The 230686-nt window shown below is 35.2% G+C and carries 207 protein-coding genes, 12 tRNA genes, 2 rRNA genes, 5 pseudogenes and 2 riboswitches (1 of these 228 cut by a window edge); of the genes and pseudogenes, 44 read left to right on the top strand and 182 right to left on the bottom strand.

All coding sequences use genetic code 11. The features are described 5' to 3' along the window. The 24 genes from ltrA to I589_RS07790 form a co-directional block, all read right to left on the bottom strand. Positions 1-114: the 5' portion of a group II intron reverse transcriptase/maturase gene (ltrA, locus tag I589_RS07905; RefSeq protein ID WP_010768632.1), read on the bottom strand. Its footprint begins 1749 nt before the window's first position; only the first 114 of its 1863 coding nucleotides appear in the window; its start codon is at positions 112-114; its stop codon lies beyond the left edge, outside the window. An 897-nt stretch (positions 115-1011) separates the two neighbouring features. Next, complete coding sequence (locus I589_RS07900; RefSeq protein ID WP_010768633.1) at positions 1012-1503, bottom strand: hypothetical protein; 492 nt, start codon at positions 1501-1503, stop codon at positions 1012-1014. Between the two features lie 55 nt (positions 1504-1558). Continuing rightward, the gene (locus I589_RS07895; RefSeq protein WP_010768634.1) at positions 1559-2707 is read right to left on the bottom strand and encodes a DNA cytosine methyltransferase; all 1149 of its coding nucleotides are present in this window, start codon (positions 2705-2707) and stop codon (positions 1559-1561) included. Positions 2708-2802: 95 nt separating this feature from the next. After that, positions 2803-3222 (bottom strand): hypothetical protein, encoded by a 420-nt coding sequence (locus I589_RS07890; protein ID WP_010768635.1) that lies wholly within the window; start codon positions 3220-3222, stop codon positions 2803-2805. Positions 3223-3257: 35 nt separating this feature from the next. After that, positions 3258-10379, bottom strand: coding sequence for a helicase-related protein (locus tag I589_RS07885; RefSeq protein ID WP_010768636.1), 7122 nt, complete (start codon positions 10377-10379; stop codon positions 3258-3260). A 45-nt stretch (positions 10380-10424) separates the two neighbouring features. Next, positions 10425-10646 (bottom strand): hypothetical protein, encoded by a 222-nt coding sequence (locus I589_RS07880; RefSeq protein ID WP_010768637.1) that lies wholly within the window; start codon positions 10644-10646, stop codon positions 10425-10427. A gap of 5 nt (positions 10647-10651) precedes the next feature. Then, positions 10652-11287, bottom strand: coding sequence for a hypothetical protein (locus I589_RS07875; RefSeq protein WP_010768638.1), 636 nt, complete (start codon positions 11285-11287; stop codon positions 10652-10654). A gap of 60 nt (positions 11288-11347) precedes the next feature. Continuing rightward, complete coding sequence (gene mobP2, locus I589_RS07870) at positions 11348-13279, bottom strand: MobP2 family relaxase (protein WP_010768639.1); 1932 nt, start codon at positions 13277-13279, stop codon at positions 11348-11350. Between the two features lie 72 nt (positions 13280-13351). Continuing rightward, the gene (locus I589_RS07865; protein WP_010768640.1) at positions 13352-13708 is read right to left on the bottom strand and encodes a hypothetical protein; all 357 of its coding nucleotides are present in this window, start codon (positions 13706-13708) and stop codon (positions 13352-13354) included. 5 nt (positions 13709-13713) lie between these two features. Further along, on the bottom strand, positions 13714-13956 hold the full coding sequence (locus tag I589_RS07860; RefSeq protein WP_010768641.1) for a hypothetical protein: 243 nt from the start codon (positions 13954-13956) through the stop codon (positions 13714-13716). A 230-nt stretch (positions 13957-14186) separates the two neighbouring features. Next, positions 14187-15035 carry a hypothetical protein gene (locus I589_RS07855; RefSeq protein WP_010768643.1) on the bottom strand — a complete coding sequence of 283 codons (849 nt, stop codon included), beginning with the start codon at positions 15033-15035 and terminating at the stop codon, positions 14187-14189. A gap of 22 nt (positions 15036-15057) precedes the next feature. Then, entirely contained in the window at positions 15058-15564 is a 507-nt protein-coding gene (locus tag I589_RS17810; protein WP_010768644.1) for an EF0163 family protein, read from the bottom strand. A gap of 1 nt (position 15565) precedes the next feature. After that, positions 15566-16672, bottom strand: coding sequence for a glucosaminidase domain-containing protein (locus I589_RS07845; RefSeq protein WP_010768645.1), 1107 nt, complete (start codon positions 16670-16672; stop codon positions 15566-15568). Further along, the gene (locus I589_RS07840) at positions 16669-17826 is read right to left on the bottom strand and encodes a toprim domain-containing protein (RefSeq protein WP_010768646.1); all 1158 of its coding nucleotides are present in this window, start codon (positions 17824-17826) and stop codon (positions 16669-16671) included. The genes I589_RS07845 and I589_RS07840 overlap by 4 nt, the downstream gene beginning before the upstream one ends. Before the next feature lie 170 nt (positions 17827-17996). After that, a complete protein-coding gene (locus I589_RS07835; protein WP_010768648.1) occupies positions 17997-20492 on the bottom strand; it encodes a hypothetical protein in 2496 nt (831 codons plus the stop codon). Next, positions 20473-20880, bottom strand: coding sequence for a DUF5592 family protein (locus I589_RS07830; protein WP_010768649.1), 408 nt, complete (start codon positions 20878-20880; stop codon positions 20473-20475). Before I589_RS07830 ends, I589_RS07835 begins: the two co-directional genes overlap by 20 nt. Then, on the bottom strand, positions 20880-22715 hold the full coding sequence (locus tag I589_RS07825; protein ID WP_010768650.1) for a pLS20_p028 family conjugation system transmembrane protein: 1836 nt from the start codon (positions 22713-22715) through the stop codon (positions 20880-20882). Before I589_RS07825 ends, I589_RS07830 begins: the two co-directional genes overlap by 1 nt. Beyond that, positions 22715-24976 (bottom strand): type IV secretory system conjugative DNA transfer family protein, encoded by a 2262-nt coding sequence (locus I589_RS07820; RefSeq protein ID WP_162140350.1) that lies wholly within the window; start codon positions 24974-24976, stop codon positions 22715-22717. Before I589_RS07820 ends, I589_RS07825 begins: the two co-directional genes overlap by 1 nt. Before the next feature lie 367 nt (positions 24977-25343). Continuing rightward, positions 25344-25523, bottom strand: a complete 180-nt coding sequence (locus I589_RS07815) for a hypothetical protein (RefSeq protein ID WP_034684888.1) — start codon at positions 25521-25523, stop codon at positions 25344-25346. Between the two features lie 93 nt (positions 25524-25616). Further along, a complete protein-coding gene (locus I589_RS07810) occupies positions 25617-26354 on the bottom strand; it encodes a hypothetical protein (protein ID WP_010768652.1) in 738 nt (245 codons plus the stop codon). Further along, positions 26355-26642 (bottom strand): hypothetical protein, encoded by a 288-nt coding sequence (locus I589_RS07805; RefSeq protein ID WP_010768653.1) that lies wholly within the window; start codon positions 26640-26642, stop codon positions 26355-26357. It lies immediately after the preceding gene. After that, positions 26639-26821 carry a hypothetical protein gene (locus tag I589_RS07800; protein ID WP_010768654.1) on the bottom strand — a complete coding sequence of 61 codons (183 nt, stop codon included), beginning with the start codon at positions 26819-26821 and terminating at the stop codon, positions 26639-26641. The genes I589_RS07805 and I589_RS07800 overlap by 4 nt, the downstream gene beginning before the upstream one ends. Positions 26822-26836: 15 nt before the next feature. Then, positions 26837-30052, bottom strand: coding sequence for an MSCRAMM family collagen-binding adhesin EcbA (gene ecbA / locus I589_RS07795; RefSeq protein ID WP_010768655.1), 3216 nt, complete (start codon positions 30050-30052; stop codon positions 26837-26839). A gap of 214 nt (positions 30053-30266) precedes the next feature. Next, positions 30267-31073, bottom strand: a complete 807-nt coding sequence (locus tag I589_RS07790) for a Mom family adenine methylcarbamoylation protein (RefSeq protein ID WP_010768656.1) — start codon at positions 31071-31073, stop codon at positions 30267-30269. Positions 31074-31299: 226 nt separating this feature from the next. On the opposite strand from I589_RS07790, the gene I589_RS18340 reads away from it, so the two are divergent. From I589_RS18340 to I589_RS07780, 3 genes are all read left to right on the top strand, one after another. After that, complete coding sequence (locus tag I589_RS18340) at positions 31300-31467, top strand: hypothetical protein (protein WP_010768657.1); 168 nt, start codon at positions 31300-31302, stop codon at positions 31465-31467. A gap of 526 nt (positions 31468-31993) precedes the next feature. Next, on the top strand, positions 31994-32689 hold the full coding sequence (locus tag I589_RS07785; RefSeq protein WP_010768658.1) for a response regulator transcription factor: 696 nt from the start codon (positions 31994-31996) through the stop codon (positions 32687-32689). Continuing rightward, positions 32686-33600, top strand: coding sequence for a sensor histidine kinase (locus I589_RS07780; RefSeq protein WP_010768659.1), 915 nt, complete (start codon positions 32686-32688; stop codon positions 33598-33600). The genes I589_RS07785 and I589_RS07780 overlap by 4 nt, the downstream gene beginning before the upstream one ends. Positions 33601-33633: 33 nt before the next feature. On the opposite strand, the gene I589_RS07775 is transcribed toward I589_RS07780, so the two are convergent. From I589_RS07775 to I589_RS07645, 27 genes and pseudogenes are all read right to left on the bottom strand, one after another. Continuing rightward, complete coding sequence (locus I589_RS07775) at positions 33634-35361, bottom strand: ABC transporter ATP-binding protein (RefSeq protein WP_010768660.1); 1728 nt, start codon at positions 35359-35361, stop codon at positions 33634-33636. 39 nt (positions 35362-35400) lie between these two features. Further along, on the bottom strand, positions 35401-36762 hold the full coding sequence (papB, locus tag I589_RS07770) for a PapB family radical SAM/SPASM ranthipeptide maturase (protein WP_010768661.1): 1362 nt from the start codon (positions 36760-36762) through the stop codon (positions 35401-35403). A gap of 238 nt (positions 36763-37000) precedes the next feature. Further along, complete coding sequence (locus tag I589_RS17805; protein WP_010768662.1) at positions 37001-37675, bottom strand: ABC transporter permease; 675 nt, start codon at positions 37673-37675, stop codon at positions 37001-37003. A gap of 13 nt (positions 37676-37688) precedes the next feature. Beyond that, positions 37689-38600, bottom strand: coding sequence for an ATP-binding cassette domain-containing protein (locus I589_RS07760; protein ID WP_010768663.1), 912 nt, complete (start codon positions 38598-38600; stop codon positions 37689-37691). 855 nt (positions 38601-39455) lie between these two features. Beyond that, positions 39456-40019 (bottom strand): annotated as a pseudogene (locus I589_RS18595) (ATP-binding cassette domain-containing protein). 62 nt (positions 40020-40081) lie between these two features. After that, the gene (locus tag I589_RS07750; protein WP_034684883.1) at positions 40082-40405 is read right to left on the bottom strand and encodes a hypothetical protein; all 324 of its coding nucleotides are present in this window, start codon (positions 40403-40405) and stop codon (positions 40082-40084) included. Positions 40406-40425: 20 nt separating this feature from the next. Next, the gene (locus I589_RS07745) at positions 40426-40767 is read right to left on the bottom strand and encodes an ABC transporter ATP-binding protein (protein WP_034684881.1); all 342 of its coding nucleotides are present in this window, start codon (positions 40765-40767) and stop codon (positions 40426-40428) included. A gap of 281 nt (positions 40768-41048) precedes the next feature. Next, positions 41049-42428 carry an ABC transporter permease family protein gene (locus I589_RS07740; RefSeq protein WP_010768667.1) on the bottom strand — a complete coding sequence of 460 codons (1380 nt, stop codon included), beginning with the start codon at positions 42426-42428 and terminating at the stop codon, positions 41049-41051. Positions 42429-42431: 3 nt separating this feature from the next. Next, positions 42432-43169 (bottom strand): ABC transporter ATP-binding protein, encoded by a 738-nt coding sequence (locus I589_RS07735; RefSeq protein ID WP_010768668.1) that lies wholly within the window; start codon positions 43167-43169, stop codon positions 42432-42434. Then, positions 43156-45156 (bottom strand): prolyl oligopeptidase family serine peptidase, encoded by a 2001-nt coding sequence (locus I589_RS07730; protein ID WP_034684878.1) that lies wholly within the window; start codon positions 45154-45156, stop codon positions 43156-43158. The genes I589_RS07735 and I589_RS07730 overlap by 14 nt, the downstream gene beginning before the upstream one ends. A 72-nt stretch (positions 45157-45228) precedes the next feature. Then, a complete protein-coding gene (locus I589_RS18335; protein ID WP_010768670.1) occupies positions 45229-45363 on the bottom strand; it encodes a hypothetical protein in 135 nt (44 codons plus the stop codon). A 6-nt stretch (positions 45364-45369) separates the two neighbouring features. Then, entirely contained in the window at positions 45370-48000 is a 2631-nt protein-coding gene (gene lanKC, locus I589_RS18415) for a class III lanthionine synthetase LanKC (protein WP_010768671.1), read from the bottom strand. Between the two features lie 36 nt (positions 48001-48036). Continuing rightward, on the bottom strand, positions 48037-48219 hold the full coding sequence (locus I589_RS07720) for a cyclic lactone autoinducer peptide (protein ID WP_010768672.1): 183 nt from the start codon (positions 48217-48219) through the stop codon (positions 48037-48039). A 14-nt stretch (positions 48220-48233) separates the two neighbouring features. Then, positions 48234-48788, bottom strand: a complete 555-nt coding sequence (locus tag I589_RS07715; RefSeq protein ID WP_010768673.1) for an accessory gene regulator B family protein — start codon at positions 48786-48788, stop codon at positions 48234-48236. Positions 48789-48930: 142 nt separating this feature from the next. Continuing rightward, positions 48931-49671 carry a LytR/AlgR family response regulator transcription factor gene (locus tag I589_RS07710; RefSeq protein WP_010768674.1) on the bottom strand — a complete coding sequence of 247 codons (741 nt, stop codon included), beginning with the start codon at positions 49669-49671 and terminating at the stop codon, positions 48931-48933. Then, positions 49672-50964: a sensor histidine kinase gene (locus tag I589_RS07705; protein WP_010768675.1), complete on the bottom strand. Its 1293-nt coding sequence runs from the start codon at positions 50962-50964 to the stop codon at positions 49672-49674. It abuts the gene before it with no gap. Positions 50965-51105: 141 nt separating this feature from the next. Then, positions 51106-51714, bottom strand: coding sequence for a Fic/DOC family protein (locus I589_RS07700; RefSeq protein ID WP_010768676.1), 609 nt, complete (start codon positions 51712-51714; stop codon positions 51106-51108). Further along, positions 51707-51922: a hypothetical protein gene (locus I589_RS07695; protein ID WP_051100914.1), complete on the bottom strand. Its 216-nt coding sequence runs from the start codon at positions 51920-51922 to the stop codon at positions 51707-51709. Before I589_RS07695 ends, I589_RS07700 begins: the two co-directional genes overlap by 8 nt. Before the next feature lie 405 nt (positions 51923-52327). Next, positions 52328-52726, bottom strand: a complete 399-nt coding sequence (locus I589_RS07690; RefSeq protein WP_010768678.1) for a hypothetical protein — start codon at positions 52724-52726, stop codon at positions 52328-52330. A 1074-nt stretch (positions 52727-53800) separates the two neighbouring features. Then, complete coding sequence (locus I589_RS07680; RefSeq protein ID WP_010768680.1) at positions 53801-56149, bottom strand: glycoside hydrolase domain-containing protein; 2349 nt, start codon at positions 56147-56149, stop codon at positions 53801-53803. Positions 56150-56247: 98 nt separating this feature from the next. Further along, positions 56248-56772, bottom strand: coding sequence for a hypothetical protein (locus tag I589_RS07675; protein ID WP_010768681.1), 525 nt, complete (start codon positions 56770-56772; stop codon positions 56248-56250). Continuing rightward, positions 56773-57741, bottom strand: coding sequence for a hypothetical protein (locus I589_RS07670; protein WP_010768682.1), 969 nt, complete (start codon positions 57739-57741; stop codon positions 56773-56775). 633 nt (positions 57742-58374) lie between these two features. Further along, positions 58375-58653 carry a hypothetical protein gene (locus I589_RS07665; RefSeq protein ID WP_010768683.1) on the bottom strand — a complete coding sequence of 93 codons (279 nt, stop codon included), beginning with the start codon at positions 58651-58653 and terminating at the stop codon, positions 58375-58377. 304 nt (positions 58654-58957) lie between these two features. Continuing rightward, positions 58958-59311: a hypothetical protein gene (locus I589_RS07660; RefSeq protein ID WP_010768684.1), complete on the bottom strand. Its 354-nt coding sequence runs from the start codon at positions 59309-59311 to the stop codon at positions 58958-58960. Positions 59312-59325: 14 nt separating this feature from the next. Beyond that, positions 59326-60780: a T7SS effector LXG polymorphic toxin gene (locus tag I589_RS17795; RefSeq protein WP_010768685.1), complete on the bottom strand. Its 1455-nt coding sequence runs from the start codon at positions 60778-60780 to the stop codon at positions 59326-59328. Continuing rightward, positions 60777-61127 (bottom strand): DUF3958 family protein, encoded by a 351-nt coding sequence (locus tag I589_RS07650; protein WP_010768686.1) that lies wholly within the window; start codon positions 61125-61127, stop codon positions 60777-60779. Before I589_RS07650 ends, I589_RS17795 begins: the two co-directional genes overlap by 4 nt. After that, positions 61124-61417 carry a TIGR04197 family type VII secretion effector gene (locus I589_RS07645; RefSeq protein WP_010768687.1) on the bottom strand — a complete coding sequence of 98 codons (294 nt, stop codon included), beginning with the start codon at positions 61415-61417 and terminating at the stop codon, positions 61124-61126. The genes I589_RS07650 and I589_RS07645 overlap by 4 nt, the downstream gene beginning before the upstream one ends. A 1095-nt stretch (positions 61418-62512) precedes the next feature. Here I589_RS07645 and I589_RS18765 point away from each other — a divergent pair. Together I589_RS18765 and I589_RS18760 are read left to right on the top strand one after the other, a co-directional pair. Continuing rightward, positions 62513-62656, top strand: a pseudogene (locus I589_RS18765) (IS6 family transposase); the annotation flags it as partial. Continuing rightward, positions 62648-62764, top strand: a pseudogene (locus I589_RS18760) (IS6 family transposase); the annotation flags it as partial. The pseudogenes I589_RS18765 and I589_RS18760, both read left to right, overlap by 9 nt. Positions 62765-62905: 141 nt before the next feature. Here I589_RS18760 and I589_RS07640 read toward each other — a convergent pair. From I589_RS07640 to I589_RS07605, 8 genes are all read right to left on the bottom strand, one after another. Next, on the bottom strand, positions 62906-63481 hold the full coding sequence (locus I589_RS07640; protein ID WP_010768688.1) for a GNAT family N-acetyltransferase: 576 nt from the start codon (positions 63479-63481) through the stop codon (positions 62906-62908). A gap of 333 nt (positions 63482-63814) precedes the next feature. After that, positions 63815-64636 (bottom strand): hypothetical protein, encoded by an 822-nt coding sequence (locus I589_RS07635; RefSeq protein WP_010768689.1) that lies wholly within the window; start codon positions 64634-64636, stop codon positions 63815-63817. Between the two features lie 315 nt (positions 64637-64951). After that, positions 64952-65503, bottom strand: a complete 552-nt coding sequence (lepB, locus tag I589_RS07630; protein ID WP_010768690.1) for a signal peptidase I — start codon at positions 65501-65503, stop codon at positions 64952-64954. Positions 65504-65573: 70 nt separating this feature from the next. Next, on the bottom strand, positions 65574-67010 hold the full coding sequence (locus I589_RS07625) for a S41 family peptidase (protein WP_010768691.1): 1437 nt from the start codon (positions 67008-67010) through the stop codon (positions 65574-65576). Between the two features lie 254 nt (positions 67011-67264). Then, a complete protein-coding gene (locus I589_RS07620; protein WP_010768692.1) occupies positions 67265-67489 on the bottom strand; it encodes a YozE family protein in 225 nt (74 codons plus the stop codon). Between the two features lie 57 nt (positions 67490-67546). Beyond that, positions 67547-68236 carry a YpmS family protein gene (locus tag I589_RS07615; protein WP_010768693.1) on the bottom strand — a complete coding sequence of 230 codons (690 nt, stop codon included), beginning with the start codon at positions 68234-68236 and terminating at the stop codon, positions 67547-67549. Position 68237: 1 nt separating this feature from the next. Further along, the gene (locus I589_RS07610; RefSeq protein ID WP_010768694.1) at positions 68238-69137 is read right to left on the bottom strand and encodes an SGNH/GDSL hydrolase family protein; all 900 of its coding nucleotides are present in this window, start codon (positions 69135-69137) and stop codon (positions 68238-68240) included. Between the two features lie 183 nt (positions 69138-69320). Continuing rightward, positions 69321-70163: a DegV family protein gene (locus tag I589_RS07605; protein ID WP_010768695.1), complete on the bottom strand. Its 843-nt coding sequence runs from the start codon at positions 70161-70163 to the stop codon at positions 69321-69323. A 133-nt stretch (positions 70164-70296) separates the two neighbouring features. Here I589_RS07605 and trhA point away from each other — a divergent pair, with 133 nt between their 5' ends. After that, positions 70297-70950, top strand: coding sequence for a PAQR family membrane homeostasis protein TrhA (trhA, locus tag I589_RS07600; protein WP_010768696.1), 654 nt, complete (start codon positions 70297-70299; stop codon positions 70948-70950). A gap of 98 nt (positions 70951-71048) precedes the next feature. On the opposite strand, the gene I589_RS07595 is transcribed toward trhA, so the two are convergent. The 11 genes from I589_RS07595 to I589_RS07545 all read right to left on the bottom strand — a co-directional run bounded on the left by I589_RS07595 (position 71049) and on the right by I589_RS07545 (position 81285). After that, positions 71049-71552: a dihydrofolate reductase gene (locus I589_RS07595; RefSeq protein WP_010768697.1), complete on the bottom strand. Its 504-nt coding sequence runs from the start codon at positions 71550-71552 to the stop codon at positions 71049-71051. A gap of 21 nt (positions 71553-71573) precedes the next feature. Next, entirely contained in the window at positions 71574-72521 is a 948-nt protein-coding gene (locus tag I589_RS07590) for a thymidylate synthase (protein ID WP_010768698.1), read from the bottom strand. A 14-nt stretch (positions 72522-72535) separates the two neighbouring features. Then, positions 72536-74416, bottom strand: coding sequence for an ABC-F family ATP-binding cassette domain-containing protein (locus I589_RS07585; RefSeq protein WP_010768699.1), 1881 nt, complete (start codon positions 74414-74416; stop codon positions 72536-72538). A gap of 207 nt (positions 74417-74623) precedes the next feature. Further along, on the bottom strand, positions 74624-76726 hold the full coding sequence (locus I589_RS07580; protein ID WP_010768700.1) for a Na+/H+ antiporter: 2103 nt from the start codon (positions 76724-76726) through the stop codon (positions 74624-74626). Between the two features lie 5 nt (positions 76727-76731). Further along, positions 76732-77013 (bottom strand): hypothetical protein, encoded by a 282-nt coding sequence (locus I589_RS07575; RefSeq protein ID WP_010768701.1) that lies wholly within the window; start codon positions 77011-77013, stop codon positions 76732-76734. A 276-nt stretch (positions 77014-77289) separates the two neighbouring features. Beyond that, positions 77290-77865, bottom strand: a complete 576-nt coding sequence (locus I589_RS07570) for a MarR family winged helix-turn-helix transcriptional regulator (RefSeq protein WP_034684867.1) — start codon at positions 77863-77865, stop codon at positions 77290-77292. A gap of 176 nt (positions 77866-78041) precedes the next feature. Next, positions 78042-78497 carry a hypothetical protein gene (locus tag I589_RS07565; RefSeq protein WP_010768703.1) on the bottom strand — a complete coding sequence of 152 codons (456 nt, stop codon included), beginning with the start codon at positions 78495-78497 and terminating at the stop codon, positions 78042-78044. Between the two features lie 86 nt (positions 78498-78583). Then, a complete protein-coding gene (locus I589_RS07560) occupies positions 78584-78943 on the bottom strand; it encodes a thioesterase family protein (protein WP_010768704.1) in 360 nt (119 codons plus the stop codon). After that, entirely contained in the window at positions 78943-80163 is a 1221-nt protein-coding gene (locus I589_RS07555; protein WP_010768705.1) for a CCA tRNA nucleotidyltransferase, read from the bottom strand. Before I589_RS07555 ends, I589_RS07560 begins: the two co-directional genes overlap by 1 nt. Beyond that, positions 80160-80948 carry a 4-hydroxy-tetrahydrodipicolinate reductase gene (gene dapB / locus I589_RS07550; protein ID WP_010768706.1) on the bottom strand — a complete coding sequence of 263 codons (789 nt, stop codon included), beginning with the start codon at positions 80946-80948 and terminating at the stop codon, positions 80160-80162. Before dapB ends, I589_RS07555 begins: the two co-directional genes overlap by 4 nt. After that, a complete protein-coding gene (locus I589_RS07545; protein WP_010768707.1) occupies positions 80941-81285 on the bottom strand; it encodes a nucleotide pyrophosphohydrolase in 345 nt (114 codons plus the stop codon). The genes dapB and I589_RS07545 overlap by 8 nt, the downstream gene beginning before the upstream one ends. 279 nt (positions 81286-81564) lie before the next feature. Between I589_RS07545 and I589_RS07540 the strand changes: the two genes are divergently transcribed. Continuing rightward, on the top strand, positions 81565-82440 hold the full coding sequence (locus tag I589_RS07540; RefSeq protein WP_034685029.1) for a YitT family protein: 876 nt from the start codon (positions 81565-81567) through the stop codon (positions 82438-82440). A 57-nt stretch (positions 82441-82497) separates the two neighbouring features. Here the strand turns inward: I589_RS07540 and I589_RS07535 are convergent, their stop codons facing one another. Genes I589_RS07535 through I589_RS07525 form a run of 3 tightly spaced genes read right to left on the bottom strand, consistent with a single transcriptional unit; the run spans position 82498 to position 85393 of the window. Beyond that, a complete protein-coding gene (locus I589_RS07535; protein ID WP_010768709.1) occupies positions 82498-83064 on the bottom strand; it encodes a YpiB family protein in 567 nt (188 codons plus the stop codon). Between the two features lie 9 nt (positions 83065-83073). Next, positions 83074-84333 (bottom strand): tetratricopeptide repeat protein, encoded by a 1260-nt coding sequence (locus I589_RS07530; RefSeq protein WP_010768710.1) that lies wholly within the window; start codon positions 84331-84333, stop codon positions 83074-83076. After that, on the bottom strand, positions 84320-85393 hold the full coding sequence (locus I589_RS07525) for a hypothetical protein (RefSeq protein ID WP_139242866.1): 1074 nt from the start codon (positions 85391-85393) through the stop codon (positions 84320-84322). Before I589_RS07525 ends, I589_RS07530 begins: the two co-directional genes overlap by 14 nt. 221 nt (positions 85394-85614) lie before the next feature. Here I589_RS07525 and I589_RS07520 point away from each other — a divergent pair, with 221 nt between their 5' ends. Together I589_RS07520 and I589_RS18325 are read left to right on the top strand one after the other, a co-directional pair. Next, on the top strand, positions 85615-86067 hold the full coding sequence (locus I589_RS07520) for a nucleoside deaminase (protein ID WP_010768712.1): 453 nt from the start codon (positions 85615-85617) through the stop codon (positions 86065-86067). Positions 86068-86178: 111 nt separating this feature from the next. Continuing rightward, positions 86179-86316: a hypothetical protein gene (locus I589_RS18325; RefSeq protein ID WP_155854203.1), complete on the top strand. Its 138-nt coding sequence runs from the start codon at positions 86179-86181 to the stop codon at positions 86314-86316. Between the two features lie 186 nt (positions 86317-86502). Here I589_RS18325 and I589_RS07515 read toward each other — a convergent pair whose 3' ends face one another. The 7 genes from I589_RS07515 to I589_RS07485 form a co-directional block, all read right to left on the bottom strand. Next, positions 86503-86778 carry an HU family DNA-binding protein gene (locus I589_RS07515; RefSeq protein WP_010768713.1) on the bottom strand — a complete coding sequence of 92 codons (276 nt, stop codon included), beginning with the start codon at positions 86776-86778 and terminating at the stop codon, positions 86503-86505. Between the two features lie 243 nt (positions 86779-87021). Beyond that, on the bottom strand, positions 87022-88332 hold the full coding sequence (der, locus tag I589_RS07510; protein ID WP_010768714.1) for a ribosome biogenesis GTPase Der: 1311 nt from the start codon (positions 88330-88332) through the stop codon (positions 87022-87024). Positions 88333-88553: 221 nt separating this feature from the next. Next, the gene (gene rpsA, locus I589_RS07505; protein ID WP_010768715.1) at positions 88554-89774 is read right to left on the bottom strand and encodes a 30S ribosomal protein S1; all 1221 of its coding nucleotides are present in this window, start codon (positions 89772-89774) and stop codon (positions 88554-88556) included. Between the two features lie 180 nt (positions 89775-89954). Further along, complete coding sequence (gene cmk / locus I589_RS07500; RefSeq protein WP_010768716.1) at positions 89955-90629, bottom strand: (d)CMP kinase; 675 nt, start codon at positions 90627-90629, stop codon at positions 89955-89957. 86 nt (positions 90630-90715) lie between these two features. After that, positions 90716-91348, bottom strand: a complete 633-nt coding sequence (locus tag I589_RS07495; protein WP_010768717.1) for a LysM peptidoglycan-binding domain-containing protein — start codon at positions 91346-91348, stop codon at positions 90716-90718. A gap of 69 nt (positions 91349-91417) precedes the next feature. After that, positions 91418-92839, bottom strand: coding sequence for a RecQ family ATP-dependent DNA helicase (locus tag I589_RS07490; RefSeq protein WP_010768718.1), 1422 nt, complete (start codon positions 92837-92839; stop codon positions 91418-91420). Then, positions 92836-93855, bottom strand: coding sequence for a helix-turn-helix domain-containing protein (locus tag I589_RS07485; protein WP_010768719.1), 1020 nt, complete (start codon positions 93853-93855; stop codon positions 92836-92838). Before I589_RS07485 ends, I589_RS07490 begins: the two co-directional genes overlap by 4 nt. A 39-nt stretch (positions 93856-93894) precedes the next feature. Between I589_RS07485 and I589_RS07480 the strand changes: the two genes are divergently transcribed. Next, positions 93895-94107 carry a ferredoxin gene (locus I589_RS07480; protein WP_010768720.1) on the top strand — a complete coding sequence of 71 codons (213 nt, stop codon included), beginning with the start codon at positions 93895-93897 and terminating at the stop codon, positions 94105-94107. A gap of 133 nt (positions 94108-94240) precedes the next feature. On the opposite strand, the gene I589_RS07475 is transcribed toward I589_RS07480, so the two are convergent. The 14 genes from I589_RS07475 to I589_RS07410 form a co-directional block, all read right to left on the bottom strand. Then, on the bottom strand, positions 94241-95581 hold the full coding sequence (locus I589_RS07475; protein WP_010768721.1) for a M20 family metallopeptidase: 1341 nt from the start codon (positions 95579-95581) through the stop codon (positions 94241-94243). A gap of 469 nt (positions 95582-96050) precedes the next feature. Further along, entirely contained in the window at positions 96051-96659 is a 609-nt protein-coding gene (locus tag I589_RS07470) for an ECF transporter S component (RefSeq protein ID WP_010768722.1), read from the bottom strand. Between the two features lie 150 nt (positions 96660-96809). Next, positions 96810-96933: riboswitch (FMN riboswitch) on the bottom strand. A gap of 163 nt (positions 96934-97096) precedes the next feature. Next, complete coding sequence (locus I589_RS07465; RefSeq protein ID WP_010768723.1) at positions 97097-97825, bottom strand: pseudouridine synthase; 729 nt, start codon at positions 97823-97825, stop codon at positions 97097-97099. Continuing rightward, positions 97825-98421 (bottom strand): SMC-Scp complex subunit ScpB, encoded by a 597-nt coding sequence (gene scpB, locus I589_RS07460; RefSeq protein ID WP_010768724.1) that lies wholly within the window; start codon positions 98419-98421, stop codon positions 97825-97827. Before scpB ends, I589_RS07465 begins: the two co-directional genes overlap by 1 nt. Beyond that, positions 98405-99172, bottom strand: a complete 768-nt coding sequence (locus I589_RS07455; protein ID WP_010768725.1) for a segregation/condensation protein A — start codon at positions 99170-99172, stop codon at positions 98405-98407. The genes scpB and I589_RS07455 overlap by 17 nt, the downstream gene beginning before the upstream one ends. Before the next feature lie 38 nt (positions 99173-99210). Next, complete coding sequence (gene xerD / locus I589_RS07450; protein ID WP_010768726.1) at positions 99211-100101, bottom strand: site-specific tyrosine recombinase XerD; 891 nt, start codon at positions 100099-100101, stop codon at positions 99211-99213. Positions 100102-100573: 472 nt separating this feature from the next. Beyond that, entirely contained in the window at positions 100574-101068 is a 495-nt protein-coding gene (gene fur, locus I589_RS07445; protein ID WP_010768727.1) for a ferric iron uptake transcriptional regulator, read from the bottom strand. Positions 101069-101172: 104 nt separating this feature from the next. Beyond that, positions 101173-102036 carry a CvfB family protein gene (locus I589_RS07440; protein WP_010768728.1) on the bottom strand — a complete coding sequence of 288 codons (864 nt, stop codon included), beginning with the start codon at positions 102034-102036 and terminating at the stop codon, positions 101173-101175. A gap of 15 nt (positions 102037-102051) precedes the next feature. Next, positions 102052-102375 (bottom strand): AzlD domain-containing protein, encoded by a 324-nt coding sequence (locus I589_RS07435; RefSeq protein ID WP_010768729.1) that lies wholly within the window; start codon positions 102373-102375, stop codon positions 102052-102054. Further along, positions 102365-103078: an AzlC family ABC transporter permease gene (locus tag I589_RS07430; protein WP_010768730.1), complete on the bottom strand. Its 714-nt coding sequence runs from the start codon at positions 103076-103078 to the stop codon at positions 102365-102367. The genes I589_RS07435 and I589_RS07430 overlap by 11 nt, the downstream gene beginning before the upstream one ends. 1235 nt (positions 103079-104313) lie before the next feature. Beyond that, positions 104314-106260 carry a cell division site-positioning protein MapZ family protein gene (locus tag I589_RS07425; protein ID WP_010768731.1) on the bottom strand — a complete coding sequence of 649 codons (1947 nt, stop codon included), beginning with the start codon at positions 106258-106260 and terminating at the stop codon, positions 104314-104316. Positions 106261-106510: 250 nt separating this feature from the next. Then, positions 106511-107620, bottom strand: coding sequence for an RNA polymerase sigma factor RpoD (gene rpoD, locus I589_RS07420; protein ID WP_010768732.1), 1110 nt, complete (start codon positions 107618-107620; stop codon positions 106511-106513). A gap of 19 nt (positions 107621-107639) precedes the next feature. Further along, complete coding sequence (gene dnaG / locus I589_RS07415) at positions 107640-109487, bottom strand: DNA primase (RefSeq protein ID WP_010768733.1); 1848 nt, start codon at positions 109485-109487, stop codon at positions 107640-107642. Positions 109488-109692: 205 nt separating this feature from the next. Then, positions 109693-110331: a lysozyme family protein gene (locus I589_RS07410; protein ID WP_010768734.1), complete on the bottom strand. Its 639-nt coding sequence runs from the start codon at positions 110329-110331 to the stop codon at positions 109693-109695. 169 nt (positions 110332-110500) lie between these two features. On the opposite strand from I589_RS07410, the gene I589_RS07405 reads away from it, so the two are divergent. After that, positions 110501-111220 (top strand): alpha/beta fold hydrolase, encoded by a 720-nt coding sequence (locus I589_RS07405; protein WP_010768735.1) that lies wholly within the window; start codon positions 110501-110503, stop codon positions 111218-111220. 9 nt (positions 111221-111229) lie between these two features. Beyond that, the gene (mprF, locus tag I589_RS07400; protein ID WP_010768736.1) at positions 111230-113815 is read left to right on the top strand and encodes a bifunctional lysylphosphatidylglycerol flippase/synthetase MprF; all 2586 of its coding nucleotides are present in this window, start codon (positions 111230-111232) and stop codon (positions 113813-113815) included. 85 nt (positions 113816-113900) lie between these two features. On the opposite strand, the gene tuf is transcribed toward mprF, so the two are convergent. The 4 genes from tuf to I589_RS07380 all read right to left on the bottom strand — a co-directional run bounded on the left by tuf (position 113901) and on the right by I589_RS07380 (position 119063). Then, positions 113901-115088, bottom strand: a complete 1188-nt coding sequence (gene tuf / locus I589_RS07395) for an elongation factor Tu (protein WP_010768737.1) — start codon at positions 115086-115088, stop codon at positions 113901-113903. A gap of 391 nt (positions 115089-115479) precedes the next feature. Continuing rightward, entirely contained in the window at positions 115480-117465 is a 1986-nt protein-coding gene (gene nagE / locus I589_RS07390; RefSeq protein WP_010768738.1) for an N-acetylglucosamine-specific PTS transporter subunit IIBC, read from the bottom strand. Positions 117466-117467: 2 nt separating this feature from the next. After that, a complete protein-coding gene (locus I589_RS07385; protein ID WP_010768739.1) occupies positions 117468-118337 on the bottom strand; it encodes a PRD domain-containing protein in 870 nt (289 codons plus the stop codon). A gap of 213 nt (positions 118338-118550) precedes the next feature. Next, entirely contained in the window at positions 118551-119063 is a 513-nt protein-coding gene (locus I589_RS07380) for a hypothetical protein (RefSeq protein ID WP_010768740.1), read from the bottom strand. Positions 119064-119226: 163 nt separating this feature from the next. Here I589_RS07380 and I589_RS07375 point away from each other — a divergent pair, with 163 nt between their 5' ends. Continuing rightward, the gene (locus tag I589_RS07375; protein ID WP_034685023.1) at positions 119227-119577 is read left to right on the top strand and encodes a YxeA family protein; all 351 of its coding nucleotides are present in this window, start codon (positions 119227-119229) and stop codon (positions 119575-119577) included. A gap of 442 nt (positions 119578-120019) precedes the next feature. Further along, positions 120020-121819, top strand: a complete 1800-nt coding sequence (locus I589_RS07370; protein WP_010768742.1) for an MSCRAMM family protein — start codon at positions 120020-120022, stop codon at positions 121817-121819. Positions 121820-121912: 93 nt separating this feature from the next. On the opposite strand, the gene I589_RS07365 is transcribed toward I589_RS07370, so the two are convergent. Both I589_RS07365 and I589_RS07360 read right to left on the bottom strand, forming a co-directional pair. After that, positions 121913-122917, bottom strand: a complete 1005-nt coding sequence (locus I589_RS07365) for a nucleoid-associated protein (protein WP_010768743.1) — start codon at positions 122915-122917, stop codon at positions 121913-121915. Between the two features lie 178 nt (positions 122918-123095). Further along, on the bottom strand, positions 123096-123299 hold the full coding sequence (locus I589_RS07360; RefSeq protein ID WP_010768744.1) for a hypothetical protein: 204 nt from the start codon (positions 123297-123299) through the stop codon (positions 123096-123098). 103 nt (positions 123300-123402) lie between these two features. Here I589_RS07360 and I589_RS07355 point away from each other — a divergent pair, with 103 nt between their 5' ends. The 3 genes from I589_RS07355 to I589_RS07345 all read left to right on the top strand — a co-directional run bounded on the left by I589_RS07355 (position 123403) and on the right by I589_RS07345 (position 125506). Further along, a complete protein-coding gene (locus I589_RS07355; RefSeq protein ID WP_010768745.1) occupies positions 123403-124254 on the top strand; it encodes an aldo/keto reductase in 852 nt (283 codons plus the stop codon). Between the two features lie 33 nt (positions 124255-124287). Further along, the gene (locus tag I589_RS07350) at positions 124288-124527 is read left to right on the top strand and encodes a hypothetical protein (protein WP_010768746.1); all 240 of its coding nucleotides are present in this window, start codon (positions 124288-124290) and stop codon (positions 124525-124527) included. 268 nt (positions 124528-124795) lie between these two features. After that, positions 124796-125506 (top strand): hypothetical protein, encoded by a 711-nt coding sequence (locus tag I589_RS07345; RefSeq protein WP_010768747.1) that lies wholly within the window; start codon positions 124796-124798, stop codon positions 125504-125506. Positions 125507-125573: 67 nt separating this feature from the next. Here I589_RS07345 and I589_RS18055 read toward each other — a convergent pair whose 3' ends face one another. Next, the gene (locus I589_RS18055) at positions 125574-128030 is read right to left on the bottom strand and encodes a hydroxymethylglutaryl-CoA reductase, degradative (RefSeq protein ID WP_010768748.1); all 2457 of its coding nucleotides are present in this window, start codon (positions 128028-128030) and stop codon (positions 125574-125576) included. A gap of 187 nt (positions 128031-128217) precedes the next feature. On the opposite strand from I589_RS18055, the gene I589_RS07335 reads away from it, so the two are divergent. After that, positions 128218-129375, top strand: a complete 1158-nt coding sequence (locus tag I589_RS07335) for a hydroxymethylglutaryl-CoA synthase (RefSeq protein ID WP_010768749.1) — start codon at positions 128218-128220, stop codon at positions 129373-129375. Between the two features lie 164 nt (positions 129376-129539). Here I589_RS07335 and I589_RS18050 read toward each other — a convergent pair. From I589_RS18050 to rpiB, 12 genes and pseudogenes are all read right to left on the bottom strand, one after another. Beyond that, a pseudogene (locus I589_RS18050) lies at positions 129540-129719 on the bottom strand (transposase); the annotation flags it as partial. 191 nt (positions 129720-129910) lie between these two features. Beyond that, positions 129911-131905 carry a transketolase gene (gene tkt / locus I589_RS07330; RefSeq protein ID WP_010768750.1) on the bottom strand — a complete coding sequence of 665 codons (1995 nt, stop codon included), beginning with the start codon at positions 131903-131905 and terminating at the stop codon, positions 129911-129913. Between the two features lie 27 nt (positions 131906-131932). Next, complete coding sequence (locus tag I589_RS07325) at positions 131933-132715, bottom strand: triose-phosphate isomerase family protein (RefSeq protein WP_010768751.1); 783 nt, start codon at positions 132713-132715, stop codon at positions 131933-131935. Then, positions 132715-133374 carry a dihydroxyacetone kinase subunit DhaL gene (gene dhaL, locus I589_RS07320; protein WP_010768752.1) on the bottom strand — a complete coding sequence of 220 codons (660 nt, stop codon included), beginning with the start codon at positions 133372-133374 and terminating at the stop codon, positions 132715-132717. The genes I589_RS07325 and dhaL overlap by 1 nt, the downstream gene beginning before the upstream one ends. 85 nt (positions 133375-133459) lie before the next feature. Next, positions 133460-134224, bottom strand: a complete 765-nt coding sequence (locus I589_RS07315) for an SDR family oxidoreductase (protein ID WP_010768753.1) — start codon at positions 134222-134224, stop codon at positions 133460-133462. A gap of 47 nt (positions 134225-134271) precedes the next feature. After that, positions 134272-135264, bottom strand: a complete 993-nt coding sequence (locus tag I589_RS07310; protein ID WP_010768754.1) for a dihydroxyacetone kinase subunit DhaK — start codon at positions 135262-135264, stop codon at positions 134272-134274. 27 nt (positions 135265-135291) lie between these two features. Next, the gene (locus tag I589_RS07305) at positions 135292-135633 is read right to left on the bottom strand and encodes a Lin0368 family putative glycerol transporter subunit (protein ID WP_010768755.1); all 342 of its coding nucleotides are present in this window, start codon (positions 135631-135633) and stop codon (positions 135292-135294) included. Continuing rightward, a complete protein-coding gene (locus I589_RS07300; protein WP_010768756.1) occupies positions 135630-136061 on the bottom strand; it encodes a Lin0368 family putative glycerol transporter subunit in 432 nt (143 codons plus the stop codon). The genes I589_RS07305 and I589_RS07300 overlap by 4 nt, the downstream gene beginning before the upstream one ends. Before the next feature lie 14 nt (positions 136062-136075). Then, positions 136076-136456: a dihydroxyacetone kinase phosphoryl donor subunit DhaM gene (gene dhaM, locus I589_RS07295; protein ID WP_010768757.1), complete on the bottom strand. Its 381-nt coding sequence runs from the start codon at positions 136454-136456 to the stop codon at positions 136076-136078. 3 nt (positions 136457-136459) lie between these two features. Continuing rightward, positions 136460-137266, bottom strand: coding sequence for a triose-phosphate isomerase family protein (locus I589_RS07290; RefSeq protein WP_010768758.1), 807 nt, complete (start codon positions 137264-137266; stop codon positions 136460-136462). Next, positions 137250-137900 (bottom strand): fructose-6-phosphate aldolase, encoded by a 651-nt coding sequence (gene fsa / locus I589_RS07285; RefSeq protein WP_010768759.1) that lies wholly within the window; start codon positions 137898-137900, stop codon positions 137250-137252. Before fsa ends, I589_RS07290 begins: the two co-directional genes overlap by 17 nt. A 15-nt stretch (positions 137901-137915) precedes the next feature. Then, positions 137916-138368, bottom strand: a complete 453-nt coding sequence (rpiB, locus tag I589_RS07280; RefSeq protein ID WP_010768760.1) for a ribose 5-phosphate isomerase B — start codon at positions 138366-138368, stop codon at positions 137916-137918. Positions 138369-138552: 184 nt separating this feature from the next. On the opposite strand from rpiB, the gene I589_RS07275 reads away from it, so the two are divergent. Next, a complete protein-coding gene (locus I589_RS07275; protein ID WP_010768761.1) occupies positions 138553-139314 on the top strand; it encodes a DeoR/GlpR family DNA-binding transcription regulator in 762 nt (253 codons plus the stop codon). A gap of 48 nt (positions 139315-139362) precedes the next feature. Here I589_RS07275 and I589_RS07270 read toward each other — a convergent pair whose 3' ends face one another. Together I589_RS07270 and I589_RS07265 are read right to left on the bottom strand one after the other, a co-directional pair. Next, complete coding sequence (locus I589_RS07270; protein WP_010768762.1) at positions 139363-140340, bottom strand: ABC transporter substrate-binding protein; 978 nt, start codon at positions 140338-140340, stop codon at positions 139363-139365. Between the two features lie 5 nt (positions 140341-140345). Beyond that, the gene (locus I589_RS07265; RefSeq protein WP_245561656.1) at positions 140346-141101 is read right to left on the bottom strand and encodes a polysaccharide deacetylase family protein; all 756 of its coding nucleotides are present in this window, start codon (positions 141099-141101) and stop codon (positions 140346-140348) included. An 86-nt stretch (positions 141102-141187) separates the two neighbouring features. Between I589_RS07265 and I589_RS07260 the strand changes: the two genes are divergently transcribed. Both I589_RS07260 and I589_RS07255 read left to right on the top strand, forming a co-directional pair. Continuing rightward, positions 141188-141913 carry an ABC transporter ATP-binding protein gene (locus I589_RS07260; protein ID WP_010768764.1) on the top strand — a complete coding sequence of 242 codons (726 nt, stop codon included), beginning with the start codon at positions 141188-141190 and terminating at the stop codon, positions 141911-141913. Beyond that, complete coding sequence (locus tag I589_RS07255; protein ID WP_010768765.1) at positions 141903-142625, top strand: ABC transporter permease; 723 nt, start codon at positions 141903-141905, stop codon at positions 142623-142625. The genes I589_RS07260 and I589_RS07255 overlap by 11 nt, the downstream gene beginning before the upstream one ends. Before the next feature lie 228 nt (positions 142626-142853). Here the strand turns inward: I589_RS07255 and I589_RS07250 are convergent, their stop codons facing one another. Genes I589_RS07250 through I589_RS07235 form a run of 4 tightly spaced genes read right to left on the bottom strand, consistent with a single transcriptional unit; the run spans position 142854 to position 145890 of the window. Continuing rightward, positions 142854-143951 carry a tyrosine-protein phosphatase gene (locus I589_RS07250; RefSeq protein WP_010768766.1) on the bottom strand — a complete coding sequence of 366 codons (1098 nt, stop codon included), beginning with the start codon at positions 143949-143951 and terminating at the stop codon, positions 142854-142856. Between the two features lie 14 nt (positions 143952-143965). Then, the gene (locus tag I589_RS07245; protein WP_010768767.1) at positions 143966-145216 is read right to left on the bottom strand and encodes a PTS sugar transporter subunit IIC; all 1251 of its coding nucleotides are present in this window, start codon (positions 145214-145216) and stop codon (positions 143966-143968) included. A 23-nt stretch (positions 145217-145239) separates the two neighbouring features. Next, a complete protein-coding gene (locus I589_RS07240) occupies positions 145240-145536 on the bottom strand; it encodes a PTS sugar transporter subunit IIB (RefSeq protein ID WP_010768768.1) in 297 nt (98 codons plus the stop codon). A 6-nt stretch (positions 145537-145542) separates the two neighbouring features. Further along, positions 145543-145890 carry a PTS lactose/cellobiose transporter subunit IIA gene (locus tag I589_RS07235; RefSeq protein ID WP_010768769.1) on the bottom strand — a complete coding sequence of 116 codons (348 nt, stop codon included), beginning with the start codon at positions 145888-145890 and terminating at the stop codon, positions 145543-145545. Positions 145891-146119: 229 nt separating this feature from the next. Between I589_RS07235 and I589_RS18700 the strand changes: the two genes are divergently transcribed. Beyond that, positions 146120-148792, top strand: coding sequence for a sigma-54-dependent transcriptional regulator (locus tag I589_RS18700; protein ID WP_010768770.1), 2673 nt, complete (start codon positions 146120-146122; stop codon positions 148790-148792). A gap of 335 nt (positions 148793-149127) precedes the next feature. Here I589_RS18700 and I589_RS07225 read toward each other — a convergent pair whose 3' ends face one another. Further along, on the bottom strand, positions 149128-149856 hold the full coding sequence (locus I589_RS07225) for a CPBP family intramembrane glutamic endopeptidase (protein ID WP_010768771.1): 729 nt from the start codon (positions 149854-149856) through the stop codon (positions 149128-149130). Positions 149857-149956: 100 nt separating this feature from the next. Between I589_RS07225 and I589_RS18520 the strand changes: the two genes are divergently transcribed. Together I589_RS18520 and I589_RS07210 are read left to right on the top strand one after the other, a co-directional pair. Beyond that, on the top strand, positions 149957-150838 hold the full coding sequence (locus tag I589_RS18520; RefSeq protein ID WP_010768772.1) for a helix-turn-helix domain-containing protein: 882 nt from the start codon (positions 149957-149959) through the stop codon (positions 150836-150838). Between the two features lie 621 nt (positions 150839-151459). After that, positions 151460-151834 carry a hypothetical protein gene (locus tag I589_RS07210; protein ID WP_139242887.1) on the top strand — a complete coding sequence of 125 codons (375 nt, stop codon included), beginning with the start codon at positions 151460-151462 and terminating at the stop codon, positions 151832-151834. A gap of 413 nt (positions 151835-152247) precedes the next feature. On the opposite strand, the gene I589_RS07205 is transcribed toward I589_RS07210, so the two are convergent. The 3 genes from I589_RS07205 to spx form a co-directional block, all read right to left on the bottom strand. Continuing rightward, positions 152248-152679, bottom strand: a complete 432-nt coding sequence (locus I589_RS07205) for a GNAT family N-acetyltransferase (RefSeq protein ID WP_010768775.1) — start codon at positions 152677-152679, stop codon at positions 152248-152250. 109 nt (positions 152680-152788) lie between these two features. After that, on the bottom strand, positions 152789-153949 hold the full coding sequence (locus I589_RS07200; RefSeq protein ID WP_010768776.1) for a cation:proton antiporter: 1161 nt from the start codon (positions 153947-153949) through the stop codon (positions 152789-152791). Positions 153950-154174: 225 nt separating this feature from the next. Beyond that, the gene (gene spx, locus I589_RS07195) at positions 154175-154585 is read right to left on the bottom strand and encodes a transcriptional regulator Spx (RefSeq protein ID WP_010768777.1); all 411 of its coding nucleotides are present in this window, start codon (positions 154583-154585) and stop codon (positions 154175-154177) included. A gap of 442 nt (positions 154586-155027) precedes the next feature. Here spx and psiE point away from each other — a divergent pair, with 442 nt between their 5' ends. Both psiE and cls read left to right on the top strand, forming a co-directional pair. After that, positions 155028-155471 carry a phosphate-starvation-inducible protein PsiE gene (psiE, locus tag I589_RS07190; protein ID WP_010768778.1) on the top strand — a complete coding sequence of 148 codons (444 nt, stop codon included), beginning with the start codon at positions 155028-155030 and terminating at the stop codon, positions 155469-155471. Between the two features lie 360 nt (positions 155472-155831). Next, the gene (gene cls / locus I589_RS07185; RefSeq protein ID WP_010768779.1) at positions 155832-157274 is read left to right on the top strand and encodes a cardiolipin synthase; all 1443 of its coding nucleotides are present in this window, start codon (positions 155832-155834) and stop codon (positions 157272-157274) included. A 198-nt stretch (positions 157275-157472) separates the two neighbouring features. Here cls and I589_RS07180 read toward each other — a convergent pair whose 3' ends face one another. Further along, positions 157473-157937, bottom strand: a complete 465-nt coding sequence (locus I589_RS07180) for a MerR family transcriptional regulator (protein WP_010768780.1) — start codon at positions 157935-157937, stop codon at positions 157473-157475. 172 nt (positions 157938-158109) lie between these two features. On the opposite strand from I589_RS07180, the gene I589_RS07175 reads away from it, so the two are divergent. The 3 genes from I589_RS07175 to proC all read left to right on the top strand — a co-directional run bounded on the left by I589_RS07175 (position 158110) and on the right by proC (position 161200). Further along, positions 158110-159564 carry an MDR family MFS transporter gene (locus I589_RS07175; protein ID WP_071875917.1) on the top strand — a complete coding sequence of 485 codons (1455 nt, stop codon included), beginning with the start codon at positions 158110-158112 and terminating at the stop codon, positions 159562-159564. Next, positions 159561-160265, top strand: a complete 705-nt coding sequence (locus I589_RS07170; protein WP_010768782.1) for a DUF4811 domain-containing protein — start codon at positions 159561-159563, stop codon at positions 160263-160265. Before I589_RS07175 ends, I589_RS07170 begins: the two co-directional genes overlap by 4 nt. 152 nt (positions 160266-160417) lie before the next feature. Next, positions 160418-161200, top strand: coding sequence for a pyrroline-5-carboxylate reductase (proC, locus tag I589_RS07165; RefSeq protein ID WP_010768783.1), 783 nt, complete (start codon positions 160418-160420; stop codon positions 161198-161200). Between the two features lie 112 nt (positions 161201-161312). Here the strand turns inward: proC and I589_RS07160 are convergent, their stop codons facing one another. The 3 genes from I589_RS07160 to I589_RS07150 are packed head-to-tail and all read right to left on the bottom strand — an operon-like array spanning position 161313 to position 164312. Continuing rightward, the gene (locus I589_RS07160; RefSeq protein WP_010768784.1) at positions 161313-161993 is read right to left on the bottom strand and encodes an amino acid ABC transporter permease; all 681 of its coding nucleotides are present in this window, start codon (positions 161991-161993) and stop codon (positions 161313-161315) included. Continuing rightward, on the bottom strand, positions 161994-162842 hold the full coding sequence (locus tag I589_RS07155; RefSeq protein WP_010768785.1) for a transporter substrate-binding domain-containing protein: 849 nt from the start codon (positions 162840-162842) through the stop codon (positions 161994-161996). It lies immediately after the preceding gene. A gap of 9 nt (positions 162843-162851) precedes the next feature. Beyond that, entirely contained in the window at positions 162852-164312 is a 1461-nt protein-coding gene (locus I589_RS07150) for an amidase (RefSeq protein ID WP_034685006.1), read from the bottom strand. A 175-nt stretch (positions 164313-164487) separates the two neighbouring features. Here I589_RS07150 and I589_RS07145 point away from each other — a divergent pair, with 175 nt between their 5' ends. Continuing rightward, the gene (locus tag I589_RS07145) at positions 164488-166014 is read left to right on the top strand and encodes an AMP-binding protein (protein WP_010768787.1); all 1527 of its coding nucleotides are present in this window, start codon (positions 164488-164490) and stop codon (positions 166012-166014) included. Positions 166015-166303: 289 nt separating this feature from the next. Here the strand turns inward: I589_RS07145 and I589_RS07140 are convergent, their stop codons facing one another. From I589_RS07140 to I589_RS07130, 3 genes are all read right to left on the bottom strand, one after another. Beyond that, the gene (locus I589_RS07140) at positions 166304-168499 is read right to left on the bottom strand and encodes an alpha-galactosidase (RefSeq protein WP_034685004.1); all 2196 of its coding nucleotides are present in this window, start codon (positions 168497-168499) and stop codon (positions 166304-166306) included. A gap of 9 nt (positions 168500-168508) precedes the next feature. Then, positions 168509-169510: an aldo/keto reductase gene (locus I589_RS07135; RefSeq protein ID WP_010768789.1), complete on the bottom strand. Its 1002-nt coding sequence runs from the start codon at positions 169508-169510 to the stop codon at positions 168509-168511. A gap of 113 nt (positions 169511-169623) precedes the next feature. After that, positions 169624-170658, bottom strand: coding sequence for a LacI family DNA-binding transcriptional regulator (locus I589_RS07130; RefSeq protein WP_010768790.1), 1035 nt, complete (start codon positions 170656-170658; stop codon positions 169624-169626). 136 nt (positions 170659-170794) lie between these two features. Further along, positions 170795-170892: riboswitch (guanidine-I (ykkC/yxkD leader) on the top strand. 61 nt (positions 170893-170953) lie between these two features. Here I589_RS07130 and I589_RS07125 point away from each other — a divergent pair. Together I589_RS07125 and I589_RS07120 are read left to right on the top strand one after the other, a co-directional pair. Further along, a complete protein-coding gene (locus I589_RS07125; protein ID WP_010768791.1) occupies positions 170954-171286 on the top strand; it encodes a DMT family transporter in 333 nt (110 codons plus the stop codon). Next, positions 171287-171601, top strand: a complete 315-nt coding sequence (locus I589_RS07120) for a DMT family transporter (protein ID WP_010768792.1) — start codon at positions 171287-171289, stop codon at positions 171599-171601. It abuts the gene before it with no gap. 24 nt (positions 171602-171625) lie between these two features. Here the strand turns inward: I589_RS07120 and I589_RS07115 are convergent, their stop codons facing one another. The 24 genes from I589_RS07115 to I589_RS07000 form a co-directional block, all read right to left on the bottom strand. After that, positions 171626-172381, bottom strand: coding sequence for a methyltransferase domain-containing protein (locus tag I589_RS07115; RefSeq protein WP_010768793.1), 756 nt, complete (start codon positions 172379-172381; stop codon positions 171626-171628). 152 nt (positions 172382-172533) lie between these two features. After that, entirely contained in the window at positions 172534-173769 is a 1236-nt protein-coding gene (locus I589_RS07110; protein ID WP_010768794.1) for a serine hydrolase domain-containing protein, read from the bottom strand. Between the two features lie 49 nt (positions 173770-173818). Beyond that, the gene (gene dltD / locus I589_RS07105) at positions 173819-175093 is read right to left on the bottom strand and encodes a D-alanyl-lipoteichoic acid biosynthesis protein DltD (protein ID WP_034685000.1); all 1275 of its coding nucleotides are present in this window, start codon (positions 175091-175093) and stop codon (positions 173819-173821) included. A gap of 2 nt (positions 175094-175095) precedes the next feature. Next, the gene (gene dltC, locus I589_RS07100; protein ID WP_010768796.1) at positions 175096-175335 is read right to left on the bottom strand and encodes a D-alanine--poly(phosphoribitol) ligase subunit DltC; all 240 of its coding nucleotides are present in this window, start codon (positions 175333-175335) and stop codon (positions 175096-175098) included. A gap of 22 nt (positions 175336-175357) precedes the next feature. Beyond that, on the bottom strand, positions 175358-176557 hold the full coding sequence (gene dltB, locus I589_RS07095) for a D-alanyl-lipoteichoic acid biosynthesis protein DltB (RefSeq protein ID WP_010768797.1): 1200 nt from the start codon (positions 176555-176557) through the stop codon (positions 175358-175360). After that, the gene (gene dltA, locus I589_RS07090; RefSeq protein WP_010768798.1) at positions 176554-178071 is read right to left on the bottom strand and encodes a D-alanine--poly(phosphoribitol) ligase subunit DltA; all 1518 of its coding nucleotides are present in this window, start codon (positions 178069-178071) and stop codon (positions 176554-176556) included. The genes dltB and dltA overlap by 4 nt, the downstream gene beginning before the upstream one ends. An 11-nt stretch (positions 178072-178082) precedes the next feature. Continuing rightward, positions 178083-178232, bottom strand: coding sequence for a teichoic acid D-Ala incorporation-associated protein DltX (locus tag I589_RS07085; protein WP_010768799.1), 150 nt, complete (start codon positions 178230-178232; stop codon positions 178083-178085). 300 nt (positions 178233-178532) lie between these two features. Further along, positions 178533-179237, bottom strand: coding sequence for a response regulator transcription factor (locus I589_RS07080; protein WP_010768800.1), 705 nt, complete (start codon positions 179235-179237; stop codon positions 178533-178535). Beyond that, positions 179212-180699 carry a sensor histidine kinase gene (locus I589_RS07075; RefSeq protein WP_010768801.1) on the bottom strand — a complete coding sequence of 496 codons (1488 nt, stop codon included), beginning with the start codon at positions 180697-180699 and terminating at the stop codon, positions 179212-179214. The genes I589_RS07080 and I589_RS07075 overlap by 26 nt, the downstream gene beginning before the upstream one ends. 21 nt (positions 180700-180720) lie before the next feature. Further along, the gene (locus tag I589_RS07070; RefSeq protein ID WP_169407815.1) at positions 180721-181800 is read right to left on the bottom strand and encodes a serine hydrolase domain-containing protein; all 1080 of its coding nucleotides are present in this window, start codon (positions 181798-181800) and stop codon (positions 180721-180723) included. Positions 181801-182123: 323 nt separating this feature from the next. Next, entirely contained in the window at positions 182124-182645 is a 522-nt protein-coding gene (locus I589_RS07065) for a GNAT family N-acetyltransferase (protein ID WP_010768803.1), read from the bottom strand. A 9-nt stretch (positions 182646-182654) separates the two neighbouring features. Next, positions 182655-183107: a MarR family winged helix-turn-helix transcriptional regulator gene (locus I589_RS07060; protein ID WP_010768804.1), complete on the bottom strand. Its 453-nt coding sequence runs from the start codon at positions 183105-183107 to the stop codon at positions 182655-182657. Positions 183108-183509: 402 nt separating this feature from the next. Continuing rightward, positions 183510-184313: a gluconate 5-dehydrogenase gene (locus I589_RS07055; RefSeq protein WP_010768805.1), complete on the bottom strand. Its 804-nt coding sequence runs from the start codon at positions 184311-184313 to the stop codon at positions 183510-183512. Positions 184314-184326: 13 nt separating this feature from the next. Next, a complete protein-coding gene (gene kduI / locus I589_RS07050; protein ID WP_010768806.1) occupies positions 184327-185169 on the bottom strand; it encodes a 5-dehydro-4-deoxy-D-glucuronate isomerase in 843 nt (280 codons plus the stop codon). Between the two features lie 15 nt (positions 185170-185184). Continuing rightward, positions 185185-186183, bottom strand: coding sequence for a sugar kinase (locus I589_RS07045; protein WP_010768807.1), 999 nt, complete (start codon positions 186181-186183; stop codon positions 185185-185187). A 4-nt stretch (positions 186184-186187) separates the two neighbouring features. Then, positions 186188-186832, bottom strand: a complete 645-nt coding sequence (locus I589_RS07040) for a bifunctional 4-hydroxy-2-oxoglutarate aldolase/2-dehydro-3-deoxy-phosphogluconate aldolase (RefSeq protein WP_010768808.1) — start codon at positions 186830-186832, stop codon at positions 186188-186190. Between the two features lie 171 nt (positions 186833-187003). Beyond that, the gene (locus I589_RS07035; protein WP_010768809.1) at positions 187004-187762 is read right to left on the bottom strand and encodes an IclR family transcriptional regulator; all 759 of its coding nucleotides are present in this window, start codon (positions 187760-187762) and stop codon (positions 187004-187006) included. A 221-nt stretch (positions 187763-187983) separates the two neighbouring features. After that, a complete protein-coding gene (locus I589_RS07030; protein ID WP_010768810.1) occupies positions 187984-188652 on the bottom strand; it encodes a DUF624 domain-containing protein in 669 nt (222 codons plus the stop codon). Between the two features lie 16 nt (positions 188653-188668). Further along, complete coding sequence (locus I589_RS07025) at positions 188669-189526, bottom strand: carbohydrate ABC transporter permease (protein WP_010768811.1); 858 nt, start codon at positions 189524-189526, stop codon at positions 188669-188671. 13 nt (positions 189527-189539) lie between these two features. Beyond that, positions 189540-190436 (bottom strand): carbohydrate ABC transporter permease, encoded by an 897-nt coding sequence (locus I589_RS07020; protein WP_010768812.1) that lies wholly within the window; start codon positions 190434-190436, stop codon positions 189540-189542. Positions 190437-190656: 220 nt separating this feature from the next. Beyond that, on the bottom strand, positions 190657-191928 hold the full coding sequence (locus tag I589_RS07015) for an ABC transporter substrate-binding protein (RefSeq protein WP_010768813.1): 1272 nt from the start codon (positions 191926-191928) through the stop codon (positions 190657-190659). A gap of 33 nt (positions 191929-191961) precedes the next feature. Next, positions 191962-193095: a glycoside hydrolase family 88 protein gene (locus I589_RS07010; protein ID WP_010768814.1), complete on the bottom strand. Its 1134-nt coding sequence runs from the start codon at positions 193093-193095 to the stop codon at positions 191962-191964. A 14-nt stretch (positions 193096-193109) separates the two neighbouring features. Then, entirely contained in the window at positions 193110-194894 is a 1785-nt protein-coding gene (locus I589_RS07005; protein ID WP_010768815.1) for a DUF2264 domain-containing protein, read from the bottom strand. Positions 194895-194898: 4 nt separating this feature from the next. Then, positions 194899-195261 carry a hypothetical protein gene (locus I589_RS07000; protein ID WP_010768816.1) on the bottom strand — a complete coding sequence of 121 codons (363 nt, stop codon included), beginning with the start codon at positions 195259-195261 and terminating at the stop codon, positions 194899-194901. A 190-nt stretch (positions 195262-195451) separates the two neighbouring features. On the opposite strand from I589_RS07000, the gene I589_RS06995 reads away from it, so the two are divergent. Then, on the top strand, positions 195452-196507 hold the full coding sequence (locus tag I589_RS06995) for a LacI family DNA-binding transcriptional regulator (RefSeq protein WP_010768817.1): 1056 nt from the start codon (positions 195452-195454) through the stop codon (positions 196505-196507). Between the two features lie 75 nt (positions 196508-196582). Here I589_RS06995 and I589_RS06990 read toward each other — a convergent pair whose 3' ends face one another. Beyond that, positions 196583-198271 carry a heparinase II/III family protein gene (locus I589_RS06990; protein ID WP_010768818.1) on the bottom strand — a complete coding sequence of 563 codons (1689 nt, stop codon included), beginning with the start codon at positions 198269-198271 and terminating at the stop codon, positions 196583-196585. Between the two features lie 3 nt (positions 198272-198274). After that, positions 198275-199123 (bottom strand): discoidin/SUN/FTP domain-containing protein, encoded by an 849-nt coding sequence (locus I589_RS06985; RefSeq protein ID WP_010768819.1) that lies wholly within the window; start codon positions 199121-199123, stop codon positions 198275-198277. Between the two features lie 285 nt (positions 199124-199408). Between I589_RS06985 and I589_RS06980 the strand changes: the two genes are divergently transcribed. Next, positions 199409-199948: a DUF1697 domain-containing protein gene (locus I589_RS06980; RefSeq protein ID WP_010768820.1), complete on the top strand. Its 540-nt coding sequence runs from the start codon at positions 199409-199411 to the stop codon at positions 199946-199948. 348 nt (positions 199949-200296) lie between these two features. On the opposite strand, the gene I589_RS06975 is transcribed toward I589_RS06980, so the two are convergent. Then, entirely contained in the window at positions 200297-201523 is a 1227-nt protein-coding gene (locus I589_RS06975; protein ID WP_010768821.1) for a serine hydrolase, read from the bottom strand. Between the two features lie 1354 nt (positions 201524-202877). On the opposite strand from I589_RS06975, the gene I589_RS06965 reads away from it, so the two are divergent. Together I589_RS06965 and I589_RS06960 are read left to right on the top strand one after the other, a co-directional pair. Beyond that, positions 202878-203240, top strand: coding sequence for a hypothetical protein (locus I589_RS06965; RefSeq protein WP_010768823.1), 363 nt, complete (start codon positions 202878-202880; stop codon positions 203238-203240). A 537-nt stretch (positions 203241-203777) separates the two neighbouring features. Next, entirely contained in the window at positions 203778-204092 is a 315-nt protein-coding gene (locus tag I589_RS06960; RefSeq protein ID WP_010768824.1) for a hypothetical protein, read from the top strand. A 351-nt stretch (positions 204093-204443) separates the two neighbouring features. Here the strand turns inward: I589_RS06960 and I589_RS06955 are convergent, their stop codons facing one another. Beyond that, the gene (locus I589_RS06955; protein ID WP_010768825.1) at positions 204444-204707 is read right to left on the bottom strand and encodes a hypothetical protein; all 264 of its coding nucleotides are present in this window, start codon (positions 204705-204707) and stop codon (positions 204444-204446) included. A 333-nt stretch (positions 204708-205040) separates the two neighbouring features. Here I589_RS06955 and I589_RS06950 point away from each other — a divergent pair, with 333 nt between their 5' ends. Both I589_RS06950 and I589_RS06945 read left to right on the top strand, forming a co-directional pair. Next, positions 205041-205430: a helix-turn-helix transcriptional regulator gene (locus tag I589_RS06950; protein WP_010768826.1), complete on the top strand. Its 390-nt coding sequence runs from the start codon at positions 205041-205043 to the stop codon at positions 205428-205430. A gap of 28 nt (positions 205431-205458) precedes the next feature. Further along, a complete protein-coding gene (locus I589_RS06945; protein WP_010768827.1) occupies positions 205459-205950 on the top strand; it encodes an AraC family transcriptional regulator in 492 nt (163 codons plus the stop codon). A gap of 462 nt (positions 205951-206412) precedes the next feature. Here the strand turns inward: I589_RS06945 and I589_RS17790 are convergent, their stop codons facing one another. From I589_RS17790 to I589_RS06900, 8 genes are all read right to left on the bottom strand, one after another. Next, positions 206413-206877: a hypothetical protein gene (locus tag I589_RS17790; protein WP_010768828.1), complete on the bottom strand. Its 465-nt coding sequence runs from the start codon at positions 206875-206877 to the stop codon at positions 206413-206415. Continuing rightward, positions 206874-207482, bottom strand: coding sequence for an ABC transporter ATP-binding protein (locus I589_RS06930; RefSeq protein ID WP_010768829.1), 609 nt, complete (start codon positions 207480-207482; stop codon positions 206874-206876). Before I589_RS06930 ends, I589_RS17790 begins: the two co-directional genes overlap by 4 nt. Continuing rightward, positions 207479-209464, bottom strand: coding sequence for a hypothetical protein (locus I589_RS06925; RefSeq protein WP_010768830.1), 1986 nt, complete (start codon positions 209462-209464; stop codon positions 207479-207481). The genes I589_RS06930 and I589_RS06925 overlap by 4 nt, the downstream gene beginning before the upstream one ends. A 50-nt stretch (positions 209465-209514) precedes the next feature. Next, positions 209515-209862: a mediterrocin family bacteriocin gene (locus tag I589_RS17785; RefSeq protein ID WP_010768831.1), complete on the bottom strand. Its 348-nt coding sequence runs from the start codon at positions 209860-209862 to the stop codon at positions 209515-209517. A 643-nt stretch (positions 209863-210505) separates the two neighbouring features. Beyond that, a complete protein-coding gene (locus I589_RS06915) occupies positions 210506-211963 on the bottom strand; it encodes a glycoside hydrolase family 1 protein (protein WP_010768832.1) in 1458 nt (485 codons plus the stop codon). An 11-nt stretch (positions 211964-211974) separates the two neighbouring features. Next, complete coding sequence (locus I589_RS06910; protein WP_010768833.1) at positions 211975-213810, bottom strand: beta-glucoside-specific PTS transporter subunit IIABC; 1836 nt, start codon at positions 213808-213810, stop codon at positions 211975-211977. Between the two features lie 111 nt (positions 213811-213921). Further along, the gene (locus tag I589_RS06905; RefSeq protein WP_010768834.1) at positions 213922-215673 is read right to left on the bottom strand and encodes a helix-turn-helix domain-containing protein; all 1752 of its coding nucleotides are present in this window, start codon (positions 215671-215673) and stop codon (positions 213922-213924) included. Positions 215674-216208: 535 nt separating this feature from the next. Next, the gene (locus I589_RS06900; protein ID WP_010768835.1) at positions 216209-217699 is read right to left on the bottom strand and encodes a glycoside hydrolase family 1 protein; all 1491 of its coding nucleotides are present in this window, start codon (positions 217697-217699) and stop codon (positions 216209-216211) included. Between the two features lie 741 nt (positions 217700-218440). On the opposite strand from I589_RS06900, the pseudogene I589_RS06890 reads away from it, so the two are divergent. After that, positions 218441-218767: pseudogene (locus I589_RS06890) on the top strand (transposase); the annotation flags it as partial. A gap of 676 nt (positions 218768-219443) precedes the next feature. On the opposite strand, the gene I589_RS06885 reads toward I589_RS06890, so the two are convergent. After that, positions 219444-219923 carry a hypothetical protein gene (locus I589_RS06885; protein ID WP_010768838.1) on the bottom strand — a complete coding sequence of 160 codons (480 nt, stop codon included), beginning with the start codon at positions 219921-219923 and terminating at the stop codon, positions 219444-219446. Between the two features lie 1873 nt (positions 219924-221796). On the opposite strand from I589_RS06885, the gene I589_RS06880 reads away from it, so the two are divergent. Next, positions 221797-222681, top strand: a complete 885-nt coding sequence (locus I589_RS06880; RefSeq protein ID WP_010768839.1) for a replication protein — start codon at positions 221797-221799, stop codon at positions 222679-222681. Between the two features lie 534 nt (positions 222682-223215). Here the strand turns inward: I589_RS06880 and I589_RS06875 are convergent. Further along, positions 223216-223626: a hypothetical protein gene (locus tag I589_RS06875; protein WP_010768840.1), complete on the bottom strand. Its 411-nt coding sequence runs from the start codon at positions 223624-223626 to the stop codon at positions 223216-223218. A 543-nt stretch (positions 223627-224169) separates the two neighbouring features. Between I589_RS06875 and I589_RS06870 the strand changes: the two genes are divergently transcribed. The 4 genes from I589_RS06870 to I589_RS06855 all read left to right on the top strand — a co-directional run bounded on the left by I589_RS06870 (position 224170) and on the right by I589_RS06855 (position 228626). Continuing rightward, the gene (locus I589_RS06870; protein ID WP_245561657.1) at positions 224170-225780 is read left to right on the top strand and encodes a hypothetical protein; all 1611 of its coding nucleotides are present in this window, start codon (positions 224170-224172) and stop codon (positions 225778-225780) included. A gap of 570 nt (positions 225781-226350) precedes the next feature. Beyond that, positions 226351-226950, top strand: a complete 600-nt coding sequence (locus I589_RS06865; RefSeq protein WP_010768842.1) for a tyrosine-type recombinase/integrase — start codon at positions 226351-226353, stop codon at positions 226948-226950. A gap of 349 nt (positions 226951-227299) precedes the next feature. Beyond that, positions 227300-227512, top strand: a complete 213-nt coding sequence (locus I589_RS06860) for a DUF3173 domain-containing protein (RefSeq protein WP_010768843.1) — start codon at positions 227300-227302, stop codon at positions 227510-227512. Between the two features lies 1 nt (position 227513). Then, on the top strand, positions 227514-228626 hold the full coding sequence (locus I589_RS06855) for a tyrosine-type recombinase/integrase (protein WP_010768844.1): 1113 nt from the start codon (positions 227514-227516) through the stop codon (positions 228624-228626). A 399-nt stretch (positions 228627-229025) separates the two neighbouring features. Here the strand turns inward: I589_RS06855 and I589_RS06850 are convergent. From I589_RS06850 to I589_RS06785, 14 genes are all read right to left on the bottom strand, one after another. Next, positions 229026-229109 (bottom strand) — tRNA-Leu (locus I589_RS06850). 18 nt (positions 229110-229127) lie between these two features. Continuing rightward, positions 229128-229198: transfer RNA gene (locus I589_RS06845), tRNA-Cys, on the bottom strand. A 22-nt stretch (positions 229199-229220) separates the two neighbouring features. After that, positions 229221-229292 (bottom strand) — tRNA-Gln (locus tag I589_RS06840). Positions 229293-229306: 14 nt separating this feature from the next. Further along, positions 229307-229379 (bottom strand) — tRNA-His (locus tag I589_RS06835). A 16-nt stretch (positions 229380-229395) separates the two neighbouring features. Next, a tRNA-Trp gene (locus tag I589_RS06830) sits at positions 229396-229469 on the bottom strand. Between the two features lie 3 nt (positions 229470-229472). Further along, positions 229473-229553: transfer RNA gene (locus I589_RS06825), tRNA-Tyr, on the bottom strand. 4 nt (positions 229554-229557) lie between these two features. Then, positions 229558-229630 (bottom strand) — tRNA-Phe (locus tag I589_RS06820). Positions 229631-229661: 31 nt separating this feature from the next. Continuing rightward, a tRNA-Asp gene (locus tag I589_RS06815) sits at positions 229662-229737 on the bottom strand. A gap of 13 nt (positions 229738-229750) precedes the next feature. Continuing rightward, positions 229751-229823, bottom strand: a tRNA-Val gene (locus I589_RS06810). 10 nt (positions 229824-229833) lie between these two features. Beyond that, positions 229834-229905 (bottom strand) — tRNA-Glu (locus I589_RS06805). Positions 229906-229918: 13 nt separating this feature from the next. Further along, positions 229919-230007, bottom strand: a tRNA-Ser gene (locus tag I589_RS06800). 41 nt (positions 230008-230048) lie between these two features. After that, positions 230049-230122: transfer RNA gene (locus tag I589_RS06795), tRNA-Asn, on the bottom strand. A gap of 10 nt (positions 230123-230132) precedes the next feature. After that, a 5S ribosomal RNA gene (gene rrf, locus I589_RS06790) occupies positions 230133-230248 on the bottom strand. A gap of 99 nt (positions 230249-230347) precedes the next feature. Beyond that, positions 230348-230686, bottom strand: a 23S ribosomal RNA gene (locus I589_RS06785); the annotation flags it as partial.

The following is a 230686-nucleotide window of genomic DNA, read 5'->3' as shown; positions in this document are numbered from 1 at the left end:
AAGATTGCTGAAAGTCTGGTTATCGCTACTTGCTTTGTATAGATCGTCAAAGCTATCAATCATGCCATAATATTCCATATGACGGATTGAATGTGATGCTGATACATTCTCCATAGCACCGCCCCCTTTCGGATGTCGGTGTTTATTTTGTCGTACTCGATTCTATGGATTGCATCGTAACTGTTAGTAGAACTAATTGACTTGTGGCTATCCCTCCACAGCTTGTTATCACTGCTTCATAGGTACTGTGCCACTACTCTCACTAGTGTAAATGAGCTTATTATTCTTCGTCTCAACCGTTTCACAGGAGGTTAGTCCTCAACGTCACTAGCTTTCAACGTTCCGATAATTTTATCCGTACATTTACTTTTAGGTGCTCACTCTGAACCTGTGACTTTCCAATACCTTTAACATTGCGTGGCTATTCATATCTACGATTCTTACTAAACCACAAGTCACACCCTTTGTCACAATTATATTTGTGCGGGAAAGATACATTTCTGTACCCCAAGCCTATAGATTCGTACATTCGCAAGTTTGTCAGTGCAGTTGCACATTCTCACCATGAGTAATTTGTGGACTCCCGGCCTATGGGTTACACCGTCCACCGCTGGACGACTTTCGATTGCTGTTAAGCAATGACGGTAACTCTCAGCCGACTTCACCGAGCTTTTGACAATCCATTTTCTAACCAAGAGAATTGCCAATCGGAGTATTAGAGGGAGCGCTTCAGGACGTTACGCCTTCATTTCACTCCTCAAATTATCAGTTCTCCACAAGAAGAACTTGTGTGCCTAACCTTTTCAGTTAGGAACGTTTCGCACCATAAAAACTCTTGACATCAATTAAAAAAATATCTCTCACTGGTTCTTTGGTATAATCAAAATTCATTTTTATCCCTCCTTTTTATTAAATTACCACCTAATTATAAGAACGTATGTTCGATTTGTAAAGAGAAAAACCATAAATTAAACATAAAAGTTATCTTTTTTGAAAAAATTCTACACACTTTCAAAATTCATCAGAAATTTCATTTGATTTCTCGTAACTTTGCATATCAAAATTCAAATCGTAAAGTGTATAATTGTGATCTAATTCAAAAATGGGCGTATTGTATCCATTCTTGAATACTTTTTCTGCCTTTATAATTTCTTTGTTAGGCTCCAAATTTTTGCTATACTTCAATACTTCCTCTTCATTTTTTTTGTATATAACGCTACCGTTTCCAGACACCCAATTTTTTGTATTTTTATCTACAACTAAATAAAAATAATCTAAGTTTCGTTCGTAGCCACGATTTAAGAGTGATACTTGATACATTTCTAAATTTGTTAAATTGAATATATTCAATTTAAAATTTCCAGATAAATAAGATTCAACCGGTGCGGTCTCAATTAATATATGGGTGGTCATAAAATCGAAAGCTGATCTATCAAAATCATCAATCGCTATCTCGTTCCCCTTTGATTCGATTGGTCGCTCAATATCAATTCTATGCGTCAAATCATCCGTAATTTGCCTCCAAAAAAGACAGCAGATTTCTGCTGTCTAATTAAATCTATTTGCTAATATTTTTTAAACTACGTGCAATCTCATAAATGACATTTACAGTTACACTGTTTCCAGCCTGTTTGTAGAGTTGATGATTTGACATTTTTTGATCAAAATCACAATTGTAATGGTCTAGTCGCTCTTCAATTATCTTGTTTGCAATTTCCTTACTCCCAAATTTAGCAGCTAGAAAAGCGCTATCAGGAAAACCTTGCAACCTCCAACATTCTAAAGGAGTCAGATTTCTAACTTCAAAATCGTGCGTGGTGCAAACATTATTTCCGATATCTTTTATCAAAATTTTGGGCGTATGACCGCCCCCAGAAGATGCTGTCAGTGTCGGCGCAAGTCCTTCAATGCTGTAAATTCTGTTTGCTTGTTCAAATACCATATTCATTTTTGCAGCAATAATTATTCCATGACGATCTACTGTTTTCAGGGTATACATTGGTTCATCGTTACGTTTAACACGCTTAGCATTACAACGAGACTTAAATCGTGTTGGTGTATTCATTGGAAATATAGTATTTAATGGGGCTTTATCTGAGTTGAATTGACCAGCTTCTACTATTTTTTCAAATTGAATTGAATCCCCTCTTTTTGTTTGTTCGATAGGAAAAACATTTGAGGAACTACTGGTTCTACGATGTCCGATAATGTAGACACGTTCCCTGTTTTGTGCAACATAATTTTTGCTGTTAATACAGCACCACTCACAGTCATACCCCAATTCTGCCAACGTTGAGAGGATTTTCTCGAAGGTATTTCCTTCATCGTGGCTGAGCAATCCCCTAACATTTTCAAGGAATATAAATTCAGGTTTGAGTAAACTGACGAATCTTGTAATTTCAAAGAACAGAGTTCCTCTTGTGTCAGAAAATCCTTTCCTTTTGCCCGCAATCGAGAAAGGCTGGCACGGAAATCCTGCAACGATAACATCAACATATCCGATTGACTGAATAAATTCATCTGAAATTTTTGTAATATCATGCATTTCCACCTCATTTTTTGTATTAAAAATTGATTGATAGCTACGACGAGCAAATTTGTCAATTTCGCAATAGGCTACACATTTAAATCCTGCCCAGGTCATTCCAAACCTAAATCCTCCGATGCCAGAAAACAAATCAATAAACGTTTTTTGATGCTTACTCATGGAAAACTCTTTTCCCACGGCCGTGATTAAATTATATTCAAGCTTGTAAGCAAAGTATATTTTTTATATAGTCCCTAAAGGTTCTTAAAAATATCCTAAAAAAGTTTACACACTAAATTTAAAGCTTCACAAAATTGATAGATGGCAACTTTAGAATCTAAAATAATTACGTTTCTTTGATAATTCACTCTTTCTGAAATTAATGGAATTGATAAACCATAAAAAAAACGAAATAAAAAAATTTTTCTTCTCCTTTTTGTGATTTCAGGATTGAAAGGGTGCATTATAGCTGTAAATCCTTCAATAAACAACTCTTGTATTTTTAAATTAGATTGTGAACGAGTCGCAGCATTGAATTTATTTTTTTCATTAACTAAAACTAAAGTTCCTTCCAGCCCTATTTTAGGATAACTTTTTCCTTCCCTTTCAAGAAAGATTTTATATACACGAAGAAATGAGCCCATATTACGTTTAGTTTCATACCAGTCAATATTGTCTGAAATGTTATTTCTCATTATTGTCTCCTACTCCATAAAATAAATTTTTCCTACTATAAATTCACTTCTTCTACTATTTCATTTTCAGCTTCCTTTTTCAGTGTATCTAATTTTATTTGATTGTTAACTTGCTGCTGTTCTTTTAATAACAATTCAAGGTCTTTTTGTTGTTTGAACGGCTTTGTTATTTCTTTTTTAGCAGAATTTATTTGTACTTCGAGATTTTCAATCTCTTTTTTTGTGTCATCAATTAATTGCTGGACATATTTTGGTATGTTTGAAAGCCGAATCAAATTACCAATTTCCGTACTAGAAATGAAATCAGTCCTATAACTCGATTCTCCTTTTAACACTAGCGTGTCCTTGTCAGCTTTTGACTTTTCAAGATATAGTTCTAACCCTTTAAAATCCCCAATTTTTTTTGACTGTTCTTCAGGTATTAGTATAGATTGCACTAAAATTTCATCAAATGCATCTTTACGCTCAGTATATTTTTTTCCTCCTAAAAAAACTGTAAAATCATTAGAAGGGTCAAGACCCATTATTCCCACATCTTTCACATACTTATTCAACTTTTCCGTTTCTATTGCGATTTTTTTTGGATAATTAATTTTTAAATCTTGGTTCATTTTAGTTCGACTATTGCTCCACTGACTTCGGATAATCTGTAGCCGAGCTACATCATTATCTATTCCCATTTTTTTTGCCAATAATGGATTATCCGTTGCTATAGCTTTGACTTCTGCTGCACTTAAGACGGTTTCATCCAAATCATCCATCGTCCGATTAATATTATTGCCACTCATTATTTGAGAAATGTATGTCAATTTTTGTTCTTGGATTTGCCAAAGATAAGAATCAAAGGTTCCTTTCGTAACATACCTGTTAATTTCAACTACTTCGTTTTCATTTCCCTGACGCAGAATCCTACCTTCTCGCTGTATCAAATCAGATGGCTTCCATGGACAATCAATATGGTGTGCTTTAATTAGTTTATTTTGAATATTTGTGCCTGTTCCTAATTTTGAAGTGCTACCAATAATTATTCTTACCTCACCAGTTCTCACCTTTTCAAATAAGGCATCTCTTTGGGCTTCTGTTTTAGCATCGTGCACAAACGCTATCTCCTGTTCTCGTACACTTTTTTCCACTAATTGATCTTTAATTTCTTGATAAACATTGAAGCTGTGTTTTGGAGTACCAGAATCAGAAAAAACAATTTGGGTCGATTTCTGTTCCTTCGTTCGCACGTAAGTAGCATATATGTCGTCGCAACAAATGCTAAGCTTTGAGTTTGGGTCACGTATTTGGGTCGGGTCAATCAAGCGAGCATCAATAGCCATCAACTTTGCTTCATGAGTCAGTTTTAGCATGTTATCAACGTCAGGTGGTACTTGTCCGTTGCGTATTGCTTCAGAACGTTTGACAAATTCTTCCATTTTCTTTTGCTGAAATGTAGTAATGTTTGTCACAACGTTCTTCACTTTCTCCCCTTTCAATTTTGGTACTGGTAAATTTAACATTGACCCAGTTTGTATATCTGCCACTTCCCTGAACATTGACATTAGTTCAGGGAGATTATTAAATTTTGAAAAACGGTTTTTCAAGCGATAGCCCGCACCTTCGGGATTAATTTCCAATGAAGAAGTGACTTGACCAAACGTAGCAGCCCAATTGTCAAAATTAATTATCCCTCTTTCTTCAAGTGCTTCTGGTTGTAAGAAGTATTGCATAACAAACAATTCGCTCATTGAGTTCGAAACTGGCGTTCCTGTTGCAAAAACGATATTGCGTCCGTCATGCTCTCCTTGAATATAACGCACTTTGCTTAACATATCGCTTGCACGTTGACTGTTTGACTGACCCACTCCAGCAACATTTTGCATTTTGGTATAAGTAAAAAGATTTTTATAAACATGCGCTTCATCAACAAACAAAAAATCAACCCCAAGGTCTTCAAAGTTGATCACATTATCTTTTTTCTCAGCATTTTCTAGCTTCTCTAATTTTATTTCTAAGTTTGCTTTAAATTTTTCAACTTGTTTAACTGACCATTTTTCCGCCTCAGCTTCCTTTAATTCTCTAACAAACTGTTCTGCGTCTTCTATTTGGTTTGTTATGACTTGTCTCTGTCTTTCATAGCTCAGCGGAATCCTTTCAAATTGGCTATGCCCAATAATAACAGCATCATAATCGCCTGTCGCAATTCTTGAAACAAACTCTTGCCTATTTTGCTTTTCAAAGTCTTTTTTTGTTGTAATCAAAATATTGGCGTTTGGATAAAACATCAATATTTCCTTCGCCCATTGTTCAGTTAGATGATTTGGTACGACGTACATTGGTTTGTTAATTAATCCGTGCTGCTTAAGATACATCCCCCCAGTTAACATAGCAGCAGTTTTTCCTGCGCCAACTTCGTGAGCCATCAATGCTCTCATATCATAAATTATACGTGCATCTACATCTTTTTGATGAGGTCGTAGCTCCATTTTTAAGTTCATATCGTCAAAAACTAAGTTTGCTCCAGAATAAACTCTGGGTATTGTTGTATTAAATTTATCATTATAGATGTTTAGTAACCGTATTTCTCGTTCTTCATCTGAAAATAACCAGTTTTGAAATTCTTGTTCTATATCCGCTTGTTTATTTTGAGCAAGTAGGGTTTCTTGAGGATTTAAAACATATTTCGTTTTATCACCATCTTTTACTGCATCTCTAATTTGCACTTGTTTGAGATTGAGACTAGCTTCAAGTAAATCATAAGCGTTTATTCTTTTAGTTCCATACTTTTCTCTAGCTATAACAGATTGACCGTTAATATTTTTATTCGATATATACCAAGCAGTACTCAACTTAGAATATTGTAATTGTATCTCTTTCACTGACCAGTCTGGAGTTTCCAACAAATAATGGAGAAAATCACTATAATCTGTTATGGGTATCCAAGGGCTCCCAATCTGGAATTTGATATCTCCGGATAACAGTCGAGCGGGCTGAACAGTTTTAAGAGCTTTTATATTTCGATCTATTAATGCTTTTGTCGCAACATTTTCGACTCTTTTTTTAATTAGTAGAGCTTTTTCCAGTTTGTCTTTGACATTACCAGTCAAGTACTCATCTGCAATTTCCCACGCTGTTAAAGCCTCTTCTGGCGATTGTGCAAAGGTGCTCATTTTTTCTGGATTTAAAAATATCAGATTTCCCGCTTCACCTATAATTTCAGAGACACTATGCTCTGGATAAATCTCTTGAATAAAAGAAAAATCTATTCTACGAGTGGTAGCCATAGAATAGTTAATTGCTTGTTCAACTGTTAGAGCTTCTGCTAGTTTATTTTGGGGTCGTATAGTAGCTTCATAAAATATTTTAGCTTTTGAGAACCCATTTTTGGTTTCATTTTCAAGTGACATCATTAAAGGAAACTTATTATCTACACGAAGTATTCTTTTATTGATAGAATCATTAAAATGCCCATGAATTTTAACAAATTGGTCATATTTTTCATTTAATTGTTTTAGACTCAACTGTAATTCATCAATCTCATAAAAACTATGTTGCAGTGTTAATAGTTTTTGAGTGGCTTGTTTTACAGCTAACATATCACGAATCTGTGTATACTGTTTTCTACCTCTATATTCCTCATATTCTCCATCAACCGTATGAAAAAAAGCTCTAGAATTTTGAATAAAAAAGCTATATTTAGCAGTTTCAGCAGGTACCTCAATCGGAGTATTAACTATTACTGTTTGACTAAATTTACTTCGTTCTTTTATTTGAACTTGTTCAAATGCATTGTGCTCATTTACAATATTGTCAAACGCCTTATTAAGTTGTATAGAAAAATCAATATCATTATTGGGCACAACGTCAATTGTTTTACCTTGAAAGTTTTTTACTCGTATTTCTCCCAGAATTTGTTCAGGATGATCAATAAAGTATCGGTTGATAAACAGACCTTCATGTAATGGGTGTTCGTTACTTGTTAACCATGCTAATTCTTTCTCTGTTTGGACTTCTGTCATTTCTGCTAGTGATTTTTTTTGGAAAATTAGGATATCAGAAATAACTTCAGTCCCAGCAGATTGCTTAAATGCAGTTTTAGGCAAACGTATTCCACCAATAAAATTAGCACGTTTTGCCACATATTCTCTTAGTTTTTTATCTTTTTTATCCATACTACCTGCAGAGGTAATAAAAAAAATCAGCCCTCTAGGATTAAGATGATCTACGGATTTTGCCAAAAAATAATCGTGTATAACAAAATTATACTTATCGTATTTTTTATCTAACACTTTTATATTATTAAACGGAATATTTCCTATGATGAGGTCTTGTTTTGGTAACGTGACATTTTCATATCCAGTGACAAAAATATTTACTTGTGGATATAAATATTTAGCAATTTCAGCTGATGTCTCATCAATTTCAATTCCAGTAAGATTTGCTCCACGCATCGCAGAAGGTATACGCTGAAAAAAATTTCCTGTTCCCATTGCTGGATCTAAAATGTTGGCATGACTAAGATTACCAAAATGTTCAGCAAACCAATACATTTCTTCAATTATATTTGCTGGTGTATAATACGCTGTTAAAACAGTTGCTCTCATATCATTATAACTAGTACCTGCAAGCTCTTTTAATCTACTTCGCTCCTCCTGCCAAGAATTGTTTTGCTCATCAAAGATGTCTGCTAACCCTCCCCAACCCGAATATTTTGCCAATTTTTTTTGTTTTTCTCTTGTCAAATTTTCTTTAAGATCTTTAGATTCAACTAGTTCCAATTCTTCTATGATAGATAATGCTTCTAGATTATCATTAATTTTTTCTCTTTTTGTATCTGCATAAGTGATTTGTTCCGATGGAAAATAATTCTTCGGTGTACTGATTTCTATTTTAGTTGGTTTATTTTTAGGAATAAAAGCAAATTCTGAATCGTAGTCCGTTCCACTACTCGACTCTTTATCAAAGTCAAATAGTTCTAACTGCTCTTGTTCTGTAGCATTATACACTGCGATTTCCTGTTTATTTTTTTTTACAGGCCTTTCCTTTACTTCTAACTCATCACCTAAAATAAATTCAGTTTCTTCATTTATTTTTTCTTCTGTAGTATTTTCTTTTAGAATACTATTTTGTTCATTTTTTTCTCCATCTAGTTCTAGAAATTCTCGATTTTCTAGTTCGGTTAGATGCTCTTTAAATTCTTGAAGTTCTATATTGTTTAACGATTGACCATTGCTATGTGAAACATGGTTCTTAGTAACATTTAATATCTCTTTTTCAAATTGTAAGTGGTCGGATTCTTTTGATGAATCAGAAATAAATTTCTTAAATAAATCAATATTATGAACACTAATAACACTGAACTGTTGAAAAGAAAAAAGTTCTTCTTGTTCACTTTGTTCCGTTAGTACAAATAATCTTTCAAGTTTAGTTCCTTTATTAGTAATAGTATCTGTTTTATCACCGTGTTCCTGTCTTTGATGGAAATTGTTAGAGAAATAGAATAAAGTGACATTGTCTTCTACAAAATCTAATACTGCATAGTGTAGATACTCATTTTTTTTGGGCTGAAAAATAGTCAAATAAGTCCCAGCTAATTTATCTGGATTGTTTAAGTAGTCCAAATAGTATCTATACCACAATAATGATTTAAAAGATATAGAGCCACTCGCTGCTAATTTATTCTGTTTGAGTCTTTTTTTTGTTCCTAAAAATAATTCCTTTTCTAGAGAAAAACTGTTAATTTCAGGGTCGTGCACTCTTTTTAACGTTTCATATAACACAGAAATATTACTCGTTTCAATTATTGAACCTTTAAGCTTAACAAGAGTATTCAAGCTAGCATTTTCTTCAATTGTATAAAAATCTGAAAAACCAACATAGCCAGCAGAGTCATTTTGTAATTTAGCAAATCCATTATCAAGCCATATTTTGTTAGAGCCCTCGAACCAGCGAAACCGAAAAAGTGAGTTTTTAGGTAATGTACCATCTAATTGCTGATAATAGCCATTTGTTAGAATTTCTTTATTTACATCCAAAACTACAGAACCATTTTCCGCAAAAAAAGAAGAAGTGGGATTTTCATCCTCTACTTCTTCTTTCTTCAATTTATCTGTTAGTTGAATAAATTGTTTTTGTTGAGCAAGTTGTTGATTGGTAGTGACAGGATTAGTTGTTGCGTCACTATCTCTTTGACTTGAGACAAGATCACTTGTAGATGTTGTTCTCTTTTTAATGGGTTGTTCGATTTGTATGGATTGTCTTTCAACGCTTTCCTTTGCAGCGTTTCTTCGGTCTCTATTGCCCAATTCTCTTTTTCGTGTAGATACTTCATCAACTCTCCTTCCATCAAGAGTTGTTGGACTAGTAGTTGGTTGTGTTCTTCCAGATACTTCATCGCCATTTTCCCGTAATCTTGTAATGGCAGATTGTCCTTCGGATTGTTTGAGACTCTTAATTCTCTCATCTGCATTCTCTTTTTCCTCCTTTTTCTCCTCTTCTAAGTCTTTTTTTATTGAATATATCTTTTTTATAGCGGAAGTTGACACTTTATTGCTAACCTGACCAATAATTTCAAGTTGTTTTCTACTTAACACTGGAAAATCACCTATCAAATAATCAGGAATATCAAGCCAATCAAATTTTTTACTTATTGTATACAAAATGGAGTCTTGAATAAACTGCTGATAAGATCTTATTGTATCTGTTTCATCCAAGTCAACCAGATTATTTACAGCTGCAGTAATAATATCTTCTAACAAATCATACCTATCAAGTTCTTCTTTTTCAGCTACAAATAAATCTGAAAAAAAAGTCTGAACAATCTTTTTTCCATCTTCTTGTGTCGTCATTTGATTGGGTAGTGAAAAAATTTTTCCTTCCGTTTCTTTTATATCAAAATAAGGTTGTATTTCGACTATTCCATTTACCGAGTTTATTTTAGCAATAGCAATACTATTACTATTCTTTTTAATATATCGTTGTAATTTATTCCATGTATCTTCCGTTGCAACATAAGTTGCTTGATTATTTTGTTCATAAATCTGTACTAATTCAGTAAAACTATATTTATACAATTGACTTGAAAAAGATAAGTAATCTTGCCAAGTTGCCATATCATAACCAATTTTTTTTATTCCTGCTTGGTAAATCTCTGTGACTGTATTTCTATTCAAACGCTTCACTCCTTTAACCGTTAACCGTAAAAGCATTTCTTTCAATTATTTAATTTTCTTATGAATACTATTTTGATACTGTTTGAATTTTTTTAGACTTAAATAAGTGAAATATATACTTGCAATTATTGTAATTTGCAACCAAAATTTTCCAAGAAGGACACTGATCAACCATAGAATTAAAAGTCCCGCAACAACATATTGTCCATATTTTAGCACTAAAGCAAACAACAGTAGCAACAAAATAATTACAAATAATCCAGCCACTTACTTTACCTCCCTAAATTAAAAATTTCCGATAAACGATAATTAATTACAGCAACTTCTGTTGCTGATAATTTTCCTACGACGGACAATTGACTATTAAGAGAAACTGTTAATAAATCCCCTGGGTTGACCATACCAAAATTTGTCTTAAGCAAATCTTCTTCATTTAGTTCAAGAGTTTGAATTAAACAGATAACACATTTATTCTTTAAATAATTGTATTTGGGACCACTTATAACAACTCCACGAAATTTCTTATCTCCCTGTTGAAAATTTACAATTGATCCTTTTTCAATCGAGTATGCATTTTCAAAAGAATTGTATTTATCTTCGATTGGAACATATACATAATTGCTTAAAGTATCCAATTCAACAAAAAGATACTTATTCTGTGTGTCAGAATAATTTTCATACAAAATTTCACTTGGTATACGTAAATAATAACTACGTCCTATTTTTTTTATTGAAATAGTTGATTTGCCATACAAGTTCATATCTTCTAGTGAGCTAAACAAATATCTACCATCATTTTGTCGTTGGACGGTAAAGTGTAACTTATCTTTTTCAATAAGTTGTGCTCCAATTTTATGTGGTACTAAAAACATTTGACTATTGCCAATTTTTTTTATTCTATAGCTCATTCTAATCTCCTCACACATGTGTATAATCGGATTATACACCCGTTTGTTTGATAAAACAAGTTAGTCTATCAACTCATTCATTTCAAACTGTACATGATAGTGAATTTCTCTGTTTAAGTAATCTTGCGTGGTTGTTCTCAACATTTTTTTTAAGTGATAATAATCACTCCTCACTAGATTTTCTAACTGATTTTGTTGAGCATCATATTTATTTTTTTTATAAGAAATTCCTCTTCCTGTAGATACGTAGTTTTGTAGAATATTTGAATCAATTTTTGGTAGATATGGTTCTGTTTGGCTGATGTCAAAACCTTCAAATTCGAAAAAGTATAGTTGGTCGTTTTCTTGAACTGCTCCTATCAAATTGATTGGTTTATCAAACTGATCTTTCTTGACAGTTCTACCACAAAAACGCCATTGTCTACTACCAAAAACTAATGTTGCATCAGGGTTTGCTTCTAAAATTTTCCGCTGATTTTCTTTAGAAAAACGTGCTAAATTATTATTTATTTCAGATGAATTAGAATTTAACTTGTTTTTATTAATGGTCTGACTGTTGGGATTAGTCTCATTTTCCAAGTTGTTGGGATCTCTTTTATCATTTTTTTCATTAAATAAATCGGTTTGTCTTTTCTGATTCATTTCTTCAATTATGCGCTCTGTTCTTTGCTTGTACCGAGTTGCATTTTGTTCATAACTTGCATAAATTTTTCTTAGAGCTTCATCAATTTTAGGATTACTTTGAAACAAATCATTTATGTTTTCATCTAACTCATCTACAATCTGTTCTTTGGGTTCATTGACGTATAAAGAAGACAAAAATAAATCTTGCTCTTCCTCTATTGACCTATCTTTTATTAGCTTATATGTTCTTTCTAGTTTGCTATTTTCTAATTTAGACTTAATTTGAGGTTTAGCTATTTCTTTGTCATATATTCTCAAACGTTCCAAAATTGTATTTCCTAGTTTATGATATAAGCCATTTTTCGCATAAAGCTTGTTTTCTAAATAGGTAGGTTGATTTTTAGGATTACCATAAGCACTTTCGTACTCATTTGAAAGTGGTAATAATTTTGCTATTAAACTTTTTAGTTCATCAGATTGCTCTGAATTTAGGTAGAGTGTCGTAATTTTATCTACTTGTTTCTTAAAATTTTGTTTTTCTGCATATCCATAGTTCCAATGCGAACGATTTTCTGGCATTGACTCGTACAATTCTTTAAACAAGTCACCATAATTCTTAGCTCCAAAAAACTCTTTATTTTCTTTGCTTTGCTGAACAATTTTATTGAATTGTTCCGAAGTTACTTGTAAAAGCTCATTCATATTCAGAAGTTCATTGACAAATACTGAGCGTGTAGATTTTATGTTTTTTTTAAGAAACTTTCCCTTTCGCTCAAACACGTTTTTTCCTTGACCAGCGGTAATTAATTTACGTGTCGACACAGATTCAACATAACCAATGTGGACATGAATGTTATCTGTATTATAGTGAATCGCACCAATCCATTTCCCATTTAAGTTTTCTTTCTTTTCTAGTTCTTTCATAGCTAGTCGAGCAGCTGCGTACAAAGCACTTTCGTTTACTTTTTCAGAGATTTCATTCATAAATCCATGATTAACTAGCCACTCATTTTTAAATGAAAAAACGTGTTGCCATAGAGGCGAACCATTTTCTTGAGCAACTTCGAAATACTTTTTCATTTTGTCTATCTCACTATCAGGTAAACGGTCATAAGTATTCGTAAAAAGAGCAGACGTTTTTTGAGGATTTGCCATGTAGTCACTGTAATTTTTAAACATAGATTCATTTGCCTCTTCTATTGTATTTTTAGCAACATTAATGTTTCGTTCAGAAAATAAATTGTATTTATTAAAGCTTTCATTTCGAACTGCTTCTGAACGATTCATATAATTGATATAATTAACGTACGCTAATTTTTTTGGTAAGACAAAAGCTGTTGAAAGTATGATACCCGCTGTAATTCTCACAAAAAACATATTCTCCTTGAAACGGCAAAAAAAGAATCTATGAGTGACTTAGATTCTTTTTTTGCCATTAATTTATTTTTTATTCAGAGCTTGAATAATTTTTTCATTTTTTTCTTTTTTTAGTTCCATTCGCGCATCCTTTAATAACTGTCCTTCTTCTACAACAGTAAAAATATTTTGTAAAGTTGCAATAGAATTGAGCATTTTTATCGCTACCAACACATCTGACTCAACATCAGAAATGACTTTCTTTGTAATCTGTAATTTTGTCTCTAGTCTACTTGCTAATTTTTGAATATCTTCTTTTTCTTCATAGTTATCCAATACTTTTTCAAGCAGTTTTCCTTCAGTTAAACTTTCCTCTGCACATAGTCGTTTGATTCGACTAATTACATCAATAGAAACCCAATAGCTCTTTTTTTTATTCATAATATTTATACCTCTTTTTTGTCTGTATTAAGTGTCACTTCACTTAGTAGCCATTCAATCAATTCATTATATTGAGAAATTAAAAACTGGTATCTAACATCTGTCTCAAACTGATACTCTTCTCTTGCTATCTTTTCAAGCAGATCTTGTAGGTATTCTTGTCTACTAGCATATCCTTTTTCTTTTGCTTGTGTATCTAATATAGCGATTGTTCCGTCGTTTATTTTTCTGATTTTTACTTCTCCCATCTTACTACCTGCCTTAATTTTTTTTGACTCTACTCTTCATTAACTTTTCTTGTTCTTAGCATCTACTCTACCGTTTCTGGTTAAGGAAGAGCATAAGGGAAACTGGGGACAGACAAGCTGTCCCGCCTTGCAGTGCAAGGCGTTTCCTTAGGACCAAAAATTCTACTTTTCCACCCCAAATTCGCCCCAAAACCATGAATTTCCCACCCCAATTCATCCCTAATTTCCTCCTAATCTTTTTCTAACTTCTTTCTATGTTCACTGACTTTCAAAACTTGAATTTTCATTTCTGCAATCAATGTTTTTTTCTCCTCATTTTTTTTCTGATAAGAATCAATTTGAGTGTTTAAGCGTTGATTAATTTCAGTAGTTTCTTCCTTTTGTTTATCCGTTTGGTAAAGACTGTCTGTCAGGTTGAGATTGATTTTTCTATCAATTTTCTCTATCTCTTTTTCATTTTTTTTAATTTGGTTTTTTACTACTCCAATCTTTTTTACTACTGCTTCTTTCTCTAAATTAGTTGCGATTAATCTATAGTCTTTTATTGATAAATGGCCCACATTTCTTAGCTTTGAACTACTAAAAAAATAGTCAACTTCCATATTATTCGAGTTTTCTTTTGGTTTGTTCACCGTTCCAATTGCTAATGCTGCTTGCTTCCAATTTGATTTTAACTTCGTTTGAATTAAGAAATAGTTACCATATAGTAGAACCAAGGGTGCTTCTCTCTTTTTTCCGTCGTCCATATTCACAATTACACTTTGATATTCTTTATCCATAGCATTACTATCCTGTATCTTAACAATTATTTTGAGGTCGTTGGCAGCTTTAGTTTTAGTTGCATATAGTACTGTAATATCCTGATTTTTAAGCTTTAAAGTCGTTCCAATATCATTTTTTATTGTAGATTGATTTGGAAATATGAATGGAGATTCCCATAAGAAAATAAGAGAAAACAATGTTACTATGGCCATAAATATTACTAATTTACTCGAAGAAAATAATAATCTTATCTTTCGATTCAGATCGATTTTTTTTATTGTTGGTACGACTCTTTTTTTCATTTTTTCAATAGACATTGTCGATTAATAGCCCCTCCCATCAAAATCCTGAAATAATATAATAAATCTTTAATTTAGTAATCTTCACTTCCTCATCAGCTACAGTTACTTTCATTAAAATAGTTTGGTCTTTATCTCCGCTTTTCTCCAATCCTGCTAATACATATTCCCTTGAATCATCTATGTTTTTGTTAATAGATAGTAACTGTCCAATGCTTGTTACTTCGACATTTGGATTACTATCTATTCCATTTTCTTTTATACATTCTTCCGTTAACAATTGTTTTACTGACTGATTACGTTGGTAGATTGATTGATAATTTATCCAGTTCTGTCCAAATTTTTTCAACAGTTCAGTAACGTTTTTATCATTTTGCACTGCCTCAACTGTTTCCCTTGCTTCCGAATAATCATTCTTACTGTTTTGACTACTATTGTTCACTATCTCTTCAGTAGTTGAGTCATGAGCTCTCCTATATGCGGCATAACCAAACAAAAGTAAGACACCCATAAAACTCAACAAGAGAAGTTTTCCTCGCTTATTCATTTTACTTCACCTTCCTAACCAAACTTCTAATTTTCGTCATCGTAAATGTGCGAGAATATTCTGCACAAATTCTTCCCTTTTCTGCATTTTGTTCATAGGTAGTAAATTGATTTCCCCCGTTTGAAACCGATGAGACAACCCCTGTATGTCCGTATATACCAGGCGAGAGCTGTCCTCCATGTTCCCAATTAATGACATCTCCCTTTTTAATTTCGTTGGCTTTCGGATACATAATTACTTTCCAACCGTACTTCTCCCAATCGTAGTCCTCGCCTATTCTTTCAGCAAATGAGTTTCCTGATCCCATTAATTTAGGTCCACCCAACTGACTAACGTAATACGCAGTCAATCCATAACACTCTCCACCATTTAATGATTGTCCAACAACTTTTTGTAATGAATTTATATTGCCAGTATTAGCTGAACCATTATTGTCAGTAGACCAATGTTTGATTGCAAAATCATCGTAATCTGTCAATTTATTTTTTGTAATTATAGACATACAATCAAGATAATATGGACTATTTACGCTAATTCCTGCAGCAGCATAACCACCTTTACCCAAAATTAGTAAACTTTGTTTTGGGTCCTTATTTCCTACAACTGCATTAAAGTTTGTTTGAGTTGCTAGCATAAAGCCATAATAGCTAAAACTTTGTTTTTGATTGTCAAATTTCATGTAGTAACCACCCTCAGAACCATTTACTCCACGAGGAGACCCTTTAGGAAAAGGGCAACCCAAAAACCAAGTGACTCCAAAAAAATTGCTATCATTTTTTGCTGTATAAGATTTCCCCCACTCGCTCTCATAGGCCCATTGCGAGATAACAACACTTGGTAAAAGTTTGTATTTTACACCAACTCCAACGGCTAATTGAGCTACCTCATCTGTAATTTGGCTACGGCCTTTAATTTCTTTAAAAATAGGTAAATCATCAGTATATTCGCCAGTAAACCCTTCTCCTGTTTCAATTTCCTGTGTATTTTCATGTGAAAGCAAACTAGTTAAAACAGCAGACTGCACAAAGGAAATCGCACCAGTAACTAAAATGAGTATGATATATCCAATGCTAAGCAACAGAAATATTTTCATTTTCACTGCTTTCATTCCATGCTCCTCATTTCTTGTAGTTCTACGTTATTATTCTTTTGGTTTGAAAAGATTTTTTCTGCTTTTTCCTTTTCATTTTTCTTCTCATTTCTTGTCGCTAATTGACCAGTTTTAGCCAGCTCTAATACTTCATTCCAGTCGCCGTTTTCTACTTCTGGTACTAACAGTTTGAGTGATAGCCCCATTTTTAGATTTTCAGACCCAATGTAGGTGCTGTGTATTCTTCTAATAGCATCTCTTCCCTTTTCGTCATTGTTGTAGGCTAAAACAACGTCAAAACCTGTAACATTAGGAAAACATTCTTTAAGCTGCTTTACAGTGCTCCACAAGATTTGCTCCTTAAGACCTTCTGTTGATAAATACCATCTCGTCCTATCAGCATATAAATTTTTATTTAGTTCAAGTAAAGATAATGATTCTATTGGAGATTCTGTCACAAAAAGGGTGATTGGATTATCTTGAGATGTTGTATATCCAAAAAGAAATCCTCTTTCTGGATTGCTGTCTAAAGCTAACCCCTTAAAATATTTTCTTGTTAATTTCATATTTCCTCTGGAATCTTCTTTTATGCGCTTTACTAGCTCTTTAGCATGTATACCTTGCACAGAAATTCCCACTAGCTCAAGAGACTGATAATTTCTTATATCACCAATCTTAAATAGTACGTTTTCTAGATTATCACTGCTAATAAGATGTTTAGCTGCAAATTTGTCTATATTTTTTTCAGACAAAAAACGTGATCGTAAATAGTTACGACCACGTTCAGACAATTTATTAGTATCATAGTTATTGAGTTTACTAAGATGTTTAGCATCAAAAAGATTTTGTATATGTTGATCTTTAGTTTCATATTTCACTCTCTGAATATTCTCTGAAGACCGAAATTCTAAGAGACTCTGAACCACCTGTTCATATGGTTCATTATAAAATTCTGAAATGAAATTTATCGCATTGTTATAACTGTGACAATCAGACCGAGAACGCCAAGTTGCTACACCCGTTTTTTTGGAGATAGTCAAAGAATCATGAACCGTATGACGCCAATGTCTACCGACACTTTCAAATTTTTCGCCTCGTAATGTCAGATAATCGAATACTGGAGTTGCTCTGGCATAATTTAATTGCCTTTCAGTAAATACTTTTGGTTTCATCCCTTTTCCTCTCTATCTTTTTTGATTGAGGAATTGTAATAGCATCGCTAAAATAATTACACATAAAATCAAACGAAAAGAAACATGAATTGTAGCTTTTTTTGATTTTTTACCATAATAAAGAACCTTAATTTTTTTACTAACTCTACTAAAAAATTTATTTTTTTCTTTCATAATCCACCATCAAATCTAGCAAGCTGTTCTTGTCGTAAATCATGTTTCATCTTTATGTTTTTTACGCCTCTGATATTTAATAGACATTCTCCTTCCATTAAAGAAGTAAAAACATCATCTAAATCAGAGGGACTAAGTTGCTCTCCAAAAACTAATTTGAATAAATTTCGAGAGGAAATATCTTGTCGGAAAATAAAACGATAGGGGGATAACTTAAACAAATTAACCACAGCTTTTGATATCTCATCATCAATTCTTCCACTTTGACTAAAGTTTGGAAACATATCACCCAATTCTTGCGATATCAAAGTCTCTCCAATCATTATTTTTCGACCTTCGCGATTATCACGATCAATGCGTTTTATTAATTGTAAATTTTTTGTACGAATTGGATTATGAAATTCATCATGTGTAATATCAGTAAAAACAAGTTCATTTGCTTTCTTTTTTCGATGGTCAAATAAATATTTTTCATGTTGTCCAACTTTTACCGATTCAGCGAAAACCATATTGTAGAGATTGTAATATTGTGCGTTATAGATGTTTTCCTCTGCTCTCAACAAGTCTTCCAAATTAAAGTTAACGAACTTTTTATCCTGTAAATTAAAAGCTGAATAGGCATTAAATAGACCTCCTTCAGCATGAATAAATTCTTCTAAATTTTGCTGTAATTCATACAAGTCTCTCTTTCTATATTCCTCTACTTCATTTCTTTTTTCTGCTACAACAATATCTAGAAAATCTTCATATCTTAGATATTGTGTTGCATCGTATTGAGTAATTTTTGATTTAGATAGACCATTTTTCAAAATATGATTTTCATATCCTAATCTAAATATTTTTTTTGCTTCTCTTAAAGTCCCACTATCTTTATCAGATTTTTCATTTAATCCCCTACCTAGAAGAAAAATCCGATACATATTGTTTAGACTTTGTTCATAACTATCTAATTCCTTTGTTTTAAGCGTTTGGGCATCTACACTTAACGGATAGATTTGGCATGGATTCGTTTTAGGTTCCCGTGCGTTAATATGACTTCCATTAAGGTATTTAGTAATCCTTTTTGCTTCATTTGATACATAAAAGCCAAAAGTGTTATTGTTCAACAGAACATTTTTTTCCTGCCTATCTTTTCCAAGTGTTGATTTACCGAAGCCCTGAGCACCAATTATAATTGTGCCATACGCTTTTCTTTGAGTATCTTTGTAATTTGTATTTAAACAAACCAAACCACTACCATACAACGGATACCCTGTATATAGTGCATTAGGGTCAATATGATTCGATGAATCAAACGGAAAGCTTCCTGCAAGTGTACTTGATTTTATATCCTTTCCTTTTCTTTGAATTAAGTCACTTCCTTCTGAGAAAGATAGAAAGAAACACCGATATTGAAGTTCTTGTTCATCTAAAAATACCGCAGCTTGAAACTTGTTTCTATTTAATTTTGTTCGAATTTCAGCTTCTTTTTCATCTAATTCTTTTAAAGTAGGTTCACATAAAACATATCTCACATGAATTTGTTTAAGAGATTCTGTAGCATCTAAAACATCTTCAACTGTTTCTTCTAATGCATAATATTCCTTTGTGGCTTTCTTCCGCCCTATTCTATTTCTAGCCGTTGCTGTTCGATCCTCATATTCCGATAGTGAACGATTTAGCGCTCCCTCGACTAACGGATTGTTGACATCAATAGTTTTTATATCCACGCTAGTCATTACGTTTGGAAGTCGAAAAATATTGGTTCCCCAAAATGGCCGGTTATTTTTTGGTCTATAAGTGACTAAGTTCATAATACGCAAATATCCATCACCAATTTGTAATGTTTTGCTATCATAGGGTTTTATACCTGCCAGAGGTTGTATTTCAGCAAGAAACTGTGGATCAACCCCTTTACTATCTACCATCTTTTGTATTTCTAACGGTCTATGTGTTGTATCTGACAAATTATAGGCTTTACCAATAGGAAGAGTACTTAAAGGATTGTAAAAGCGGAAGATTGTTTTAACCTTCTGACTCCAATCCATTTTTTCAAGATAGAAACCATTACTTGTCGCCGATAAAAGGATTCGTTGAACAGTTTTTAGTTCCTCTTCTGACTCACCAAAATACTGCAGGTAGGCAAAATCAACCATGCGACGTCGATCAAGAAATTCTAATGCTTTTAAATTTTCATTCTGTTCATATAGAATATTCTCACTACGATTTTCAACTAAACTAAAACGATTTTTTGCGTAATCTATATTATCTCCTAGATCAATAGGAAAACTAGAAAAAATTAGTTTTATATCTGACACAACTGTTTGTAAAAAGAGATGAAAATCAGCAATTGCCTGCAACTTTTCATCTCTATCTCCATCGGCAGCTTGAGAATCACCAATCTTTAAATAATCAGTAAAATTATTCTCACATGCAATACATTCTTCGTTGACGATTCTACGATAAGGTAGAATTTTGACTGTGGTCTTCCTTTTATTTGCTAAAATTTTCAATAGATTGCGCTCCTTCACTTCTTACAATCATTTCTTGTCGCCATTCATTTTCATTTAGTAGCACATCACTAAGTTCAGTTTCTCTATCAAAAAACAAACTAAAATCATAGGAAGCAATAGGATGGTATGTTTGACGATTTTTAGTTATGCTCAAAACCAGACGATGATAGTTTCTTTTTTGACTATTGCTTGCATTAGGAAGTATCCAATATAGACCAAATAAAAATATTACTATGACTGTAAAATTGCCAAGCGTAGGTACAACATGTTCTCTAAATTTTGCTGCAAATTGAAATAGCAATAACATATAGACTAAATCAGAAGAAAGAACGACTCCCCAATACTTTGCTTTAGTAATGATTTCTTCTTGAATGTTATAGACTGGCATTAATCATCATCTCCTTTTTCTATTGGGTTTGACTTTTGCGCTTTCTTATATTTTTTTAATTCTTCTCGATATTCACGGTATTCTTTACCTAATGTATGACTGCCTTTTGTTTGTACATAAAGACCTTTTTTTCGTTGATTTGGAGGTGTACTCCACTTTTTATCTAAGTGCTGATAAACAGGATTTTTTGGTTTTTCATTCAATTCAACCTCATCATTTTTACTATCCTCTTCCTCATCTTGATATATAGACTGATTTTTTTCTCTATTATTTGAAGTCGGAGCATCATCTTTTATATTTTCATCTAAAAGATGAGTAGTTTTCTCTAACTCACTATTTTTCTTCTGAATCTCACTTTCTTTTACTTCTTCTTCAGAAAGCTGACTATGTTCAGACCCTATATTTCTTTCTTCCTCTACTGAATCTGGATATGTTTCACTACCTTTTGTGTCTTCAATACTCTTTTCTCCGACTTCTTGATTATCTTTGTCGTTATGTTCTTGAGTACTGTAATTTGATTTTTGATTCTTTTCTTCCAATCTCTTGTTAGGTGACGCACTTTCTGAGTTATCTTCTTTTCTGCCAAAATATCCGGATAAGAAACCACCAGTAATAGCACTAGAAGCGGCCATTTTCTTCGTAATTCCTGTTGTTCCTCTTAAGGCAAAACTAAGACCTGTCCCTAGCACTACGGCTCCAGCAGTCCCTAAACCCGCATCTACACCAAATAATTGTTGGATTATTGCTGGACCGTCATAAAGTAGAACACAACCGCCAACAATACCAAAAAGCCTTAACCAAGTATTTTCTGTAACACTATTTACAAAACTCATGTAATAGATAAATACAAAGAACAAAACAAAAATTGAGATAATCGTCACAAAACCTACCAATATTTGCATAACTACCGTTTTAAATCTTGTGGTATCTCTAAAAGAGAAGAAAGCAATAATATTTCCCCAAATATAGTTGACTGCAGATTCCATACCCAAACGTCCAATTCTGACAAGCGATAAAACAATAGCCACTAGTAAAGCAATCACAGTTACATAAGCTGGTATCCAGTTTATCGACCATCTGTAATATCTAGGTATCAGCATATTTATTAAGTTTCCTACAACCCAAGCACCACTCTTTTCTGGCAGTTTTTCAAGAGTTTTCTCTTTGTCTTTCTTTCCCGCAACAATTTTGTTAGAAAGAACACCACTTGTATCTGCTTCATCGGGTTCATCAATAGTTTCGTTAATGTCAACTCCAATAAAATCGTCAAGATGATTTTTATCTTTCAATTCTGCTGTTTGCCACTTATCAGCCACGAAAGTATAAACATCTGCTGTATTATTCTTAACTGCTGAAATTCCTAAGTTTGCTTGATCCAGTGTTAATTCGGTAGCAGTCCCTTTTACTAAAGAGGCTCCATTGGTCATAATGCTTGGTAATAATCCTACAAGTACGATGACAAAAAAGATATTCTTCGCTATTTCCTTGTTTTCATCTGACTTACCCAACATATAAGTGGCGCCAATAATTAAAATTGAAGCCCCTACTCCAAAATTTTGAAAAGGGCGTAGTATTTCTAAAATGGAACCCGAATTTGCATTATTGAGTATCCCAGAAGCCACAGTATCGGTTCCACCAATTTCTTCAATCCCCCAAAATCCTAAAAACGCTACAGATTCATAGATAAGTTGCCCCAAACTATTTACAAGCTCAGCCATAATTTTTAGTGGACCAAACAAGATTGCTCGAAATATATCGGACCCTGTATCGCTTAGTTTTAAGTATCGGTCAAATGTTATATATATATTTATTAACTGTTCATCAGTAAAAGGCATTATGCAACTCCTTTCCAATTTTTCATAATACTAATTAGCTGTTTCTGTTTTTCTTGATCCAGATTAGAAACTAGAAATGTTATCAACTCAGCTATTGGTTGGTCTTGCACTCTTACGATTTGTACAAATTCATTTATAGTTATTGCTTGCTGCTTCAAACTATTTTTTCTGATAAATTGTTCTAATTGTTGTAATTCACTTGCTTTAAAAATTGTAGAAATAGGTTTGTCTAAAACTGACTCAAATAATTCATAATATTCAAAGACTAATTTTTCCTTCCAATTTGTTTCTATTTTTTCTTGTATCTCATTTTCAGAAGTATTCATAGAAATTAATTCAGACTCTACCAGTTGTTGTTCTCCCTCATTTAAAGTAAATAGATTTATTTGTTCTATTTCTTTAAATGAAACCTTTTTCGAATGTATTTGTTTATTGTCTTGCTTCACTTTAGCCAATTTAACTGGAAATAAATTATTTTTTTCAGGTTGAGGTTTGTTTTTCTTTATTTTCAATGTGGTTAAAATCTCCTCAATTTTTAAGCCCATGAATTGATTATTTACTGGGATTTCATCCCAAGATAATTTATCTTTTCTTCTGAAATCATCGAATTTAATCATGTTAGTATCATTTTCAAAGGTATTAAAAATAGGATATTGATAGATTGGATTTCCATCATTATCTTCTTCATGGTTAAGTCTTACTATCACACTTTCTCCTGCTCGCAACCGGCGCAACTCTGCAGTATCAAGTAAATTAAGAAATTCCAAACTTTCAATTTCACTTGCTTTTATAGATGTAGTTTCTTTTGATCTGGTTTTTGAATATACTTTTCTCTTACCTAATTGTTTAGATACAAATTCATTTGTCTCTTCTGACCCAGTACGGATATACACAAAATTTGCTAAATTTCCTAGGATTGTCTTTTCAACTGCTTCTGTATACATTTCTGTTAGTTGTGCAATATCTTGTAAAACTAGACATTGATAAAGCCAGCGTGATAAGCCCGCTGTCCACTTCTGTGTGAGTCTTGGCACAGGCAGACCTAAATTTCCACCTTCTTCGTAAATAGTGAGTACTGGTCTCACACAATGAGCTTGTGATGGATCTTCTTGTAAATCCGCTTTGTTTTTTAATATCTGATAAATTTGGTCTAAAATTAGCATTCCTAACCGATTATTTAATTCATCTGTATCAGAAAAAATGATGAATACTGCAGTTGGTTTTTCTTTATCAAATCCTATATCCTCAAGATTGTATCCATCATCATAACTAGTCATTTTTGCATTTGCACTTTGTAAGAAACTCTCTAAATCTCCATCAAAATGAGTAAGCACATTCCCTAACGTAGTTTTAGCAGGGGCACTAGCTAAAATTGCTTGATAATACTTTCTTGCTGGATTTGTCTTAGGTAATTCTTGAAAATAGACATCTAATATACTGCTACCCTCATATTTTTTTAGTAGTCTATCTAACTCTTTTTTGTTCTTTGCTCCTTCTTTTAAATACTCATAACTTTCTTTTGTAATTTTTATAGCAATCATTTCATTCGCTATATCATAAATAGTGTACGGATTTACTTTAATCTCTTCTTCGCCCTCTTTAAGAACTTGGTCAGCTACCGCCAAAGCAAGTGATGTAAATAGGTTCCGGCAAGCCTTCGTCCAAAAACCACCATCCTTTCCTTGATTCACTTCAAGGAAATAGGATTGGGCAGCTCGTCGTAGCATGTTTTCAGCATTAGCTAACTGCATTTCAGCCTTAATTAAGTATTTTTGCTGTTCTTTTTCAGTTAATTGTTGTTCTCCTTTTTTTTTAAACTGGTAATAGTGTTTGTAGTAAGTAAAAAAGACTTTGAGAATAGGAAAAGGATCAGAATAAAATTGATTAACCGTATTATATATACGAATGTTGTATCCTCTAGACTTAAGAATTTGATACCATTCACGTGGCTCAGTTCCTTTGGTAGCGGTCATAACAAATGACCATCTATCCAACTGATTTTTGGCACGTGAAATTGTATCTATAAAAGGATCAAGAAAATAGCGTGACTTGCCTATCCTAGTGGCCGCTAGGATCAACATATTCCCAATGACAGTTTCGACTAAATATCGAAACTCACCAGATTTCTTTTCTTTAGCATTTCTAGGTATCCGAGATATTGGTAAACCAGGTTTTCCATCATAATAATCCTCTTCGGAAAATGGGCGTACCGGTACGGTTGCATATTCACCAATTAGATTTTTTACATTTGCCCATTCCATACTCCCTTGAGAAAATTCATCTTCCAAAGGACGAAAATTAGTTCTCAACTGAAAGATTCTTCGGAAGATGAAATATCCACCTATTAAAAAACCAAAAAAATAGAATGTAAAATAACTGTGATTGAACTTGAAAAGACTTGATAAGAACTTTTCTTTTGAAAATATAAAGTCTCCTGTTATCGAGGTTGTCAGATTAGGAATGACAGAATCGATGAAATAGCAAATTGCGTTTAGCACTAGGAATAAAAAACAGTACATACAAACTCCGATGAAAAAGAGCAAGTATCCATTTGATAAGAACCTTAACTGAGATTGTTTCATTTTTTCATAGTTCTTTTTTGTTTTGGTTTTTCTAGTTTTGCTTTTATCAAAAAAGGTTATTTTTGCCTCCCTCTTTCTCTAGACGGCTGTATTCTTGATTAATACTATTTCTAACTAATGCAGTGTATCGGAATGTTGGATTCATTTTTTTCATTTTCTCAAGTTTTTTTTGATGGATTGGTTCTAACGTAGCTGAAACCCGCTTATTTCCTTTTCTGATAACCATATCTTGTACAATCACTCCCTTTCTTAGTGTTGCACTTCCATATACAAAAAAAGAGAAGCCATTTTGTGGCTTCTCAAACTAAGGGAACAATTTTTAAATATTTAAAAGCTTATTTTTCCAAATTTTTTCTTTTTTTAAGTCACCAAGTTGATGATAATAGGCTACAAAACATTGGATTAATTCTATATCTTTTAAACAATGAACAAACTTTTCATTATAATTTGAAAGTGTAATGTTTTTACTCATTTTTTTTGCTTCTTCGATTAGTCCCCTCTGCAACAAGAGTTTACACTTATTTAAGTAGGCAGCTTCAAGATTTTCAATAACAGAAGAATCTTTTAAATAATTACTAATGAATGCTGCTTCGTCTAATTGTCCAGCATTAATATATTTATTTACTAAAGATAGTAATTCTGACTCTGAAAAAGGAGTACGTAAAGAAAGCACTATTTCCATTTCATCTTCATAAATTCGAGAATGCCCCTTCTCCTCAATACTTGAGAACGACACCTTAGACTCTACAATCCCATCTCCTTTTTTTTCGAGATCAAAAAGTGTAGTGTATAATTGTTTGGAATCTTTTTTTGATAATTGTTTCAGCTTCACTAATTTTTTCAATTGCTCCAAAATAGATTGCTCAATCGTAGCTTTATCATAGTTTAAATAAGAATCAGTATACAAAGGAATATCGTTTTCAAGTAGTTGGTAACGAATATATTGCTTTTCCTGCATATTATTCACTATTTCATAAAAATCAGAAAAAGAAAGTTCAATGTCATCATCGCTATCGTAATCAAAAATATCCGTTGCAATAACTTTTATTTTATACATCTATCCACCTCCAATAGCAGACCAAAAGAGGTCTTTGAGAAATTGGAAATTTACAATCAAAATGGCTCCAACAAATCCACCGATAATCCATTTTTTTGCTACACCTTTAATTTCCAGCCCTAAAAAACTAGCTCCTCCATATATTAATATTAGTATACCTATTCCAACATTTGCCCACTTGGTAAAATTTGTGGACATCTTATTTTCTACGCCTGTTAAACTACTACCAATATCTGCTAAAAAAAAATGTTGGACTGCCAAAATTTTTCCAAATAATATACTTTTCACTTACTTGCCATTCCTTTCTGCTTGACATATTGAGCTAAAGCTTCCAGAATGACTGTATCTTTTTCTTCAATAAATTGACAATGTTTTTCATACAGCCAACTCTCATAACTGTCCTCTTGAGCACTCAATAATAATTTTACACGCCTCTTAGCTGAATTTAATTCCGTTCTTGTTGGCATAAATTCCTATCTCCTTTAATGCTTCTTTTTACTATAAAATTTGTAAAATATATAACTAAGAACTACGACTAAAATAATTATTCCTAAAACAAAAATGACCGGAGTATTTTTTTCTCCAGTCTGAGGTAATTTATTCTTTTCTTCATTTGCAGTCGGATTCACAACATCAGAAGGTTTCAAAGTTTGAGTTTTTTCATTTAGTTCTTCATTGTGTTTTCCGTTTATTTCTCCAGATTTATCATAGTTAATTTCAGCAAAAGTGAAGCTTGTACCTTTTGGATATTTACTCGTATCTACTTTTTCTGAAAGTACTGTCTTTGTAAATTCTTTGTCATTCACTACATAGTCGATCTTTCCAGATTTCCAAATTTCTTTTTTTGTACCATCAGAAAACAAAGCATAGAGAATTGTTTCAAATGATTCTTTTGAACCGTCAAGAACATCGTGATTAATGGATACATCGTCAAACATATCAACAACATCACCGTAAGAAAAAGTTTGCGAACCGTTTTCTAAATGGGCCTTCGTCTGAATCGACACCTGAGGTTTTACAGTGCATTTGACGGTTTGTGCTTGATTGGTCAAGCTATCATCTTTTGCAATAGGTGCCTCGCCAGCTTTAAAAGACTTTTTGCTGCTATATACATAATTAAATAAAACAATTGTTTTATTCATTACTTGTTCTGATGTGAGTTTATGAAGAATTTGCCACGTCCCTGTTTTTTCTTTATTGGCTAACGTGGTTTTCGTTTCAGCAATCACTACCGGTTTCGCCTTGTCATCTTTTTCTTTAGCAGCTTTCGTGGCTACAACATCAATTGCTTGTGCTACTACATACCAATTTTCTTTGACTTCATGTAAATTGTAACTTAATTTATCAAGTAAATTCGTATTATCCAGACCTTTTATTTCTTTGCTAGCTTCTTCATCCCAAACCGCTAGAGAAGTCAAACTATCCTCATTTTCAGGTAAATCGTAAAGGAGCAATCGATTTAAATTAACAGAAAAGTTTGTATTGGTTAATTTTTCATACGGAACGATGACCGTTTTTATTGGTTCCTTTTGTCCTTTCTCAGTAATCGTGAAGATATATTCGCTTTTGATGTAGTCATCTTTATTTTCCTTGAAAGTCGTTCTAATTTCCAGAGGTTGAATTTTTTGAAATCCATCTGGTGCTTTAACTTCTTGCAATAAGTAATCTCCGTAAGGTAAATTTTCAAACTTTCCATATCCATCAAAACCTAACTGTTCATTATAACCTGTGATAGCTTCGTCATTAGCTCCTGTGATTTCGGCGGTTCCTTTTAAAGGAGTTATCTTGAAAGTAAGATCATTAAATCCCGTACTTGCAGTACCTGCTAAGGAACTTGCAAATTTAAAAAAATCAAAGCCGAAACGGATTACTTGTTGCTTTGCTGTAACGTCACGAGTGATAACCGCATTTTGCTCAGTGTCATCAATTTTTTTGATGGAAACAGGATATTTCGTTTGATCTAAAGTATAGCCTTCAGGAGCTTGAGTTTCCTGCCAATAATACTCATTAATAGCCAAGTGTTTAACTGCTATTTGATTTTTTTCATCTATTCTAAGAGTAACTGTTTCATTAGATGCTTTCGTACCTTGAATTAGCTCAGGTTTAAATTCATCTGTCCATTTTACGGCATCATTTACTTTATGCATAGCGTCCCCTTTTGCATAAAACAACGTATATTGTGCACCAGAAAATTCTGCTTTCCCTTGTGTTTTATTACCGGTTTCCTTGTCTTCTTTAGTTATTAATGTCTTTCCAGTAACCTCTTGATTCTGACCTTTTACATCGCTTACAACAAGTGCTACGGTTTGATTTGCATACTTTAATTCAACTTTGATTGGTTTGAAGCTATTTACGAATCCATTACTAGCCTTGGTTTCCGTCACATAGTAGGTACCCAATTCCAAAGCATTCGCAATATCTTTGGGCGTTTCCGCATGACCTTTTTCATCAGTAGTTATTTCTTGGACAATTGCTCCTGTCAGACTATCCTTTCGAATTGCAAAGGTATTCCCAGCTAAAGAATAATTCTCGTTCCAAAGGTCAGTACCTGTTTCAATTCCCGTTTTATCTAAAAGTATTTGACCCTTTTCACGCGTATTTTTTTTAGTTACGGTAATGGTTTCTCCAGCTTTGATTGTCGTTGTTACCGGCGTGGTATCAATCGTATAAGGTTTGGGTACCGATTTTTCTGTGATGATTACTTTTGTACCATGAGGAATCCCATCCAATACAGCGATTCCTTCTTTATCAGTAGTCACTTCTTTTTCAGGAAGGATTTTCCCAAAATCTAAATGAAATACGGTTCCCGCTACATTACTACCAGATTCTTTATCAACCTTCCTAATTTTCAACGACCCGTTTTTTTCTACTTGAATTTTGACTGTGTAGGTTGTTGGTTTATCAATAGCACCCGCCATCACAGTTTGCAGACCTAATTTTTTATACGCAACTGGTGTGCCAGTACCTTCCGAGCGTTGTAAAACCAATTCACCGCTTACTTTTGAGTTAGCATTTGGTGTAATAATTAATTGATTCCCACTCACACGGTAATCAACATTTGCTGTATTTTTAACAACTTCATTAAATTCAGACAGGTTAACACCGTTTTTGTCACTAAGAGTTGTAGATTTTCCTAAAATTGTTTTTACAGTTGTATGATCAAAACTTGGTTTCTTTTGGTAGTCATTTATTACTTGATTGATTTTACTTTCAATCCCTTTACTATCAATCAATGTACCATTAGGACTAATTACTTTATCAAGTGACAAACCATTGACTTCTTCCCATACCATTTTTTGTGCAACCATTTGTGTATCCATATCAGTACCCACTTTGTTCCACAAAACGGTAATTAATTTTGCTTTGTCGGGCATGGTAGGCAGCGGATTTTTTTCATATCCAGGGGTAGACTCGTCAGGAATCGGTATGCCAGGATCAATACAAAAAACAGCTTGTTTTTGTTGGTTATAGACTGCAAATAATCCTGTTGTTTTAGTCGCAAAACTGGTGCCATTTGCATAAGCACCTGAAACATTATAGAGTTTACTAGCATCGTATTCGATTGAAACATTTTGTGGATAGTCAATACTTCTTTCTTTCGCATATCCTGCACTGGAGATAGAGCCAATTGCAATTGATTGTAAAATAATACTGAGCAACAGAACAGATCTCTTCTTACAAAGTTTGATTAACTTCATTTTACTTGCTCCTTTAATCTTAATTAGATTCAAAAAAATCTATCAGCATGCTAGTCAACATCATAGGATTTTCACCTCTTCCCGACTTTCACGGCAAGCTATTTTAATATTAGAAGTACCATTATCCCTTTATAGTTCATTGCACTGAAGTGACTAACTCCAGGTTCCAAAGAAATTCTATCGCTCCTCTATATCTGCTCTCTCTAACTCATTATTAGAATTTTTGACTATTGTAAAAATTTACATTTCTATTAAATTTAGGACGATTGATTTTTTTATACTTTCTGTAAGCTACACGTTTTTCAAAAAGTAACTCATTATTTTTCGGATACTTATTCTGACTAAAATTTACTGACTCATCTAAAATCTTTTTGGCTACTTTTTTCAGAGGAAAAATGTATCTAAACATTCTTCCATTAATTTTCTCAATCCCTTTATATGTGCAGAAATCATGCGTTAACCAATTTCTTTTTTTCACGTCATCAAAATTTGCGTTTTCTTCTAATAACTTTTTCGCACTCCTGGGATGAATCTTTTCGCCACTCTTCTTATCCCTATAAACACTCGTTTTGAAACTTCCCCCATAATAAAAATTAGAAGCTTGATAAACGTATCCACACTTGCCCTCAATGCCATCTGCAAGAGTATATAAAAAAAGATAGTTTGTATTTTTCTTGAGCCATTTTATTAGAGAAGACAGAGCGTAGCTTCCAAAATAGCGGTTATTATTCATTTCCGGAAGAAAACACATCTTACCAACTTCTAAATAATCCTTAGTTGAAAAACTACGATTTGGAAATATCTTTCTTATCGTTTGGAGAGGTTGTGTCCCCCACCCTAACATGAAAACGCCTAATAATTTTGGTTTTTCATCTTTTAAATCAAACATTCCCAAGTAGTATTTAACTAGCTTTGGAATTACCTTTGAATAATGATATTTTCGTACAAAGCTTATTGCACAATCTTTTGCAAGGTGACTAATCTTTAATTCATGACCAATCTTAATTCCTTTAGTAATCATCTCCTTTACTCATTGAGTTGAGATTCGCTGAAATATTATCTTTGCGTTTCTTTTTTTAAGGCTCGCTACAAAGTTTTTTGTACTGATAGATTGTGTATTAAATTTTCAATGGTCAATTGGTGTTCATCTAATACCAATCAATCAAATTAAAAAGAGACACACTTGATTAAAATGAAAAAAATAAAATAGGTTTCTTGCGTATTTATTTTTAGAGGGGGAATCATCAATGGAAAAAATATTAATGAAAAATACATCTGTCTATTTATTTACAGATGTAGGATTTGCTGCGTGGACTTTTGAGACTGTAGAATTAGCAGAATACTTGTTTATATTATTAAAAATCAGTATAGAAGTTGAGATGAAAATTGATGACTTATGTGAATTATCATTATAAAATACTGTATATCCAGCGTTTTATCATCGATTATGTCAATTAATTTTGTGAATCTATTTCAACAGACTTTTTAATCTGATTTAATTTACACAAGTTGTAGATATGGTTTTTGTTTAACTTACCTTAATAATTGAAACTAATTAAAGGTATTAAAAATATTCCAGAATCAAAAGAATATTCTTTTGATTCTGGAATCACATCAATGGCTATCCCCATTTCGAGTAATCACATGAGGGTGAAAGTATCTATTTAAAAAAATTTAAAAGTTTAGCTACTTTTAAAAATGATTTTGGTTTCTATATATTAGCCGAGTTGGACAAATTTTTTTAGAAAACTAAAAATCCAGTCTTAATCATATTTCTTTAATCTCTCAATATTTAAAATTACAACTGTTAATTTCTAAGCATGGTTGCATCTATTTTGATATAATTAAATATAAGAAAAATTACTTTTGTTGATTTCAATAAAATATACTTAGTCAGGCAACTAATTATATAGCCTAAGGCTGAAAGAGAGGCGATACGAAATGGATCGAATTTTATTAATAGAAGATGACCTTGACTTGAGCGAAATGCTTGTAGAATATCTTGTCAGTGAAAATTTTGATGTTATACCAGTATATGATGGAGAACAAGCTAAGGTAGAATTAAGTAATACCTTTGATTTAATTTTGTTAGATCTTATGCTTCCAAGGACTAGTGGTATTGATGTATTAAAGTTCATTCGACAACATACTTTTTTACCCGTAATAATTTTAACAGCAAAGTCTTCTGAGCAAGATAAAACGATAGGTTTCAACCTTGGGGCAGACGATTACATGGTCAAACCATTTTCACTAATTGAGCTTTCGGCCAGAATTCGTGCACAGCTCCGTCGCTCCCAAAAATACTCTACAATTAAACAGAGTGATATAGTTAAGGTTCTCACTTACAAAGATTTATCTATTGATTTCACTTCTTTTTCTGTGAAAAAAGATAAGGAAAAAATAGCACTGACAAAAAAAGAATTTGAAATTTTAACTCTTTTAGTATCGAACCAAGGAACTGTTTTTTCAAAAGCACGCATGTATGAATTAGTATGGAAAGAAACCTATTATGGAGAAGAAAATATTATCAATGTATCAATTAACAGACTTAGAAAAAAACTATCTAAAAATTCTCAAGATGAGTATATTAAAACACTTTGGGGTATTGGATACACAATGGAGGAAATAACGAAATGAATACACTAATTCCAATCATTGTTCTAGTGTTATCCTTATTCTCTCTCATAGAATATGTTAAAGTGAAACAGACGAAAAAACAGTTATTGAGCCTTATTAAAGAAGCCAAACGAGTTGCTACTTCTAATTCAGAAAGTACATTGCTGTTCAAAACAGATGATAAAATAGTAAAAAAAATGTGTGCTGAATTAAACGAGATTGTTTCGCAAAACAACAAAAATAAAATCGAATATGATGCTGCGAGAAATTCCGTTTCAAGTACTCTTTCTAACATTTCCCACGACATAAAAACACCTCTTGCAACTGCTTTAGGTTATATTGAGATACTAGAGCAAACATCAAGTGTTTCTAGCTATTCAACAAAAATAAAAAATAAAATTATTGAGGTTAATCAAATTGTTTCGCAATTTTCAATTCTAGCTAAATTAGATTCTAACGACATGCTTTTTTCTATAGAGCCAATAAATATTAATGAGCTTTGTAGACAAATACTTTTTTCATTCAGTCCAACCTTTATAAGTAATAATTTTGAGGTGCAGGTCAGTATTCCTGAGAATGGAACTATAATTTATACTGACCGTTATGCACTCAAGAGTATTTTAGAGAATTTAATTAATAATGTGTTGGTTCATGGAAAAGATGGTAATTTTTTTAGCTTAACCCTTCAGAGAGAACATTCAAATGTAATTATAAGTATTGGAGATAAAGGGAAGGGAATCGCTAAAAAAAATATTTGTAATATATTTGATAGAACATTTATGGAAGACAGTTCGAGAAATACAAAAAATCAAGGAAGTGGTTTAGGATTAGCGATAGTAACTGAATATCTAACAAGATTAAATGGTCAAATCGAAGTTACTAGCAAACCCTATGTAGAAACATTATTTAAAGTAACCATCCCAATATCATAAATATTTAGTCGTTAAATATCAAAAGTCCCAATCTTAGCTGTAGGATTGGGACTCTTTAACATTCATAAATTGACTTTCTACATATTCTTTATATAGGGAATGCGACTTTATTAGTTCTAAATGCTTACCCTCTCCTGTTATCTGACCATTCTCAATAAAAATAATTTTATCTGCATCAATTACTGTGGATAAGCGATGTGCAATAATTAAAGTCATTCTTTCTCTCATTAAATTTTTTAATGCTTGTTGAACAACTTCCTCAGAAGAGCTATCCAAATTTGCTGTAGCTTCATCAAGTAAAAGGATTTTCGGACTTCTTAAAAATGCTCTTGCAATAGCAATCCTCTGCTTCTCCCCACCTGATAACTTTGTCCCTTTCTCTCCTATATTTGTATGAATTCCCTTGGGAAGAAGGTTAACAAACTCCAAAGCGCACGATTGGCTCAACGCTTGAATACATTGGTTTTCAGAAACAGAGAATCTAAGACCATATATTAGATTATCATAAATTGTCCCGCTTAAAAGTGAGTTTTCCTGAGATACATAACCAACTTGAGATCTGAGATTTTTTATAGGCACATCCAAAATTGAATGGTTTCCAAACAGTATATCCCCTTCTTTCAAATCATAAAATCGTTCTATCAAGCCAAATATGGTTGTTTTACCAGCTCCGCTAGGACCGACAAATGCGACTGTATGTTTAGGCTGAACTTCAAAACTTACGTCTTTGAGTACATTAATTCCGTAGTCATACTCAAAATTTACATTTTTAAACTTTAATGGTTGATTTTCTATATTAATTTCTTGTCCTTTAGACAAATCTTCTACATCTAATTCTAAAAGATCAATTACCCGCTTTGATGCTCCCTGAACACTTTTTAACTGATTGACAAAACTGAGTATAATTATTGTAGGTGATATCACTTGTAGTAAATACATGAGAAAAGCTAGTAAAGTTCCTGTAGAAATTTCTTGTTTTGAGATACGAACAGCACCAAAAACTAACAAACATATAAGCATTGATGTCATAACAAGTAAAATCAGTGAATTTCCCAAAGATTCTATTTTTGTTAAATTAAATCCTATCCTAAAAAGAGAGTTGAGTTGAGTAGTGCCTCTTTTTTTTTCGTAATTTTCACTATTAGAGTACTTGACTAATTTTATTTCACTTATAATTTGATTAGCATATCCAGTGAATTCAGATAGTTCTTGTTGATATTGTTGAGATCTGTGTTTAATTTTTCTTCCCATAGGTAAAACTATCAGTAGAAGGATAGGAAACACAGCGAATATTAAAAGTGTCATCTTATAATCTATACACATCAATATGATTACTGCCCCTATCAAAGAGATTACACTAGTTATCAAAGATGGGATTTTATTAGAAATGAAATTTTTTATGACTCCAGTATCATTTACTAGCAAACTTGTGATTTCTCCAGATTTGTTATTTTCAAAGTATCTAATTCTTAAACTAATAATTTTTTCCCATACTATTATTCTAAATCCCCCTACTATTCCTTCACCTATATAAGATAGACTCACTACACTAACAGTAGAAGCTGCTGCTTGAAAAATAAACAGTAAAATTACATTACTAAAAGAAGATAAAGAAAGGTTTTTTCCTGAAACAGCATCAATAATATTTTTAGACAAAATAGGTATCAACAAACTTATTACAGTACTCAGTAAACTTGAAAAGATACCTAATAAAAATATTGTTTTTTTTATTTTCAATTGTTTTAGTAGAATATTATACATAAACTAGTAATCCTTTATTGTATTTTTTACGCTGATTAATCAATGAAACAATTTTTTTCTATCTTCATTGTTTAATTCTAAGTATAGCTTGACTATTTCTTCTGAAGTCATTTTCATGAATTTACAGTATCTTGATGAAGCTTTCTCCATAAATCCTGTTTGTTCATAATTCTCAAATGGACATCCACCTAAGCAAAGGTTCCTAGCCCAGCAACTGTCACACTTAACATGATTTAATACATGTTGCTTATCTTTAAATTCCTGTACATTTTCTACTCCAATTTCAAGATCACCAATCTTAAAATTTTCTTTGGACACAAATCTATGGCACGGGAACAAACTTCCATCTATATCCACAGCATACACACCTTGCCCAACATTACAACCCACTTGTCTTTCTTCAGGAAATTCTAATTTTTGTAATATTCCGTATATCATTGGAATCTTTACAACATCATCATACTTCTTTAAGTCAATCAATTCTTTACAGTAATGAATTAATCGAATAAATTCTTTTATCCTAATTTCGTATGCTTCATCATCAATCATGTTTTCTGCAACAGCCATTGGGATTGCAGAAAATCCTAAATCATTCAAATGATTATATATTTCCGTATAATTTAAATTTTCAGAGGTTAACGTTGCACGACCACTTACTCGAGTCCTTTCTCTCAGACTTTTTGTTCTGTCTAAAATTAGGTCATAAGAGCCTCTTCTATTTTCAAAAAATCTATTTTTATCGTGTTGTTTTTTATTTCCATCTAAACTTATTTGAATCATCACATTATTTTCTACAAGAAAATCTTCGATTCTCTTATTAATCAGAGTTCCATTAGTTGTTATCGTAAATCTGAAAATCTTATTAGTTGAGATTTCTTTCCCCTTACAATATTTGACAACCTCTTTAATTAAACGAAAGTTCATCAAGGGTTCTCCTCCAAAAAAAGCTACTAATAATTCTTTTTCTTTTGACTCCTTAATCAAATAATCTACTGCCTTTATTGCTGTATCGATAGACATTTTACCTTTATTGAAATATTCTCCACCTTCACCATAGCAATATGAACATTTCATATTACATTCTTGTATAAGCATGAGAGTAAGCGAAGAGAGACCTACCCCGTTCTTTGGTATATCCGTAAAAACGGATTCCTCAATTTGATTTTTAAAAAAATTTGCTGCCATCATCCCTTGTATTAAGTTTAAATATTCTTCTTGGGTAAATAGTTCTCTTAATGAATGGAAACCTTGTTCAATTGTCTTACCCTCTTCCCGAAGAAATTGTTCCGTTCTGCTATCTATTTGAAAGAGCTTATTATCATTAATCTTAAACACATAGTTTTTTCCGTTATTTCTAAATATTTTGTATGGTTCAAATTCGATAAGTGATTGATTATTCATCCTTAGACCTCCAAATGATTGATTGTTATAAAAAGAATCCACTCTAGATAATTTGTTATCTAAAGTGGATTCTTCTCAAATTTAACTTAGTACATCCCATGACCACTCATCACAGAATAAACAAGGCCAACGGCGTGTTTTTCCTACTGACTGATTTACTGTTTCAAACATAGTTTTCACCTCACTATCTTCTTTTTTTTCTATAGTCACTCTAACTAAATAAAGTATACTAACATCATTAAACTTTTTTTATCAAGGTATACGTTGCCAGCAAGATAACAATTCCAGCAATTAATACTAAATTCCAGATTGTAGTCAGGATCTCAGGATTTCTACCTATTAGTGCCTGCATAACCGCAACCAAAATAACAGAAGTTACAATAGGTACTGATGTTGACTTACTATACATCCCTGTAACAAATGGGATAGTAGAAAGTATCCCTCCTAAGATGCTTCCAAAAATATATAAAGAAAGAATTTCACTATCCCATCCAATCATACTTGTCATCACTTGAACATTTGCATTTATCAGATTCACATACAACGTGCAAAGAACATCTCCCAATATAGTTGAACAAACGGTAAAAAGGAAGATTAATATGATTTTGCTCAACATTAGTTTTATTCTATTGATTGGATATGAAAACAGTACATAAATAGTTCCTCTTGAATATTCATTAACAACTATCTTTGAAACCATAGTTGATGAATAGACTAGAAAGGCACCCGTGTTTAGTAGATTTATCATCCACCGAATATTCTGGCTAGAATCAAGTTGTTGGCTAGCATCTGTATAAGTATCTACAAAAGAAACCGTTAAGAAGACCATAATTCCAAGAATAGTAATTAGTACTCCAATCATTTGTTTTTGTAATTTAAATTTCTCTATTTCTAATTTCATTAATTGTCCCAATTTGAAACTCTCCTTATGTCAGATTCAAAAAATAGTCTTCCAGCGTTCCAGACTGAATAGCTATATTATTAACATTTACACCGTTTAAAACCATCGTCTTAGTTAAACGACCTCTATCTACCGTAATATCGTATATTTCAATTGTATAATCTGAAACAATTTTAAATCCATGTATTCCTAATTCCTCTTCTAATAAGTATGCTGCTTTTGAAGAATCATCTATTTCTAATTCAATCTTTTGTTGTTCCTCATTTCTTACAACATCCATAGGAACTTCCTTAATAATAATCCCATTTTTAATCACACCAATCGTAGTTGCTAAAATAGCAATCTCTGATAAAATATGGCTTGATATAAGGATCGTTGTTCCATGAACTTTATTTAAATTTAATAATAAATTTCTTATTTCTACTACACCTTTTGGATCTAATCCATTAAATGGTTCATCTAGTATCAGAAATTGAGGCTTTGTTAACAAGGCACGTGCAAGTGCAAGTCGTTGTTTCATCCCTAGTGAATAAGTTTTTACAGCTCGTTCATCAATATATTCCAATCCAACTTGAGCCAAAACTTCTTCAATTCTGCTTGTATTTTCATTTTTACTATAGAAACCCATATATTTAGCATGAATGTTTAAATTATGTCGTCCGGATAAAGTATCATAAAAGTATGGGTGTTCGATAATTGACCCTGTCTGTTTAAAAAAATAATCCATATTCTTCTTATCTTCATTACCAAACCTTTCAAGAACTCCTGAATCTTCTGGTATTAAATCTAGCAAAATTTTAAAAAGAGTACTTTTTCCAGCACCATTCTCTCCCAAAAATCCATAAATGTCTCCCTTTTTTATATTCATATTTATGTTGGATAATACCTCTGTACTTCGATAATTCTTTTTAACGTTCTGTACTCTGAGAATATACAAGCTTGACGACCTCCTCTGTGATAAATAAATTTTAACATCTGAATATAATATATTCCTTATATATTTCTTACTTTTTTCTTACTTCATTCCTTTTATAAAACTATAGGTGAAGTGAAACTCATTGATCTATACAAACTATTAGTATGATAAAAAGCTAAGTATCTTTTAGATTTTCAATAAAAAGTGGTAAGACTGCAAGCTAAATCTTCCAGTGCTGTAAAAACTGTTTCACAATTAATTTACTCATTTATTAAACCTTCTTTTTTTCATATTAGCATAATGAAGAACTCAGAATAATAGGGCTATAGTTACTTGATTTAATTTTTCAATAATTTCAGAAGGTTGTCCTTGAATAGTAGAAATAGCTTCATATTCCAACGAAACACCACCTAAAACAGGTTCTTCTTTATAGATAGATACTGTCCTAGTTTCCCCTCTTTAAACAGTAAAAATCTGCAAACCATGATAATCATGGTTTGCAGGTTTTTTGGTTGAATAATTATTACTATTAATTCGTTATTTAATTCAAAAATTTTGAAAAAAATCGCTCATTTTTTCAATTTATCAATTGTTATGTAGTACAAAAAATTTTTTTACTAAATGACGATTTCAAATCTTATTTATTGAATATGGTAGAATATGCTTAGTATTCATTCGAGGTTTCAATATCCTATTTAATTTCAAATTTTAAAATAATAAGAGGAATCGCTTATTGATAAAGTTATTGGTCTTTTAATTTACATATTTACACAATACATGTACTGCTTATTTTATCTTAACGAAAAAAAGCCCATGAAAGGCTTATTTTTTTATATTTCATGTAATTAATTTACATTGATAATTAATAGCCTCCCATCATTCACCAGTTCTTAAAACTAAATTTCCGTCTAATAATTCAAATTGATGAGTATATTTAGCATTTTCTGAATTAAAATGATGTGCAACTTCAATAAAAGGAACATCTAAAATAAAAAATATCTCTCTAATTTGCTCTGCATTCTTAGTATCTAAATTTGCTGGTGCTTCATCTACTAAATACAACGACTTCCTACGTAATAATGCTCTTGCTATCTCGATTCTTTGATGCTGACCACCAGACAAATTACTCCCCATTAAATTCTAATGCCTTTTCCTTACCTAATTCATCATACAAAGAAACAGATTTTAAAACACTTGTAAGTTCTCTTTCAGAATAATTCTTATTTTGAAGTTGTCTCTAGCGTTGGTATCAAATATATAGGGTGTTTGTTCAATATATGCAACTGCTTTAAATAGTTTCATTAATTTATCCTGTTTATCAATTGCAATAATTTCACCTGAACCTGGCAGTATGGCTCCTCGGATTAAATTTAAGATTGTTGTTTTTCCGCTTCCAGAATCTCCATAAATAACTACCTTAAAGTTTTCTTGTAATTTTATATCTAAAAATAATTCTGTCTCTTGGCTTAATTTATGGTTTAAATTGACTAACTTTATCTCATCTAATATCTGAAAACATCTTTCCTCCTCTTTTCCATCATCCCAAATCTTACTAGTATTGAGCCCAACTTATTGAAAGTATTTTTTTGTAAATCAGAAGTAGTATTTATTTTGTTAAAACTTGTAGAAATTTCTCTTAATGGTCCTACAACCCTATCATTTACAAGAAATATAGCTATTAAAACACCAATTGATAAGGAATCTGTAAAAATTATTAGATAATATCCTATTAAAAAAGGAAAAAGAAAACTTATACCAGATAATAAAACCGAAAGTAATTCAGCGAAAGATTGAATTTTAAAAAGTTCATAACTTTTTTGCTCCATGCATTCTAACTTGTTTTTCCCTATTTTGTATACTTCTTCAAATACTGAATTTGTTTAGTATATTGTTCATTTGCAATAGACCAATCTTTGGCATACTTTACGAGTTTACCTTTCATTAACTTGGGAATAATCATAGGTAAAAAAGAAAAAGCAATAAAAAAAATTGAAATAAAAGAATTTACATACATCATATAAATCAATGATACTAAAAATAGCATAGTATTTGAGATAATTGAAAAGATTAATTGAAAATAATTTGTTTCCAGAAGTTTCCAATCATTTGATAAAGCTGATATGACCTTAGCACTATCTTTTTTAAACCCAACATTTATAAATTCATGCCAGTAATAGGCCTGTTTCAATGAGATACTCAATTGTCTGATTGAGGAGGCAATTACTATACTTAGTAAAAATCTTGCTATATATACAATACTCCAAGCTAGCAAGCTTGCTAGACCAAAGATAGTGACCTCTATTAAACTAGTCTTTTTAGTAAACGAGCTTGTATAAACAACAATATGAGATAATACTACCCCATTAAATGGCGATACGACCATTAAAAAGCAATTGCCATTTGCTGACTATCTTAAATAACAGACACATCATTGCCCTCCCCTTCTATTGAAGATACATAGCTTATTCACTATCTAACCAGATCAGATACGTTACTAGATTTTTTGATTTGAATAATTTTAACTACTCCCATAAAAACAAACATTACCCAAAATAAATAAAACGTCAATAAAAAAACAGGACTCCACGAGACTGAACCATCGGGAATTACTGAATGAGCAATTCTAATAACTAAAATTGACGTAACTAGATTACAACCTATCGAAACAATTAGAAAAGTAATCGAATAAATAAGTACCTCAAATAATTTTTCAACAATAGCTGTCCAAGTCGAAAAGCCCAGCACACGCAATTGTTTAATACTATTTTCTTGTTGCTTTCCAAAGATGATCGAAATTCCGACAATATTAGATACAATTAGTAACAGTGGCGCACCTAAAAATAGCAGCAAAGAGAGTAAGTTTTCTGTATTTTGCTGATTAGCGTTTAATGACCCTAACTGATTTAGAAAATTTATCATAATAGTAGAGAAGCCTGAAAGTAGAACAGAAGCAGTTACCATAGGAGCCACTATAGAACTAAGATAATTGTTATCAGATAGAACAGACCAAAAAGCTGTATTTAAGGTTGCTGCTTTTTTCTTTGGAAATACAATCATCAAAATTTTTACGATTTGAGTGAACAAACGACTAGAAAGTAAATTCAATAAAATAATTAAAAAGAACATTACTGCAAAACATAATTGTATCTCCATAACCCCTTTGGGTATATTCCCTGTACTAGGAACTCCTTTAAAAATAAAATAGAAACATACTAATAAAATAAAAGAGCACAAAATGATCATTGTCTTTTTGAACCTAGATTGCTTTTTTATTTCTTGCTTGTCGAGCATAAATACATTGCTCTGGGTAAGAATAAAAATTTTTCTCGAATGGACAATTCCTCCTAAGCCACCAAGCATGGTAATTAATAAAATAGTTATTAAAAAAGCCGAAAAAGAAAAACCGAGTTGAATATCTGGTAACATCTTTTTTCCTACAATATCTTGAATCCAAAAATAAGCATATTGAGCAAATGGAAATGCACAGAAATATCCTAAAACTCCACCAATAAAACCTGTTAAAGCTAGTTGTCCTCCTACAAGAAAAGAAATTTGAGTAGGCTTACTTCCTAAAATTGACCAAAGAATATACTCTTCTTTAAAATAATCAACAATCAGCCGAATAATTCCTCCTATTATTAATAAAAGAGTAAGCCCGCCAAAAGTCACAGGCATTAAAAATAAGGGTAAAATTTCATCACTATTTTTTAAAGAACTATTGTTTAGATATAGAGACATGATTCCTGTCAAACAAACACCTGTTACAAAACTTGCAATAAAGAAAACAAACAAAGTACTCATCCATATTTTCCAAGAAAATTTAAATTGTAACCAAATTAGACGAACCATATTTTACCTCCTTTTGTTACCATTCAATGCTTCAAATAACTGTGCATCTTTTGGTTGAATTATTGTATCTACAAGCTGTCCATCCCTCATAATTAATGCCCTATCTGTTGCAGAAGCCATTTCAATATCATGAGTAACCATAACCACACTAACTCCTCGTTCTGTCAGATATTTAAGTAAGTCGTATACCATTTTCCCAGAGGCTGAGTCTAATGCTCCTGTTGGTTCATCTGCAAAAACAATTTGGCAGTCACTTACCAATACCCTTGCTATTGCAATCTTTTGTTGCTCCCCACCAGAAAGTGAATCGACATAACTATTAGCACTTGCTTTAAAATTTAATTGCTCTAATAGAGAATAAACCTTTTTCTTGTCGACTTTCTTTTTTGCTAATCTCAAAGGTAAAACAATATTTTCGAAAGCTGGTAATGCAGCAACTAGATTATAGGATTGAAAAATAAAACCTATTTTAGTTCTTCTTAATTCTGATATCTTTGAAGAGCTTAGTTGATAAGGATTGCTTCCTAAAATCTCAACACTTCCCTGAGTTGGTTTAGCCAAACCAGACATGCAATGTAATAAGCTCGTTTTTCCCGAGCCTGAAGGACCAACAATACTTAAAAATTCTCCTTTATAGGCTTCCAAAGAAACATCTTTAAGAATCTTTAGCGTTTTCTGCTCCTTTCCAAGTACTATATCTTTTGTTACATCATATAAAACAATAGTTTTATTCGTTGTCATATTTTTTCTCCCCTATAGAACATAAAAAATTAGATAGAATTTTCGAAATAAACTCAAAGTCACCTGCACCTATGCCACCATGCCCCACTTGAGAATTGACATATACCTTTGAATCAACTTTATAGTAATTCAATTTATTACTCCATTTTAGTATATCCTTTGTTGATACATAGATATCTTGAAGACCTGTAATGGAGACTATTGATGTCTTTGAACCCAAAGCATTCTGAACGTTTTGCAATGGAGAATAAGACTCAATATATTTTCTATCCTCTGGATTATTTATAGGATCTCCCCATTCTATAGTTTCTGTTTTAGAAAGTGGGTCTTCTAAATCCATTAAAGCACCTAAAGGATTGATAAATGGTGAAAACAATAACATTGCTTTAAATAAGTTTGGTCTTACATTCAATGATGCTCCCGCAACAATTCCTCCTGCACTAGAAGAAATTAATCCTATCTGTTCCTCATTTAATATTTTTTCGTTAATCAAGAAATCACAGCAATCAATTAAATCATAAATTGAATTCCATTTTTTTCCTTGTTTTCCAGCTCTATACCACTTTCCACCTAAAAAACCTCCTCCTCGAACATGTGCAATGCAATACAGAAATCCTGCCTCAATCACAGCTACAGCCATTGGATCAAGATTAATTCCTTTTTCCTTTTTACCATACGCACCATAAACATTAACAACCCCTTTTCTTTTATATAAGTCATTGTCATCACTGAGACATTTCCAATAAAGGGATATAGGTATCTGCGTATTCTTATCTCGAGAAGAAGCCCACACCATTGAAGAACAAATTTTCTCATCCTTAGTAAGTATATTAGACTGAAAAACTATGGATTTTTTAAAGTCTAACATTGAATAAGCAAATATCGTTTCATCACAGATATTGTTATATTCGATGAAGAATAATAGATTTGGCGAAAAATTATTTTGATATAATTTACTATGTGAATTTATTTGTAACTCTTTAATCAAAAATATTTCTTCTATATTTTTGATGTTTTTTGTGAGTAAAACCCCTATCTGTATATGTTCTTTCTTCAAGTATTTTACAAGAATAACATCATTTATTTCCCATATTTTGTGTATAGAGATTGTCTCATCAATATTTATACATAGAGGAATTACTTTTCTTACTCCATCTATCTCTCTTAATAGGCATCGACCTTTTCTGTTTTTATCCTTTATTACTATTCCTGCATATTTTTTACCTTGAACTGTTAAAATATTTATTGATACGGGCTTACTTTTACTTTTGCTCCAAATTTCTATTAAATCTAATTTTTGCTTAGTAGAATATACATATACTTCTGAACGACTATAACTTTCTGATTTAATCAAAGTATAGTAGGGTTCATTTACTTTCTGTATTCTAATTCTAAAGATATCTTCTACTTCTTCATAAATAAGAATAGATTCAGGATCAATAAAAGATTCATAATAAACTTTGCTGGGACGCCCTAAATGGTCAGTTCTAACAAATACTATACCTTCATCAACAAAATCAAATGATGCTTCAAGACTTATATTTCTAATCCATTTTGTTTGTTGACTTATACTTTCAAGTTCACTTATTGCAATATCGAAGTACCCATCTTTGGAAACTGTTATTGCTAAATACGAATCCATTGAAGAAATAGATACTCTATTTATTTCATAACCTTCAAATTGTTTTGGTAAATTACCAACATCAAAAATTATTGTACTATTATCTTTTCTAAATTCTGTTGTGAAATCTTTTTTGGGTATCCAATCACTCTCGTCTTTTACATCCCATCTCCGAATAATACCTTTATTCGGAAGTATCCATTCTTCAAATATATACCAAAAATTATTCTTTCTAAATATATAAGATGTTTTAGTACTTAAGCTTTCAATAATTTGTTTTAATTCAATTTTTTTAGATAAATACTCCTCGTCTGATCTTTCAAATAAATTATGGAAGTAAGAATTTTCATAACTATTAGATGTCACTCTCATTCTCCTCCTCGTAAAATGAGTTAAAATATGCTAGACAAAGTATTTTGTCTAGCATATAGAAATATATTAGCAATCCCAAATACTTACTGAGCTTAGGTTCCCACATGAACCACCACTCAAACTACTGAAACGAGCTCCATCTACATCATCCAATACATCTTCTTCTGCAACAAAGTTTTGCATTTCTAAGACCGTAATCATAACCATTCACCTCCTCTCTACTTGTATTTGAGGTAGTATATATATAACATCATCAAGAATAGAGCTTATCCCCAATGCTGTACCTCCAAATCCTGACGCAATATCCATAGTTATCCTCTCGCCACTGTCGCCTGCAAGGCAAACACCATTTCCGAATCGGATTAAATACTTTCTTAATCCATTTGCATAAGATTTTAAAATATCATCTTTAGAAAAAATTTTAAGTTCTTTATTTATTATAAATTCTCCAAATTTCAAGCCTGAATATCCTGTAAATAGTCCCGGAAAAATACAAAAGTTGGCATTCAAAGCATTATAAATATTATTTAATCTGTTCAAATATTTCTTTGGTATAATATCTGAATTATTTGCTAATAATACTCCCAATCCTGCACTTCCCATCGAAAAATAGGGAAGTAATCTTCCACCTTGAGAATACTGGATTGAGTTTATTTTATCAGGGACATAGCCCACAAGTTCACTTTCAATCGCTAATTCCAAGCAATCCCTATATAATTTATTTTTTGTCAGCTTAGCTGCCTCTGCAAAAAACCATCCTAAACCAGCATGCCCATACAATAAACCTGACTCTTGGTCGTAAGGATCATTAGATTCTTTTTTTCCAGCACCAATAGGAATATGGGCAGATGGATTCGCTTTATATGATTTAGCAAATTTTTCAAGGTTCAATATTAAATTTTGCTTTAGTTTGTCGGAAACTAGATTCCTACTTAAAAAGTACAATCCTACTAATAGAATACCGGATATGCCATCATACAATTTATTACTCGTAGTGTGGTCCATCATCGTTTCAAACTCTTGGTTAAATACTTCTGCACTTTCTTCTTCCATTCCTAGTTCACTTAATAACCAAAGTGTCCCTGCTTTTCCATCAAACAATCCATTTTTTTTAGATTTTCCAAATTTAATAAACAAGATTGCTTCTTGCATAGCTTTCCTTTTCGAATGATTAAATGCACTAGTCTCCTCTTCCCCGATAGCATTTAATAATTTACTATAAGCCCAAATTATTCCCAAATCTGAATATGCAACACCTTCATTTTCTGAAAGTCCATAATAATGCACTGGAAAGCTACGATTGAGATTTCTCCAATTTTTCACTACTGGTATAACTCCCGCAATAAGTTGTTTTCCTAAAGATATCAAAGAAATATCTTTTGATAATTCTTTATCAACAAGAAAAGGTCTCAATAACTTATTTTTAGAAATCACCTTTACTTGTTTAGTTTTCTGATAAATAAAATCGAGTTCACTTAAATATTTTTTTATATCTTCGTAACTATACTCTAAATGTTTAAATAATATTATCCCAGCTTCTCTAGTCTGCTGACCATAACCATATACTAAATCCGATTGTACAATTAATGGCATAAATAGATAGTGAGCGGTCTGGGAAACTCCATACCAATCAATTTGTTCAGGCTTGTTTTCTCCCCATGCTCTGAATCCTTGTGCAGCAATTTGATGATACACTTCTGTCGAATTAGTAAAAACTGATTGTTCCCAATCAATTAGATGAATATTATCTTGTTCATCTATAATAATATTTCCTAAATGAATATCTTGATGATAAACTCCTAAATTGTGAACATTATTTACAAGTAGAACTAATTGCTTAATCACTCGTAATGCTCGTTTCAAATAATTTTTTTCTTGATTTTCATATATTGGAAAATTATTTGTTACCCAACGATTAAGAGGAATACCTTCAATATGTTCAACTGCAATGTAGGTATGCTCCCAAACTTTTCCTTGCCACAAGCATTCAGGTATCCCCTTCACTGTTTGTAGACGCTCTAAAGCTTTTTTTTCAGTTACTAATCTTTCTGAAGAATAGGTTCCTTCGTTATCAATACCAGTGTAAGGTCTTGCTTCTTTTAAAATAGTTTTAAATCCACTTTTTTTTAAAATAGCTTTGTATATTCCACCACTATTTGAATAGCGAATTGCTGCTTTTATAGTAAAGGGCATATTCTCTTGAACAACATCATCGGAACTGTTTATCCACTCTTTTATAAACCTTGGGATTTCTATTCCTTCTGGTACTATAAATTTGGGTAACCTTTCATCTGTTACCTGCTTGCCAGCAATAGTTAACTCTCCTATTCCAGCTTCTAATTCCCCTAAAACAGTTTCTCTGAATACTCCATACCTCAAATAGATAGGTGCCTTCTTCCACCTTCTATCACTCAAAATATATGGACCATTAAATCCATCTAAATGTTTTTCCATTAAATTAAGAAATTCTTCTAACTTATCTTCATCTGGATAACAAGTAATAAATTTTCCTGAAAAACCTCTATCCATTAGTTTTCCATTTCTGTTTCTAAACACTTTCATTGTAGATAGATGTTTAAAAACTACATTTTGACTAAAGCAAAGCGTTGAAACTATATCTAAAATTTCATTTGCAGTCTTATATTCAGCACTAACATGTACTTTCCAACCTTGACGTTGAATCATCGAAGTCAAAGGATATAAATTTATCCATTCCTCATTTTCAGATTCATACCATCCGTCAGGTAAAGGTAAAGAAAATCTTTTTGAAAAATCGTACATTTCATTCTTGGAAGTAAAGAAAAGAGGGTTGTCTAAGCTATAATCATTTACATTCATCTAATCACTCCCTGCAATAAAGTTTTTAATTTTTTATTACTTCCTTCGTTCATTAGGAAGTTCGATTTCTTCATTCATTTTGCCAAGTATCTCAGGTTTTTTTGGCTCATAAAATCCTAGAAAGCAATCATAATTACCACTACTCAGAACTATTGCAATTGTCGTTAATAATGAATAAATAAATGAATCTCCATGTTGAGATAACTGTCTCTTACTCATGTTCCCCCACCTCCTCAAAACTTATTTGGTATAGTTAATATAATGACTAATACAATTCCAAAAAAAGTAATTGTCGAATTTATTGATGAAAAAGTTAATGATAAAGAAAACAAAGCTGTTGTAGTGAAGATGCTTTTATTTTTTAATATTTTTTTCTTTTTACTACTTATACTTCTATTTTTTTTTAACGATGGAGCAGTTTTTGAAAGTAAATAAACTAAAGGAATGATAACTACCACCTGTACTAATTTACCAACACTATACTCCCCTGTTTTTATGATAAAAGGAACAATTGAAAATGCTAAAATACTTTGTACAGAGCATACTAAACTAGTTTTAGCATGATATCCAAAACTGTTAGAGCGTATAATACAATATGGTATGTAACAATAGAGAGTGCTCGATAGTGAGAAAAATATCTCCGCAGACGCAACTATTATTATAACTTTAAATAAGTTAACAATTAATATTGCTATCCCATATTCAATTTTTGCTTGCAAATAGTTATCCAAATGACTATCCTTTAACAAACACTTTGTAAGTTTCACTGCTAATTTTTCTTCAAACATACTCTCCTCCTAAGAGGAGAGTAACATAGATAAAATTTTATTTGTTTTGATTTTCCCAGAACTTAAAATTTGTTTCCTAACTGCAAAAAAAGAAGTCAATGCTGACTTCTTTTGGGAACTAAATTTAAATACTTCTTCTAACTTACCTTATACTCAATATTTTTTTTATTCCAACCATATATCTAGTTGAAGCAAAACAATATTCTCCATTTTTAAAATACAGCATCCTTTTTGGTACATCCACACGGTCAATATTGTTAATATTTACAAGAATAGAATTGTGACCTCGAACTAGAGATTTTTTCATTGTTTCAATTTCTCTTATTGTACCAAAAAATTCAACTTGGCTGTTGACTAGATGAATTACCAACTTGTGTGCTCGTTTTGAGGATTCAATGAACATTACATTCTCTAAACTAATTTTTGTGAATACTCCATTTATCTTTAGCAGGAGATTATCTTCTTTACTTTTCTTATTATAAACGAAGCGTTTATAAGCAAGATCTATACACGTTCTTACACGCTCATTAATTATTTCTGGTGTTGACTTAATGATGTAATCCATAGCTTCAATCTGATATTTAAAAACTAAACTGGTTAACTCTCCATGTGAAGTTATAAAAACTATTTTCGCATTATAATCAATTTTTTTTATTTCTGTTGCTAAAGTGATTCCATCAATTTCAGTTTTTAAATCAATATCCAGAAAAAAGAGATTATCTCCTCCAAGTGCCTCGTTTTGAAGGGTTTCAATAATTTCTTCTGGAGATTGAGTAGCTAGCCCTATTTTAATATCTATGTCTTTAAAAAGAATATATTGAAAAATTGATGTTGACAAAAGATTTAAAATTACTGGTTCATCTTCACAAATAAAAATTTTCATTCATAACTCCCCTTTGATATTAATTATTTGAATAAATGTATCAGCCTCAATTTTGGTTTCAAGAGTAGCCATATCTGTCTTTGATATTAAATCATTAAGAATCTTCAAACCTATTCCCCTATTGATTCCTTTAGTTGAATAACCTTCTTCTTTCAATTTATAAAGTGGCGGTTTAGTATTCAAACATGAATTTTCCACAATTATTTTTAATATATCTTTTACTTTAATGAATCCAATTTTAATCCAACCATTCTTAGTATCTTCATTTTCCTCAATTGCATTGTCTAAAATTATCCCTAAGCAACGAATCAAGTCTATCTTATTCATTCCAATTTTAACTATTACTTCAGGGATTTCTATGAATACTTCAATATTTTTACCTTGAGCTTGAAGCACTTTGCTAACAATCAAACTCTTTATTTCAGGAATTTCTAAATTAGTTACCTTGGAGAGATTTAGCGTTCCTTGATCCAATATTTTTAGAGTAGCAAGTATGTCCGTTTCGTAGAATCGTCTCAGTCCATCCATATCATTTTGATTAAAATATTCTTGCATTGAAAGTAAAATATTTTGATAGTCATGTTTAAATCTTCGAATTTCAATATTGGCATGCTCTAAGTTAGTAAAATACTCTTCTAAATATTGTTGTTCTTTTTGCTTTCGTTTTTGCTCGTTATCTTTTTTTATTAAGTGGACAGCAAATATAGAAATAAAAGAAAAGGCAATTCCATAAAAACTGATAAAGAAAAGATTACTGTGACCTAAAGAAGAGACCTTTCCAAAAAGCTTCTCATAAATAATGATATAAAAATAACCAATAACTGTAACAACTGATAAAAGAGATATCAATTGTAAGCTATTGGTAATCAAACTTAAATTCATTTTATTCCAAAAATAGACTATTGTACATGTACAAATTAAATAAATTATAAAATTGATAGGTATAATTAGAAAAAGTGACAAATTAGCTTTAGGTATTACTAGAGATAAAAAATAACCAAAAATGTAATTAGTAACTACATATAAAATAACCGCCAAAGAAGCTCCAAACAAAGAGCTGTAGATTTTTTTCGTATTTAGCATAGAATACAGGGCTAAAAATAGCCAAAAAAACACTGAGGACATGACATTTATTTGAGTAAAAAGAAATGTACAGATAATACTGATGACACTAGCTCTAATCAAGTATTTTGGATCTTTTAAAAGTGATAAAAAAAGGCCATTTGCGAATGATATACAAATGTATTCTAATAGTAATAGTATTAAATCCACTCTGCTAAAAAGTAAACGCATTATTTCCTCCTTCATTTTTTACGGAATATTGTTTTTTATATAAACAATATATTTACTTTTAAAAGTTCAAGAAAACAAAACCTGCAACTAGAACACTAATAAGAAATCTAAACTTGTTATCACTTCATATTCAATTGATTATTAGAAATCAATTATTGCCTCTGTCATAATTTTAAGAAAATATTCTTTCTCAGGAGCTTCCTCAACGCAATATAGAACCAATGAGTTTCTTACATAACTAGCATGAGACCGCAAAAGTTTAGAATTAAGTGGAAAGCCCTTTTCATTTGCAAACAAACCAGCAAATCGCATAATGGTGCGAGTATTCCCTTCTCTAAATGGGTGGATTAACCATAGACGAGCAACTAGATCTGAAAACAAAGGAATCATATCCTCTGAACTTATATCAGACCAATTTACTTGATTTAATTCTTCAATAATTTCAGAAGCTTGTTCTTGAATAGTAGAAATATCACCATATTCCAACGAAATACCGCCTAAAACTGGTTCTTCTTTATAGATAGATACTGTTCTAGTTTCCCCAGCCCACTCATACAAATCACTAAATAGATACCTGTGAATCGCTAAAATTGTTTCATAATTGAGTGGCTCATTCTCGAACCAAGCATCAATATCTAACAGTTTTAGATACGTAATATCTGCCTCTGCTTTTTCAAGTAACTCTTCATTAGTTATGCCTAATTTATTTCTTAGAACCCTTGTATTTGGAATTAGGTATGGGTCACACATTCTGTGCTCCTTCTGTCCGATATTTGTTAATAATAATTTCAAGCGCATCTGCAATTTCAATATTACCCGCCACATATTTATCAACTAATTCCATGGTATCTTTTGACGGTTCCGCAGCATCTAAAGTTGAATAACTTAATGCAACATTACGTAATTTTTCACGTTCTATCTTAGTAGTGTTTTTAACTGAATATTTGTAATCAGACATCTTTCTCATCACCTTTCACCTATTTAATATGGAATATTATACCATATTATTTGATTTCAAAAATCTTTTGCTTTACTAGCTATGTGTAGTTTATCTATTCCTTAACATTATCTCGCTATTCAATATAAAATTCAAACTACAGAAAACTTTAATCACATACAGTTCTTCCTGTACTCATTATTTTTAGTATTTAAACCAAACCACACATTTAATTGATTATTAAATGAAATAAAAACCTGACTTCTTTATAAGAAAAGCCAGGTTTTTAATATCGTTGGTAAGTCAATAATTAGTACAATTCTTTCGCTCATCTATTAGGATGACAGTCGAGTCTTTTTGAAATGGCTTCTAAAGTTTATTCTTTTCCCACTTTTAAAACCATTATTTTTTTCTCTTCAAACCTCACTATTCTACTATGATTGTATAGGTTTGTCCCTTTTTTGGATTATCTACAGCAAAGTAGAAATATCCTCCTGTTTCAACATGATATGGAGCATTTTCTAATGGTAAATTTACCGAATATAGAATAGCACCCGGATCTGGCCTATCTGTTACAAAAATCATAAATCCTCCTAATTCAAAATCAAGTTTACATTTATCTGAATTATCTAATCCAAAAATATATCCGCTATATCTTGTACCAGAACCTGTAAAAGGATCTGAAAAGTATGGATGACCAAAATTAACCCAGTGAAGTTTAGTTGGTGGTTCAGTTCCTTTAGGCTGAGCTATTACTTCAAGTAACTGTACGTTTTGATTAGATTTGTCGTAGATTACTGGCATATCTATATTTTTTTTTTTCATAAAAACCCTCTCCATTTAACATAGTGATTGATTAGTAATTTTAAATTTTTTATTATAAAAATATTGTACTTACCGGAAAATTTGCTTTTCTTCAATAACAATAATCTTTTTTAAGCTCTTACAAAAAACATTGGATACCCCTCCTTTCCTCTATAAGAAACCATTATTTAACTCTTCATCTTATCTCTTCATCGAAAGTTTAGCAGAATTAATTAGTAAAATATAGGCTGTCCCATATACAATTTTGAATCAGAATTGTATTAAATTTTATACCTTTGACTGCTGTAATTCTTATTAGTTTACTCTTGTTATCATTATTTACAAAAACTATATCACTCTGGTACGATGATCTTCAATATCATTTAAAATGGTGGTTAGCTGTTATTCTCCTTATAGTAACGAAATGAGTAGTCATAAATAATTTAAAGCTTAAATTCAAAACAGTCTTTCGGCATGCAAAAAAACTTCCAAAAATTAGATTTTCAGGTCTAACTTTTAGAAGTTGGTACAAAATCATGGTTGGGCTCTTTTTATATTGTTTTTTTACAAAATGCTAACTGTTTATTGCAGTCTCCGATATTTATAAAGACCAATTTAAATGCTGGCACAGCTCCATCTTTAAGAAACTTTATCGTCTTCTCTTCCATTCGTAACCTATCGATACCGCTGATAGTAAACAAATACCTATTCGTAACACTAAATCTAAGACTGGATATACAGGTAGAAACGGATAACGTATCGTAATAAAGCAGTACGGAATAAGTAAACTAGCTATACATAGTTCTAATATATCTCTCTTAAGAAAGCCATGAATTAAAGCCTGTAGTCCTGATATTACTAAAAAGGGAGGAACTATCAAAATATCTAGCAAAAAAAGGGGGATTTTCCAAAAAGAATCATTTGTAAGTCTCACCGATAGGGTCATCCAAAAAATAACGACGAAAATCCAAATTACTTCAAGCGTTTTATTTTTTTTTATTATCCCGTAAAGCATTAGTAATGCTACTAGTAATATAATGGAGAACTGGATTGCATTGATACGGCTTTGAGGGAAATTCATCTTTATTCCACCTGTCAATTAAATTTCTTTGAATCTATTTCATCTTGTGCAAGCTTAAATAGTTTATCTTGGAAAGCCACACACAAATCATACTTTACCTTAGATTCTTTGTCTACATCTAAATACTCCACCCCACCAAAGTATATTAATAATCCTTTTCTAAAAGTTGATAATATAGGATGTTCAATTGAATCACTCATGAGTGCAATTTGGGCGCAACTTAATATATTCTCCTTTACTGCTGCATATCGAGTCGTAACAAAAGTTGCATATCGTTGTAACTCTTTATTTTGAAAATATTCGTGAATCCATTCTGATAACGTTCCAGAGTTATGAGTTAACAAATATGAAATATTCCACGCATCTATATCTGCAATCAAATCATTTTGATTAAAATGTCCTACGCCTGCATCTCCAACTCCCCCTATCCAATCAAATCCAAAGTTATAAATAGATGTTATATCATTTTTGTTATCCACATAATCAATTAATAGAGTATCTAAGTCACCTAGCCAACCACAACCATCGCCTAAATTTGCTTCATTTGGGTCAGGTAGGCCGCTAAACAGGTATCCTGAAATTGCCGCAAAAAAATGTTCAGCTCCAATTGATATATGGGTTACAGGATCTATATACGTATATATCCTATCATCTTTTGGAATTTTATCATCAACAAACTCAATAAATTTCCAGTCAATAGGTCCAGCTATAACTTCCCATATTGGATTACCATATACTACATTTCTAAAATAATCTGCAACTTGTTTTCCTCGTCCCAATTCGGAAGCAACAGGAAAATACTCTTTAGCCAAAGCTTGAACTTTTTCAACAAAAGTTAGAAATAAATCAGACCCATTTTCATTATCTTCTAAGTGTGTAAAACCTTGATCTTTATACGAAACTGCTACATTATCTATACCAACGGTTCCTTCTCCAGAACCTATTGCAAATTCAATAAATTGATCAAATGTCCATTGCCTTGGCATTGGGAATCCTAAATTCCCACTAAAACCTGTAGACATGTCGGCTACAAACGCATATTTAGCTAACCCAGCATTTATTATTTTCGAACAAACATTTCTTGTTCCATAGATACCTATTGTGTACCCATATTCCAGTAAACTTTGGCTGATCCCTGTAAAATACTCTATTACTGTTCCCTCGATGTCATCTCCTAAAATATCTAAATCAACAGCAAAATAAATTGTTACATTTCTAGGTATTCCCAATTTTATTGCTGCTTTCCCTGCGTTTTCACCATCCTGATAACCATATATACGGTTAAAGTATTCAATATATGAGCCACCATCTTGATAGATAGGAAAAATATTTATTCCAGCATCAAATAACATCTCACATTCATTTTTTGTCAAAAATTTGTCACGTTCTTCTGAACCAGTTCCCACTGTTCCTGTTAAATATCTACCAATAAATTTGAGTCCATTTGATAAAAGAGTCTGTATTTGCGTATATGTTAACTGTGTCGAGGTATCAGCCCCATCTGCTGGTCTTTCTGTATGACCCGCACTAGATAGTAGCCCTTTAATTACCGTAACATCAGCTATTTCATTGTAGGGTGCTAATATCATGAACTCCCGAAATTCCTTTACCTTATTCCCTACATAATTGGAAAATAGTGGTCCGAAATCATCAATTTCATAAAAACCATTAACCAATAAACCAAATTTCAGTATGGAAACAAATTGACCATTTTCCCCTTCTACTAATGTAGGAGTCAGTTGAGTTGTTAAATTTCCATAGGTACCAGTTGCCTCTTCTGGAGATAATCCTTCCTCTGCCTGTAATGAATAAATAAGAGCCTCATTTGTCCCTCTTTGATAAATACCGTCACATGGCATAATTCCCGTGTAGTCATAATAGTTTGCATTCAACCATCGCTGCATGGCTTGGACTCTAGCATTCCCAGTAGATAACAATGTAAAAGCACTCATATCAAAAAGTGCTTTAGCCCACAGAGCACTTAAAATACCATCTGGATTTGTAAATCCACCATATGTCTTAAGCTTCTTCACTGCCGAATCTAATATTTTTGAGTAGATTCCATCGAACCCACCAGGATCAATTCCTTTGCACCAGAACGCTCCTTGAATTAAATAAACAACATTGTGTGATAAATCGCTCCCCCATTTACCAGTGATCTGTGTTTCATAAGCGGCCTTAGTTCCAGCACCAAAATTAGGGACAACTGGGGAAATACCTAATTCATGTTGCAAGCCTTCAATTAATCCATAAATAGTTGCCCAGCCTGTATGTCCGTCTTCTGGGACTTTTTCATATCCAGAAACTTTCAAATATGTTTTATTCAACCATTTTTGTGTCCTAAGAACTAGCTCGTCTGCCATCTTGTTACCTCCTCATTTTAATAATCGTTTATAATAATTTGAAAAAAATCTTATTGCATACGAAAAAACATTACGTCTTCCTGTAAAAATTTAATAGTTTATTCTTCTTTACCTCCACCTGGATAGCGCCAATTAATCTTTACGGCATCTGCTCCAGTCGCTGTATAAGTATAACTGACCTTCCAAGCATAAACATGATAAATTGAAATTGCACCATAAGGTCCACCACCAATATAATTCCAGCCAATTGGTGCAATATTTTGATCAATATCAAACCAAACACGTTTATTAATTCCATCCCCTTTTTCATATCTAGTTACGGCTGAAAAAGAGGCATTTGTTAACCAAGCATAAACCTCTTGACTTGTTGTTCCTATATTTTGAGGGCTAGTTAGTACCCAATTATATATATCTCCGATTTCTTCTTGTTGTGCATTGAGTCGATAATCTCCTGAGTATCCTCCATCTGTATGATAGCTCCAATAACCAGAATCAATTTTACTATACCCATTTGTTCCACTATAATCGTTATCAATTATATCTTGCATTACAGCTGCATTAGCAGTAGTCATAGGTAAAAGCATTAATAATAAAAAAAACAGTGTAAATATTATTTTTTTCATCTAGGATTCTCCTTCCTTCAACGAAAAAACATTCTCTATATTTTCAAGAGAAAAATTTGATTCTTTAAATGTCATGTCGTATGCGATTTTCTTCATTTCAAAGTCAAAAACTGCTGCATTTTTGTCATCAAATCCTTTTACAGACAATAAAACTCCCGTCCTACTATCAACTAATAATGAAAAAGTTTCTGCCTTCATCTTTTTACTATATTCTGTTGTCAACGTCCCTTCAATCAACATATTGTTGTCATTCGAGTTGGTAATATTCCATAAATTAGTATCTTCCAAAAGTCCTAATGCTAAAAAATCTGAATAAATTAGCTTTTGAGAATAGGTATTCCCAAATTGAACTGGATGTCCTTTATACATTTTTTCGTTTCTATCATTTATTTGAATCATATCCTCCATTCTCAGTGATGGGCCATCAATCATTTGACGCATTCCTTGTGTCATTCCTTGGTCTAATGGATATTCATTCATAATCTTTATTTCCTTTGTTTTTGATTCTTGCTCTCCAAAAATAGTGCTCTTTCCATTATTTAATGCAATAGTAGCAGGAATGTCTCTTCCCGTCGCTTCAAAATCGGTTACTTCAATCACTCGAATAACAGAGTTTGTTTGAATTTCAAACATTGAGTCGTAATTTAGTTCTTTATTATTCATATACCGAACCGTTAACCATCCTTTAACAGTTTCAAAATTTTTCACTGAGTTAAGTATTTTCCCCACCAGTTCTTGTTTATTTGTTGCATTGACAGCATCTATCGCTTTAATTTTAGGTTTAGGTAGTAATTTTTCGGATTTTATTTGTTGATTATTTTTTATTGATTGTTCTTTAGTCTCATCTACAAATGATGATGGTTTTTCAGGAATAGCATCGGCTTTTACTTTTTGATTTACAGAGTACAACATGACTCCGCCTATAAGAAAAATACTTAAATATCTAATAACTAACTGTCTTTGCCTCATTTCAAACAATCCTTTCTTTGAATATACCTCTCTAATTAACTTCTACACTCGAAAAATTAAAAAATTTCCGCTCTAAAGAAAGCGTTTTCATTCAAACATTGGACTAACCTCCTTTGTTCTATAAAATACTATTATTAATACATTAAACTCCTCATCGGTAGTTTAACAAAATTAATTATTAAAATATAGATTGTTCTGTATACAATTTAGAATTAGAATTGAACAAAATTGTATACCTTTCTTTATAAACAAATTTGCTATTTTATCAAAAAACTCCAACAGTCTATTAATGCAATGACTATTGGAATTATTATTATTTTAACCGTTTCTTATTTTGCAATAAACTATTTCTTTGCTTATAGGTTTTGATGTCTCAGCCAATGATTTAGCTGAAAACATTATCTGAACAGCACTCTAATAAAAGTAAATGGTTCACTCCGTCGATTACATCGCCATTGATTTTCATTAGTAGGCATGTCCGTTTGTCAGTGCCCGAGGAACTCACGAAATAGCTAACACCTTGGCTGGTTCCTCGAGCTTTTTAGCGTAACATGCCTATCGTTTGCTTTAACAGTTGAATTTGCTCTTCTAAAAACTTCTTTCTTCACCCTCAGAATCTAGCAAAATAGCATTCTAAACCTTTTTCTTACTTCGTAATTCTAGTAGTTGCTTCTCCATCTTTTTCATACTTTGGCTAAAATCTGTATAAAAGACGGTAAAAACTTGTGAACACGCATAGTATTTTCTAGCAATTTGTTGTTTGTTCACTGGTCTATTTTTGTCTTCGAAGAACTTTTCTAGAACTGGTAACACCTCTTGCCATGATTGCAGTTGTTCCCAACTGTCATATAAATTGTAAATATCTTGGTGACTAATTTCTTTGATTACTTGCTTATTTTCTGCTTGAATCATTTTCTTCACTCCTTCAATTTTTGATATACGAAAAAACGGTATCAGTAGTTGTTTCCTCACTAATACCGTTTCAATACCTTCACATTCTCTATCTGAATTACTGTACAATTAATAAACATTCAAAAAAACTAGAAAAGTCTCTTGAATTTTTGTACAATAAATACAGATAGCTTTTTATTAGCTATTGGCAACTTGATTAGTGAGTGTATACCTTACTATCAAAGCTTTACTATTCGATGCCAATCGCATGGTAAAGTGCCTTTTTTATTTTATGAATTTTTACTCCATTCAAACCAAAATTCTTTTAATATCCCAAAGATTCTAATAATTCTAATCCCATTTCTCTACATTTTTCCCATTCCAAAGATTTTTTCACAGCTTCATCCGTCCATAAACTCTTATCCTTATTCATTTCTTCCAAAAATGCGTTTATTTTTTCCCCTAAATTTAACTGTTCTTCCGTTATCCAGCCGTTTTCAAATAAGATTTTCATTCTTTCAATATCAATATCGGAAAAATCAGAAGCTAATTCGTCCGATAAAACGGCATGTTTATATTTCTCCTTTTGAATTTTAAAACTACTAGAAAAAATCTGCAAATTTTTAATAAGTAAATCATGAATAGCTATTAAATCGTCCACATTATTATAATTGTTCATTAAATATTTCCTCCCTAGTCAATTTCATATCTTCCGTCCATATAAATTCTAACTGTTGGTTTATTCGGTTGTGATATCTTATAATAAGGAACTTCTCCATGGTGACCATTTCCAGGGTGATACTGAATATATCTTGAACCTCCACTAGTTCCTTTGGGAGGATTCATACTAAATCCTCCGCCTTCTTCATAGGGAATACCTCCACTTCCACCTTTTTTCAAAGGCGTTACCATCCATCCTTCTCTTTTTACAAAATCGGCAACATCTGCAGGGTTAACGTTAATTAAAGAGCTAGGATTCTCCATTAGTTCACTTATTGAACTCACGGGATTCTTCCACTGAACATTTCCAGCACCATATTTATCTTCAAAATAATTATTCCAATCATTTCCAGATACTGGATTTTCCGCACTAAAATCTGTTTTAACATTACTATTTCCCTTAACAGATGTTTGTTGATTTTGAGGTATTTTAGAAATTGCCCAGGCACCTACAAAGGGTTGTAATACAAGTGAGTATATCATTAGTTTAGCATTTACTCTCTCCGCTTTACTAATTTGTTCACCTGTAATAGGATGTTTTCCAGTTCGTAACATTTCATTAAAAAACTCTAACTGTGGATTTTTTTGTGGAGCGTGTTCTTCCATTGTTAGTTTATTGTACAGTGCCGTTACTTCTGGTGACGGTACACCAGTTTTAGTATGAACATACATATTGGAATTTGTTGACCAGTGATAATCTCTTAAAATTTCCGCTTTTGTCGTTGGTAAATTTTGATTTTTAATTTTCTGTTTTAATCTCTCTTGTTCTTTCTCTTCTCGTAATTTCCAATTATCAGTAATTGTGTTCTTCCATGATAAATCTGTTGGAACTGTAAAGGTTCCTGTTGCACCATTCCATGCGGTAGTTGCTTGCGCTAATCCCTGATTGACTGCACTTTGTAACGTTGAAATTTCAGAAAAAATGGCGGGTGAACTGGCATGAAATGCTAACAGTTTTCGTAATTGCTCTTCTAATTTTTGCTTTGTCGTACTGTACAGGCCAATCAACATTAAATTCGTAGTTAACTGGAATAACTTTGTGCTATCAGGCGTTTTTGATGAGGTTAATGTTCTTCGTATATCTTCTGCTTGTTGTAACAATTTGTCGGTTTGCCTAATGGCTTCTTCCAATTCTGATTGTTTTAAGTCTCCACTATCCACTTGAGCCATGTATTCTTCCGGGAATTTCTTCACTGCCCTTTCTACTGCTTCTGACAGGAGGATACCACCTTGAGCTAGTGGAGAGAGAACCGATTGGAAATAGGCTTTCGCTGAATCATACGCTTGACCACTTAAAAATGGACTGGCAATTACAAAATTTGTAATTGCCTTTTGTAACTCATTATACCCTTCTATTTGTGATTTGCACATCGTAGTTACACTTGTTGCTTGAGTAGTGGAGGACGAAACATACATATCAACACTCATGTTTTATTTTCCTCCTCTGCTAATAGTTTTCTTTTTTCATAGCCGATATCTTCTAATTGATTAGATAGCTTCCTTTTTTGTCTACGTAGCTCTTCTTCGTCCTTTTCTAATTCGTTCATTACTTGCCTTGATTTTTGTGAAAATTCATCAAAGAGTGCGCGATACACATTTCCTTGTTCATTTTTATGGAATTGATAACAGATAGCATCAAAAAAATGCTTTGCTTCATATAAATGTTGGTCATAGGTTTCCTTAATACGTCTTACTTGATTTGCTTCACTATCTAGTGCTTCTTCCTTTGAATATAATTGCCTCTCTTCTGTTTGGATCTCTTCTAAACGCCTCATTTTCCTAAAACACCACCTATTGGCTGAAACATTGTATTTGCAACATTTACATCCAATGCTTGGAAATCTTCTGCTACGCTTTGTAAATTATTAGAAGCAATCACTACCGCTTGTGCGATTTTAATTGCTGTTTCTTGAGCTGTAGTAACGGCTTCTTGCTCATTACTATTCCCTGCTACTGTCGTTTGCGTATCATTAGTTATAGTCGTTTGTTGGATTAATCGATCGGTTGCATTCTTTAATGCGGTTGCTTTTTGAGTTGCTCCAGTAAGATCACTCAGTATTCCCATACCTTACCCACCTTTTCGCTTATATATTTATTATTTAACTATCTAATTATAACAAAAAAGATAAATTAAAACTATCGTATTTATATATAAAGTACACCTTAATTAATATTTGATTATTCCTTTAAAGAAATAAACCAAAAACATATAGAATAAAACGACCAATTTATACATTACTAAATTTGCCACAATTTCTTTAAATTTTGATCACTCCAAGTATCAAGGAAACTTTCTTAAGAATATTTTTTCAAATGTTGAAGAGTCTGAAAGAAATTCAATTGTTGCTAATACGATTGAAACCCTACAACAATACCAACAGAAGACTATAAGCACATACAATGGTTTCGTTCTTTCACTAGGATGGGAGTAACGTCCCATTATCGAAAATATTGTACAAGATAATACTTATTTATCATTCTATTTCTTCATCTTTAATTATAAATAAAGCCTGAAAACCACTGATTTAACAGAGTTTTCAGGCATATTTTTGTTTATTCTTTGAAAGTTAGTCTACTATAATTTTCAAGGAGAATATAAAAAAGAAGTTTCAGTAACATAACTATTCACGTGGGACAATTCATGGGACAATTAGCGGAAAGCATTAATAAGCATTGACAAAGAACCAGTAAGTTATTAATCTAACGGTTAATAACTTACTGGTTTTTGAATAACGTTGATTTTAAAAAAATGACAGTTAAATAAGAATTATTAAGGAAATTAATAACACTTTTTTTGTATACTAGGTTAAGGATACAAAAGGAATACAGTAAGAAAACCATTGAATAGTCATATAAATAGTATTCCTCCTTACTTATCATTTTTCCCTGGTCTACTCTTTTTCGAGATAAAGAGTAGAAACAGGAAAGATTCATTAGACAACTTTTAGTAATTTGTCACGGACAAATCGTTAACAAACGAACGATATTCTATTTTTCCTTTTGCTTTTATCAGTATCAAATTTTCCATTCAAATAAGCAAATACTCATTTTCTTCCAGTATTGTAACACATTTCGATAGTTGTTACCTGAAGTTTTTGGATTGTGTTGCAAAGTTTTTCTAGTGTCTATTTTACGCTATCATCTAATTCAAGACTAGCTAATAGAGGTACGATTCAAAGGAAAGCAGTATGATTATCGGATGATTATTGAAGTTGTAGGCTTATATTATCATTTCCCATTGAGTTACCGTGATTGTGCCAAGATTATGCGCCAATTCAGGATAAGTGTACACCATACCAAGATCAAGGGAATTGAAGTGATTTCAGTCTTATACAAAGAAAGTCGAAGAGAAATTACCCTCTTCGACTTTTCCCCATGGGAAGAAATTGAGCATCTATTGAAAACAGCATGAACCATCAACTAAAAATTCGATGGGACTGTTTATTTTTAAAACTTTGCAACACAACCAGAATAGTTATCTTATCAAATTATTTTTATGGATGAATTCTTGAAATGTCTTCATTCTCTTTCCATTCTATTAATTTCATTAAGCTTATTCTTTATCTCTGATTTCTTCAAAGAAACGTATTGGTGCAGGATTTTTAACATGTTCTCCGAGTATTTTTTCCATCCAAACCATGTTATACCATGTATTGAATTTATATCCGCACTGATAAAATTCACCAACCAACCGATACCCTAAACGTTCATGATACTGGACACTATTTTTTGAAAGATACGCATCTTCAATTTCAGGATAAGCAATACAAGCATACATATTTAAAATACCTTGTTGTTTTAGTTTGCTTTCTAAAGCGTTATACAACTTGCTCCCAATCCCCATTCGTTTGCAGCTATAATCCACATAAATAGACGTCTCTACTGAATAATCATAAGCAGCTCGTGACTTAAAGGAGTCTGCATAAGCGAATCCTACAATTCTATCATCTTTTTTTGCTACGAGATACGGATATTTCTTTAGAATTTTCTTCATTCTCACTATAAATTCTTCCACTGTAGGTACATTATACTCAAATGTAATTGCTGTATGTTCAACATAATGCGCATAAATTCTTGCTAACGACTCTGCATCTTCTAACGTTGCATAATCAATATAAATCTCTTCCATCCCAAATTCCTCCATTCATTGAAAATAGTATAGCATTTTCATGCAGGACATTTCCCTATTTATGTTATTTTCCAAGCTAATTTCTATAAAATTATGTGCGTATGAATAGCAAAATATTTTTGTTTTTTATTTTATTGATTCATCATCTACGCCTTCAAATTTACCCTCAATTTTTTCGTCTATTTATACACAAACTTATATAATTATCGTACTAAGAGTCACTCTCATTAATGAATTTGAAAAGAAGAATAGAGGGGAAATTCATTCATCAATGAATTTCCCCTCTGTTCTTAATATGCTTTGTTTATCCTTTATCTAAGTTTTTCTCCCACACTAGGACCACTCTGAAAGGTAATTTCCTTCTAAGTCGTATACCATATTTAAGCTTGTTCGTCCACGTACATCTTGAATCCCTACAGTCCATGTCCATCGATCCCCAGCATCGCCTAAAATGACAATTGAGACACCTGGATAATACGTATCTAGCTTGCTCACCCTGTGTTCTGTTTCCTTAATTACTTTTGGAATGACCTTCCAATCGATTTCATCAAATGAGATTGTCTTCTGTGCAGGAATTGGAAATTCATCTGCATCTTTTCGCCACTTCATCAGCGGATTGGTTGACCAATACCAGTACTCATCCTGCAGATCTGTTGTTGGATTAATCACTCGTGTTACTGCATAAACCCCACTTTTCAGAGGAACATTTCTTATATGAAAACTAAAGCTAATAAGCTGTAAATTCTTCCCTTTTAAAAGCTTCAATTCGGAGAGGCTTGTCATTATTTCTTCTGCTTTTTCTTCTTCCCGAAAGTTATTTTTATCGAAAGGAATAGTCGTACTAACACCACCTATAATCAGCATAATCAATGGAAAAATCACCAACATAGCTAACCAATAGAGAGGCTTTCTTCTTTTTTTAACCCCCATAATTAGAGAAATAACTACAAAAAGGCCAATCACACTATACCAAATATATGGAACGACTTGTATTAGCTGATTTTTTATTTCTGCCAGTTCATATTCATTAATTCCAAACCAGTTTTCAGCTATATTAATGTTATTTAATACAATTAGAGCGAAGAGTCCACAAACAAAAAGAAGACACAGAAAAATGAAAATAATTTTTGAAAATCTCTTTTTAGACTTTGACATGTAAACAAGTCCTTTCATTCAAATAGTCTGAGCAATACTGCACAGTGTTTGACTCATGCAGAAGTGACTCATATTTGTTATTTGTTATTTGTTATTTGTTATTTGTTATTTGTTATTTGTTATTTGTTATTTGTTTAATTTTACCATATGAATTCTTATTTGAGTCTCTATTTACAATAAAAATTGAAACATGTGAAGAATAATGAGTGGGAAATTCTATCCAAGACTTTACTCACTACTCATTTCGTTTGCCAAAACTTAGCATCAAAAAAACATTGTACTGATTACGCCAAACCAGTACAATGCCTTTATTATTTAGGATATTATTTTTATTTTATTAAATGGATAGTACACAAAACGAGCTTTCCCAAAAATATCTTGACTCGTCACCACACCAAAGGAACGGCTATCTTTTGACACCCTTCTGTTGTCGCCCATTACAAAATAACTATCTTCGGGAAGTTTCTCTATTCCTAACAATTCTGGTAAAGTAAAGTTAGTTGTATACGGCATTACTTCATTCCTATTTTTTTCCTCTTTGGAAAGAAATGGCTCTTCTACTTTTTTATTATTGATATACAACTGATCCTCTCTATATTCAATTGTATCTCCAGGAAGTCCAATGACTCGCTTGATATACGTATTTCCATCAGAAAGCTGAAATAAAACCACGTCAAATCGCTTAATTGGTGAAATTTTTTCCATCACAATCATATCCCCTTGCTTTAGGGTATCCTCCATAGAGTTGCCTTCAACCTCAACAGGAATTAATAAAAATCCTCGAATTAAAAACACTGCTGCAACAGCAACAATTGTATAGCGTATCATTAGCCATGCTTTCTCAAAAATTCGCCGCCTTTTCTCCACATTCAATCCCTCATTTTCAACATCTTACTTCATTATATGAAATGTTGTTCAACTTTGCGAATAATTCTTCTTATTTTTTTAACTGCTCTAATGCGCTATTATATGCGTTGTCATTTTCATCAATTAATGTAAACAATGCTTTTTCCAATGCTGTAGCAGTACCATCATCTATTTCACCTGTTACAGATAATTTATGGCCCGCTTGGAACTCTCTAACAGCTGTTTCTGTCTGTTCATCAAATGCCTGACCTTTTGTATTATAACCTAATGCTGCAAGAAGTTGGTTTACGTTTTCTACTACCTCAGAGCTATCTCCTCGCTTTAACGTCTTCTCACGAGAAATTGGATTTAAAAATGCGTAGTCAGGATAAGTAGCTTTAATAGTGGGTTCTATCCCTTTTTCATGAATCCATTTGCCAGTTGGTGTCAGCCATTTCATCACAGTTAGTTTTAACTCACTTTTCTCATCAAGTCCGCGCACGGTTTGAACGGTTCCTTTTCCAAATGTTTTCGTTCCAATAAGAGGGACATCAGCCGATTCATTTAAAGCTGCTGCGAATATTTCTGAGGCAGAGGCGCTATATTCATTAACCAAAACAGCTACGGGTTCCTTGACTTTAAATCCATCATCTAACTCTTTTCCAGCCACCGTTTTTGATTGATTCCCCTCTTTATCAGAAAATTGGACAATTGTTTTTCCATCCTTTAAAAACATGCTAGACATTTCTTCGACTTGATCGAGTAAGCCACCGGTATTGTTCCGCAAGTCAATAATAAAAGAAGTAGCTCCTTTTTTTCGCAACGATTGGATATGTTCTTTTAATTCACTAGCTGTCTTTTCTCCAAAAGAAGTAATCTGTATAGAACCAACTGTTTTATTTTCTTTATCAATTGTACTTTTTACAGTACTTTGAGGGATGGTATCTCTTGTTAGCGTTACATCAAACGTTTCTTCCCCACGTAAAATGGTTAGAGTCACTTTGCTTCCTTTCTCACCACGTATTTTACTAACTACTTCATCTAATGTTTTTCCAGTAGTTTCTTTTCCATCCACTTTTAAAAGAATATCTTCGGCTTTTAAGCCTGCCTTCTCAGCAGGACTGTCTTTTATTGGTGTTTCTGCAATCGTCGGTTGTTTATTTTTCATTGTGACAACAGCACCAATTCCTTCAAATGAACCAGAAAGACTATTTGTTAGATTGGTTGCCTCTTCATTATTTAAATAGCTTGAGTAGGGATCATCCAACGCATCCGTCATCCCTTTTACTGCCCCTTCAACAAGCTCTTCTTTTTTTACATCTCCTACATAATAATTATTTATTTCATCATAAAGCGCATGCACCTTTTTTAATTCATCTCTCTCATCCACTGATTGAGCAGCCTGATTTTTTTCGACTAACCGAATCTCTTTTTGAATGATATAGACGCTTCCTCCGCTAATAATTCCTACACAAAGAAGAGAAATAAGATATCTATTAAAACTAATAAACTGCTTGTGTTTCGGCATTTTTGAACCTCCTGTTTATGTAACTGTCAAAATAGTACCATGTAAATGGTCATTGGAAAAGGGGATAATCTTCTAAAAACTATTTATCGTTATTCTTTTTTGGATAAGAGATAATTTCGGCTATTCTTATAAAAAAAGACGAAGGTGGGACATAACTAATTAAGTTATACCTCACCTTCGTAAAAATCTTAATAAACAGCGAAAACAGGAACAATTTACCTCTACAGCATCTGTCCCAATCTCATCTCTATTTCTTACAGCTGATTATTCTCGATGTATTTTTCCCACGTTCGATCAAATAAATCCATCGTCGGAAGATAGTCCACACTCAATTCTAAATAAGAGGATATTTCCTCGTAATCTTCTGATTGTTTAGGAAATTGAATGTCATGACTTGCTTGATTGGCAAAGTTCATTTCTGGATCATTTCTGTTTGGACCACGTAAGGTCATTAAATAATGATAAAAACTCCGTCTCATACTCTCCTCCAGGTCTAAACTGAACATTAAAAGTTTGATTTTGACCAACAACTTCTCTTATTTAGTTTCTTCTTTTTTACTAGTATCAGGTAAATATAAACTAAAGCTTATAGAGTCGTCAACTAAATTAATCCGGTCTGCCTTCAGATACATCCCGTTTTGCATACGAAATTGATCTAAACGGAGCAACACTGTTTGTTCTTTAGAGTCTACCTCGATCCATTTTGGCAGCTTATAACTTTTTTTCACCATGTTCATTACATCTTTGATGGGTAAACCTAGCGTGCCAATTGAAAGACTTTTTGCCTTCAATTGAACATTCCCATTTTCCATAACATATGGTTCAAAATAAAGGTAAAAACTTACGGGTACACCTAATACGGTAAACTCGCCATTTAATAAAGCCTCATTTTCTAAATAAAAAGAATATTTAATATCGGTATCTTTTTGAAAATCCGTCAAATAAAAATCAATTAACTCATTCACTTTTTCTTTTTGGGTATTGATAGTTAAAACTGGCTCTCCTTCACGCTTTGTAATCGTTGGCGTCTGGTAGTTGGGCTCTCGAAGCGAGAAGATTCTCGTTCCAAGAAATACGCCTGAACCCACTACGATACCCACAAGTAATAAAAAGGCAATTTTCCAATAATTTATTGGTCCTTTTTTCTCTGATCCTTTATTTTTTTGTTCTCTTTTTGTCTCTTTCGTCGCTTCATCGTTTGTTTGAATTTCTTTTTGATTATCCATATCACTTGTCCTCTTTTTCTAGCCATTTTGATTCGGTTTTCGCCAATTCATCTGTCACTGCGTTAGCCATTAACTGATAACCTAAATTATTCGGATGAAAGTGATCTTCTTCATATAGCACATTATTTTTCACCGTATTCAAATTATCATCTGAAGTTGTTGTCGTATCACTGTCGCTAGTTGCAACACCAACTTCACTGTTCAGCCCTCTATATAGCAGATCATTGATTGGAATAAAATAACTATTTTCTTCTTCACTTACAACTTCTTCTGTCTTTTCATTCCAGTTATCAACAATCGTTTGCATATCCGTAATTTCTGGAAAATTCAAATAAAACGGATTATAGATGCCTAATACATAGACAGGTGCTGTTGGATTGAGTTCTCGAATCACTTCAAACATTTCTTTTATTCTTTCTTGATATTCGATAGAAGGTTTATTAAATGTTTTTACAGACAACCCGAAAATATTGGATTGAATGACTTTCATCAAATCATTTCCGCCAACTGTTAAACTAATGATATCTGAGGACTTAACATTCTCCCGCAAATCTTCATCATTTTTTAACCGTTTTAAGATTTGATCACTTCGTTCTCCGCCAACTCCAAAGTTGTCGATTTCAACAGAAGTTAGCTTGTACTCCTCTCGTAGCTTATCAGCCACCAAAGGGACAAACCCACCTTGTTTTGTTTGATCTCCCACACCTTCCGTTAAGGAATCTCCAACGGCTGTATAATGGATTTTTTCTTTTGTTGTAGAGGGTGTTGCTGCTCTCCCTTGACTTGCAATTAATAAGGGTTCTGCTTTTGGAATAGCTATTGAGAGCCCCACAAAAAAAAGAAGCGCCACACTACATGAAAATAAGATAGGCAGCCCGATTTTCTTTACTTTTGAATTCATTTTTCCACATCCAATCACTCATTCACATTTTCATTATAGTAGCAAAAATATAAAAAAAAGGGTAGTCATTTACTAACAAAATGAAAAATATATGGATAACTTATCTATTTCTTTCCCTATTTCCACAAATAAGCTGGTTCTTCACTACCGAAGCCCCAGCTCACTCAACTTATTTAGGTTCCGCTAATCCGTGTAGTACATAATCGCAAACGCACCTTTTCCAGTATGTGTAGCAATTACAGGATTGGTGTGCAACACATGAATCGTCATATCTGGGAATAATTCTTGTAATCCCTTTTTAAACTCATTGACAATTTCCAGACCATCTGCATGGGAAATACCAATTTGGCGGACATTTCCTAGTTTAATCAATTCATTTTTTAACTCATTAAACCACTTAGTAAATGTCTTTGATCCGCGACCTTTTGCAACCGGAATTAATTCGGAGTTTTCAAAATCCATAACCACACGCATGTTGAATATATTTGAGAGCAACCCAGTTGCACGGCTAATTCTCCCACCCTTCACAAGATTATTCAACGTAGAAATCCCAATGAAAAGCTTCGTGTGATCGTGTACGTATTGTATTTCAGCTAAAATTTCAGGGACGCTAGCACCATTTTTAGCTAACTCAGCAGCACGAATAACTTGAAAAGATAAGCCTTGATCTGTAAAATCGCTGTCAATGACTGTTACATCTGTTTGCGACATATTGCTGGCTTGTCGAGCTGCTTCAACCGTTCCGCTCAACCCTTTTGTCATGTGAATTGAAATCACTTTACTTCCATCTTTTCCAAGTTCATCATATAATTCAACAAACTCCCCAATTGGCGGTTGGCTTGTTTTAGGTAAAGCAGTGGCTTTTTCCATCATATCCATGAATTTTTCGCCACCCAATGTTTCGTCATCACGATACATGACACCGTCAATCATAATGGACAGCGGCATAACATGAATATTTAAATCCTCACAAATAGATTTCTCCATTGTACAAGAAGAATCGGTTACAATTTTTACATTTGTCATAGCTTTATCACTCTTTCTTTAAAAGCTACCTCATTTCGTGTTAGAATACACTTAAGGTATTTATCTGTTTTAAGTATAACAGAGAAAAATAGTTTTTTCATCAAATTAAATTAAAACAAAGGATGGCGATTTCATGGAAAAAATCCACTTCAGCCGAAAATACTTAATTGTTAACGAAGTTTTAAATGCAGTCACTCACGGAATCGGTGCAGGTCTCAGTATCGCTGGTCTCGTTTTGCTTATTATCAAAGGTGCGCGCTTAGGCTCAGCTCTTCATGTAGTATCCTATTGTCTGTATGGTACCACACTGATTTTATTATTTCTAACGTCGACGCTTTTCCACAGTCTTATTTTTACAAAAGCAAAGAAAGTCTTTCAAGTGTTTGACCATAGTTCCATCTTTTTACTTATTGCTGGAAGCTACACTCCTTTTTGCTTACTCAGCATTCAAGGCTGGTTAGGCTGGACTCTTTTTGGCTTAATATGGTCCCTTGCTATTAGCGGGATTGTTTATAAATCCTTAACGCTGCATAAAAAAGAGACGGTCTCAAAGGTCTCAACCATCATCTATATTATCATGGGCTGGCTTTGTTTAATTGCAGCAAAACCATTGTATGACTCACTTGGAGGGATTGGTACAGCTCTTCTAGTTGCTGGTGGCGTTTCTTACACGCTAGGTGCTGCTTTTTACAGTTTAAAGAACGTCCGCTTTATGCATGTTGTGTGGCATGTATTTGTGATGTTAGGTGCAGGCTTCATGTTCTTTTCCGTTCTATTCTTTACGTAAACAGTCTTCATGTAAATAAATAAGTTGAAATTCGCAAAGATGCTCACTTTGCAAATTTCAGCTTGTTTTTTTATAGTTTATTTCATTATTTCCTTCTGTTATTGCTCTGATTGATTTCTTCGATGATACGTCTCAAACTGAAAAGGATAGAGATTTTTTTCATCTTGCTCCCCTTCACTGAGATTGATCAATGACCACTGCGTCCAATCAACCGTTGGAAAGTAGGTATCACCTTCAAACGTGTGATGAATCAGTGTGCGATAAAGAACTGTACAATAGGGAAGAAATTCTTCATAGATCATTGATCCTCCTGCCACAAAAGTGATTCCCTCAAACTCTTTTTCATAAGCTAAGACATCATCCAACGTATGCATCACATCAACACCCTGTGCTTGATAGGTCAAGTCTCGAGTCAAAACAATGGTTTTTCTGTTTGGTAAAGGACGGCCGCCCATCCCCTCAAATGTTCTTCTTCCCATAATTAATGTGTTGCTTTCCGTCATCTGTTTGAAAAATTTCAAATCACTTGGTAAATGCCAGGGTAGGTGCTCCTGCTTTCCTATTAACCCAGCTTCATCTTGCGCCCAAATTGCTGCTAACATATGAACTCCTTTTCTCGACTGCTATACTGCAATCGGTGCTTTAATTGATGGATGCGGCTGATAGCCTTCCACTTTGATGTCATCCATCTCAAAATCAAAAACAGATTTTTTTTCTTTGTTTAAAACGAGTGTCGGAAATGCTCGAACTTCACGAGAAAGTTGTTCTTTCATTTGGTCAAAGTGATTCACATATAAATGTGCATCCCCCAAAGTATGAATAAATTCGCCAACCTCAAGTCCTGTTTCATGTGCAATTAAGTGTGTAAGTAGCGCATAACTCGCAATGTTAAATGGCACGCCTAAAAATACATCGGCGCTTCTTTGATATAATTGACAGCTTAGTTTTCCGTCATTTACATAAAACTGGAACATCGTATGACAAGGGGGCAGCGCCATAGTGGGTACGTCTTCTGGATTCCATGCAGAAACAATCAATCGTCTCGAATTGGGATTCGTTTTAATCATCTCAATTACTTCTTGAATCTGATCGATAAAACGCCCTTCTTTGGTTTCCCAATGTCGCCACTGATAGCCATAGATATGTCCTAAATCACCATGTTTTTTAGCAAATTCCTCATCTTCAACAATCTTCTGACAAAAATCAGCAAGCTCCTTTTGGTAAGCTTCATTAAAAGCTTCATCTACTAAGCTACGACGCCCAAAATCAGTCATATCCGGTCCCTTATAGTCCTCACTTTGAATATATCGTTCAAATGCCCACTCGTCCCATATATGGTTATTATGCTGTAATAAGAAGCGAATGTTGGTATCGCCATGTAAGAACCACAATAATTCACTTTTAATTAATCCAAAAGGAACACGTTTTGTTGTTAACAGTGGGAACCCTTTTGATAAGTCAAACCGCATTTGATAGCCAAATAAACTATTCGTTCCGGTTCCTGTACGGTCTCCTTTATAGTGTCCTTCTTCAATCAGCTTTTTGCCTAGCTCCAAGTATGCTTGCTCCATCGTTTTTCCTCCCTTTAATTATCAAACTCACTTAAGTATTCCCAACGATTCATCTTTTCTTCTAATTGTTGTTCATTAGCTTCAATCTCTTTTTGCAGCTCCTGAAGACGAGTAAAATTATCTCCCTGATGATTCATTGCTTCGGTCAATTCATCTATTTTTTGTTCAATTTCTGCAATGTCTTCTTCAATAGTCGCCCATTCTTTTTGTTCCATATACGACATTTTTTTCTTTTTTGGTTCAGCGTCTGTCACGGAAACTTCTTTTTTTTCTTTTGGTAGACTAGACTCTTCTTCACTTGATGCTAAATAGTCACTCATATTTCCAAAATAAGAATCAATCACGCCGTTTCCTTTAAAAATCAACAATTTATTGACTACCTTATCAAGAAAATAACGATCATGAGAAACCGTGATTACAGCCCCGGGAAATGTTCTAAAATAATCCTCTAATATAGTCAATGTAGCAATATCCAAATCATTCGTCGGCTCATCTAGTAATAAAACATTTGGTTGCTGAACAAGTAATTTCAACAAATAGAGTCGACGCTTTTCTCCACCCGAAAGCTTGCCAATCGTAGTACCATGCATAAATCGAGGAAATAAGAAACGTTCCAATAGTTCAGCTACACCAATTTGTCCGCCGTCTGCCTGTTTAACCTCTTCAGTTGCTTCTTGAAGATAGGCAATCATTCGTTGGTTGGGATTCATCTCTTCATTTTGCTGTGTGTAATAGGCTAAGCGGACGGTCTCACCTATGCTATAGATTCCGCTTGTCAGTTCAAGACGTCCTGCTAAAATATTTAAAAGAGTAGACTTTCCAGCACCATTTTTACCTGTAATCCCAAGTCTTTCACGGGACTGAATTAGTAAATCAAAGTGGTCTAAAATAGTCAATTTATTAATTTTATAGTTTCCCTCTTTAATCTCTAAAACTTTTTTCCCAAGTCTTTGAGTAGCGATATTTAATTCTAAATCACCCTCTGTTTGTACTTGGTACAAGTTTTCTTTTAGATCTTCAAATCGATTTATTCTAGCTTGCTGTTTGGTCCCTCGTGCTTGAACGCCAGCTCGCATCCAGGCAAGTTCTTGTTTATAGAGACTCTTTCGTTTTTCTTCTTGTTCTACATTTACTCGGTCACGTTCCGCTTTCTCTAATACATAAGCTTCATAGTTTCCTTTATATTCATAAAGCTTACCAAAAGATAGCTCAAAAATTCGTGTAGTCACTCGATCTAAAAAGTAACGATCATGTGTCACCATTAATACAGCGCCTCGATATTGGTTCAAATAATTCTCTAGCCATTGAATAGTCGCATAATCTAAATGGTTGGTTGGTTCATCTAATAAGAGCAGATCAGGCTCATCAATCAGTACCTGAGCTAAACTTACACGCTTTTTTTGTCCGCCAGACAGCTCGCCTATTTTCTTATCTAAGTCTGAAATACCTAATTTTTGTAAAATAATTTTTGCATTGGTATCTGTTAGCCAAGCATCTTCTTCATTCATTCGCTCTTCGGCACGTGCATACTTTTTTTGAACCATTGGGTCTTCCCCAAAATGATTGAGCTGAATCAATGCTTCTTCATATTGTTTAACAGTTTGAATCAACGGACTATTTCCTTGAAATACGGCCTCTAGTACCGTTAGGCTGGGTTCAAACACCTTATCTTGAGAAAGATAGCCGATTCTGTAATCTGTTGGAAAAAAAACAGCATTAACATCGCCATCTCCATTGTCTTCTTCTGCAAGTATTTTTAAAAGACTTGTTTTTCCAGTGCCATTGGTTCCAATTAGTCCAATTCGATCTTTTTCATGAATTAGAAAAGAAATCTGATCAAATAGTGTCTTTTCCCCATAAGTTTTTGTAAGATCGCTGACTTTAAGTTCTTTCACTATTCTTCCTCCTCATTTCTTTCTCGCACATTGTACCACAAAAACACCCTCTCAGACACTTTTCTATTTAGAAACGAGAAAGAAGGTGAGACATAACTATCTAAGTTATATCCCACCTTTCGCGTATGCCTTATTATTGCTGTAAATCACGGAAGTCTCACTTCCGATGATGCACAGTACCTGATGCTGCAAATCCATGAATTTTTTTTACCCACCGTCTACTTCTTCATCTCTAGGTGCTTTAATTGGAATCTTTCTCCCCTTCATGGTCAAGCGCATTGGCTTTGACTCATCAATTTTATTGATGGAATAAGATTCTAATAAATTCACTTTTTGCCGATAGACATTGGCTAAAAATGTGCTGATTTCTCCTGAAACCTCATATTCATCTATGACTTTTCTTTCTAAGTAGTAGCCTCGTAAAAGCTCTTTTTCATAAAGTGCATCTTGTTGAATCATAAACGTTGAAAAGAATGTTCCTTGTTCTAATTTGTTGGTCGAGCTTACACGATCCTCAACAAAATAGTCAATCAGCTGATCATCATAGACGTCCTGTAAGTTCTCTAAACTCTCCAAAATTAATTGCGTATTTTGAATATAGACCTCTTTAATTTCTGCAATATCCACTTCATTTAATGGCGAACGCAACCCTTGCTGGCGTGTACGCTCCCAAAACATTTTTGGATGGAGAATCACTCGAATAACGCGGTTTCCGACAATTAGCCAAAAACCAATAAATGAAAGAATTTGTCTTGTAATTGAATTTTCAAATCTTGTGATAAATCGAGAATAGAAACGATAGCCATTAGGACTGATTTCATGATCTCTAAAACTCATATCCAAGCCGTCTTTTTCAATAGATAAAATCAAGGCTTGTAATTCTTGTACTTCTTGCTTTTCACTATCTGTCAATTGCTCCGTATAGGCGTCTTGAAGGCGCTCCTGATAATTTTCAATGACAGCTTCAACTGCAGTACGCTCTTTTTCATTGAGCTCTTTTGTTGCAATATCTAAACGAAGCTCCGCAATGACCTCTTTAATAATTGCAATAATTTTTTGCTCTCTTGCCACTTCTTCCTCATCACTGGCAAGCCATGGAAGAACAATTACCCCTACAACTAAGGTGACTAAAATCACACATGCAGTGATAAACAAAATCAACGACCGTTCGGGAAAATCTTCACCATTAATACTCAAAGGTAAAATAAATGCAGTTGCTAAACTGACCGTCCCTTTTACCCCGCCAAATGTTAACAATAAAATTTCGTTCATTTGTTTTTTTAGATTCTTCATCCCATCTTTTATTAGGTAGAACACCGTAATGTAAGCAAAACGCAAAACAAATAAGGTTGTTGCGATTACCAATACAATGACTAACAAATAACTATTTGGATAAAGATCACTTTGCCAAATCGGTGAAAACACCTGTGACAATTCGATTCCTAAAAACAAGAAAACTAGTGCGTTAAGCGTAAATACTAATGTTGACCAAAAACTTTCCGAAACGTTTGATAACTCCGCATCAAACAGGGTAATTTTTCTAAATCCAAACGACTGCAGGACTCCTGCCACTACAGCAGAGATAATTCCCGAAACACCGATATGTTCTGCCAAAACATACGCTAAGAATGGCAAAAGTAAATCAATTAATAAGTATCCTGTTACATCTCTAGCAGAAGCTCGTTCAATTAGTCGAATCACTTTTCGCTTAATCCAAACTAAAACAAACCCTGTGGCTGCACCACCAATACTTGAGACAATCAAAATGACCGTTGCATTCAATCCTGAGAAACTTCCCGTTAATAAAGCAGCAACAGCAAACTGAAAGGCTGTAACACCTGAGGCATCATTTAATAGCCCCTCCCCTTTCAAAATGTTCATTGCTTTTTTAGGAATATTAATACGTCCTGATAATGACATCACCGCTACTGCATCAGTAGGACCAAGTGCTGCTCCAAAAGCAAAACAAGCAGCTAGCGGCAAAGCTGGCAGTAAGAAGGACAACGTTAAACCCACTCCAAATAATGTTAAAATCACACCACCAAAAGCCAAAAATAAAATTGTTCCAAAATTTTTTAAAATAGAAGGAATATCTGCTTCCTCCCCTTCACGAAAAAGCAATGGAGCAATAATCATGATCAAAAATATTTCCGGCTCAAAGGTGATTGATGCGCCAAATTCTGTCATCCCAACCAGTATCCCTAAGGCAATTTGAATAAGCGGTAATGGAATAGATGGTAAAATTCGGCTAACTACATTGGAGAATGTAATTGCCAATGCAAAAACAATGAGTAATTCAATAAATTCCAATGGCATCAACTCCTATTCTTTACGTCATATAGAATTTTTAAGAATTGTTCTTTCTTATGAATAATACGATCTTCAATCTCAGATAGATGAGCATCTTCATGCTCACAAGTCATTTGCGCGCGGCGAGCCTCCAAGCGTAATAATTCTCGCTTGATGCGTTCTCCATGACGATAAGCTAATAGATTCTTTTGCTTCAATAAACGTTTCAATTCTTTTCGTTCTATTGGAGACATCGCTTCATATTTTTCTTTTAATTGTTGCTTGCGCATTTCAAATTCGCTGGTCATTTTTTTCTCCTTTTATGCAGTTCCTTAAAAAAGAAATGATAAATAATATTAGGTAACATCTATTGTTATACTACAAAATACAATTTAGCGCAAAGGGAGTTGTTTAATTTTCCCATTTTCAACAATATGTAGGCGAGTGACAAATTAAAAAATGGCTCTACATTCCACTATCCACCGGGTTTCAAGCAAATGTAGAACCATTACTAAGAAATCATTTTTAAATTTTATTACTGAAATACATCCAATACAGTTTCAACGTTCTCAGATCAATACTCCTTAAAAGTTTTCTTTCCCATGATACCCGCAAAAACCATAATGGTGCTCTCTATCTTGTCTAAAAGGTCCGTGCCCGTGAAGTCCATGCCTGTGGGGACCATGTCCGCCACCAAAGCGTTTAGAGAATTCTCTCGGATCTTCTTCACCACCAACTTTCTCCTCCAGTTCTTCAAACAGTCTTTCCATAAAATCTAGCAGTTGCTCTTGTTCTTCCTCGTTAAAAATAGAAAACAATTCTTCACCATAATGTGGCTCTTCAGAAAGTTTTTCTGCCTCTTCTTTTCCTTTTTGAGTTAAAGAAACCAACATAACCCGTCGATCCTCTGTTGAAGGTGTTCGAGTAATCCATTCTTGTTTTTCCATTTTTCCAAGCAGTTCACCAATGGATTGTGGACGAACACCTAAAACAAAAGCCAAATCTTTTTGTGATACTGCCTCCTGCATGCGAAGAATCATCAAAATACGTCCTTGCCCATGATGCGGACCCATTTGTCCTTGCTTACTCATTTCTCTATGCATGTATCGTCTCATTAATGATTGTGTCTCCATGAATTGTTGTGGTAATTCTCGTTTCATCTTCATCATCATCCTTTTATTTTTTGATAAGGTACCTTACATTCTATATAATACAGGTACCTTATTATTTTGTCAACAATTTTATTCAAGTCCCTTACTATTAATTGATAAAAAAACTAGTAAAGATGGAACAGATTCTCATCTGCCGCTCTTTACTAGTTTCTCTAGTTGCTGATTTATTCGAAATGGTCGCCGTATACATCATCAACTGTTTGTGTTGGATCAATAACAATGTATAGACTCTTTGTTTTTTCGCTTTCTTTTGTAGATTGATAAAAATTATCCAATCCATCTGTATCTTTATCTTTGTATGGGAAATAAATTAAATCGGGAGTTCCTGCACGATATAAGATTTCCATGCGTTCAATATCTTCATATTTTAAAGCACGTGCAAACATGCCTGATTCTAATCCACCTAAGTTGATGTCATGTGTAGTTACATGATCGCCTTCTTGGAAAATTTCAATTTTAAACCCTGCACATGGATGAATTTCAACAAATTCACTGCCATTGATACGTCCAAAGCTTGTTGTGATTTGTTTAATCCATAAATCACCAATGTAGCGACGTTCGATTGTCCATGTTTCGCCGTTACGGAAATAAAATTTTAACGCTGTCATTTCTCTAGCCATAATGATTCTCCTCACTAAATAATATTTATTCTAATATAGTGTAGCATAACTTCTGAAACTGGTCACAAAGAAGTTCTCAATTTTGATTAAATTCTTTTTAAAAATTGTTCTATTTGGACAACTGCGCGTTGATGCGTCCCTTCAGATACAAGGACATCTTTCATAAATACTTGAAAAGAAAAATCTATTAATTTCCCTGTCTTCTTACTAATCTCCGTCTCTACTGTAATTTCTTGTCCAACTTTTGACGGTCGTTGATGAGTTAAACTCAGTAATGTTCCCACTGTTGTCTCACTATCAGACAATTCATTTTTTACACTATTCATACAGGTATTTTCAATCATCGCCGCTAAGGCGGGTGTTGCCAGTACCTTTAACTCACCTGAACCAAGTGCATATGCTGTTTGGTTTTCTGCAACTACAAAGTGTTGAATAAATTTTTTCATCACTGCGACTCCTCTTTTAGTAGTTTTTGTTTTACAAAGTTTAACAGCGCTTCTTTTTCGTTTACAATTTCTCCCTCAACAACAGCTTGCTCACATGTTTGAATTACTTGACTGAGCCACTTTCCTGGTTTTTTATTCAAAAATTTCATCAGGTCATTCCCGTTTACCGCAAGTTCACTTAATGAATGAATTGGAAGCTGACAACTCATCTCCTCTGTCTCTTTTTTCTTCATTTCAATAGTATAATAGATAAGTAATTCCTCTACGCGCAAACTCTGTGCTAAGCCAAGCTGGTACACTGTAAGTTTTTTCCACCAAGCTTGTTTTCTCTGTCTAAGTCCCCATAATAATTGGCGTGTTTCTTGAATTGTTTGATTGGAGCATTTCCATTTTTTAAGAAAGCATGAAACCTCCTGCTCAGAAACAGCAAAGCAATCTAACAATAACGTCCAAGCCTGTGCCTCTGTTGAAATTGGATTATCAGGAAGCTCTGCAAATCGAAGTAACGCCTCACCTCTATCTTTTAAACCAGGGCAATATTGATAACACTCCGTTTCAAAAAAAGCATGAATACTATCCTTACGATGATTGCCCAATAACAATTTCATAAATTCAATATGAATACGTTCTACAGATATTTTTTCCAGTAAATGATGATTTTCTTTCATGGCAGCGAGTGTGTGAGGTTCTAATTCAAAGCCTAGTTGGCTCACAAAACGCAGACCTCTCATCATACGCAATGCATCCTCGTGAAAACGCTCATGAGGGTTTCCAACAGCACGTAAAATTTTATTATCCAAGTCAGACAAGCCGTCAAAAAGATCCACGATTTCTCCATTCTCACGTAAAGCAAGTGCATTAATGGTAAAATCTCTTCGTTTTAAATCCTCTTCCAATGAGCGAACAAACTGTACTTTATCTGGTCGTCGAAAATCCTGATACGTAGATTCGGTTCGAAACGTAGTAATCTCATATTGGCTCTCTTGTGCAAGAACTAATACCGTCCCATGTTCAATGCCGACATCAATTGTTCTGGGAAAGATTTCTTTTATTTCTGCTGGAAAAGCACTTGTGGCAATGTCTACATCATGAATAGGTTGACCAAGCAAAACATCTCGTACGCTTCCCCCTACAAAATAGGCCTCAAACCCTGCTTCTTCAATCTTGTTTATAACAGGAATTGCTTGAATAAATTCCTCAGGTAGTGTAGTTAATTTCATAGTAGGTTTTCCAATCCATAGATAAGCTCATTACGTTTCATGACTTCTTTACACCCCAAAGCAACCCCGCCCATAAACGAACTACGGTCAAATGAATCATGTCGAATAGTTAATCCTTCTCCCTCTCCACCAAATTGAACCTGTTGGTGAGCAATTAAACCAGGTAAACGAACACTATGAATACGCATTCCCTCATAGTCAGCCCCTCTTGCTCCTGCAAGTGTTTCTACTTCATCTGGATTTCCTTGTTGTTTAGGATTCCTTACTTCACTAATCATTTCTGCCGTCTTAATTGCCGTTCCACTTGGTGCATCAAGCTTTTTGTCATGATGTAACTCAATGATTTCAACATCTGGGAAAAATTTTGCCGCTTTTTTGGAAAATTCCATCATTAAAACAGCCCCTATTGCAAAATTAGGCGCAATTAATCCCCCCGTTTCTTTTTCTCTTGAAAGTTTGGTTAGAAAAGCCACATCTGCCTCTGAAAAACCAGTTGTTCCCACTACAGGACGAATCCCATGTTCTAAAGCAAATTGTGTATGTGTCAACGCAAACTCCGGCATGGTAAAATCAATCCAAACATCGGGTTGACTTATCAACAACGCTTCTTTTTCTGTGAAAATCGGCACGTCCACTTGTCCGTATTCTGCAAGTTCATTCAAATTTGTTTTTGTTTCTGTCGGATCCAACACACCTACTAATTGAAAAGCTTCATTTGCCAGTACCATTTTTGTAGCGGTACTTCCCATTCTTCCATTAAACCCTGCAACAACAATTTTAATCATGTGTCTGCCCATCCTTTCTTTCAAAACGAAACTTATCTCGTTGATTAAACTTACTCATATTTTTTTGGAACACGTCTGTTAAATCTATATCCAAGGAATTTGCCATAATCATTGTCACAAATAAAACATCCCCAAGCTCTTCAGCAACCGTGTTTTCTTTTTCATCTATTTTCTTTGGCTTTTCACCATAATAATGATTCACTTCTCTGGCTAACTCTCCCACTTCCTCAGTTAACCTTGCCATCTGAGAGAGTGGCGAAAAATAGCCTGCCTTAAACTGTTGAATATATTCGTCTACCTCTTTTTGCATGGATGCTAATGTTTGCTTATTGTCCATTCTTCTTCACCTCTCTGTACTCTCTTACACATTATCTTAACAAATTCTCAGAATAATTCCTAGAATAATTAAGGTTTGTTTCTCATTGTATAAAAAAAGATTTCGTGCTAAATTGTTATTTAGAAGGTAGGTAAGTAAAAAACAGGTCTCTCTAGATTTTTGCTATATGAAAAAACAATTAGAAACGTCCATAATTCTGATTCCTTTTGTATTTTCTTCACAGAATCATTTTTATATCGTTATTTTTTAGAAAGCGGGTGGTTTTTTTTGAATCGCAAAATGTTTTTAAAAGATATCCCATTGATTTTGATTGGTACAAGTATCTATGCTTTTGGTCTTGTTAATTTAAATATTGCCAACAATTTGGCAGAAGGTGGCGTTTCCGGAATTACCCTCATTCTTTATGCCTTATTTAAATTTGATCCCGCATACTCTACGTTACTCATTAATATTCCATTAATCATTATTGGAGGAAAAATACTTGGAAAACGTTCCCTTGTCTATACAGTCATTGGAACCCTCTCTTTGTCTGCTTTTCTTTGGATTTGGCAACGCGTTCCAATAGAAATAAACCTTCAGCACGATCTACTTATCGTCGCATTACTTGCTGGTTTGTTGGCTGGTATTGGCAGTGGATTAGTATACAAGGTAGGCGGAACAACAGGTGGTAGTGATATTGTCGCTCGAATATTAGAAAAAAATTACGGTATTTCTATGGGACGTTCTTTATTTGCCCTAGATGTCCTCGTATTACTTCTTTCTTTAACTTATATTGATTTACAACGAATGATGTACACACTAATTGTATCCTATGTGTTCAGCCGAGTAATTGATTCTATATTAGACGGTGGATATTCTGCCAAAGGGCTGCTCATCGTTTCAAATCATAGTGAAGAAATTGCCCCGATTTTGATGACCACGCTTGAACGAGGTGTTACTTTTTTGCAAGGAGAAGGCGCATTTTCCGGCGCTGAAAAAAAAATCATCTATATTGTTGTTAGTGCCCGAGAAATTTCAGAAATCAAACGAATTGTTCAGGAATTTGATCCAACTGCATTTGTCTCTGTACTAAATGTCCATGAAGTTGAAGGAGAAGGATTCACCTATCTAAGACCTCAAACAAGTATTCTGAGACGAAAAAAAGTAACTGAATAGAAAAACAGCACTTACAGGTGCATTGTCTAAGAAGACAATCCCTGTAAGTGCTGTTTTTTAAATTTGATGAAGTGAATGCTCTGCAGATAAAAGTGTTAATTGATTGACTTCATTCGATAATTCTAAAAATGCTTCCTTATCGCCATTTTCCAACGCGAAATCAATTTGACTATAAAGTAGAGAAAGCTTAGCTTGTCTCTCTTCTTCTTTGAAAAATCCCTCTAACTCCTCAATAATCTCCGGACTAATTCGCTCATTCCATTTAGCAAAAGGATTATCCTCTATAATAGATAAAAATTCACTTGTTTGCCAAGCCCCGTCAAACAAACACTCTAAATAAAGAGGTTTTTTCCAATTTAACCGTATTTCATGAAATGCTTGATCACTATCAGTAAACACTTTGCCATCAATATAAAGCTGAATAGCTTCCCCTTCTTGATTTGCATCACGAATTTGTAAGCCTCTGTTCGTTTGATCTGCAGCTTCAATAAAATGAACATTATTTAATATCGCCTCATGGTTTGCCAAATAATTCAATATCCACAAGACTTCCCGTCGGTTGAATGTTCCATGATTAACAAACCAATTTAAAAATTTCTTTTTTTGCTGGACATCGATAAACATTCTTCTCACCTATCTCTCTGTTAAATCATCTAGGACAGACTGCACTTCTAAATCTCCTGGTTCGTGATGTAGGTAATGTGACAATAATTCTTTTGCCTCTTGAAGTTTTCCTTCTTCTCTTAAGAAGAAGCCGTACTCTTTCAAAAATTCCGGTTCATGTTCTAATTCTTGGAACGCTTGTTCATAATAAACCGCAGCTAATGCAAATTCTTCCAACTCATTATAAGCATGAGCTAAGTTCCATGCAGCATATGGATGATCTTTTTCTTCCATTTTTTGTAATGTATCTACAACTTCTTGATAGCGTTCTTCATTTAAATACAGATTGCTAAGCGTTAATAAGGTCTCATCTATTTTTTCTCCAAGTTCTAGGGCTTTTAACAAATAATCCTCCGCGCCTTGAACATCATGAAGTCGAAATGCATTTTCAGAAGCAAAGTGATACAGTTCTACTTGATAAGGGCTCTCTTTTAGTCCCTCAGCAATCACTTCGCTCGCCTCTTCAAGTAGCTCTTCTTCTTGTAACACTTCAGCTAGATAAAGATAAAGGGACTGGTAGTGAGGATTTAATGCACGTAATTGCTGTAAATAGTAAATAGCCTTTTCGTTTTCTTTTAATTGAATATACGTAAATGCTAGTTGAAACAGACGATCATCCGTTTGCTCTTCTTCTAACGCAGACTCTAGGTAGCCAACCGCCTCTTCAAATTCTCCTACCATACTATATGCCGAACCAATTCTTTCTTCAATGGAAACAGAAGAAATCACTGAAACATCACTTGCTAATAACTGTTTGTAGAGGTCAATCGCTTCAATAAAACGATTGGTTGAAAAATAGAGTTCTGCTAAAGCAAATTGGATAAGTGGTTCATCTGGTAAAATTTCAGCTGCTTCCTTTAGTTTCGCTTCACTGACCTCAGGAATATCCAGTACTTGATAAAGATCCGCTGTCACAAGCAAACTTTGCGGATAGCTGTCACTCTCTTTTTCTATCTTTTCTAAATATTCAAACGCTTCGTCTATTTTATTATCTTCAATCGCAATTTCAGCAAGCGGAATATTTAAGCCGTCTGAATCTGGATAATCTACAATCAGCTTTTCAAAAATTTCTTTTGCCTCTTCCAAAAAACCAAGAGATAATAACTCTTCTCCTAATTCTACTAAAACATCTCCATCGTCATGCTTTAGTGCCTCAATTAACATTAATTGTGCTTCAGCTAAATCTTCGTTGGCTAACGCTACTAACATTTTTTCACTATATGTTTTCATTATGTTCTCCTTTTACTTCTTGTACAATTTTTTTATAGGATTCTAAGGTTGCCAACAACTCTTTTTCAGTTGGATTCCGATGTTCTTTTATTATACCTATTTTTTCTAAAACCACTATCTTTTTGCTTTTTTTTGCAAGCTGGAGCATTTGTTCTACATACGTACTAATCAATAATTCATCTGGGAGCTCTATAGGAAAGCCCAAATAATCCAGCCAGATAAGAAAATTACGATAATTAAAAGTAAGCGGCTCAATTTCATCATTCCACTTTAACTGAAGTAGTATTCCAAGCAGTCGTTTCATATGATCTGAAAGCAGATGACTTGTTTGTGTTTGATAAAATGCTCGCTCAAACAGCTGACCATACGTTTCAATGACCTCGCTATCTGCTTCATAATAGTTGATTAACGGGGCAATCAATCCATTAAATGATTGGCTAAGCAGTTTTTTTTGATTTGGATAATTTTGATATAATAATTTCAAAAAGTCATGATCTCGTACAATACCACATTGAAGAAACCACAGCAAGTCAACCATCTTTCCTTCTGACTGATTATTTGTTAGTGTCTGATCAAAAATAATTTGACTACCTAATGCCTGTATTTCCATTACAGGCTGATTGTTTAATTTCTCAATTGTGTTTGATAATGTTAATGCTTTTGCCAAAGAGCGGATAGAAACGGGTAAACACCACAGTTCCCCTTGAAGAACCGTCGTTTTCTGAAAAAATCCCATTAATTCCATAACTCCTTCATTTCCAAAAGCAACAAACAGATAGTCTGCTTCTTGCGGGAATTTTGCAGCAAAGCTTAAAAGACCATTTAGCTCATCTAAATTATTACAATGTGCACTATTTGTACAGATGTACCAATCCACTTCAGAATGGACAGAAAACAGTTGAAGCAATTTCTGGGAAAAACGATCATAGTAGCGCTGATTCGTCACAATAACCACATGTTTATTGGTAACCGGTTCTTGTTTTAACTGTGTTGCAAATGTTTCACCATACACAACACGACAGCTATACCCATTTTTTGTATAGACACGTTCCACTATCATCCCCCCCTTTGCTTTCATTCTACCATTAAATCTCCTTTATATATAAGAATTCATATGGAAAAGATGGAAAATCAGAGAAAATTTTATATTTTCTCTCATAGCTATTTTCTAATTCGCTTTTTCTCTTTTTATTATCGAAAAAAATGGAAGTTGATTCAAGAACTGACATGGAAACACTTTTCTATTATGCTATACTTTAGAAAAACAAAGAGGTGTTAGATATGCATAGCCATCCCGATTCTGTCATTATGGAAAAACTAATAGACTATCAGTGGAAAAATCACTCTATTGCTGCTGCGATTATTGATTCAAATGGAGAAATTTTAGCAATGGGTACAACTACAGTAAACGAATCAAATGACCCTACTGCTCATGCTGAAATAAATGCGATTCGTAAGGCATGCACACTAGTCAACAGCCCAAAACTGCCAAAAGGATGTTGGCTATACTCAACATTTGAACCTTGTCCACTTTGCAGCTCTGCAATTATCTGGGCTGGAATTGATGGTGTTGTATATGCAAATAATCCTTTATACAGAGGTAATGAGGAAAATTGGTCGTTTATTTCTTGCGAACAAGTTCTATCAAACGGCGCTTACATTCATAAGACCTCACTCATTAAAGACTTTATGTTAGATAGTATTAAAGGCTATTTCACACGTCACGATAAATAGACTGCGTTTGTAGTATTCAGTCCTTACAATAGTACTATACGCACAAAATTGATAAAATTTTTTCTATTGTTTTCTTTTTTTCTCTCATTTTGACAGTAAAAAAGGGTAACTATGGAGCAGAATAAACGACCATTTACCCTACTCTCTTTCTATCCTGTCATATTGATTCATAATTATACTGGCTGTACAATTATTGGTGTGGATGAAAAAAATTCATCTGCATCTATTTTTTTGAAAAAAGAGATATAATTTTATTTAATTTTGAAGCTAAACAAATAAGCAACGAAAACCAATCGGCTTTCATTGCTTAATGAATTAAATTTTACTCCTCCACATCATTTGACTTAGAGACAAAATGGAAGAGCGCCTTTTGCTGGCTTATGAATAGAAAAAAACGTTTATGACTCTAAAGTCATAAACGTTTTAACAGACGTATTATTTAACAGCGTCTTTAAGAGCTTTACCTGGTTTGAATGCAGGTACTTTGCTAGCTGGGATTTCGATTTCTGCACCAGTTTGTGGGTTGCGTCCTTTACGAGCCGCACGTTCACGTACTTCGAAGTTACCAAAACCGATTAATTGAACTTTTTCACCGTTAGCTAAAGCTTCTTGAATTGTTGAGAATACAGCGTCTACAGCTGCAGTTGCGTCTTTTTTAGTTAAATCAGTAGCTGATGCAACTTTTTCGATTAATTCTGCTTTGTTTGCCATGGAATGGATTCACCTCCTCAAAAAGAGATTTTGATGTTAGCACATCTAATTCATTTATTCTTGAGTGGTCCAAGAATAAATGATAAATATTGATTTGGTTCAATATTCTTTAATCAAGATAGCATAAGAACATTGTAATAGCAAGGTTTTTACGAGTTTTTACCTGCTTTTTTTGATTTTATTTATATTTTTTTCTATTTGATGAAATTTCTTTGTAAAAACGACTTGAGTATGGTAAAATGCTTACTTTCTACGTCGCGGAATAATTCGAATAGGTGTCCCTTCAAAGGTGAAGGCTTTCCTAATTTGGTTTTCTAAGAAACGTTCATAAGAAAAATGCATTAGCTCCTCTTCATTAACGAATACAACGAAGGTTGGCGGCTTCACAGCTACCTGTGTTGCATAAAAAATCTTTAATCGTTTCCCTTTATCTGTAGGTGTTGGATTAATCGCTACTGCATCCATAATCACATCATTTAACAAGGCAGAAGAAATTCGTAAATTCTGATTGATACTCACTGATTGAATCATCTCAGGTAGCTTATTCAATCGTTGTTTTGTCACTGCTGAAACAAAAACAATCGGTGCATAATCTAAATACTGAAATTCTTCTCTCACTTCTTGTTCAAAATCGCGAAGTGTATTGGTTTCTTTTTTTACAAGATCCCATTTGTTTACTACAATGATGACACCACGGCCTGCTTCATGAGCATAGCCTGCAACACGCTTGTCCTGCTCTCTAATCCCCTCATCTGCATTCAACACCATTAAAACGACGTCTGAGCGGTCAATAGCACGCATTGCACGCATGACACTGTACTTTTCTGTATTTTCATAAACTTTTCCGCGTTTTCTCATTCCAGCTGTGTCAATCATCAAGAATTTTTGACCATCTTCTGCAACAAAACGTGTATCAATCGCATCTCTTGTTGTTCCCTCAATCTCAGAAACAATAACACGATCTTCTCCTAAAATTGCATTAATTAATGAAGATTTCCCAACATTTGGACGTCCAATCAAACTAAATTTGATCGTCTCTTGGTCTTCATCTTCTGCATCTGTTGAAAAATGTTTAATTGCTTCATCTAAAACATCACCAATTCCAAGTCCGTGACTTCCAGAAATTGGATATGGATCACCTAATCCTAGTGAATAAAACTCATAAATGTCATTTCTCATTTCAGGATTATCAACTTTGTTCACCGCAAGAATCACCGGTTTATTGCTTCGATATAAAATTCGAGCAACCAGTTCATCTGCATCCGTAATCCCTTCTCTACCACTTCCTACAAAGATAATTACATCGGCTTCTTCAATCGCTATCTCTGCTTGGTGCTTAATTTGGTCCATAAAAGGCTCATTGCCAAGGTCAATTCCTCCAGTATCAATAATACTGAATTCACGGCCTAACCACTCTCCCTTTGCATAAATCCGGTCTCTTGTAACACCCGGAGTATCTTCAACAATTGATATACGCTCACCGGCAATACGATTAAATATCGTTGATTTACCTACATTTGGGCGCCCTACAATTGCTATTGTTGGATTTGCCATCTTTTTGTCCTCCTTGACAGTTTCAATCTTTCTTAGTTTAACGAATGAACAGTGAAGTTGCAAGCCTAGTTTACTGATTCTTTACACTTCTGTCAGTAAAAACTTCATGAACTTACCAAATTTTAAACATTCCTGCATAAAATGAAAAAGCTGAACTACATAATCTGCAGCTCAGCCCTCATTCGTATTTAAAGGATAGACTGTTTTAGAAAGCGAATATTCTACTCTTTCGTATCCTCAATTTCACCTTTTAATGCATCCCCTAAAATATCACCCATAGTAAAACCTGTATTTTCCTCAGGTAATTCATAGCTTTCAACTTCTTTAGGCTCAGCTTCTGATTCAGGTTTTTCTTCCAATGCTTTAATGCTTAAAGCTACACGGTGTTCTGTTGGATTCACTTCCAAAACTTTCACTTTTACTTCTTCGCCTTCTTTTAATACTTCATGAGGCGTTGCAATATGTTTGTGAGAGATTTGTGAGATGTGAACTAACCCTTCCACACCAGGGAAGATTTCTACAAATGCACCAAAGCTAGTTAGACGCTTAACAACGCCATCTAATACTTCACCAACAGGTGCTTTTTCTTCAATTTCAGTCCATGGTCCAGGCAATGTTTCTTTGATTGATAGTGACACACGTTCTTGCTCTGGATTAATAGAAAGAACTTTCACCTTCACTTCATCACCAACACTTAAAACATCACTCGGTTTATCTACATGTTTATGAGAAATTTCAGATACGTGGACTAATCCATCAATCCCTCCTAAATCGATAAATGCACCAAAGTCTGTTAAACGTGCGACTTTTCCTTCAACCACGTCACCGTCATGAATGTTTGCCAGTACTTCTTTTTTCTTTTCCTCTTTTTCACCTTCAACAACTGCTTTGTGAGAAAGAATTAAACGGTTTTCTGAAGGTTCGATTTCAATAATCTTAAAGGCTAATGTCTTTCCTTTATATTCATCAAAATCAGCCACAAAATGATCTTCAACCATTGAAGCTGGAACAAATCCACGGACACCAACGTCAACAACTAATCCACCTTTTACAACATTTGTAACAGGTGCTTCAATAATTTTGCCTGCTTTGAAATCTTGTTCAATTTCTTCCCAGACTTTTTTAGCATCAAGACGGCGTTTAGAAAGCAGATAGCTGCCATTTTCTTTGTCTTTTCCGATTGAAGTAATAACGACTAAATCCAAAATGTCGCCAACTTTCACTACTTCATTAATATCTTCAACAGGCAAAGTTGATAATTCCTTAGCTGGAACTACACCTTCCACACCGGCACCTTCAATGCCGACAATCACTTGTTTGTCTTCGACAGCAAGGACTTCTCCTTTAACTACATCTCCAACATTTACTTCTTGGACGCTATTAATAGCTGCTTCCATTGATTCATTGCCATTTTCCACTTGATTTTGATCAAATTCTGTCATGACGTATGTCCTCCTAACCAACATTTGATTCTAAATTGCACTACTATCTTGATTCTAAGCGATACTACAAAAAAAATAAAGCGATTTCCACCTTTTTTTCTAAAAAAAAGCAAGTTCTGATACGAATTGAAAAAAAAGACAGAGAATTCACGTTTTTTCCGTAAATTCTCTGTATATTTCCTATAAATATCCTTTTTCTTTAATTATCTGGTGAATGGCGTCGACTACTTTATCAATTGACATTCCTGTCGTATCAATTCGAACCGCATCGTCAGCTTGCGTAAGTGGAGAAACTTCACGAGTGGAGTCAATATAATCGCGCTGCTGAATTTCTTTTTTTAAGGTCTCAAAATCTGTAGCGATTCCTTTTTCCAGATTTTCTTTGTAGCGGCGTTCTGCTCGTTCTGTCACACTGGCCACTAGAAATATTTTCACTTCCGCATTAGGCAACACCGCTGTTCCAATATCTCGTCCATCCATAACCACACCACCATTTTCAGCAATTGTTTGCTGCAAGGCGACCATTTCTTCACGTACTTTGGCATGTGCTGAGACTTCTGAAACAGCATTCGTTACTTCTGGTTGTCTAATTGCATCTGTAACATCTTTTCCATCGACAAATACAAGCTGTCCCTCTTCAGTCTGTTTAAATGAAATAGGATATTTTTTGATTAAATCAACTAACCCAGCTTCATCATCGAACGTCACATGGTGTGTAATAGCAAGATATGTAAGCGACCGATACATCGCACCTGTATCTGTATAAATAAACTGAAATTCTTTTGCCAGTAGTTTGGCAACGGTGCTTTTCCCCGATGAAGCAGGTCCATCTATGGCTAGACTAATATTTTTCACGATTGAACATCCTTTACTTGCTTATTCTGACAAAGTTTCTTTTCCATAAAAAAGACCGCCAAAGCGGCCTTACGTTTTATCTTTATCTATTTGATTCGAATTGACTGACCAGGAACTAGATTGAAATTATCTGGAGTCATACCATTTAGTTCATAGATAGTTTCCACAGGAACACCCGTACGAGCTGCAATTTGATTTGGCCCTTCACCATTTAAAACCTCTGTATACTCTTCGCCTTGGTTACCAGCATTTTGATCTGTATTCTGATTGGTATTTTGATCTGTGTTTTGATTAGTGTTTTGATCCGTGTTCTGATTGGTATTTTGATCTGTATTCCCATTTTCTGCTTGGTTATTTTCTTGATTTTCATTTTGCGTATTATCAGCTACAGAAGATGAGCTTGTCTGCTCTGTAGAAGATGAACCTGCCGTACTGCTACTTGTTGAAGATTCTTTTGTTTCTTTACTAACAGTCGTCGTTGTCGCTGTTTGTGTATTTGGCGTTGTCTTATTATCATTTAACCACCAAATATAGACCCCTGTTGGAATAGCAGCAATTAAGAAAAGAAGGATTACTAACATGGTCAAAAACATCGTATTCCCTTTTTTTCCTTTTCTTTGTTGACTGCGCGAAGCACTTTGATCATAGTCAGTATCGTAAATGGATTGTTCCCACGGTTCATTTGCTGTTTTCGGCTTTTTCTTATCGTTTCTACTCACTGTAAAATTCCCTCCTAATTACTATCGTGTGCTATTATACCACACGAGTTTCAAATGTGTCCTCAAAAATCAATCAGTTTTTTTTTCTTTAAATAATCTTAGTAAAATTGTTTCCCAATTAGCGAACCCTTTCTGACTTTGCTCCACTCCTAAGTCCGCTGATTTCTCTTCAATTAAATAACTAGCGCCATCATTATCACAACAATTAGCCGTCTTATGTTCAAGTGTTTCGTCAAAATAGTTTACTAAGTACTCACGTCTACAGGTAGTTGTTTGGACATACGCAAGCATTTTTTGTAATTGTTCTACTCGCTGAACTTCTTTATTTTTTATACGAGTAAACACTCGTTCTGAGTTTTCTTCTTGTTGAATTTCTGCTAGCCATTTTTGCTGTATTTCTGATAGATCCTCTTTAGACACCCCTTCACTCAAAAGGTATGATTCTAATCCTAACCGCTCTTCATTGGTCATTTGATTAAAAAAGTAATGAACTCGCTCATCCCCAGTTTGATAGAGTAAAATAGCCTGACTATTTTGCTGATCGCGTCCTGCACGCCCGATTTCTTGCACGTAATTTTCCATGCTGTCAGGTAAATCATAGTGAATTACAAAACGAATATCTGCTTTATCAATTCCCATTCCAAATGCATTGGTTGCAATAAGTATCGCTAGTTTATTTGTTAAAAATTGTTGCTGGAGCTGTTTTCTTTGTGAAGGCTCTAATCCGCCATGATAAAATCCTACAGAAAAATCATTTCTTAATTCCTGATATAATTGTTCCACTTGTCTTCTCGTCGCACAATAAATAATTCCGCTACCGCTCATTTTAGAAAGAATCTCCTGTATTGCTGCCTGCTTATGTTCTGTTTGTTGAACAAATAAAGCAATATTATTGCGGTTAACAGATTCGGAAACCACAGTAGGCTCCTCCTGGAATAAAACAGATTGAATATCCTCTTTTACCTGTGGAGTAGCGGTTGCTGTCAAAGCCAGAGTAAGCGGTTTGCCTAATTGCTTTTGAACCTCTCCTAACTGCCGGTATTCTGGACGAAAATCGACTCCCCACTGAGATACACAATGTGCTTCATCTACCACAAATAAAGAAACGCCTGCAAATTTTAACGCTTGAATAATTTCTTTTTGTACAAGCATCTCTGGACTAAAATATATAAATTTATAGCTAGAGAGTCTAGCTAACACATAGTTCTTTTCTTCTTTACTAAGAAGACTATTAAAAGCTATGACTCGTTTTTCTCCTTTTTTTTGTAGCTGACTTACTTGATCTTCCATCAAAGAAATCAATGGAGAAACAATGACAACAAGTCCTTCTTTAAGATAGCCTGTCAATTGATAACACAAACTTTTCCCTGTTCCTGTTGGAAGAATAGCCAATGTTGACTTATCATTCAAAAGACTAGAAATAATCTCTTTTTGCCCCGAACGAAATGTCTGATAACCAAAATACTGAAAAAGTGCTTTCTCTAAATTCATTTTCGTCCCTTCTTTCTATATTCTCGAATTTGAAAAAGACGAAAACTATCATAGCTTAGTGAAAAACGCTGATTTATTTCTCTATATTGCCAAGTAAGTATCGGAGAATTTAATTGACGCAACTGCTCTTCTGTCTCTTTTGAAATGAACTGCTGAAACGGAAATGATTCATCCAAAATCGACCATTCAATAAGATGGTCATTAATTGTACTCTCTTTTATATGCCGCACTTGCATTACCTGCTCTTTTGTTGCCCCTTGAAGAAAGAGTCGAATGGTTTGACGTACACTTTGATTATAATTTTGTTTCAGTCCTTCTTTTACCAGTTCATAGAGAGCTGACTCTGGTAATTCTTTTAAACACCTGAAAAAAGCATGGATCGCTTCATCTTCAAATAATTGGTTATAAGGAAATTCCTGCATACTATCTGGTAATAACTGATAGGCGACCGCACCATCAATCTGCCTTCCAGAAAACTGATTTGATAAAAAAGCTGCCTGTGTGTCAGAAAGCTGTTGAAAAATCGCTGTCAATTCCGTTTTTATTTGCACCGAAAGTTGTTTTCTTTCCTGTCGTCTCAACCAATTTTTTACTTGGATAGTATAATAAGGACTTGTCTCAATAGGAAGATACTCATTCTCACTATAGCTAAGATAAGAAACGACTTGAATAGCAAATTTTACTAAACGCCAATTCGTATGCGCTGTTTTACCAAAAGAAAAATAGTCAATTTCTGGAAATCGAAAAGGATTCTTTTCTAAAGCCCTTCTTCCTTTATCCGTCAGCAAGTATTCCCCTTTATCTTCCTTCAAAAAACCTTTTGAACAATGATAAGTAAGAATTTTTTTTATTAAAGACTCGTCTAACTTAGGAAATGCCCCTAAATAAGGGAGAACACCATGAAAAAAGCCATAAACCAAAACTGAATTTGTTCTCCTGCCTCGCAGTAAATGATATAAAGTTGTTCCTTTCATCTTGTTTCCTTCTTCAAAGAAGGATAGAATTAATTCATTCATGTTTTACTATACTCCTTTATAAGATAGGATTGACTGTTTATGAAAAATTGCCAAATCATTCCAGAACGTTGCATTGCCTGTGGAATCTGTGAACTTGTCGCGCCAAACATCTTTGAGTATGACGACGAAGGGATTGTACGCTTTGTGCTGGAGCCAAATGCGCAGCATCAATTCATTCCAACATCCGAAGAAACAGCTGTTCTTGAAGCTTATAGAAAATGCCCAGTTCGAGCAATCGTACTCGATAAATAAAGGTACATTTATTTTAACAATACCTCAGGGGAAATACAAAATTATCTAAAAAAGTTGTCTGCAAAAAGCGAAGCGACCTCCGAAAATCTAACGTTTGGAGGTCGCTTCACAGTGCAAACAACTTTTTTATGACTTATACACACAGACGATAGACAGCTTCTGCATAGACATCCATAGCCTTATACATGCTGTCCAGTGCCCAAGCTTCATTTGGCTGGTGAGCCATTCCAACCACATCAGGGAAAATCGCCCCAAACGCCACACATTGATTCATAGTACGGGCAAAGGTTGCTCCTCCTGAAACAATGGGCTCAGAAATCATATCTCCTGTGATGTCACGGTACGTATTCAATAGATTTTGAACAAGCTCGCTATCTAGTGGAACATAAAGCGAATCAATGAAATCAAACTCTTCATAGCGCAAATCATATTCAGCTGCTTTATCCGCTAGTTTTTTCACCAATTCTTCTTTGACAACTGTCACAGGCATCCGCATATCCACGCCAATTCTCGTTTCAGTTGGTGTAATGGTTAGACTCGCGAAATTCATAGTTAATTCACCTGATTGCTCATCTTCTGTCTTTCCTACAACGTTTTCTCCTGTGGCATTCTCTTTTACAAGTTTTCCTAAGAAATTCAATGGGGCAAAATCAACCACATCAGACAACGCCATCGCTAATCGTGTAATGGCATTCGTTCCTTTTGGTGCATCCTTTGCATGAATACTTTTTCCAATAACTGTAATAGATTCTCCATTATCTTGAAAATCAAAATTTAAAGAAGCTAACTTTTCTTTGACTTCTTCTAATTTATCTCCAGAATAACTAGCCGTTTCTGGAACGACATTCATGGTTCCTGGTAGATCAAGATCGATTTCTTTAGAACCTGGCCCTACTAAATAAGCTTGCAATAGTCCTTTTTCAGCATAAATTAATGGAAACTTAGAATCTGGTGCAAACCCTAGGCTAATCCCTTCTTCTTTTTCATTATATTTGTCTAAACAACGCCATAAGTTTTCTTCATCCGTTCCAAAAATAAAACGAATACGTTTATTGAAAGTCACGCCTTCATCCATTAAAGATTTCACTGCATATAGCGCAGCAATTGAAGGTCCCTTATCATCCTGTACCCCACGACCAATTAGACTGCCTTCATTTAAAATAGGCTCAAATGGGTTTGATTGCCAATTTGCCAAATCTCCTGCCGGCACTACATCTAAATGGCATAGTATACCAAAAAGCTCTTCGCCCTCGCCAACCTCAGCATATCCATAATACCCTTCAGGATCTTTAAATGTTTTAAACCCTAATTCATCACAAATTTCTAGTGCTTTATCCAAGGCAGCAACAACATGCGTTCCAAATGGATGACCTTCACCTGCATCTGACTCATCTAAAATTGATGGAATCCGAATTAATTCTTTCAACGATTCAACGGCTGCTTCCTGATGCACCTTTTTTACAAATTGTTTCATTTTAATAGCCTCCCGTTTTTGACTAAATTTATCGATTTTTTGTATCTTGCGTTTTTCAGGCTATTTATTCTTGCTAATAACCCCTTACTCTTTCTTTTATGATAGGCGTATAGGAAAAATTTGTCTAGTCCTACTTGTCAAAAAGCAAAGAAAAGAATCTGGAATCCAGAACATAATGATTATAGTTATATCCAGATTTTCTAATCTATTACTAACGTTTTGGGAAGGAACGTATCTTCATGCATAAGACACACTTGAATTGAAGAGCTGCTCTCATTGCTCTCTAAAAGCGAGGTGCTTTAAGAAGGAACAGTTTTGGAAATAAACAGAATCTGTGTCTCTACACTCTTCCTAAAAAATAGATGTAGACGAATTTCTTCATCCACATCAAGAATTATACCGCCTTTATTGTGAATGGACTAAAAAAACTGACTCAAAACGAGGGTTCGTTTCAAGTCAGTCTGGATGTCTATTTTGTAATAGTTGTTGGTCGTTCAAGTTGATGTTGTTTTTTCGCCAACCAAGGTAATAACTTGGCATGTAAGAAAAGAAATACAATGCTAACTACTGAGCCTTTAATCAAATTAAAAGGGACGATACCAATTAATACATAATTAATTAGCGGCATGCCTAAAAATTGAGTCGTATTCATTCCGAAGAAGAATAAATAAAGGGGGGTAATGACAAAGTAATTTGCTATACTCATGAAAATAGTCAAAGCTAAAATTCCGCTGACTGTTCCAATCACCTTATTACGCATTTTATGACTACCCTTATTGAAAAAGTAAAACATCGGTAAAGTGAACAAGACAGAAGCAAAAATACTCGCTACATCACCTACCATATTTGCTGGTGAGAATCCTGTTAATAATAAATGTAGCACGGAGCGAATGACTGCTGTTGCAATTCCTGCCATCGGTCCGAATAAAAACATACTAATCATAATAGGAATATCACTAAAATCGATTTTTAGAAAATCGAACGCTGGCATTATTGGTACTGCGATAAATTGTAACACCAACCCTATTGCTGCAAACATTGACATGGCGACCATTTTTTGTACACGACTGTTCTTCATTTTGAAATCCTCCTGGTTAAGGACACATCTTCAACGAACCCTTCAAATTCATATTCATTTCTACTCAAAACAACAAAAAAACTCTATTTTTTCGCAGGGAAAAATAGAGTTAGAGTTATTTGAGTCGTCAAAAATATCAATTCAAATAAGCCCTATCTTCTTTATCCAGACTTTACTGTCGGTATCAGAATTTCACTGAATCAGCCACCTCAATGAGATGGGTCGTGGACTATAACCACCGGTCGGGAATTTCACCCTGCCCCTGAAGACGAACCTTTTATTTTATTTTACATACATAGTATACACTCCGAATGAAAAAAAACAAGCATTTTGTTTTAACTCTCTGAAAATGATTTTTGTCAATTTACTGGAATCTCTAGCAAGTCGATCATCTACTCTTATAAAAACACTTATTTTTTGTAAGAAAAAAAACCTTCTTACTTCGTCTTATTCGTTGCTAGATTCAACAGGCTGCTAACTTCTTTTTTGTTTAATTCGCGATAGTCTCCCGGACGTAATCCTTTTAATGTTAATTCACCATATTTTTCTCTTTTTAGTTTCTGAACGGGAAGCCCTACGGCCTGCAGCATGTTCTTCACCTGATGATTTCTTCCTTCATGGATAGTCAGCTCTACTATACTTGTCCCTGTTCGCGGATCAACAGAAATCACTTCAACTTTGGCAGGCGCAGTCTTTCTTCCTTCAATCTTGATTCCTCTAGTTAAGGGATGAAGCATTTGTTTTGTTGCCAATCCTTTGACTTTAGCCACATAGACTTTATCTACTTCATGACTTGGGTGAGTCAATTTTTGAGAAAATTCACCATCATTTGTTAACAACAACAATCCTGATGTATCATAGTCTAAACGACCAACTGGGTAAATTCGTTCAGTAACACTTGGCAGAAAGTCTGTAACAACTTTTCTTTCCTTATCATCTGAAACTGCCGAAATAACCCCTTTTGGTTTATACAACAAATAATACCCATACTCTTCTTGGTAGATAGGCACATCATCCACTTCGATTTTGTCCCCTTTACCTACTTTGACGCCCAATTCCTTAATAATCTTTCCATTGACACGAACACGTCCTGCAAGGATATACTCCTCTGCTTTTCTTCGAGAAGTAACTCCCGCATGTGCGATAACTTTTTGTAATCGTTCCATTATTCTTGCTCCTCTTCAGTTGTTTCTAACTCTTTTCCTTTATAGCGGTCAAAAAATAAATCCATTGATTCTTCTTCATCTTCTATTTCCATGGACTGAATGTCTGGAAGCTCTTCAAGGGACTTCAATGCAAAATAATCCATAAAATAAGCAGTCGTTCCATATAAAATTGCACGCCCCGGTCCTTCCACTCGACCTTTTTCTTCAATTAATTGACGAGCCACTAGTTTTTGAACAGATCCTGAAGACTGGACACCTCGAATTTCTTCAATTTCAATTCGCGTAATTGGCTGCTTATAGGCAATAATCGACAATGTTTCAAGTGCTGCTTGAGAAAGCTTATTTGAAATTGGCGATTGCGCATACCTTTTTAATAATGGAGCAAATTTCTTTTTTGTTGTTAACACAAAATGATTGCCTACCTCCAAAATATTTAACGCAGAATGTTCATCTTCTTTATAGCTTTTACCTAGCTCCTCTACCCATTCATAGACCTGAGAAGTCTCAGCTTCAAGGAGATAACTCAACTCATCTAACCCAATTCCTTCCTCACCTACAACGAATAAAATTGCTTCCAACTCACTCAATTTGATCATCTGCTTGTTCTCCTACTGTTCCGTAGAGCATAATCGGCTCATAATTGGCTTCCTGCTCTACCTTAATTCGTCCTGTTTTCATTAATTCTAATAACGCCATAAATGTGGTCACAATTTCAGAACGCGATTCTCCAGTGAAAAATGAATCAAATGTACAGCCCTTATTTCTCGGCAGGCGTGCAATTTGTGCTTCAATCATTTGAATTTTTTCTTCAATCGTTACATCGTCTGTTGCAACCGTTGTTTCTACAACTTTCTTTTTCTTTCGTTTTTCCAACATGCTGTGAAAAGCTAAAAATAAATCAATAGTGTTCAACTGATTAAGCGGCAACTTAGGATTATAATCTTTGTACTGATCTACATCCATCGGTTCTTTTGTATAATATAAGCTTCGTTCATCCGCTTTTTCTGAAAGAACCTCTGCTGCATACTTAAATTTACGATACTCCAATAACTGAGCAACTAGCGCATCCCGAGGATCTTCCCCTTCTATTTCCTCTTCTTCTATCTCAAGCTCCTGCTTTGGTAACAGCATCTGACTCTTTATCGCCATTAACGTAGCTGCCATAACTAAATACTCGCCTGCCACCTCTAACTCTAGCGTTTTCATCGTATGAATATAGGTCATATATTGCTCTGTTACATCTGAAATGGGGATGTCATAAATATCAATTTCAAGTTTTTTAATCAAATGTAACAACAAATCTAACGGTCCTTCAAACACATCTAGCTTTACATTAATTTCTTGCACGCTAATCCTACTTTCTTCATAAAAATATAGCTAAAGCCTCATGCTCGTGGAAAATGCTGCTTGTACACATCTGTCATTCGCTTTTTAGTAATGTGTGTATAGATCTGGGTCGTTGAAATATCCGCATGACCTAGCAGCTCTTGAACGGTTCGTAAATCTGCCCCATTCTCCAAAAGGTGTGTCGCAAAGCTATGACGCAACGTATGGGGGGTTACATCTTTGTTAATTCCAGCTTCTCGAACAATTGTTTTCAAGTTTTTCCATATCCCTTGCCTAGATAAACCATGGCCATGATTGTTAACAAATAAATGCAGCTCATTTGGTGTCTTTTTCGTCAAAGCTGGACGAGCTTCCTCTAAGTAGCGTTCAATCCAATGAATTGCATAATCTCCAAGCGGAATAATTCGTTCCTTATCTCCTTTTCCGATTGTCTGGAGTAATCCGATAGATAAGTGAAGATTGCCTAGTTTAAGTCCAATCAGTTCACTTACACGAAGCCCTGTTGCATACATCACTTCTAGTATCGCACGATCTCGAATCCCCAAGAGTTTACTAGTATCTGGGGTTTCAATTAATCGTTCAACTTCTTCCAGACTTAATGTACTAGGAAGCTTTTGTGCTTTTTTTGGCGAATCAATATGCTGCATAGGGTCGTGGTCTGTGATTCGTTCTTGTCTCAAATACTGATGAAATCGTCGTAAACTCGAAACCATTCGAGTAATCGTTGCCGATGATTTTCCTTCTGTTTGTAATTTCTGTAGATAGGTAACCACTAAAAAACGGTCTACCTGTTGCCAGGAGGTAATCTGATTCTCTTCCAAAAATGTTGTATATTGTGTTAAATCACGTTCATAGCTCACTCGTGTATTTAAAGCTAGTCCTCGTTCAATATTCAAGTAATGCAGATATTCAATAATCTGGTCTTTCACAGAAATCACCTAACTTTCGCATTCTTTATCATATCAAATAACCTGTAGGAAGGATAGAAAAAATTACTCTTTCCACGCAAATTCAATTGCTGAAAAATTCAACAAATACAAAAAGAAGGTGGGACATAACTAATTAAGTTATTCCACACCTTTGTAAAATCTTAATAAACGGCGGGAACAGAAGCAACTCATCTCCACTGCGTTTCGCTCTCAACAACTTCTACGCATGGAACATGCTAGAGTTGAAGGTCTCCACTGCGTTTCGCTCTCAACAACTTCTACGCATGAAACATGCTAGAGTTGAAGGCTTCGAAAATAAGCTGAAATTCCCAAAGATTTGAGGAACAATCTTCGTGAATTCCTTCTTATTTCTTGGAGCTGAACACTTCTGTCCCGATCTCATCTTCTTGCTAATAAAACAAACTATTTATGAACAATCTATAAAATTCCCCAATCCAGGTATAAGCAAGTACTATTGCTGTGACTGGACGGCGTCCTTTGGTTCATCAGCCGTTTCTGTTTTTTTCAGTTGACATTCCCGACAAATACCATGGAAAGTCAAACGATGGTCTTTAATAGCAAACTGATATCTTTGCTCAACAATTTGTTCAACCGATCCTAATAAATCTTCTTCAATTTCCTCAATATTTCCGCACTCTAGACAAAGTAAATGATGATGGAAATGTTTTGCCCCTTCTTTTCGCAGGTCATAGCGTGCAAGACCATCATTAAAGCTTACTTTATCGACAATTCTTAATTCTGTTAAAATTTCCAATGTTCGATAAACGGTGGCAAGACCAATCTCTGGACTTTTTTGCTTCACTAAAAAATAAATTTCTTCAGCCGATAAGTGGTCCTTTTCATTTTCAAGTAATACAAGTACGGTTGCTTCCCTTTGAGGAGTCAATTTAAATCCTGATTCGTGAAGTTGTTCTTTCGTTTTTTTAAGTGCTGCAATAGGATTCATGTGACTACCTTCTCCTTATTTATAATGATTATAAAATAAAAGCTTGATTCCAGCCTATAAATTATAATAATTATAGGTTAGAATCAAGCTTTTGGCAAGGATTCTCAATTAGAATCTTTATTTAATAAAGTATACCCATCTTTTTGTTGAATTTTTCGTTGTTTCAGCAAGCTGCCCAGTGCACGCTTAAACTGTCCTTTACTAATTCCAAAGGTTTGAAGTATTTCTTCAGGTGTTGATTTATCTGTATAAGGAATTTTATTTTCAGGTGCTCGCTCCAAAAATGTTAAGATCATTGCTGCATCATCACTAATCGCTTCATACGCACGTGGTTTTAATGAGATATTTAACACGCCATCTGGACGAACACCAATCACTCTACCCGTCACCTTTTCTCCTAGACGAGGCTCTTGATACCGTTCGGATGGATGGATAAATCCAATATGGAAATCGTCTGTTAAAAGATAAGAACCTACCAGCTTTAAGCGATACACAGTTCCACTAACATTTTGATTTTTCATCTCTTCATTGCCGAGGTTACTCAACGCTTTAAAAATTTTTTCATCTGCTAATGTTCCCCAGATCCGATCTTTTGGATCGACTCTCAAAGAAATCATTAGCTGATCGCCGCTTTTAGGCCAAAGCTCACGCATTGTTGGCAGTTCATCTAAAGAAATTGCCACATCCTTGTCTGGAAGACCAATATCCACAAACGCACCTAAATCTCTTCGTGTGCCTGTGACTGTCCCAAATGCATAATGTCCCACACGACTTTTTGGAATTATTGTTGTCATACTCAACTCTTGTTTTTGATTAATGTAGCCAAAACCTTCAACTACATCACCTAAATTATGTTCGCCTTCTGTTTTTGCCAAACGAAACGTCAAGCCATTTTTTTGTACAAAATAATGAGTATCATTCTCATCTGTAATCATTCCACTAAATACTGTAGCTAATAATGTATTCATATTTTTCTCCTCTACTTAAAAAAACAATCGAAGTAAGGCCATTGTCGCCATACCGACAATTACCGTTCTCATTAAATCCTTTGTGCGAATGGCTACCAAAAAAGTTGGTAAGCATGCCACTAATGATAATAAATCAATTGCTGGCAGTTTACCAGTCCGAACTTCTAAAATACTCTGAAATAGCAATGCCGTCAAGATACAAATTGGAATGTAAGATAAAAAATCCATCAGCCATTTAGGAAAATCAACTTTTTTAGACAAAATAAACGGCACAATTCTTGGAATCCATGTAACAACTGCTGAACCCGCAATTACAAGAAATAGATAGTTAGTTGTCATGATTTGTCACCACCCCTACCAAACAGCCAATAAGTGTCGCAATCAAGACCGATAGCTCTGGAGAGAGAACACTCATCAATAAATACAATGAAACACATACACTAATCAGAACAATAATCGTTTGTCGCGTACGTTTTCGAATCGGTAAATCTACTTGAAGAACAAACAAACCAATAAACATGGCAATTAGTGCAAAATCAAGTCCAAATCGTTCTGGGCTAGGAATATATTCCCCAATCAGCCCGCCTAAAACAGTAGCAGCAATCCATGTCAAATAAGCCATTATGTTTAACCCGTTCATCCACGGAACAGTCACCGGCTGTTTTTTCGCCAGAACCGTTGTCAAAACGCCATAAGATTCATCAGTAAGTAGTGTACCAATCCCTATACTCTCCAATAAATTCGCACTTCTAAAATGTGGAGCCACAGACATACTCATTAGAAAGTGACGAAGATTCACTAAAAATGCTGTAAAAACAATGCTTGCCACTGGTGCTTGAATCGCAATCATTCCACAGATAATAAATTGGGCGCTTCCTGCATAAATAAACACAGACATCATTAAAATTGAAAAGATTGATAAGCCAACACCTTTTCCAACAACACCCGCAGCTAAACCAATTCCTAAATAGCCAAGAACAGTTGGCAAGCAAGCCTCTACTCCTTCTCGAAATGTTACTGCTGATTTCCCTTGACTTTCCATAGCTTTCTCCTCACTCCCGTTTATCAAAAATAGATTTTTATTTAATAAATCAATAAGCAATTCTTTAACGTCTTAAAGCAACTTATTTCCTCCCAAAAAAGACCTCTATGTTTAGAGATTGCTTCTATCATAACGAAGTTGAAAGTGCAACGCAACTTGAAAAAGAAAATTTTTCTAAATTTTCTGACTATTAACTAATATTTTCCCTTATTCTAACTATATCTTCCCCGTTTTTACTTTTTCCAGCAATAAATAAATTTAAAAGGAACGGTCTAATTTCCTATTCACAAGTCAACTAGAAACCTATTTTTATTAAGTAGACTCTGACCTTCCTGATTTATTAAATCGTAATTGTCCGCCTAGTTGAAAACTAGCAAAGGTTTAAAAGAAATCCTTTGTTACTGGTGCCAAGTTATACGCGACTATATTTTGAATATTATTTGACACACAAGGATTACTTCATTTCGTTCCTTTTGAATGTCCAATGATGGGTCATACTCTAATAAGTATCCATTTCCCCACTTAAATACCACCACTTTTTCATTATATTTTCAAAATTCAAACAAACCAAAAATATCATTATTGTTTTTTAAAATAATTTACTTAATTAAATATATTAAATAAAGCGACTATTACTAAGCTAAATACTAACCAAAATACGGATCACTGAGAACCCTTTTTTCAGAGTATTTCTTTTGGCTTTTTTCATATTTTGATTTAATCTTACACGTGCTGCTATCGGCAATGCTTCCCCTCTATTGATATATCCATACTCGAAGCTAAAAACAAACCCCGCTCACCTAAAATCCATCATCTCTACCACCTTCATGTCCACTTTCCTTTCAATCAATAATCCATATCCATTTTTTCTTTAACCATCGCATCTTTCTTTTTTCTGAATTTCCATAACTAAAAATATAATGAATTTTATTAAAAGATGAAATAAAGATGTGATTATTTTAAAAATAATTGGCAATTGATTTTACTATCTTCGCAATTTTTTTGAGCTGTTATGCAATTCCGTTCCTCTTGTAAGCAGATTGAAACACTCTTTGAATTGAAGGTCTATACGCTAAAAAGAGTCCAAAACATAACTAAAAAAATCATGTTTTGGACTCTAGCTTATTAAAGACAAGAGGATATAACTTAGATAGTTATATCCTCGCCATCTGACTGATTTAATTCACACTCCCTTATTATCGGAAAGTTTGTATTTATCAGCTTTATACATATGTTTATTGTGTCTGGTCGCTTCCATTCCCACCAAACCATCCAGTCTTACAATTGATGGTCATCAAATAGAAAGGAAACGAGTACTCAGAACCAAGCAAGTTTGATGGAGAGGTCGCATAAAGATTATAAAATCCTTCCCCATCTTCAATTCGAACTGGTTCTAAGTAATACCCACCTTCCACAATATAGCCACGGTCGAATGCGATAGATAAAACATTCTCTTTGACCCCAGGTGCCCATGTCCAAGCAGCATTATTGACATCATCAATATCACTTTGTCTAGAAGATAGAATCGGTAATCCTTGATTGTTTTTTTGGAAAGCAGGATGTCTCATTCCTTTGCTGTCATAGGCCCATTCAACTCCAGATACATCAGAAGCATTTGATGAAGTTGAATCTGATTGTGTATCAGACACAGTATTCGATTCAGCAGCATTTGTTTGTTCTACAGCTGCCGCTTCTTCTGCTTGTTTTTCAGCTTCTACTTTTTGCGCTTCTTCTTTTGCCTTGTTTTCTTGTGCATCTAATTGTTTTTTAACTGCCTCTAGGCCTTTTGTTAGTTCTTTTGTTAATTCGGTATTTTTTACTTTTTCTACTGCTTTTTTTGCAGCGTCGTAGTTTTCTTTATTTGCTTTATCAGTAACTTTTCCGTCAAGATAAACAACATCAACGAGTCCTTTAGCTGCTTGTAACTCATCGAATTGTGTGTGTGCAACAGAGATAGCCTCATTAATCAATTTAGCAAATGCTGTATCCTCTTTCATCGGTTCAAGATCAATTTTTTTATCTACTTTTAATAATGGATTTTTTACCAATGTATTATCAGAAATCACAGGCTCAGTAAATAATTCATTTGTTTTTTGAATCATCGAAACCTTATTTGAAACATCTGTAAACGTAGTAGAAACTTTTTCATATCCTTTTTGATCTTTTAGTGCATCTAATTGTGTCGATAATTTGGTTAAATCTCCACCTACTTTTTCAACACGTATAAATTCGTGTGTATCATCCGTGTAAAAAGCATCTAAACTTTTTTGAATAGATTCAAGCTCTGTTGCTTTTTTCTTTGTCTCTTCTACTTGTTGAGCATCATTTTCTTTTTTGTTTTGGCTGTAAACACTCCACGCACTTGCACCCAAAATTAGAACCGCAACCGCCGTAATACCTCGAGCAATCGTCTTCTTTTTATTTGAAGCTTCTGGCTTTATCTCTGATTTTTCAAATGTTGGTTCTGATGTTGACTTGTCAGCATCAGAATCTAAAAGTTCGACTTCGTCTAAAAGAACTTTATTAGAATCTGATTCCTTTGGAGCTTCACCAAAAATCGGTAATGGGTCCGTAACTTTAGGCTTCCCGGCTATTAATTCATCCGTTTCTTTGTTGACCGCCTGTGTATTTTTCTCTTCTTGATCGGCAGATACCGTTTCTTCTTTCACAGATAAATCTTCTTGGAATTCATCACTATCAGAACCCTGTAGGTCAGATTCTGATGGCACATCATGGCTATCTTCATCCTCTTGATTTGATGTATCAGATTCTTCTGTGATTACTTCAGCGTTTTCTACATCTGACTCAGATATTTCACTATCTTCTCGATGCTCACGAATATAGGCTGCTAAAAGAGAATTTTCTGCTGGCTGCTCGTCTTCCTCACTAGAAGCATTTGATTCTTCTTCAGATACTCCCGGCTCAGATAACTCATCTTCAGAATCCGCAGAAATCGCTGATTTTTCGCTTTCTGCCATTTTCTCCTCTGCATCATTTTCATTAAACATCTCCATCACAGACTCCAATGGAACATCTCCGTACTCTGACCATTTGATATCATCATTTTGCTCTTCAATAATTTTCTCTTCATTTGATTGATTTTTCAAATCAAAGCCGCATTTTGGACAGCTATCTAAATCGTCATTATATTTAAATCCGCAATTTGGACACTTTTTTCCCACTATTTTTCGGCTCCTTAGTTTATTTTTACACTTACGCTTTAATCTATCATATAATATGATAACAGAAAAGCCCTTCCGCTTTACGATTTTGTTAAGAATTCTTAAAAACAAGTAATATTTTAAATATATTTTAAATAAAAATGACAAAAAAGCGGCCAAAGCAATCCATTATAATCGCTTTAACCACTTATTTTTAATGACTTTCTTCTTAGTCCAGCTCTTTAATTATATAACAAACAAACTTTGACGCTTATTCTAAAAAGTCTTTTAATTGTTTTGAGCGAGATGGATGGCGTAATTTTCGTAATGCTTTGGCTTCAATCTGACGAATCCGCTCTCTCGTTACACCAAATACTTTCCCAACCTCTTCTAGTGTACGTGTTCGTCCATCATCTAAACCAAAACGTAAACGCAAGACATTTTCTTCACGATCGGTTAACGTGTCCAATACATCTTCAAGCTGCTCTTTTAACAGCTCGTATGCTGCATGCTCTGCAGGACTTGTCGCTTCCTGATCTTCAATAAAATCGCCTAAATGAGAATCATCTTCTTCACCAATTGGCGTTTCCAATGAGACAGGCTCTTGTGCAATTTTTAGGATTTCACGAACTTTTTCAGTTGGCAAGTCCATTTCAGCACCGATTTCTTCTGGAGTCGGTTCTCTACCTAAATCTTGAAGTAATTGACGTTGTATGCGAATCAATTTATTAATTGTTTCAACCATATGAACTGGAATACGAATGGTACGCGCTTGATCGGCAATCGCACGAGTGATTGCTTGACGAATCCACCAAGTTGCATATGTCGAAAACTTAAATCCTTTGCGATAGTCAAATTTTTCAACAGCCTTCATCAAGCCCATATTTCCTTCTTGAATCAAGTCAAGAAACTGCATGCCACGACCTACATAACGTTTTGCAATACTAACAACTAAACGAAGATTGGCCTCAGCAAGACGTTGTTTTGCTTCTTGATCGCCTTCTTCTATTTTTAATGCTAACGCAACTTCTTCTTCCGCAGTTAACAAAGAAACTCGACCGATTTCTTTTAAATACATACGTACTGGATCATTAATCTTCACACCAGTTGGAGCAGAAAGATCTTCTTGTTCGGCTTCTTTGGCTTTTTTCTCATTACTTTTTAGACTATGAATAGACGGCTCTCCATTTTCGTCAACCACACTAATTCCTGCATCTTCGACTTTTTGAATAAGCTTATCCATTGCTTCTGCATCTAAAGTAAATGGTGTTGCTAATTTGTTGGACAATTCGTCATATACTACTTGTCCGTTTGCTTTATTTTCTTTAATGAATGTTGCAACAGCTTCATTATACGCTTTGTTTTCTGTTCCTTTTGCCATGAAAGAAGGCCCCCTCTAGTTAGCTATTAGGCTTTTTTAACTGCTTTGTTAAATTTATTATTTCAATTGCCAGTTCCAATTCCAACTGCTGGTTTCCGTTTCGACTTGCTTCTTGCTGCAATAATTTTTTTTGTTTTATTTCGTCAGCTAAGCTAGCTTTTCCGATGACCACCATAAGGTCTTGAATCTCTCGTTCAGAGCTTGTTTCTCCGATTGGAAGATAAGCAATTTCAATGACTATTTTTCGTAGTTCTTCCTTTTTTAGAAAATCTAGAAACTCTGGTAACGTAAAATAACTCCGTTCTTCTAGAAATGCTTCTAATAAAAAGTAAATTTCTTGATAGTGGTCATGTGCAAACTGAAAATTTTGCATGTTCAGTTTATTTCTAACCCCTTGTTCGTTAAAGATTCGGTACAATAATATCCGCTCTGCTTTTTCAACCAGCGATAGCGGTACATTTGGTGCATCCACTGGTGCTGCAGGGGCTTGGGGAGCAAATGTTTCTCGCTGTCTGGAAGCTCTTCTTTGTTGACGAGATTCCTGTTTTAAAGAACGTAATTGCTCTTGGAGACTTTCCCGACTTACCTGAAATTCTGTAGAAAGCTGTGTAAGATACATATCTTGCTCAATTGGTGAAGCAACGGAAACTAATTCTTGAAGCAGGTCTTGAATATAATCAAGCTGCTCTTTTTCATTTTGCAGATTTCGATTTACACGATGATATCGCATCTTGAAAGTAAAAACCGTTTCTCTTCCGTGAAGCGCCAATTCTTTAAATGCTTCTTCGCCGTATTTCCTCAAATATTCATCTGGATCGCGTCCTTCTGGAACACTGACAACAGATAAATGGAGCCGACTATTCTCATTCAAAAGTTCAATCGCTCGATTTGTAGCTTCAATTCCTGCACTATCTCCATCGTAACAAATAACTAATTCTTTTGTCACCCGTTCAATTGCTGACAACTGCTGATTCGTTAAGCTTGTCCCCATTGAAGCAATCCCATTTTTAATTCCCGCCTGCCAGGCAGCAATTACATCCATGAATCCTTCAAATAGGAAAACTTCACCCTCTTTTCGAATCGTACTTCGCGCTTTGTCAAAATTGAAAAGAACTAAACGTTTATTAAATAGCTCTGTTTCAGGACTATTTAAATATTTGGGCTGGTCTGTTCCAGGAAACTTCTCCGTTTTTAACAACCGACCAGAAAAACCAATTGTTTTTCCCTGAGCATTTCGAATAGGAAACATAATTCGCTGATAAAATCGATCAACAAAGGTTCCACCATCTCTTTGAACAAACAAACCGCTTTCTTTCATCAGCTCGGAATCGTAAGCTTCATTTTCAAATACCTGAACTAAAAATTGTCGCTCATTTGGCGCAAAACCAATTTGAAATTCTTCAATAAGCTCCATAGTTAACCCACGTTCAAGCAGATAATCAAGTGCTTCCACACCTGCTTTTGTACGGACTAACAAATGATGGAAAAGTTCATTTGCCTTTTCGTGTAATTCAATCAGCTGTCTTTGCCTTGAGTTTCCTTCCACAGCTTCTCCTGAAGGCTTCCAAGCCCCCTGTAAAGGAATTTGCTCAAGCTCTGCAACCTTTTCTACCGCCTCTGGAAAAGAGACTCCTTCTAACTCTTGAATAAAGTTAAAAACATTTCCGCCTTTTCCACAGCCAAAGCAATGAAAAATTTGTTTGTCCTCTGCCACTGAAAATGAAGGTGTTCGCTCTTCATGAAATGGACATAAACCTAAATAGTTTTTTCCAGATTTTTTCAGTTGAACATATTGACCGATAATTTCGACTATATCCGTTTTCCCTCGAATCTCGTCGATGACTTCTTGAGGGATTCTCTGAGCCATTTCACTCACCTCCCGTTTACACTTTTTGTGTATAAACAACAGTCGGTAAAAAATCGCACTAATAAGAATCAGCGCGATTTCTAAAGGACACAATTATACATATTTCATTTTACCATATCTTCACTCATTTTCAAGTAATTTGTATTTAATGAAGGATTTTTCTAAATGATGGACAGTTTTCACTCTCTTTTTTTAAAGAATGCCCTTAAAAAAGCCAGTCCATTTTCGTCAAAATCCACTGATTCATTTTTACAACATCTGCATAAAAAATGTTTCCGCCATTATGATACAAATATCCCCCATTATAAATCAATGATTGAATTCGCCAATAACGATACTGCTTTTTTTCTGAATTTCCTAACGTCGGCGATAATACATCTCTTGAGTAGGTCTCTGCTAGCTCGATTGTGTTCTTTCCACCATTTTTAGCTACGTAATTTACATAATCTATTCCAAAATTGTATGCTTGGACGGCTGTCCAGACATCATCGCCCTTTTCCTTTGCTAATGTTAATACTTCAGCAAAATAAGAAACGCCTCTTTCGATACTTTCGTCTTGTGTCGAAATCTGATTTTGGCTGCCAAAAGCACTTTCTGAACTTTGCATCAGATCAATCCCTTTGCCTTTTGACTCGGTGTAGATGATTGCCATCAACAAGCTCTTGTACTCTGAAACTCCATTTTTTTCTGCTGCCTCTTCTACTTTCTCTTCATATTGGTGGACACGTTTTGCCGTATCATACGTCCGATAGCCGAAAAAAACACCACCTGCAACTAGAATCATCAGAAGCATAAAAATGAAGTGTTTGAAAATTTTTCTCTTTTTTATTCTTCTTTTTTTCATTCACCAATCATCCAAACTTTTTAAGTCTTTTAACATAGTACTATGAGTCGAATCAAATAACCAACAATCTTGGCATTTTTTATTTTTCTTTAATAAAAACTCAAGAATTCTGTCTTTTATTTGCTTGAGACAAGAGATAGTTTATACTTAGTCATAGTAGGTGATTTTTGTGGAAAAAGAAAAGAAATACGCTACTATGGCAGATGGAAGTCAAATTTACTATGAAAAAAGTGGTCATGGCTCTCCTCTATTTTTATTACATGGAAATGGAGGCAGTGGAAAGTATTTTTCAAAGCAAGTACCTGAACTAGAACATGACTTTCAAATTTTTCTAATTGATAGTCGTGGTCATGGTCGTTCGACAAACGACGCACCCACCTTAAACTTTCGTCTCATGGCAGATGATTTAAAAACAATTATGCTTTTAGAAAATATCCATAAAGCTGATTTTTTAGGGTTCAGTGATGGAGCAAACTTGGCTATGATGTTTGCAAGTATGTATCCTCAGTCTGTACATCGCCTCATTTTAAATGCAGGAAATACAACGACTAGCGGAGTTCATTTACTCGGTCAGCTAGCAAGCTACACACAGTTTATTTTTGCTTTTATTCTTTCTTTGTTTTATCCAAAAATGAAGAAAAAAGTTCAGTCTCTTTCTTTACTTCTTCATGATATAGGGGTAACTGAGACAGAATTAAAACAGATTCCCTGCCCAACACTCATACTTGTTGGTAAGCATGATATCATCAAGCTGAAACATTCGATGTATCTTGCAAAAGTTATTCCAAAAGCTTCTTTTGTTCTTGTTTCTGGACAAGGACATGCGTTTGCACGAAAAAATCCAGAGCGATTTAACTTTGAAATTCTAAAATTCTTAAAAGAAAAGTAGGTGGATTATTTGAAAAAGTTTATCTCTTGGCTGAAAAGCCATGCAGGACTTTTTAAAACTATTTTCATTCTTTCGGTCATGATTATCGTAGTTGGCGAACTCATGTCTATCGGAAAAACACTCTCCATACAGGAGCTTAGCAACACATTTAGCGATATCCCCATCTGGAAAATCGCTCTAATGTTTCTTATCGGTCTTATTTCTGTTCTGCCAATGATTGGCTATGACGTTATTTTGAACCGTATGCTAGATCAAAAACAAGAACGACGTTATCTATTTGAAACAAGCTGGGTTATTAACACGATAAACAACATTGCAGGATTTGGCGGTTTTGTCAGTATTGGGCTTCGATCTGAATTTTATGGAAAACATCATCAAGGAAAAAAAGTTATCCAGTCTCTTTCTAAAATCTTTTTATTCTTGATGGCTGGACTTTCTATCTATAGCTTATTCTCCTTCTTTGTTGTGCTCTTTGGTCATGTTAACCCTTATCTTCAGCAATATTGGATTTGGTTAATCGGTGGCGGCTTATATTTCCCCATCGTCTTACTACTGACAACGATTCGAAAAGAGGGCTATGTTGGCGGACTTGACAATCGTTCAAAAGGACAATTAATTCTTGTTTCTTTCCTTGAATGGACGGGTGTCTTAGGCAGTTTCTTTGCTATTGGTGCATTAATGGGAATTCCAATTGACTTTTGGCAAATCACACCCTTATTCATCGCGGCCTCTGTCATCGGAATTGTCTCTATGATTCCAGGAGAACTAGGCAGTTTTGATATCATGATGATTTTAGGTCTCTCTTCTTTAGGGATTCCAAAAGAAACGATTGTTGCCTGGATTTTACTTTATCGTTTATTCTACTACATCATTCCCTTCATCATAGGAATTGTACTTTTCTTCAAACACTTAGGAGGAAGCCTTGATCAACGATATTCAGGAATCCCTAAACAGTTACTTATGGAAATCTCTCATAAACTCGTGGTTGTTTTTCTCTATTTTTCAGGAATTATGGTCGTTTTATCAGCAACTATTCCACAAGCTTTTACTGAATTCAAATGGCTGCAGCATATTAATCCTTTGAGATTTCATATCATCGTTCAGTTTCCAAGTATTTTATTAGGTTTTTTACTCTTGATTATGGGTCGTGGGGTAGCTGCACGAGTAAAACGCGCCTATCTTCCAACGATTATTTTAATTTCTTTAACGTTAATCTATGCGTTTATCGGTGACTTCAGTCTTGTTACCTGCCTTTTTTTACTAGCATTTTTAGTGATTATCATTTTTTCAAAAAAGGAATTATTTCGAGAACAGCTTGTCTATTCATGGGAATCACTCACAGTTGACGGACTCATTTTTGGGGTCTTGACGATTCTCTACATCATTATTGGCGTATACAATATGCCGTCATTTCCACATAGACAGCATCGCTTTATCTCTTTCTTTTTATTTCCATCCGAAAGAGTGTGGTTTTCAGGATTACTTGCTATCATCGCCGTCTCCTTGTTCATCATTTTATTTGTTCGCTTCTTGCAAGGTCAAAAACATCAAATTGGCGAAGCACTTGATGAAGCACGAGCTTTGCATATCTTAGAGACCTACGGCGGAAATAGTGATAGTCAACTGATTTTCTTAAACGACAAACAGATGTATATATACAATAACGGAGAAGAAGACACCGTACTTCTTCAATTTGCTACAAATAATAATAAATGTATTGTCATGGGTGATCCTTCTGGAAAAAAAGAAGATTTTTCTAATGCTATTGAAGCCTTTATTCATGAAGCAGATGTTTGGGGTTACCTTCCTGTCTTTTACGAAGTTAGCGAAGAAACTGTGATGACCCTCCATGAATTTGGTTATGACTTCATTAAAATGGGAGAAGAAGCTCACGTTGATTTACCCAACTTTACAACTTCTGGTAAAAAAATGAAGGGCACTCGCGCCATCTTAAATCGTTTGGATAAAGAAGGCTATCAATTTGAAGTTCTTCAGCCACCTTTCTCTAAAGACACGATGGAACAGCTTAAAGAAATTTCTGACGAGTGGTTAGGCAGCAGAAAAGAAAAAGGATTTTCCTTAGGCTTCTTTTCAGAAAGCTATCTTCAAAAAGCGCCAATTGCAGTGGTGAAGGATGCAGAAAATCAGATGGTGGCTTTTGCAAACTTTATGCCAACCTATTCAAATGAGCAAGGAACCATTGACCTGATGCGCCACAGCCCTTCCAAGGCTCCGTCAGGAAGTATGGATTATTTATTCATTCACTTGTTTGAATATATGAAAGAACAAGATATTCGTGTATTCAACCTTGGAATGGCACCTCTTTCAAATGTAGGAACGTCTCGTAAAAGCTTTATACAGGAACGAATTGCGTATCTTGTGTATGAGTTTGGGTCTCGTTTTTATTCTTTCCAAGGCTTACGTGATTATAAAGAAAAATATGCCACACAATGGGTCTCACGCTACACCCTTTATTCTCGAGACAGTTGGGTTGCCTATGTAATGATTTCTTTATTGATTATCGATAATGCCCCTGTAGAACCTCAACCAAAATTGTATGGCTTGAAAAAGATTTTAAAAAGACGATTTGAATAAAAAAAACTAGGTGAGTGAGAATCTTCTTAAATTCAAGAAGTACTCACTCACCTAGTTTCTTTTTAAAAGACTTTATAAAACAGTCTTAACCTTCAATTTCTGTAACAATCCCTGAACCAACTGTACGACCACCTTCACGAATAGAAAAGGTTGTTCCGTTTTCTACAGCGATTGGATGAATTAAATCTACATCAATCGTTACATTGTCTCCTGGCATAACCATTTCTGTTCCTTCTGGTAAGACGATATTCCCCGTTACGTCAGTGGTACGGAAATAAAATTGTGGACGATAATTATTGAAGAATGGTGTATGACGCCCACCTTCTTCTTTGGTCAACACATAAACCTCAGCCTTAAATTTTGTATGAGGTGTAATTGATCCTGGTTTTGCCAAAACTTGTCCACGTTCGATTTCATCACGTGTAATCCCACGTAACAAGACACCAACGTTATCTCCTGCTTCACCATAATCAAGTGTTTTACGGAACATTTCTACTCCAGTAACCACTGCTTTTTGTGTTTCAGGTTTAATCCCTACAAGCTCAACTTCATCGCCAACACGTACAACCCCTCGATCAATTCTTCCTGAGGCAACCGTTCCACGTCCAGTAATTGAAAATACATCTTCAATAGGTAGTAACAATGGTTTATCTGTGTCGCGTTCTGGTGTTGGGATATAGTCATCTACCGTATCCATCAATTCCATAATTGCAGCTTCAGCTTCCGCGTCTCCTTCAAGTGCTTTTAGCGCAGATCCTTTAATAACTGGCGTGTCATCACCTGGAAAACCATATTCAGAAAGTAGTTCACGAACTTCCATCTCTACCAAATCAATCAATTCTTCATCATCGACTAAATCCGTTTTATTTAAAAAGACAATTAAATATTTTACGCCTACTTGACGAGAAAGCAAAATATGTTCTCTTGTTTGCGGCATTGGTCCATCTGTTGCAGATACTACTAGAATCGCTCCATCCATTTGAGCTGCTCCAGTAATCATATTTTTTACGTAATCCGCATGTCCTGGTGCATCTATATGCGCATAATGTCGTTTTTCAGTTTCATATTCTACATGTGACGTGTTAATAGTGATTCCACGTTCGCGTTCTTCAGGGGCTGCATCAATACTGGCATAATCTTGTGGGTTCGCTAGGCCTTTTTTCCCTAATACTGTTGTGATTGCAGCGGTTAATGTCGTTTTCCCATGGTCAACGTGACCAATTGTACCGATATTAACATGTGGTTTGCTTCTGTCATAATGTTGTTTTGCCATAATTTACATACCTCCTATTTTTATGAAAGGTTCCTTGAACCTTAACAAGTCTATTATATTCTTTTTTCTAAGAATATAAACTAATTCGTATCCACTTACTATTTGTAAGACGTTTTCGAATATGAGCTTATTATACGTCAAAATTGGTCAAAGTCAACTAGTTTGTCTTCTCCTTCTTACTCCTATCCATTTTTCTTCTGAAAGCACATGAAAAAGCTTAGTTACCGTCCCTTGTTAGTGTCACGACTTACTTTTTCTATCCGTCAATTTCAGGAATAAATAAGATAGCCACTGATAACTGAGCATCTATCCTTGTCAAACACCTTACTTCTTTATAAAAAAAAGGTAGGACATAACTATTTCAGTTATCCTCCTACCTCTTTGAATTTTTTTATTTTGCAGTGACTTGACCTAATACTTCATTTTTATTCACAGCAGTATCTGAAGTTGGTAATTCCAGAGAAGCAACTTGATCTTGGTTTGTAAACACCACGATGACATCACTTTTCTTCCCAGCTTCTTTTAACGCAGTTAAATCCATTGTTGCAAGTTTATCTCCTTTAGAAACCTGTTGTCCTTCAGAAACAGCCAACGTGAATGGACCACCTTTTAATTCAACAGTATCAATTCCCATATGAACTAGCACTTCTAATCCAGCTTCTGTGCGAATCCCTAAGGCATGCTTTGTAGGGAAAATACTCGTAACTACACCCTCGACAGGTGTAAAGATTTCTCCAGATTCAGGAATAACAGCAAAGCCGTCACCCATCATTTTTGCAGAGAAAACATCATCTTCTACTTCTGTAATTGGAATCATTTTACCAGTAGCCACTGCAAAAACAGATGCGTCTTTCACATCAGAAACAACGACAGACTCAGACTTTTTTGGCTCCACTGCTTTAGAAGCACTTGCAGGCTGCCCTTGATGAAGTCGTGTCATTTCATCTGCAACAAATTGAACCTCTGTACCAACAATGACTTGAATATTTTTACCATCAATCACTTTCACACCAGGAACACCTGTTGATTTTATCTTTCCTTGATCGACTAGACTCGTATCTTTTACTTGTAAACGAAGACGCGTAGTACAATTGTCAATTGCTGTCACATTTTCTGAACCACCAAGGTAGTTATAGATTTTGTTTGCTAATACAGCAAATTTATCACTTCCTGCACCAACAAAAGAGTCAACATCTGCATCTTCTTCTCCTGTTCCTTCTTCACGTCCAGGAGTCATTAAGTTAAATTTCTTAATAACAAATAGGAAAGTAAAGTAGTAAACAACAGCCATTATTAGCCCTAAAACAATCAACATATACGGTTTGTTAGCAATTGGGACACGTAGACTCAAGAAGAAGTCAATAAACCCAGCACTAAAGTTGAATCCAGCAGTCCAATGGAAAAAGGCTGCGACAAACATTGAAATACCTGTTAAAACTGCATGTACTACATATAAAGGCCATGCAACAAACATGAATGAAAATTCTAGTGGTTCTGTTACACCTGTAAAGAATGAAGCAAACCCGGCAGCTAACATTAATGAAGCAGTTTGTGCTTTTTTCTCAGGACGAGCACATTGATAAATTGCTAACGCTCCTGCAGGTAAACCAAACATCATTACTGGGAAGAACCCAGCTTGATACATTCCTGTAACACCTTTTGTTCCTTCACTTGCCCAGAATTTTGCAATATCATCAATTCCAGCAATATTAAACCAAAATACATTATTTAAGGCATGGTGCAGTCCTGTTGGAATCAACAAACGGTTAAAGAAGCCGTATAGACCTGCTCCCAACGGTCCCATGCTTGAAATCATTTCGCCAAAAGATACCAGTGCATTATAAACAGGTGGCCAAACAAAAATCAAAGCAGCTGACACAAGCAACATCACAAATGATGTAACGATTGGAACCAAACGCTTTCCACTAAAGAACGACAGCGCCATCGGAAGCTTTACACCACTAAATTTGTTATACATTGCACCGGCAATCAACCCTGCAAGTATTCCAATAAACACATTTTTGTTATTAATCGCAGTGAATGCTTTATCTACCATTTCCACATCGATACGTTGAAACATTGCAACTGATGCCGAATTAATTAAAGTCATTGGTACTAAAAAGGCTACTAAACCAGCTAGAGCAGCTGAGCCATCTTTGTCTTTTGACATCCCTAGCGCCAATCCAACCGCAAATAAAATTCCTAAGTTATCTAAGATTGTGCCCCCAGCTTTAATTAAGAAAGCCGCAAGTAAATTATTTCCACCCCAACCACTAGGATCAATCCAGTAGCCAATTCCCATGAACAATGCCGCTACTGGCAAAGTTGCTACAGGAAGCATCAACGAACGACCCATTTTTTGCATATATGCTTTCATTTTTATTCCTCACTTGTCTTCATATTTTTTGTATTACTTTTTGACGAAAGACGCAATCTTTCAATATGAATTGCTAAATACCCTAACTCCTCACCTGTAATGGATAACTGATAATTTTTCATTAGGAGTACTCGTATTTTTTTTGCAATTTCATAGCTTTCCGGATACTTTCGTTTGACCATTTCTAGTATCTCCGTATCCAACACGGCATACTGATTGTGTTGGAATCGATGAAGCAACAATCGTAAATGATTGGCTAATCGGGAATAATTTAAGGACATGGTATCCGAATGAATATCCACCTCTAGCTCATTTTCAATTAAATGAATGATGTCTGAAATAATTGTCACTTCACGGATACTTTTACTATTATTTGATTGGCCACTTCTAGCACTATGGATGTGAATAGCAATATAACCCGCTTCATCATAGCTATAAGGAATTCCCAGCTGCTTCGTTAGATAGTCCACCGCCCATTGTGCGATGCTAAACTCATCGCTATAAAGAACCTCAATTTCTCGAAGTAGTTTATTTCGAATAACTATCCCATTTGCAATATTCTCAGCTGAGAACGCAATATGGTCCGTTAGCGCAATCAGTAAATGCTCATTTAATTTTTCCATTAAGACTGTTTCTGCATGATCAATGATATGCTCAACTGCAAAAAAGAACTTTTCGTCAATTTGTGCAAGTAATGCTTGTAATTTTTTTTGACTCTCTGGCTCCATTACAAACAAGCGTTCAATATCTCTGTGAAACAATAGATCATTTTTTTGCTTATTAAAGCCGATTCCTTTACCAACTGCTACTTTTTCTTGGCCTTCGTCAAGGACAATAACCGCATTTTGGTTTAAAACTTTTTTTATTTTCATTCTAGTATTTTCCTCTTCTGCAGAAGTAATTCTTTCTCATGCGCATGAAAAAAGCATGGAACAATCCCAAAGGAACAGAGTAATACGCCCTGTTTGGAATTCTTCCATGCCTAGTATTATCTAGTCACATGAAAAGCTATTTGTTAACGTGTACAGTGTACAAACGATTTCAACATTTGTCAATACTTTTGCAACGAAATTTTTTTGAATATCCTATCCAATAAAATGCTGTCCCTCTTGAACTTTTTTTGGTTCAGGATCTTCAATAGTCAATATATCCCTTTCATGCCAGTGAATTTCTAAATTGGTATAGGTCAACAATGCATCAAAATTCTCCATGTTGTCATAAATTTTATGCAGCGATTCACTACGCTCATTTTCTTCTTGAAATTCATTGATTAACTGCTCTTTAAACGTCATTAGTTGTTGGTTGCCAATCGTTACCAGCTCATCAAACTGTTGACGGCTTGCTGATTTTAGAACAAAGTTAGTGGGAGAGCTGTATGTGGTCAACTCTTCTACCTGCTCTTTTACTTCATCAAAAAGACTGCTCTCTTTGTCATAAGAATATTGCTCACCTTCAAGTGAATATAGTAATAGCAGTGGTTCATTTAATTCGCGCTTGTTCTCATTTAGCCACTGAACTGTTTCTGCTAAAAATTCAATAAGAAAACCTATCCCCCATTTAAATCGGAAACTTGTTTCAAAAAATTCATTTTCAGACATCTTATCCCTCCATATATATGTAATCGTTTTTCTTTTTTAGTCTATCATACTTTCGAATATATGGAACGTTGTTTTATATTCTAACAAAATTGTCACTATTTTGTGAGGTTTTCTAATGGACGTAGGACTTGTTTTCATGAATAATAGATATGAGGTGAAAATCATGAAAAAAATTATTGGCTTCTTCGTTGTCTTACTCATCTTTGCTGGTGGTAGTTGGTTTGCTTACAACTATTTTTATGGAGGCGAAGCCTACTACACACAAATCGTTACTGAAGGCGAAAAAGAAACGGATCAGTCAAGTGGTGAAACCTTCACTACTTATACTTATCAACAAAAAGCCTACAACAAAGACGGTGAGGAAAAACAAGTTTCAATGAATGCTTTTCGGGATCGTCCGCTTAGACTAAAAGCTTATTTGAAACTAAAGGTCAATCCTCGAAAAGGTGTTATGGAATGGGAAGAAATTCAACAAACAGACGTTCCAGAAAAAGCTTTAGAGAAATTGAATTAACAAAAAAATAATCGGACTGAGTCCCTCCTTTTTACTAAGTAAATAGTTAAAAGCTGTACAACTTAAGAATGGAAGTTCTGTGATATACAGCATTACGAAGGAATTCATGAAAGTCGTTTATTAAATTTTTTAGGAGCTCTGAGCATAACTGTAACAGTTATGTGTCTCAGAGCTCTTTTTTAGTTTTATCTTCACTCACTACTGTTTGCTTCGCCCAGTTAGTTCATCCTCAACTTGTGAGAAAACCGATAATAACTTTTGAAATTATCACGTGTCTACTTCTTACTACTTTTTTCTATCTTTCTCATTTTTTTTGACTATCAAGAAAAAAACGATAAAAAAATGAAATTTTGTGACTAATTCAAAAAAAAGAACATGATAAACTTTTATTTGAAATCACGATTATGATTTTTTGTTATTTAACTAAGAGAGGAAGTTTTATATGCAAATGAAAAGAAAAAGCTTAATCAGTTCACTTGTTATTTTTTTAGGTCTTATCAGCCAATTATTTATCAGTGTACCTGCTCTAGCGGCCGTAGACTACGGTGAACAACTGTTGACTCACAGCGAATTACAAGATGAATATGGAAATGCCAAAGATCACTTTACTCTTTATGATACGATGGTTGCACATTACGATTTTGTGATTCCAGACGATGTAGCTATACACAACGGAGATTCGATGACTATTTCACTCCCACCAGAACTAGTTATTTCTGGCAGTCTCGGCTTCGCGGTCACCGATGACTCAGGAAATATAGTTGGTCAAGCAACGGTTGACAAAGAATCTGGAAAAGTGGTCATTGTATTCACCGATTATTATGAAACTCATCCAAATGATAAAAAGGGTTCTTTCAACGTCTACACGCAATGGAATAAAGAGAACGTTACAAGTAATCAAGATGTTGAAGTCAATCTAGGAACAGGCGGATCAACAATTCATATCGATGAAGACCCTGGTGTTGGTTCAGATGAAAAATTGAGTAAATGGGGTTGGGTAGATGATAATGATCCTACACTCATTCATTGGGTTGTTCGTGTAAATTTTGAAGGAAACGAAATCCAAAATGCTGTCTATACAGATTATATTGGTGCAAACCAGCTATTAGTTCCTGGAACAGCTAATGCAACGCTAGGCTACTTTGATGCCAATAATACATTTATTTGGGAAGATGATTTAGACTCTTCAAAAATTTCTGAAGCTGCAGACGGACTCTCTTTTACGGTAAACTACGGTACATTAGAAAAATCATCTGTTATTTACTATGATACAAAAGCAACCGACAATGGTCTTTCTAGCCAGTATGAAAACTCTGGAAAGCTGACAGGAAGCAACATTGAGGAAGTCACAATAAGTGTCTACACGCCAAAAACAGGCGGAAACGGAAATGGCAGCGGCGCAAATCAATCCGTCCTTCTCACAAAAAAAGATGCAGCCACTTCTCAAGTATTAGATGGAGCAATGTTCAAGCTGCTCGATGCAAATGGAAACTTAATTAAAGAGAATTTAATTACTGATGCAAATGGACAATTAAAAGTCGAAGGATTAGCTTCAGGCAACTATTTCTTTGTGGAAACTAAAGCACCTGCAGGCTATCTACTTGATAATACACCTTTATCTTTTGAAATTGTTAAAAATCAAGAAACAGCTGTACAAGTTGAAATGACGAATATCAAAGCTTTTGGTCAAGTAATTTTGACAAAAATAGACGGCAAAACAGGTCTTGAGTTAAGCGGTGCTCTATTTGAACTACAGGATCAGAAAGGAACTAGCCTTCAGGAAAATTTACGGACAGATAAAAATGGACAGATCCATATAACCAACCTAGCACCTGGGGAATATCAGTTCATTGAGACTCAAGCTCCGGATGGTTACCAGTTAGATCAAAAACCTGTCAAGTTTACAATTAAAAAAAATGATGAGACAATTGTTTACGTTTCAAAAGAAAATACACTTTTACCAACTGTTCCCACACCCTCTGAGTCTAGCACAACTGAGTCAACGACTAGCGAATCAGCTTCCTCAGAGTCTGAAACTACTGAATCCTCTACCTCTTATTCAAGCACCGGTGCTTCTAGTGTAAGTGATGACAGCTCATCTAGGTCATCATCTAGTTCCTCTTTTGAGAGAAATAAAACGACTCATCTGCCAAAAACAGGCGAGCATCTGACAAAAGGGTTGACTATTTTAGGTGGTAGTTTGCTTTTACTAACAGGAATTTATCTTTTTAAACGACCATAAAAAAGAAGAGTACAAACCCTAATTTTTTTCATTAAGGTTTGTACTCTTCAACGCTTAACAAGCGTAACTCTTGATTGACCTCTCCGTTATTTACTACAGTCTATTCAACACTTCATCAACATTTTTAATCATCACAGACACAGTTCCGTCCGGATTGTTTACAAATTCTATTAAATCTGGATTCCGATAAACGTCAACCGGAACAATTAATTCTATTCCATTAGACATTTTAAATTTTTGCTTACCAAATTTTTTCTCAGAAATTTCTCGGACTTCACGAATAGGTGGAACATCTGAGACGAATCCCTTCTCTTTCACCTCTTCTTTAAAGGCCATTTGAGCTGTAATATTGTCTTTAAATACTCGACTGGCGATTTCTTCGTGATTAATTTGCCCCACTTCTTCAATACTGTCATAAACAGCTTCTTTAATCTCAGCAACGACATCAAATTCATCTGCGTCAAATTTTTTCCCGATTTGTTTGGCAACTTTTTGAATGACCTTCACATTTTCTTCCAATGAAGGAGCAGGTGCAGTTTCAATAACTGATTCAGAGAAATAAAGACTTTTTTCACCAGAGAATAAATACTTCTTCTCCACTAACTCATAAGTGAGCTCTTCTAAATCAACAGTGATTGCTTCGTCAGCTTTTTGAGTTTTCGACGCTAAAATAGCCCGATTAATGATTAACTTATTGGCAATTCCTTGTTCATCAGCATCTACAAAATGCGTGTATGCATCATGATAATTCACTTTTAAAAAGGCCAAATTCATTTTTGTATCTAATTCGTACAGGACAATAAACACATCCGCGCTTGGTGCATCCTCACTTTGCTGATAAATATCATACCAGCGTTGCACCATTTTTTCAGATGCTTCACCAAAATTTGTCAAACTTTCACGGGCTAAGGAAGAAAATACTCCTTCTTCTACAAGTCGTCCCGTTTTTGTTTGAGCTGAAGAAACTTTTTTTATTTTACTCGTTAAATATTCACGAATATAGGCTGTTGTCAAATCCAATTCTACTTGCGAAAATACAGGCACACCCGATTCCCGATCAATAATATGTAAAATTGCTTTTTTTAGATAAATGTCCATTTGTCCGTCTCCTTTTTTTCAACACCTTATTAGTTTAACGAAATCAAAAAAAAAATCCAGTTATTTTCTCTTCTTTTTCTTAATCCCAATAATAAAAGGAGTATCCCTCTTCTGGCTCACCAATTTTATAGCCCAATAACTCTGTCGCTCTTTTTTTGAAGAGTGTAAACCACTTTTCTCATTCTTCATCTGGCAATTCTGAATAAAATTGTAATCCACTAGGCTCTACAGAGACTTCTATCCTATGCCCCTCATCATCACGCCAAGTTGGTGGAGTCTCTCCAAACCAAAAAGGCATCTCCTTGTATAGGTTCCCCAGTAAGAGCCATACATCATCAGGCGAAGAGTAGTGAATATTCAAATTATAATTCTGTATAGTCATAAGATTGCTCCTTTTTTTCGTAAAAATATAAGCAAATAATTGCCTGTTTCTTTCTTTTTTAGGATACACTGGAAGTGGAAGAAAATATAGGAGGCGCTCATTTATGAATTCATTAACATCTACGTACAAATTATCAAACGGAATCGAAATTCCAGTCGTTGGCTTTGGCACTTGGCAAACACCTGATGGCGAGGTTGCTGTACAATCAGTAAAAGAAGCCTTGTATGCAGGTTATCGCCATATCGATACAGCACAAGGATACGGAAACGAAGAAAGTGTGGGCCGGGCAATCAGTGAAAGTGGCATCCCTCGCGAAGACATTTTTGTTACCAGCAAATTAGGAAATGGACAACACAGTTATGATCTTGTCATGCAATCGTTTGAAGAGTCTTTAAAAAAACTACAAACAGACTATTTAGATTTATTCTTAATTCACTGGCCAAATCCTTTAGGCTTTAGAGAAAACTGGGAACAAGCAAACGCTGATACTTGGCGTGCATTTGAAGAGCTTTATGAATCAGGAAAAATTAAGGCCATTGGTGTAAGTAACTTTTTACCGCATCATTTAGAGACTCTTTCTAAAACAGCAAAAATCATGCCTATGGTGAATCAAATATTCTTAGCTCCTGGAGAGCTGCAAGAGTCCGTAGTGTCCTATGCGCATGAACATCATATGTTACTAGAAGCATACAGTCCTCTTGGTACTGGGAAAATCTTTGATGTTCCTGAAATGAAACAGCTTGCTGAAACCCATAAAAAATCGATCGCTCAAGTCGCGATTCGCTGGTCTTTGCAACATGGATTTTTACCTTTGCCAAAATCTGTTACTCCAAGCCGGATAAAAGAAAATACACAAGTATTTGATTTTGAATTATCGGAAAGTGAAATGGCAACAATTGATGCTTTAGATGGCGTAGTTGGAAAGGCAATTAATCCTGATACCACTCAATGGTAAGCTGTGAATTTGTTTTGAAAGAAGGAAACTGAAATGGATGTTGAACAAACGCTAGACCAACTCTCTGAAGAGATTACACGCACCTTTCATAAAGACTTCATCTTTTTAATTTCACCCACCCTTGTTCAACACTTTCCAGCTCGAGGCTGGAGTAACAAGCAGATTGAGGATGAATTAAAAAAACGTTTAGGAGACTCTTTAATTTTTGATACTTGGCACGATCATACGATTGTCTATCAAAAAAATGACAGCCGATTGGCACTGATTCCTTAACCAAATAAATGAGTTCCTTTTATCCATTTTAAAAGGAACTTTTTTACTAGCTTATGCCCCAAGTAAAAAAAGAAAAATGTTGGTTCTATTTCTTTTTCTGGATTTTTACTTGGAGCTTTTTAAGATTTGTCCTAATTATCCCTAAAATCGTACTTTTTTATAAGTAAATTCTCATAAATCTGCTAATTTCAAGAAAATTTACAACATTTCTCTTTTCATTCTATCTGAATTTTCCTATAATCGTATGGTAAAGATAAAGGAGCGTATTATGAAAAAGAAACAGAAAAAGAAATTATTAACCCAATTTCGTCCTTCATTGGACACCATTCGTGAAAAACTATTTTCTTCTATGGAAGAAAAAATTCAGACTGACTATGGTCGATTGTTTAAATTAGGCGTTGAAAAGAAAGATAAACTATTCTTAGTTATTCATCCTGAAAAAGAATCTGGTGAAGAGCGTATCTTAATTCCAATTGACAACAATTTCACAGCGATTTTAAAACAAATTCAAGCTGGAAAACCAGCTATATTTGATAGCTTCAGAGATAAATTATTACTGGAGGTTGTTTCTATTTGGGGACAGCACCGCACGCCTCTTCAACTCGTGTCTTCCACGAAAAAAGAAGGCGCTGTTGAATCTTCTGAAGAAAAAAAAACACCGGCGTCTAAATCAGCTTCAACGGAAAAAGTTGAAAAGACTGAACCAGTGGAAGCAAAACAAGAAGAGTTGTCTACTCTTACTTTAGATGAATTGAAAGAAGCAATTTCAACTTATCCAAAATTCTTTGTTGAAACGACAAGCGACTCAGTAACTATTCATGAGCAAGCTGCGACTGGACCAAAATTACTGGCAACCATCTCAATGACTGAGCTTGATTCATTCTCAGTTGAAAAAGCACTTGATCGTAAGTACAAAGTAAAACTAACGTTAATTCCACTTATCGAAGCATTCTCAAAAACACCACTAGAAGAACGTTAATAAAAAAACAGGTATTCAGATGAGGAAAATTGGACAGAAATGTCCACCATCTGAATACCTTTTTTCTCTAGTTATTTTCTGAACGAATGGCTTGCAAGGCTTCTTCTGCCTTCGCTTTATTCATTTGACCTTGTTGCTTCAATTTTTCTGAGACAAGTTGAACTTCCTCACCCTTTGCCCCGACAGACATTGCCAGTGAACGTACCTGAAGAGACATATGTCCACGTTGAATTCCTTCAGTAACCAATGCACGAACAGCCGCGAAGTTTTGGGCAAGACCTACTGAAACCACAATTTCTGCTAGGTCAATTGCGGAATTTACCTTTGCTAAAGCTAAGGCAAGCTTTGCTTTTGGTAAAACACTAGAAGCTCCACCTACAGATGCAATCGCCATGGGCACAGTAAGCTCTCCTACCAGCACACCTTCAACAATTGACCACTTTGTTAATCCTTCATAGCGACCATTTTTTGCGGCATATGCATGACAAGCCGCAGCAACTGCACGATTGTCATTTCCAGTAGCTAAGATAACGGCATCAATCCCATTCATAATTCCTTTATTGTGAGTGACTGCCCGATAGGGATCTATGGTAGCGTATTCCGCCGCAGCCACCATCCGTTTTGCTAGTTCTTCTCCACTGAATTTGCTGGTTGTTAACTGACTCAAAGGAATCTCACACTTTGCAGTAACTAAAGACTCCGTGGCATAATTACTTAAAATACTAAACAAAATTTCCTCTTCTGGAAACCACTGACGTAAACCTGAGGTAATCCCTTCTAAGATTGTATTAACAATATTTGCACCCATAGCATCTTTTACATCAACGAGAACATCCAATGAAACAAACGTTTGCTCCTCTTTCCTAAATACTCGGGTATCAATTTTATGAATCCCTCCACCACGTTTCACAATAGATGGATAGCTTTCATTTGCCAGTGAAAAAATAGCGGTTTGTTTCTCCAAGAGTGCGGTTTGTAGCTCTTCTTCTTTTTTAACATTTCTAAAAACAATCTGTCCACGCATGAAGCGCTCGTTTACTTTTGTATAAAACCCACCTGCTTGTTGGATAATCTTTGCAGCATTACTTGCAGCAGCAATAACAGAAGGTTCCTCTGTCGCCATTGGAATAACCCTAGATTGCCCATTAATCACAAAATTCTGAGCCACGCCCAATGGTACAGCAATCTCACCAATCTGATTCTCAATCAAATGGTCAGCCATGCCCTCTGGTAAGCTAACCTCATTCCATAGCTCTGTTTGTTGTTCAACAGTAAGGGAATCTTCTTGAACTAACTGCTCTAAACGTTCTTGACGAGATAACTGATAAAATTTCTTTCGAGTCATGTCTGGCTCATCTTGTTGTTCACATTCAATCAACACCGCGAGTCCTAACCCACCACCGATACAAAGAGAAGCAATCCCTCTTTTTTTCTTATTCGCTTTTAATGCATAGGCTAAGGTCGTCAAAATACGAGCACCCGATGCCCCAATTGGATGACCTAAAGAAATTCCGCCACCATAAATATTTATTTTTTCATCTGGTAAATTCAGCTCTTTGGCTGCGGCTACAGATGTTGCTGCAAATGCTTCGTTGATTTCAAATAAGTCAATATCCTCTACTGTTAATTGATTTTTTTCGAGAAGCTTGGTAATCGCCTCATAGGGGGCAAATCCCATGTAAGCTGGGTCAACACCTACTTCTGTGTAGTCTTTAATGACCGCAAGATAAGACAGATTTTCTCTTTTTGCATAGTCTTTTGAGGAAAGCAATAAAGCGGCTGCTCCGTCACTCAGTGTTGAAGAATTACCGGCAGTGACCGTCCCACCTTCTTTAAATACGGTACGCAAAGTCCCCAGCTTTTCTAAGGTACTATTTCCTCGCACCCCCTCATCTTGAGATACTACTTTTCCTAATGGTAATTCTACAGGAGTAATTTCTTCAAGAAATTTTCCCTCTTCTATTGCATTGGCTGCTCTTTTTTGTGACTGCAGCGCAAATTGATCTTGTTGTTCTCTGGAAATTCCATATTTTTCTGCCACATTTTCTGCTGTAATTCCCATATGTGTTTGGCTGAATGCGTCAATCAATCCATCCGTTAACATACTTGAAACAGCAGGTGCATAATCATTTGTTTCTGGTTGATATGGCTCAATCATCGGTGCCTGCGACATATTCTCAGTACCACCTGCAACCATCACCTCAGCTTCTCCTAATTGAATAAGCTGTCTTGCTAAAATAACTGATTTCAATCCAGATCCGCAGACTTCGTTCACCGTCATTGCAGAGACACTCACCGGCAATCCTGCATCAATTGCAATTTGTCTTGCAGTATTTTGTCCCGCTCCAGCCTGTAATACATGACCAAAAATCACCTGATGAACATCTTTTTTTACTACTTTATTTTTATCTAAAATCGTTTCAACGACCGTCTTTCCTAATACTGCTGCACTTACCGTGCTTAATCCGCCTTTGTATTTCCCTATCGGGGTACGCGTTGCGTCAATAATTACAACCTCTTTCACGAAATACACCTCCTATGAAAATATATCATGGTTTACCAAAAAACAAAACTGTGTCTTTGTTTTGCCATTTTTTCTTCCTCAAACTTTAACAATCCTTAAAATATCATCTCTTTTTAACTACTTTTTCTTCCAAATATGATACCTTTATAGAGGAAACTTTTTTTACATACGAAAAGGAGACGTGAAAATGAATATTGGTATTGATAAATTATCCTTTTATGTGCCAAACTTATACGTTGACATGACTGATTTAGCTCATGCAAGAGATACAGACCCAAATAAATTCCATATTGGTATTGGGCAAGATAAAATGGCGGTTAACCCTGTCACACAGGACATTGTTACGCTCGGAGCAAATGCTGCTGCAAGTATTCTATCTGATTCAGATAAAGAAGAAATAGATATGGTGATTGTTGGAACCGAATCCAGCTATGATTATTCAAAAGCTTCGGCAGTCGCGATCCACCGGTTGCTAGGTATCCAACCCTTTGCACGATCATTTGAAGTAAAAGAAGCGTGTTATGGTGCAACTGCTGCACTTCAAATGGCAAAAAATTACATTTCAGAGCATCCAACTCGAAAAGTACTTGTAATTGCTTCTGATTTATCTCGTTACGGTTTGCATTCTGGTGGAGAACCCACTCAAGGAGCTGGAGCAGTTGCTATCCTTGTCACTAGCAATCCACGAATCCTAACGATTGAAAACGACAGCGTATTTTTAACTGAAGACATCTATGACTTTTGGCGCCCAAGTTATTCAGATTTTCCAATCGTAGATGGCCCGTTATCCAATGAAACATATATTCAATCATTTTCAAAGGTATGGAATCGTCACAAAGACGTCACCGGCCTTACTTTACCTGATTATGATGCTCTTTGTTTCCATATTCCCTATACAAAAATGGGTAAAAAAGCATTGCAAAGTGTCTTGCCTGAAACAGATGAACAAACACAAGAGCGCTTGATGAAACGCTATGAAGAAAGTATTACGTATAGCCGAAATGTTGGAAATTTATACACAGGTTCCCTTTTTCTTGGACTAATTTCTTTGTTGGAAGTCAGCAACGAATTGGCTGCCGGGTCTAAGATTGGCCTATTCAGCTATGGTTCTGGCGCAGTCAGTGAATTCTTTTCTGGGCGTTTAGTAGAAGGGTTTAAAGACCAGCTCGCAATCAAAGCACATCAAGAATTACTAGACACACGAACCAAGCTAACCATTTCAGAGTATGAAACAATCTTTTCTCAAACACTTCCTAAAAATGGTGAGTCTGCTGTTTTTGATGATGATACCTTATTCTCCATTGAAAAAGTGGAAAAAGACATTCGATTTTACAAAAACAAATAAGTAAATGTCCACCCGCATAGCGGGTGGCTTTTTAATAGCCCTAGAAGGGCTCACTACTTGCTGCTCCCTTCAAGGGAGCTTTTTTAAGAGACCGCCAACCGCTATCTCTCTATTTTTTTCTAGTCTTTATTTGCTAAATGGATCATTGTACTCTCTTTTACTTATACTATCTCTACCTCTTTCATTTCACACAGTTTTCTCAATATTTTCCCAATATCTTGTCTTAACTTTCCATAAATGACTTTTCGTCTGTATTTTGGTGTAAACACAATATGATACTCACAATTCCATCGAGTATGTGCTAAACTTTTATCGTCATTTGAAACAAAAAAACTCCTTTCGATTTGATAACGGTTGGTAGCCTTTATCTAGTATATCGAAAGGAGTTTTATCGCTAAAGCTACTTCTTCCACGCGCAGTACGCGTGGTTTTTTTGTTCCAATCACTTTAGCGATTGGAACCGACTAAAGTCATTAATAAAATGGACCTTGAAAGGTTAGACTACTCATCTAACCTTTCAAGGTCCGTTTACTTCTTACCATTCGTTAAATAGCGCTACGATGTTTTCTACCGTAAATCCATACTCCTTCATAATCTTATCTCCCGGTGCAGAAGCGCCAAAGTGATTGATACCAATCATTTTTCCTTCTGTTCCTGTGTAGCGTTCCCAACCAAATGGTGAGGCAACTTCAATTCCTACACGTTTTGTGACTGTTTTTGGTAGCACAGATTCTTTGTACGCTTCGTCTTGTGCTTCAAACAAATCAAAACTTGGTAGTGATACCACGGAAACATCTTTTCCTTGTGCTGCTAATTCTTTTTGTGCGGCCACAGCTAAAGCAACTTCTGATCCTGTCGCAATCAGGATTCCTTCAGGTGTTTCCCCTTTTTGTGGGGACAACACATAACCGCCTTTGGCTACATGGCTGTCTGCCAATTCGTCTGTGCCTTCTAAAACAGGAAGGTTTTGACGGCTTAAGACCAAAATAGTTGGTGTATCAGTTGATTCCATCGCAATCTTCCAAGCGGCGCGTGTTTCATTGCCATCTGCTGGACGAAGGACATGAACCCCTGGCATACAACGAACGCTCGCTAATTGTTCAATCGGTTCATGTGTTGGACCATCTTCTCCTACTGCTACAGAATCATGAGTTAATACGTAGGTTACAGGAACATTTTGAATGGCTGCTAAACGAATCGCTGGACGTAAGTAGTCGGTGAAGACAAAGAATGTTCCACCGTAGACTTTGGTTCCACCGTGTAATTGAATCCCATTCATTGCGGCGGCCATCGCAAACTCACGCACACCAAACCAAATATTTCGTCCTTCATATTGACCAGGCTCGAAATCTTTTTCTGCGGCAACCATTGTATTATTTGACCCAGATAAATCAGCGGAACCTCCCCAGAAGCTTGGGACCGCTTTTGAAATAGCTTGAATCATGTCTTTACTTGACACTCGGCTTGCTTGACTAGAACCCACTTCATAATGAGGCAATTCTTTTGCCCAATCTTCAGGAAGCTTGCCTGAGAATGCTGCTTCAAATTGTGCCGCTAATTCTGGATATGCATGCTTGTAGTTTTCAAATTGTTCATTCCATGCAGTTTCTGCTTGAATTCCTTTGTCTTGCATGGTTTCTTTAAAACGAGCGGCTACCTCTTCAGGTACTGTGAAGTCAGGATATTCCCATCCATAAACGGCTTTAGCGACCGAAATTCCTTCGTCACCTAATGGTGCGCCATGAACCGCAGAGGTTCCTTCTTTTGGTGCGCCGTAACCGATGACCGTTTTGACTTCAATTAAGGTAGGTTTATCCGTTTGTGCTTTGGCTTCTTCAATTGCGTTTGAGATAGCTTCCAAATCATTGCCGTCTTTGACAAGAATATGTTGCCAACCGTAAGCTTCGAATCGTTGACCAACATTTTCAGTAAAGGCTTTAGAAGTAGGACCATCTAATGAGATGTCGTTAGAATCGTACAACACAACCAATTTGCCTAATTTCATATGTCCAGCCATAGAAGCCGCCTCTTGAGAGACCCCTTCCATCAAATCACCGTCTCCACAAAGCGCGTACGTATAGTGATCCATTACATTAAAATGTTCACGGTTGTAAGTTGCTGCTAAGTGGGCTTCTGCCATCGCCATTCCTACAGCCATGGTAATTCCTTGACCTAATGGGCCTGTAGTTGCTTCCACACCATCTGTGTGATGAACTTCTGGATGTCCAGGTGTGCGACTTTCCCATTGACGGAAATTTTTTAAATCATCCATCGTCACATCATAGCCTGCAAGATGCAGCAAGCTGTAAAGCATTGCTGACCCGTGTCCTGCAGAAAGAACAAAGCGGTCGCGGTCCACCCAGTTAGTTGAAGTTGTTGGGTTTACTTTTAAGTGCTTGGTCCAAAGTGCATACGCCATAGGAGCTGCGCCCATTGGCAATCCTGGATGACCTGAATTGGCTTTTTGAATGGCTTCAATACTTAAAGTACGAATTGTATTAACGCCTAGTTGATCTGTGTTGTCGAACATTTACTCACTTCTTTCTCTCAAAACTTTTTAGCGTATTTCTAATTTATTTTCTTCAATAACTGAAACAACTTCCGCATACCGATGAGGTTCACTCCCAAATCGTCCTACCAAAACCCCATCAATTCCTTCATCAGAAGTGATTAAACGAGCATTTTCAGGGCTGACAGAGCCTCCGTAAATAACACGAACCTCTTGAACAACTTTGCTTGGATAAAACTCCTCTAAAATCGAACGAATCAAACGACCCACCTCATGTATGTGAGGCGCACTCGCTGCACGTGTTTGACCAACCGCCCATTGAGGCGTATAAGCAATAATCACTTGAGCCAACTGCTCCTTCGGCAACTCAAATAATGCATTAAATAATTGTCTTTTTAATTGACTGTAGGGTAAGGTTTCTAACTCTTTTTCTTTTTCGCCAACGCATAGAATGGGAGAGATTCCATATTCAATTGCTAATCTTAGTTTTTTGTTGATCTGTTCATCCGTCTCACCATATAATTCACGTCGCTCCCAGTGACCAAGCTCAACATATTTGCCGCCGCAATCAACCAAAGACTCGATAGAATATTCCCCCGAATATTCTCCCTGTGCATCTGCAGCAATCGTTTGTGCCCCTAATCCAATGGTTGTATTTTTGGTGACTTCTGCCACAGCAGACAACGTTCCCATAGAGGGAAAGATAATCTTCTCTACTTCATTTTCTTGATTTAACTGTTGAATTAACGTCGTTGCAAAGCGAACTGCATCTTCTTTTTTATTTTGTCTCATTGCCCAGCTCATGGCGACAATCGGTTTTCGGCTATTCATTATATTTCACTTCTAACTTTCAGATTTTTGTTAAATATATCCATCAACATCCAAGAAGACTCTGAACCTGGATCTTTATGCCCAATTGCTCGTTCCCCTAAACGCATCGCTCGACCTTTATTTGCAACTAAAGGAATTGTACTTTCTGCCCCTTTTTTCATAACCTCAATAAACTTCTCAAAAAATTGATACGGATCTTCTTCTACCTGATAGGTTTCTAGGACTTCTAGCCCTGGAAGAAATGCGTCTATCATCGTTTTGTCCCCTACTTGGGCCTTACCACGATGCTGTACTGCTGCAATCCCATTCTTAATCATTCCCAAAAACTCTGAGTAACTAACCTGATTTTTCCCAGTAACGTCTTCTCCCATTTTCATGAAGAAACTCCCATATAAAGGACCTGAAGCACCGCCAACTTTTGAAAGCAAAATCATACCAGATTTCTTCAAAAGGCTGTGAATATCTTCAGTTTCTTCATACAAGTCATTCATTTGAGCTGAAATTCCTCTGAAGCCAATACTCAGATTGACTCCATGATCTCCATCCCCTATATCAGAATCTAAAGATGTCCAATAATCACGTTGTTCCTCTGTCAATTTTGCCATATCTAGTAATGATTGTTTAAAAAATGCCTTATCCAAGTATAATTGTTCACTCATTTTCCAGTCCTCCATATCATTGAAAATCCAAGGAAAGCCATCACTATTTTAGAAAATGGCTTTTTCTTGGACTTATATAGTTTTTCTATTTAATAGTATAGCCACCATCAATGACCATATTTTCTCCAGTCATTAAGTTAGAGGCATCTGATGCTAAGAATAGTGCACAGGCAGCGACTTCTTCCGGATAGCCAAAACGGCCTGCTGGAATTTGTTTCTTCATATCTTCTCCAACTTGACCAGCCCAAGCTTTTTTCCCTAGTTCAGTCAGAATAACGGTTGGTGAAATACAGTTCACATTTACGTTAAATTGTGCCCATTCGTAAGCAAGAACTTTCGTCATTGAAACAATAGCCCCTTTACTTGCACAATAAGCTACGTGATTATCCAGCGCAACGACAGCAGCTTGTGAAGCCATGTTGATAATTTTTCCACCACCAGACTTGATGAATTCATTCCCAATTGCTTGTGCAACCAAAAAGCTCCCCTTCACATTAATAGCAAATGTCTTATCCCAATACTCTTCAGATAAGTTTTCAGCATCATCCAACAACGCAACACCAGCAGAGTTTACCAGCAAATCAATCTTATTATATACTGCCAATGTTTCTTTAATTGCTGTCTCTACTTGTACTTTGCTAGTAACATCAACCGTAAACCCAATCGCGGCTTCGCCAAATGTAGCTTTTGCTTCTTCAGCTGCTGTTGGTTTTACATCAAAAATTGCTACTTTTGCACCTTTCTTAATATATAATTCTGCAATAGCTTGACCAATGCCGCTTAGTCCACCTGTAATCACTGCCACTTTATTTTCTAAACCGAAATTAATATCAAATCCTGTATAGTCCATCTTTCATTTCTCCTTTAGTTTCTTTTTTATTTTTTGTTCTTTATAGCCTATAATTTATAGTACGGGGTATCACATGGTGCATCTAATAATTCCTTTAATTCGCTGTCTAATTTCACTAACGTTACTGACATACCAATCATATCCATTGATGTCGCATAGTTCCCAACCTCTGAACGATGAATGTTAATTCCCTTTTCTTCAAGAATTTGGAAAACTCTTCGATAACAGATATACTGATCCATTACAGGTAAACCACCTAACCCGTTTAACAGAACATACACCTCATCTCCTTTTGAAAGAGGAGCATCTGCTAAAATATGTGTCATAATTTCATCAACTACTTTATCTGCCGGATCAATTTTTCGTCTTTCTAAACCTGGCTCTCCATGAATACCCATGCCAATCTCCATATCTCCATCTTCCATGAAGAAAATTTCTTTTCCAGTAACTGGAAGTGTGGAAGAAGAAAGGGCAACTCCCATTGAGTATGTGCTGTCATTTGCTTTTTGCGTTACGGCAGTTACTTTATCTAAATCATACCCTTTAGCTGCGGCACTTCCTGCCACTTTAAAAACCGGAACATCTCCTGCAATCCCACGGCGATTTTCTCGAGCTTTTGCAGAGCATACGTCATCTGTTACTAATACCGTTTCTACACGAATTCCTTCTTCTTCTGCCATTTCAACAGCCATATCAAAGTTCATGACATCCCCAGAATAGTTCCCATATAAAAAGATGCAGCCTTTTCCTGAATCTACAGCTTTTACAGAACGATAGCATGCATCTGGAGCTGGAGAAGTATTAATATTGCCCACAACTGCAGCATCCGCAAAATCCTTTCCTACATACCCTAAAAATAAGGGTTCATGACCTGAACCGCCCCCCACAATCACTCGTACACGTGGTTCGTCACTCATCATGTTACTTACTACAACACGCTGACTTTCCTCATCTAACTTGACATATTTTTGATTTGCATGTGCATATCCTTCCAACATTTCTTCTACTACGTCATAACCATCATTTACTAATCGTTTCATTTTCTTCCCTCTTTCTATTTTCCATTTTTATAAAAATAAGAATAAGAGCGCTGCTCCAGCAATTCCACCTGATATTGCTGCGATTACATTTTTAGTTGATTTCTTCGCACTCATTCCTAATCTAGCAGTAGCTACCCAACACCCAATACCTGCCGCTAACCCCATGTCTACCCATGATGCACCTGATTGAAATATCATAGGTGTACCAATTCCATGGTTTAACGTCCAAATTGTACCTGTAATAAACGCCGCTGCCATGAATCCTCCTATAGGACCCCAAGAGTCTACCATCTTTCCCCAAGCCATTCGGATGAAAAATGGAAAAAGAAACCCACCGGCAAATGTTGCAACACCAATTGCCACAGTCATATCTCTACCCCTCCTTGAACATCCAGTTTTTCCATCTCTTCTTCAGCCATTCCTGGTTCAGGAACATGTTCATGTACTTCTTTTGCCATATCTTTTTCTATTGCTGCCGCTACAAGTCCTCCTGCAACAGCTCCTAAAGAGACAAGAAAAATAGTTGGAAGAGAATCAACAAAACTTTGCGTACCAGTTAAAAACATATCCCGAAAAATTCCACAAACTCCAATTGCCAGTCCCATATCTACGAATGCAGCATCATTTTTATTATCCACAAGATTTATATAATGGTTCATAAACCAAAGTGGTCCCACAAGAATGGTTGCAGCCAAGTATCCGCCAAAAATTCCACCCGCTTCAGTCAATTGTCCCCATACGGCCATCACAAGAACACCAGCTATCATATAGCCAATAAAAGACCGAATAAACTTCATGAGAAAACACTCCTTTATAAATGATTTAATTCTTGTAAGACAAGCTCTTTTGACTGACCGATTGATAGTTGGACTGCAGCTGCAAACGCGCCTTCAACTAATGGACAATCCGTTAAAATAATTTTCTTCTGTAATTCTTCTGACGTCATATCAATCGCTGTCTCCGCACTCAAGATAGCGCTACCAATATCGCAGAAAATATATATATTTTCAGATGAAGCGCTTGATTCAATACAGGAAAGTATCTTCATTGCATCCGTTCCCAAGCGACCATCTTCTGTCCCACCAAGCGAATGCAACGGAACTTTACTTTCCTCACCGATCATCTCCTCAATCATTTCTTTTAAACCATCGGTAATCTTCTTACTGTGAGAAACTAGTAATACACTGTCCACCTATTATTCCTCCTTCATTTGACTGACTCTCTGAATAATTTCTAAAAATTGATTGACTTCATGACCAAAACGACCAACGAATACGCCATCTACTTCTTGATGATCCACTATTTCACTTACTTCTGTTAAAGAAACAGATCCCCCATAAATAATCCGGATGTGTTCTGCAATTTCTTTAGTAAAGAGCCGTTCGCAGCAACGTCGGATACATGTATGCGAACGATGAATATGTGCAATACTAGCTGGTTTCGCTTGACCAATTGCCCATCCCGGCTCATAAGCAAGGATAACGTTCACGACTTTCTCTTCATTTATCTCTGACAAAAGCTCTTTCAATTGTTCCATCAATATTTCTTCTAACATTTGCCCCTCACATTTGATGGTCTCACCAATACATAAGACTGGGATCATTGATTCTGATAAAGTTAAATGAATTTTTTCTTTTATTTGTTGATTTGTCTCAAAAAAAAGGGTTTTCCTTTCAAAATGACCTAATTCAACATAACGACCACCAAGTGCTATTAAACTCTCTATAGAAAATTCTCCCGTATATGCACCATTTTTTTGTGGGGCTATATTTTGCGCACCAAACCCTAGATTGCTTCCCTTACAGAAACGAGCTACAGTTTCAATGGTTCCCATACTTGGAAATAAGAAGCATTCCATAAATTCTGTTTTACTCTCTTTTAGCCCCAAAATAATTTCTTCGACAAGTAGACCAACTTCTTCTGGCTTATTCAAATAGTTTTTATAGCTCATTGCAACAATCGGGGTTCTTTTTTTATAAAATTGGCTACTTATTTTTTTCAAAATTTTCCCAATCTTTCATAAATGCGGCAATTCCTGAGTCTGTCAATGGATGGCTCCACAATTTAGGGAATAGATTTCCTGGGATTGTTGCAATATGAGAACCAGCAAGCGCCACCTTCTCAACATGTTGAATATTCCGAACACTTGCAGAAATGATTTCTGTCTCAAAGCCAAATCGGTCAAATACTTGTCTCAAACCTGAAACTAGAGCAAGCCCATCTGATGAAATATCATCCAGTCTACCTAAAAATGGACTGACATAAGTTGCACCAGATTTTGCTGCCATCAATCCTTGCGCCACTGTGAAAACAAGTGTTACATTCGTTTTTATTCCTTTTTGAGACAGGATATGTACGGCACGAAGTCCATTTTCTGTCATTGGAATTTTTACAACAACATTACTCGCCCATTTTGAAACACGTTCTGCTTCTTCGATCATTCCCTCAGTTTCCAAAGAAATCACTTCGGCACTCACAGGTCCTTTAACAGTTTGAGAAATCTCCTTAATTACTTCTTCAAAATCTCTTCCTTCTTTAGAAATGATCGTTGGATTGGTCGTCACCCCATCAACAAGTCCTAATTCATTAATTCGTTTAATTTCTTCAATATTTGCCGTATCCAAGAAAAATTTCATCTCTCTCTTCCTTTCCTATCTATTTTCCATTTCCATAATCTCTTCAACTTTTCTTGCAGAGTTTTTTCCTGATCCCTCAAATGAAAAATCCGCTGACAAGTAAGCACTTACAATTTTCTTAGCTAATTCCACACCTACTACTTTTGAACCAATCGTAATAATTTGCGCCTGATTGCTAAGTTCCGCGCGCTCTGCTGAGTAGGTATCATGTGTTTGAGCGGCACGAATTCCTTTTACTTTATTTGCAGCTAATGCCATTCCAATCCCTGTTCCACAAAACAAGATACCACGTTCTGCTTCCTTATTTAGGATTCCCTCTGCTACTTTAGCTGCTACTCGAGGATAATCCACCGGATCTTTACTGTAAATTCCATAATCAACTACTTCAAATCCTTCACCTTCTAAATAGCGTTTTAATTCTTCTTTTAATTCAAATGCATTTATATCTGCCCCTACTGCTACTTTCATTTGCTTGCACCTCTCTTTTGTTTATATCCAAAATATTATCATATATTTTCGATTAGTCAATACTATTTTTCGTTTATTTTCGTTTTATTGTCGTTTTTTAAATAAACGAAAGTTTAATTATTGATTACTTTCATATTATTCGTTATAATAAAGGTAATAAAATTTAGAACAGGATGAATCGATAATGTTTACAAATGAGCGAAGACAAAAAATACTGGAGATGCTGGAAAAGAAGCACTCTGTAACGGTAGAAGAATTAGTTACTTGCTTTGATGTATCAGCTGCTACAATTAGGAGTGATTTAAATAAACTAGCAGAAACAGACTTACTTATTCGTACACATGGTGGTGCAACAAAAAATGATGAAAAAGCAATTACAGAAGCCGAACGAGCATATGACATCCGTAAAAGTGTCAATTTGGCAGAAAAACAAGTCATTGCAAAAAAAGCGATTCGTTATATCCACGCAAATGATTGTATTTTATTGGATGCAAGCTCTACTTGTTATGAATTGGCGCAGCTTCTTCTTGAATACACTGAGCCACTAACTGTTTTAACGAGCGGATTGCGAACAGCAAGTCTGTTAAAAGAAAATGGCCAGATGACAGTTATTGTTTTAGGGGGAATTGTCACACCAAACTCGAATGCAATTGAGGGAAGCTTAGGAATTGATCTTTTAAAGAAATTTAACATTGATACATTTTTCACATCTAGCTATGCGATTTCTGCAAAAGATGGCTTATCTGATTTTAAAATGTATGAAGCAGAATTAAAAAAATTAATGATTAAAGAATCAGAACAAACTATTGCTCTAATTGATAGTACTAAATTTGAAAAAAAATCAATTATAAATTTTGCTACACTCCAGGAGATTCAGCTGATTATCAGCGATGGAAAGTTACCGAATGAAACAACCTCCATTTATGAAAATATTTCTATAGTTTAAAAAAAGCCGAGTAGCTGTCCTTATGACCACTACTTGGCTTTTGTTTTCTTAGTTAGCAATTCCTGAAAAATCAGTTAAATCTTCGTATTTATAGGCTTCATCAATCTGTTTCTTATCTTTTGCCCATTGGATAATGCTGTCAAATTGCTCTTTTGTCACTGCTTTTGCGTGAGGATACTTCTCCTTCTTACTATCTAGGTACTGACTCATAGCATCAGGAAATTGATAGGTGGTTAAAATGTCTGCATATTCACTTGCTTTGTGTTCATTCATATAATCAATAGCTTGATTGTATGCTTTGTAAAAGGCTTGAACATCCTGTGGCCGTTCTTTGAGTATCCCATCCATAAATTGAATAGTTCCGCCATTGATTCCCAAATCTTGTGAGCTGCCTAGAATGACCGCACCTTGTTTTTCAAGCATGCTTGCTTGTGGCTCTGTATAAACCGCACCATCTACTTGACCATTCAGCAATGCTTCTGAGCGTGCAGAAAATGAAGCAATATCTACTATCTCATAAGTAAACTCATCTTTTTTGGCAAATTCATCCATAATGTATTCTAAGATAAAGTTTGGCACAAGCGTTACTGTGTGTTGATCTAGCTGTTTCATTTCTGTAATTTTTGACTGTGGCGAAGCCAATACCTTAAAGTCTTCAAGAATTCCTGAGGTGATTTTCATGTCAATCCCATTTTTCTTAAAGGTAGCCTCCGTCATAACATCACTAATTGTGCCATCCAATGCTTTTGACTGAATCGCTACATTTCGATCATTTGGTGAAGTAAATGCTTTAATTTCAACTGCTAAACCTGCTTTTTCAAAGAACCCCTCTTCTTTAGCAATAATGATAGGAATAGCCGATTCCGCTGGTAAAATACCGATAGTCAATGGTTCATCCGTTACTTTTGCAGCAGAGCTTTCCTTTGTTGATTCGTTAGCTGAATCTTTTGTCTGTCCATTTCCGCAGCCACCTAAGCCTGCCACACTTAATAAAACAATCCCTAACCCTAAAATAAATTTTTTCATTTTTTCTACGCCTCTTCCTTCATTAACAATTGAAATGCCTGTAAACTCATCGCTTCTGGTATCACTTCTCTATGCAATTCTAGCGGTGGTGTTTCCAGAGAATTCCAGCCCGATTTTGTTGTAAACGCCAATCGGAAGTTCATTTCCTCTAAAATACTCACTGTTTCCTGATTGTAGAGTCCAAATGGATAAGCAAACACATCCTTATGCGTAACGAACTGATTACATTCAAGAATATCCTCTTCCACCCGTCCCTTAGGCTCCCACATAGGTTGTGATAATGTCGTGCCCTTTCTTTTATGAAAATGCGTCGTGTGATTCGCCGTTTCAAAAACGTCTGCCATCGCTTCCACTTCTTTTACACTCAAACACTGTGAACGTTCTGGATGATAGGTTTCTTCCTCAGAAAATAGCCAGCCTTTGACAACAAAAACGGTCGCCTTCATATTTGCCTTTTTTAAAATTGGATAGGCATACTCTTTCAACGATTGATAACAGTCGTCAAATGTCAGGAATACAGACTTTTCTGGGAGTTGTTGATTTTTTTCATAAAATGCTTTAATTTCATTTACTGTTAAGCAATGATATTTTTGTTCCTGTAAAAAGTTTATTTGTTCTTGAAAATGCGCTACACTAACATACAGTGGCATGGGTAATGAATCTTCGTATCCATCAGCAACTTGAATGGGTCTTTGGCCTAATGCAAGCTCACTTTCTGGGCGAACTTCATGAAATACAAGTGTTCGAAACACACGTTTCACCTTTCCTTCTGATTGAATTTTCCTTAGATAGTATAGCATAATAATAGAATTTTGTGTGTTTACTCACAATGAAAAAGGAGCCTGTTATGAAAATCGAAGTAAATAGCCTGACCTTTGGCTATGAAAAAAAAATGCTTTTTAACCAATTAAATTTTTCCTTTTTACAAGGAAAAACCTATGCGTTAGTTGGGAAATCTGGAAATGGAAAGAGTACTTTACTCAATCTTTTAAAAGGATTTGAGCAACCTCAACAAGGAAGCATTCGTTACGAAGAAACAACAACAAACAAAATCGAATTGATTTTTCAGGAGCTGCTTCTTTTTGATTGGCAAACTGTGGAGCAAGCGATTGAACTACCTTTACTCATTTCAAATGTGGAAAAAAAGAAACGAAAAGAAAAAATAGCTACGCTTCTTACCGAATTTCATCTTGAAGAGCTAGCCAATCGGTTTCCCAACCAACTTAGCGGCGGGCAAAAACAGCGGGTAGCAATGGCACGCGGATTGATAACGAATCCTGATTTTTTATTGCTAGACGAACCCACCTCCTCTTTAGATCAGGAAACCAAAGAAGACGTACAGTCATTTATTTTAGAGGAACAAAAAAAGCGAGAAAATACACTAATAGTGGTTACACATGATATTGAGGAAGCAGCTTATTTAGGGGAAACGATTTTACTGCTGGAAAACCAGACCCTCTCTGTCTACGAAAACCCGACATTCGCTCTTGAAAACCGTCGGGAAACCCTTGAGTTCTATGAATTTTGTATTCAGCTGCGAATGGCAATAAGAGGAGGTACTCATGAAAATTAAACCGTTTGTTTCCTTTATCACAGGTCTTTTTTCTTTTATCGCGTTATGGACCCTACTCTATTTCGCAATTCAAAACCATTCGATTCCCAGTCCCTTAGCTGCGCTTCAAAAAGCTTGGATGATTAAACAGACATTACTGCTGCACACTGGCGCTAGTTTTCTGCGTATCATTGTTGCGTTGGGCATCTCACTGCTTATAGGGATTCCTCTGGGGATTTTACTAAGTCGTATAAAGAGGTTAGACAAGTATTTAGGCCCGCTAATTTATTTCTTGTATCCTCTGCCAAAAGTTGCATTTTTACCTGTATTCATGATTTTCTTTGGGTTAGGAAACACCTCCAAAGTTCTATTAATTTTTGCCATCATTTCCATCCAAGTCATTGTCTCCATTCGAGATGGTGTAAACAGTATTCCTAAAAACTATTATCGCTTAATGGAAAATTACGGCAGTACTTCGTGGCAAACCATTCGTTATCTGATTCTTCCAGCGATACAAAAGAATCTTTATGCTAGTCTGCGTGTAAGCGTGGGTATCTCTTTAGCTTCTTTATTTTTTGCTGAAAATTATAATACCACGTACGGTTTGGGCTACCTTATCTTAAGTGCGTGGGCAAAAATGGACTATCCAGAAATGTTCGTCGGCATACTCATGATTGGGATAGTAGGCTTCGCGTTTTTCAGCGGAATAGATTCTCTTGAAAAAAAGAAATAAAAAACATGCGCATCCTAAACTAGAATAACCTCTAGCGTTTGGATACGCATGTTTTTGTATCGAGAGTACGATTATTATAGGGATCTTTTTTCAACTAAGCATTGGACTTCTTGCTTCCTACCAGGTTAAAAACAAAGAAAATTCTTTTATATGCCTTCAATAGTATCACTCTATTAATAGAAAAAGATTCACAATAGACTCTCCAAATAATATCTTTGATTCCACTCGTCACTTCCAACGATTCAAAATGTTTTGCCTATCCTTTTCGTTATAAAGATACGTTGATTTCAACCGCTGAATATCAGAATCCGTAACGTCTAGTTTTTCTTTGGCATATGCCTCAATCGTTCCAAATTCTTTTTCCATTACATGGAAGGCTCCATCTAAATAATCTACTTTTGTTTGTTGTAAAGAAGCTAGATAGTCTAACACAAAAGCATTGTCAGTATACTGTTTATAAATCGCCATTCGCATTTCATTTCGCGGACGATTATACGTATCTGTCAATAAATAATCCTGATAGATGGTTTTCTTATCCACACCAAGCAGCCCAAGTATCAAAGCTGCCCCCCATCCAGTCCGGTCTTTTCCACCCTGACAATGAAAAATTAGTGCCTTAGGTTCTGCTGTTTGGTTCACCATTTTTAAAAATATTGAGTAAGCGGCCTGTGATTTTTCTGTCATCACTAAATCGTGCATTTGCTGAATCATTTGTTTTTGCCATTTGATTAATGTGGCTTGTCCTTCTGCTGTGCTCGCCAGCTGCTCAAGCATGTGTACTTTCACTTCATCTTTATTACTTGTCCCTTGACTTGGTACCTCACTTGCTTTTTTAGCAACCTCCGCATGCGGATCTAGTTCAACGTGGTCAGTTTCTCCCATATCTTTATCTGGATTTTTTTCTATTTCTCCCGGTGAGCGAAGATCAATTACTGTCTTTATGTCCATCTGTTTCAAATATCGTTGATCTTCTACAAGTAAATGATCTGGTGCATCACTCCGAAACAAATAGCCCCATTTCGTCATCTGCTTCTCTTTGGTAACATAGCCCCCTAAATCGCGGCAATTATACAAACCATTGATGGACACTCTTCTTTCAGCCCCAACATAGACTTGTTGATTATCTATACCTGCAACATAAATTCTTTGATTAGAAGACACCTCAGAGAGATCTATCTGCTTTTCTCCATTTAATAAAAACTCTTTTTTGTAGACCTTATTTGAAAAGCTAGGATCCGTCGTATAAAGAAGCGTTTGCGGCTCGTTTAAAAACTCTCCTGTAAGTAACAGCTTCTCTTGTTCTCTGGTGATGTTTAGTTTTTTCATACACGATTCATCCTTTATTTTGTACTTAGCTCCTCCGCTACGTTCATTTTATCTAATTTCTTCATAAATGGTAAATATAATAATAAAACTGCGAAAAATTGAATAATTTGTACCACTAATCCTTGCCATCCAGCTGCCATAAACCCGGAAAGGAAGGTTGGTAAATTTTTAGGAACATTTACACTAATAATCGGTAAGAACCCAATAATTGTTGCAATATAAGCAATTCCTATACACATTGCTGCACTTAGTGTAAGAGGGATAAAAATCGTTACATTCATAATCATTGGAATCCCAAACTTCATCGGCTCAGTAATCCCAAAAATACTAGGGATAATTGAAATTTTCCCAATTGAATTAAACTTTTTACTTCTGCTTAACCACACTAATACCACAGCTAATGCCAATGCACGCGGTCCTTTAAATGCATCTAGGAAGAAGGAATTAATAATGTTTTCAGCAACGCCTCCACTTGCCACAGCTTCCATATTTGCATATGCTTGTGTGGTAAATAAAACAGCAATCACTGAAGCTGTCACCATGCTGCCGTGAATCCCAAAGAACCATAAAAGCTCGGATAAAAACATGATGAATAACGCTGACCAAACGGATCCGCCTAATGATTCTAACGGTGTTTGCAGATTTGTGTAGATGAAGTCATGCACATTTCCAAAGCGCGTTGCTTCAAAAGTTATGCTGATGATAATTGCCACCATGAAGATAATTGCACCAGGTATAATTGCTTCAAATTGTTTGGCTATTGCAGTAGGAACACTTTCGGGCATACGAAATGTAATTCTTTTTTCAACCATCTTAACAAATATCCATGTAACAAGCAGTGCCACAATCATTCCGACAAACATTCCTTTTGATCCTAGATAGGTTAAATCATAGGCTGAAGCCACTTTATCATCGCCTAAATCAAATTTAGAAACAGGAGTCAGTACGAAGAAACAGGCCATTGATAAAATAATTGCAGGAATGGTATCTCCTTTTTTTTCTTTTGCCATAGAATAAGATAAGCCGATAATCACATAAACTGTGATTAAACTACTTGAAATAGATGTCCCCAATGAACAAGCTTTTATCACGATTTCTGGTAAATTAGGAATCATGCTAATCACTGTAGCAATACTTCCAATAATAGTAATTGGAAGGGTCATCATCATCCCATTAGCAATACTCTTAACAAAAACATTATTTGAAAACTTATTAATAAAATTATTCAAATGTCCCGTAAAATTTTTCTTTGTCATTTCGCTCATTTCCTATCCTCCTATAATATATTTTAGTTAATCGCCTGCTGTGCGTCTTTAAATACTTTTTCCCCATTCATCATGCCGTAATCCATCATATCAATAACTCGAACTGGAATAGTGGGATACTCTTTTTGAACATCCTCTTCTTGGTACCCTACTTGAGGCCCTAGCAAAATGATGTCGCTTCCTTCCACTCGCTCCTCTAATTCATTCAATCCACAAGCAGAAATATCTGCCTCAATTCCAACAGATTTTGCATATTCCTGCATTTTTTTCACTAACATCCCTGTTGACATTCCTCCGGCACAAGCTAACGTAATTTTCATGATTAATCATCCTTCCTTGTTTTGTAATTGTTGTAATTGATTTTCCAACTGACCCATTTTTTCATGGACAAAAATTAACTCTTTCGCAAAATCCAACGATGTAATAGCTGCCATCATATGATCTTCGCCATGAACCATAAATAGATTGGCTTTTTGTGCTTCATCCGATGCAAATTCGGTTAGCAATGCTGCATGAAATTTGTGTGCTTCTTTTAAATTCTTATTACTTTCATCCATTTTGTTCTTTGCAGCATCTATTTCCCCCAATCGTGCTTTTTTTATACTTTCCATTGCTAATGATTTCGCATTTCCGGCATAAACGATAATCTGCATAATTTGATTTTCTAATTCCAAATACCTCAATCCTTTCTATGTTGATGATTCATATTTATATAAGCAAGTACTATGCCAAAACAGATTCCCCCTCTCCTTCATAGTGCCTCTATGAACAAAGAACACTTTTTAAAACACATCAAAAATTTCCGAAACACATAAACCCTTAAATTGAAACACATCATCTTGACTTGTTTCATATGCAAAGCTATACTGAAACCGATATCAAGAAAGAAGAGGATGGCTTACTATGAAGCGAATTGAAAAAGTTTGGCAGCATTTACTAAAATACAATAAAGAAACACCGCTAAGCGCTAGCCAATTATCACAAGAACTAGCTATTACTCGGGCAAATGCGAGTAACGATTTAAATCTTCTAGTGAAAGAAGGCAAAGCAAAAAAAACAGGAACAAAACCTGTCTTTTTTTATCCTATTTCAGATGATTCTGAGAAAAAAAGTCTCATACAGGAATTTATCAAAAAAAATCCAAGTCTTGTTTCTGCTGTAGAACAAGCAAAAGCAGCTATCTTCTACCCACCTCAACGAATGCACATCTTATTATCAGGCGACACAGGCGTTGGAAAAAGTATGTTTGCTGAGTTAGTCTATCGCTTCTCAATTGAAGAACAGATTATTTCTAATGATGCCCGGTTCATCCTTTTTAATTGCGCGGACTATGCAAATAATCCCCAATTGATTACTGGAAATATCTTTGGTACAAAAAAAGGCGCCTATACTGGAGCAGATGAAGAAAAGCAAGGCTTGCTAGAAAAAGCAGATGGCGGCATTCTCTTTTTAGATGAAATTCATCGCCTACCTCCCGAAGCACAGGAAATGCTGTTTACGTTTATTGATAAAGGATTCTTTCGCCGATTGGGTGAAACCTCTGAACAGAGAAAAGCAGATGTTCAAATTATCTGCGCGACAACAGAAAATATTGAATCTACTTTATTACAAACATTTGTTAGAAGAATTCCAATGAAAATTCATCTGCCGAATTTAATGGAGCGTGGCATTTTTGAAAAATTAACACTAATTACCACTTTCTTTAATGAAGAGGCGCATAAACTAGCTCAAGATGTGGTTGTATCAATGAATACATTGCGTGCACTTCTTGGGTATCCCTGTGAAAATAATATTGGGCAATTAAAATCTGACATTCAGCTTCTTTGTGCGCGTTCCTATGCTCGGTTTGTCTCCGAAAAGTCTCAAAGCATGAGTATCAGTAGTTATGATTTACCAAATGCTATTAAAGAAGGTTTATACAATGTTGAGTACCGAAGCGAAATTTGGTCGCTGATTCCATCTCGCAAGGACCGGTTCATCTTATTTAAAAAAGATGATTTTACAACCATTCCTGTTGATGAATATAAAGAAACCGATATCTATCAATTAATTGATCAAAAACTAAATGACATGGAAAAAATTGGGCTAAATCAAAAAGCAGCTATGGATATTATCGACCTAACAATAAGAAATTATTTTTCTACGTTACGAAAAAAGAGAAATGTTAACGAGGAAAATATTCTTAATATTGTGGGTACAGAAGTTTATGCGACAACTAAAAAACTGTTAAAAAAAGCAGCGAATATTGTGCAGAGTGAATTTTATCCGGAGGTCTTTTCAGGTCTAGCTCTTCATCTTTTTTCAACGGTCAACCGAATTCGAAACGGAGAAATAATACATAATCCTCGTCTTGAAGAGATTAAAGAACAGTATCCTCTGTACTATCAGGCTGCCCAGCAATGTAAGTATCTTATTGAAACAGCATTCAGTCTTTCAATATCAGATGACGAAGTGGGCTTTATTACCCTGTTTTTAACTCCGCAGGAACATGGGAATACAAATAGCCAGACTCAAAATGTGCAAGTAATCGTTATTGCCCATGGAGACTCCACAGCCACAAGTATTTCATCCGTAGTAAATGAGTTATTAGGAAATGAACATGTCGTCGGATTTAATATGCCTCTTTCTTATGAACCACAGCACATATTAGAAGAAATCAGCGCCTATCTTCAGCAAAAAGAAACCCAAGAAGATATTCTGTTATTGGTTGACATGGGCTCCCTAACAAATTTTCCTAAAGAGCTAGAAAAAGTGACTAGAAAAAAAGTCGCTTGTATCGATTTAGTTAGTACGTTACATGTTTTAGAGGCAAGTAGAAAAGCTTCTCTCGGTTTTTCGCTTTCTGACATCGTCGACTCTGTCCACACAATTACGCACACAGAACACACAATAAATACACCTGTAAAAAACAATACAAACATACAGGACAAGGTGTTCATTATTACTTCTTGTACCACAGGAGAAGGCTCAGCCCAAATCATTAAAGATTTATTAACCGCAAAGCTAGCTTTACACGATGGGCGCTGTGAAATCAAGTCGTTTCAAGTCAATAACCCAGATGAATTTCTGTATGAGCTGGAAAAATTGGAGGCTGGAGGAAAAATTCTTTATTCTATCAGTACTTTTTCAATTCCGGCGCTTCAATATCCACAACTTACCATCAATCAGCTTCTATCTGATGGGATGTTCGCCAAGATTCAAAAAACAATTGATTACGAACTAACATTTTTTGGCATGCTTGAAAATATTGCCCCTATGCTCGTTCAGCTGGATGGTATTGATCTACTTTATTCTTTAAAAAACTGGGTTGAAAACATCTCTCTAGAAATGAAGTTAAATTTATCTGCGGAACGTATGATTGGTTTAATTTGTCATCTTGCCTGCTGTATTGATACCATTATTCAAACAAATCAATCCAATGAGTTTCATCATCAACTGGAGGATTTTCCCCCTTCGGTTGACAAAAAGCTGGCAAATAATATTATTCTACTGGAAAAAATGTACAATATCATGTTCTCTTCAAAAGAATTACACTATATCGAATCCTATCTTTTTGAGAAAATTCGGTTTAAATAATAGGAAATCTGGACGTAATCACCAAAATTTTTTCCTAGCCTTGGATCTCCTTCATTGATAAAAATAACTATTCTTCAAAACCCTTCTTAGAGAGTCATTTATTTTTAGTTCCTTGTACCTCAAAACTAATGCTGACCTCCTATTGAAAAGTTGGTCAGCATAACTAGTTTATGATAAACACTCTCTCTTTACTACTTAAAATATGTAGGTACTCGTAAATGAAAGAAGACAAACTGATTTTAGCGAATCATTTACTTCTCGCATAGTCCTTCTATAAATGAACTATAGACCTGTAATACTGAAGCAAAGTTCACTTATTCTCTAAACAGAATGAGTCATACACTTATCTTTTTTTTTGAATCGATTGTAGTTACACGAGAATAAATCAGAAAAAGAATATATAAGATGCTCAAAAGAAGTACTGCTGTAATATTTTTCTCTACAGTACTGCCGTTAGAGATTGTTGCGAATACATTGAATAGTCCATGAAAGACAATGACTATATAAATCGAGTGATTTTTGTCATATATGACAGAAAAAACGTATCCTAACAGTAACGCATTAATAATTTGTAAAATAACTAAAATAAATGCTGTTTCAGGATTCAAACTACTGGCAATGTGCAATAGACCAAATACAATACTGGAAAAAAAGATTCTATTCTTCCGTAACTTTGTTTTCAATGAATAGAAAAAGACTCCACGAAAGAACGTTTCTTCTACAAAACCTACTAACATCATCTGAACAAGAATCAACATCAGTGTTGAAAATGAATAGTTAAAATTAACTCCTAAAATGATAGGTTGAATCAAGATCACAACTCCCATAAATCCTATTAATTTTCTACTTGGACGAATGCGATTAAAACCAAATTGTTTCAATGTATGATCTTTTTTCTTCATGTAAAGAAAAATAACCACTCCACAAATAAGAAAAGCTGCTATCTGACACATGATTACTCCATTATCGCTAAATTCAAACGCAATTCCTATCGCTGAAAACAAGCTAATTACCATTGTTATCGCTACTGATGCACCAATTAATTTCAAGTATATTTTATTCATTTAAATAACTCCTCTATTTGTTTTTTTACAATATAGCATGTAAAATGAAACGAAAAATAAGTATAATTCCTGTATACAGGAATAACTGACAGGAGCGTTTATGACAGAAAAAATTATTAGATCCATTCGAACACAAAAAGGCTTTACTCAAAAAGAAATCTATACAGGAGTTGCTTCTAAAACCTTTTACAGTGATTTTGAAGCTGGAAAATATTCTGTTGAAGTAACGAAATTTCAAGGCTTTTTGAATAACTTAGGTATAAGCCAAATGGAATTCGATTATTTTAAGGATAGTCGTGACAAAAACGAAGAAAAAATACTAGATAATCAAATTGAACAACTCTATAAAAAAGGAGATTTTGAATCTTTATATGCTATTTTTGAAGACTATAAACAACATCCTCACACCGAAATACGATATCTGGCAATTAAAGCCTATCTGCTCGTGCTGATTACCAATACGAATTTTTATAAATTCTCTCGCTCTCCTTTTTTAGAGGTTCTTGCTTATTTAGATACGATAAAAATGTGGACACTTAAGGAAATTAAATTAGGAAAACTTATCCTGCTTTCCTATTCCGAAAAAGAACAAGAGAAAGAAGCCCTACTTTACAAAAGACTTATCAATGAGCTATTGAAGTATAAAGCTTTTGATAAGAAAGTCTATTATGAAGAAATCAGTGATCTTTATTTTAATCGAATACAATGGTTGCTGATAACTAATAACATCCAAGAAGCAAAAAACTGTTTAATAGTTTATAAAGAGGCTGTTACTAGTTCAGATAATTTATATTTTTCTATGCAGCTACGCTTTATCACCTGCATTGTAAATAGTTACTTAGATTTCCCAATCTATTCAAAAGAGCTAAATGAACTTTTAGTGCAGGTAAACAAAATGCCTACCTCTGAAACACATTTTTACAATATTATTTCTCAATTACATCTGGAGAAGGCCAAAAATTACTATCAGAGATATCAATAATGTACTTGATTGCAGACTTTTTTATCCCAAATTACTAACTTAATCTTCTAATGAGCCTACTTGGCAAATCTCTTAAAGTGCACCGCATCACCTCTGCTCTTTTCTTATGCAGTATGGTATACTTTTAAAAATAAAACGGGAGGTCTTTTATTATGGCTTTTCTCATCCTCATTTTTGGTATTGCAATATATGCGTGCACGATAGGTTCCTTTTGCGCTATTTCCATTCTCTGCATGTTAACACCGATAAAAAACAACACCGGTCAGAGAAAGATCTTACTAATAGCAGGTACTTTACTCGTCGGGATATTTCTTGGTGTATTATTAGGAAGTTACTTTATGCTAAAGTTTTTCGGTGAATATTTATCATTTATCAACTTAATTTAGAATAACAAAGCAGTCCTACTGTCAGAACTATAAAGTGAAACAGTTGTACAGCACATTCTTTAACGTTCAGAATTAGTCTATCTTTGTACAATTTTACAAGAAACCTTGCATCAATAAATTTTTATATTTTTTTATTCACCTACTGAAAAGAAGGATTTATCTTGGTAATCCTTCAAGCTTCGCTTTTTAAATTATAATAATGTAAGGAAATTAAATGTCGGGGGGGAAAAATAAGATGAGTGAAAACTTTCCATTCAATCGATTTGATTTTTCAGTACTCATTCAAAAAATCAAAAAAAATACGCACTTGTTAAATATTATTACTGACGATGAAACAGGAATAGAATTTTCTAACATCCAGACTGTTTTAACTGAAGAACTCGTTGATTTTCTTGAACATTTCACTGTAGTTGATAACCTTGCCCAGCGCTATAGTGAGCAACAGTACAAAAAGCACCCCTCACTCGGTGTCAAAAGCTTTCAGATTGAACCATTATGGGTAGAAATTTCTCCAAAAAGTGTACGCATTGGATATGCAGGCATTCATGTAAATACTGATTTCACCTTAACTTTTTCAAAAATAAATGGGCAATGGGCTTTAGTTGACTGATTCTACTCGATATTCCTTAAATTTTGGGATCAAGTAAGTATGTTTCTATATCCCAAAAGAATGTATCAGATGCACCGAGTAGATACAACTCTAGCATGTCCCATGCATAGAAGTTGTTGAGAGACAAACACAGTGGAGATACGTTCCTTTCCAACTTTTATTAAAATTTAAGAGCGTAAGAGGGTGGGACATAACTATTAAGTTATAGCCCACTCTCTTAAAATCTTAATAAAAGTTGAGAACCAAAGCACCCCTTTCACAAATAAGCTGGAACCCCAAAATAGTTGAGGAATACTCTTCGTGAATTCCTACTTAGTGCTACAACTCCACGGAAATTTCACTTTCAATGATGCACACAGTACCTGTTTTCGGAGCCGAACACTTCTGTCCCAACCTCCGCACTCTATTTTCTTTTATTCAGTCCATTGTAAAATGAGCTCTACTTCATCCGTCTCTTCATCTACTTGTTCCTTAATAACTTGAAAGCCTTGGCTAATATAGAAATGATAGGCTTGTTCATTTTTCTTGTATACAGCCAGTGTCAACTGAGCAGCTTCTTTTTTTGCCTTATTTAAAAGCTGACGTCCTAGCCCCTTCCCTTGGCTTCTCTTCTCTACAAATAATCCTGCAATATAGTCCTCTTGAAGTCCTAAAAATCCTTCAATCTTGTCACCCTCTTTAGTAATAAAAAGAGTAGCATTTGGCAACTGTTCCTTCACTTCTTCTTCATGTTCCAACCAATAGGAAGCCGCTACAAATGGATGGGCCTCTTGATTTGTTTTTAACCAAATAGCCATTAGTTGATGAATCATTTCCTCTGACGGCTGATTAACTTGTTCAATCATAATAAATCTCGTTCCTTCCTCTACAATTCTTCTAGTTTCCCTACTCTTATCCTACCTGATAGTATAAGAAAAAAACAGTCGAGGATTTTCTCCCAGACTGTTTCGTTTTTTATGCTTCTTTTGCTTTAAGTTGCCGAATCGATTGTTTCATAATTAATGGAGAAACAATCGTGGATAAGATAATCACAATGACAATACTAGTGTAATGAGTAGGATCAATCATTCCTGCCTGGTTTCCGATTTGAACAATAATCAGAGCCATTTCTCCTCTAGAAATCATTCCTGCTCCTACAACAGTCGAGCTTATATTTGTAAAGCCAACCATTTTAGAACCGATAAATCCGCCTAAAAGTTTCGTGACTACCGCAACAAGTGTCAATGCTACGATAAACCAAATATCATTTGTGAGTCCTGCAAATGATACATTTAAACCAATGCTTACAAAGAAGACTGGGATAAATACTGCATAGCCAATTGCTTCAATGTTTAAGTCTACTTTTGATCGGAAATCGGTTTGCCCAACTGCAATTCCTGCGAAAAATGCACCAATCACACCACTCAAGCCCACTAAATCAGCTAAAAATGACATTCCTAAACAGATAACCAGTGACATAATAATCACAGATGAACCTGCAAGTAATTTTTCACTCAGCTGCATGAGGTAAGGCGCACCCCACTTCACCAAGAAATAAATACCTGCAAAGTATAAGACTTGTTCCACTAAAAGCAAAATCATTTCACTATCAAATGCTGCACCTTCGCCAGATAAAAAGCCTAGGCTTATACTCAAAATAAGAACAACTAAAATATCATCCACTACAGATGCAGCTAGAATTGTTGAGCCTTCTTTTGATGACACCATGTTCAGCTCTTTTAATACTTCCACGGAAATACTTACAGAAGTGGCCGAAAGAACTAGCCCCAGGAAAATACTATTTGTCAGAGACATTGAGAATAGCCGGCCAAATAACAAAGTGATGACTATGGGAAAAGCAATTCCCAAAATAGCAACCAGTATTCCTGGCTTAAAATATTTTTTTAAAAGAGAAACATCACTTTCCAGTCCTGCCAAAAACATTAATAAAATAACGCCTATCTCTGAAAATTCAGTAATTGAAATACCTTGATGAACCCAGTTTAACATTGCTGGTCCCAATACAATTCCTATTAATAATTGCCCAATCACTGCTGGAATTCCAATACGTTTTGAGACATGCGAGGCAAGAGTTGTACTAATTAAAATTAAACATAAAATTCCTATAAGTTCCATAACAGACCTCTCCTCTCTTTTTTTATAACGTTCACTATATAACTATAACTTTATTTTTCATTCCTGAAAAGAAATATGCCGAGTATTTCCGATAATTGCCGATTTTCTTTTATTTTAGCAAGTAAAAAAGCCTAAGAAATCAAGGATATATTCCCCGTTTCCCTAGACCTTCGCTATTTGACTAGATGCGTCCTTTACTCTCTCTTTACAACAGCTGATGGACACCTATAATTCATTCATACCGTACATTTTCTTTTGTCTTGCTAAAAATAAAATATTTCGAACCTCTCTAGGAACAAAACAATGAATATCTTCTTCATTATAGCCTACCTGTAGTCGTTTATCGTCATGGATAATGGGACGTCTAAGCAGACTGGGATTTTTTTCTAAAATAGCGAGTACTTCACTTAATGGTAAGTCATCTAAATCCACATCAAGTTTTTGATAAACTTTTGAACGCGTGGAGATGATATCTTGTGTGCCATTTTCAGTTAACATCAAAATTTTTTTTAATTCATCTGCTCCGATAGGCTTCGCAAAAATATTTTGTTCCTGATACTCAAGATTATGTTCCTTTAGCCATGCTTTTGCTTTACGACAAGATGTACAGCTTGGAGTTGTATAAATGTAAATCATTTGATCCTCTCCTTCTTACCTCTGCCAATCAGTATAAAAAAAATTACACGAACAATCAATAAAAGATAACAATCGTTAATTTTTTAACAAAACAAATAAAAACTTGATTTAAAGCGTAATCAAGCTTGATATAACAGTATTTCTACTCACAGGAAATCTACCCACGTTTATTTTTTTCTCATATACGAATAAAATTTTGAAAAAAATTGAATATTTTCGAGCATATTTTTATACATTGAATTAAAAAACATTTAAAATATTATTTAGAAAATGAAAATTTCATTGTATTTACATCTCATTTTTCTCTTACATAAAACAGATAGCCTGTTCTTCTGCTGCTTTTCTACTATTGTATCTTGCCTGAAAAAGAAAATCCTTTATACTGAAAAAGTAAACGTTAAAAATCCCCATTTATCCATAAAAATTGACAAGGAGTGTTTTGATGAACTTTGAAACTTATAAAAAAATAATTAATCGTGTCATTGATATTATCTTAGGAATTGGCTCAGTTTTTATTATTGTCTACATGTTTCGCTATTTAATTGATGTGGGGCGTTTAATTTTCGACGATGTTTCTACTGATAATTATGAGCTGTTTATCCAAGAAATTACTGCTTTCTTCATGCTATTTGAATTTGCTGTGATGCTTATGAGATACATTGAAGAAGATCATCATATTCCGGTTCGCTATCTAGTGCTGATTAGTATGACGGCTATTTTGCGACAATTGCTAGTCGTTCACGACAATGGTCTGCAGACTTTACTTCTTGCTGTATCTATCTTATTATTAGCTGCCGTTTTAACCATGTTTACCCCCTCTTCAAAACATTTTAATTTTCAACGATTTATAAAAAAGACTAATGATCTAGATGAAAAAGAAAAATAGTGCTACCCACAGAGCCTGAATGCCACCCAAAAAGATAGCGTTCAGGCTCTTTACTTCATATGGAATATTTCGCTTGAGACACGCCTCTGATATACCTTCATCTCTAGTTTTGATTCCGTCAAATGAAATTCGATTGATTTGTTCTTTCCCTATATAGGCTTAGCAAAACGTTCAATTTTATCTTAATGGATTTCTTACTTCTGAAAATAAAAAAATCACGTTAAAACGATATATTTTATTCACTTTTTCGTCTATATGCCGCCTATCTCCTTGGTTTTTGACCTTTTTGTTCGTATGAGTTGCCAGCAGAATCCCCCTATGTGCTATACTATAGACTGAGAAAAACTGAAGGAGGAACCCATGCTATTATCTATTCTTACATTTATTTATTTCTTCAATGCGGTCATTGCGCTCATCACCATTCTTATGAAACCTAGAGATGTGTCGGCCATTTGGGCGTGGCTTCTGGTTTTAATTGCGCTTCCTGTATTTGGCTTCTTTCTTTATTTATTCTTTGGACGTGGTTTGGGCGACAAAAAAAAATATCGGTTGCAGCAAAGTGATTTGAAAGAGTTAGAGAACCTTGCTCAGCTTCAAGAAGATTCTCTTAGTATCTTTGATTCAGAACTAGAAAATACTGAACTACAGCCTTTCGTTGATTTTTTCTCTCTTTTGAATCGGATGCCTTTAACCAGAAAAAATGAAGTAGATATTTTCTCGGATGGAGAAGAAAAATTAACTGCGCTGATTGAAGACTTGAAACAAGCAAAAAAATCTATTCATATTGAATACTACGCCTTTGTAACAGATAAAACTGGCAAAAGAATTTTAAAGGTTCTTGAGGAAAAAGCAGCAGAAGGTGTGGAGGTTCGCCTTTTATATGATTCATTTGGATCAAGAGGAACAAAACCCAAAGACTTTACACAACTGATACAAAATGGCGGCTTTGCGCAAACGTTTATTACTTCTCAACGAGCACTTTTAAAACTTCGATTAAATTATCATGATCACCGAAAAATTGTTGTAATTGATGGAAATACGAGTTATATCGGTGGCTTTAATATTGCAGATCAATATGTTGAAACAACCAAACGATTTGGCTACTGGCGTGATACGCATTTGAGGATTCATGGAGCTGCTTCTTCTCTTTTACAAATGCGCTTTTTAATGGATTGGAACGTTTCAGCGCCAGAGAAAAATCAAGTGAGTTATCATTTGGATTATTTCTTTACCGATGAACAATCAGCGACAGGCTCTACCGATATTCAGGTAGTAGCGAGTGGACCAAATAGCGAAAAAGAGCAAATTAAACTAGCATTCATTAAATTAATTACCTCGGCAAAAGAACGTGTTTGGATTCAAACACCCTATCTTGTTCCTGATGATAGTGTGATTGCTGCACTAAAAATTGCTGCTGGTAGTGGTGTTGAAGTAAAAATTATGATTCCAGACAGACCGGATCATCCGTTTATCTACCGGGCAACACAATATTATGCGCGACAGCTCATAAAGGAAAACATTGAAATTCAAGTCTATCGTGGTGGCTTCTTACATGCCAAAACATTGATTATGGATGATGAAATCTGTATGGTTGGGTCTGCCAATCAAGATATTCGCAGCTATAAACTAAATTTTGAAGCAACTGCCGTACTTTATGATAAAAAAATCATTCAACAGCTGGAACAAATATTTATAGATGATTTAACTAAATGTGAAGAGATGACACCTGAGATAGTCGCAGAAATGTCTGCGTGGCTCATTTTTAAACAACAAATTTCACGGTTATTCTCTCCTATTTTATAACATTTTTCAGTTCTGAGGTTGGAATAAAAATATTTGGCTCCGAAAGCTAAATAGGTACAGCTCTTTCCAACTTTTATTAAGACTTCTCAAACAAAACCGACTAAAAAATGAGGAATGCCCTCTTCAAAAGAAGAGTGATTCCTCATTTTTTTATTTCTCTGTAAAAAAGATTTCTCAAAACACGGGTTCAGTTGGTTCTTATTTTTTATAATGATCCATTATTGACTGACCTTTATTCAGTAGCACATAGTTAGAGTCTTCTGTCTCCTCGTTAAATATCATGTAAAGTCTCTGCGCACCTGTGTCATCAAAATCACCCATATCAACGGCTAAAAGATTATCTGCTAATTGGATTTTTTGTTTGAAGGTTTTCAGGAGAATACGTTTCGTTCGTTTGACTTCCAGCATTTGATCCTGCGCCTTTTTTGCAGAGGTGCTTAATGTATAGCCCTCATCTAAATAATGTTTAATTAATTGCACTTTAATAACCATAGGTAAACGATAGCGCCTTGCACTGTTTTCAGCCGAATGAGAGGTTATAAAGCCTTTTTCTTCCCAATATCTCAATTGCCTAGGTGATAAATCAACCATTTTACTTAACTCACTGATTCCTACTAAAAGATTGTCTTGTTGCAATAACGACCGAAACAATTGCTCCCACATGTGCACAAATCCTTCCTATGATTGTAATCTTTTCACCATTCATTGTAATATAATTACTATTTATGTCAAGTAAGTTGACAAATTTTACTTATTGGATTAAAGTAATAAATGATTTTTATGAAAATTTACAGAAAGAGGCGAACTTATTTTGTCAAAAGAACCCGTTTTAGATATGCATGGCAAACCCTATAATCGGACGCTCCTCGTCTTAGTATTATTAGTAGGTACCTTTTGTACTGTGCTAAACCAAACATTATTAACCACTGCCTTGCCTACCCTGATGAAAGAATTTGATGTATCTGCATCTAGTGTTCAGTGGTTGACAACCGGATTTTTACTTGTAAATGGAATTATGATTCCAATCAGTGCATGGCTAATTAATAAATTTAGCTCAAAAATGCTTTATATGACAGCCATGACGGTCTTTTTATTAGGAACCATTATCTGTTATACCGCACCTAGTTTTAGCTTCTTACTTGCTGGACGATTAGTTCAGGCTGCAGGAGTAGGTGTTTCTATGCCTTTACTGCAAACAATCATGTTATCTATTTTCCCTCCTGAAAAAAGAGGCTCTGCAATGGGAACTGCAGGTATTGTTATCGGATTAGCTCCTGCCTTAGGTCCTACGTTATCTGGTTGGATTATTGATTCTTATAGCTGGCGTCAGTTATTTGGAATGATTATTCCGATTGTTCTATTTGTTTTACTGCTTGCTGCCTTTTTAATGAAAAGCGTAATTCAGTTATCCAATCCGAGCATTGATATTTTTTCAGCTATTCTTTCAACAATCGGATTTGGTAGTTTACTTTATGGATTTTCAAATGTTGGAGACAAAGGCTGGGGAAGTCCTCTAGTTTTAGGTTTCTTACTTGTAGGTGCACTTGTGATTGCTTTATTTGCACGTCGCCAGCTCCATTTAGAACATCCTTTCTTGGAACTGCGGGTATTTAGCTCTCCTACCTTTACCATTGCTGCTATTTTAAGTGGTGTAACCAATATGGCTATGGTAGGTGCAGAGATGGTTTTACCTTTATATATTCAAAATATACGAGGGGAATCTGCTTTTCATTCTGGTTTAATGCTCTTGCCTGGCGCAGTTATTATGGGAATGATGATGCCAATTACTGGTCGGATTTTTGATAAAATCGGGGCAAGACAGCTTGCCATCACAGGAATGTTTATTTTAACCGTTGCAACACTTCCATTTGCATTTTTAACAAGTACGACGCCTATTATTTATATCGTTGTTTTATATGCAATTCGGATGTTCGGGATTTCAATGGTTATGATGCCTGTTACTACTTCTGGGATGAATGCTTTACCAATGAATCTTATCAGTCACGGAACTGCCGTAAATAATACTTTCCGTCAAATAGCAAGCTCTATTGGAACAGCTGTACTGATTAGTGTGCTAACCAATGTAACCAAATCAAATTTACCAACGGATGCATTGAAAGCAACTTCTCCATTAGCTTATAAAGATCAAGCAATTGACGCGACGCTAAGTGGTTATCATGGTGCGTTCTTTGTTGCAGTGATCTTTGGTGTACTCGGCTTTTTGATTACTTTCTTCTTAAAGAAAAAAGAATCCGATATTCCAACCTTAGGAGGTGCAGCAAGTAAATGATTCTTATCTGTTTAGTAATTGGTGTACTTGGCTTTGCAGGATTAAATGTTTTTGGAAAGACACTGTTTCATAAACTGCTTATGTGCTTGTTTGCAGTGGTGTTTATTGTTTCAGGGATTTTTGTTGTTTTAAATGACCACAATGAGTTTGGGATGGAAAAAACAGTGGAGAAAAAACAAATTGATCTAGTTTCCAGTGGAGATAAAGAAATGCTTCCTATCCTACTCTATCAACCTTTAGGGGATGGAGCAGAGAAGGTTTATCTGTATCGAACCAGTGATTCAGAAGAACTCAAAAAAACTGGAACAGATCAGGTGACTAACCAAGTGGTACAATCGAAAGATGATGCCAGTCTTACTCAAGAAACTACTTATTGGGTCTATGAAAGTAATTTTTATCAGCTGCTTTTTGGAATAGCTGATAACGACCATAAATATGCCAATCAGTCGAATACATTTTCTCTACCTGATACATGGCAAGTCCTTAGTGCAGACGAAGCGAAAGCTCTTGGCGAGTACATGAATGCGAATAAAGAAGAACTCTCTAAAAAAGCTGCCGCGTACGTACAGGAAAAACTAGCTGCTTTATTGACAACCTCCCCTACTCTTTCAGAAAAAGAACAGCAAGAGGCCGTTCAAGCTTTCACTGCGGAATTTCAACAACAAGCCATAAAAGAATTCTTAGATACACTTCATAAATAACCAATTGAGTCATCTCTATCAAGTCGTTTGTTAGAGGTGACTTTTTTTAATAAAATGAATGAAACATCATTCGGACGTTCAAAAACCTTTCTTCTTTTCAAACACCGCCTTTTTCGTTATGATTAATCTATCATAAATAGAGGAGGAAAAAGATGAATATAGGAATTTTTGGTGCAGGTCAAATGGGTGGCGCAATGATTGAAGGTTGGCTTCACTCTGGAAAGCTGCAGCCTCAAGAGATTCTTGTAAAAGGAGGACGGGCATCCACTGCAAAGAATTTGCAAAAACAATTGAACTTTCAATTGACAGATAACCTAACAGAATTTGCCGATTGCGACTTACTCTTCATAGCTGTAGGGACACCTGTCGTAATACCCATCTTAAAATCGCTGAAAGAAGAAAATTTCAAAAAAAGGCAGCCAATTATCTCTGTTGCCGCAGGAATTTCTTTATCAGAAATGCAGGAAGTGATGGGAAAAGACTATCCTTTAGCCCATGCAATTCCAAACACGCCCGTTCAAATTGGAAAAGGATTGACTGCCGTTACGTATTCCAGTGTCCTCTCTGCCACACAAAAAGACACAATAAAAGAAGCCCTTCACTACTTGGGGGATACCATTGAAACAGTTGAAGAACGACTTGACATTATCAGTAGCGTCGCTGGCTGTGGGCCAGCATTTGTAGACATTTTTATGGAAGCTCTCTCTGATGGTGCAGTTTTACACGGCATGCCACGAGACCTTTCCTATGAAGTCATTGCAAAAATGTTGATTGGCTCAGCTAGTTTAGCTCTTGAATCAGGGAAACATCCAGGTGCATTAAAAGATGGTGTCACTTCTCCAGGAGGAACCACCATTCGCGGGGTTGCTGCGCTGGAAAAAAATGGATTTCGTCACGCAGTAATTAGTGGAATTGATGCGATTATTAGTGAATAAGAGAATATATCTAGAAATGCTCAGCCTTAAAAATAGATACTTTTCTTTACAGCCATAAAAAATCCAATAAAAAGAAGTGAGTAAGCTGAAAAAACAGCCTACCCACTTCTTTTTATAGTCTTGCCTCAGGTTTTACCTGATAACGATTAGCATAGTATTTTTCCAGCTGCGTTTGTCCCCAACCGATTGCTACACAAAGCAACCAGTAGATAATTGCAACAAGAATATACATTGTCATGTAATCAAAAGTTCTCCCACCTACTATTTTTGCCTTTTGAAAAATATCTGGAATAGTAATCATTGCGGCTAACGAGGTCCCTTTTAGTAAATCCATCGCCACATTTCCCAGCGCTGGAACAGAAATTCGGAAAGCTTGTGGAAGAATAATTTTCCTCATCACTTTGCTAAATGGAAGCCCCAAAGCATAAGCCGCGTCCCATTGCCCTGCATCAACTCCAGCAATCGAACCGCGATAGATTTCAGCAATAAAGGCACTACTGGTTAAGCTAAAACAGATACACGCAGCCGTTAATGCGCTCAACTGATAAGGTAAACCAAAATACAACAAAAATAATAAAACCAGCCCCGGTACCCCTCGAAGAAATGAGATATAAAAACGAACCACACCTTTGATGATTCTTGAAGGTAGCATTCCCAAGACAGTCAGCAAAATGCCGATGACATTTCCCATCACAAACGTAATTAAGCTAATGCCAATTGTATAAGGTAATCCAGTAAGAAGAAATGGAACAGAGTCAACCATCAACTGAAAGTCAATCTTTGGTATATACATTTACTCTACTGAAACACTTTCTTCAATCTTTTCTTTCGGTTCAACAGAAACGTCCGTTTGAAAATAGGTCTCAGAAATTTTAGCCATTGTGCCATCTTCTTGCATTTTATTTAAGACCTCATTAATCTTTTTACTTAATGCGACACTCTCTTTTTTCATTAAAAATCCTGTGTGGTTTGCATTAAAATAGACATCCTCTAATATCTTTACAGGAATATCCGGCAATGCACCTACAGACATCTTTTGTAGGTAATAGTCATTTAAAATAACATCCGTACGACCGTTGGCAACATCAGTTAGATATTGGTCATTCGTTGCATTATCATATGTGACAAGTTCTGCACCATACTTTTCTGCTATCTTCATGTAATTTGTATTTGGTTCTCCAGCAGCTTTCTTCCCTTTTAAATCTTCTAATGATGAAATTCCTGAATCATCACTTTTTCGAACAATCATACTGTCAAATGAATACTTGATAGGTGAAGAAAGCATGAATTTTTTCCCTCTATCTCCAGATAAGCCAAAATCATTCGCACCTAAATCTGATTCGCCTTTATCCACAGAAGTAATTTGCCCATCCACATTATATTCTTTAAATTCCACTTCAAGATCCAAACGCTTAGCAACTTCTTTAATTACATCTACATCGTATCCAGTCAATTCATTTTTATCATTATAATAAGAAGATGGAAATAGTGTACCAGAAGTTGCGACTGTTAATTTCTTTGCTTCTTCCACTTTTGTCCAGCTCTCATCTTTTGTTTCCTTTGCGTTGTCTGTTGTCCCTCCACAGGCCGCTAAAATAACTGTCAAAGCAACCACACTAAAACCCATTACTAACTTTTTCATGTGTTCCTCCTATAATTTATGATAAGTACTTGGTAATTTAAATTTCTTTTCTTGCTCAAACAACTTTCCTACTTGAAATAACAAGTCTTCTCTTCCTTTTGATGCCATAAATTGAATTCCGATTGGTAGCCCCTCTTTTGAAACATACGTTGGCAAACTAATCGCAGGCTGTCCTGTCAAATTTGCCAGCTGTGTATAAGGCGTAATCGCCAAGCTCTTTTCAAACATCTCATAAACTAATTCACTTAATTTATTGACAGAAAAACCTTCTGCATTTGCTAAATCCAGACGAATTTGATCACTCTGCAAATCCTCATCGATTTTTGGTGCAATTGCTGCTGCAGTAGGCGTTAAAAATAAATCATATTGTTCAAATAATTGCTCCATTTGATAGGCTGCTTCGTCCCAGATCTGTAAGGACTGAACATAGTAACTAGCAGGCAATTGACGACCATATTGATAAATTCCCCAAGTCATTGGTTCCATATCTTCTTTTGTTAGGGTTCGTTTCAAGCCTCTTTGAATTTCTTCAAACATTGCTGCGGTTTCCGCTCCATTCATCAAATAATAGCTGTCAATCAACTGGCGACCATTTACTGGATAGGGAATCTGAGTCACTTCGTGTCCTTTTTCTTCTAGAAGACTTACTGCTTCTTGAACTGCTTTAACCGAGGAGTGGGATACAGGTGTACCAACTGGTGATTCTGTCAAGAATGCAATTTTTAATTTCTTTTTATTTGCTGGTGCTTGGTGTTGCCATTCTTCTTGTGGCGCTTGGTAAGGTGCTGCTTTTGAAATCCCTCGTAAATGATAAAAGAGTGCTTGGGTATCTCTCATAGATACAGTTAGCGCAAAATCAATAGAGGCACCCTGCCATCCTCTCCATCCATTTGGGCCTACTGGCATACTTCCACGTGTTGGTTTTAATCCAATGAGTCCGCTAAAGGAGGCTGGAATACGTATAGAACCACCACCGTCACTAGCTCCTGCAATAGGAAACAGTCCACTTGCAACTGCTGCCGCTGCACCACCACTAGAACCCCCAGGTGAATAGTCTAGATTCCAAGGATTTCTAGCCGGTCCATAAATAACTGGATCAGAAACATTTTTGAAGCCAAACTCAGGTGCATTTGTTTTTCCTAATGGGATAAGTCCTGCACGTTCTATATGCTTTACAAAGTTATCCGTTAAGTTCGCATGATTCTCTTGAAACAGCCGAGAGCCCGATGTTGATTTCATTCCTTTTTTGTCTTGTCCCAACATTTTTAATGGGATAGGCAGACCAAAAAAAGGACCTGTCGCTGCTCCTTTAGATTCGTATTGTTTTTTTGCTTCCTCAGGATGCCACTCTACAAATGCATTAATCTCAGGATTTACTTGCTTAAACCATCTGTCTCTTTCGTCTATCCATTCCGGCACACTCATTTTCATTGTTTGAAACTGCGTCGCGTAGTACAATCCGTCTTTGATAATCATTGCCTCCTTTCATATAGGTGGTTATTATTATACAGGTTATCTTCATTTTTTATTGATTATTTTGCTTGTGCACTTTTTTTCATATAAAATTGAGATTATTCTTTTCTTTATGGTATTATATTGACGGGTTTGAAAATGATTGAACAAACGATGAAAAGGATGTGCGAAAATGCTTTCAGATTTGACTTATCAACCACTGAACTTGTACAGTAACTATCGCGACGCTGCTCTAGCAACACCAGATACTCCTATTATTTTAGATCAGTTACTCCCTGCATTTCCAACACTTGGCTACGAAACAACATATGAACTTAGTCACCAAGAAATTTTACAACGTGCGTATCAACTTGCACAAATGGGCGTAAAAGCTGGTGATAAAATTGTTCTTTACAAAAGTCCGAAATTTGACACCTATTTATTAGCAGTTGCAGCTTCTTATTTAGCAGCAGTTCCTGTTATGGTGTCCTATCACTTGCCCTATGAAACTATTGAAGTATTTGTTGATCGTCTCGAACAGCCTTACATTCTGTTCGATGAAGAAACAGAAGAAAAAATGGCTCTTGTTAGCAACCTATCTCCTGAGAAAAAGTTATCCGTGCGTGACCTTCTTTTACAGCCAGCTGTGCCAGTTGCCCAAGCCACTTTAGATTTGGACGAAATCGCGTATATGACACATACATCAGGGACAACAGGTATTCCAAAACTGATCTGCCACTCTGCCAACTCAATGGGCTGGCGTACAAAATGGCAAAAGACTATTTTCACAAAGATTGCTGAGTTAAAACTGGTTGCTTTTCATATCTCTCCTGTCCACTCACGTTTTAATATTGGTATTTCTTCTTTGATGGCTATGGGATTTCCTATGATGCCTCTTGCAAAAGCAACTCGTGCACATTTAGTTCGTATGCTAAAACAGTATCCACCGATTGCTTTGGAAACTCATCCAAACAATTTTGTTCAATGGACACAAGTAGCAAGAGATTATCCAGAAGCCTTTTCAAGTATTCGATACTACCATTCAACCTTTGATGCAATCAATAATCAGACAATGGCTACTTTCTTAACTGCGACAAAACAGCCTGAACCAATCTTTTTACAGGTATATGGCCAAAGTGAATGTGGTCCTATGATATTGAAGGCACACACGCTGGACTCCTTAAAAGACTCTAACGCACGTGATATGGGTGTGGGTCTTGAAGAGCTAACGAAAGCACGAATTGCTGATGCTGACGGGCAACCTCTCCCTGAAAATACAGATGGTCATATTCATTTTCTTTCAAAAGGACGCGCGTTGACCTACTATAAAGAAGATACACGCTTCACTGAAAATGTTTATGATGAATGGTGGGACAGCGGTGATTGGGGAATGATTGACGAGCACGGTCATCTGTTCCTTAAAGACCGTCAAGTAGACTTGATTGACACCATTAACAGCACACTTGCTATTGAAGATTATCTTCTTGATCAATTACCATTTTTAGAAGAAGTGGTGATTGTACGAGGAAAAGACAACTCTCCGCAGCCAATTATTGCCGTTTCTCCAACTCATGAAATGAACTGGGAAGCTTGGTGGGAGCAAGTGCATAATTTGCCACGCCTAAATGAGCCTATCATTCGTAAATTTGAGGAGATTCCTCATACCGCAACAATGAAGGTTCAGCGATTACAAATAGAAAAAGAATTAAAAGAAAGTTAAAAAACGGTCAGTGTGTCTGACAAACAGAGATTAGGACAGAAGTGTTCGACTTATTTTCGAAGCCTTCAACTCTTAATAAACGGCGGGAACAGAAGCAACTCCTTCGAAAATAATCCAAAATCCCCAAAGATTTGAGGAACAATCTTCGGGAATTCCTTCTTATTTCTCGGAGCTGAACGCGTCTGTCCCCACCTCTCTGTTCAGTCACATATTGATCGTTTTTTATATCTTTTTTCCTAAAATCCCCGCAACTCCCTCTCACTTGGAATCATATGACGTTCATAATTTTTTATTGTTCTTCAATTTCTTTTAGATGGAACATCTGTGTGGCGTAATCCCCACTTAATGATGGATCAATGTAAAAGCCGATATTCATTAGCTCATCGCCTCCAAACATCGCATCAGCATTCATCGAATAGATTTTCATTTCATCAAGCCCTTGTAATTTCAAGCATTCAAGCGGACGGGAAGCCTCCACAAGTACTCGATAATAAAAGACCAGTGCTTCTTTTTTATCTTTAGAAATAAACATCCATGCGGTTTCATTGCCTTCAAATGGACTCAACAGGCGTGTGAATGTTCCATACTGAATTAGACTGCGATGTTTTTTATAGAAGGCAACCTGTTGTTTCATCTGCAGTTTCTCTTTTTCTGACAACGTACTTAAGTCCAGCTCGTAGCCAAATACGCCAGACATCGCTACATTCCCTCGAATTTCCAAGCTGGTATTTCTAGAAGTCTGATGATTAGGTATTGCTGAAACATGTGAGCCCATAGAAGAAACGGGATAGACAAGACTCGTACCGTATTGAATTTTTAGTCTTGCGATTGCATCTGTATTATCACTTGTCCAAGTTTGCGGCATGTAATAAAGCATTCCCGCATCAAAACGACCGCCTCCACCTGAACAACTTTCAAACAAAATAGCTGGATATTCAGCAGTAAGCTTTTCCATAAATTCGTACAACCCTAGCATATAGCGATGTGCCGTACTTCCTTGTTCTTCTGCAGTCAGTTTTTCAGAATAAACCTCTGTCATATTCCGATTCATATCCCATTTCACATAATCAACAGGAACCTCATCAAAAAAGGCCTTCATTTGCTGATAAATATGTGCCCGAACTTCTTCCCTAGAAAAATCTAACACATACTGACTTCGTCCAAGTGATTTTCCTCGACCTGGAATCTGCAACGCCCAATCTGGATGCGCTCGATAAAGCTCACTATCCTCAGAAATCATCTCTGGTTCAAACCAAATACCAAACTGTAACCCTCTTGCATGGACTTCTTTTGACAGATTTTTCAAGCCCATTTTTACTTTTCCAGTATTCTCATACCAATCTCCCAATGAAGTGTTATCTGATTCTCGTTTGCCAAACCAGCCATCATCAAGTACAAACAGCTCGATTCCTATTTCTTTTGCTTCATCAACTATAGCCAACAGTTTTTCTTCATTAAAATCAAAGTATGTGGCTTCCCAGTTATTAATTAATACTGGACGTTCTTTTTTCTGAAAGCTCCCACGAACTAATTGTTGATTGAACAACTCATGATAAGAATGAGAAAGCTCATTTAATCCTTTATCAGAGAAGCTCATCACTACTTCCGGTGTTTGAAACTGTTCCGTTGGATTTAGCACCCATCGAAAATCAAAAGAGTTGATACCCATAGTCAAGCGAAGCTGGTCATAAGGATCTTTTTCAATCATTGTTTCGTGACTGCCGCTGTATACCAGACAAAATCCATAAACCTCTCCTGTCTCTTCTGTTGTATGAGGCTTAGCCAAGGCAACAAATGGATTTTGCTGATGACTGCTAGAGCCTCTCTTACTATCTAGCACCTTTATCCCCGTTTGGAGAGGCTCTCGGGTAATCATTCGCTCTTTCGCCCAAGTTCCATTCAAGTGGATCAGCTCAAAGGCCTCCGCAGGAAAATCGACTGCCATACTGGCAAGTTTTTCAATGATCACCTTTTCTTTCCCGTGATTAATCAAACGAGCATTTCGAGCAATCACTGGATAATTGGCAAAAATAGTGTAGGATAGCTCAATTTCTAAGCCCCTAAACCTATCCTCTACTACTACAATCAACGTTTGTGCTTCCTCAACTGCTTGTGTATAGGTTGCTGGGAGCCCTTCTAATCGAGGCTTTCCAGCAACGATTTTATGAGTTTTCACTTGGAAATTGGTTACGATGGTTCCATCACTTTGACGGAGTTGGTGTGCAGGTAACCGAAAATCCCCTGCACCAAATCCAGAATACTCTTGAAGTACGGTATCCAAGGAAAACGAGCGATCACTTGCATTGGGTAAATTAGGAGAAAACGAGCGATCAAGTCGCGGATAGCGAAAATTTCCATGGTAACGAGTGATTTTTTTTCCAAAATAAAGATGTGCGAGTGTATTTCCTTCTTCAATTCCTAAAATATAGCTGATTGTCTCATTACTTAAATGAAATGTTTGCGTTTTTTTATCAAATTGAATCATCGTCATGGGCTACTCCTTTCTCGTCTGCTTCAATAGGTTGTCTATTGCTGCTAACTCGTCAGAAGAAAATAGCGTATTCTTCAACGCTGCAACATTATCTTGCAGTTGAGTAAGTCGACTAGCCCCCACCAGTACACTGGCAATTTGTTTTTGACGTAAATTCCAAGATAAGGCCATTTCAGCGAGTGTTTGGTTTCTTTCACCAGCAATTGCATTCAGCTTACGAACAATAGCGATTGTTTTCTCAACGTTGTCCTCAGATAGAAATGGACTGTCCGAACGATGCGCTCGTGAATCCTCTGGTACACCATTAAGATAACGATTTGTTAATAGACCTTGAGCAAGCGGACTAAAGACTATCGCACCTAGCTGTTCTTCTTCTAAAACATCTAATAGTCCGTCTTCAATCCAGCGATCAAACATATTATAGTTTGGCTGATGAATAATGAAAGGTGTGCCCAATTGTTTAAATAGCTGGGCAATCTCTTTTGTCCGTGTTGCATCATAATTTGAGATACCAATATATAACGCTTTTCCTTGTCGAACAAGTAAATCTAATGCCTGAGCTGTTTCTTCTAATGGTGTTTCAAAGTCTGGACGATGATGATAAAAGATATCTACGTAGTCTAAGTTCATCCGTCTTAAACTTTGATCACAGCTAGCTACAATATTTTTCTTTGAGCCCCACTCACCATACGGTCCAGGCCACATATAATAGCCTGCCTTTGAAGAAATAATCAGCTCATCTCGGTATCCTTTTAAGTCTTCATGAAGAATTCTTCCAAAATTAATTTCCGCTGACCCTGCTGGAGGACCATAGTTATTTGCTAAATCAAAATGAGTGATTCCCATGTCAAATGCACCGTGAATAATTTCTCTTTGATTTTGTAAGGAGTCTACATCCCCAAAATTGTGCCATAAACCAAGTGAAATTGCAGGCAGCTTCAACCCTGAATTTCCCACGCGGTTGTATAGCATTTCTTCATACCGGTTCTCTTTTGCTAAAAACAAGATTTCCTCTCTCCTTTTGTTTCCTTTCTATTTATTTACTTATGAAAAATAGTAAACGAACAAAAATGAAACCGTTTTTTTAATTTGTTTACTTACTTTAGTGTTTACCTGTTTCACTTGTCAAGAGGTATTTCGCTTTCTCTTAAAATTATTTTGGATGGAATCACTACATGTATCGGTACATCACGCTCATTGTTTATTCGCTCTTTTGCTAGACGTACAGCCATTTTCCCCAGCTGCTCTGTTTCAATATTTGCTGTCGTTAATGGCGGAGTTAAAAATTCAGTCACTTCAATGTTATCGAAACTTGCAAGTGAAAAATCATAGGGAATTGACTTTCCGGCTTTTTGAAGGGCACGATAGACTCCGATAGCAATCGGATCACTTGCTACGATAATTGCTGTTGGTTTCTCTTTTTGTGTCTCACATCTTCTCAATAAGCGCTCCCCCATTTCCAGCCCATCCTTTGCTCCCCAACCGCTTAAAAATACTTCCTCATTAGAAAATACGCCTTTTAACGTCATCCATTTTTTATACGCCTGATAGCGAACATCTTCACTCAATAAAAGATCCTTTCCTTCACTTGTTTTCACGGTACGTTTTCCACCAATAAATGCAATTTTTCTGTGTCCTAACTGCCAGAGTCGTTCAAGATGACTTCTGGTAATCATTTCAAAATCTGTATAAACAGCATCAAAGGTTTCAGCTGCAGAAGCATCATCTACTAACACAACTCGCGGATTTTTCTCATAGATTTCCTGTATGAAGGTATCTTGCAGATTCCCCAGTATAATAACTGCACCTAACCCCTCAATTCCTTTAAGTGAAACACCTTCAGACACCCGATAAATACGATTAGCAGCTAATCGAAGTTTTTTTGCCTCGGCTTCAATTCCTAAACGTATTGCTCGAAAATAAGGATCTTCAATCTCTCCTCTTTCAGAAGCTGCAGTGATTAAACCAATTGACGCATTTACTTTTTTTGTCGCTCCTCTTTCAGGCTTTTGATAATTTAATTTCTTCACTACATCATAAATTCTCGCACGTGTTTCAGCCGTAGCCGATAAGGTGGGATCTTCATTTAACACCCGGGAAACAGTTGCAGGTGACACTCCTGCTTTTCTAGCGACATCTCTAATTCCTACCATCATTTTTCTCCTTTTTTAGTAAACGTTTTCGTATTTGTATACTAAACACATTAACCGAAGTTTTTTTCTTTTGCAAATTTATTTTTCTTAAACACTTGAACTTAAAAAATAAATGTGTATAATTCTAATGAATGACGCAAAAGTTTTCTAGGGTTCCGTAGCTGCTTGCTAGACTGGTCCAAGGGAAAACGCACATGGATCTGTGTAACACGGAGGGACAAAAGCCCGGGAGATATTGTGACTCACAATATTTCTCAGGGCTTTTTTTGCGTACAAATATAAGGAGGATTTACATATGAATAAAACATGGGTTTCAGTAATGATTGCCGCACTATTTGAGGTAAGCTGGGTGATAGGTATCAAGCACGCGACTACTTGGTATGAATGGGCAGGAACAGTGATTGCTATCATTGTCAGCTTTTCTCTTATGATCATGGCAGGACGAACATTACCTGTGGGAACTGTCTATGCCGTTTTTGTTGGACTCGGAACATTGGGCACCGTATTGAGTGGTATTCTCTTTTTTGGTGAACCATTTAGCTGGGGAAAAATTTTTCTTACGGCTACTCTACTTGTCGGGGTCATTGGTTTGAAGATGGTTACCCCTGAAGAAACGGAGGAAAATTAAATGAACTGGATTGCACTAATTTTTGCAGGATTATTTGAGATGTTTGGTGTACTAATGATTAACAAATGGCATAAAGAAAAAACAGGAAAAGCTTTACTTCTTTTGATTGTCGGATTTGCAGTTAGCTTCTTTCTTCTTTCTTACGCAATGGAAACTTTGCCGATGGGAACAGCTTATGCCATATGGACAGGAATTGGGACAGCTGGCGGAACCATTTTAGGTATGCTGTATTATGGCGAATCACGAAGTTGGCAACGCCTTGTATTTATTGCGCTCATCCTTGTTTCTGCTATCGGTTTGAAATTGATTTCTTAAAAAAAACACGGATTTCTCACTTTTTTACAATTGAGAAACCGTGTCTTTCTTCTTCCAGTAAAGTAAAGTGAAGCAAATCGTTGTTTTACTGGTAACTGTTGAATTATCTGAAAACAACTCAGACAGAAGCGTTCGAAACTGAGTTTCTTCAATAAATTCTTCATAGTACGTTTCGAGAAAAGCACGTGAAAATGCTTCCTCATATTGATAGTAAAATGATTTTGTTTCTGTTACAAATTTCAGCTCAGCAAGCCATTCTTGGTAGGTGAACAGCCAGCTTAACTCTTCTTGCTGGTGGTCAATCCCTAGTCGAGCATCAATCACTGAAAATAGCGAATCCGTTTCTTCTGTCATCCGAAAAATAAAGACTCCTTTTTCTGAGATTCGATTCAATTCTAGTAAATTTGCAACCGATTGAATCGCTGGATTCATTGCAGAAAACACATATTCATAGGCATTATCATTCGTTTCGTTAAAAAAATCACTCATTTCTTTATGAAGAAACTGACAATTTTTCCTTTGATGACTTTCTGCCAACTGTTCTGCTTTTTCAAGCATTTTTTCTGATATGTCTACTAGCGTATAGTTTTTTACATTGGAAGAAAAATCTAGAAGATAACGGCCAGAACCGCCAGCCAAATCTAGTAGTGCGTTTGCTGGAAAAACATTCCTCTTTTCAAAATAATTTGTTACATCCGAAGATAAAGTCAGCTCCGATTCCTCTTGAATTTCATTATATTCTTCTGCAAATTCATCCCAAAAATCTTCTATCTCTTTCATAAGCCACCTCTTTTTTACGAATTTTCCTATTATGTAGTATAACTTACTTTTTCTAACGAGTGAATAAGCTCTTTCTCCATTTTATACAAAAAGACAAAGAGAGGTAAGGACAGTTTCGCACTAGTCTCTATACAGTTCTCTTTGTCAGATTATTAAAACTTTATCTCAGTATTTGTAAGTGTTTTGTATAATTGACTCATTAAATCAGCATCAGATTTGCGGGCTCGATTGGAGAGCAGAATAATACTGGTTTTTTTGTCTTTAGATAGGAGTGCAAAGGATTCAAAACCGCCCTTCGCTCCGTGGGCACGATAATACGTTCCTCTATCGTAAAACCCTGCAGCATAACTAGAACCCTCTGCGGTTGTCCACATCTTCTTTAACGAGGCACCATCAATCAGCTTATTATTCAATAATAAATGATAGTATTGGTACAAGTCCCCAACAGACATGTAAATATTTCCTGTTCCTATCTCGGATGCTAAGTTATCTGCTGAAATGATGTTCGGTGTCTCATAGGCATCTTCTTTTCCATCTGTTTTATAATTTCTTGTTGGTGTTGGAAGCTGGAAAAAATCCGTATAAGATAAGGTCTGCTTGAGTCCCGTTTTTTGATTATAAAACGTTGAAAATAACTCATCATATGTTTTTCCTGTAACTTGTATTAAAATCCCAGCTAATAAATTATAATTGACGGGACTATATTGAAATTGCCCCTTAGCTCCAGTTACTTGTGTATGAACAACGTCCCAATCAATAATCTGGCGTACGTCAACAAGACCACTAGGTTGAGCGGATAAATTTAACCCGGAAGCCATTTGCAGCATTTCTTGAATGGTGACATCCTCAGCTCCTTGGATTTGCGGATAAAACTTCGCTAACCTATCCGTTAAAGACAGCTTGCCTTCCTTCACTGCACGCATAATCAGAACTGCAGTCATTCCTTTTTGAATAGACCCAATATTATATACAGTGTCTGGCGTATTCAGTACATTGATTTCTTTGTCTGTGTAGCCGTATCCCTTATGCAAAAGAATCTGCCCATCTTGTACAATCAGTGCACTTCCAATAAACCCGCTTGACGTAATCTTTTCATCTAGCGTTTGTCCTGATAGTGCAACGACCTCCTGATTTTGAATCAAATTTTCATAGTTCGCTGCATCAAGAGTATCACTCTCTTTTGATGTGCTCGTTTCAACCGTTGAAGAAGCCTCTGTCTCCCGCTGACTAGTTGATTCAGCGGATTCAACAGAGCTAGATGAGGCTGTTGATTGTACATCTGGCATAAATAGATAATAAAGAGCAACCAAACCAATGAGAATAATTCCTACATCCACCACGAGAAATATCTTCTGTAGAGGAGTGCTCTTTTTTGCATGTCGTTTCATCTAGTAAATCCTCCGACTCCATCATTCATTTACTCAACAAATTTCATACCTATTCATTTTTTTCTATATTCACAGGAGCTTCTTTTTGCCAGTCCTCTGATAAAAATCGTTCATCCATCTTATACGTCGGTTTCACTTTTGTTTTTGTTTCCATAAACGGTTTAATATATTCGTCGGCTGCTAGCCAGCCTCTCCACCCCATATGAATAGTGTCCTCCATAAAATAATCTACATTTCCTTGTGTGGTTAAATCAGCGATATTGGTAAATCCCTGACTGGTAAGCTGATAGCGAATTTTTTTGTCAAATCCTGTCAATACTTCTTTAGGTAGCCCAGTATAATCCATCCACTTCTGATTGATTGGCGGTATGATAAACAACACTTCTACCTGATTCTTGGCAAATTCATCTAATACTAATTGAAAATCACTATATTCTGGCCCATAACGGTAGTCCCAATCTTTTTGAGAATTTTTCATTTTTTCTATTCGACTTTGTAAATGACTCGCATAAAAAGTATTTTTAATTCCTAAAGAATTGTTTGTCGTATCTGCTCGCCCTTCTTTATTAGCAATTGAAATCAATTGATTAAAGTCATACTTTGCGGGAAGTCCTTGTGCAAAATGATCAATTTTATCCGCTAAATTTTTTCCTAAGCCAATTCCGCTAAACAGTTCGTCCTCGCGATCAAATAGATTCAATTGTAAATCTATCTGTGCTTTTTGTGTCTCTGTTGGTAGCTTGCCTTCTTGAATTTGTTTTAGCATATCTACAGTCAACTGATTATTTTTTACTTTAGGAAATTCAAGTAGTCGACGAGCATAATACTTGTCTGCTTCAGAAATATTATTCACAGTTGTCAGCCATTTATAGACATGTTGTTCAGAATAATAATTATTGAAATACTGCTCATTTACTCCCTTTGGTGTAAACCATTGTGGAGAAATAATAAAGACTGCTTTTTTTCCAGCCAACTCTTTTGCCATTGATTTAATCATGCCATATTGTGTTAAAGACTGTGTTCCAGGAGCTCCCAGTAAAAATGGGGTATAGTCACGATTGTATTTTTGCGCTAACACTGATGGATGTGTGGCACTTACTCGATTTAGTTCAGAAGAACCAAAAAAAGGCACATATTTTCCTGTTTCAATCGCTTCATTTTTTATCATATCTCCACGAAATACACTATCATTCATCGCTGTGGCTGCTTGAGCTAATATTTTTGGATCGCTTGTATCTATCTTCCAAGGACTCAGAAAAAGAACCCCTAAAAGGACCGCAGCACAGATTAACGGTCCAAAAATAGAGAATAATCGTTTTTTCATCATTAGGCTTGTAGTGAATCTACTTTACTAATGATTTTTGCTGGTGTATTCCATTCAGTGCGGTCAAACTCTGATACAGGAACTTGTACACCCAGCTGTCCTTCTAATTCAACTAATAATTGAACTGTTGCAAGTGAATCCATCAATCCTTCATCAAATAGATCAACCTCTAAGTTTTCTTTTACTTCATCGCTACCTGTAATATATTCTAAAATATCCAATACGGTTTCTTTTGTTGTCATAATTCATACACTCCTTTTCATTTTAAAAAAATAATTTGTCTAAAATACCTGAGAAAATTAGGAAGCTGAGACAAACAGCTTGGAAAGTTAAAAATATTGAAAATGCTTTGGTCGCTTTATTGGAAGGTAGATTTTTTCCATGTTTTTTCTTCCAGCGAATCCACGCATCATTTACGCAAATTAGCGTTGCATGATACAGTCCATATAAAATGTAATACCACGTAAGTCCATGCCAAACGCCCATAATTAGGAACAAGGCAAAATAGCCTACATTTGATGCTACAATACGACTTTTAAATACTTTTTTCTTAATTAAAGTAAACATTAAACGCATATAAATGTAATCTCTAAACCAAAATGATAAGCTCATGTGCCATCGATTCCAGAACTCTTTAATATTCGGTGATAAAAATGGTTTATTAAAGTTAACCGGTGTGTCGTATCCCATAAGATTACTTACCCCTACGGCAAACAGACTATACCCTGCAAAATCAAAGAACAAATATAAACTATATACGTACATGTAGCCTAAAAATCCCCATGATATAAGACCGTGATGCAGAAAATCTTTTGTGACAATTGGAAGGAGTACCTGACCAAAATAATAGCCAAGTATAAATTTATAAAGGAAGCCCAAAAAGATGTTCCAAACTCCTTTTCCCAAAAAATCAAGATATTTTTCCTGCGATGGAGCAGTTAATAAGTCCTTTTCAAATCGTCGATATCTATCAATAGGTCCTGATGAAATCGTTGGAAAAAATAGTAAAAACTGAATATATCGAAATGGATGATATTCTTTAATCATTCCATCTCTCATTTCCATAATCATCTGAACTGATTTAAAGGTTAGATACGAAATACCTAGAAAATTAAATAAAGAGGATTGCCCATCAAAAAATGGAGTCACTTTCACTAAAAATAGCGGAAGAATCGCTGCAGCTACCGCGCCATAAAAGACACCCGATCCATTTTTCTTTTTACGGTACGTATGATAGCCGTAGACTAGTATGGTCTGAAAAATGACATAGCCAATTAGAGCCACTCCCTGCTGCCAATAGTGTCCACCAAAGCTGATATACAAAAAGACAATCGTTAGTGCGGTTTGATACCACCCCCATCGCTTTCCTTTTATCAGCAACGTGAGAATCATCGGTAATAAAGCGATGATCAACCAGATAAAATACACCGGATTCGCATACGGAATCACGTGTTCAATACTCATGAAGGATTCACCTCATTTATTAGCCCTTTTCGATCAATCTTTCCATTGGGTGTCTGTGGAAGTTGATCCACATAGACAAAGCGTTGAGGAATCATATAATCCATCACCAGTTTATTTAGGGATTCTTTAATCGCTTTTGTTAGTTGAAACTCTTTTTCAAAAGAATTTTCTTCTGGAACTACATACGCAATCAATTGCTCCACTTTGTTTTCTTGATACCTTGGTACGACTACTGCTTGTTTAACCAGTGGTACCTTACTCAAATGATGATCAATATCTTCTAATTCAATTCGATACCCATGAAATTTCACTTGAAAATCAATTCGTCCTTCATAAAGTAGGAGTCCTTCTTCCGTGATGCTTCCACTATCTCCTGTTCGATAAGCAGAAACCCCATTATGAGTAAAAAAGGCTGCTTTTGTTTTTTCAGGATTATTTAAATACCCTTTAGACACGCTAGGTCCACTAATAACAATTTCTCCCACTTGGCCATCTTCTAAAATCGTCTCAGCATCCATAAAGAACACGGTCGTATCTTCTTTTACATAACCAATTGGTACCCGATCATATTTTTCCAGCAGCTCTTTTGTTACTTGGATACTTGAGATAGCAACAGTAGCTTCTGTCGGACCATACGTATTATATATTTCAGCATTTGGGAATCGTTTTAAAAGTTCAGCGACTGTTTTTTTAGGTAATTCTTCGCCACAAAATAAAAATCGCTCTAAGCTTGGCACATGTTCTCCATCAAATGTTGGCTCCATCAAGCAAATTTTCATAAAAGAAGGAGTGGAAATCCAAACATTTAAATCAAGCTGCGGCAAAGTCGTAAACAGTGCTTTGAAATCATTAATCACCGCTTTTTCCAATGGAACTAAACAGCCACCTGAAGTAAGCGCTGGATAGATGCCCATCACTGATAAATCAAATGAATAAGGAGCTTGTGAGAGAAAATGCATTCCTTCTCTCAAATGGAAATCGTTTAATTCCCAGTTGACAAAACTCACTAAATTCTTATGGCTAATTTGAACACCTTTTGGAACACCAGTTGTTCCTGATGTGAAAATAATGTAGTATGTTTCATCCTGTTTCACAATCTGCTGTTCATATAGTTCTGCCTGTTCATTGTACAGTTTAATTAGAGTGGATCGATCAATCATAGAAACCTCTGTATCAGGTCCCATCCAGTCCGCTACACTTATAATCAACTCTGGATTGGCCACGGAAAGAATCAGCTCAACACGTTCCTCTGGTGTGGTACTTTCGATTGGAATATAAGGTCTGCCCGTCTTTGAAGCGGCTAGAAAAGCAACCAGCATATCAAATTCCAGTTCACCGTAAACCACAACGGGTGCTTTGCTTTTTAGCGTTCTTTCCAAATAGGCTGCTAGTTTGTTTGACCAATCAATTAACTGACCATAGGTGTAGCTAACTTGTTCCCCACGATAGGCAATTCTCTCAGGTTCTGTTTGACCCCAATGCTCAATCCCTTGAACAATATTCGTTACGTTCATGGAAATTCCTCCTAAAATTCATTATAAATAAATGTGCCACCTTGAATATTCTTATAATGATAAAGATAAATTAATAATAGGATGATGCAGAAATAAAAAACGGTTTTTCCTATAAAAATAAGTCCATTTCTAACCGCTTCATTTTTAAATAGCTGCTTCATTAAATCCCTCCTCTTACAATTCTTTACTCATTGATTGTATAAGGAAGGAATAAATTAGAGACCATGAAAAGTTAAACAATTTATAAACTATGGATAAACTTTTTCTTTCAATTCTTGGGATTTCTTTAATTTTATTAACAAAAACGTAACATAACTGTGTTATTTATTACAAGGAGTAATATTTTGTAATTAAAACGAAATAAAAAAGAACCTTGGACTCGCTAAGTGAGTACCAAGATTCTTAACCTCATACTAAATAAAAAACTGCATGGCTTAACAAAAAAACTTCTGTCTGCTATCTTATGCTTTAAATCGATAGCCTGCCCCCCAAACCGTTTGGATATATTGCGGGTTCGTTGGATCTTCTTCGACTTTTTCCCGCAAACGATTGATATGCACGGCAACTGTACGAATATTTCCCAAGGCGTCCATTCCCCAAATTTTCTCATACAATTGCTCTTTACTAAACACAATTTCCGGGTTCTCCATCAAAAATAATAATAGTTCATATTCCCGATGTTTACATTCTACTTCGATATCATTTACATATACTCGATGTGTTTGAGAATTAATACGAATATTTCCCAAATGTATTTCCGCCTCATCTGTAGGTGTCGCTATCGTTTGTCCTTGTTTAATTCGTGTATATTGTGCAATATTTGCTTTCACTCGTGCAACAAGCTCAGTGGGAGAAAAAGGTTTGGAAATATAATCGTCTGCCCCAATTCCTAATCCCCGAAGCTTATCCAGCTCTTCTGTCTTTGCCGTCACCATGATGATAGGGATGTCTACCTTATCTCGAATGCTTCGACAAATCTCATAGCCGTCCATCCCAGGTAACATTACATCTAATAAGATAAGCTGATAGTCTCCTGTCACCGCTTCGTGGTAGCCTATGGTTCCTTCATTTGCAATGCGCACCTCGTAGCCTTCAATTTCTAAAAAGTCCCTCTCAATCATTGAAATATCTTCATCATCTTCAATGATCAACACTCGTTTGTTCATCAGTAATAGCTCCCTTCTTAATCGGAAGAGTAATGAGAATTGTTAATCCACCCAAAGAGTTATTGCGTGCCTGAATTCTTCCTTTAAACCCTTCAATGATTTTTTTAGAAATAGCTAACCCTAGCCCATTTCCTTTACTTGGATTTGTTCGTGCTTTGTCATCTCGATAAAATAGTTCAAATAGATTGTCCAGATTTTTTTCTGAGACACCCGTTCCATTATCTGATATTGATAAAATTAACTGATCTGCCTCAATTCGATAGACAAGCGTCACTTCTTTATCTTGTTTCTCCACATATTTTCGTGCATTTTCAAATAAATTTGTCAGCACCGTTCGAAATTGTACAGGATCAACCGCCAAAACAACCTCTTCTTGCGGCGCTTCTAAATGAATGCTTAATCCTTTTTCTTCGTACTCATGGTGAATTAACCGAATATACTCATCAATCAATTTTTTATTGGTAGTCTCAACCAGATTAAATGGAAACTCTCCCGTATCCAGTTTTGAAAATAAAAAGAGCTGTGCCATAATTTGATCTAAGTCGTCAATCTTCTTTTTAATAATGGTAAAATACTTGTCTCTCATCTGAGGTGTACTTGCAATACCCTTTTCCAGCCCTTCAACATACGCTTTAATGGAGGTAAGCGGAGTCCGTAAGTCATGAGAAATACCTGCTATTAATTCACGGCGATTGGCTTCCAGCTTATTTTGTGTATCTACCATCATTTTCAGCTGATGAGCCATTCCGTTAAAATCCTTGACGACAGGTAAAAATTCGTCCTGTTCTACATAACGAATCTGGTAGTTTAATTTTCCCTCTTGAATTTTATGAAACCCTTCGGTCAATATCTCCAAGGGTTCTGTGATACTTTTAGTTACATATTTTGTTAAATAACGATTCGTTAAAATAATTAAAATAAGGGTTCCTACAACCATTGCAATAATGATTCGAGATAAAACAGCCTGATAATCCCTATCCCAGAGCGGATCTTGATAGTATAAATCGTTGTAATAGTTATTATTGACTAAAATAACCTTATACTTATTTGCTTCAAATGCCGTAGTGAACAATTGATCTTTTAAATAGCTGTGTTCCCCTTCTTCTGTTAAAACAGCTTCTTTCATGTCCGTATCAATAACTTCTCCGACTGAATGAACCAGTTTATCTCCCTGATAGACCATGAGTGCAATATTATCACTATAATGGGTCTTGTAAAATTTATTCATATCTGACGAAATTTTTTTAGTTGTTGTATCATCTGAAGACCACTTAATCACGAGACTCTCCACCGCAGCATATTGTGAGCGAAACTCTCTGTTTTTACTCATTGCGCCTTCATCTACACCCCAAAAATATTGCCAAACCAATAGAAATGTAAAAGATGCAACAAGTAGGCTCAATAAGACTGGAACTACAATCATCAATATATGAGAAATAAATAACCGTCGTTTAATTGTCATGTTCTTCCCTCTTTTACTCGTTTAATGAGTCATTGCTTCATAAATGGATTCAGCTAATGAGCCAGTATCTAAAATTCCTTGCTGATTACTAATTAAGATAACCAAATTTTCGTTAGTTTCTTCTCCGTAAACCATGGTTGTGTAGCCACCTAAAGATCCACTTACGACCTTTTGCCCATCTGACAGCCATAAACCGCTGCTATAGCCTGCTGTTACAATATCTGTCATTTCTGCGTACCTGTCTTCTGTCAGTAACCGGCCATTTTTCATCGCCTTTTGTACACGCCACAAATCACTTGCAGACATAAATAAATTACCAGCGCCTAGCAAGCTGGAAAAAAGAGGTTTCGAGTCAGGAAAGGAGTCCCAGAAAGGGACATAGTCAACTTCCTCTGCTTCATCATATACATAGGAAAGGGGAACCGTTTCTTTTTCTGGAAGCTGATCCCAAAAATAGGTTTCTCCAAGGTGCAGTGGTTGAATGATTCTTTGAGTAAACAACTCTTCATAAGACTTCCCGCTCACCATCGACAAAATCCCCGCTAATAACGTATAGTTGGCATTTGTATATAAAAATGAGTGATCTTCTGTTACCGTCATTTCTGAAAGTACAAAGTCTAACTGTTCTCTTTGACTTGTTAATAATTTAGCAGGTGCAATTTCATCCATATCAATTCCTGAACTTTGATTTAATAAATCACGAATTGTTATTTGATCGGCATAGTCAATATCTGGATAAAATTTATCCAATGTTTCTTTATAGCTTATTTTTCCTTCTGAAACAAGCTGTTCCACTAAAATAGCTGTCATACTTTTTTGAACAGAGGCAACTGGATACGCCATCTCTACAGAATTTTTTATTTTTTGTTCTTTATTCGCATAGCCATACGCCTGCTCGTAATAATTTTCTCGATTTTTTACTAGTAGTACCGTCCCTTTAAAATGACTCTCCTTTAGTAAATCGTCCACAAATAACGTCATCTCTTGTTTCTTTTTCTCTTCTCCTTGCTGCGCACTGACTGCCGCCGCTGTTTCTTTTTGCTGAAACCAGTAAACGATTCCTAGAACTAACAGCACGCATATACTTGCAACTATTGACATTTTTTTCAAAAAACACACCTTCAATTTATTTTTCAAGAGGATACACCTGTTACCCTCATCTTATCAAGAATAACAGGAAATAATAAACAAAAAGTAAACTACTGCTAAAATATTTTTAAATAATTAATTATTTTTTCTGCAATTCCTATATTTTCCAATATTTACGTTACATTTAAACTAGTTGTACAGAATTTACACTATCTCAAAAGAAAATACAAAAAAAGAAGCCTAATCCGCTTCTTTTCGTCACTATTTTTCATATTTGTCGATTCTTTCAATAACCTACAATCAAACGCCAAAAGCTGTTTATCTCCTAAAGAAAATCATAGATCCTTCAATAAAATAAAATCTGTTTGCTCATCCTCTCCCATAAAAAAGGAGTGACTACCTACTTTAGTAAATCCCTGATTTTTATAAAATGCTAATGCTCGTTCATTTTTCTCCCAGACACCTAGCCACAGAGATTTTTTCTGAAGAGCTTTTGCTGTCTGAATGGCTTTTGTTATTCCTTCACTTCCGTATCCTTTTCTCTTATGAATAGAACGAATATAGATTCTTTCTACCTCTAGTGAATCAGGATAAATAGTTTCTGTTTGTGCCTGTCCGATATTTAATTTTAAATACCCAACAATTTCTTTATTTGCTTGTAAAAAGAAGAAGAAGCTTTCTTCATTTTTTAGTTCTTCTCTGAGTTGTTCATAATTATAAGCAGTATCTAAATAAGCTGCTAAATCTTCTGCTGTATTTTGATCAGCAAACGTGTCTGTAAATGTCTCTATACTTAATGTACGCAAAGCATCAATGTCTTTTGTTGTACACTTTCTCCATTCAAGCTGTGTCATCATCTACTCCTCCTAGTATTCTCTTTTACCGCCATTTTTTACAAGATGCCAATCCTTTTCGACATTATGCTTCATTTTTTTTACTAGCTTATTTAGTGTCTGTTGATCACTTTCACTGATCCCCTTTAATGCTGTTAGGCTAGAATAGGCATGCTCCCGTAAAATAAATTGCGCTCTCTCACGTCCTCTAGCCGTTACTTCGAGATGAATAATTTTTTTATTTTCATTATCTAACTCTTTTTTTACAAACCCTTTTTCAACTAATCGCTGAATTGCGCGGGATGCTGTTGAACGATCGACCTTAATCATGTCTGCTAAATGTTCAGGAATGATTCCCTGATTTTCATAGATACGTACCAGGTATACATACTGCCCTCTTGTCAGTTCATATTCCTTAAATTCAACATTTGCAATAGAATCTAAGGCACGAGCAATTACACCAATGTCTCTTAAAATTGTATCCATACGCCACCTCCTTTTTTATCCTACCTTTTTATTGTTGCAAATGCAACAATAAAATTCTGTATAAAAAAAGGCGGGACATAACTAATTAAGTTATACCCCATCTTTGTAAAATCTTAATAGAAGGAATTCATCCTCTACGCATGAAACAAGCTAGAGTTGAAAGCTTCGAAAACAAGCTGAAATTGCATCGATACACTATTTCTAAAAGAAATAGATGTAGAGATGTACCTTCTTGGTGCATTCGATACACTTTTTCTAAAAGGAATAGATGTAGAAATGTACTTAGTCCCAAAGATTTGAGGAGCAATCTTCGTGAATTCCTTCTTATTTCTCGAAGCTGAGCACTTCTGTCCTGACCTCTTTGATTGTGCAAAAAGAGCTGCAGAAATCTAGTTATTTGGGTTAAGGCTGTTTTCCAATGTATGCCAAGATTCCACCGTCAACGTATAAGATATGTCCGTTGACAAAGTTTGATGCATCTGATGCTAAAAAGACAGCTGAACCTGCTAAATCTTCTGGTTCTCCCCATCGTGCAGCAGGTGTTTTGGAAATAATGAACTGATCAAATGGATGTTTTGATCCATCTTCTTGCAGTTCACGTAATGGCGCTGTTTGAGGTGTCGCGATATAACCAGGTCCAATACCATTACATTGAATATTTGCCTCACCAAATTCAGAACAAATATTTTTTGTTAACATTTTTAAGCCGCCTTTCGCTGCAGCATATCCTGCGACCGTTTCACGTCCCAACTCACTCATCATAGAACAGATATTAATAATTTTCCCATGTCCTTTCTTAATCATAGAGGGCAAGACGGCTTTTGACATAATAAATTGGCCGTTTAAGTCAATATCTACTACTTGTCGAAAGTCTTCAGCGGTCATTTCCAACATAGGTATACGTTTGATAATTCCAGCGTTGTTCACTAAAATATCAATGACTCCCACTTCATCTTCAATTTTTTTGACTCCTGCCTCAACAGCCGCTTCATCTGTAATATCAAACACAAATCCATATGCTTTAATACCGATTTCTTTATAATTCTCGATTCCTTTTTTTACGCCTTCTTCATGACGGTCATTAAACACAATTGTTGCGCCGGCAGCAGCTAATCCTTTGGCAATTTCAAAACCAATTCCATAGACGGCACCTGTAACTAAAGCAACTTTTCCCTTTAATTCAAACATATCCATTGAAAAACTCATTCTTTCATTCCTCCTATTTTAAATCGCCCATATCAACCATATCCATGTCTGTATACGTAATATTTTCTCCACACATTGACCAGATAAATGAATAGTTTCCAGTACCTACACCTGAATGAATAGACCAGCTTGGCGAAATGACTGCTTGATCTTGATCCACTACTAAGTGTTTTGTTTCATCTGGTTTACCCATCATATGGAATACCTTTGTATCTTCTTTAGCAAAATCAAAGTACACATACGCCTCCATGCGACGTTCGTGTGTATGACAAGGCATCGTATTCCACGCACTTCCTGGTTCTAAAATAGTGTAACCCATTTGTAACTGACAGCTGTCACATACATTGGGGTGAATATACTGATAAATTTTTCGTTCATTTAAGGATAGACCTTCTCCTGCTTCCATTGGCTTCACTTGGTCAATACTAATTTTGACATTTGGATATTTGTGATGAGCCGGGACACAGCTAATATAGAATTTTGCTGGATTGTTGGAATCAGCTGAAGAAAAGACAACCTGTTTCGTTTCTTTTCCAATGTAATACCCATCTTGTTTTTTCATTTCTTCTTTTTGTCCGTCAATTTCGATGAACCCAGGCCCGCCGATATTTATGACTCCTAGCTCACGACGTTCTAAGAAATATGTTACTCCTAGCTCTTTATCTAGCGTAATTTCTAATTCTTTCGTTGTTGGTGTTACCCCGCCAAAAATCATTCGATCGTTGTGTGTATAAGTGAGGCAAATTTCACCTGGAGTAAAGACTTTTTCCACTAAAAATTCTTGTCTTAATTGTTCTGTTGAATAATGACGAATATCCTCTGGGCTGTGTGTGTAACGATTTTCCATAGTTTGCATTTTGTAAACGACTCCTTATCGTATAATTTTTCCTGAGCCAGCAGCTAAAAAGCTGTTGACTTCTTCTTCACTAAATTGATTGCAATCCCCTTCTACCGTATGCTTCAAAGCAGAAGCTGCTGTCGCAAATTCAATAATATCTTGTGGGTTTTCTTTTGTTAAAAGACCATGTAAAACTCCTCCACAAAACGCATCTCCCCCTCCTACTCGATCGACTACAGGACAAATGAGTTGAGGTTTTGATTCATAATATGTCTCATTCATCCATAAAGTTCCTGTAAGTTCATTATCTGAAGCAGAGGTAACTGTACGTTTAGTAGAATAAAAGACCTGTATATTTGGGTAGTGCGCTTGCATTTTTTTGTAATAGTAAGATAACTCCTCTTCTGGCCGTGGAGCAATCTCTAAAAGGTGAATTGCGTCCATGTAACCAGCCGAACAATAGTCTACATAAGGAAGCAGCATTTTCAAAACACTTCCTGCTTCTTTTTGTGTCCATAATTTCCCGCGATAGTTAATATCAAAACTAATCTTGCAGCATTTTCTTTTTGCTGCCTTCATCAACTCAAGAGTAAGTGTCCTCCATTGGTGACTAAGCGCAGGCGTAATTCCGGAGATATGGAAAATATCTGCCTCACTAAATAGTATTTCTTCTGACCATTCATTAAAAGTCATCTCAGAAAAACTTGAATGGGCTCGGTCATAGACAACTGAGGCAGCTCGTTGACCAATACCAGATTCTACGTAATAAGTCCCTAACCGGTTTCCGCCAAATAGCAGTGTCTCCGTTCCAACTCCATACCTTTTCAAGTGTTTTTTTACCGCTTCTCCTAAAGAGTTATTTGGAACTTTACTAGCAAATGAGACAGTGTGACCATAATTTGCTAAGGAAATAGCAACATTGGCCTCGCCACCACCATAATGTACATTTAATTTATCACTTTGCGGTAGACGCGTTCCCTGATTAGTAGAAAAACGCAACATAATTTCACCAAGTGTAATTACTTTTCCCATCTGGCTACCTCTTTATTTCATTAAGTTTATCACTGTACTGTTTCGCCACTTCTGTCACTTTTTTAAAGTCTCCTTGTGCTGCAGGCGCTAATAAATTTCCGCCAACACCCACGGCTACCACTCCCGCTTTAAACCATTCAGACATATTGTCTAGGCTGACCCCCCCAGTAGGCATAATGTTCAATTGCGGGAACGGTGCTTTAAATGCAGAGACAATACTTGGACCGTAGGCACTTCCTGGAAATAGTTTGATAATATCCACGCCGCTCTTCAACGCTGTTTGCATCTCTGTAATGGTCATGCATCCTGGTAAATATGGAATTTGATAAAGGTTACATATTTCTGCCGTTTCACGATCAAAGCTGGGACTCACAATATATTGTGCACCCGACATAATCGCAAGCCTTGCAGTCGTTGCATCAAGAACCGTTCCTGCACCAATTAAAACCTCTGGATGTCCCTTATAAGCATCCGATAATTCGCGTATCACTTCATCTGCTTGAGGAACTGTAAACGTCAGTTCAATCCCCACAATCCCTCCTTTGATAATCGCATGACTCGCCTGTAAGGCTTCTTCTTTTGTTGCTCCTCGCACAACTGCAATGACTCCAGCCTTCTGAAGACCTGCTAATGTTTCTATTTTTTTCACCGAACCCCTCTTTTCTTATTTGGAAATTCAATTTTACTATAAAGAAATTATACTTTTATTATACGAGAAGAAAATAAAAATGCAACCGTTTTAATCAATTTCTTTTTTATTCTTTTTTGGCGTAAAAAAAGAGCCCCTTCATCCCACTTAGGATTAGTCGCTCTTTCATGCTTAATGATTTAATTTATTTTCAACGCTGTTTTTTACTGACAAAATCTCATGAATAATTCTCTCTTTTAAGTCGTTGTTCATCCTATATTTTGGCATGCTGATGCTAAATGCACCCACGACTTTGTTTTCAGAAACAATAGCTGTTCCGATACAAAAAATATCTTTTTCCACTTCTTCATCATCAAATGCAACTTTTTCTTGTTGAACAATCGCTAATTCTTTTTTTAACTTCAACGGATTAGTGATTGTTTCTTCCGTATAAGCAATCAATTCATGTTCTTGGAGATACGCATCGATTTCTTCACGTGATAATTCGGCAAGTACAGCTTTTCCCATCGCAGAATTATACAACGGACGGGTAATTCCTATCTTAGAAGACATTCGAATCGTTTGGTTTTTCGGCTCTAGCTTATTGACATATAAAATTTCCTGATTCGCTAAAATACCTAAATGAATGGTCTCATCTATTTGCTCTTGTAATTTTTCAAGGTAAGGCTGTGTTATTTCTACCAAATCAAGCTGTTCCAAATTTTGATTTGCATACCGAATGAGCTTACTTCCCAATCGATAGCTCTTATCTTGTTTTCTATTCACGTAGCCAATGAGGACGAGTGTATCTAAAATTTTTAAAGTCGTTGAAGGTGTCATCTTTGTTCCTTCAGTAATTTCTTGTAGTATGCTATCTGGATGATTCGACAAAAAGTCTAAAATATCCGCCGCCTTAATTAGAACGGTCCCATAGGGCTTCTTTTTTTCCATAATAAGCACTCCTTTTTCCATATAAGAAAATAATAGAATGAATATAAGAAAAAAGCAACCCTTCAGATTAAAAAAAAGAAATCAATTTTCATTTCTGAAACTTTGATTTCTTTCAGTGTATTCAAGTCCCTAGAAAAAGGCTCCCTTGTGATAAGTAACTCCGTTATCTCGAACTTTCTATTTTTTTTCAGAAAGATTCGGTTTTATTCTATTTTCAGAACTTAAAGAACCTTCAAGCTTTTGGTGATTTGAAGACAATTCAAATAAATAACTCCCAAAAAAAGAATTGGCGTCACTAAAAAACCAAATTGCGGCTTTATCACCATCACTAGAGGAATCGCAATAAATAGCAGTGTATTGACGAGGCTCACATACCATTTTTTTAGCGAAAAATAGAGCGATGCTTTGTAGATTATGCTGATTTTTAATTGAGGATTTCTTAGATATAAATAGAAATTGTTTATACTTACACTTGTAGCAATGAAAATAAGTACAAAGAAAAAAGGAAGGAGCCATTTCCCAATTGATAATTTTAAGAAAAATAGACTATCTACACTAGCAACTAAGCTAATTATCCAGCCGATTCCTCCCAAGCTGAAACTTTTTTTCCATAACAATTTATATAATTGAAAAAACTGTTTTGCAGGGTCAAACTCTTTTTCCTCCTGCCATTTATTTAGCCAAGCAATCGCTGTCAGTGACGAAGGGATAAAAAACAGAAGTGCTATACTAAACAAAAACAGATTCCTGCCATCTATTGCTGTAGTGATGGCTACTATAGTAAATGGACTATTGACACATAGAAAACAGAGATTACCAATTAAAACAATGTATACCCACCGAAACATTTTCATGTAAATATTTGTCTCAAAGGTCTGTTTTTTTAACATATAAGGTCCCCCTTCTTTATCCTTTTACACCAGAAGAAGCAATGCCTTCAACAAAATATTTTTGCATAGCTAAAAATACGAGCGCCACAGGTAGGATAGATAGAACTGACGCAGCCATAATTAATGCATATTCTGCATCATATAAACCCACAAACATTTTCAGCCCCAGCTGAATTGTCTTATTCTCTGTTGAGGATAAATAGATAAATGGCCCCATGTAATCATTCCATGTGTTTACAAACGTGATAATTGTTAAACTAGCTAACGCAGGCTTTGTCAGCGGCAAAATAATTCTTCGATAGATCCCCCATTCTGTTAAGCCATCAATTCTCGCACTTTCACAGAGCGAATCTGGAATACTACTGTAGTACTGTTTTAATAAGAAAACACCAAACGCATTAAATGCTTGAAGTAAAACCAACGACATCAGTGTATCTGTTAACCCTAATTGTCTCATCATAATGAATTGAGGAATCATGTACGACTGCCAAGGCACAGCAATTGTTCCGATATAAGCAAGGAATAAAATATCTTTTCCTCTAAAATTCATTTTAGAAAAACCATATGCAGCAAAACTGGAGGTAAATAACTGGATCAAAGTAATTACAATACTTAAGATAGCCGTATTCTTAAAAAAAGTTAGTAATGGAATTCTCGTCCAAATAACCGAATAGTTTTCTGGATGCCAGTTTTTAGGAATCCATTGAATAGGTACTGAAAATACATCATTATTTGCTTTAAATGATGCAGAAAGCATCCATATGAATGGCACAAGTGTAGCAAATGCCAATACAGTGAGAAGTAGAAACAGGAAAAGTCTGCCAATCGTAAAGGCTGGTTTTATTTTGGGTCTTTTTAAATTTGTCGATTCCATGAATGTTCTCCTCCTACACTCTTTCTTGAATTTGATTCCATTTAAACTGAATCACCGTAATGATCAAAACAATCGCAAATAAAATCATCGCAATAGCAGAAGCATAGCCGAAATTGAACTTAACAAATGCTTCATTATACACTTGATAAACCAGTACATTCGTTGCTCGGCCAGGTCCACCATCGGTCATTACTTGTACTAAGTCAAAAATTTTAAAGCAGTTAATCACTAACATAATGGTGACAAAAAATGTCGTCGGTCGAAGAGAAGGAACCGTGATATTCCTAAATTGGTTCCATTTATTTGCCCCATCCATAGAGGCTGCTTCATACAATTCTTTTGAGATACTTTGAAGTCCTGCTAAGTAGAGAATCATGTAATAGCCCATCCCTCGCCACACACTTACAATGATAATCGCTGTCAGTGCCCAATCTGAGCTGGACAACCATCCAGGAGGATTTTCAATAAATACTTTTAAAAATTGGTTGATTGGTCCCATTGTCGGGTGAAACAACATGCTCCACACCACCGCAATCGCAACTAGTGAGGTAACATAAGGAAAGAAAAAGGCTGTGCGAAAAAATTTCACTCCTCTTATTTTCTGATTCAACAAAATAGCTAATCCAAGGGAACAAAGAAGTGTTAACGGAACAACACCAATAGTATATAAAAATGTATTTTTTAGTGAAATCCAAAAGGTTTCATCCCCAAGCATTTTCGTAAAATTTTTCATACCAACAAATTCAGGTGCACTAAATGAATCCCATTTCATAAATGCTAATACAAGTGAAAAAATAACAGGAATCAGTGTAAATATAAGAAATCCAATAAAATTGGGCGCAATAAATGACCACGCAATAACTGTATTTTTTCTTTTTAACTTACGTGAAGATTGTGTTCGAACATCCATATAAGTGTGCTAAAAAAGCGAATTCGCTCTTTAGCTTCCCCCTTTCATATAAGCTTTTATCCTCTAAAATACAACTAAATCTCCAGTTTCTTCTTACGTTTAAATAAACGGTAAAACAAAGTCCACTGATTTTTCTCTAAAAGCAGAACGTCTTACGGTTTAAAGAACTAAACTGCGTTCCACTCTCATTAGTTTATTTCGATTCCATCAGATAAAACGATTATTCTATTTCTTGTTTAACACGTTTTTCCATAGAAGAAATTGCTTGATTTGGTGTTTCGTCCCCTACAAGAATTAATTCATGTTCTTCTTGTAAAATTTTATCAATAGCAGGACCATTAGCATCTAAGGGAAATTCAATCGCTATCTTTTCTGGATTAAACGCTTTTTGAGAAATTTCATCCGTAGGCATTCCTTTATGACCAAAATACTGTTTATTTATGGCATCTGTTCTATAAGAAGGGACTACTCCAACCTCTGCCAACACTTTTGCACCTTCTTCGCCTGAACAAAAATCAAGAAATTTTTGAGCAAGCTCTTGTTTTTTAGAGTTTTTATTTATGGCAAATGCAGTTGGCGAACCAAATGTTTGAATCTCTTTTCCTTTTTCTTTTTGAGGAATTTCAGCAATTCCCCACTCAACATCTGTCGTGTTATCATCGAGATTCGTTAATAGTGCACCCATATACCACGAACCCATGTACATCATCGCAGCTTTTGAATTTTCAAATTGAGACTGATACGTCACGCTGGTAGATTTAGCTGTCCCATAATCCATTTGGGACTTCGCCTCTTGCATCCTCAATACACGATCATAATCTTCTTTCAAATAGCCATATTCTGGATCAATCAGACTTTTATCATTTTGTGCAGCTGAAATTGCTTGAACAGTCGACCGCCATGTATGTTGATACGCTCCATATACTTGTTCATCTGGTTTTGAAAGTTTTTTAGCCAGTTCTTCATACTCATCCCAAGTTAAATTATTTGGATACGCAATCCCTGCTTCATCAAACATTTTTTTATTATAATAGAGTACCCAAAAGTCTGTACGATACGGTTGTGCATAAGTTTTTCCATCCACATCATACATAGAATAGCTATCTTTGGCAGGATCGATCTCCAGTCCATTAATATGATCCGTTAAATCAACTAATTGATCTCGTAAAGCATAGTTGGAATAGGAAAGTAAGTTTTTCATTGTCAAAATATCTGTTGTATCTCCACTTGATAACATGGTGGTCAATTTTGTATCATAGTCATCAGAAGCAATATCAACTGATTTTACTTTTACTCCAGGGTTTTCTTTTTCAAACGCCCGAAAAAGTTTTTCAAACTCAGGTGTAGTATCATAATTCCAAGTAGTAACCGTTAGCGTTTTGTCTCCATTTGACCCAGAGTCCGCTTGTTTGTCTCCGTTTCCACAGGCAGCTATCAAGCTAACGCTCCCTAACAACCATGCAGCAATCATACCTTTTTTCCAAAAATTCATTTTTTGTATCCTCCATTTCATCCATTAATTTTTTTACCACACACTGTACCAACTCTTTGTTACTCTCATTAGGGCTTCCAGATAATAGTAGTCTCCCCAAATCACGCACTCGTTTACTCCTTTGTTTGACTTTTTATCATAAACACCTTCAAGTAACAGCCCGTTAGATTTTGGTGTATGGATACTTGTATACTTCTCGGATAACGCTTTCAATATTTCAACAGCAATCTTTTCATATTCCCCATGCTTAGGATCACTTAAAGGCAATTGTTTAGAGAGCTCCAGTAGCCCGCAGACAGCAATCGACGCTGCAGAGCTGTCTCTTTCTTCTGTGCTTCCTTCTTCAAAAATCAAATCCCAATAGGAAACTTTATCTTGTGGCAGCTGAGCGATGAAGTAATCGGCAACCTGCTTTGCTGTTTCAAGAAATGTATAGTCTCCTGTATGGTTATAGCTGAGAGTGAACCCGTATATTCCCCACGCTTGCCCACGTGCCCAACAAGAATCATCCGAAAATCCCTGCTGTGTTTTCCCTTCAATCGGTTCCCCCGTTGTTGTATCAAAATAATATGTATGAAACGTTGTGAAGTTGTCTCTAACAATATATTTTTGCGTTTGCTTTGCATGAGCATAGGCTGCCTTCTTATAAGACAAATCCCCCGTCATATCTGAAGCAAAATAAAGTAAAGGTAAATTCATTAAGCAGTCGATAATCATTCTTCCTCTTTGTATTGGATCCTCTAAATTCCCCCACGCTTGAATGATTTGCGCTTTTTCATCATAGCGCTGCATCAGTAAATCTGCCGCTTTAATCGCAAGCTCTTTTGATGACTCTCGATGGTTCACTTGATAGTCAAAAACAGCGGATAACGTATATAAAAAGCCAATATCGTGTGTTTCCAATTCAATTTTGTTTTCTAAACGACGGGTAAAAACGGCCATTTGTCTTTCAATGGTTTCATCAAATGCAGCGTCTTCCGTTAGCTCCTTGGCTAAAAAGAGCATGCCTATCCAAAAACTTGCAGTCCAATCATTATTTTCTTCTTGCGGATAGACAAGTTCTACGCTAGCAGCGGATGGAACAGTCTCTTGAAATGTCGTTAGGTTTTCTTTCACCTTTTCTACAGCAAATTCTACTTTTTCTGGCAGCCATTCTAATTTGTTCATTACGTCCTCCTATATTAAACGCTAATTTCAATTCGTTTAGCATTTTGATTTATACAAATTTTCTCTTTAGTTTGTTCAATCACTGGTCTATTCATCCGTTCATTTGGCATTAATCCTGAAACAAGAGAAATAAGAAGATGTTTTCCTGGTGCTAAATCTGCAACTACATACGGCAGCATAGTTCGTTTATAAAACAGGTTTGTATTTGGTTCTGTCCGAACAACCCTTGCTTCTTTGTAACCCAAAATTGCTTCTATAGATGAACAACCCATCTCAGAATTCGCAACTACACGCAGTTTTTCTGATACGGGCAAAACTCCTTGAAAAGGCACACTAAACCCGCCATCATATGCAGTCAGTCTTTCTTTTGTTTCGATTTCATGAATTCGGATATGACATGTTTCCAACGGGATAATTGTTGACCTTACAAAAACATCTTTCCAAGGATTCCACACATGAATAATCCGATCTCCTAAAATTTTATAGGATGTATCTCGTGCTTTAGGTCGAAAATAATGGTCATCCTTTGCTAACGCCAAGGTACTATCGTAATTTCCTTCGTAATACCAATAGTCTGTTTTCGGAACACTAAATCCAAATTTAGTCGAATAGACAAACTTACTGTATTTTGATTGCGGATGATTCTGATGTGTCACAAACTGCCCCGCCGGAAAAGCTTGAAGATGTGTCAAATCTTCATTATATTGATAAAAATTCTTGCTTTCTGGAACAGCCAGTGAGCGATTTAGAATAGTCAAAGGCAATGCTTCTGCTTTCCAATATGGATGGTCATCAGCAACAGCTAACAATAAAAAAGTCTTTAGCGCCCAATAAGGTGACCCATACGCGTTGTATCCTTCCGCAAATACTAAATTTTCATAGTGATAGCCTACAGTCAAAAGTCCATCGGCAGAAAAAATTTCCTTGTTCATCCAGCTTGTTAAATGTCGACTGATTAATCCCTTTATCTCTCCCCAAGGCAGCGCCTCGACGTCTGCAAAAACTAATGCGCTGAAAAAGCTAACCTGAGCAAATCGATAGGTTAAACTCCTCCCAAACGGGAGCGCTTCTCCTTCGCTGTCAAACCAATATTTAAACGTCTGAGCAAATGCTGTCGCCCTTTGTTTAATGACTTCCACTCGCTTTGGATCTTCCTCTGACATGAAATGGGCATAGATTAAACTATAAAAGTGAATAGCAAATGAGATATAGTAATCAAATTGTGTCTCTTCCCCATCAAAGTACCAGCCATTTTCACAATAAAAACTATTTATCACTTCAAAGTCTGAATCAATTCGCTCTTGAGAATACAACTGTCCACACTTTTTTAACGCAAGATTCACTAAGATACGGAAAAAATGCCAATTGTTCCTAGGGATTTCTCGCTCATTCACTTGATACAGCCAGCTGGATAACCGGCTCTGTTCATGAGTAGTAAACTTTTCCCAAACATTTTCTCTGTTGAGTAATAAGCACGTGCTTAGTGAAGCCATTTCAACAATCAGTTGGTCAAAATCTGTTACTTCTCCCCAATAATCCTCACTTTCAGGGGTTGTTCCCGCAACAATTCCTTGAATATAAACGGCTAATAGCTCGTCTTCTTCTGATGTAAAATACGGACCTAGTCCCCATAAAGGTCGAAGAAATGCTTCTACGCCCTGAGTTTCCTCAGAATAAACTGTACCGTGGGAACCGAATTTCAATTTTCCCAAGTCTCCTTTTCCATAAAAAGGCCGAAGAGGAGCAATTAGTGAGCGGAGACTTTCTTTCAGCTCTTTTTTCGTTAAATAGTGATTCATTCTCTTACTTCCCTTCAACTAGAATTGCTTTTATAAATCCATAATATTCACCATAGACAGTAACCGAATCTCCAACATGAATCGGTATATCCTGCTCGTTAAACACCTGATAACGACTTGAACCGCTTTTCAGCAGAAACCGATCCCCTTTTTCTATCTTCTTTTCCCTGTCAGCTTGGATAATTTCCCCTGAAATCTGGACAAACTCATTCAATGGCACATTCGCCGACTGAAATTCTTTTTCTGTATATTGTTTAGCATTTTTCTTAATACCTTCTTTTGTTTTTTGAGTAAACTCCCTCTCTTTCTCTCCGCTTTCATTTATTTGTAATGCACATCCTGAAAAAGAAATAACTAAGAAAAACACGCATATAATCCGATAAACATTCTTTATAATTCCACCCCCTAAAATAATAAAAGCGTTTTCTTTTACTAAATTTTACCTTTTTCTAGTAAAAAAGTAAAGTTTTTTTGGTAAAATTTTTATTTTTTTTACTTGTATTTTTAGTAGAATCCCCTATACTATAGGTATAGACTCTATCTAACGGAGGTAAAATATGGCAACAATTACAGATATAGCAAAAGAAGCAGGCGTTTCGATTTCTACTGTTTCTCGTGTATTAAATTATGATTCCACCCTTTCTGCGACAGAAGAAACAAAAAGAAAAGTGTTTGAAGTTGCTGAAAAATTAAACTATACGAAATATAAGAAAAAAAATAAGGAAAAAGAAACCTCCAGCCATGCAGGAACTCCTTCAATGAACGCAAAATCCATTGGTCTGATTACATGGCGCACAAGCGATGAAGAACTAGAAGATATTTACTACATGTCTATTCGACTAGCTGCAGAAAAAAGAGCTGTTGATTTAGGCTATAATGTGGTGAACTTTTCTCAAATGGAACAAAATGGGATTCAGGATGTTGAAGGTGTCCTTGCTATTGGCAAATTTACGGAGGAAAAAATCGAAGAATTAAATGAAACCGTCGCAAATCTTTGTGTGGTGGGTTCAAATTTCCCTCTCCACGAATATGATTGCGTGAATACTGACTTTTCCCAAGCAACTGAAATTGCCCTAACTCACTTACTTGAGCTTGGTCACACCAGAATCGCTTATATCGGTGCAGAAGAAAGCAAGAATTTACATGGGTATAGAAAATATAAAACACCAACAACAAATATATACATCGACATGCTGAAAAGTTTGAATTTATTTGATGAAAAATATTTCATTGTAAAAGAAAATAGTCAGTTAGATGTCAAAACTAGCGAAGCCCTTACGGAATATGCCTTAAATCTTTGGAAAGAGGATCTACCAACAGCTATTTTGGCTGCAAATGATGCCTTTGCCATTGGTATCATCCATACATTGAGTGCAAAAAATATTTCTGTTCCAGAACAAATTAGTGTTATGGGCATCAATGATCTTTCCATTTCTCGATATATCACACCACCTCTATCAACTGTTCGTGCATATACTGAAGAAATGGGTGAAACTGGAATGAATTTGTTACATGACCGAATCCATTCTCCTGGAATCGCCAAAAGAATTTTCTTAGGGACTGAACTAGTAGTTCGTGGTTCCACAACCGCTCCAAATACTTTAGCTAACTAAAAAAATCCTAAAATTCAGAGTCTTCTCTGTCTTTTAGGATTTTTATTTGTTAGAACAGATTACAGTTCTCCCCTCTTATTCTCCAGAAATCATTCGGATGGTGAGCTGAACCTTTCCATTGCCTTTTATTGTTTCTAAAAATTGAATTAATGTTGCGCTTTTTTCTGTTCCATCATGTGCTTGATAGGACACTTTTTTAAGTTGAACTGTTCCAGTGAAGGTCAGCTCACATATCTCATTTGTTACTTGTCCAATAATGCGAAGCTTCTGTCCAACAATTTTAACGGGTAATGTTGTGACAAAATTTTCTATTATAGCCGTTTTCTCAGTCGTTCGTTCAACGATATCCTGCAGCTTTACTGTACGATTTGAAGGATAGAGCAAAAGCTGCCTAATGAGTTTAGTGTTTGTTTCCATTTGATAGGTATTTGAAAGATTTGTTTCAAATAACCAGTCGTTTTCTACTGGTACAAACCTTGTCTCTTTAGCAACAACAGGACCAGGTTGTTGATAGTGCCCATCAATAATAGGAAGAGAATGCCCTTGTGCACTATTCACCAAAAACTGATATCTTTTGGCTTCATCAAAATATGCCTTTGTATATTCCCCTGCCCCTAAGTCTGTTAGGTAACACTCTTTTAGCGAACCAAAAACAAAATGACCAATATCAATATGATTATGACTTTCATCGTTTCGTCCACCCTTTGCAGCAAAAACGAGATCTCTTTCTTTTGATTGAAAAATCCCCCATTGCACATCAGAAAAATAATGTGCTATCTCTTTTTTCTCTCCAACAGATTTCTTTGTCCATTGAAGATTTCTATAGAGTGCTGCAAAACGATAGCAATGATCATAATCCAGCTCATTAATTTGTTTCACTTCAGGTATAGGTACTTGAAAATAGTCCTTACAAAAACTAACAAGCCCACTAGGTAACTCAGAAGGATGATAATCTGAAAATGGAATTCCAACTTCCTTATCAATGACCATATAATAAGGAAACGAAGCCATTCTTTTTATTTTTTCCCCTCGTAAATATTTATCATCTTTTAAAACTTGACTATACTTCTCAGCAAAATAAATATAATAGCCAAACCCATACGCCCAATAACTAAGTCCCTCTTCACATGCACCGTCTTCGCCAAAACTACTTAAATATGCTTGCATACTGTTGTCTACTTTTTTTAGCAGCTGGATTTGTCTAGCACTATTTTTCGGAAGTACGGAAAGAGCAACCATTCCTATAGAGCCTCCCACAACTGCACTCCAATTACTTTTTACAGACTCCCACGCCCATACGCGCTCTTCAAATGGACTTAAAATACGATTTTCAAGCTCAAGTCGAATTCTTCTTTGGATAATCGGCGCTAACTCCACACCCATCAATTCTAGTATTTCAGCAAGCATTTGTCCCGTTTCTGCAGCAAATAAATCAATCCATTTAGAAGCGTTATCTTTGGTATTATCTGTATAATCCGTCTCTTCAATCGGTAAATGAGCGGGCAACGCCCACGTATATTCATTACAAACTTCCCAAAGAACCTGCTCTAAGAATCCTTTTGTCTGTTCATCTTTTCGCTGAAGAAAGTCTAGTGCAAGCACAGCTACTTGCCTCCTTCTAGCAAAATAAGCTGTTTCAAAAGAGAGCCGTTCCCCTGTTTCTATATAATCGGTGTAGCCTGCAACAGGTAATTCAACCACTTTTGATTCACTCAAGTATTTTTTTGTTTCTTCTGAAAGCTGATGAATAAAATGAGTTTCCATAAATTACTCCTCTGAAAAAGCGAGATTTTTTCCCCAAAGTTCAATTTGAGTCAATGCTGGAAATGGGGAAGGATCGTCAGCTTGTTCTAGCTCTCCAAATCGAACAGATGTAACACTTCTTTCAGAAAACAAAAATGTTTGCGGCTTCTCTGTTTTTGTTGTCTCAAAGGTTTCTCTTGAGCCATCTGAAAACTTCAACGTTACTTTTTTCCAGTAGTTGTCATGAGGGAAATCTGCACGCCATGTAAACACCACCTTGTTTAGCAAAACCAATCGTCCAAAATCAATTGTTAACTCGGCGTCTGCCTGCTGATTAATCCCCCAAGATTGGAATGGATACGAACCATGTGAATGGTTGGCATATATACCGTCAATCGCATTACAAGCAAAAAATGTCGCATCATTTCTGGTTTCTACATTCGCATGAGCATGTGGATAAGCACCTAAAAAATCTTTTTGATCATGCGGATTCAATGCTAAATTTTGATACCTGTCAATCTCGTCTTTTGTTGCTACTCGTGCACTTAGATAGTGACTCTCTCCTAAAAAACGACTTTCAGGACGGGCTTCTGTACGGTTTTTACTGAAAGATAACTCATACGTCCAGTCAAATTCTGGTAAGTAAATAAGTGAGGTTTCTAATGTCTCATCTAATTTCACCATCAAATACATTTTTTTCTGATTCGTATGAATCCTAATTTGATCTCCTTCTTCATAGGTAAAGTGCCTCATTGAAAGATGAGCAAACTCTTGCGAAACTGCACTCAGTTCTTTTTTCACTGGTTCGTCAGCTTGTTGAACCTTCCGAATCTTTCCATCCTTGTCATAAATTGAAATGTTTATTTCTGTCATTTGTCTACCTCCTAAAATCTGTTAGCTCCATTGTAGACTAGTTAGACGAAAAAGAAAACGCTTTTTTTACTAAAATTTTACTCAAAGTGCCGAAATTTCTTATTTTCACTCCTTCCATTCTCTACTCTTGAAAAATTCATCTATTTTAAAAAAAGATTTTGGCAAAATTTTACTATGACCGAATGACGATTGCTTCCGCTCACCTCTTAAGTCCTTTTTTTCCATACTCATACCGAAAAATGACTGCTATGCTATACTTGGTGAAAAAAGAAGGTGGTCAAAAAAATGAAAAGATATGTTGCTTTACTGAGAGGGATTAATGTCGGCGGAAAGAATAAACTAGTGATGACCGAATTAAAAAAAGAAATGACTATCCTTGGGTTTACAGAAGTTGTCACCTATCTAAATAGCGGCAACCTTATTTTTTCCAGTGATTTAGAGGATAAAAAAACAATTTCTACCATGATAAGCAATGGAATAAAGCATTCCTTCCAGCTAGATATTCCTGTCTATATTGCCTTACAAGAGGATCTAAGAGAACTGCTAGAACACACTCCTGACTGGTGGGATAACGGCAATAAAGATATTTATGATAATCTTATCTTTATTCTCCCCCCTTTGTTCAGTAAGAAACTTTATGAAGAATTAGGTGAACCAAACGCCGCCTATGAAAAAGTGTTTAGTTATAAAGAAACTATTTTTTGGTCATTTATAAGAAAAGAACATCAAAAAACAAATTGGTGGTCAAGAACCGCTCGCTCAAACGTGAAAGATTCCATAACTATTCGAACGGCTAATACAGTAAAAAAGATAGCGACTCTATAAGCGTAGTCAAATCAAAGAAGATTTTTTCATATGTTTAGTCCAGAGTTCCGATAAAAAGCACAAGAAAGCTTTTCATAACAGACTTTCTTGTGCCAAACTACAGAATCCCTTTAATGTCAAAAAAACACTTCTGTCTCCTCTTTTGTAGAATAAAAATGGAGTAAACAGAAGTGTTTGTCATTTAAAATCAAGTAGATACTAAAAGGTTTGAAAGTAAACATTTTACAGCATATAAACTCTGCTTATTTTTTCTAGATTCTTTTAACTTTTGCCCAGATGGCTAAAAGATTTTTTCAAAAATCGTCAGATTCGTACAAAAAGAAATACTAAGTAGGCTCCTATGGCCAATTAAATTAATTGTAAAATGCATCGATCAATACTATCGGCTAAATCAGAAATTGCCTGCTCGCTATATTCTTCTGAATAACCATTTGTCATAATCGTCAGATAGTAAGGACGCTCAGCCTCAACTAAAGATATATCATTACTCACTGAATACATAGGCATCCAACCTGTCTTATGGACAACATCCACTGCAGGTATCCCAATTGCAACCCCATCATCAAAAGTACTTTGATGCAGCCAGTCATATAATTTTTTTATATGCTCACTTGAATCTTTCTGCTGGTTTACATACTTCATATAGCTTGTTAGCACTTTTGCAGTTGAAAAAAATCGATCATTTTGCGATTCTGCATCCATCGTTTTTAAAAACGCAACAAAATTTGGCTCTCCTATATAATCAAGCAGCATGAGATAAGCAACATTATCACTGTAGCGAATGACTAATTCAGCAAGTCTTTCCAACGTATATTGTGAACCAAAGCTATCCCATTGAATAATTCCTGTTCCACCATAGTAGTCGCTTTCTTGATACGTCAATTTCTCAGATAAATCAAGTTTCCCCTCATCTGCTAAATTCATCATATATGTAATAAACGCTAATTTGATACTGCTCGCTGTACGCCGAACAGCATTTTCCTGATATCCATATTTTAGAGTTCCATCGACGGTTTCAATATAGATGCTTAAGTCCCCGCCATTTTCTTTTATAAACGACTGGATTTTCTCATCTAACAAATTCGTTACCTCATCGGAATTCAATGTTGGGTTTTTCAACTGATCCCGCTGCTTCTTAACATCTGATCGAGGAGCTAAGTATTGCTTTTCAATAAATCCTTGATTATGTTCCGTTAAAATTTCCATGATTTCATCATCTTCGGAAACATGTTTTACTTCAATAATCGCTCCTTTGGGTATTTTTTCTTCACGAACTGTATTCTTTTTATTATCTAAATAAACATTTGCTGTCTGGGTAACGACGTACTGATCGTCTACTACTTCTTTTTTTTCTGCCGGCTTCTCTGCATCTTTTTTTTCAATTTTTTCCGGTTCTAATTTTTCGTCTGTTTTTAGTGATTTCGTCTGCTTCTGATTCGTTGAATTTACCGTACGCTCCTGATTTATGTACAAAAAAAAGCAGATAGAACTCCCAAATAGAATAGCTATCAAGCTGAACATCATCATTTTTCTGTTTCTCTGCTTTCTTTTCATCGATCGCTGTTGTCTTTTCATTTTCTCCCCGCCCAACCTTCCTTTTCTTACATTATATAGAAAAGAAAATACACTTGTAAACCTTCTTATATAGATTTCTTGAGGTACCTTCTCTTATTGTACCAATAAACAATGTCACTTTCTTTTTTTAGTTGTTATATGTTCGATAGCACTATTACTTTTCAGAAATTTTTGGCCACTCTCAAATTTTTTTTCAGTTGACTAGTCTTACTCTTCTAAATTACTAGAAATCAACCACGTATTCTGCTCCTCTTAATCGTCTCTTTTTTCTATCATGCTATAATAACCCAAAACTTTTTAAGGAGAATTCACTTTGGGAAAAATCAAAATTTTTTTAGCGCGCGCTTTTGTAGGAACGACTCTTTTAGTTATCTTTTTTTGAAAAAATTGATTTTCTGAATAACAAAAAGACCTCAAACTGGTGAATACAAACCGCTTTGAAGTCTTTTATATTCAAATTCTAGATAAAGAGAAGCATTTTTATACTTCACCGTAATAATTTGCATAATGGATTAAATTCCAAAAATTATAAACTTTATACGTTACTAGATTAGATTCTGTACTTTTTTCAAGAATAGGTGGTGTTACCAAATATAATTGTTTCTCAGAGTCACCTTTTTTTAAATCACAGGTAACGCTCTCTATGAAATGTCCTGAGAAAAATATATTTGTCCTGACAGCGAGTTTAGGTGTCGAATGACTGAAAATAAAAACGAAAATCAGCATTAAACAAATACAAGATAGAATTTTATTTTTACGCGTCCATTTCACAGATGAGCATCTCCTTTATTATCATTTTTTAGAAATTCATAACTAGAAAACTACTATAAGCTGATACATCGATACTGTCCCAAGGATAATTTAATCTATCAGCGGTATGACGCTTTGCCATTCGATTTTTGACTGACATAGGAGGCATAAGTAATTTCATACGTATTTTCTTAAAATACGCTACAAAACTACCTTTTCTTACATTATATAGAAAAGAAAATACACTTGTAAACCTTCTTATATAGATTTCTTGAGGTACCCTCTCTTATTGTACCAATAAACAATGTCACTTTCTTTTTTTAGTTGTTATATGTTCGATAGCACTATTACTTTTCAGAAATTTTTGGTCATTCTCAATTTTTTTTCAGTTGACTAGTCTTACTCTTCTAAATTACTAGAAATCAACCACGAATTCTGCTCCTCTTAATCGTCTCTTTTTTCTACTTTTTGGCTTTACAAATTGTTAGTTCACTCTGTTCAAAACTTCCTCCTCTATGTTTTCTCAATCATTTTTCGATGTTCATCTATCTATCTTTTTTCTATCATGTTATAATAACCTAAAATTTTTTAAGGAGAATTCACTTTGGAAAAAATCAAAACTTTTTTAGCGCGAGCTTTTGTAGGAACGACTCTTTTTAGTTATCTTTTTTTGAAAAAATATATTACGTTTCATTTTTGGAATCCGCTCTTTTTAAAAAGGAACATTCCCAGCACTTACACAACTTATTATTCCGACGGTTCTCTAGGAAAAACCGTCCTTTTTGGTGACGAAATAACGTTTGCTTTCTTTTTTCTCGTCATTGGTTCAACAATTAATTTCTTATTCTATCGATTTTTACAAAAAGAAAAGGATGTATCCACGAAAATTTGCTTAATCATTCAATTAATCATTCTTGCTGTATTCATTTTAAAACTATACACAAGTAAGTTTTTTGCCTTATTCTAAAGTGTCTAACCTGCCAGACTTTATTTGAGTTAATCATCAATAGCGTTGGGAAAAAGAGGTGCATTTCCTTCGTAAAAAAATGCTATTACTAGAAATCCGTCTTGTATACTCCTTCTCTAAGCTCACTTAAAAAATTTTTACTTTGTAGTCACTTAAATAAATTTAATCCAAATTTTTTCTAAAAGATTACTAACTAAAAAAATCTTCTCTGTAGCTACTGCTTAGCAAAATCTGCTTTTTCTACGATGAATGCAAAAAAGATAAAAATATATGCTACTAATTTAAATTGCTTTCTCTATTTTTTTAAGGCATCCAGATATTTCACCCATTCTATTATCTCCTCCCTTAATTTCCGCGCATAGAACATAGAGTGGAAGGATTCGAAAACAAGCTGAACCCCTCAAAAAATTTCAGACCATAATCCTACTTAATTTCCTTTTGAACACCTTAACACCTTTGAAAAAGCCCTACCCTGTTGATTCAAACCTGGTGCAAGTATATACTACTACTTAAGATAGCATACTGGAGGGTTCGCCAATGTTTAGTTTTTTAATAACAGGAATCTGTTTGCTCTTGGCATTTTTATTTTTACTGCTAGGCATACAGTTTCATCGAGGAAAATGGGTACTGCTTATTGCTGGTGTAACTAAAAGTACACCAAAAGAACTGGCACAAAAAAATGGAAAAGTAGCTAGTTATTGTATGTATTTTGCGTTCATCTATTGTCTTCTACTTGGGCTTAGTTTTCTTATGCAGCAAACAATATTTCTGCGAGGAATGATTATTTTAGGTATATTGGTCGGTATTGGAGGAATAGTTTATGCTCTAAAAGAGTGGGTGAAAAATGGGTGAAGAAGTGTAAATAATCTGAGCATATATAAACTCCCATTTTTTATTTAGACAAAACTTCAATAAAAAATTGCACTATTACATAGAAAGAAAAACTACGAATACTACTATGTTTGTTTTAAAAAATAGGCTACAAATGATGACTACTTCCGACTAACTGTACAGGTTAGTCACAGCTATGATAATTTTTAGGCGAAGGAGTTTGGGTTAGAACTATGATGATTCTGTCCCAGGCCCTTTAAATCTTGATGAAGGGTGGGCTCATCTCCAAGAATTGAAGGTCTCTACTTCGTTCCCCTCTTTACGAGATTTCCTACTAGCCTTACTACCTATAAAAACACACTCATATAGCTATTAAGAAATCATGTAGGACAATCCCAATAAGAGTAAAAAGCTAATAAAAAGAGGTGTGATATATTTAAAAACCCATTCTTTGAAAAGATTTCCCGCTTTACGTTCAAGATCATATTTAGGATTTTCACTATCATTAATAAACTCATTAGGAAATCTGGCAAAAAACAACCCTTTTGTAAACTTCATGAAAAAAGCCATCAAAATCAAAATACCTGTTATTCCAACTCCCACAATAGAAATAAACTGCAAATGATAACTATCCAAAAAATCTCCCCCAATCCATTGTCATTTAACTTCATAGTAGGTTAATAAAAAATAATAGTCAACTAACTTTCCAAACAGAGGTAAGAAAAATAAAGAGCATCAACGTATTTGTTTATGCTAAAAATACGGAAGCACAATGTCTTTTGATTTACATCTAACAATTTGATTTATCTCTAGTTAAAATAGAGTATGGATTCATTACTTAAAATTTTCGGAGGAATAATTTTTCACATATCGCACAAATAAATTGCACTATCTTTTAAATGGGACTCTATGAGATAAAACAGGTCAGTCTGTTATACTAAAATAAATAGTTTAGGTGAGGTCATTATTATGGGAAGTAAGAATACAACAAATTCTAAAGAAATTTACACACGTTTAATAAATAAAGCAGAAGATTATATCGAGAGAAACTTGAAAGAATCAATATGTTTAGCAGATTTAGCTAAAAATGCAAATTTATCAGACTATCATTTCCATCGAATGTTTAAAAAATATTCCTCTGAAACAGTGAATGAATTTGTAACTAGATTTAAACTAGAACGAGCCGCAATTTTTTTATATGTCCATCCAACAATCTCTATCACAGATATCGCAATGGATTATGGATACAGTGATTCTAGTACTTTTAGTCGAACTTTTAAAAGACACTTTGGTGTATCCCCTATCGAATATAAAAAACAGCAAGAATTGACAAGAAATAGGAAGGATTCCCTGTCATAATTTATTCATAGAAATGGAGGAATAATAAATGACTATGCCAATCAATATTACAACCAAGCAATTGAACAATCAAAAAATCATCTATATTCGTTTTAGAGGAAGCTACAGTGAGTTTCGTAAAAATAGCAGGAAACTTTTCAATGAGCTATTTGATTTTGCAGTTAGAAATAATTTAGTGGTTGAGGAAACAAACAAAGTTTTGACAATTTATGATGATAATCCGTTTATTACAGACGATGCAAACCTTCGTACAAGCGTAGCGATGACCATCTCTAACCATACAAAAGTAATCGAAAGCGGGAATGTTTGTATCTCAAGTATTTCAGGAAATTTTGGCGTGGGACACTTTGAATTATCAGCGAAAGAATATGAGGATGCGTGGAAATATATGTATCAAGAATGGTTATTTAAAGGCCGCGCCCAAGCTAGAGATGCTGTACCATTTGAAATGTATATGACTGAACCACCCAAAAATAGGAAAGATAAAAGTTTGACTGATATTTATATTCCAATTAGTTAATTATGTTCATCAAAATCAATAGTGCTGTGGAGCAATGAACGTAGACAAACACCCTAGATAATTCAGAAGCATTTGTTTAATTAGACAATATCATTAGCTAAAAAATTCGATGAGGTTGGGACATAACTAATTAAGTTATATCCACCCTCGTAAACTCTTAATAAAGGGTTGTAAGAGAAGGAACGCATCTCCACTGCGTTTGTCTCTCAACAACTTCTACGCATGAGACATGAGTTGGAGACTTCGAAAATAAGTCGACACACTATTTCTGAAAGAAATAGATATAGAAACGTACCCAGTCCCAGAGATTTGAGGAGCCCCCGGAATCATTCAACATTGAAAGACAATCTTTTGGAGTTCCTATTAGTCCCGTGAATTCCGGCTTATTGCTATAAATTACAGAAGTTTCACTTCCAATCATGCACTGTATCTGTTCTCGGAGCTGAATACTTCTGTCCAACCTCATTGAAAGACTTCTTCTCCCCAAATTGTTTTCGCTTCTTTTTCTAAAGAAATAATCTTTTTTTGCTCCTCATCAGTAAATGAAGAGTTGGATAAATCAATACGCCCTTTTTCAACTTTCAAGTAACGATCTTTCCGTTTAGATGGATTTTTAATGGCTGTTTGAAACCCTATCTCTGTATCACCTGATAGTTTAGGCCAAATAATAAGAGCATATTTACTATCCGCTGTTGCAACTGCTAAATTTCCAGTCAATGTCCCATAACTAGGGAATTTAACGTTTAATAGAAACCCATTATCAGAATCATTAAAATAATAAGAAAGGTCTTCCTGCATGGCTGAAAAGTCTTTAGTTGCATACGGCTTAAATTGACTCTTGAAGTAAAAAAAAGCAATATTATAAGCTACTGCAAAAATCAAAAAAATAGATAGAACAAACAAACTAAAAATTTTTACTTTTTTCATAACTCCACAATCCTTTGCACTTTTTGTTTGATACTTTCATCATGAGTAACTAAAATGATTGTTTTCCCTAAACGCTGCATTTCAAATAGAATTTCTAGAACTCTATCCCCATTTCTTTTATCAAGCGAGCCTGTTGGTTCATCCGCAAGGATAATAGTACATTTTTTTACTAATAGTCTAGCTAAAGCAACTCTCTGTTGTTCACCTCCAGATAGTTTGTATACTTTTGTATCAATTTTACTTAATAACCCAACCTGCTCCAACGCTTTTTCGACTGTGATGTTTGACCTATTTCTTTTTTTTATAAGTGTCAGATTTTGTCTGACGGTCTTATTTTCAATTAATACAAAATTTTGAAATAGAAAACCTATCTCTGTAGAAAAAAGTTTTGATCGATTCTTCTTTTTCGAAATATCCATTGTGTTAATGTAAACTTTTCCAGCATCAACTGTTTCAAGACCACCTAAGATATTCAAAAGTGTTGTTTTACCACTTCCACTATCCCCTGAAAAAATAACAAATTCTCCTTGCTCAATCTCTAAGCATAGTCTTAAAAAGAGAACTTTACCTTCAAATGATTTTGTTATCTGGTCTAGTTTAATCACAAAATTCCACCTTTCAGAACTCTCATCATGCTCTGTTTAGAATGTTTTTTAGATAAATAAATGAATAGTATCTCTTCTAAAAAAGTAAATAATAAAGTTGCAATTATCGAGTCTAAGGATAGACTTGTATTAAACATTGGAAGAGTATAATAACCAATTATAAGAGCAGTACCACCGCAGAAAATAGGAAGTACTAGTGAGAAAAAATATCTTTCAAGAAAGTTATACCCTAATAACTCTTTGAGCATTAATTCTTGTGCTTTTACTTTTTGTTCTAATACCACTAGAAAACTCATCATAGATACTTCCATAAGTGCAGTAATCAATATGATTATTGTCCCAAGAAGAAGGGTTCTCTTCTTTACAGACCATTCCTGTAAATACCATTGGTAGATTCCCATTACATAGCTATTCTTTTTATCGAGTAAACCTGCATTAGAGTTAACGAAGTGGTTCCATTCATTGGTAGGGATTAAGTGAAAACTGCTACGAAAAAGAAAACTATAGTTCATAAACTCTTTAGGAATTGACGACGTTGTGTTAACTAACATAATCGGATTAAGAGAACATTCGGATGTAATCTTTTCAGTTGTACTGACACTTAAAATATCTATGTCCTTTTGATAATATTGAATTTGTAAAGATTCTTTAGGTATTTGGTTTAAAATATATCCTAGATTCTGCTTGATTATTTTAAACTTACTCTTTAGTTTATTAGGGATTAGCAAATACATTTTTTCTTTTTTTATAGGGGCAATGTTTGGAATTCTTTTTTCAATATAGTCAGTTGTTGCTTTATTCGCATAGATGATAGTATTACTGTCTAAATATCCTATATTAACAAGAGAATACATACTGCTTTGAGCGTTTGAATAATTAGATATAAATTTTTTTTCCAGAGCTATTTCATCTTCTTGAATTTGATTAAAACTATCGAGACTAGTTGATCCGTTTATAAGGCTATCTTCAATAGATTTTGCTATTCCAGTTGGATTTATCTGAACATATTTGTATTTACTATGCTCTTTAAAAAAAAACCTTTGTGAATAAAATTGAAAACCGTCTTTAACCATAGGCATAGCACTAGAGAGTATCAGTAAAAAAATGAATAGCGACCCAATTTTATATAGGTAGCTGACATTCAACAATTTTTTTGTCGAATGATTGTTACTAATATCTTTCTTCAAATCTACCCTTAAAAGTGAGAAATAAATGAACGTGTTGATTAGCATAAAGATTACTAAGTAAAATAATACATACTTGATACGAAATACAGCATGAGTAAAATAATTACTAACAAAAAAAGTAACTAGAAAAAGCACTGTATACGAGCATATATCCTCTACCATGCTTTTATAAATAATCGCTTGCAATGATTCTCCTTGAACCATTCGTAAAAGAATTTCTTTCTTTAACAAAGCTACCTTGTATATAGTCAATAAGAAAATAAAAGCCAATGCTAGTGTCCAGTAAAGAAGTACATTCTTTGTTGATTGGTTTGTCTCCCCCGATTTTTTTGGAAAACTTCCAGCGTATTTATTTACCAATTTTTTTTTAAACCGAATCATATTCTTTTTTTTACCAATTAGTTGGAAAGTGGTTATGTCACTATTTTCAGGTATATTTATAATTTTTTTGTTTTCAACAGTTACTTTACCAAGAAACAGACTTTCAAATGTTCCTGTTGTGAATTCATTTTCATTAGAAACCCTGTTAAATACATTTTTATTCGAATAAATCGTCACAACTTCATCAAAAGTCGAACGAATATCTCTATTAACCATGAAGACTTCCAGATTATTGTTATTTGCTTCATTTTCAATTTCATTGTACATCTCTTTTTCATCGTAGCTTTGGTGATAGAACGTAACATGGTAATAGGAACGATCAAAGGTCGCTATATTCCAAATAAACAATTCACCAACGGCAAGAAAACAAATAAAGAACAATAATCCAGAGGCTGAGTAACAAAGTTTCTTCATGGCTTTACCTCACTTTTTTACTGTATTAATTAAGGTGATAAATCAAAATTTTAGTAGAAGAAATTGGCATAGCCAACAAGACTACCAGAATGTACAACTTCAATTTTTGATGTTCCACCAGCTCCTAAATCAGGTCCAAAATGATTGCCTGTTCCATTTGCGACTTGTGCATAGTGACGTTTTGAACTATGTGTTGCCCAAGAATAATCTTCATTGATTAAAAATGTATTGTATCCAAAAACTAAATTAGCGCGTCCCCCATCACCAGAAGCATATCGTTCCCAAGCACTAGAAAAATCATTAGCTGCACCTCCGATAGAATCCAAAGCATAGGCTGAACTTGAAAAAGCAATAATACTAATAATTCCCAATCCCATTGTTAACAATAGTTTTTTCATAGTAATTCTCCTCTCTCAACTGAGCTGCAAAATGTCATTCATATACTCAAAAGTCCCACTGTTTCTTTTGTTCAAATCACCTCATCATTAGATAGTGGTACATTCAGCTGTTGATACTTTTGGCCTGAGAGTTATTACTAACTCTCATATAAAATATATCACTAATAATAAGAAATATTTGACTAGTGTCATAGATAGCTATAATAGTGTAATAGTTTTTTTATACTTAATGAATCGTGAAGAGCTACCTTGTGCACGATTATAGGCTTGTGGTTTCTTATTTCTAATAATGATAAATTATAGAATTAACAAATTAATTTCAAATTAGTTATCATAAATTGGGGCTATATAATTTGACTAGCAATTTTGACTCAGAGATAAAAAACAAGAATCTCTCGGAAAGCACTACAGTTTTCCGGGGGATTCTTGTTTTAGTAGAACTGGGCTAAATTTACTTATGCCACCGCCCATTTTTCTTAGAATTCAGTTTGTTTTGGTGTCTTTCACTAGTCAGCCAATAATCTTCACATTGGTATTGGAATTCTTTGGATTTCCACAAACGCTAAATAGAAAGGAATAGTTATTTTAGAAAATTTCTCCTTAATCAGGCTATAGAAACCTTTGCCCTCTAGTTGGCTTTTATTTAGAGTGCTTCCCCATTGGTTGCAATGACATTTTTATACCAATCAAAGGATTTTTTCTTTCTTCTTTCTTTCGTGCCATTTCCTTCATCGTCTTGATCAACATAAATGTAGCCGTAACGTTTAGACATTTGTGAAGTGGAAGCACTAACTATATCAATACACCCCCATGAAGTGTAACCAAATAAATCAACACCATCATGAATGGCTTCTTGCATTTGTTCAATATGTTGACGTAAGTAGTCAATTCGGTAATCATCTTGAATGGTGCCATCTTCTTCGATTTTATCAACGGCGCCAAGACCATTTTCAGCAATAAATAATGGTTTTTGATAACGATCATAGAGTTGGTTTAAAGCAATTCGCAATCCCTTTGGATCAATTTGCCATCCCCACTCACTACTTGGTAGGTAAGGATTCTTAATTCCACCAGTAATTAAATTTCCTTCTGCATTTTCCAGGTTTTCAGGATGAGCTGAGATAGCTGACGACATATAATAACTAAAGGAAATAAAATCTACTGGATATTGTCGCAATATCTCTTCATCGCCGACTTCAGTTTCTAAAACGACACCTTTTTCTTCAAACATTCTTTTTGTATAGGCAGGATAATAGCCACGCGCTTGTACATCTGAGAAAAATAGAGAAGATCTCTGACTTTCAACTGTTTTTTGAACATCATCTGGATTACATGAATAAGGAATCAATAATTGATAACTAATCATACAGCCTACTTTCGAATTAGGAATAATTTGATGACAAGCTTTTGTGGCTAAAGCACTGGCAATAAATTGATGATGGGCCCCTTGATACTTGGCTTGTTCAATATTGGGATGATTTTCTTCAATTACACCAATACTCACATAGGGATGATGTTTCACACAATTTATTTCGTTAAACGTTAGCCAAAATTTTACTTTGTCCTTATATCGTTCAAAAACAGTTGTCGCAAACTTAACATAGAAATCTATTAACTGACGATTCGGCCAGCCGCCATATTCGGTTGCTAAATGTAATGGCATTTCATAATGTGACAAGGAAACGACTGGTTCAATACCATATTTTAATAGTTCATCAAATATTTTATCATAGAAAGCTAAACCAGCTTCATTAGGGGTGCTTTCATCCCCATTAGGAAATATTCGGGTCCAAGCAATTGATGTGCGATAACACTTAAACCCCATTTCAGCAAATAGCGCGATGTCTTCCTTATAGTGATGATAAAAATCATTTCCATAGCGTTTTGGATAATATTTTTTACTATCTGGATTTCGTGCCTCTTCTACTTGAGCGTGCGTCATCAAATGCCATTGATCTGTCCATTTTTCTTTTGGCAGACTATTATCAAAGGTATAAACATCCGAAACAGAAAGTCCTTTTCCACCTTCATTAAAGCCACCTTCTACTTGATGGGCAGCCGTTGCTCCCCCCCATAAAAAATCTTTTGGAAATTTTGTCATAACGTCTCTCCTTATACTAAAAGCTCTGCGAATTGATCATTCAGAGGCAGACTTTGATTTTCATCTACAAATTCAATTGTTGTAAATTTTGTACTGTTTGTAACCATAACCATAATTGTTGGATCATATCCGGCATCTTGAATGGCTTCTAAATCAAAACTTACTAATAACTCACCGGCTCTGATTTGATCATTTTCAGCAACTGAAGTTTTAAAATATTTTCCAGCTAAATTAACGGTATCAATACCAATATGGATTAGGATTTCAGCCCCTTCAGGCGTTTCAATCCCTATCGCATGTTTGGTAGGAAAAATAGAACGAACAGTTCCAGTAACTGGACTATAAACTTTTCCGATAGTCGGAATAACGGCAAATCCTTCACCCATTGCACCACTAGCAAAAGTTGGATCATTGACTTCAGTCAAAGCAATCGTTTTTCCTTGTATGGGCTTTTCTAGTACTACTGTTTTTTCATTGGCTAAAATTGATTGGTTTTCTTCAATCGTAACTTCATCTTTATAACCAAATAGGAAAGTTAAAATACATGAAACAATCATTGATAAGAAGTAGCTAGCGACTAGCCAAACGAACCCTCGACCAATATAAATTGGAAACGATAAGATACTTCTTGTAGCAACAGCTAATGCACCAGAACCAGCAGCACCTGCAACCCCACCAAAAATTGCCCCCACACAACAAGATATATAAAATGGTTTTTTATATTTTAAAGTAATTCCATAAACAGCTGGCTCCGTAATTCCAAATAATGCGCTAATAAAAGAGGAAATAGCTAAGCTCTTTACTTTTTTATCTTTTGATTTGAAAAACACGCCTAAAACAGCGCCGGCTTGAGCTGAAACAGCTGTCATACAACCTGGTCCTAAAGTATCTCGACCATAAAAACTTAAATTATTTGTCATGACTGGCACCATTCCCCAGTGTAAGCCAAAAATGACTAAGACTTGCCAAAATCCACCAATAACTGCACCAGATAAAATTGGACTAAAATTATAAACGGCTAAATAACCATTCGCAATCAATTCACTAGCTTTATTTGCAATTGGACCAACTACCATTAACGTCAAAGGCACCATGACTATTAAACAGATAAATGGTGTTAATAAATTTCTAACACTTTCATGAAGTCTTGGTTTGATTAAACGTTCTAAATGTGATAAAACATATACCGCTAAAATTGCTGGAATAACAGTACTAGAGTATCTTGCTAGAGAAACGGGTATACCGATAAAATTTAATGTTGCTCCATCAGTAAAAGCAGCCGTGATTGATGGATAGACTAATGCTGCCGCTAAAACCATCGCGATAAAAATGTCTGTCTTGAATTTTTTTGCCGCAGTATAGGCTAAGAAAATTGGCAAGAAATAGAAGAAAGCATCTGCTGCTGCATTTAAAACAACATACGTACCACTTTCAATTGATAACCAACCGACACTAGTTAATAAAGCCAAAACGCCTTTAATTAACCCACTCCCTGCTAACACACCTAAAGTTGGTGCAAAAACAGCAGCAATCATATCAATAAAACTATTTAAGATACTTTTCTTTTCTTTTTTTTCAGTAGTTTCTACGTTTATAGTACCAAGGTTTGATATTTTGGTAATCGCTTCATAAACATCATTCACTGTGTTACCAATGACTACTTGGAACATACCACCAGCTTCAACAACTGTAATGACTCCAACTAAATTTTCAATATCAGCTTTATTCGCTTTTTTCTGATCCTTTAATGTGAAACGTAATCGTGTGGCACAGTGATATAAATTACTGACATTTTCTTCTCCACCGACATTTTTTAAAATGTTCTTGGCTAATTGTTGGTAATCCATTTTGTTTCCTCCTTTTAATCTGTATCCGTTTTCTACATCATTAGTATAAGAAGGAAACCCTTTTCATGCCATTCAAGTTAAATCGTCACTAAAAGGGAATTTGACTGAACGCTATCTTGTCGTTAAAATTTCACTAATTGCAGAAAAATCGGTCAGCATTTCCGCACTTTTGACATACGATATATGGATTAAAGTTGAAATTTTTCTTTGTTGATAGACGATGGGCTCTTTTAAATGATACTCACGTATTTTAGTAGCCCCAATTTCTTTCACTTCACAAGCAAATAAAATTTTTGACATAATAGGCACCAAAACTAATTCGCTTGAATTTGGTAGTAGCTGATAAATATTGTCTATTTTTTTCGTAATTTTTATCTGGCTTTCTGCTCCATAGTATTTGGCCAAAAATTTTTTCTTATTTAATTCTTCTTGCTCGCTGATAGCATGATAAAGATCCGTACTTAATTCATTTAATTCCGCTTCTGATAAGACACTAGGTATAAAACTGAAACCAGAATTTTCAAAAATTATTTCTTGTTCTGTAGTTAATAACACACTATAATGCGCTTTTTCTTTTTTCGCTTCAAAAACATATACTGGTTCAATCTTCACTTGACGAATTTTTCGTTGTAAACTATTTTCTAAGCTGCGCTTTAACGTATATAAAATACTAAAGGGTTGATTACTGACGATTAGCAAGCTGCCTTCACTGCGATAATTTTCTAATGCTTCTGCCAAATACAAAACCAAATAGGAAAGCTCAGCTAAATTCGGCCGTAAGTCAAAATACAAAGGGAAAAAACGACGGACTAAATAGGTTTCTAAAGGGTAATTAGACAGTGTTTTTTGTGCAAAATGATTTAGTACATTGTGTCCTGCTGCCATTCTAGTTGCCATTTGTTGGATATGGACTAGTAGCGCTTCAGGATTTTTAAAAATTTGCTCAGTCGGTAGTTTCAAATAATCAATTAATGCTGTTTCAAATTTTCGAAGCTTTTGTTTTAGTACTAAATTGTCGCCTTCATTTAAATGTAAATAATTTAGTTCTAACAGACGATTGATTAACGCTGTTTGCTCATTTTTATCCAGCGAATAATCAAAAGTTTCAGCTAAAAAAAAGGTTAGCTTTTCAACCACTAAAACAAAGAAATCATTTTGTTCCAATAATTCTAAATCTTTTCGATTCTTTCCTCTGACAATTGTCAAACTTACATAACGGGCATATCTTAAAAAATCTTCTCCTGAAACAATATAATTCGCCTCAATTAAAACAGTTTGCAGAAAACTTTGGATGACTGGTACTTTCTCCAATACAGCTGAAATAAATTTTTCCGATAATTTGCTCTCGATTAAAACAGACTCGGTTCCAACCATTGAAGCAAAAATTCTTCTCATATTTTCACTTCCATGAATCTTCAAGCCTTTGTGACTGGAAATCTCTAAATCTAAATGAACATTTCGCTCCATCCAACGCTGTATAGTTTTAATTTCATTTGAGATAGCTGTTTTTGATAGAAAAAAAAGATCAGCTAAATGCTGCATGCTAACATAGTCTTCTTGAAACATTAAATAGATGATAATAGTTGACGCTCTAAAATTCATACTGGAATATATTTTATGTTTTTTCACTTCTGCTACAATTTGTGTTTGTAACTCTGGTGCTAAAAATAAAAGATGATAGCCATTACGTTTGTTACTTTCAATTTCTATATCGTTTGGATAAAACTCTAGCATATTTTTAATTTCTGATTGCACAGTTTTTTTATTGGTTTGAATGTGCTCAGCTAACTTTTCACTAGTTAGCCAAGTATTGGTATTTGCTAAATAAACTAACAGTTCTAATTGCCGTTTTGTTAAGTTCATTAGATAATCACCTCCATGCTTATTGTAGCAAAAGAGAGCTTGAAAATCGTAACCAAGATTTTTCGGCTTCTTTTTTATTCAGAGAATTCTTTTGGTATTTTCGGCTTCTTTTGTCACTATTTCACCAAATTTACTGTCATTAGTGCATATCCCATTTTATTATGAATCGTTTTTTTAATTGAGAACTAAGTAAAGACTAAACAAACATTCAAATAAACAAAAACTGATTAAACATCGTATTTGGAGGAGAAGAATAACTCATTTGAGGATGAAAAGGAAGTGTTCTGGAGGATGCTTTTACCTAATTGATTCACGGTAAAAGTGATCTCACTTTTTCTAATTGCGAACAAAAATCTAGGGGAAGAATGACTTAATTTGTGATACACCTTTTAAACGTAAGAACACTTCGCTTGTTTAAGTGAGGTGTTACTTTGCTTCTAGTGAAAGTGCTCTTATATTTGTACAAAAAATCCAGATGCCAATCAATTAGACTGATATCTAGATTTTTCGTTAAGTGTCCTAGACTCTGATTCTTTTAAATATTAATGGAAAGGTTAGTCCCATTTGTTTCAATAACTTGTTTAAAATAATCAAAACTATCTTTTTTCAAACGTTTGAAACTACCACTACCATCATTGTGACGATCAACATAAATAAAACCATAGCGTTTCTTCATTTCTCCAGTTCCTGCTGAAACAATATCAATTGGTCCCCACCAAAGATATCCGATTACCTCACAGCCATCCTTGATTGCCTCTGCCACTTGTTCTACGTGCATTTTTAGATATCGTGCTCTTTCAATATCATTAATTCGTTGATTTTCATTAGGCGTTTCATCAATTCCCAATCCATTTTCAACAATAAATAATGGTAACTCATATCGATCAGTTAGTTCATTCATAACATAACGTAAACCTAATGGATCGATTGGCCAATTCCAAGGTTCAGGTGATTTTTCAGTTAAGAAAGGATTATCAAAACCTTTTGCACCACCAGTATCTACCCGCATTTCAGCATCTTTACTATATACCGTACTGCGATAATAACTAAATGCAATATAATCTGAAGTATATTTTGCTAACAAATCTAAATCCCCTGCAATAATTTCTGGCGCACAGTCTTCTTCACGCCAGATGCGTTTTACATATCCGGGATAATGCCCACGACACATCACATCAGAATATAGATAGGAATTTCGTTTAAATTCTAAAGCACCAAAAACATTTTCTGGATTACAATCTACTGGATACGTTGCTAAAGAAGAAAAACTACACATTACACCCATCAATGCATCAGAATCTGCTTCCTGCATTCTTTTTGTTGCCAATGCGCTAGCAATAAATAAATGATGAACCGCTTGGAAAATTTCTTTTTTCGTCAAGGTTGCAATTGGTTCTTTGGGATCTGTCGCCGGAAACTTGACGATACCTGCAGCCGCATAAGGCATACGAAAAGCATTATTTATTTCGTTAAATGTCATCCAATACTTCACTTTTCCTTTGTAGCGATTAAAAATTACTGTTGAATAACGATCAAAAAATTCAACCAAACGTCTATCTTGCCACCCACCATATTCTGCTACTAATGCTAATGGGGTCTCATAATGACTTAAAGTGATTACTGGTTCCATGTCATATTTTAAAAGAGTATCAATTAAGTGGTCATAAAATGCCAATCCAGCTTCATTTGCCTCTTCTTCATCTCCTCTTGGGAAAATTCGTCCCCATGAAATACTTGTTCGAAATGCTTTAAACCCCATCTCACTCATCATTTTAATGTCTTCTTCAAAACGGTGATAAAAGTCAACAGCTTCATGTGATAAAAATGTGATGTCATCAGGTAAGTCCAATTCCCAAATTCCTTGTGATTCGTTCCAAGAAATACTTGGATGTTGATTCATAATACCAACTAAAGTATCAGTTACATTAGGTAATTTTCCGTCCTCTAGCCAAGCACCTTCTATTTGATTTGCAGCTACTGCACCTCCCCATAAAAAGTTTTCTGGAAATACATGAGTTTCTGTCATAATACCCCTCCTATACTTTTGAATCCGTTGTCTTACTATAAACATATAGTTAACGCCTTAGATTTACCATACTAGAATTTTCCTTTGTAAAAAAGAAATTTTGTGAACGAAAGAAAATCAATTAGTCTTCACCGTTCCATATCTCACTATCTAAAAATTTTACTAACCCATCAAATATACCAATCTAAAAATAGCCTTCTCTTCTTAAAATATCTACAAATAAATTTTCAAAAATATCATGGTATCTTCTAGCACTTGGTATTGAAAATGAATTAGTGAAAGAATTGGCTGTATTCAAAAAAACGGTGTATGCTATAAGAGAAAGAAATCATGAACTGAGTTTTTATTATCGATAAAATTAAGCGAAATGAGGTAGTTAAGATGAGTCAGTTGCAATTTATATTTTTGGGTTTCACTGTTGTTGGTTTTTTTGGAAGCTTATCACTCATTACTCCAAATATTCAGTGGAAAGATTTTACAGTTTTCTTCAGGAAAGAAAGGCGTCAGAAGTATCTACAGTATTCTAATAAGTACTTGGGGAAAGTTTGGTTAACTGTTGGTATAATTTCACTGGTACTATTCGCTACTTCTTTAATATTTGAATTTAAAATTAATCTGTACTTCACTATTTTTCTTTATGTAAGTTATTTACTAGTAACCAGAATTTTATTAGAAATCAGTTGGCGAAAGAACAGGAGTAACAATTGATTAAAATTTCTCATGATTAATTTTTCTACATTTATTGATGAGTTTAAAGGAACGAAAGATTGCGAAGGCGCCATGTGTTTTATCGTCAGTGACGCAGATACAAACCAAATTTTTGACATTCTAAACGATCGAAGAAACTTCAAACTACGTGCGTATTTTCAACGATTTACGCTAAAAGCGCGAAAGAAAGTCACCCATATTGTCATGGACATAAATGCCCCTTATGACAGTTTTGTGAAAGATGTATTTGCTTGTGCCAAAATTTCGATTGATTGATTTCATGTGATTCAACAACTGAGCAGAGCCTTTAATAAGCAGCGAATTCAGGCAATGAATCAAAGGAAAAAACAGCCTAATCAAACGGATTGCTTTTGGTTTCCGAACATTTCGCCACCTACGCCTGCGGGTTCTTGTCCAACAAGGTCTCTGCGAACTCATTTAAAAAACAAAAAAGAGAACACCGAAAGTGTTCTCGATTCTGTGACTTATTTTTAAAAGAACACTGTTTGGCAAAGAGCCACTATAAAAAGAAAACCCCTAATGTAAGATAGACTTACACTAGGGGTTCATTGGTATACCGGCGGCCGGGGTCGAACCGGCACGCCCTCGCGGGCACTGGATTTTGAGTTTTACCGCTCTTATTACTATAAGTCAATCTGACAAAAATAAATAAGACTATACCCACTTATAACCGATTTAAACAAGTTATGGGTTAGCCATCTAGGATATTTTTTGGAGACTCTATTTACCTGTACACTTCTATAAACAAATTATAGCACCTATTTCTATCCTAGTCCACTATTTTTTAGCTGGATTTTAGTTAGATGATTGCGACCCTTGTCTCTTCTTTACTCAGTTTAATTAGATGAATCATTTCAAACACAGATGAATGTCTCAAACCGACTTTCACTATACATAGATGGTTGGAAAATCATAGGATATCTAACGCTTGAGTCGGTGTAGAACCCCTACCCTAGATTGTTGGAATTTTCTGCTTTCTACAAATTAAACCGCACTTTTTTAAAACTATTTTTGTTCAAATGATTTTTAAAACCTTAAGTATTAAATTTACAACTGGTAAAAAAACTGGTATAAGCTTTAAAATAAGTTCTAAAGTTTTCCCTTTCTTTGTTTTAATATTTCCTCTTATAAAATTTCCTAAGCTAAATATTCCCACAAAAATCCCATACAAAGGAAATACCGAAACGATTAATAAAACTAACACGCTCCATTCATTGAGTAAAGAAAAATTTTTTAAGAGCAAAACAATTCCATAAATGATATAAAAAATTGCCATTGCAACGGCAAAATTATCAAATATTTTTTTGTTACCTAACATTTCTTCTACTGAATACGCGAAAAATACTGAACTTATCATTAATATCACAGTACTTACCAATCTTGACCAACTAAAAAGATACTCATCAGGTAAAATATAAATAATACCTGCTAATGCCATAAAAGCAAAAGCTAATGAATAGCCACTATAATCTTGTTTTTTCTCATTCTCAGACATCTATATATTGCTCCCCTTAAAAATATTCGATACTTATATAATACCTGAATAGTTCTAATATATCTATTTGTTCTGATTTGATTCTTTTCTTCTTTTCAATAAAACTTCTGAAATAGTTGTATTGATAGTTATCTATGCGATACCAATTCTTTATTGTGTAACCTGAAGAATCACTTCTTTTCTCCTAGTCATTCTATTTTCTGCATTAGAGAATGACCTCACCTTGTTCTTTCCGTCCTACAAACTAGAAACTCTGATTTTTACCCTTAGATACACACTTGGGGTATATTCGTCTCTTTGAGGGACTCCTTTCCAAATCAGCTAGTTTTCTTTCTATATCCACCACCCTATTTTTCATCTGCCTTGAGATGAAGATGAAAATTACTTCTGACACCCATCATTTTTTCATCTCTATCAACATGATTTTTCACCCCCACCCACATGACTTTTTTTCTCCAAATCGGCTTCTTTGATAGGCAATTAAAAAAATAATTGTGTGGTTATGGTCATTCTTGCCATCTGTCACAGCCACCACCAATGGTACGCTCAGGCAACCTTGAGATGAATTTTAGCGATAACCACAGATACCGATTGGCACTCCCTTTTTTCTAGCAACCATGCTTCTTGCTTCTCCCCACTCTTCTTTCAGCTATCAAATACAGATAAGTTTCTTCTATTGTAAATACCCTTTCCCTACCCACTGATAGCTAAGCCACCTAAATTCAGCCTCTCACCCATCAGCTAAGCTGATTTACTCAAGATAAGCTGAAAGTAGCACGAAGCCAAACTGATTTTAAGTAAGATTCGGAATCTCTTCCTGCAATTCTTGCTCAAATGCTTGACATCTTTTCTATTATCCATCTGACTATCAAGCCTGCGTACAGATATTTATTCTAGCCAACTAAAGCCAGCAGTATCACAGGAAGAAACGCATTAAATAAGTAACTTGATACTTTTTACCCCCTAAAGCCCAACCCTTCAGTAAATATATAGGCAACATGAAATTTTATCTCTAGATTTTAACAGCAGAGACATAGGGGGGCTAACCAGTATAACGAAAGGAGATGACCAAGAAATGAGCACCCTGAGAAGTCCAACTGGCAAATAAGGCAAGACCCCAAATCCCTATAGCTAGATGAAATTGAGACAAGCGACTTTAGTGGCTCGTAAATGACTTCTCAAATAGCATCAGTTAGATACGGATTTCAATACCTAAAACTTTTCAAATTCTTGGTATAGACTGGGTTGCCTAGAAGTAACTATCAGTAAATAATATCTGTAGGGTAGCTACCTGACAAACAACAAACTGTCCCATACTTTTAGTGCACAAAGTCACTGGGACAGAGAAAGAATAAAGAAAAACAACTCTAGCCATTGGTACAACCGATTTTTTCATGGATCAAAGACCAAATCCATTGGTACACTTGGCTTCCAGCTATTTTGAACAATGATCAGTATATTACTGGGGGGTCGTAGTATGAGGCTTGGTAGATTCGTTTTAGCCATTTTGTCGGCATTTCTCCGACTAGGGGTACTGTAGAGCCAAAAACGAATGCAAGGCGGATTTTCTCTCAGAGAAAAGAGAAAGAGTCTCTCTTTCTTGCGGACACTAAGAAGCATCCTAAGGATGTCAAGGTGCATTTTCCCATTCGACAGTGGCTATCTCAGCCCTTGCCTGTGCAGTACCCGAAACCAAGACCCCAGTACTAGGCTGAACGCTGAACAAATCCTTGTCCCTCCTACTCCTGCAAAGGATTGCGGTAACTATTAAGGAAAAAATCGAGTGGCTCAAGGGATTCAGGCTCTTTAGGCATGGGGATTGGCTTATACTATGAAGTTAGAGAAATAAACTAAGAAAGCAGGTATTAAAATAATGAATAATAAGAATAAATCACAAGCAGAGAGACACAGAAACTGGATATTTATTGTCTATCCCGATTCAGCACCCGAGAATTGGAGAGATATTGTAACAGATATTGGTGCGCCTTGGGGGCATAGTCCTTTGCATGATAAAGATGAAAATGAATATGGTGGTGCTAAAAAGCCCCACTACCATTGTCTCATCAAATTCAATAGCTTAAAGTCTTACAGACAAATGCTAAAGATAACTGGCAAGATCCATGCACCAAATCCGCAACCTTGTGAGTCTATTGTTGGAAAAGTAAGATATTGGCTCCATCTTGATAACCCCGAAAAGTATCAATATGAGCAAGAAGACATCATGGCATTCAATGGGCTCGATGTCAAAGAAATATTAAGACCAAGCAAGACCCAACAAACCGCCATGATGAGAGAGATAAGAGCGTTCATCAGAGAAAATAATATCAAAGAGATGAAAGACTTTATGAACTATGCAGATGAAGAATCTCCACGCTGGGGGTATGTCATCAACAGATACCACTACGGTATCAGAGACTATATTAACAGCTGTCGGTATAGTTCTAAGTCCGAACAGAACGAAAACTACAAAGGACTACACCTCATTCGTACTTTCATTAAAGACAACGGTATAACAGAGATAAGTACTGTGTACGATTTCTTAGATGAAACTGCCCCTCAGTGGGGTTACTTAATGGATACGAATTACCTTGAAATTAATAGCTATTTACAAAGTACGATACGTAGAAATAAGCATAAAGTACGGATAAATTCGTTTGATAGTAGTACGCAAACGTACAACATACCTTTAGTCCCAAAAGGGATTGATTTGGAACTATGGGCATTAACAATAAAGGAATACCAAGAGTCTTGCTTGTAATTTTTTCAGGAATATTATCTATTTTTAAGCTTCTATCAGTAGTCTAACTCCTGATAAATCTACTGACAACAAGACAAATGTAATTTCAGTAGATTAGGGCTAATTTAATGTAAGGAGGAAATCTACCTAGTATGAAAAATAGGCATTTCCTCCTTTTAGCTTTCGATCACCTTTGATAAGTTGTCTTACTTCTATCCTACTATTTCATGCCATAGATAGTGGGGGTATTTTTGTAGATATTGAAAGAATGAATCCAAGCAATAAGACTATTAAACTTTCCAAGTATGTCAAATAAAGTCAGATAAATCAAATCACTAGAAAACCAAAAGTTTTTTCTACCTCTCAAGGTTAGATACTGAATCCACCCCGCCAAACGAGTAAGACTCTTAAATTCACCATGCGTAACAGATATACCAAATTTGAAAGGTATAAATCATAGCTAACAATTGTACAAATCTCAAAAGTAGGTTTCTTCATTTGGGTACGGGCAACGAAATAGTTTTCTACATTCACTATCACTTTTCAAGTTATTATTTACCTCATTTTATTTAATAATTTCAAGAAATCTTCATGGTGCTTTTTATTACCTAATACTTTACTTGAGACTCTAAACTGAACTACACTCCCTTTTAAATCAGCTATTGAAATGGTGTATAGTAATAAGTTTTTCTTAATACTGAAATCATCAATATCATCTTGACAGATAACGGAGACATCATCTATTAATTTACCTAACTGATTGACAGGCAATATTTTAATATCGTTATCATTTATAGCCAACCATGCACCTTGAACAATATAATTATCCAAGTTCAAATAATTCATTCGTACATATAATGGTTGGCTAACTTTCAAAGTTACATATATTATTAACTCATCTCCGTTATAAATGTCTAACTTTTTTAATAGAGAGATAATCTCATCATGCTGAACTATTAATCCCATATTCTCAAACCCTTTCCTTAAACCGATCAGTATTAATAGAGTAGCAAATATTTATAGTATTAACAACTTAACTTTCACCCACTACCCCGCAATCCATTGGTACAATCGATTTTTCAGCCATCAAAAGACCAAATCCTTTGATACCCTTAGCTTCCAGCCATTTTGAACAGTGATCAGTATATTACTGGGGGTCGTAGTATCCACCTTTCCTACTTCTATCACGCTATTAGCCATACTTGGGGTACTTACTAGCTACTTATCATGATTAATAAATATTTAGTAGTCTTTTACACAAGAAAACATTTGCTTTTAACTATTTTCCATGGGAAAATTATTTCTGTGAGGAAAGGAGGAACCAAGGAGAGAATAACAATTAAAAAACTTACTTTTACAAAAAAGCGCTCTATTCAGCTTATCATTGCTACTTTAGCAGTCTTAGGAATCTTACTAGCCATGAGTTTTCATTCCCAGAACAGAGTAAAAAGCTCTCTTAACTCTTTCAATGAACGCTGGAAAGAAATTGAATCAGAGGGAAACCTAGATTTGAGTTTATTGAATCCTAAAAATAACAAGTATATCTCATTAACAACCGGTAAGAAGATGGATAAAGAGAATAAAACCAACTTTCTCCCTTCTCGATTTGAAAAGCAAAAACAAATTAAGAGAATCAGCCATGATGAACTACTCTTATCAGATTTAGGAAATGAATACAGTAAAGCTGGTAATATTGCAGATACTTCCAAAGAATTTTCGATTGAAGATGAACAGAAGCGGTTAGATAAAATGTACGCCTATTTTGATGGTCTGACTACTGAGGGGAAAAATCAATTTAAGCCTGTAAAAGATAGCTTAGATAGGGCTAAAAAATCATTGGAAATAATTAGTGACTACAACAAATCCTACTATATCCCAATTGAAAAATCAGACCTAATACCTACTGCCTATAAATTTCCATTAAACACAGATGTCGCAAATCAATACTGTAAAAAAATCTCTGACAAATTAGATTACAGCTATGATGGCTATAATCCAAATGCAGATACAGAAGAAAATACTACATCTGATATTCGCGAAACTGATTGGGATAATGGCGCCTATGGTATTCTATCTTGGGGAGAATCATTATACAGATATTATCTTGATTTAGAAGGAAGACCAGAAGCAGCTTCTGCACTCAAGGATAATTTAAACTTAGATGGATTCACCGCTGACATTGTTGATGGTCAATATGCTAAAAAAGAAATGGAAAAACAAGATCCGAATGATATGTCTAAAGAAGAGTTAAGCAGAAATTTAATCTATTCATTGGCTTCTAGTGGATACTATGAGCGTGCGACTCAAAATGATGATGAAACTACAACTAGTGTCATCACACCCTCTTTATGGGTACTTCAAAAGAACGGCAAGATAGTACTAAAAGCTTCATTCAATGAATTAAGTACTGCTAATGATGTAGAGACAGCCTCTGGAACATACTCCATGACTGATACGAATACAAAAGAAACCTTTGATATTACCATTAAGAACAATGATGATGGCTCTTATCATGTAACAGGACAAACTCCTGTGGGTGAAATCAATCATGATTATTCACCACTATCAAATAAAAGTACCAAGAAAGATGATAGTTCTACAAGTGAAGAAGTTCTGTCATCAGCTAATGTCAGTAAAGAAACTATGGATAATGCAACTATAGAAAGCTATTGTCATTTATTCAGTGGTAAATTTATAACAAATAACCTTGATAATCATACAGCTAGTTATTTCAATGAATCTCCTAAAGGTTGGCGATTTGAAGACAGTAGCAAACTACTAATAACTGCCGAATTTCTTGGGGTTGCTGACAGTTCTGCAGATGGAACAGTACAGTTTAAAATGAAAGATAAAGAATCAAGTAAAGAGTTTCTTCTGAATATAACGCCAAATAGTGATTGGGATGGGTATAAACTACAAGCAGATACGCCTATAGGAAATCTAACTGGCGAGTATATTGCTGTAACCAGTAATAAAAATACTCGACAAAAACAATCAGATAAAGCTTATGAAGAGAAGCAACAAAATCAATCAGATGAAAATAAAAACGTCACAAACCCTAAAGGTGAAAAATCATTACAGGGGTATACTGGTGAAGATGCAACTAATCCATTTGACTGATACGAAACTAAATACCTTTTTCCTCACACTCAGGAGTCCTTATCTTAAAAGGGTGCATAGGCGTGTGAATCCGCATGGTACAGCCTTTCCTTGGCTATCCAACCACCAAAAAACAGCCCGAATTTTCTCCTCAACGTCCGCAAATGGCTTGCCCTACACTTGACCTACCCCACGCAGGAAAATCCCGCAAATCGCATTTTTCGTCCTTTTTGTAGTGCCACCTATCAAACTTTAGATAGCTAGTAGTCCAAAGAGAAATGAATGAAATAACCAATCAAAAAGCACTAAGAATGGCTATATAGAGCTGTTCCTAGTGCTTTTTGATTTGAATGATAGCTGTATGAATTACTTGCATTTGTTTCTGTCAGTCATGGGGTATCTTGCCTAGCAGAATACTTAGAGACATTAAATAACAATTAATCAGTGGTGAAATAAAAGTAAACAGGAGTCCTTTTAAGATTTTGGCACCTCGGAAATTCTTTACTGACAAGGCTTGGCTTCTTTGTTCCAATAGAATAGGAGCTATTTTTCTAGTTTCTCCAAATATGACGAACAAAGGAGACCATTATTATGGCAAAAAGACAAACTACTAACGTCCAACCAATCAAGGATTCAAATGTACTCAGACAGGTACAAGACACTCTCTTAGACAGCTTCAAAGCTGGGCGTAGAAACTATACCATCTTTCAGCTTGGCAAGGCAACACTTCTAAGAGTCAGTGACGTTCTCTCATTAGAGTATTCAGACGTATTTACAGCAGATGGGGTACTGAAAGAACGTGCCTACATCAGAGACCAAAAGACAGGCAAGCCCAACACCTTGTACCTCAAACCAATCGAAAAAGACTTGTATCTCTACAAAGAATGGCTTGATGATAACGGTATCAAGAGCCAATGGCTCTTCCCCTCTTCTTCCGATTGGAATTCACCAGTTACACGCAAGCAATACTACAAAATCATGCAGAAGACTGGCGATCTCCTGGGCATTAATTACTTGGGTACTCATACCATGAGAAAGACAGGTGCCTACAGAGTCTACGAACAGACCAACTACAACATAGGTTTTGTCATGAAACTACTGAATCACTCTGACCAAAAGTCTACCCTTAGTTATTTAGGACTGGACGAGGTACAAAAAGAAGAACTACTTGACACGATTAACTTCGGTTAAACCCGTGAAAGATGGTGAAAAACAATGAAATAGTTTCAAAACCAATTTATTTTTGTCGTCAAAATTGTCCGACCTACTCCCCACTTCTAGGGGCACTGCTTATCTTTCAATGTATCTAACTATCAATCTGGACTACCTATTTGACAAGACAGCTCTGTTTGGAATCGCTATAAACCCTTATGTGGAGGGCTTTCAAAGGAATTTCTTATCCCTTATAATTAGTATATAGAAGAAAGAGACAAACAATGAAGAACAATTCCATGGAAAATGATTTACATTCTCTTACTTCCTGAAAATAATTATTTCAGATGATTATATCTAGTCACATAATAAAAGGAGACAAGAAACTATGACAAATCCAACAATCACTAAACACGACTTAATCGAATTGGGCTATGGACACTGTACGGCAGAAGACCTAATTAAGAAAGCTAAAGCTTTGATGGTACATAAAGGATTCTCTTACTATGAGAATACACGACTTGGACGTGTGCCTGTTAAAGCCATAGAGGAAATACTAGGCATTCAGTTAGCAATAAAACCAATTGAGGAGGTAGACTAAAATGACAATCAGAAAAGACAAAGCAACAGGGACATGGATTGTAGATATTTCAGATGGTTTTAACTCTGTTACTGGTAAGCGTAACCGATTTATCAAACGTCAAATTAAGACCCGTAAAGAAGCTATTAAACTAGAACAGGAACTTAGATTTACTAAGTTTGGAGATACCTCTCTTACAGGTGCTACTATTGAAATGCTGTATCAGATTGTTGTTGAAGAAGATAAAAGAAGTAATCGTAAGGAAAGCTACTTACAGACACAAGAGTATAATTACAACAGGCATATTAAGGGGTACTTTGAGAAAGCTAAAATTGAGCTTTTAACTTATAAAGAGCTAGAAGTCTTTCGTACTTCACTCACGAATAAAGGTTTATCTAATAACACGGTTAATAAACTCATGATACAACTAAAGAAACTCTTAGATGTAGCCGTCAAACAAGGATTTCTAAAAGTAAATCCATGCACACAATTAAAGAAATTACCTGTCAAAAAGAAAAAGATGGACTATTGGACAACGGAGGACTTCAATCATTTTATGTCACTTTTTAAACCTGATGAGTATCCATACAAACTCTTTTTCAAAGTTGCCTTCTCAACTGGTATGCGTATGGGAGAACTTTTAGGACTGACGTGGGAAGACATCAACTTACGCAGAAACATTATAGACGTTAATAAAACTTTGATTCATTTGACAGGCAAAAACGTCCTCAATGAACCCAAAACGAGCACTGGAAGTCGTCAAATTGCTCTTCACAGCAACTTATCAGATGAATTATGGGATTGGAAAGATAAACAGCATGAGCTTCTCTCGCCTTTCGTACCAGAAACAGAGAAACTCCAAGTCTTTCAATTCGTCCCCGAAATCATGACACGTTTCAAAGTATCAAAGAAATATGATGACGTAGTAGAACGTAGTTCTACTCTCAAAAGAATCCGAATTCACGACCTCAGACATTCCCACGTAGCATTTTTAATTGATAATGAGGAAGATCCATTCATCATTAAAGAACGCATAGGACACGCCTCAATTAATACGACCTATGATATTTACGGACACCTCTACCCAAATAAGCAACAAAGCTTAGCCGATAAATTGAATAATGCAATTGTATAGATATAGATAGTAGTAGAACTTCAAGTAGAATGAAGTTCTACTATTCTTTCTAGTCAGCAGGTACACTCATACAGAACATAATATGGAGTAATAAATAGTTACCAGAATCAATTTAATTAAATAGTTCAAAAAATGAGTTATAATTCAAGTTTGAACATAGTATTAGCTATCTTCACTTTTTACATAATGACCAATCCTTTTTATTTGAAAAATTATAAGAGATAAGTTAAAAAGAAAAATGTAAAAAAAAATAATGGTACAAAATGGAGTTCTCCTTTTTTCTCCTAAAATAAAGAGAGAAGTTAGACATGATGTTACAGCATAGGTACTACTGTTTTCACATAATATAAAAAGAAAACCCCTAATGTAAGATAGACTTACACTAGGGGTTCATTGGTATACCGGCGGTCGGGGTCGAACCGACACGCCCTCGCGGGCACTGGATTTTGAGTCCAGCGCGTCTGCCAATTCCGCCACGCCGGCATGTTATAAAATGTACTAAGGCGGTAACCGGATTTGAACCGGTGATGAAGGTTTTGCAGACCTCTGCCTTACCACTTGGCTATACCGCCATTATTGAATTAAAAAATAAAACTGGGGTAGCTGGATTCGAACCAACGCATGAGGGAGTCAAAGTCCCTTGCCTTACCGCTTGGCTATACCCCAATAAATGAAACAAAGGCGACTGATGGGAATCGAACCCACGAATGCCGGAGCCACAATCCGGTGCGTTAACCACTTCGCCACAGTCGCCATATTAAAATTTAAATGGCAGGGGTAGCAGGAATTGAACCCACACTAACGGTTTTGGAGACCGCTGTTCTACCTTTAAACTATACCCCTAAATGGAGGAAAGTGGATTCGAACCACTGAACCCTAAGGAACGGATTTACAGTCCGTCGCGTTTAGCCACTTCGCTATTCCTCCATAATGGCGCGGGACAGAATCGAACTGCCGACACATGGAGCTTCAATCCATTGCTCTACCAACTGAGCTACCGAGCCGTATTACAAAATAAAATTTTGGTTTCAAAAATGGCGGTTCCGACGGGAATCGAACCCGCGATCTCCTGCGTGACAGGCAGGCATGTTAACCCCTACACCACGGAACCAAAATTGATTCTATGGAGGTTAACGGGTTCGAACCGCTGACCCTCTGCTTGTAAGGCAGATGCTCTCCCAGCTGAGCTAAACCTCCATATTTAAAATGACCCGTACGGGAATCGAACCCGTGATACCGCCGTGAAAGGGCGGTGTCTTAACCGCTTGACCAACGGGCCTTGAGATTTATTACGGAGAGTAAGGGATTCGAACCCTTGAGACAGTGTAAACCATCTACATGATTTCCAATCATGCTCCTTCGGCCTCTCGGACAACTCTCCAGAGAATAAAAGAAGCTCAATACTCTTCTCAAAAATGAGAACTCCGGCAGTAGGACTCGAACCTACGACATCATGATTAACAGTCATGCGCTACTACCAACTGAGCTATGCCGGAATAACTACAAGCGTGGCGACGTCCTACTCTCACAAGGGGCAACCCCTCACTACAATCGGCGCTAAGAAGCTTAACTTCTGTGTTCGGCATGGGAACAGGTGTATCCTTCTCGCTATCGCCACCACACTTGGTGATGTTGTCTTATTGAGTTATGCTTTCGCTCACTCAAAACTGGATTTGAAGTAATCAATCAAAACTCGTCCGAGTTTATTTTCTTACCATTCTTTGGTTAAGTCCTCGACCGATTAGTATTAGTCCGCTCCGTACATCACTGCACTTCCACTCCTAACCTATCTACCTGATCATCTCTCAGGGGTCTTACTTTCTTAAAGAAATGGGAAATCTCATCTTGAGGTGGGCTTCACACTTAGATGCTTTCAGCGTTTATCCCTTCCCTACATAGCTACCCAGCAATGCCCTTGGCAGAACAACTGGTACACCAGCGGTAAGTCCATCCCGGTCCTCTCGTACTAAGGACAGCTCCTCTCAAATTTCCAACGCCCGCGACGGATAGGGACCGAACTGTCTCACGACGTTCTGAACCCAGCTCGCGTGCCGCTTTAA

This window comes from Enterococcus phoeniculicola ATCC BAA-412, assembly GCF_000407505.1.
Taxonomy (GTDB): Bacteria; Bacillota; Bacilli; order Lactobacillales; family Enterococcaceae; genus Enterococcus_K; species Enterococcus_K phoeniculicola.
Note: the sequence above shows the minus strand (reverse complement) of the source record. Positions and strands in the feature narration are given on the sequence as shown.

Excerpts from the sequence above, each read along its gene's own strand:
- I589_RS07895 (WP_010768634.1), bottom strand. The coding sequence starts at position 2,707 with ATGAGTAAGCATCAAAAAACGTTTATTGATTTGTTTTCTGGCATCGGA.
- I589_RS07890 (WP_010768635.1), bottom strand. The coding sequence starts at position 3,222 with ATGAGAAATAACATTTCAGACAATATTGACTGGTATGAAACTAAACGT.
- I589_RS07875 (WP_010768638.1), bottom strand. The coding sequence starts at position 11,287 with ATGAGCTATAGAATAAAAAAAATTGGCAATAGTCAAATGTTTTTAGTA.
- I589_RS07865 (WP_010768640.1), bottom strand. The coding sequence starts at position 13,708 with ATGAATAAAAAAAAGAGCTATTGGGTTTCTATTGATGTAATTAGTCGA.
- I589_RS07860 (WP_010768641.1), bottom strand. The coding sequence starts at position 13,956 with ATGGGAGAAGTAAAAATCAGAAAAATAAACGACGGAACAATCGCTATA.
- I589_RS07855 (WP_010768643.1), bottom strand. The coding sequence starts at position 15,035 with ATGTCTATTGAAAAAATGAAAAAAAGAGTCGTACCAACAATAAAAAAA.
- I589_RS17810 (WP_010768644.1), bottom strand. The coding sequence starts at position 15,564 with ATGAATAAGCGAGGAAAACTTCTCTTGTTGAGTTTTATGGGTGTCTTA.
- I589_RS07845 (WP_010768645.1), bottom strand. The coding sequence starts at position 16,672 with ATGAAAGCAGTGAAAATGAAAATATTTCTGTTGCTTAGCATTGGATAT.
- I589_RS07840 (WP_010768646.1), bottom strand. The coding sequence starts at position 17,826 with ATGAAACCAAAAGTATTTACTGAAAGGCAATTAAATTATGCCAGAGCA.
- I589_RS07830 (WP_010768649.1), bottom strand. The coding sequence starts at position 20,880 with ATGCCAGTCTATAACATTCAAGAAGAAATCATTACTAAAGCAAAGTAT.
- I589_RS07825 (WP_010768650.1), bottom strand. The coding sequence starts at position 22,715 with ATGCCTTTTACTGATGAACAGTTAATAAATATATATATAACATTTGAC.
- I589_RS07820 (WP_162140350.1), bottom strand. The coding sequence starts at position 24,976 with ATGGAATGGGCAAATGTAAAAAATCTAATTGGTGAATATGCAACCGTA.
- I589_RS07815 (WP_034684888.1), bottom strand. The coding sequence starts at position 25,523 with ATGGTTATCAGAAAAGGAAATAAGCGGGTTTCAGCTACGTTAGAACCA.
- I589_RS07810 (WP_010768652.1), bottom strand. The coding sequence starts at position 26,354 with ATGTATAAAATAAAAGTTATTGCAACGGATATTTTTGATTACGATAGC.
- I589_RS07800 (WP_010768654.1), bottom strand. The coding sequence starts at position 26,821 with ATGCCAACAAGAACGGAATTAAATTCAGCTAAGAGGCGTGTAAAATTA.
- ecbA (WP_010768655.1), bottom strand. The coding sequence starts at position 30,052 with ATGAAGTTAATCAAACTTTGTAAGAAGAGATCTGTTCTGTTGCTCAGT.
- I589_RS07790 (WP_010768656.1), bottom strand. The coding sequence starts at position 31,073 with ATGATTACTAAAGGAATTAAGATTGGTCATGAATTAAAGATTAGTCAC.
- I589_RS18340 (WP_010768657.1), top strand. The coding sequence starts at position 31,300 with ATGGAAAAAATATTAATGAAAAATACATCTGTCTATTTATTTACAGAT.
- I589_RS07785 (WP_010768658.1), top strand. The coding sequence starts at position 31,994 with ATGGATCGAATTTTATTAATAGAAGATGACCTTGACTTGAGCGAAATG.
- I589_RS07780 (WP_010768659.1), top strand. The coding sequence starts at position 32,686 with ATGAATACACTAATTCCAATCATTGTTCTAGTGTTATCCTTATTCTCT.
- I589_RS07775 (WP_010768660.1), bottom strand. The coding sequence starts at position 35,361 with ATGTATAATATTCTACTAAAACAATTGAAAATAAAAAAAACAATATTT.
- papB (WP_010768661.1), bottom strand. The coding sequence starts at position 36,762 with ATGAATAATCAATCACTTATCGAATTTGAACCATACAAAATATTTAGA.
- I589_RS07750 (WP_034684883.1), bottom strand. The coding sequence starts at position 40,405 with ATGGAGCAAAAAAGTTATGAACTTTTTAAAATTCAATCTTTCGCTGAA.
- I589_RS07740 (WP_010768667.1), bottom strand. The coding sequence starts at position 42,428 with ATGGTTCGTCTAATTTGGTTACAATTTAAATTTTCTTGGAAAATATGG.
- I589_RS07735 (WP_010768668.1), bottom strand. The coding sequence starts at position 43,169 with ATGACAACGAATAAAACTATTGTTTTATATGATGTAACAAAAGATATA.
- I589_RS18335 (WP_010768670.1), bottom strand. The coding sequence starts at position 45,363 with ATGATTACGGTCTTAGAAATGCAAAACTTTGTTGCAGAAGAAGATGTA.
- lanKC (WP_010768671.1), bottom strand. The coding sequence starts at position 48,000 with ATGAATGTAAATGATTATAGCTTAGACAACCCTCTTTTCTTTACTTCC.
- I589_RS07720 (WP_010768672.1), bottom strand. The coding sequence starts at position 48,219 with ATGAGTAAGAGACAGTTATCTCAACATGGAGATTCATTTATTTATTCA.
- I589_RS07715 (WP_010768673.1), bottom strand. The coding sequence starts at position 48,788 with ATGTTTGAAGAAAAATTAGCAGTGAAACTTACAAAGTGTTTGTTAAAG.
- I589_RS07710 (WP_010768674.1), bottom strand. The coding sequence starts at position 49,671 with ATGAAAATTTTTATTTGTGAAGATGAACCAGTAATTTTAAATCTTTTG.
- I589_RS07705 (WP_010768675.1), bottom strand. The coding sequence starts at position 50,964 with ATGCGTTTACTTTTTAGCAGAGTGGATTTAATACTATTACTATTAGAA.
- I589_RS07700 (WP_010768676.1), bottom strand. The coding sequence starts at position 51,714 with ATGTGTGACCCATACCTAATTCCAAATACAAGGGTTCTAAGAAATAAA.
- I589_RS07695 (WP_051100914.1), bottom strand. The coding sequence starts at position 51,922 with ATGTCTGATTACAAATATTCAGTTAAAAACACTACTAAGATAGAACGT.
- I589_RS07690 (WP_010768678.1), bottom strand. The coding sequence starts at position 52,726 with ATGAAAAAAAAAAATATAGATATGCCAGTAATCTACGACAAATCTAAT.
- I589_RS07680 (WP_010768680.1), bottom strand. The coding sequence starts at position 56,149 with ATGGCAGACGAGCTAGTTCTTAGGACACAAAAATGGTTGAATAAAACA.
- I589_RS07675 (WP_010768681.1), bottom strand. The coding sequence starts at position 56,772 with ATGAAAAAAATAATATTTACACTGTTTTTTTTATTATTAATGCTTTTA.
- I589_RS07670 (WP_010768682.1), bottom strand. The coding sequence starts at position 57,741 with ATGAGGCAAAGACAGTTAGTTATTAGATATTTAAGTATTTTTCTTATA.
- I589_RS07665 (WP_010768683.1), bottom strand. The coding sequence starts at position 58,653 with ATGATTCAAGCAGAAAATAAGCAAGTAATCAAAGAAATTAGTCACCAA.
- I589_RS07660 (WP_010768684.1), bottom strand. The coding sequence starts at position 59,311 with ATGAACAATTATAATAATGTGGACGATTTAATAGCTATTCATGATTTA.
- I589_RS17795 (WP_010768685.1), bottom strand. The coding sequence starts at position 60,780 with ATGAGTGTTGATATGTATGTTTCGTCCTCCACTACTCAAGCAACAAGT.
- I589_RS07650 (WP_010768686.1), bottom strand. The coding sequence starts at position 61,127 with ATGAGGCGTTTAGAAGAGATCCAAACAGAAGAGAGGCAATTATATTCA.
- I589_RS07645 (WP_010768687.1), bottom strand. The coding sequence starts at position 61,417 with ATGGGAATACTGAGTGATCTTACTGGAGCAACTCAAAAAGCAACCGCA.
- I589_RS07640 (WP_010768688.1), bottom strand. The coding sequence starts at position 63,481 with ATGGAAGAGATTTATATTGATTATGCAACGTTAGAAGATGCAGAGTCG.
- I589_RS07635 (WP_010768689.1), bottom strand. The coding sequence starts at position 64,636 with ATGTCAAAGTCTAAAAAGAGATTTTCAAAAATTATTTTCATTTTTCTG.
- I589_RS07625 (WP_010768691.1), bottom strand. The coding sequence starts at position 67,010 with ATGCCGAAACACAAGCAGTTTATTAGTTTTAATAGATATCTTATTTCT.
- I589_RS07620 (WP_010768692.1), bottom strand. The coding sequence starts at position 67,489 with ATGAGACGGAGTTTTTATCATTATTTAATGACCTTACGTGGTCCAAAC.
- I589_RS07615 (WP_010768693.1), bottom strand. The coding sequence starts at position 68,236 with ATGGATAATCAAAAAGAAATTCAAACAAACGATGAAGCGACGAAAGAG.
- I589_RS07610 (WP_010768694.1), bottom strand. The coding sequence starts at position 69,137 with ATGAATTCAAAAGTAAAGAAAATCGGGCTGCCTATCTTATTTTCATGT.
- I589_RS07605 (WP_010768695.1), bottom strand. The coding sequence starts at position 70,163 with ATGACAAATGTAAAAATTGTAACCGATTCTTCTTGTACAATGGAGAAA.
- trhA (WP_010768696.1), top strand. The coding sequence starts at position 70,297 with ATGGAAAAAATCCACTTCAGCCGAAAATACTTAATTGTTAACGAAGTT.
- I589_RS07595 (WP_010768697.1), bottom strand. The coding sequence starts at position 71,552 with ATGTTAGCAGCAATTTGGGCGCAAGATGAAGCTGGGTTAATAGGAAAG.
- I589_RS07590 (WP_010768698.1), bottom strand. The coding sequence starts at position 72,521 with ATGGAGCAAGCATACTTGGAGCTAGGCAAAAAGCTGATTGAAGAAGGA.
- I589_RS07575 (WP_010768701.1), bottom strand. The coding sequence starts at position 77,013 with ATGACCAGCGAATTTGAAATGCGCAAGCAACAATTAAAAGAAAAATAT.
- I589_RS07570 (WP_034684867.1), bottom strand. The coding sequence starts at position 77,865 with ATGAAACGAGAATTACCACAACAATTCATGGAGACACAATCATTAATG.
- I589_RS07565 (WP_010768703.1), bottom strand. The coding sequence starts at position 78,497 with ATGGCTAGAGAAATGACAGCGTTAAAATTTTATTTCCGTAACGGCGAA.
- I589_RS07560 (WP_010768704.1), bottom strand. The coding sequence starts at position 78,943 with ATGAAAAAATTTATTCAACACTTTGTAGTTGCAGAAAACCAAACAGCA.
- I589_RS07555 (WP_010768705.1), bottom strand. The coding sequence starts at position 80,163 with ATGAAATTAACTACACTACCTGAGGAATTTATTCAAGCAATTCCTGTT.
- dapB (WP_010768706.1), bottom strand. The coding sequence starts at position 80,948 with ATGATTAAAATTGTTGTTGCAGGGTTTAATGGAAGAATGGGAAGTACC.
- I589_RS07545 (WP_010768707.1), bottom strand. The coding sequence starts at position 81,285 with ATGGACAATAAGCAAACATTAGCATCCATGCAAAAAGAGGTAGACGAA.
- I589_RS07540 (WP_034685029.1), top strand. The coding sequence starts at position 81,565 with ATGTTTTTAAAAGATATCCCATTGATTTTGATTGGTACAAGTATCTAT.
- I589_RS07535 (WP_010768709.1), bottom strand. The coding sequence starts at position 83,064 with ATGTTTATCGATGTCCAGCAAAAAAAGAAATTTTTAAATTGGTTTGTT.
- I589_RS07530 (WP_010768710.1), bottom strand. The coding sequence starts at position 84,333 with ATGAAAACATATAGTGAAAAAATGTTAGTAGCGTTAGCCAACGAAGAT.
- I589_RS07525 (WP_139242866.1), bottom strand. The coding sequence starts at position 85,393 with ATGATAGTGGAACGTGTCTATACAAAAAATGGGTATAGCTGTCGTGTT.
- I589_RS07520 (WP_010768712.1), top strand. The coding sequence starts at position 85,615 with ATGCATAGCCATCCCGATTCTGTCATTATGGAAAAACTAATAGACTAT.
- I589_RS18325 (WP_155854203.1), top strand. The coding sequence starts at position 86,179 with ATGGAGCAGAATAAACGACCATTTACCCTACTCTCTTTCTATCCTGTC.
- I589_RS07515 (WP_010768713.1), bottom strand. The coding sequence starts at position 86,778 with ATGGCAAACAAAGCAGAATTAATCGAAAAAGTTGCATCAGCTACTGAT.
- der (WP_010768714.1), bottom strand. The coding sequence starts at position 88,332 with ATGGCAAATCCAACAATAGCAATTGTAGGGCGCCCAAATGTAGGTAAA.
- rpsA (WP_010768715.1), bottom strand. The coding sequence starts at position 89,774 with ATGACAGAATTTGATCAAAATCAAGTGGAAAATGGCAATGAATCAATG.
- I589_RS07490 (WP_010768718.1), bottom strand. The coding sequence starts at position 92,839 with ATGAATTTAGAGAAAGCACTTTTTCAGTATTTTGGTTATCAGACATTT.
- I589_RS07485 (WP_010768719.1), bottom strand. The coding sequence starts at position 93,855 with ATGAATGAATTAATTCTATCCTTCTTTGAAGAAGGAAACAAGATGAAA.
- I589_RS07480 (WP_010768720.1), top strand. The coding sequence starts at position 93,895 with ATGAAAAATTGCCAAATCATTCCAGAACGTTGCATTGCCTGTGGAATC.
- I589_RS07475 (WP_010768721.1), bottom strand. The coding sequence starts at position 95,581 with ATGAAACAATTTGTAAAAAAGGTGCATCAGGAAGCAGCCGTTGAATCG.
- I589_RS07470 (WP_010768722.1), bottom strand. The coding sequence starts at position 96,659 with ATGAAGAACAGTCGTGTACAAAAAATGGTCGCCATGTCAATGTTTGCA.
- I589_RS07465 (WP_010768723.1), bottom strand. The coding sequence starts at position 97,825 with ATGGAACGATTACAAAAAGTTATCGCACATGCGGGAGTTACTTCTCGA.
- scpB (WP_010768724.1), bottom strand. The coding sequence starts at position 98,421 with ATGATCAAATTGAGTGAGTTGGAAGCAATTTTATTCGTTGTAGGTGAG.
- fur (WP_010768727.1), bottom strand. The coding sequence starts at position 101,068 with ATGAATCCTATTGCAGCACTTAAAAAAACGAAAGAACAACTTCACGAA.
- I589_RS07440 (WP_010768728.1), bottom strand. The coding sequence starts at position 102,036 with ATGAATACATTATTAGCTACAGTATTTAGTGGAATGATTACAGATGAG.
- I589_RS07435 (WP_010768729.1), bottom strand. The coding sequence starts at position 102,375 with ATGACAACTAACTATCTATTTCTTGTAATTGCGGGTTCAGCAGTTGTT.
- I589_RS07430 (WP_010768730.1), bottom strand. The coding sequence starts at position 103,078 with ATGGAAAGTCAAGGGAAATCAGCAGTAACATTTCGAGAAGGAGTAGAG.
- rpoD (WP_010768732.1), bottom strand. The coding sequence starts at position 107,620 with ATGGCAAAAGGAACAGAAAACAAAGCGTATAATGAAGCTGTTGCAACA.
- dnaG (WP_010768733.1), bottom strand. The coding sequence starts at position 109,487 with ATGGCTCAGAGAATCCCTCAAGAAGTCATCGACGAGATTCGAGGGAAA.
- I589_RS07410 (WP_010768734.1), bottom strand. The coding sequence starts at position 110,331 with ATGAAAAAAAGAAGAATAAAAAAGAGAAAAATTTTCAAACACTTCATT.
- tuf (WP_010768737.1), bottom strand. The coding sequence starts at position 115,088 with ATGGCAAAACAACATTATGACAGAAGCAAACCACATGTTAATATCGGT.
- nagE (WP_010768738.1), bottom strand. The coding sequence starts at position 117,465 with ATGAAAGCATATATGCAAAAAATGGGTCGTTCGTTGATGCTTCCTGTA.
- I589_RS07385 (WP_010768739.1), bottom strand. The coding sequence starts at position 118,337 with ATGAAAATAAAAAAAGTTTTAAACCAAAATGCGGTTATTGTCCTTGAC.
- I589_RS07380 (WP_010768740.1), bottom strand. The coding sequence starts at position 119,063 with ATGTCTGAAAATGAATTTTTTGAAACAAGTTTCCGATTTAAATGGGGG.
- I589_RS07375 (WP_034685023.1), top strand. The coding sequence starts at position 119,227 with ATGAAAAAAATTATTGGCTTCTTCGTTGTCTTACTCATCTTTGCTGGT.
- I589_RS07370 (WP_010768742.1), top strand. The coding sequence starts at position 120,020 with ATGCAAATGAAAAGAAAAAGCTTAATCAGTTCACTTGTTATTTTTTTA.
- I589_RS07365 (WP_010768743.1), bottom strand. The coding sequence starts at position 122,917 with ATGGACATTTATCTAAAAAAAGCAATTTTACATATTATTGATCGGGAA.
- I589_RS07360 (WP_010768744.1), bottom strand. The coding sequence starts at position 123,299 with ATGACTATACAGAATTATAATTTGAATATTCACTACTCTTCGCCTGAT.
- I589_RS07355 (WP_010768745.1), top strand. The coding sequence starts at position 123,403 with ATGAATTCATTAACATCTACGTACAAATTATCAAACGGAATCGAAATT.
- I589_RS07350 (WP_010768746.1), top strand. The coding sequence starts at position 124,288 with ATGGATGTTGAACAAACGCTAGACCAACTCTCTGAAGAGATTACACGC.
- I589_RS07345 (WP_010768747.1), top strand. The coding sequence starts at position 124,796 with ATGAAAAAGAAACAGAAAAAGAAATTATTAACCCAATTTCGTCCTTCA.
- I589_RS07335 (WP_010768749.1), top strand. The coding sequence starts at position 128,218 with ATGAATATTGGTATTGATAAATTATCCTTTTATGTGCCAAACTTATAC.
- tkt (WP_010768750.1), bottom strand. The coding sequence starts at position 131,905 with ATGTTCGACAACACAGATCAACTAGGCGTTAATACAATTCGTACTTTA.
- I589_RS07325 (WP_010768751.1), bottom strand. The coding sequence starts at position 132,715 with ATGAATAGCCGAAAACCGATTGTCGCCATGAGCTGGGCAATGAGACAA.
- dhaL (WP_010768752.1), bottom strand. The coding sequence starts at position 133,374 with ATGAGTGAACAATTATACTTGGATAAGGCATTTTTTAAACAATCATTA.
- I589_RS07315 (WP_010768753.1), bottom strand. The coding sequence starts at position 134,224 with ATGGACTATACAGGATTTGATATTAATTTCGGTTTAGAAAATAAAGTG.
- I589_RS07310 (WP_010768754.1), bottom strand. The coding sequence starts at position 135,264 with ATGAAACGATTAGTAAATGATGGTTATGACGTAGTAGAAGAAATGTTG.
- I589_RS07305 (WP_010768755.1), bottom strand. The coding sequence starts at position 135,633 with ATGACTGTGGCAATTGGTGTTGCAACATTTGCCGGTGGGTTTCTTTTT.
- I589_RS07300 (WP_010768756.1), bottom strand. The coding sequence starts at position 136,061 with ATGAAGTTTATTCGGTCTTTTATTGGCTATATGATAGCTGGTGTTCTT.
- fsa (WP_010768759.1), bottom strand. The coding sequence starts at position 137,900 with ATGAAATTTTTCTTGGATACGGCAAATATTGAAGAAATTAAACGAATT.
- rpiB (WP_010768760.1), bottom strand. The coding sequence starts at position 138,368 with ATGAAAGTAGCAGTAGGGGCAGATATAAATGCATTTGAATTAAAAGAA.
- I589_RS07275 (WP_010768761.1), top strand. The coding sequence starts at position 138,553 with ATGTTTACAAATGAGCGAAGACAAAAAATACTGGAGATGCTGGAAAAG.
- I589_RS07270 (WP_010768762.1), bottom strand. The coding sequence starts at position 140,340 with ATGAAAAAATTTATTTTAGGGTTAGGGATTGTTTTATTAAGTGTGGCA.
- I589_RS07260 (WP_010768764.1), top strand. The coding sequence starts at position 141,188 with ATGAAAATCGAAGTAAATAGCCTGACCTTTGGCTATGAAAAAAAAATG.
- I589_RS07255 (WP_010768765.1), top strand. The coding sequence starts at position 141,903 with ATGAAAATTAAACCGTTTGTTTCCTTTATCACAGGTCTTTTTTCTTTT.
- I589_RS07250 (WP_010768766.1), bottom strand. The coding sequence starts at position 143,951 with ATGAAAAAACTAAACATCACCAGAGAACAAGAGAAGCTGTTACTTACA.
- I589_RS07245 (WP_010768767.1), bottom strand. The coding sequence starts at position 145,216 with ATGAGCGAAATGACAAAGAAAAATTTTACGGGACATTTGAATAATTTT.
- I589_RS07240 (WP_010768768.1), bottom strand. The coding sequence starts at position 145,536 with ATGAAAATTACGTTAGCTTGTGCCGGAGGAATGTCAACAGGGATGTTA.
- I589_RS18700 (WP_010768770.1), top strand. The coding sequence starts at position 146,120 with ATGAAGCGAATTGAAAAAGTTTGGCAGCATTTACTAAAATACAATAAA.
- I589_RS07225 (WP_010768771.1), bottom strand. The coding sequence starts at position 149,856 with ATGAATAAAATATACTTGAAATTAATTGGTGCATCAGTAGCGATAACA.
- I589_RS18520 (WP_010768772.1), top strand. The coding sequence starts at position 149,957 with ATGACAGAAAAAATTATTAGATCCATTCGAACACAAAAAGGCTTTACT.
- I589_RS07210 (WP_139242887.1), top strand. The coding sequence starts at position 151,460 with ATGAGTGAAAACTTTCCATTCAATCGATTTGATTTTTCAGTACTCATT.
- I589_RS07205 (WP_010768775.1), bottom strand. The coding sequence starts at position 152,679 with ATGATTGAACAAGTTAATCAGCCGTCAGAGGAAATGATTCATCAACTA.
- I589_RS07200 (WP_010768776.1), bottom strand. The coding sequence starts at position 153,949 with ATGGAACTTATAGGAATTTTATGTTTAATTTTAATTAGTACAACTCTT.
- spx (WP_010768777.1), bottom strand. The coding sequence starts at position 154,585 with ATGATTTACATTTATACAACTCCAAGCTGTACATCTTGTCGTAAAGCA.
- psiE (WP_010768778.1), top strand. The coding sequence starts at position 155,028 with ATGAACTTTGAAACTTATAAAAAAATAATTAATCGTGTCATTGATATT.
- cls (WP_010768779.1), top strand. The coding sequence starts at position 155,832 with ATGCTATTATCTATTCTTACATTTATTTATTTCTTCAATGCGGTCATT.
- I589_RS07180 (WP_010768780.1), bottom strand. The coding sequence starts at position 157,937 with ATGTGGGAGCAATTGTTTCGGTCGTTATTGCAACAAGACAATCTTTTA.
- I589_RS07175 (WP_071875917.1), top strand. The coding sequence starts at position 158,110 with ATGCATGGCAAACCCTATAATCGGACGCTCCTCGTCTTAGTATTATTA.
- I589_RS07170 (WP_010768782.1), top strand. The coding sequence starts at position 159,561 with ATGATTCTTATCTGTTTAGTAATTGGTGTACTTGGCTTTGCAGGATTA.
- proC (WP_010768783.1), top strand. The coding sequence starts at position 160,418 with ATGAATATAGGAATTTTTGGTGCAGGTCAAATGGGTGGCGCAATGATT.
- I589_RS07160 (WP_010768784.1), bottom strand. The coding sequence starts at position 161,993 with ATGTATATACCAAAGATTGACTTTCAGTTGATGGTTGACTCTGTTCCA.
- I589_RS07155 (WP_010768785.1), bottom strand. The coding sequence starts at position 162,842 with ATGAAAAAGTTAGTAATGGGTTTTAGTGTGGTTGCTTTGACAGTTATT.
- I589_RS07145 (WP_010768787.1), top strand. The coding sequence starts at position 164,488 with ATGCTTTCAGATTTGACTTATCAACCACTGAACTTGTACAGTAACTAT.
- I589_RS07140 (WP_034685004.1), bottom strand. The coding sequence starts at position 168,499 with ATGATTCAATTTGATAAAAAAACGCAAACATTTCATTTAAGTAATGAG.
- I589_RS07130 (WP_010768790.1), bottom strand. The coding sequence starts at position 170,658 with ATGGTAGGAATTAGAGATGTCGCTAGAAAAGCAGGAGTGTCACCTGCA.
- I589_RS07125 (WP_010768791.1), top strand. The coding sequence starts at position 170,954 with ATGAATAAAACATGGGTTTCAGTAATGATTGCCGCACTATTTGAGGTA.
- I589_RS07120 (WP_010768792.1), top strand. The coding sequence starts at position 171,287 with ATGAACTGGATTGCACTAATTTTTGCAGGATTATTTGAGATGTTTGGT.
- I589_RS07115 (WP_010768793.1), bottom strand. The coding sequence starts at position 172,381 with ATGAAAGAGATAGAAGATTTTTGGGATGAATTTGCAGAAGAATATAAT.
- I589_RS07110 (WP_010768794.1), bottom strand. The coding sequence starts at position 173,769 with ATGAAACGACATGCAAAAAAGAGCACTCCTCTACAGAAGATATTTCTC.
- dltD (WP_034685000.1), bottom strand. The coding sequence starts at position 175,093 with ATGAAAAAACGATTATTCTCTATTTTTGGACCGTTAATCTGTGCTGCG.
- dltC (WP_010768796.1), bottom strand. The coding sequence starts at position 175,335 with ATGACAACAAAAGAAACCGTATTGGATATTTTAGAATATATTACAGGT.
- dltB (WP_010768797.1), bottom strand. The coding sequence starts at position 176,557 with ATGAGTATTGAACACGTGATTCCGTATGCGAATCCGGTGTATTTTATC.
- dltA (WP_010768798.1), bottom strand. The coding sequence starts at position 178,071 with ATGAACGTAACGAATATTGTTCAAGGGATTGAGCATTGGGGTCAAACA.
- I589_RS07085 (WP_010768799.1), bottom strand. The coding sequence starts at position 178,232 with ATGAAGCAGCTATTTAAAAATGAAGCGGTTAGAAATGGACTTATTTTT.
- I589_RS07080 (WP_010768800.1), bottom strand. The coding sequence starts at position 179,237 with ATGAACAAACGAGTGTTGATCATTGAAGATGATGAAGATATTTCAATG.
- I589_RS07075 (WP_010768801.1), bottom strand. The coding sequence starts at position 180,699 with ATGACAATTAAACGACGGTTATTTATTTCTCATATATTGATGATTGTA.
- I589_RS07070 (WP_169407815.1), bottom strand. The coding sequence starts at position 181,800 with ATGTCAATAGTTGCAAGTATATGCGTGCTGTTAGTTCTAGGAATCGTT.
- I589_RS07065 (WP_010768803.1), bottom strand. The coding sequence starts at position 182,645 with ATGATGACACAGCTTGAATGGAGAAAGTGTACAACAAAAGACATTGAT.
- I589_RS07060 (WP_010768804.1), bottom strand. The coding sequence starts at position 183,107 with ATGGATACAATTTTAAGAGACATTGGTGTAATTGCTCGTGCCTTAGAT.
- I589_RS07055 (WP_010768805.1), bottom strand. The coding sequence starts at position 184,313 with ATGAGTTTTTCAATGGATATGTTTGAATTAAAGGGAAAAGTTGCTTTA.
- kduI (WP_010768806.1), bottom strand. The coding sequence starts at position 185,169 with ATGCAAACTATGGAAAATCGTTACACACACAGCCCAGAGGATATTCGT.
- I589_RS07045 (WP_010768807.1), bottom strand. The coding sequence starts at position 186,183 with ATGGGAAAAGTAATTACACTTGGTGAAATTATGTTGCGTTTTTCTACT.
- I589_RS07035 (WP_010768809.1), bottom strand. The coding sequence starts at position 187,762 with ATGGAAAAAAAGAAGCCCTATGGGACCGTTCTAATTAAGGCGGCGGAT.
- I589_RS07030 (WP_010768810.1), bottom strand. The coding sequence starts at position 188,652 with ATGTTAAAAAAACAGACCTTTGAGACAAATATTTACATGAAAATGTTT.
- I589_RS07025 (WP_010768811.1), bottom strand. The coding sequence starts at position 189,526 with ATGGAATCGACAAATTTAAAAAGACCCAAAATAAAACCAGCCTTTACG.
- I589_RS07020 (WP_010768812.1), bottom strand. The coding sequence starts at position 190,436 with ATGGATGTTCGAACACAATCTTCACGTAAGTTAAAAAGAAAAAATACA.
- I589_RS07015 (WP_010768813.1), bottom strand. The coding sequence starts at position 191,928 with ATGAATTTTTGGAAAAAAGGTATGATTGCTGCATGGTTGTTAGGGAGC.
- I589_RS07010 (WP_010768814.1), bottom strand. The coding sequence starts at position 193,095 with ATGAACAAATTAGAATGGCTGCCAGAAAAAGTAGAATTTGCTGTAGAA.
- I589_RS07005 (WP_010768815.1), bottom strand. The coding sequence starts at position 194,894 with ATGAATCACTATTTAACGAAAAAAGAGCTGAAAGAAAGTCTCCGCTCA.
- I589_RS06995 (WP_010768817.1), top strand. The coding sequence starts at position 195,452 with ATGGCAACAATTACAGATATAGCAAAAGAAGCAGGCGTTTCGATTTCT.
- I589_RS06990 (WP_010768818.1), bottom strand. The coding sequence starts at position 198,271 with ATGGAAACTCATTTTATTCATCAGCTTTCAGAAGAAACAAAAAAATAC.
- I589_RS06985 (WP_010768819.1), bottom strand. The coding sequence starts at position 199,123 with ATGACAGAAATAAACATTTCAATTTATGACAAGGATGGAAAGATTCGG.
- I589_RS06980 (WP_010768820.1), top strand. The coding sequence starts at position 199,409 with ATGAAAAGATATGTTGCTTTACTGAGAGGGATTAATGTCGGCGGAAAG.
- I589_RS06975 (WP_010768821.1), bottom strand. The coding sequence starts at position 201,523 with ATGAAAAGACAACAGCGATCGATGAAAAGAAAGCAGAGAAACAGAAAA.
- I589_RS06960 (WP_010768824.1), top strand. The coding sequence starts at position 203,778 with ATGTTTAGTTTTTTAATAACAGGAATCTGTTTGCTCTTGGCATTTTTA.
- I589_RS06950 (WP_010768826.1), top strand. The coding sequence starts at position 205,041 with ATGGGAAGTAAGAATACAACAAATTCTAAAGAAATTTACACACGTTTA.
- I589_RS06945 (WP_010768827.1), top strand. The coding sequence starts at position 205,459 with ATGACTATGCCAATCAATATTACAACCAAGCAATTGAACAATCAAAAA.
- I589_RS17790 (WP_010768828.1), bottom strand. The coding sequence starts at position 206,877 with ATGAAAAAAGTAAAAATTTTTAGTTTGTTTGTTCTATCTATTTTTTTG.
- I589_RS06925 (WP_010768830.1), bottom strand. The coding sequence starts at position 209,464 with ATGAAGAAACTTTGTTACTCAGCCTCTGGATTATTGTTCTTTATTTGT.
- I589_RS17785 (WP_010768831.1), bottom strand. The coding sequence starts at position 209,862 with ATGAAAAAACTATTGTTAACAATGGGATTGGGAATTATTAGTATTATT.
- I589_RS06915 (WP_010768832.1), bottom strand. The coding sequence starts at position 211,963 with ATGACAAAATTTCCAAAAGATTTTTTATGGGGGGGAGCAACGGCTGCC.
- I589_RS06910 (WP_010768833.1), bottom strand. The coding sequence starts at position 213,810 with ATGGATTACCAACAATTAGCCAAGAACATTTTAAAAAATGTCGGTGGA.
- I589_RS06905 (WP_010768834.1), bottom strand. The coding sequence starts at position 215,673 with ATGAACTTAACAAAACGGCAATTAGAACTGTTAGTTTATTTAGCAAAT.
- I589_RS06900 (WP_010768835.1), bottom strand. The coding sequence starts at position 217,699 with ATGACAGAAACTCATGTATTTCCAGAAAACTTTTTATGGGGAGGTGCA.
- I589_RS06885 (WP_010768838.1), bottom strand. The coding sequence starts at position 219,923 with ATGTCTGAGAATGAGAAAAAACAAGATTATAGTGGCTATTCATTAGCT.
- I589_RS06880 (WP_010768839.1), top strand. The coding sequence starts at position 221,797 with ATGAATAATAAGAATAAATCACAAGCAGAGAGACACAGAAACTGGATA.
- I589_RS06875 (WP_010768840.1), bottom strand. The coding sequence starts at position 223,626 with ATGGGATTAATAGTTCAGCATGATGAGATTATCTCTCTATTAAAAAAG.
- I589_RS06865 (WP_010768842.1), top strand. The coding sequence starts at position 226,351 with ATGGCAAAAAGACAAACTACTAACGTCCAACCAATCAAGGATTCAAAT.
- I589_RS06860 (WP_010768843.1), top strand. The coding sequence starts at position 227,300 with ATGACAAATCCAACAATCACTAAACACGACTTAATCGAATTGGGCTAT.
- I589_RS06855 (WP_010768844.1), top strand. The coding sequence starts at position 227,514 with ATGACAATCAGAAAAGACAAAGCAACAGGGACATGGATTGTAGATATT.